Raw genomic sequence first — 209,889 nt, 5'->3', positions numbered from 1 at the left:
AACACGCCGCTGATTGACGCGGCGCGACAATCAGAAACGAAAGAGGAACTTGCCAGCGACAATCAAGATGCTATCGTCGAAGACGCCGCGACATAGAATCTCATCCAGATCGTCGCGCGCGTCTCACCCAGATTGTCGCGCTATAGCCCAACCGCCACCAGGCCCAGATCGCGAAACAGCCGGCAATCTCGGCCAGCGCCGCCAGCGCATAGACGGCAAGGGTCAAGGGCACGGTCACGTCAGGTCTTGCCCGTGGTCATGGGCGCAATGCGCGTGATCGCCCAGCACCTCGATCACCCGGCAGTCGGATATGGTGCCGCTGGCGCATTGCGCCAGCATCCGCTGCAACTCGGCTTCCAGCGCCTTCAGTCTGGCGATGCGGTTGCGAACGGCCTGCAACTGCGAGCGCGCGATGGCATCGGCGGCGGCGCAGGACTGGTCGGGATGATCCGACAGGCCAAGCAGTTCGCGGATCGCCTCCAGAGGAAAGCCCAGTTCGCGAGCGTGGCGGATGAAAGCCAGCCGGTCCAGGGCCGTGTTCGGATAGAGCCGTTGATTGCCGGCGCTGCGGTCGGGTTCGGGCAACAGGCCGATCTGTTCGTAATAGCGGATGGTCGGGACCTTGACCCGCGCCGCCTGCCCCAGCTTTCCGATGGTCAGCACGAAATACCTCTTGAAGCTATAGCTACTAGAGCAATTAGGTATGGTGGCCAGATGATTCGAACAAGGCCGCAAGGGCGCGGTCAGGGGCAACCATGACGCAGCACGACGACAGCAACGACGGGCATGAAGGCCATGACCACGGCAATGGCGCGGAGGATCACGCCGGCCATAACCATGCGGTCGAGGTGACGGCGGGCAATGAACGCCGGATGCGCTTTGTCTTTCTGATGACCTTTGGCTATGCCATCGTGCAGGCCATCGGCGGGCTTTTGTCGGGGTCGCTGGCGCTGGTCGCGGATGCCGGGCACATGGTTTCGGACGCGGCGGCGCTGCTCTTGGCGCTGATCGCCTATCGCGTGGCCCGCCGCGCGGCCACACCCGAGGTCAGCTATGGTTTCCACCGCGTCCGCGTGCTGGCGGCGCTGGCCAATGGCGCCTCGCTGCTGATCCTGGTCGCGTGGATCACCTATGAGGCGATCCGCCGCTTTCAGGACCCGGTCGAAGTTCTGGCCGGGCCGATGCTGGTCGTCGCGGCGATCGGTCTGCTGGTCAATATCGCCGGCTTCCTGATCCTGCGCGCGGGCCAGCAGAACGATGCCAACCTGCGCGGGGCGATGCTGCATGTGCTTGGCGATCTGCTGGGCTCGGTCGGTGCGATCGGGGCGGCCATCGGGATCATGCTGACGGGCTGGACCGTGCTGGACCCGATCCTGTCGGTGCTGGTGGCGGTGCTGGTGGTGCGCTCGGCCTGGTCGCTGGTGGCGGAATCGATCTTCGTGCTGATGCAGGCCGCCCCGCACGGGATGAACACCAAGGCGGTGATGGACGATCTGGCCAGCCTGCCCGGCGTGGGCGAGGTCGGCCATCTGCATGTCTGGACGCTGACCGACAATCGCGCCGTGGCGACGGTGCATGTCACGCCCACCCCCGGCATCGACACGCTGGCCCTGCCCCGGCAGGTGGCGGCGCGGCTGGCCGACAAGCACAACATCATTCATGCGACGGTCGAGGTGAATGCCCCCGGCGCGATCCCCTCCGAGCCCTGAGTTATGAACGAACAGACAGAAAGGCGCGACGCAATGTCGGAAGCGAAGAAGCTGGAATGGAATGTCAGCGGCATGGATTGCGCGTCCTGCGTGGGCAAGGTGACGCGGGCGGTGGAACGCATGCCCGGCGTCAGCGAGGTCTCGGTGGCGCTGATCTCGGAAAAGCTGACGCTTAGGCTGGTGCCCGACACCACCCCGCCCGAGCGGATCGAGGATGCGGTCAAGGCGCTTGGCTTTGGCATTGCGCCAAAGGGTCAGACCGCGCCGAGGAAGAAAGCCCTCGTGCTGCCCGGCACCCCCGCCGGGACCGATGATCACGATCACGATCACGACCACGATCACGCCGATCACGACCACGACCACGACCATGACCATGACCACGGGGGCCACGACCATTCCGCCCACAGCCATGACGACCCTGCCGATCGTGGCAAAAGCTGGTATCAGACCGGCAAGGGTCGGCTGGTGATCTTTACCGGCGCGCTGCTGGCGGCTGCCTGGGTGGTCAAGCTGCTGCTGCCCGGCGCCGTCGCGTATTGGGCCTTTATCGCCGCCTGTCTCATCGGCGTGGCCCCGGTCGCGCGGCGGGCCTTTGCCGCGCTGCGCATGGGCCAGCCCTTTACCATCGAAAGCCTGATGACCATCGCCGCCACCGGCGCGCTGTTCATCGGTGCGGCGGAAGAGGCCGCGCTGGTCGTGTTCCTGTTCGCCGTGGGCGAGGTGCTGGAAGGCGTCGCCGCCAACAAGGCCCGCGACGGCATCCGCGCGCTGGCAAATCTGGTGCCCAAGACCGCCCTGCTGGTCGAGGGCACCGCCACCCGCGAAGTCGCCGCCGAAACGCTGGAGATCGACCAGATCGTGCTGGCCCGCCCCGGCGACCGCATCCCCGCCGATGGCGAGATCACCGAGGGCACAAGCGGCGTCGATGACAGCCCGGTCACCGGCGAAAGCGTCCCCGTGACCAAGGGGCCGGGCGAGGCCGTCTTTGCCGGTTCCATCAATACCGAGGCCGCGCTGCGCATCCGCGTCACCAAGGCGGCCGAGGACAACACGATTTCCCGCATCATCCGCCTGGTCGAAGAGGCCGAGGAAGCCCGCGCCCCGACCGAGCGTTTCATCGACCGCTTCAGCCGCTGGTACATGCCGCTGATCGTGGCACTGGCGGCGCTGGTGATCGTGGTGCCGCCGCTGGCGATGGGCGCCGACTGGCAGACCTGGATCTATCGCGGGCTGGCGCTTTTGCTGATCGGCTGCCCCTGCGCGCTGGTGATCTCGGTTCCCGCCTCCATCGCCTCGGCTTTGTCCTCGGGTGCCCGGCGGGGCCTGCTGATGAAGGGCGGCGCGGTGATCGAGGCCGCAGCCAACGTCCAGACCGTCGCCTTCGACAAGACCGGCACCCTGACCCATGGCCGCCCCGCGGTGGTCGATGTGGTGGCGCTGAACGGCACGACCGAGGCCGAGGTGATCCGCCTTGCCGCCGCCGTCGAGGCCGGATCCAGCCATCCGCTGGCGCAGGCGATCCTGCGCCGGGCCGAGGGGGTGGAGCTGCCGCAGGCAACAGCCGCGCGCGCGATCACCGGCAAGGGCGTCTCGGCCGAAGTCGAGGGGCGTGCCCTGACCGTCTCCAGCCCGCGCCATGCTGTGGAACAGGGCGCGCTGACGGGCGAGGCCGCCACCCGCGCCACCGCGCTGGAGGATGAGGGCAAGACCGTCGCCGTGCTTTACGCCGAGGGCGGCGCGCTTGGCCTGATCGCGCTGCGCGACGAGCCGCGCGACGACGCGGCGGGCGCGGTTGCTGAACTGCGGGCGATGGGCATCACCCCGACGATCCTGACCGGCGACAACCCCCGCACCGCTGCCGCCATTGCCGAAAGCCTGAACACCGAGTTCCGCGCCGAGATGCTGCCCGAGGACAAGCTGAACACGATCCGCGACATCGCCGCGCATGGCGGCGTGATGATGGTCGGCGACGGCATCAATGACGCGCCCGCGCTGAAGCAGGCCAGCGTCGGGGTCGCCATGGGATCGGGGACCGATGTGGCGCTGGAGACCGCCGATGCGGCGATCCTGCGCGACCGGGTGACGGATATTCCGGCCACGATCCGGCTGGCCCGCGCGACCATGGCCAATATCCGCCAGAACGTGACCATCGCACTGGGGCTGAAGGCGGTGTTTCTGGTGACGACGCTCTTGGGCATCACCGGCCTCTGGATCGCCATTCTGGCCGATACCGGCGCCACCGTTCTGGTCACGCTGAACGCGCTGCGACTGCTGCGCTTCAATCCCGAGAAACAGGGATGACGAGCACCGTGACCACGCGCGGCCAGTCTGCGCTGACTCTGGCCTTTCTGATCGCGCTTGCGGCAACGCTCGGGGCGCTGTTCATCGGCGAGGTTCTGGGCCGGATGCCCTGCACCCTGTGCTGGTATCAGCGCATCGCCATGTTTCCGCTGGTGGTGATCCTGGGCGTGGCGGCACTGCGCGACGACCTGTCGGCGCGGCTGACCGCCGCGCCGCTGGCGCTGGCCGGTGCGGCGCTGGCCGGCTGGCATTCCGGTCTTTATGCCGGGCTTATCCCGCAGGCCATCGCGCCCTGCACGAAAGACGGCCCATCGTGCACCGATGCCGCCGCGCAGACGGTGCTGGGTCTGCCCTTGCCCTATCTGTCGCTTGCGGCCTTTGCCGCCATCCTGATTTGCCTGACCCAGATGAAAGGACCCCGCGCATGAACCGGCGTAACCTGATCCTCGGCGCCTCGGCGCTTGGCCTTGCCGCCTTTGCCGGCGGCACCGTCTATATCAGCCGCCAGCGCGCCGCCGAGGCCGAGGCGCAAGCGGCGCTGGCCGCCGCAGCACCCCCCGCCGACAACCAATTGCTGATCCGCGCCTATTCCCCGACCCTTGGCCCCGCTGACGCCAAGGTCACGCTGGTCGAATTCTTTGACCCGTCCTGCGAGGCCTGCCGCGCCTTCCACCCTTTGTTGAAGGAAATGCGCGACCTGTTCCCCGACGACCTGCGGATCGTCATGCGCTATGCCGCCTTCCACGAGGGGTCCGACGAGGCCGTCCGCATCCTAGAGGCCGCGCGCCGTCAGGACCTGTTCGAGCCGGTCCTGAACGCGCTGCTGGAAAACCAGCCGGCCTGGGCCGTGCACGGTTCGCCGCAGATGCAGATCGCCTGGCAAGTCGCCGGATCGGCCGGAATGGACCTGCAACGCGGGCAGGCGGACCGGCTGAACCCCGAAATGGCGGGCGTTCTGAATCAGGATGCGGCTGATATTCAGGCGCTTGGCGTGAACCAGACCCCGACCTTCTATCTGGACGGGCGACGGCTGGAAAATGTCAGCTTTGAAAGCCTTGCGGCGGATATCCGGGGGGCGGTCCAGGGCTGATCGCGCAAGCGCCGGGCTGGCTCGGGCCCCTGCGGCGGCGGCGGAACAGCACCGGCCTGCGGGCGCGGATGGTTGGCGCAGCCGCCATTCTTCGGGTCGTCGTCGATGCGACATCCTATCTGATGCGCCGGAACGCGACCGTCTGACCGCCTCGCCCGCACACGCTGCTGTGACTTGCAGCTCAGGTGACCAGAGGGTTTAGACGTGCATCACATGGAACAGGGCAACGGATCATGCGGCTAAGGACTTTGCGGATATTCTTGTGGCTCGCCGTCGCCCTTGCGGGGCTGGGCGCGTTTTTCCTGTATCAGCGCCAAGCCGAGCCGGTGACGCAGATCAGCCAAGCCTTCCGCCCCGAATTCACCCTGCCCGATGCGCAGGGCCAGCCGCACAGCAGCGCCGATTTTCGGGGCAAGTATCAGCTGATCTTCTTCGGCTTCACCAATTGCCCCGATGTCTGCCCGACGACCCTGTCCGAGGTGGCGCAGGTGATGGATGACCTGGGCTCCGACGCGGACAAGGTGCAGCCGCTGTTCATCTCGATCGACCCCGAACGCGATCGCAAGCTTGGGCTGGACGCCTTCACCGAAGCCTTCCATCCGGCGATCCTTGGCCTTGCCGGGGATGACGCCGCGACCCGCGCCGCCGCCGACAGCTTTCGCATCTTCTTCGAACGCGAGGACGATGCCGCAGCCCCCGACGGCTATACCATGTCCCACAGCCCCGGCCTTTACCTGATCGGACCCGAGGGCGACTGGCTCAGGCAATATACCTATGGCACCCCCGCCAGCGAAATCCTTGACGATCTGAATACGAGGCTCTGATGCGCAACACGCTCTTTTCTGCCGCGGCCCTTGCGCTGCTGGCCCCCGCCGCCTTTGCCTGCGAGGCCGTGACCCTGGGCGACCTGACCATCGAACACGCCTGGTCGCGCGCCACCATCGGCGCCACGCGCCCGGCTGTGTTCTATGTCGAGATCAGGAATGGCGGTGCCGACGATGCGCTGACCGGGATCGCAACCCCGGCGGCGGCCATGCCGATGCTGCATGAAACCGTCGTCACGGATGGCGTCGCCTCGATGCCCCATGCCATGAGCGTGCCCGTCCCCGCAGGCGAGATCGTCAAACTGGCGCCCGGCGGCTATCACGGGATGCTGATGCAACTGACCGGCGCGCTGAACGAGGGCGACAGCTTCCCCGTCACCCTGACCTTCGAGAAGGCTGGCGAGGTGACCGTCGATGTCGAGGTCGTCCCGATGCGCGCCGAGGGGCCTTCGTGCGAAGGCGGGCACTGATCGGGTCGCTGGCCGGGCTGGCGGCAGGCTCGGTCGGCTATATGCTTGCGGTTGGGGCGTGGCGGTCGCGTGACCAGCGGGCCACCGATGATCCCCGCCCCTTGCCGCTGACGGAAATGGACTGGCGGCTGACGGATCATCGCGGCCGGCCCATCACCCCCGCCGATTGGCAGGGGCGACCGGTGATGGTGTTCTTCGGCTTCACCTTCTGCCCCGACATCTGCCCGACGACGCTGCTGAACATCTCGGACTGGATGGAGGCGCTTGGCGCGGACGCCGACCGCCTGACCGTCGCGCTGGTCACGGTCGACCCCGAACGCGACACGCCCGAGGCCCTGGCCGATTACCTGTCAAATTTCGATCCACGCATCATCGGCCTGACCGGCAGCGCCGAAGACATCGCCCGCATCGCCCAGGATTTCCGCGCCACCTATCGGCAGGTGCCGACCGGCGACGGGGATTACACCATGGATCACACCGCAGGCGTGTTTCTGTTCCGCCCCGATGGCGGTCTGGCCAATATCATAGATTTCCACGAGGACCCGGCCTTTGCCCTGCCCAAGATCCGCCGGATTCTGGGCTGAGATCGGTTGAGACGCCCGAAAGCAGGGTGGCGTTTTGGGCAGGAACAGGTGCAACGGCCTGATCTGGCCCCTTGTCAGCCCGGATGGCCGCCCGTCGGAAGCCTCTGCCCGGACCTGCTGCCCCCCCACCGGCCGCGCCAAATCAACGGCCCTGATCCAATGCCGCCCCGCCCGGTGGTGACCTGTCACGGGCGGGGCAATGACGTCTGGTCAGAAGGACAGACCGTAACCCAGATAGATCCGCCGTCCTGATCGGCGTCGTAATTCCCTTCCTGCCATCCCAGAACCGCGCCCAGTTGCAGCGCGTCGCTGGCGATATAGGTCAGCGCCGCCTCGCCGCCCCAGACCTTTTCCTTCTGTTGGGTGACGGTATTGGTGGCGCTGTCGAAGACGGTGCCCTCATCGGATGTCGACACGAAGGCTGAAAGCGAGCCGCTGACCTTCTGCCCGCTGTAGCGCAGGCCAAGTTCGGCGGTGTTCACGATCTGCGCTTCCGGCTGAAGCGAGGCAAAAGGGACCGTCTGGCCGGGCAGGAACGGGTTGGGGGCCATGGCGCGGCGGGTGAAGCTGCCGACATCGGGGATCGAGACCCCCTGGCTGATACCTGCAAAGACATCCAGTTCCGGGGTTGCATGCCAGACCGCGCCCAGATTGCCGACAACGGCGTCATAGTCGAACGTGCCGCCGGTCACGTTCACGGAAGGCAGCAGGTAAAGGCCGGTCGGCTTCAGTTGAACGGCATCGGGCCGGGTGAAATCATCGCCGGTCAGCGAAAAGCGTTCGGCCCTGACGCCGGCGCTGATGTCGACATTGCCGACCGGCACATCCAGTTGCGCAAAGGCGCCGACACTTTTCTGCGTCATCGGCGCGATCAGGTCGCGCCCGGCAAGATAGGTCTGGGTCACATCGTCATAGCCCATATCGCCCCCCCATCTAACCTGGGCGCCCTGCCGCCAGCGATCCAGCGGGGTGCGGATCGTCAGGCGCGAACCGAGGGTCTTGGTCGACAGCTCGCTTTGCGCATTCGGGTCCTGCATCGGGTTGGTCGGGCTGACCGGATAGTAAAGCGGATTGGCGATGCCGGCCTCGACAAAGGCGGCGCGACGGTCGGTGTCACTGCCGAACAAGGTCAGTTCGGTCTCGCCCAGTGCGGTATCGGTATTGCGCCAGGTCAGGTTGAAGAAACGGCTGATATCCTTCACATCGCGGCCGGTATAGGGCGTGGTGCCGACGCTGACCGGATTGGTCGTATAGTCGGTGAAATACTCGATATCCTGGGTCATCGAATAGGCGCCGATGCGGGCCGTCACCTCGTTGCTGCCCGATGACCAATCCATCGCGATCGCCCCGCCCTGGCGGGTGAAGTTGTCGGCGCCGCCCTGCCCGACCAGCGGGTCCGAGGGGATCTGGTTGCCGTCGCCGTCATAAAGATTGCCCATCGAACTGCGCGACAGTTCCAGCCGCAGGCCAAGGCCGTTCAACCGCCGTACATGGCTGAAGGACAGGTCGGTCTGCTGGCCGTCGCCCGGCGTCTTGGTGACGATATTGATGATGCCGCCTGTGGCGCCGTTCCCGAACCGCGCTATCGAGCCCTTGACCACCTCGACCCGTTCGATGCTGGCGGGGTCGATCATCGCCAGTTCGCGCGAGAAGCCGCGCAGTTCGGACGTGCGGGGCGCGCCGTCGATCAGGATCTGCGGCGAGCGGCCGCGCAGGGTCTGGCTGGCCCCGCCAATGGTGCCGTTCGAGGGCGCAAAACCCGGCACCAATGTGCCAAGCACCCGGTCAAGCGTTTCGCCATTGCGCAGCCGGATGGCCAGATCCTCGGCCTCGATCACCTGGACGCTGCCGGGGATAGAACTTTCGGTGGCGCCCGTGCGGCTGGCCGTCAGGGTGATTTCGTCCAGAACAACGGTATCGTCGGATGTTTCCTGTGCGATGGCGGTGCTGGTCATCAGGATGGCCATGGTCATGCCGGCCATTGGGGCATGGAATCTCATGCGGGATGCTCCTCTGCTCGGCGGGAAGGTGATGGCGGCTGTCTGACGGCCACCGGCAGGCGGCTGATGGCAAGCCATCCGGTGAAAGCGGACAAAATGACCGCAAGGGCGAAAACCGGGCCATAGCCAAGCGCCGAGGCAAGCGTGCCGGCGATCATGCTGCCCAGCATGTGCATCAGCAGGTTAAAGTTGGTCAGCAGGGTGAAATCCGTGCCCGCCTGCGTCAGCGACGAAAAGCGCATGAAGGCCGTGTAAAGGCCGACCATCTCGACATAACGGAAGAATGTGTCCAGCCCGGACAAGGCGACCAGCGGCCATGTGCCGATGCCCATGGTCGCCGCAAGAAAGAAGGCGGCGAATGTCAGCGTCCGCCCGATGATCAGCAGGACGAAGAATGATCGCAGGCCGATACGGTCGATGGCAGCCGCGGCGCCGAACAGCCCGACAAGTGCGGCCGACCCGCGCCCGAGATCAGCCGGATCTGCGACAGCGCAAAGCCCTGATCGACAAGGAAGGGCTGCTCCAGCGCCTTGACCAGCCCCTCGGGCATGCGAAACAGGAAGGCAAAGGTCAGCATGGCGCCGGCCATGGCCAGCGACAGAAAATGGCGAAAGCCGGCGCTGCCATAATCGGCCGGCAGTGGCCGCCGGTTCTGCGCCTCGGGTGTCAGCAGGAATGGCAGTGCGACACCCCCCACAGCGCCGCGATCACCAGCAGCGTCGTCTGCCAGCCCAGAATATCCACCAGCAGCAAGGTGCCCGATCCGCCTATCAGCACGCCAAAGGCCACCGCGCCGGCCTGTATCGCATTTCCGAATGCCTGCTGTTCGGGCGTAAGATGCTCGACCGCCCAGCCATCCGAGGCGATATCCTGCGTCGCGGAACTGAGTGACATGGTCATCAGGATCGGAAAGAACCGCACCGCATCCGTCACCGGATCAAGCGCCGACAGGATGCAGGTGCAAGCAAGGGTGATGACCTGACAGACCAGCACCACGCCCTTTCGCCCGATATGCGGATGCCGTGCCAGCCGGTCGATCACCGGCGCCCATGCGGCTTTCAGCACCCAGGGCGCCAGCAGCGCACCAAGCGCGCCGATCACCGCCAGATCGACGCCCCGCGACCGCAGGATCGCCGGCAGGGCGGCGGCCACCAGATACAGCGGCACTGACTGCGCCAGATAGAGTCCGGTCAAGGAAAGGGTGGTCAGAAAAGGCGGCCGCTTCACATGCTTGATCTTTCACAGTCAAACAGGTTGGAGCTCTGCCTTACCTTTCCTGATTGTATTACTCAGAAATCAGTGCCCTGCAAGTGTTACGGCGCTGATCGGCGCATGGCTGTTGCGATCGTGCATTGTTCGGGCTGCGACGCGACCTGCCGGCCCGGCCAGTCGATCATCGGCTCGGTTCCGCCGCCGGGATGGACGTTAAACAGCGTCTGACCCGTCAGATCATTCAGGATGACCGCGCTGCGCCAGGCCGCCAGACTGATCTGCGGATCGGCAATGCCGTGGCTCCGGCGCCCGTGGTTCATCGCATAGATCGGCGTGTCCTGCGGCCCGTCCCAGATCACGCGATAGCTTTCATTGAGGGTCAGCGCGCCATCCGGCTGATGCTGCATGCGCCCGGCCAGGGGTTGCAGGAAATCGGGAAAGGTCTGGCGATACCCGGTCGCACGGACGATAAGATCGGCCTCGCAATATTCGGGCGTTTCGCTGCCTTCGACGCGGGATTCGATCAGCTGTCGCGCGCCCCGTCTGCGAATGGCGCGCACCTCGCGGCCGGGGCGCAGCAGGACATCCCGACGTCCCTGGCGGCGGTGTTCGTACAGCGCCTGATAGATGGCGTCGGCGGTGGCCTGCGTAATGCCGTCACTGGCATATTTCTGTTCTGCCAGAACCGCGTGCCGGGCCGGCGCGGATTGCTGGCGCCAGGCGGCAACATAGTCGGGGGCAAAGAACTGGTCGATGAAAGCACCGTCTTGCAAGGTCCAATAGCTTGACCGGCGACTGATCCAGATGATCCGCGCGGGCCTGTCCGGCAGGCTCAGCAGATCCAGCACGATCTCGGCCCCGGACTGGCCACCGCCGATGACGACGATGCGCCGCCCGGCAAGCGTGATCTTGCGATCCAGCCAGCGCGAGGCATGCAGCCAATCCGGGCCGGGTTGCGCAAAATCGGGCAGGTTCGGCTGTAGCCCGTTGCCGATCGAGATGGCCCGGCTGTGCCATGTCCGGCCAGAGGCGGCCGCGATGGTAAAGCCCTGCCCGTCATGGCTGACCGATTCGATGTGATCGCCGAATACGGTGCTGTCCAGCCCATGCGCGGCCCAGCCCATGTAATCGGCAAATTCGGCCCGGCTGGCACTGCCCTGCCGGGAAGCCATGAAATCGAAGAAACGCCCGCTTTCGACCAGATAGTTGGTAAAGCTCCACCGGCTGGTTGGCTGAACCGGGGTGACGAGATCCTTCAGAAAGGATGTCTGCATCATCGCACCCCGGATCATCAGCCCCGGATGCCAGGCAAAGCGTGGCCGCCGCTCGACAAAGCGGCAACGCAGACCCGGAACCGCGTCCGCAAGCGCCGCCAGCGACAGGTTGAAAGGGCCGATACCGATGCCCAACAGGTCATATCTGGTCATGGAAATCTCTGGCAGGTCAGCAGGACGATCAGGGCCAGCGCACCGCCCATCAGGAAGGGCGCAGATGCACCAAGCGGCAAGGCAAGCGAGGCGGCGCCAGCACCTGCGCCAAGGCCCGCAAGCTGGGCCGAGCCTTGCCAGGCGGCATTCTGATGCGCCAGGTCCGGTTTCGATTGCATGACCCGCGCCAGATGCCGCGCGATCATCAGGCCCGAGGCCGCCGCCGCGACAGCCGTGGCGCCGACCAGCGGCAATGGCTGCGGCCACAGCACCGGCAACAACAGCGCCATGGCCAAGATCGCAGCGGCCGGGCCGATGCGCGTGCCTTGCGCGGTCAGCAGGCGATGCACGGCCAGCAGCGCAAGATAGCCGGCTGCAAGGCACAGGCCGGCGATAATTGCGGCCTCGGCCGGTGGGCGGCTTTGTGCAAGCAGCGTTCCAAGTCCCAACTGACCCGAGCCGACCGCGCCCTGCACCAGAAAGGGCAAGGCCAGGGCTGACAGCCAGGGCCGGTACAGGCCGAGCCGGGTTTCGAACGGCACGGCCTGCGTCACGCGCGTCAGGCGGAATGCACTGACCGCGGCACCGATTGCCGTGGCGATCATCGGCAATACGATAGACAAACGGATCAAAGGCCCGATCAGCGCCGCCCCCGATGCCCGGCCCAGACCCGGCCTCAGCTGCACCCCCCGCCAATGCGGCGACAGGCCGCGCCGTGGCGACACTGGCGCCTTGCGTTATGGCCAGAATGACCGCCGCCGCCTTTCCCTGAACGCAGCGGATGGCCAGCAGGATCACGAATGCCGCCCCGACCGGCTGCGGCGCCAACAAAAGCCCGACAAGCGCCAGCGATGTCAAAATCAGCAGTGCCAGCGTCAGATACAGCCGCCGTCGTGTCATGAATCCCACAAGCAGCGGTGCCAGCGCGGCAGACACGATCAGCCCGGCGCCGATCGCCAGCCCGATCTGGCCTGGCGGCAGTTCAAGATGCAGCGCCAGCACCGGCAGCATCCCGATCAGCGCGGTCTGCTGAAAGGCATAGCCCGCCGTGACAGCCCAAAGGAAGGCCATCCCCATGAGTGAAGAGTTGCGCGATATTCCTGCGTTCGATGCGTTCCTGAACGCGGCCCTGCGGGAAGGCGCAATTGCCAGTGTTCACGACGATAAATCCGCGTTGCGCATCCCCACCGCAGCCGGCGAACTGGTGGTGCGCGTAACAGGTCGCGCATGCTTTCGCTGGCGCTTCGGTCCCTGCCTTCGCCTGGCTGCAAGACCCTGCTCGGTGGCCGAGGCGCTGCCGCTTCTTTCACAACCTTTCGGTGAAGTCTTTGCCGGCCGGGTGCGCGACAGTCTGGGCGCAACAAGGCGCGCAGGGTGGGCGCCAATTAGGCCAAGGCTGCTGGCAAGCCAGTCCGTGTCCGGCGTTAACCGGCGATTAGTCCCCTGCTGCTAGGGTGCCACGACGGGGCGGAACCGACGACCGCCCTGCACCCGCCGCCGATCACCGAAAGACGAATTGCATGCCCGATCCAGCCATCATCGACGGTGACAACGGCGATAACGGCCTGATCGGCACGCCGGGCGACGATCTGATCCGCGGTTTTGGCGGCAATGACAGCATCTCGGCGCTTGATGGTGACGACAGTGTGCTGGGCGGCGACGGCCATGACACGCTGTACGGCGATGATGGCAATGACACGCTGGATGGCGGCAATGGCCATGACGTCCTGGATGGCGGCGATGGTATCAACCTGCTGATCGGTGGCGCCGGCGATGACATCTATTTCGTCCGCAGCCCCGATGACCTGATCATCGAGACGGCGGGAACGGCCGGTGGCCATGACAAGGCCTATGCGCTGGCCGATTTCTCGCTGCTGACCCATGGCGAGAATGTCGAAGAGCTTTATGCTGTTGCCGCCGGGATGATGTCTTTATTCGGCAATCATCTGGCCAACCGGATCTTCGGCAACAGCGATGCGAACCTGATCCGCGGCCATGGCGGCGACGACAACCTGTTTGGCCTGGGCGGCAATGACACGCTGGACGGCGGCGCGGGTGCCGACACGATGGATGGCGGCGAAGGCAATGACGTCTATTTCGTCGATGATCCGGGCGATCGGATCACCGATGGCAGCGGGCATGACGTCGTCAACAGCCTGATCAGCCTTGACCTGGAAACCCTGGCCGGCCTGATCGAGGAGCTTTGGCTGATCGGGTCGGCGGCGATAGACGCCTGGGGCACCGCCCATGACGACATGATCACCGGCAATTCCGGTGACAACCGGATTTTGGGCCGTGGCGGCAACGACATCATTCGCGGCGGCGCCGGACATGACTGGCTGGAGGGCGGCGATGGCAACGACCTGCTGGAAGGGGGCGATGGCAATGACACGCTGATCGGCGGCGCTGGCAGTGACACCATGACCGGCGGCAGCGGCAATGATGTCTATTATCTCGACGGCCCCGGCGACACCGTCATCGAATTGCCCGGCGGCGGCACGGACGAGGTCAGGATTGATGGGTCAGTCTCGCTGCTGACCGGCTTTGCCAATATCGAAACCCTGGTGCTGCTGGGCACCGGCCATCACGTCGGCAGGGGAAACGCGGCGGCCAACACGCTGCTGGGCAATGCCGGGAACAACCTTCTGGCTGGCAATGGCGGCGATGACCTGATCCTTGGCGCGGCGGGCAATGACACCTTGCAGGGGGGCGATGGCCATGACCGGTTGAATGGCGGCTTTGGCGATGACCTTCTGTCGGGCGGGGCGGGCAATGACAGTTTGCAGGGCGGTGCCGGCGTCGACACAATGGCCGGCGATGCCGGTGATGACGCCATGGTCGGCAATGGCGGCGACGACCACATGTCGGGCGGTGGCGGCAATGACACGGTCTTTGGCAGCATGGGCAACGACTATCTGCTGGGCGGTGAGGGCAATGATCATCTGCGTGGCGGGGCCGACCGCGACACGCTGGATGGCGGCAATGGCAATGACCGGCTGGAAGGGTCCGCCGGCGCCGATCACCTGTATGGCGCGAATGGCGCCGATACGCTGTGGGGCAATGGCCGGGCCGACTATCTCAGTGGCGGAAACGGCGATGACGTTCTGCTGGGTGGTTCCGATGCCGATACCGTGCTGGGCGGGGCCGGCAATGACCTGCTGCTGGGCGGGCTGGGCCGCGACCAGCTGCGAGGGGCCACCGGCAATGACACGCTGACCGGCGGCGGCGGCGCCGATCTGTTCATCTTCGAGCGTGGCGGCGGTCGTGATGTCGTCACCGACTGGCGCAACGGCCGTGACAAGCTGCAATTCCTTGCCAATACCGGCATCGACAGCTTTGCCGAGGTGATGCGTTATACCCGCCAGATCGGCGATGACATCCGCATCGGCCTGCCCGATGGCACGATCATCATCCTGGAGGATGTCCCCATCTCGCAGCTGGATCAGAGCGATTTCATCTTTTGATGCGACAGCCGCTTTATCCGCCGGCCGCCGATGCACCCGGTTCCGCCGCCGCCACGGCGGGCAGCGATTGCATCGCCTGTGCGGCCAGTTCAAAGCTGCGTAGGCGGGCGGCGTGATCATGGATCTGACCCGTCAGAATCACCTCGTCCGGACGATATTGCGCGATCAGTGCGGCCAGTTGGTCACGCACCTCATCACGGTTTCCCACGGCGCTGATGCGCAGGGCCTGATCAACCATCCGGCGCATCTGGGCCGGAATTTCGCCATCCAGATCACGGGTCGGGCGCGGCAGTTTGCCGGGCGTCCCGCTGCGCAGGCGGGCAAAGGCCAGCTGCATGCTGCTGCGCAGGAAATGCGCCTGATCGCTGTCATCGGCGGCAAAGACATTCACCGCCAGCATGAAGCGCGGCCTGGGGTTCTGCGCCGAGGGCTGGAACTGATCGCGATACAGGGCCGAGGCCTCGGCCAGATCGCCGGGGGCGAAATGGCTGGCAAAGGCATAGGGCAGGCCCAGATAGGCGGCCAGCTGCGCGCCGAACAGCGAACTGCCAAGCATCCAGATGGGCACATTCGTCCCCTCGCCCGGCAGCGCGCGCACGGCGGCGCCGGGGCGTTCCGGGCCGAGATAGTTGATCAGCTCGACCACGTCCTGCGGGAAGCTGTCGGCCATGGGATCGCGGCGCAGGGCACGGATCACGGCGCCATCGCCACCGGGCGCGCGGCCCAGCCCCAGGTCGATCCGGTCGGGAAAGGCGGTGGCCAGCGTGCCGAATGCCTCGGCCACGGTCAGCGGTGCGTGGTTGGGCAGCATGATGCCCCCCGCACCAACGCGAATCCGGCTGGTCGCGGCGGCGACAAGCCCGATCAGCACCGCCGTCGCGGCGCTGGCGATGCCGGGCATGTTATGATGCTCGGCCATCCAATAGCGGTGATAACCCCAGCCCTCGGCATGACGCGCAAGGTCCAGCGTGTTGGCAATGGCCTGCGCGGCATCCGTGCCCTCGGGCACGGGCGACAGGTCGAGAACGGAAAAGGGAATGGGCTGTGTCATCCCGCCAAGCTAGGAAGCCCTCGGCGCCAATAAAAGGGGCCGCCGCGAATTGGAGCGACAGCCCCGTCTATCGGCAGGATGCGGCTGCGCGTCAGTCCATCCGCCGCAGATAGGTCCAGGTGGGCACGCGGGCCTGCCGGGCGACCGACCAGCTTTCGGCATCGCCCAGATAGGCGAAACCGCAATTGGTCAGCACGCGGGCCGAGCCGGCATTGTCCTGAAACACCTCGGCAAACAGGGTGCGCGCGCCATGCGGGTTGGCCGCGACCAGCGCCTCGACCGCCTCGGTGGCAAAGCCGGTATTCCAGAAGCCGGCCCCGATCCAGAAGCCCAGCTCGGACTGCTGATCTTCCAGCCGGGTCAACGAGACCACACCCAGCAATTCGGCCAGACGATTGGAGCTGCCGTCGATGGCCCAGACATCCTCGGTCCGCCGGTCGGCCAGCGCGCGTGCGATAAAGCCCTCGGACGCACCGGGCGGCAGGGGATGGGGAATGGCGCGGGTGCCTTCGGCCACGCGCTTGTCGGCGGTGTAATGCGCAATCAGACCAACATCCGACGCCCGCAAAGGCCGCAGCACAAAGCGCTGCGTCTCGATGACAGCCTGGACCGAAGGGGGAACGGCCAGTTCAACCATTGTCACATATCCTCCCGTAACCGCGAAAACCTGCGGCTGAAAATGAAAAGGGGGACCGGCTTTGCCGATCCCCCGATACTGATGTATCTTAATCGGCCGTTATTCGGCTGCCTCGATATTGGCGGGCATGACCGATACGAAGGTGCGCCCCTTGAGGCCCTTCTTGAAGGAAACCGCGCCATCGGTCAGGGCGAACAGGGTGTGATCCTTGCCCATGCCGACATTGGTGCCCGCCCACATTTTCGTGCCGCGCTGGCGCACGATGATGTTGCCGGCAATGGCTTCCTGACCGCCATACAGCTTGACGCCCAGACGACGACCGGCCGAGTCGCGACCGTTGCGGGACGAACCGCCTGCTTTCTTATGTGCCATGACTTTAGTCCTCTTGCACTTTGGCCGGATCGACCGGCCGACTTGTTCCGTTCAGCGGGGCGCGACACCCATCCGGGGCGCCCCATCAGCGATCAGGCTTCGTCCGAAGCGGCGGCGGCCTTCTTGGCGCGGGCCGGCTTCTTGGCTTCGGCCGGCGCGTCGGCGGCAGCAGCCTCGACCTTGGCCGGCTTCTTGGCCTTGGCGGCGGGCTTTTCAGCGGCAGCGGCCACCGTGGCAGCACCAGCCGAGCGGAAGCCGATCGCCTCTTTCACGCCGGTCTTGTCGCCACCCTTTTCCAGCACCTCGGTCACGCGCAGCAGGGTCAGTTGCTGGCGATGGCCGCGGGTCCGCTGCGAGCTGTGCTTGCGGCGGCGCTTGACATAGGTGATGACCTTGTCGCCCTTGATCTGTTCGATCACTTCGGCCTGCACGGCGGCACCAGCCACCAGCGGCGCGCCAAGCGTCGAACCGACCATCAGAATATCGTTGAACTGGATGGTTTCACCAGCGGCGGCGGCCAGCTTTTCCACGCGCAGGACGTCACCCGCCTGCACCTTGTATTGCTTGCCACCGGTTTTCAGAACCGCGAACATGCCTTGTCTTCCTTCGTCTGCCGCATCCTGTGGCCCCTGCGATTGCAGGCGTTCGGGGATATTCCCGCCTTCGGACAGCGCACCCGTTCGATTGGGGTGATGTTGAAAATAACGCACCGGCCAAAGGCAGCAGCCCGGCCGGTCGGCGTGTATATGGCGGATTCGGCGGGCCAAGTCAAGCAAGGCGGATGGACTCGGCCCGGTGCAGATGGCGCGCTATACTTGCCCCGCCCCCCCGCGCGCCGTAAGCCACTGGCGCATGACAGCAACCGGATACCTGATGCAACGCTTTGCCTGCCCTACCTGTGGTCGCCGCGCCTATTTCCACAACCTGACCTGCGCCTGCGGGCATGCCCTGTATTTCGACGCCGCACGCATGGTCATGCGCAACGAGGGCGCCGATTGCGGCAACCGCGCCCCGATCGGCTGCAACTGGATCGGCGAGGCCGGCGGTCTTTGCCGATCCTGCGCCATGTCGCGGGTTGTCCCGGTTCTGAACGTTGGCAACAACATCCAGCTGCTTGGCCGGGCCGAGCGCGCGAAACGCTGGGTTCTGACCAATATTGCCAACTGGCACTGGTTTTCCGACGACGACCCCGGCCCCCGTCCGCGTTTCCTGATGCTGTCCGAGGAAACCGGCGGCCGGGCCGAGCAGATCACCATGGGCCATCTGGCCGGCGAGATCACCATCAACGTGACCGAGGCCGATGCCCTGATCCGCCTGCAACGCCGGCAAGAGCTGGGCGAGCAATATCGCAGCATGGTCGGCCATTTCCGTCACGAACTGGCGCATTTCTTCTTTGACCGACTGGCACCCAAGGCCGGCTTCCTGGCCGCCTTTCGCGACTGTTTCGGGGACGAGCGCGCCGACTACAGCGCCGCGCTGCAACGCTATTACCAGTCCCCGCCCGTCAGTTCGCATGATTTCATCACGCCTTATGCGCGCTCTCATCCGCATGAGGACTGGGCCGAGACAGTGGCGCATCTGCTGCATCTGGTCGATTTCACCGACAGTTTCGTCAGCACCGGCCTGACCATGCCCGGCGTCCCCACGGGCTTCGCCCCCTATGCAGAGACCGACACCGACCGGTTGCTGGACATTGCCACCCGTGTCGCGATCGCCATAAATGACATCAACCGGGCCCTGGACAATGAAGACCTTTATCCTTTCGTGCTGACGCCCCCCATCCGGCGCAAGATCGGCTTTGCTCACGGTTGGATGACGGCGCATCTGTCGCAGCGGGCATAAGGCCGCCACGCCGCAATCCGCCCTTCCCCTTGCCCGCCACAGCGCCTAAAAGGCCGGCAAACCGAACCGGCGGCGCAAAGGGCATCAGCATGCAGGAACCGACGATCACCCCCGACCTGATCGCTGCACACGGGCTGAAGCCCGATGAGTATGACCGCATCCTTCAGATCATCGGGCGCGAGCCGTCATTTACCGAACTGGGCATCTTCAGCGCGATGTGGAACGAGCATTGTTCCTACAAGTCGTCCAAGAAATGGCTGCGCACCCTGCCCACCACCGGCCCGCAGGTCATCTGCGGCCCCGGCGAAAATGCCGGCGTCGTCGATATCGGCGATGGTCAGGCCGTGGTCTTCAAGATGGAAAGCCACAACCACCCCTCGTATATCGAGCCGCATCAGGGCGCGGCCACCGGCGTCGGCGGCATCCTGCGCGACGTGTTCACAATGGGCGCCCGCCCGATTGCCGCGATGGATTCGCTCAGCTTCGGCCGCCCCGAGCACCCGAAAACCCCGCATCTGGTCAAGGGCGTGGTCGAGGGCATCGGCGCCTATGGCAACGCTTTCGGCGTCCCGAATGTCGGCGGCGAGGTGCGCTTTCACCGCAGCTATGACGGCAATTGCCTTGTGAACGCCTTTGCGGCGGGTCTGGCCGATGCCGACAAGATTTTCTACTCGGCGGCGTCCGGCGTCGGCATGCCCGTCGTCTATCTGGGTGCCAAGACCGGCCGCGACGGCGTCGGCGGCGCGACCATGGCCAGCGCCGAGTTTGACGACACGATCGAGGAAAAACGCCCCACCGTTCAGGTCGGCGATCCCTTCACCGAGAAATGCCTGCTGGAAGCCTGCCTTGAACTGATGGCCTCGGGCAGCGTGATTTCCATTCAGGACATGGGCGCGGCTGGCCTGACCTGTTCCGCCGTGGAAATGGGCGACAAGGGCGGTCTTGGCATCCAGCTGGTGCTGGACAAGGTCCCACAGCGCGAAACCAACATGACCGCCTATGAGATGATGCTGTCCGAAAGCCAGGAACGCATGCTGATGGTCCTCAAGCCCGAGAAAGAGGCCGAGGCCCGCGCGATCTTTGAAAAATGGGACCTCGATTTCGCGATCGTCGGCGAAACCATCCCAGAGGACCGCTTTCTGATCCTGCACGGGAATGAGGTGAAAGCCGACCTGCCGCTGTCGAAACTTTCCTCCAGCGCGCCCGAATATGACCGCCCCTGGATCGAGACGCCCGCCGCTGGCGAGACCCCGGCCCTGCCCCCGATCACCCCCATCGCCGCCCTGCGCAAGCTGATCGGCAGCCCGTCCTATGCGCATAAGGGCTGGGTCTGGGAACAATACGACACCCAGGTCGGCGCCGACACGATCCGCCGCCCCGGCATGGGCGCCGGCGTGGTCCGCGTCCACGGCACGAACAAGGCACTGGCCTTCACCAGTGACGTGACCCCGCGCTATGTGAAGGCGAACCCGTTCGAGGGCGGCAAGCAGGCCGTGGCCGAGGCTTACCGCAACCTCTCTGCCGTGGGCGCCCTGCCCTTGGCCACCACCGACAACCTGAATTTCGGCAATCCCGAAAAGCCCGAGATCATGGGTCAGTTCGTAGGCGCCATCAAAGGCATCGGCGAGGCTTGCGCGGCGCTGGATTTCCCCATCGTCTCGGGCAACGTGTCGCTTTACAACGAAACCGACGGCAAGGGCATCATGCCCACCCCGACCATCGGCGGCGTCGGCCTGATCGAGAACCTCGATGACCTGATCGCGGGCCTGCCCGAAGATGGCGACCTCGCCATCGTCATTGGCCGCACCGCCGGTCATCTGGGTCAATCAGCGCTTGCCGCCGAAGCCTTCGGCATCGAGACCGGCGACGCCCCCCATGTCGACCTGAAGGCCGAGCGCGCGCATGGGGAATTCATCCGCGCCAACCGCCAGCACCTGAACGCCGTCACTGACCTCAGCGATGGCGGTCTGGCGCTGGCGGCTTTCGAGATGGCCGAGGGCGCAGGCATCGGCATCCGTCTGGACAGCGCCGACATCGCCCAGCTTTATGGCGAGGATCAGGCCCGCTACCTCGTCGCCTGCGATCCCGCCGGGGCCGAGGCGCTGCTGAAAGCCGCCGCCGCCGCTGGCATCCCCGCCGCGCAGGTCGGAAGCTTTGGTGGCCTTGCCGTGCAAATGGGCGATGACGCGGGCGATCTGGCCGAACTGTCGCAGCTTTACCGCAGCGCCTTCGCCACCGCGATCAAGGGCGACATGCCGGACCACGCGTGACTGGCCAGGCATGACCGTCACCGCCCCCAAAGGATATGCGGCCATCATCACCGCCGCAGGCCGGGGCACCCGCGCTGGCGGCGATGAGCCGAAACAATGGCGGCTTCTCAAGGGGCGCCCGGTGCTGGCCCATACGCTGGACCGTTTCGCGGGCTTCGACCGCATCATCGTCACGGTCCATCCCGACGACATGGGCCAGGCGATCGAACATTTTGCCGGTCGCGCCACCATCATCACCGGCGGCGACACCCGCGCCGCCAGCGTCCGCGCCGCCCTGAACAGCCTCGACGGCAGTGCCATCACCCATGTCCTGATCCATGACGGCGCCCGCCCGCTTGTCGGCGATGCCGTGATCAGCGGCGTCATCGGCGCATTGCAAGCCGGTGCCCCTGCCGCCGCCCCCGCTCTGCCCGTAACCGACGCCCTCTGGCGCGGCGAAGATAACACCGTCACCGGCACCGCCCCGCGCGAGGGCCTTTATCGGGCGCAAACGCCTCAGGGTTTCTCGCTCGCACAAATATCCAGATCCCACCGCGACCACCCGCAGGACGCCGCCGATGATGTGGAACTTGCCCGCAAATCCGGCATCCCCGTCACCATCACGCCGGGCAGCGAGGACAATCTGAAAATCACCTGGCCGGGCGATTTCACCCGCGCCGAACGCATATTGGAGGGCACCATGGACATCCGCATGGGCAATGGCTTCGACGTTCACGCGCTTGGCCCCGGCGATCACGTCTGGCTCTGCGGCATCCAGATCCCCCACACCCACGGCCTCATCGGTCATTCCGATGCCGATGTCGGCATGCACGCCCTGACCGATGCCATCTATGGCGCCTTGGCGATGGGCGATATCGGTCGCCATTTCCCGCCATCCGACCCACAATGGAAAGGCGCCGACAGCGCGATTTTCCTGCGCCATGCCGCCGATCTGGCCCGCGAAAAGGGCTTTGCCTTCGGAAATGCCGATGTGACCCTGATCTGCGAAATGCCCAAGATCGGCCCCCATGCCAGCGCCATGCAGGCCCGGCTGGCGCAGATCATGACGCTTGATCCCGAACGGATCAGCGTCAAGGCCACCACCTCGGAACGGTTGGGCTTCACCGGCCGGGGCGAGGGCATCGCGGCCATCGCCACCTGCACCCTGATGAAAGGCTGAACCATGGAAAGGCTTCTCAGCATCTGGTTCGGCGCCGGCCTGCTGCGCCCCGCGCCCGGCACCTGGGGCTCGGCCGTGGCGATAGCCCTTGGGCTGCTGATCTATCGCATCGGGCATTTCCCGCTGCTGGCCATCGCCACGGTCGCGGTCACGGCCATCGGCTTCTGGGCGGTGGCCCGCCATACCGCCGGAATGGCAGATCCCGACCGCAGCGAGATCGTCATCGACGAGGTCGCCGGGCAATGGCTGGCCCTGTGCTTTCCCGCCGCCGGATTCTGGTTTGCGGGGTTGGGTGCCGACAGCTTTCCCTGGCCGGGCTGGGTCGCAGCCTTTCTGTTCTTCCGGCTGTTCGACATCTGGAAACCCTGGCTGGTCGGTCGCGCCGACCGTCGCGGCGATGCGCCAGGTGTGATGCTGGATGATCTGTGGGCCGGGCTGTTTGCCGGCATCGCCACAATGATCGCCGCCGCGGCCTATCACATCCCGCTGATGCTATGAGCCTCGCCGCGCAGGTCCTCGACGCCGCCCGCCAGCAGGGCGCGATGATCGCCACCGCCGAAAGCTGCACCGGCGGGTTGATCGCCGCCGCGCTGACCGAGGTGCCGGGGTCCTCGGATGTGGTGGATCGTGGCTTTGTCACCTATTCCAATGCCGCCAAGATGCAGATGCTGGGCGTTCTGGCCGAAACGCTGGACCTGTATGGGGCGGTCAGCGAACAGGTCGCCGCCGAAATGGCCGGCGGTGCCTTGCAGCACTCGCAGGCACAATTCGCCGTCTCCGTCACCGGCATCGCCGGGCCCGGCGGCTCGGAGCACAAGCCCGAGGGCAGGGTCTGCTTTGGTCTGGCCGGCGCGCAGGGCTTGCTGGTCGAAACGGTCGAGTTCGGCGCGATCGGCCGGTCGCAGGTGCGCCGCGCGAGCGTCGATCATGCGCTGCGGATGCTGCTGTCGGCGCTGGATCGCCGGCGCTAACCGGCGGTCAGCAGGCTGATGAACGCCTCGACATCCTCGTCGGGCATGTCCCATGCCGTCACCAGCCTGATCGGAACCGGATCCAGCCCCGCCGCCGATTTGTCGGGCCACAGGTGATAGATCGCGCCCGCCGCGCGCGCCCGCGCATGGGCTGCGGCCGGGATTGTGGCAAAGACGGCATTCGACTGCACCGGCTGCAACAGCGTGCCGCCACTGGCCAGAATGCCATCGGCCAGACGCGCGGCCTTGGCATTGGCGGCCCGGCCAAGCTGCGACCACAGCCCGTCGGTCGCCAGCGCCAGCATCTGTGCCGCCAGAAAGCGCTGCTTGGAAAACACATGGCCCGACTGCTTGCGGCGATAATCAAAGCCCTCGGCCAGCGCCGGATCAAAGAACACCACGGCCTCGGCCCCCATGGCGCCGTTCTTGGTGCCGCCGAAACACAGCGCATCAACGCCCGCCCGCCAGGTCAGATCGGCACCCGCGCAGCCCAGCCCGGCCACGGCATTGGCGAAACGCGCCCCGTCCATATGCAGGGGCAACCCGCCCTGATGGGCGACTTCGGCCAGGGCCGCGACCTCATCTGGGGAATAGAGCGTGCCCCATTCGGTCGCATTGGTGATCGAGACCATCGCGTTCAGCCCGCCATTCAGCCCACCGCCCGCACCGCGACGGATCGCATTGGCCAGCGTGTCGGGCTGCATCTTGCCGCCCTCGCCTGGCAAGGTCACCAGCTTGGCCCCTCCCGAAAAGAACTCGGGCGCGCCGCATTCGCTGGTCTCGATATGCGCGTCCTGATGGCAATAGATGCGCCCGTGACCCGGCGACAGTTGCGCGCAGACCAGCGCGTTGGCCGCGGTGCCGGTGGCCACGAAACGGATGATGGCATCAGGGGCGTCCAGCACCTCGCGCAGCGCCGCCTCGGCCCGCGCGGTCACCGGATCGGCACCATAACCCATCACCGCGCCGCCATTTGCATCGGCCAGCGCGGCCAGCACGGCGGGATGCGCGCCCCAGGCATTGTCGGACGCGAAATTCATGCCAGATCCTCGATCACGTAATCCTCCCAATCGTCATCACCGATCTCGACCTCGCTGACGGTGCGGTCGCGCATGCTGATGCCGGCGCGATGCACCGATTCGCGATCGCCCGAGATCAGGTAATGCCAGTCGTAAAGCGGCCGGTCCTCGTGCCGCAACCGATAGGCGCAGGTCGCGGGCAGCCAATAGGCGACATCCTTGATCTTGCGGGCGGTCAGCACCACGCATTCGGGCACGAAATCATGCCGGTTGGGATAGCTGGTGCAGCGGCAGTTCTGGCCATCCAGCAAGCGGCAGGCGACGCGGGTAAAGACGACTTCCGAGGTGTCCTCGTATTCCAGCTTGTTCAGGCAGCATTTCCCGCAACCGTCGCAAAGCGCCTCCCATTCGTCAGAGGTCAGGCGGGCCAGAGGCAATTCCCAGAACCGGTCGCGCATCATTGCCCCGCCAGCAGGGCCCGTGCCTGATCCGCATCGGATTGGATCTGGTCGATCAGCGCCTGAAGCCCGTCGAATTTCTGTTCGTCGCGCAGGAACTCGACCAGCGCGACCGAGATATGCTGCCCGTAAAGATCGCCGGCGAAATCGAACAGGTGCACTTCCAGATTGGGATGGTTCTTGCCGAACATGGGCCGCACGCCAAGGCTGGCAACCCCGCGATAGGGGCCACGGTCAGGGCCGGTCAGCACATCGACCAGCACCGCATAGACCCCAAGGCGCGGCAGATGCAGCCCCTCGACCGACATATTGGCGGTGGGCCAGCCCAGTTCGCGACCTCGCTTTTCGCCATGGATCACCTCGCCCTCGATGCGGTGCCAGTGGCCCAGCATCGTTTCGGCCTCGCGCACGCGGCCATCGCTCAGCGCGCGGCGGATTGCGGTCGAGCTGAAATCCTGGCCGTCGCGCCCGACCAGCGGGGCGATGGTCACGCCAAAGCCCATGGCCCGGCCCAGATCGCACAGCGTCTGCGCATCGCCCGCCCGCCCCTTGCCAAAGCAGAAATCCTGCCCGACCGTCACATGCGCCAGACCCAGCCCGTCACACAGAACTTCGCGCGCGAAGGCCTCGGGCGTCAGCCCGGCCAGAACCGGGCCAAAGGGCAGCTGGAACAGGTGCTGCACGCCAAGGCGCGCCAGCCGGTTGGCCCGCGCCTCGGCATTCATCAGCCGGAAGCCGGGGGCGTCGGGGGCGAAGAACTGGCGGGGATGCGGCTCGAAGGTGATCACCGACAGGGGCGCGTCGGGTCGCGCCTGATGCGCTGTCTCGATCACGGAACGGTGGCCCAGATGCACACCGTCGAAATTGCCCAGGGCGGCGCTGGTGCCCCGCGCGGATGTGGGCAATCCGGTCCAGTTGCGATGGATATGCACGGCGGCGCCCCCTGTCGGGGCCAGGCCCCGTCCTCAGTCGAATTTGCGGCTTGGCGCCAGAACGACCGCCTCGCCTTTCAACACGACCGTATCACCGACGAGGCAGCGGGTTGCAAGCGTCACCCGGCGTTTGGACATGTCGATATCCAGAACCGAGACCTCGGCCCGCACCATGTCACCGGGCCGGACAGGGGCCATGAATTTCAGCGTCTGGCCCAGATAGACCGTGCCATGGCCCGGCAATTGTTCCCCGATGACGGCGCTGATCAGCCCGGCGGTCAGCATGCCATGGGCAATGCGCCCTTCAAAAATGGTGTCCTGTGCATAGGCATCGTCCAGATGCACAGGGTTGTGGTCGGTGGATACCTCGGCAAACAGTTCGATGTCGCGATCCGTGACCTGTTTTTGCAGGTAACGGGTCATGCCGATTTCCAGATCCTCGATGACGATCGTGCCGCGTGGAAGGTTGTCCAACATCCTAAGCCTCTTGCCTCGGTCTCGATGCTGCATAGCAGCATGAAAACCGTCGCGCAAGAAAATATCAGGCTCTATGGCCTAAAGTATAAGAATGTTACGACACCGCGCTTGGCAGGTCAGGAAGACGGTCGCGTCTAGCGCAACCGCCCGATGGCAAAGGTGGGGTCCAGCTGATGCGTGGCCAGCCATTCGCCCATCAGACCGGAATCGGGGTTTTCGACATCGTCACCCATCGCGTCGGCCGCCAGACCGCCGGTCACGAACAGCGAATCCAGCGCCTCTTGCACGGCGCCGCGGATATCGGTGTTGATCCCGTCCCCGATCGCCAGAATCTGCGCATCATCACGCAGTTCCAGCAACCGACGCGCCCGGTCATAGATCGGCGGATAGGGCTTGCCGAAATAAAGCGAGGTGCCGCCGATCTCGTCATAAAGTGCGGCCAGGGCGCCGGCGCAGTAGATCCGGGTCTCTCCCATGTCGACGACGATATCGGGATTGGCGCAAAGCAGCGTCAGCCCACGTTCCCGCGCCAGCATCAGCCGGCCGCGATAATCGTCGGGCACTTCGTTCAGTTCGTCAAAGGGGCCGGTGCAGACGATCCCTTCGGCCTGATCCAGCGGGACGCGGGTGATGGCGGGGGCATCGGCCCATTCGGCGGGAATGTCGGTGAAGAAGCCATCATCCTTTTCGGTGCCGATATGCCAGACCCTGCGGCCCACGGCGCCCGCGAACATCGCATCCTGGGCGCAATCGCCCGAGCTGACGATGATGTCATAGGCATCATGCGGCACACCCATGCGGTCCAGCTGCGCCTTGACATACTGGTTCGGACGCGGGGCATTGGTCATCAGACAGACCTTGCCGCCCCCCTGCCGATAGGCCTGCAATGCCGCAACGGCGGCCGGATAGGGCTGCTTGCCATTGTGCAGACAGCCCCACAGGTCGCAATACAGCGCGTCATAGCCCTGCCCGATTTCGGACAGGGACTGGATGATCCGCGTCATGCCTCAGACCGCCAGCGCGGGGATGATCTGTTTCTTGCGGCTCATGATGCCGGGCAGCAGAACCGTATCGCCGGTGACGGTGGCGTTGAAGCTTTTCTCGGCCACGGTCTTGACGAAATCATTCGGCACCAGCAGCGTCGCCTGTTCGTTCAGAATGTCGACGATGAACAGCAGAACCTCATCGGCGCCATCGGCCTTGGCCACGCCCGGCATGGCAGCCATCAGCGCATCCTTGCGGTCCAGCAGAACCTGCGGTGCGGTGGTTTCCAGAACCGAGACGCGCAACTGCTTGCCGCCCAGTTCGTATTCCTTGCTGTCCATCCGCAGCAGCGCATCCTCGCCAAAGGCCGACACGTCGGATTTCGCGGCGAACATTTCGGCGGCATAGTCGGGAATGCTGATGCCCAGATCGGCAGCCAGCTTCTCGGCCACCGCCTTGTCATGCGCCGTGGTGGTCGGGCTGCGGAATTCCAGCGTGTCCGACAGAATGCAGGTCAGCATCGCCGCCTTGATGGCCTCGGGCGCGCGGGCCAGATCGTCACCGATCAGATCGTGCATGATCGTCGCGGTGCAGGCCAGAGGGCGGACGGTGATGTTGATCGGCGTCCTGGTCTTGATGCCGCCGGCCAGCATGTGATGGTCGATGATTTCCAGCACATCGGCATCGTTGATGGATGCCGGCAGTTCAGCCGGGTTGTTGGTGTCGACGATCACGCATTTCTCGCCAGCGGCGACATCGGCGATGATTTCCGGCTTTTCGATGCCCCAACGTGTCAGCAGCCATGCGGCCTCGGTATTCGGCTCGCCCAGCAGGACGGGCTTGGCGGGGGTCTTGCGAACCTCGTTCAGATACCAGGCCCAGATGATCGGGGAACCGGTGGAATCCGTATCAGGAGCCTTGTGGCCGAAAACCTTGATCATGATGCGCCTCGCAATGGGATGGATAAGTCGCGCGCCTTATAGGCGGGCAACCGATCCTTGTCCACAAAGGGCAGCACGCCCTGGCGCGGCCTGTTGCCCGCTATTGCCCGACGCCGATCCGGGTCATCAGCGTGGTATTGTCCCAGAACAGATATTCCTCATCCATGCTGCCATCGGCATTCCAGCGCCCGATCGTGGCCATCGGCAGATGATAGGCCTTGCCGATCGGCTGGATGGTCGTGCCGTCGGCCAGAACCATCGGCTCGGTAAAGGTGCCGTCCAGATAGCGCATCACCTACGTCCAGCCGCCATCGGCCGTGCCAAAGCGCACGGGATGTTCGGTGATGCGGTTGTCGGGGGCAAAGGTCCACATGAAGGCCAGTTCCTTTCTGTGGTCGGGAATGCCGGTCGTCGTGCGGCCATCAGGGTAATGGACCAGAATGTCCTCGGCATGGCTTTTGTGCAGGTTCTCCCAGTCCTGGCTGGTATAGACGTTGAAATCCAGGTCATCAAAGGTCGCTAGGTTCTGCGCAAGGACCGGCATGGCCGCCAAAACCAATGCGGCAAATGCCGAAGCTGCCATGTGAATACGACTGGTCATCAGATCTTCTCCGTACCAGAAACCCGGCCCGGCGACGGCACTTGCACATCGCGCAAATCAGCCCATGGCTGCATGGCTGGGCGATCACGTCACCACAAGTCAATCGACATTTTCAAGCCGAGCATTAACGGCCCGGTGCGGCTTGCCCACGCCGCAGGCGATGCCTAGACCTGACCCTCGCTCCAGCCCTCTACCTCGGCGATCGAGGCGTCGAGCCAGTCCAGCATCATTGTCTCTCGCCTGCGGGCAAAATCCAGCGTAAGGCCTCCGAAACGGGCCTGTCGCCGCATCATGGGGCTGTCGCCGGGTGGCAGATCAAGCCGCTGATAATAGTCCTGCAATCGCGCATGTTCCGCCCGACGCGCCCGCAAGACCGCCAGAATCTGATCACGACTGATCAGCCTGCCGAAATAGAGCTGCACCAGGAACGAATCCTTTTGCGTCACCAGTGGCTGCGCCACGCCCAGCCATTCGCTCAGCGCAGCCTGCCCCGCCTGGGTGATCCGATAGACGCGGCTGTTGGGTCGCGTCTCGCCCACAACCGTATGGCTTTCGGCAAGGCCCTCGGCCTCAAGCGATTGCAGCGTGCGATAGATCTGCGCCTGATCGGCCGGCCAGAAATGTGCGATCGAGCAGTCGAAGTAGCGCGTTTTCAACGCATAGCCCGACATCGGCTGAAAGGTCAGAAGGCCAAGAATGGCGTGGCGCAGGGACATGGCGCTCCTTTATACTAGACGAATCATATATGTGTTGTCATATATTCGCGAAGAAATTCATCGACAGGACGTATCATGGTTCTTTCGCGTTTTCTCTATCTTTCAGGCATCGTGCTTTGCCTGTCTGGTGCCAGCTATCTGCTGGATACGGCGCTGGACATTCTGGCCCCGCAAGGCAACCCCGGCATCGGCACATTGGTGCCGGTTCTGGGGCTGATGGGGATGCCCGGCCTGTGGCTGTCCCTTGATCGGCGCGAGGATCCCGCTGCACTGGCCGCCTATCTGCTGAGCATGGCGGGACTGGCGGGACTGGCAGCGCTGACCTTTACGGTCAACCGGCTGTTGCCCGATCTGCCGGCTGATCAGCGCGGCATGATCGTCGCCGCATTGGGGCCAGAGTTCACGGCAATCAGCATGACCTTCCTCGCCTCGGCGGTTCTGCTGTGCATCGTTTGCTGGCGCCGGGGTGGCCTGATCCGCCTGGGGGCGATCCTTTATCTGATGGGCGCGATCATCGTCGGGCTGCGGCCTTTCCTGCCGGCGGCACTTACCGCAATCGACGGGCTGATGATCGGCAGTGCCTTGCTGGCCTGGGGCTGGCATCTGCTAATGAGGCCCGCGCAACGATAAACCACGAAAAAGGGCGCCCCAACGGGACGCCCCCTTTCTGTTCCAAACTGGATAAATCAGGCAGCGCGGCTGGTCAGAACCTCGTCCACGCGCTTTTGGGCGGCGCCTTCATCCAGCCCGGCCACGGCGGCCACTTCGCGGGTCAGCCGGTCCAGCGCGGCTTCGTAAAGCTGACGCTCGGAATAGGACTGCTCGCGCTGGTCGTCATTGCGGTGCAGGTCGCGCACGACCTCGGCAATGGACATCAGATCGCCGCTGTTGATCTTCTGCTCGTATTCCTGCGCCCGGCGTGACCACATCGCGCGCTTGACGCGGGCCTTGCCCTTCAGCGTGTCCAGCGCACGGTCGATCTGATCCAGGCTGGCCAGGCTGCGCATACCGATCTCGGTCGCGCGGGCCGTGGGAACACGCAGGGTCATCTTGTCCTTCTCGAAGGAGATGACGAACATCTCCAGCTTCAGCCCGGCAACTTCCTGCTCTTCGATCGAAACGATCTTGCCAACCCCGTGCGCGGGATAGACAACAAAGTCATCGGGACGGAATTCGTTTTTCTTGGATTTCGACATCAGGCTTCCTCATAGGTGGCGCCGGCGGGTTCGCACAGCGCACAAACGACCCTGGGCGGCACAACCGCCTTCAGGATCGCATTGGTCATCAAATCTTCCCCACATCCGGCAGCGAATGCGGGTTTGGCAGTCTATGGCGCATGCCGGACAGGCCCTCTGCCCGCACCGACACGAATGTGACATATATATAGCATAAAAAACGCTTCAAAAAAAGCGGCTTGCGACGATTATCGCACTGGATAACGCCCGTTCAATTCTGCTTTGCTTGCCATGGGCTTAGCACCGGACAAGCAATCCGTTGCGGCATCTGTCAGACCGAATCAGTCGCCCTCGCCCGGCGCTTCCGAGAAATACTTGTCCAGCTTGCCCTCGACACCGTCCATCTCTTCAGCGGTGGGCAATGGATCTTTCTTGCGGGTGATCACAGGCCAGGCTTCCGAATATTTCCGGTTGAACTCGACCCATTTTTCCATGTCCGGCTCGGTATCGGGGCGGATCGCATCGGCCGGGCATTCCGGCTCGCAGACGCCGCAATCAATGCACTCATCAGGGTGAATCACCAATGTGTTCTCGCCCTCATAGAAACAGTCGACCGGACAGACCTCGACGCAATCCGTGTATTTGCACATGATGCAATTATCGGTGACGATATAGGTCATCGGGGCAGCTCCGTTTCTTCCGAGGCGCTAGTTACGCCCGCCCGCGCCATCAATCAAGGCCACGCCCGGCGAAAAGACCGCCATTTCGCCGCATCGCACACACCGCGAACAGCAGTCCACGCGACCGCCCCGCTGACGAACGAACGCCCTGCCCTCGCTTTGATCCAAATATCCCGGGGTGAGGCGCGATACGCGCCGAGGGGCAGCGCCCCTATTCCCCGTCCAATTCCTGATACAAGTCCTGCGCCTCTGATGCCGGCCCGCGCCGCACGCCAAGCGCCACCACACGCAATTCGCGCACCTGACCATGGGCCGAAACCGTGACCTGATCGCCCGGCCGAACCGCGCGACCGGGCTTGCGGGTCGGCTGACCATTGACGCGGACGCCGCCGCCCTCGATCCGGGCGGCAGCAAGGCCGCGCGTCTTGAACAGGCGGGCGTGAACCAGCCATTTGTCCAGACGCAAGACCTCGTCGGTATCGGTCAAACGGGTCTTATTCCCGCGTCTTCAGCGCCGCCAGAACAGCAAAGGGGCTGTCGGGATCGGCCTGCTTCTCGGGGCGGGTGCCATAGGTCTTGGTGCCTTGCGGCTTGCCACCCTTCTTGGGGCCGCCTTTTTTCTTCGGCCCCCGATCGCCACGCTCGCGATCACCACGCTCGCCCTTTGGCGCGCCTTCGCCACGATCCTTGCGGGGCGGACGGGCCTCGTTGCGGTTGTCGTTCCGGGCCGGACGACGCGGTGCACGAGGTTTGGGCGCCCAACGGAAGGTATAGAACACCTCGGTCTCGGGTGCCTCTTCCGTCGCATTTTCCGCATCCGCGGAAGCCTCGGCTTCGGCTTCGGCAGGCTCGGCCGCCTTCTTCGCGGCCTGCTCGGCCTCCCATTTGGCACGGGTCTCGGCAACCAGCACCGATTCCTCTTCGGTCATCGGCGCATCCGAAGCGACCGCTTCGGTGCTCTCGACAGTCGCCGGCGCGGGCTCGGGTGCCTTGACCTTGGCGCGCTCGCCCTTCTCGGCGGCATAACCGAGCCCCTGCATCAGATCGGCGAACTGATCCAGCGTCATACCGGTAATCGACAGCATGTCAGGATTGGCCTCGAACCCCGCCCGCGTATCCTGTGCGCGCACCAGATCGGCCAGCCGTTCCAACATGTCGATGCGGATCGCGCGGTCACCCGCCGGGTGATAGCCCGACAGCGTGTAATACCCGTCCGGCACCTCGGCCAGATGCGGGATCGTGACCAGGCCGGGGGGCGGGCTTTCGGGAAATTCGTCCAAGCCTTCGGCCAGCGACCACAGCACCAGCCGCAGCCGGGTCGGCGCGGGTTTCAGCAGCGCAGTCTGGAAGATGGTGAACTGACCGAAGCGCACGCCATGCTTGCGCAGCGTGCCACGGGCATCCTGATCCAACGCCTTTACGTCGCCGGCCACGCGTTCGCGCGGCAGGACGCCAAAGGATTCGATCAGTTGGAAGGCAAAGCCACGGGCCAGCCCGGTCAGCGTTTCATCCTTTTGCAGCGCCAGAAGCGGCTCGAACAAGGTGGCAACCTTGCGGTCGATGAAATGCTGCAAACGGCGACGGACCTTTTCGACGACATCGGGGCCGGCCTCGTCATCGACAAAGGCTTCGACGCCCGGATGCAGCGCATCGGCACCCTTGACCAGCTTGCCCACGGCAGAGCTGCCCCACATCAGCCCGCCCTGTTCGGTGAAATCCAGTTCGGTATCGGGCGCATTATAGAATCGGTCGGCGCGCAGATGAAATTCCGGGCGCAGCGCCTCGTAGCTGGCGCGGTTCAGCATCTTTGCCTCATCCGCCGTCGCGGTCTGGTCGGGGCGGAACCGGAATCCATCCAGGCGGCCGGCGAACTCGCCCTCGACCGTCACTTCGCCCTTGTCATTCACTTCGGCCACAAGGCTCTCCTTCTGCTTGAGCCGGCGCAGCAGCACGGATGTGCGCCGGTCCACAAATCTTTCGGTCAATGCGACATGCAACGCATCCGACAGCCGATCTTCTACAGCGCGCGTCTCGCCGCGCCAATGGGATTCATCCTGCACCCATCCACGTCGTTGCGCCACATAGGTCCAGGTCCGAATATATGCCAGACGCTTTGAAAGTGCATCAATATCGCCCTTGGGCCGGTCTATACGCTCGATCTGGCGGGCCAGCCAGTCGGCCGGGATCGAACCTTCCTGCAAAAAGCCGAAAATGCGCTGCAACAACCCGACATGTTCAGCAGGCGAGATTCCCCGGAAATCGGGCACGCGGCAGACATCCCACAGCAGCCGGACATCGGCGGGCGCGCCGACCCGGTCGCGAATCTCTGGCAGATCGCGCAGGGATTTCAGCGCCCGCAGATCATCGGCCTCGCGCCCGCGCGACAGCCATTCGCTGTGCGGTGCGGTTTCAAGGCTGGCAACCAGCCGGTCAAGCGTGCCGTATTCGATGGCACCATTGCGCCACATCAGCCGCTGAATCGGCGCGAAACGATGGTTCTCGATGGCGCTGATCAGCCCTTCATCCAGGGGCGCAGCCTCGCCGGTGACGCCAAAGGTGCCGGGCTCGGTGTGCCGCCCCGCCCGGCCTGCGATCTGCCCCATTTCATGCGGAAACAGCGGGCGCATCCGATGGCCATCAAACTTCTCGGTCGCGCTGAAGGCAACATGGCGGATGTCGAGGTTCAGCCCCATGCCGATCGCATCGGTGGCAACCAGATAGTCGACCTCGCCGGCCTGATACATCGCGACCTGGGCATTGCGGGTGCGCGGTGACAGCGCGCCCATCACCACCGCCGCACCACCGCGCTGACGGCGGATCAGTTCGGCGATGGCATAGACGTTATCGACGCTGAAACCGACAATGGCGCTGCGCGCGGGCATGCGGGACAGCTTCTTGGACCCCGCCCAACTGAGCGTGCTGAACCTTTCGCGCCTCTCGAACTGCACGCCGGGCACCAGCGCGGCAATGGCCGGGCGCATGGTATCGCTGCCCAGCAGCAGGGTCTGGTGCAATCCGCGCATATTGAGCAGCCGGTCGGTAAAGACATGGCCGCGTTCAGGATCGGCGCAAAGCTGGATCTCGTCGATGGCCACGAAATCGGCGCCGACCTCGGGCATGGCCTCGGTGGTGGCCACCCAGTATTGGACCCGATCGGGCACGATGCGTTCCTCGCCCGTGACCAGCGCCACGACCGATGGGCCACGCGCCTTGACGATGCGGTCATAGACCTCGCGCGCCAGCAAACGCAGCGGCAGGCCGATTACCCCGGTGCGATGGGCCAGCATGCGGTCGATGGCATAATGGGTCTTGCCGGTATTGGTCGGCCCCAGCACGGCCGTCACTCGCGAAGTCATGGGGTCAGATATCGGTGCCCTGCGTCGCCATTTCCAGACGTGCCTGTCCGTCGATGGCCTCTTGCTGATGGGGATGGATCTTCAGGCTTTCGCGATAGGCCGCAAGCGCCCGGTCGGTATCACCCATTTCCTCTAGCATGCTGCCCAACTGTGTCAGCGCGGCGAAGTGGCGCGGTTCCAGTTCCAGCGCGCGGGCCAGATCGGCGACGGCAGGGCCATAGTCCCCTTTCATCGCATAGGCCACCGCCCGCGCCTGATAGCCGGCCGCGAAATCAGGCGCGTGGTCGGTCAACGCCGTCAGATGGCCGATGGCGGTGATCGCATCGCCCTGATCCAGCGCATCCTCACCACGTTTCAGCAGCAGGTCCATCGCCGCCGATCCCGATTTCGACCATTCCCGCAAAATATCGCTTTCGGCGATGCGCCAGCCCTCGCCCTCGGGCTGCGCCAGATCCGCAAACATCCGATCCAGATCGGCCGCCGCTTGGGCTGACGCAACGCCACCACTTGCGCCAAACGCGAAAATGTTGACGCATGCGGCAAGCAGCACTGCTGCGAAACGAACCATTTTCCTGCCTTCCGCCTGTGTTACCACCAGTGTAGACAGTCAAAGGGTCAGGGGCCAGTCAAAGCCGAACGGAGGCATCAATATGAGCGAAGTCGTGAACAAGGCGGTCGAGAAGCTGAACGAGAAGCTGGGCAGCTTCGATTCGACGGCAAAATTCGTGATCGAGGACGAAGGCGCGATCTTCATCGACGCCGATGGCGCGCGCGCCGGCGATGACGAGGCCGAAGTGACCCTGACCGCCTCGCGCGAGACGTTCGAGGGCATCCTGGATGGCTCGGTCAACCCGACCGCCGCCTTCATGACCGGCAAGCTGAAGATCGACGGCTCGATGCCGTTGGCGATGCAGCTGGGCGCGGCGCTGTCCTGACCCGGATGATCCGGTGACGCCCGCGCCATTCCATCAGCTGCACAATGACCGGCTGCCCGCCGCCGAGGCCTTTTTCACCAAGGCCGATGACGGCGTGCAGTTGCGCCTTGCCTGCTGGCGGACCCATGGCGCGGCGCATGGCAGCGTGCTTCTGTTCCCCGGCCGGACCGAATATGTCGAGAAATACAGCCAGACCGCCGCGCGGCTGAACGCGGTTGGACTGACCGTGCTGGCAATCGACTGGCGCGGCCAGGGACTGTCGGATCGGCTGCAGGATGATCCGCGCCCCGGCCATATCGGCGATTTCAGCGATTATCAGCGTGATGTGGTCGAGATGGTCGTGGCCGCGACTGAACTGGACCTGCCACGCCCCTGGCATCTGCTGGCGCATTCCATGGGTGGCTGTATCGGGCTGGCGGCGTTGCATAACGAATTGCCGGTGCAGACAGCGGCCTTCTCGGCGCCGATGTGGGGGATCAACCTGCGGCAGATGCCGCATGGCGTGGCGCTTGGCATGGCCTATATCGCCGGCCGCCTGGGTCGCGGCGGACATGCCGCCCCCGGCAGCGGCGCAAGCGGCACCTATGTTCTGGACGAGGCTTTCAGCGCCAATCTGCTGACCCATGATGCCGCCGAATGGGCGCGCATGGTCTGCGAGGCCGACGCCTGGCCCGACCTGACCATCGGGGGCGCCAGTTTCGACTGGGTGGCCAAGGCGCTGAATGAATGCACCCGGCTGTCGGGCCTGCCCTCGCCCGACTATCCGGTGATGGTCTCACTTGGCGACGGGGAAAAGGTCGTCTCGTCCTCGGCCATTCGCGACCGGGTCGAGCGCTGGCCGGATGCGCAACTGCTGTCGCTCGCACGCTGCCGTCACGAGGCAATGATGGAAACCACCGAGGTCCGCGAGCAGTTCTTTCAGACCTTGCTGGCCCATATCGGGGCCACCTGACGCCAAGGGGCTGCCCTCGCCGCGCCTTGCAAAACCCGTGCCCCCAAAAGCAATGAAGCCCGGAACCTTGTCCGGGCTTCATCAATTTCAGGCAGAGGATGCCGTTATCCCCGGCCTCAGTTCACGGTGATCCGACCGTCCAGAACCGGCGCGAAATCCGGCCCTTGCCCGGCAATGTATTCAGCCAGGACATCTGCCAGATCAGGGCCGAAATCATAGACGTTCTTGGCGTTTGTCGCAAAAACCTCGAACCCGTCTCCGCCGCCGCGGACATAGTTGTTCGAAACCACGCCATAGGTCGCGGATGGGTCGATCGGCATCCATTCGCCATCCTTCGACACCAGCACGTCGCTGATCCGGCTGCCCGGTTCGGCGGCACTGTTGATCGTGTATTTCAGGCCCGCGACCTGGACAAAGCGACCTCCGCCTTCCTCTAACTGGCTGGCGCCGTTTTCCAGTGCCGCCACCACATCGGCCCCGGTCACCTGGAAGGTGGACAGCGTGTTCTGGAAGGGCAGCACGGTCAGCACCTCGCCCATCGTCACCGGCCCCGCGTCGATCGAGGCCCGCAGCCCGCCGCCATTGGACAGGGCGATGGTGATGCCCTGATCCTTGACCCGCGCCAGCATCGCCTCGGACACGACATTGCCCATCTCGCATTCCTTGGCGCGACAATTGGCGCGGTCCCCGTCAATCGGTGCGGCGATCTCGCCCACCTGCTTGTTCTTCAGCTCTTCGATGGGGGCGCCCAGTTCGGCAATCCGGGTCAGCGTTTCGGGATCAGGGGTGACCGAGGCATCCATCAGGATCGGCTCGCCCTCGACCGCGATGACTTTTCCGGCGTCGTCGAAGGTCAGCTTCAGGTGGCCCAGATATTTCGAATAGGCATAGGCCTGCACCACCGGCACATCGACGCCGTCAGCCCCCGCGACCAGCGTTGGATAGGGCCCGACGGCATTTTCCATCGTGCCAAGAGGGCTGTGGGTATGGCCGCCGACCACGGCATCCAGGCCCGGCACGGCAGCGGCCAGTTCCTGATCGCGGTTATACCCCTCGTGCGTCAGGGCGATGATCTTGTCGACGCCCTGTTCGGTCAGTTCCTGGACATCGGCTTTGATGCTTTCGACATCGTCCAGAAAGATCACGTCATCGCCGGGCGAGGCGATTTCGGGCGTGTCCAGGGTGGTGCCGCCGATCACGCCGATCTTGTGATTGCCGATCTCGATGATGGTGTTGCCGACCAGCCTGTCCTTCAGCGCGGCATCCTGTGAAGCGTCGATATTGGCCGAGATCACCGGAAATTCCGCCGCATCCATGAAGGATGCCAGAACCTCGGGCCCGTCATCAAATTCATGGTTGCCGACGGCCATGGCATCATAGCCGAGTTTGTTCATGAACTCGGCCGTGTCCTTGCCCTTGTAGGTGGTATAGAACAAGCTGCCCTGGAACTGATCGCCGGCATCCAGCAGGATCATCGGCTCGCCCGCATCTTCGAACTGCTTCCGCAACTCGTTGATCTTGGTAACGAATCGTGCGGTGCCGCCAAAGCACTCGCCCTTGCCTTCGGTTTCCGCGTCGCAGGTGCTGTCATAAGCGTTGATTGATTCGACGCGACTGTGGAAATCGTTCGTATGCAGAATGTGCAGAACGGTTTCGGCCTGCGCCGTGCCTGCGGTCAGGGCCGCGGCTGATGCAGCCATTAGAAGCCGGATCCTCATTCGTGATTCCTTTCATTCCCCATTGGTTCGATGCCGACAGATTGGCGCAGCCGCCCGCAGCGGTCAAACCGATCAGACTGCTTTCGAATTCGTCCGTCGGACAGGCTGGCGACCGACGCCCCTTGACCGCGGCAGGACGCTCGCGGCAAATGCGGCCATGCTGATCTACAAGATTTTCCGCCCCTCTGAATGGGCCGAGTTACAACAGCGCGGCACCACCTCCGGCGCACCGGTCGACCGTGACGATGGCTATGTGCATTTCTCGACCGTCAAACAACTGCCCGAGACGTTGGCCAAACATTTCGCGGCCGAAAGCCGGCTGATGCTGCTGGCCTGCGAGGCCGAGACACTGGGCGATGACCTGCTATGGGAAAAGTCGCGCGGCGGACAGGATTTTCCTCATCTTTACAGGCTGCTGAGAATGGATGACGTGCTGTGGGCCCGGCTTGTCGAACTGGGTCCAAACGGCCATGAAATCGGGGATCTGGCATGAGCATCATCGAGCAACTGGGCCTTGCCACTCTGCACCGGATCGACCCTGAACGCGCCCATGATCTGTCGATCCGGGCGCTGGCGCTTGGGTTGGTGCCGCTGCCCGGTGCGGCGGTCACCTCGGACCGGTTGCGGCTGCGGCTGGCAGGGCTGGATCTGCCGAACCCGATCGGCCTGGCTGCCGGATATGACAAGAATGCGCGGGCCGTGGCACCGCTGATGCGGGCGGGCTTTGGCTTTGTCGAACTGGGCGCAGCGACGCCCCGGCCTCAACCAGGCAACCCACGTCCGCGCCTGTTCCGTCTCTCGGTGGATCGCGCGATCATCAATCGCTTTGGCTTCAACAACGAAGGCGCGGAGGCGATCGCGAAGCGGCTTTCCGCCCGCCCGCAAGGCATTCCGGTTGGGCTGAATATAGGCGCGAACAAGGACAGCGCCGATCGCGCCGCGGATTTCGCCGAGGTCGTGCGAATCGCCGGCGCCACGGCCGATTTTCTGACGGTGAATGTCAGCTCGCCCAATACCGAGCGGCTGCGCGATTTGCAGGGTGCCGAGGCGCTTGCGGTGTTGCTGGACGGGGTCATGAAGGCCCGCGATTCGCTTGACGAACGCCCGCCGATCTTCATCAAGATCGCCCCCGATCTTGATGATTCATCCCTGGCCGACATCGCGGCCGTGGCCAGCAATGCAGGGGTCGACGCGATCATTGCAACGAATACGACCCTGTCGCGCGACGGGCTGAATGACCCGCAATTGCACGAAACGGGCGGCCTGTCCGGCGCGCCGCTATTTGACCGGTCGACCAGAATCCTGGCTCGGCTGTATCGGGAAACAAAGGGAAAAGTTCCGCTGATCGGCGTGGGAGGCATCTCTACCACGGATCAGGCTTGGGAAAAACTGCGGGCCGGTGCGACCGCGGTGCAGCTGTATTCGGCACTGATCTATCAGGGGTTTTCGCTGGCCACTCGGATTGCGCGCGAGTTGGACGAACGGCTTGATCGTCACGCCATCACGCTGCCGGAACTGACCGGCAGCGGCATCAGGGATTGGCTTCAAAGATAGTTTTCGATGCCCAGAAGCTGATTCATCGACTGTGATGGCTCGCTGCAACCGGCATCACCGATCACACGGGCCGGCACGCCCGCAACCGTCTTGCAGCGCGGCACATCCTGCAACACGACCGAGCCCGCGGCGATGCGGGAATGATCGCCCACGCCAATATTGCCCAGCACCTTCGCCCCTGCCCCGATCAGCACGCCATCGCCAATCTTTGGGTGGCGGTCGCCATCCTCTTTTCCGGTGCCACCAAGCGTCACGGAATGCAGCATCGACACGTCGTTGCCAACCACGGCCGTCTCGCCGATGACGATGGAATGGGCGTGGTCGATCATCACGCCCGTGCCAATACGCGCGCCGGGGTGAATATCGACGCCAAAGCATTCCGAACTGCGCATCTGCACGAAATAGGCCATGTCCCTGCGTCCCTGCCGCCACAACCAATGCGCGATCCGATAGGCCTCCAAGGCCTGAAAGCCCTTGAAGAACAGAATGGGCTGGATCAGCCGGTGCGTCGCCGGGTCCCGATCATAGACGGCCAGAAGATCGGCCCGCGCCGCATCACCAAGCGAGATGTCATCGGCATAAGCCGCATCCGCGATTTCGCGCAAAAGCTGCTCGCTCATCTCGTCCGAGGCAAGTTTCATAGAGAAACGATAGGCCAGCGCAGCCTCCAGACTGGGATGGTGCAGCAGACCGGCATGGATCAGGGCGCCCAAAAGCGGCTCGGCCTGAACGGCGCGGCGCGCCTCATCGCATATCTGCGTCCAGATCGCCCCCCGCTCGCGCGCAGCGCCAGGTTTCGCGTTGCTTTGCATATTCATGGGATGCCCGCCCGCGTTGTGTCAGACCCTATCTTTATACCAAAGGCGGCATAGGGGAAAGCGCGGGCGGGCAAAAGATCATGATGGCAGCCGCAAAGATAGCCAGTGAGCCGCAATCTTGACGCGCCCGGTTGCGAAATCGCCACCTTCTGCGGTCATCACCAGGTTTTCGGGCTGCCAATAGGTAACCGGCTGCCCCAGCATACCGCGTGCCCAGCTGCCCTCACCCGTCCCAAGGCCTTGACCGAACCGATTTTCGGCGCCGGGCGTGCCCAGTTGCCAGGTGGCAAGACTGCCGGTCAGCGCCTGGCTGACGCGGGCGGTTGCGCCGATAACCATTGCTCCACCGGGGATCTGCACATCCGTTGTAAAGCTGGCACCTGCCGAAACGGTGACTTCCATTTCGGCGATTCCGGCCAGCAGACCGGCGCCCGTCCAACCAAGCGTCAGCGCGCCGGGCGCCCATCGGCTGCCGTCATAGATCGACGCGACCCCTTGGTCCACGACATATGCCCGCATGCCGACCCTCGGCGCTTGAAAGACCCAGCCTCCGTTCGTGCCGATGGCGATCTGCCCTGCCCGCCCCTGCCAGACGCCACTCGCGCCCGCAGCGACACTCCAGCACTGTCCGTCAATCACGGTCTCGGGCGGCTCGGTGTTGCTTGTGCTTTGCAGCACCAGCCCCACCAGCCCGTCCAGACGCATCAATGCCTCATTTACCGTGACATGTTTCTGCGCCTGTGCCGGTTGCAGCAGCGGCATGCCCAGCCTGTTCGTATCATTGACCGCCATTGATTTCCCTCCTGGTAAACGGCCCCGCGCCGAACTGATCCGACAGCTGAGCCACCTCGATGTGGAATGCGCCATCCGCCAAGGCTTGCAGCCAGACGGACTGTGGCACCTGATATTCCGGCCGATCCAGCCGCATTTCGTGGATGACCGAACCCGCCTGCCGCAGCCGCAGCAGGTATTGTTCCCGGTTCTCGCCCAATGGCACATCCGGGCCATCCCACCCATCGCCATCAATTCGCGTGCGCCGCGTCCAACTGACCTGACGCCCTTCACAACGCAAATGGCAGGGCGAATAGGGACGCAGCCCGACGCTGCGGATCGTGATGGCCCCGGACCTGTAGCTGCGATCATCGACCGGCCTTTCCGCCGGTCCGATCCGCCAGAACCGTTCCTGCCCGCGCACCGATGGCGGCAGATCAAGCTGCACGACCGCACGATCCACAAGCACCGCCGCGCTGCCAATCGGCCAGACCGCCGGGATGACCGCATCCGTTCCCGCCTGCCCACGCAAGCGATGGCTAATGTCCCAAAGCCCCGGCTCGACCGGCACCGCGTGAACGAATTGCAGCAGTTCCCACCGGTTCGAACTGCCGTCACCAATGGCCAGCAGGTTGCCGCCATTCAGCAATGCCGGCTGCCCGATCGAGCGCAGCTCGCCCTGATTCAGCCGCAGCCGCAAGGGCGCGCCGCGATCCATCATGCCCGGACGTGCCGCCCTTAGCGGGCTTTCCGTCAGTCCCATAATGGCGGGCCTGCGCATCATCACATCCAGCTCGAAACCGCCAGTCTCGTCGGGCGAAAGGAATGTCGCGACCCGCCCCGGCCAAGGCTTCCCGCTTGCCGCCACATAGGGCGCATGCGGCACTTCGTCGCCACGCATCAGCGGCAGGTCCAGAAACACCGGCCACACTGGCAGATGCGGCCGATAGGCCTTGACCGAGCCGCTGATCTCGGTTGCAAGCGCCGGCACGTAAACGCCCGGCTCGACACGGACGGCATCGACCGTCAGCGCACCCGCCCGCTCGACGCGGTCGATCCTCCACAGATGCTTGTGTCCATTGCTGCCCTGCATCCGCACCACGTCGCCCGCACCAAGATGCGACAGCGAAGGAGGCAGCGCGAAACGGGCTGAATCGCGCGCTATTCGCGATTCAGCCAACCATCTCTCGGCAATGGCCCGCCCTTCGGAGCGGGTGAATGCCATCGGAAACTCGCTGTCCGAAACTGCCATCGGATCGTCACCAGGCAACATCGTCTCGGCCGTGCAGGGCGCAAAGTCCGAGCCGGCCTCGACATGTGTCAAGCGGATGCGCCCTGCCAATTCGGGCTCGGCAGCCCGGCTGGCCTCGAAACCCGCGATGTCATCCGCCAAGGCCAGATGCTCGGGACCCAAATCCGCAACAGGCAAGCCATTGCGCATGACAAAACGCAGGGCGCCGTCTCTTTCAACCGCGTCGAACCCATGCGCCAGCATCAGCGGCTGCAAGGCGGCCCGACCGGTTTCATCGCCGGCCAACACATAGCCGCGCACCGTTCCTGACAAGCCGCTGGTGTCGAATGCCAGGATTCCGGCCCTCCGACAGATATCACCCACGACGCTGGCCAATGGCACGGTTCCGGCCCTACCGTTCAGCCAATGCCCCCTTTCCCAGGCGAGGCCATCGCTCCATAGATCCAGCCGCTGAGGGAAAGCCGGATAGGGCCGTGCGTCCCAACACCAGACATGGGCACGGGATACATCGACCATCCGGCGACCATCCGCCATCGCCGGATTGCTGGCAGGATCGGACCAATAGGCCGCCATCGCCCGGATATAGGCTGTCTGAATCCCGTCATCGCGGCGCGCATTCGAGTAATGCGGCAGCCGGCTCTCCGAACTCATCGCATCGAGGAACTTGTTCGGCTGGTTCGTCCCCTTGTCCAGCGCCGCGCAGCCGATCTCGGTGAACCAGAACGGCTTTGATCCGGGCACCCATTCAGTCGCCTCTTCCGAGCGCACACCTCCGGGCCGGTTGAAATGCGGATTCTGCCACCAGCCTTTCAGATCCTTGTAGCGCCAGACCCAGTCTTCGCCATAGGCACCGTCACGGATGGGCGTCCGCCTTTGCTGATCGCGATCATCGTCATTGGCATAGTACCAATCATATCCTTCGCCACCTGATACGTTCGACAGCAAATAGGCGTGATTGTCGATCCGCTTCCAATATGCATCCAGGTGGTCGCTGCCATCGCGCCAATCGGACATCGGCATGTAATTGTCGATACCGATGAAGTCGATATTCGGATCGGCCCAAAGCGGGTCAAGATGGAACATCGCTTCACCATCGCCGGGATGATGGCCGAAATACTCGGACCAGTCTGCGGCATAGCTCAACTTGACCTCGGGCCCAAGGATCGCGCGCACATCGGCCGCCAGGCGGCGAAGCTGCTCGACCGCCGGATAGCTGCGGCCCGCGCCACGAATCTGCGTCATGGCGACCATTTCGGACCCGATCAGAAAGGCATCGACCCCTCCCGCCAAGGCACACAGATGCGCATAATGCAGAATAAAGCGGCGATAGGACCATTCGGCAGGTCCAGCATAATGGATACTGCCATTGACCACACTGAAATCACTTGCCCTGGCTGCGCCGAAAAATGCGTCGACCTCGGCCCTTGCGGCGGCAGTTCCATCGGTCGTGCCCACGCGCCCTGGGGCTTTCGACGTCGTGATCCTGCCACGCCAGGGCATGACGGGCTGCTCGGGATTGCCATAGGGATCGGGCCGCCCGTTCCCGGCAACCAACTCCATCAGGATAAAGGGATAGAACACAGCCTTGCGCCCGGTCGCCGCGATCGCCTGCAAGGCCTCGATGACCGACTGATCGCACGGGGTTCCACCATAGATCGGCCTCTCGTCGACACGGGTGATCTCGGCTGCGGCCGCCCGCCCGATACCGCCGGCGCGCCATTCCATGTCATAGCCGCCTTCGCCGGCATGCTCGACCTTGGGCTGAACACTGCAGTGACCGATCCGCAGGTCGTCACCGAACCACGACACAACAAGCGACACCGAACCGACATTCGGCAATTCGCGCCGTAGGCTGCGCAGGCTGACGGCGAAATCGGTGCCGCCGGCAGGTGTATTGACGTTGCTGACGCGCTGCTGGAACATTCCGTATTCGCGCATCACCTGCGAGGTGGCCAACGAATACTCCCCTGTGCCCGGAATCATCGCCACGGCCTGCACATCGCCCGCCAAACCGGATCCGTCCTGTGCCGCGCAAGTCACCTCGAAACTCAGTTGAGGCATCCGATTGCCCCAACGTGCCAGGCTCAGGTTTTCCAGCACCACATAGGCGATACCACGGTAGGCCGGCGCATCCTCGCCCTCATGGGCCGCAATGGCGGGATCCGGCAGCTGCGTTTCACTGCCACGATAAACGCGCATGTTCAGGTCTTCGGCCGCGATCTCTTCGCCATCGGCCCAGATACGGCCGACGCCCAACACGCGCCCTTCGGACAGGGCAAGCGCGACCGAAAGTTGATAGCTGATCTCGGTAACCTGTGGCTTGGGGGCGCCCTTGCCAGCACCCTGGCTTTGACGAATCTCCTCCAGCGGCGAGGCCCAGATGACATGCCCAGGCAGCCGCATCTGGCCCCAGAGACGTGGGATAGGCATTCCCTCACCTGCGGTCTGCAAACGCAACCGGTCGATCCGACCCGTCTCGACCGCTTTGGACCCGCCGCCCAGCAGACGCTGATCTATTGCACGGCCGATCGTCGCGCCGATGGCCCGGCCGATGACAGCACCCGACAGGCCAAGAAATGCACCACCAAAGCCCGCGCCGACCGATGCTCCAACGGCGGACAGAACTAATGTTGCCATGAGGGATCTCCGTTAAAATCGTCGCAGGGAAAACGAAAGCGTCGCACGACCCGGGTACGCCAGGGTCCGCACAGCGGGCTCTCAATCACTCCATGGCGATCATAGGCATGCACAAAACTGGGCTGCGGATCGGTCGCTGTCAGAATGCCCAGATGCTTGGCGATCGCGCCATCACGCATGCGAAACAGCAGGACCTGACCTGGCGCGTCTGGCTGATGGTCGGGAACAACGCAAAGGTGGCGTATAGCACCGGCCATCAGCACCTCGTCCCGCCCGGCTTCACCCCAATCTGGCGAATAGGGCGGAACTGGTTCCGGTTCAGCCCCATAAAGCGCCCGCCACACGCCTCGGATCAGTCCCAGGCAATCCGTTCCGGCGCCCTGAACACTGGCCTGATGGACATAGGGCGTCCCAAGCCAGCCCCGCGCGAGGGCAGCGATCCGTTCAGTCATCGCGCCCTCCAATGTTGAACATGTCGCGAATATCGGACGGATCAACGGTAAACTTGATGTCAGGATGACGCGGCGCCTTGTCTGGCGACAAAAGCCAGTCCTCGCTTGGCAGATGCGGAAAGCCCCTGAAATTCAGGAAATTTGCGAATTTTGCACGACAGGTCGCCGCATGCTTGTCGCAACCGGCGGTTACCCGCAACATATCACCCGGTTCAGGGGCTCGACCCAACGACGCCCACAGATCCAGCATCCGGCCACCACCCGGCAGCCGGTGGTCGTTCTTCACCTGTCCGCGCATACCGGTGGCCGGTCCCGACAGAACCTCGACCGTGCCGCGCTCGAACCAGTTATCTGAAAATGCGCCAATCGGTGCGATGATCAGACGTGTCTCGTCCTGAACGACTTCGATCGCAGCCTCGCCACGCACCGAAGGGTGAGCCAAGTCGACGCGACATTGCCCATCACCAAGAACCGCCGAGCAGCGCGGATGATAGCGGCGCCCGCGTGCCTGATTCAGCGTTTCGGACAGCCCTCGCAATTCAGCCCTGAATGCACCGCCAGAGCGTGAGACCTCACCCAGACTGCCGCGGAACAGCAATTTGCGCGCCATTGTGTCAGTCCAGTCAACCTCCCACATCCGCAACTCGGCCCCGTCCCACAATCCTGCCATCAGATCCGTCTCGGTGATGGCATCATCGGTCAACGCCCCTTCGGCCTCGGTATTGTCGACCGACAGCCCCGAGGCCTGCACGATCGCCCTAGCAGTCAGGCCGCTATCTGGGCGAAAGCGGATCTTTTCGAACATCATGCTGCGATCATGGTCGGTAAAGCCCAGAACCAGCCCATCCTTGCGGCTGATGGACCAAGCGCGTGCCAATGTCGTCGTGCTCATACCCTGATCTCCACCACTGGCACCTGAGGCATGTCACCGGCATGGAAAGACGCCATCGACACCGCGATCCGGTCGGTATCGAACCGCACCGGAACATCGAACTCGTATCCTGCGGTAATCTCGGCACCGCTGGCCGGGGCGGTATCGAATGTGATCAGCCCCTTGTGGCGGTCGACCGTATAGCCCAATCCGGGGAACATCTCGACACCACCAACGCCTGCGCGCACCGTATCGCGAACCGGCTTGGTGATTGGCCGCTCGTATCGCGTCGCGCCCGAAACATAAGCCTTGATCAACTGAAAGCGCGTCTGCACCCCATCGCCATGCCCGATCGTCTGATCGTCAAATGCGGGCTCGGCCACGGCGCCGCCGCTTTTGCAATCGGACCAATCCTTCCACCGGAAACCATGTAACTGCCCGGCTCGTGCCTCAAAAAAAGCCAACAATGCCTGTACATCATCCAGGGAACGCAACCCCATCCCCGCATCATAGCGGCGACGCGAATGCGCCCAGGGCGAGTTGCGTTCTTCGTATCCGTTGGCAAGCGTGACGATCTCGGATCGCCGCTCGGGGCCGCCGACCGACCCAAAGGACAGGTTCGTCGGAAACCTTACATCATGAAATGCCATCTGCCCGCCCTCTGATTCAGCCGTTGCGTTCGCCGCGCGCCATCGCGCGACCCAGTTGCGCCGCGATCTGCGACTGACTGCGCCGGAACCCGCCCACATCTGGCGTGGTGATATTCATCGTGACATTGACCGCACGGGCTCCACCGCCAGCAGCCGCAACACCAAGCCGGCCATCCGCACCACGGCGCAGAGGCATGATCGCCTCGGGGCCGGCCTCGCCCATCAAACCGGTCGCACCGCGCATCGGAAAATGCGTGGGCTGGCTGACGACACCGCCCTTGGCAAAAGGCATCACCCGCCCTTGGACGAATGCACCGCCATTCGCAAATGGCATCGCACCCGAGACCATGCCGCCGAGACCTTGCGCCAGACTGCCGGCCAACGCCTGCTCGACCGGCTTCATCGCGATCGAGAAAATGGTGTCCGAAATCGACCGCGCCAGCCCGCGCAGGGCGTCGGAGAGTTTCATCCCGTCGAAAACCAGACCGTCAAAAGCGCGGCGCAGCCCCCGTTCCAGCCCGCCCGACAGCGTGCCGACCTCGCGACTGGTGAACATCATCGACTGCCGCAGCCGCGACAACTCTGCCTCGAATGCGGCCGTCATCGCGCCGGCCTGATCGAAATCTTCGTCCAGCCGGTCAAGCCCGGCCGCGAATCCGTTATTGTCCGCCATCAAACGGTCCTCGCTTCCTGAATAGATGTTGCTCCCGGCGACCTGGCGGTCAGTCGGGATAGCGCGCCGCCATCTCGGCAAGGCGATCGCGCGTCATAGCGGGCGGGCCGGACTCGACGCCCAGCATCAATGCCAGCTCGGCCGGGGTCAGCGCCCAGAACTCGGCCGGGCGAAGGCCAAGCCCACGGATCCCAGCCCGCATCAACCCCGACCAATCCAGCCCGCGCGGCCGGTCATCGCCTGCGTCAGATGGCGCTTTCATGGTTCCAGCCGGAAGGCGCGGGCCAGCAGCTCTGCCGCCGCCCGCGCCGCCCCCATCGGCCCACCCCCGAACTCGACTGACATCAGATCTGCGGCGGTTCCTTGCCACCCCGCACCCCGCAACCCGGCGACAAGAACCGCAAGCACATCGCGCGAGGTGAAGCCACCGCCCTCAAACCGCTCGACGACCGCCAGCAGGCTTTCGCTGCCCAGATCCGCCTCAAGTTCCGCCAGCGCACCAAGGGTCAGCCGCGCCACATGTGGCTGACCATCCAGTGTGATCGCAACCTCGCCGCGCATCGGGTTCACCATCACAGCGGCTCGAAGCTCAGCGCACCGGCCGAGGCCATCGACATCTCATAGGTCGCCTCGCCGTTATAGCTGCCCGCATATTCCAGGCCGGTAATCTGGAACGGCCCCTCGACGACGCCGAAATCGGGGATCACGACCTGAAAACGCGGCACTTCTGCGTCAAAGAACACCTGTCGCGCGCGGCCATCCGTATCGGCATCGCGAAACACGCCCGAACCCGAGATCGAGGCGCTGCGCACCCCCGCGCCGCCCAGAAGCTCGCGCCAGCCGCCCTGGCTTTCCAGACTGGTGACGTCGACCGTCTCGGCGTTGAACGCCAGACGAGAGGCCCGCAGCCCCCCAATCGTCACAAAGGTCCCATCACCTATCATGTCCATCTTGATCAGCAGATCACGCCCGTTCTGCACTGCCATTTTTTCTCTCCTCAGCCCAGATCAATCCGGGCGCGAAAGGTCAGATCGACCCGCCGCGCCGCACCGTTTTCCACCCGCCGCGCCCGTGCGCGCAGGAACCAAAGCCCCGCCATATACCCACGGTCGAGCAGCAACTCGCCTGCCTCCAGCGCATCGCTGACGGCGGCTGCGACCTGCTTCACCGCACCGAAGCCATCGCTTTCATCGCTGCCCGACAGAATCGACACGACGAAATCGTGACGCGATCCGGCAGCCGTCATATCGCCCGCATCCTGCGCATCCTCGGGCCCCAACGAGACATAGATCCCGCTTGGAACCGAGGCAGGCATCGCATCAAAGATCGCGTCACCAACCAGATCAGCCAGCACCGCGTCGGCCCGCAGATGCTGATAGACGGCCGCCTGCAAGGCGACGCTTGCCGCATAACTCATGACAGGTTCTCCTCTCGCGCAAAGCAGACCAGATAGCGGCCATCGGGATCGCGCTCGGCCACCGCGTCGATCCGAAAGACCCGCGCACCCAGCCTCAACCGCTGCTCGGGTCGAGGTCGGCGCGGATCACCATGGGCTGCCGCACGGATCGTGATCCGCCAGGCAACCACACTCTGCGCCCCTGCCTGGCCCCGACGCTCTCGCCCCGACCCTGCCCGCATCTCGGCCCACAGTTTGCCCAAGGGCTGCCAATCGACGCGGTTGCCACCCAACCCATCGCCCTGCCGCTGCGGCGCCTCCAGCAGCAACGGCACATTCAGGACCGGCTCAGCCATCACCGCCGCTCCCGCGCAGAACCACGCCCGGCCAGCGTACGCACGGCCCGCCAGCTTTCGATCAGTGCGCTGACCCCGAAAGGCAGCGCCGATTTGCCGCCGGACAGGCTGCGATCCTCGTAATAGCGGGTGGCCAGGATCAATACCGCCTGCGCAAGATCGGCCGGAACCGAGGCCCAATCGGCACCAAAACCGGCGGTGAAGGTCACCGTCACCGATCCCAGTCGCGGCACATTCGGCAGGATCACCCCGACCGGCAGGATCATCGGACGTTGCAGATCGCCGATCAGCCGCCAGCTTTCAACCGGCAGCTCGGTCACCGTGCCTGCCCCGTCGTCGATTTCGATCCGCTCGACCGCAATCACTGGCGCCAAAGGCAGGGTCTGGCCCAGCCGGTCACGCCAATCGTCCAACTGCATGCGAAAGCGCCGCATCAGCAGCACCTTGCCCGTTCGCGCCTCAATCGTCGCGATTGCCGCCCGCAGAAAACCTGCAAGCGCCGTGTTTTCTGCTTCGTCCTCGGCCTGGCCAAAACCCGAACCCAGCCGCAGATGGTCACGCAACGCGGCGACAGGCAGCGCCTCCGCCGCAGGCGCCGTTTCCTCGATCAGCATCATGTCCCGAACCTTCCCCTGCTGCCGTTCCGTCTGAAAATCATCGCAAAGGCCCCGCCCCGATCGGGCGGAACCGTTGCATGTGGGGGCCGCGCCCGCGCGCCGGTCCTCAGCGCGCGCGGACAATCTTGCCGGTCGGCCCGGCGCGTGTTGCGCAGCCCCCTTCGCCCGATCCCGGATCAGGCGAATTTCATCAACTTCACGGCACGGAAATCGGTGACACCGCCGCCGACGCGCTTGGTGGCATAGAACAGCACATGCGGCTTGGCGCTGAACGGATCACGCAGCACGCGCAGGTCAGGACGCTCGACCACCGTATAGGCGGCGTGGAAATCACCAAAGGCCACCGACAGCGAGTCGATGTCCATATCAGGCATGTCCTCGCTGATCAGCACGGGATAACCCAGCAGCTGCGCCGGCTGGCCGGCCGCGATCGAATCCGTCCACAGGAAGCGCCCGTCCACATCCTTCATCTTGCGCACGACCCCCGCCGTTTTCGAGTTCATCACGAAGCTCGCATTGGCCCGGTATTCGGCACCCAACGCATAAACCAGGTCGATCAGCGCATCCGCCGGGCTGGCCGGGTCGAAACCACCCATGCTGCCGCTTGCGACAAAGCCGATCTGGCCTTCAGCCTCGGAGCCCGTTTCGGCGGTCGGATAGGACAGAATGCCGCGCGGCTTGTCGATGCCGTCACCGTTGATGAATGCACCCGCCTCGGCCCGCGCGAACTTGTCAGCGATGCGTTCGGCCAGCCAGGCCTCGACGTCGAATGCCGCATCATCCAGCAGCCGCTGGCTGGCTTTCGGCATGGCCGACAGTTCGTGCACCGGAATGCTGATCCGCTCGATCCCCGAGGTGCCGGTCTCGGTCGCGTTGGCCTCGGTCGCCCAGCCGGCACTCAGATCGCCCTTGTCGACCAGCACCTCATAGCTGCCGCTTTCGACCGTCACCACATTGGCCAGCTTGCGCAGAGAGGCACCACTGCGCAGCACGTTCTGCACGGTCTCTGCCACCACCGGCGCGGCCAGGAAACCACCATCGCTGGCGACCGTAAGGCCCTTTTCCTCGATCACCAGGCCACGCAGCCCGTCATCATCACCGCGGCGCAGATAGGCATTGAACGCCTTCTGATGCGGCACCTCGACCTCGGCATTGGTCGACAGAGGGCTGCGGCCACGAAGGGCGGTCTTGCGATCGAGCATGGTCATACGTTCGTCCTGTGCTTGAAGTTTTTTCTGAATGTCATCACGGAACAGCTTGAGTTCACTTACGAACCCAAGCATCGCCCCTTTAAGCTCTCCGGGCATGTCTTCCCCGGCCGCGGCTTTCACCTCGGTCATTGATGTCTCCTCATCACGATGATCTGGGCGATGCCGCCCCTTTGCCGAACCGCGCCCCCGCGCGACCCGAACCCTGTCAGGCGCGACACCGCGCCAATCCCTTAGGGTGCGTGCTCGCACGCACCAAACGCTTACTCGGCCCGCAACGCCTCGGTCGCCGCCGCAAAAACAGCCGCCATTTCCAGCAGATCCTCGGCCGCCTTGCGCCCGACCTTGGCCTCGGGCAGCATCGGGAAGGTCACCAGCGATACCTCCCACAGCTCCACCTCGGCCAGCATCCGACGCCCCTTCTGGTCGCGTGTGGCGCGGATGGTGCGATAGCCGATCGACAGCCCGTCAATGGCGCCCGCCTGAATCAGCGCTGCCGCCTCGCGTGCCTGCGCCACCTCGGGCAAAAGCCGCCCCTTGACCCACAGCCCCCGCTCATCCTCACGGATCTCGTCCCAGACACCGATGGGGCGCGTCGGATCGTGCTGCCACAGCATCCGCACCTTGTCGCTCTTGGCCGCCAACTTCTTCAGGCTTGCGGCAAAAGCACCCGGCATCACCGCATCGCCTCCCTGATCGGTCAGCCCGAACAGACTGGCATAGCCCTCGATCACCGATCCTTCGGTCAGCACCGGCGCGCCGCCCGCGAATTTCAACTCCAGCCCCAGATCCATGCCTCAGCCCCCTTTCGGCGCAAATTCCAGAATACCCTGCACGGCCTGCGTCAGGATCACGGCGACCACGCCGTAAACCGTCATCCACAGCCGCTTTTCCAATCCTTCGATCAGCGATTCGATCTTCTCCAACCGCTTTTCGACCGCACCGAATTGCAGCGCCATGATGCGCTCCTGCGCAGCAAACCGCTGGTCGTGCCAACCATAGGCGTCCTTGGTAAAGCGCGCGCCCTCCATGCCCAGATCATCCATCTGCCAACGGCGGCAGGCCCAGCAGCGCCCGCTTCTCCGCATCGGTCAGAAAGCTGGCACCGCCAATCCGCTGCCATTGCTGGTCACGCTCGGCCGCCAGCGCCGGCACACCATCGGGATCGGGCCGCAGATCGACCTCGGTGCCCTGATGCTCGCTCAGCCACCAGGCCACCGAAGCCGCCACCCGCGTCACCAGCGGCAGAACCGTCAACCGATAGAAAGCCCGATGCGCCTCGGCATAGTTGGCATAGGTCGCATCGCCGGGAATCCCCAGCAGCATCGGCGGCACCCCAAAGGCCAGGGCGATCTCTCGTGCGGCGGCCAGCTTGGTCTCATGGAATTCCATGTCGCTCGGGCTGAACCCCATGGGCTTCCAGTCAAGCCCCCCTTCCAGCAACATCGGACGCCCGGCATTCCGCGCGCCCTGATGGTTCGCCTCGATCTCGCAGACCAGCCGGTCGTATTGATCGGGCGACAGGCTGCCATGCCCGTCCACGCCCTTATAGACGATCGCCCCCGAGGGCCGCGCCGCATTGTCCAACAACGCCTTGGACCAGGCCGAGGCGCTGTTATGCACATCCAGCGCCACCGCAGCCGCCTGCATCGGCGACAGCCCGTAATGGTCATCCTGCGGATGAAAGCTCTTGATATGGCAAATCGGATCGGGACTGCCGGTCATGTCGAACCGGTGCTTGCGCCCGCCAACCGCATATTCAAATGCCACCGGCCAACCGTCAGCACCCGGCACAATGTTCATCCGATCCGAGCGCAGAACATGCAGTTCCTCTGGCAACCCATCCGGCCCCAGCCCGACCGCCTCAAGATAGCCGTTCCCCGACAGCAGCAACTGCCCGAACAGCGCCTCGAACAGCTCTGCCCGCCCCTGCCCCGGATTGGGCCGGCGCAACAGATCAACGACCGGATGCGTCTCATAGCGGCGTTCCCGGTCCTGACAGATCAGCGGAACCGCCGCCGCAGCCTCGGCAATCAACCGAACCGAGCGGAACCCGATCGGATTGCCGACAAAGCCGCCCCGCGTCAGCGATCCCGTATCCCGCGCCGACCACGCCACCCGGCCCGAGCCGCTGGCGAATGCCACGACCCGCCCCGTCGCGCTGGCCTTCTTTTCCACCACGGGATCGGCCTTGCCCTCCCGCGAAAACAATCGAAACGCCATCCTTCGCCTCCTGCACTTTCCCACGAAAAAGGGCCGCACCCACCGGCACGGCCCCTCGCTTTGATCCAAATATCCTCTGGGGGTCCGGGGGGCGAAGCGCCCCCGGCTACCCTCACAGCTGCCGCATCTGCGGCCGCCGATACCCCGCCGCCGGCTCGATCATCAGCTCATGCATGGCCCAGACCATCGCATCCAGCCGGTCGGGCGAACCACGCCCCTCGAACCCGCGCACCGTCATCTGGCACAGCTGATCCTCCAGCGCCCCCAGATTGCCGCCGCGCAGATGCTTGATCCGCCCCTGTTCATAAAGCGCGGCCACCGGCTCGGCCCGCAACCCCTTGCCACGCGCCGCCCGCAAACCCCGGAACGGCACCAGAGGGTCCACCTGCCGGATCACGCTTTCCACCAGATCGCCGCCCTGGTTCACCTCGGCCACCAGCCGCTCGGCCCCATGCCGATCCATCGCCGCGATGGCCGCCCGCGCCCAGTCCAAAGGCCCGCCCTTGACCGTCGCATCCTCCAGCACATAGCCGCGCCAATTGCCCGGCTCGCCATCGCTCACAACACCGGCCACCACGATCCCGCATTCATCGCTGGCCTTGCCCCCGGTGACTGCCGGATCAACTGCCACGACAACCCGCGAAAGCTTCGGCGCCACCTCTACCCGGCAGCCTTCCAGCATCGCCGTGGTCCACAGCGCCCCCTCGACATCGTCCAGCAGCACCCCGTCCAGCTCCTGCCGCCCCAGCCGCGTCCCGCCATAGCGTTCCGCCACCTCGGCCAGAAAGCTTTCCGCCAGATAGGCCCGGTTCGCATCCGTTGGCGCATGGGTCGTCACCGTGCTGGCATTTCCCAATATCCGCTTCAGCACCCCGACATTGCGCGGCGTCGTGGTGATCACCTGCTGGGGATGCTCGCCCAACCGCAATGCGAATTGCAGCATGTCCCAGACATCCTCGGCCTTCTTCCACTTGGCCAGTTCATCCACCCAGGCCGCATCGAACTGAGGCCCCCGCAGCGCCTCCGGCTCATGCGCCGAATAGACCGTCGCCGTCGCCCCATTGGCCCAGACCAGCCGCCGCCGCCCGGCCTCCCAGACCGGCCGCCGATCCGGGGGAGAGCAGGCCAAAATGCCGCTTTCCCCCATCACCATCACCTCGCGCGCCTGGTTGAAGGTTTCCCCCACCAGCGCGACACGATGGCATTTCCCCGGTGCGGCGGCGGTCGGCCCCTCGACCATCCGCCGCACCCATTCGGACCCGGCGCGGGTTTTGCCCGCACCGCGCCCGCCCATGATCACCCAGCTTTTCCAGTCGCCTTCTGGCGGCAACTGATGCGGCAAGGCCCAGAACTCGAACAGCCAGGGCAGGCTCAACAGCGCATTCTCGCTAAGCCCGCCCAGAAATTCGTCCACCTCATCCTGCGCGGCGCAGGCAAGCCAGTCTGCGCCCGATCTCATCTCTTGCGGCATCAAGGTCGAGGCACCCTCCTCCGACCCCGCCGGCAATGTCCTTGCGAAGTTTGTCAACCTTCATCCTTTCCTGTTTCAGATGGTCGAGCGCCTCGCGCACGTCCTTGGCCGACTTCACCGCCTTCTTCAGGGCGTCGGCGTCCAGCGCGACCTGGTCACCGGCCTTCATGGCCCGCCAATCGCGTTCCAGATCGGCGACATAGCTCCACAGCAGCGACGAGGCGAAATTCACCTCGTCCAGATCATTGGGCGTCAAAGCCCGCTCGATTGCGGCCCGAACCGCCTTGCGGTCGGTTTCGGGCACGTTTTCGATTGCCGCGAACGGCCCCTCGGGGGTGTCAGCCCCGCCCCACTCCATATCGTTCATTCAGATACTGCCCCGCCTCGTGTTCTGCCCGCACGAGCGAGAAACGAAAAAGCGGCCCAAGGTGTTACCCCGGCCGCTTGCCCACTTCTCCCAGCATGTATACTTTCTACTTTAGGGCGTTCGGTAAGTCAACCAAAAACGCAGCGCACGCTCAAGGCATGCCTATTTAACAATACAAAACAACATTTTAACATGCGCAACAGGGGCGGAACACCATATGCAACAGCACCCCTGTTGCCGCCACAAATCAACCATGACGTGCATCACAGTCGGCGAATCCTTCGCCGTTCAAGCCTGGTTTCCGGCGACCTTTGCGCGGGCTTCAGCAGCCGAGGCAACGGCCTTGCTGGCCTCTTCCTGGACCTGCTGCGCATAAGCCACCATATTGGCGGCATAGGCCTCGGCCCAATCGGCGACTTCCTCGTCCTGCATGTTCTGGGCGCTCTGGCGCATTTCTTCGCCCTTGGCCCGCAGTCGGGCGACATCAGCGTCCCAATCGGCCTTGGCCTTGCTCCACTGCGCTTTCACCTGATCGCTTGCATCGTCGAAGTAACCCTTCACCTGCGCCTGCATTTCCGCGTCGCGCTTCTTCGCGTCATCCAGCCATTTGCTTGCGCTGACCTTCAACTCATCGGTGCGGTCGCTCAGATCATTTTGCCATTGCTCGATCCGTTTTTCAAAATCCTGCGCGCTGCGTGCCAGGCTGGAAATCATGTCCGAAAGCTTCATCGTGTTCCCCTCATCGTTAACGCGGCAGTCCGGCCTGTTTGCCGACCCCTTCTCCAGAACGGAAAACCCCCGCACCGGGTTCCGGGCGGGGGTTAACCTTTGTTGCATTTGGTCAAAAACAGCTTGTGGTGATCAGCCGCCGCCTTGAACCGGTGTTTCCGTCGACTGGCCGCGCTGTGCCTCGATCTCGCGCCAACGGGCGACATTGGCGTTGTGTTCGTCCAATGTGCGGGCAAAGGCATGCCCGCCCGAGCCGTCGGCCACGAAGAAGAAGAAATCGGTGCTGGCAGGGTTCAGCGCCGCCCGGATCGCCGCACGGCCGGGATTGGCGATGGGCGTGGGTGGCAAGCCGTCGATCTGATAGGTGTTATAGGGCGTCGCGCGATCCAGTTCGGACCGGCGCAAGCCGCGATCCAGAATGCCCTGCCCGCCCGTCACGCCGTAAATCACCGTCGGGTCGGTTTGCAGCCGCATTCCGGCCTCAAGCCGGTTGACGAAAACGCTGGCCACGGTTTCCCGCTCGTCCGGGACGCCGGTTTCCTTTTCCACGATCGAGGCCATGATCAGCGCCTCTTCGGGGCTGGCATAGGGCAGACCAAAGGGACGCCCCTCCCATTCAGCGGCAAGGATCGCAGTCTGGCGCCGCGACATCTCGGCCAGCAGCGTGGCACGGTCGGCGCCTGACTCGATCTCGTAGGTATCGGGTGCAAGGCTGCCTTCGGGCGGCACTTCGCCCAGCTCGCCCGCCATGAAGCTGGCCGCTTTCAGCCCTTCGACGATCTGCCAGCTGGTCACGCCCTCGGCCACGGCGACGCGCAGCCGCGCATCGTGCTGTTGCTCGGCCTGGACGATGGCTTCGGGCGCAGCTTCGGTGGCCGGATCGTATTTCACCCGTTCCTCATAGGTACCGGTCGCGGGGTTGATGTCGCGCAGCACCACGCTGTTGGCGCGGACACCGACGCGAAAGATCACCTCGGTCCCGCAGGTCGAAGGCCCTCCGGCCGTGATCGCGGTCGAGATCTGTTCCATGCTGGCGCCGGGCGGCACCAGATAGCTGCCGAATTTCAGCTGCCCCGCACGGCCCTGATAATCAACGCCCGCGCGAAAAAGATAGGCGCTGCTGACCGCCCCCTGCTCGGCCAGCTGGTTGCTGACGGCGTTCAGGCTGGCGCCCTGCGCCACCTGCACGCATTGCGCCGTCTCGCTTGGCCCCGGCCCGGTGAACTGCTGCCGGCCCCAGGCGACGGCGGCGGCGATCGCCACCATCAGCACCAGCGCCAGCGTCAGAAAGTTCGAGGCGATATTGCGCCACATCAGTCGGCCACCTTGCCCAGGATCAGGCTGGCATTCGTGCCGCCAAAGCCAAAGCTGTTGGACAGGGCCACGTCGATCTTGCGCCGCACGGCCGCGTTTGCCGCCAGATCCAGCTTTGGCGTGACCGCAGGGTTATCCAGGTTGATCGTCGGCGGCGCGATCTGGTCACGAATGGCCAGGATGCAGAAGATCGCCTCGATCGCGCCGGCCGCGCCCAGCAGATGCCCTGTCGAAGATTTGGTCGAGGACATCACCACATCCTTGGCATGATCGCCCATCAGGCGTTCAACCGCGCCCAGTTCAATCGTGTCGGCCATGGTGCTGGTGCCATGCGCATTGATATAGTCGATGGCCGCCGGCTCCAGCCCGGCATTCTTCAGCGCATTCTTCATTGCGCGGAAACCGCCATCACCATCCTCGCTTGGTGCGGTGATGTGATAGGCATCGCCCGACAGGCCATAACCCAGCACCTCGGCATAGATCTTGGCCCCGCGCGCCTTGGCGTGTTCATATTCCTCCAGCACGACGCAGCCGGCGCCCTCGCCCATGACAAACCCGTCACGGTCCTGATCATAGGGGCGGCTGGCATGCTGGGGATCATCGGCGCGCTTGGTCGACAGCGCCTTGCAGGCGTTGAACCCGGCAATGCCGATTTCGCTGATCGGCGCCTCGGCCCCGCCCGCGACCATCACATCGGCATCGCCAAGCGCGATCAGCCGCGCCGCATCGCCAATGGCGTGCGCGCCGGTCGAGCAGGCGGTGACGACCGCATGGTTCGGCCCCTTGAAGCCAAAGCGGATGCTGACCTGCCCGCTGACCAGATTGATCAGCGCGCCCGGAATGAAAAAGGGCGAAACCCGCTTTGGCCCGCGTTCCTTGATCAGCACGGCGGTCTCGGCGATGCTGGTCAGCCCGCCAATACCCGACCCGATCATGACGCCGGTGCGTTCGTGATCCTCTTCGGTCTGGGGTTTCCAGCCGCTGTCCTCGACCGCCTGCGTCGCCGCGGCCATGCCGTAAAGGATGAAATCATCAACCTTGCGGCGGTCTTTCGGCTCCATCCAGTCATCGGGATTGAATGTGCCGTCGCTGCCATCGCCAAAAGGGATCTCGCAGGCATATTTCGTCACCACATCCTTGGGGTCGAAACGGGTGATCGTGCCCGCCCCCGATTGGCCGGCCAGCAGCCGTTCCCACGTCGCCTCGACACCCGAGGCCAGCGGCGTGACCATTCCCAGCCCGGTGACAACAACCCTGCGCATATGGCGATCCTTCAAACTGCCCGTCTTTGTCCGACCTGATACACGCGGGGCAGTGGCCGCGCAACGCCGGGCAGGCAAAAGCCCGCCACCAAAGCGCCACCGTTTCGTGAACCAGATCACCGGCAGACCAATAATTCCCTGCGCGAAACCATCCGCATACAGGTCAGGACCATTGACTTAACCTCGACCCCGCGCGACAAAGCCATGGGCAGGATCACTGGGGGGGACAGCGATGATCACCGAAACCATGCTGGCATCGCGCATGTCGCGCATGAAGGCCTCCGAGATCCGCGAGTTGCTGAAGCTGCTGGACCAGCCCGATATCATCTCATTTGCCGGCGGTATCCCCGACCCGGCGCTGTTTCCGGCGCAGGCTTTTCGTGATGCAATGGGACTGGCGCTGGCGGACAATGCGGCTGGCATCTCGCTGCAATATTCGGTCAGCGAAGGCTATGCCCCCCTGCGCGACTGGATCGCCGGGCAGATGGCCGAAATCGGCATCCCCTGCACCCGCGACAATATCCTGATCACATCGGGCTCGCAGCAGGCGCTGGATTATCTGGGCAAGCTGCTGATCTCTCCCGGTGATACCGCGCTGGTCCGCGGGCCCACCTATCTGGGCGCGCTTGGCGCCTTCAATGCCTATCAGCCGCGCTATGACCGGCTGATCCCCGGCGACAACCGCCCCGCCAGCGACTATGCCGAGGCGGCAGGCGATGGCCGGGTAAAATTTGCCTATCTCTCGCCCGATTTTGCCAACCCCACGGGCGAAACCATCGGCGCCGCCGGCCGCGACGCGCTGCTTGATCTGGCCGAGACGCTGGACATCGTCGTCATCGAGGACGCCGCTTATCAGTCGCTGCGCTATGACGGTCAGGCGATCCCGCCGATCCTGGCGCGGGAAATCGCACGCAAGGGCGATATCGACGCCTGCCGCACGGTCTATTGCGGGTCGTTCTCCAAGACCCTTGCGCCGGGGCTGCGGGTGGGCTGGGTCTGTGCCCCGCGCGATGTGATCAGACGCTTGGTGCTGCTGAAACAGGCATCCGACCTGCATTCACCGACGCTGAACCAGATCGCCACCCATATCGTCGCCCGCGACCATTTCGCCGAACATGTTCCCGGCATCCGCAAGGTCTATCGCCGCCGTCGCGACCTGATGCTGGATGCACTTGAACGCGAGATGCCCCAGGGCGTCAGCTGGACCCGACCCGAAGGCGGCATGTTCGTCTGGCTGACCCTGCCTCAGACGATGGACGGCGCCGATCTTCTGGCCCGGTCGTTGCAATCCGAAAAGATCGCCTTTGTTCCGGGCCATGCCTTCTTCGCCGACGGCGGCGGCAGGAACACGATCCGCCTCAGCTTCACCCTGCACGAACAGGCGATGGTCGACGAAGGCATCGCCCGGCTTGGCCGGCTGCTGCGCCAGGCCTAGCCCCCAACGACTGCAAGTTTGGACAGGATCTGGGGCGATCCTCAAATAGAGAGGTCGGCTGCGTGGTAGAATCATGTGGGGCGGCACGGGACATGAACGCACCTACGGCGCCGCAGGTGTTGAATAGGTTTATGACAATCAGGACCGCTATTCGATGTCGGGCATGGGTGGCGATGACGACCTTGAAGACGGCGATGACGTCGATTTCCTCAATGGCGGCAGGGGTCGTGTCGTGACCTGCTGAACGGCAGCGCCGGGAAAGACGGTATGACAGGGGGCGTCGGCGCCGACCGCTTTATCTTCAACGCGCGGGCCGAATCGACGGTTGCGACGGCCAGCCGTGACGTCATCACCTATTGCGACCGAGCGCAGGGCGACAAGATCGTGCTGACCGACGGCGATGGCCAATACCATCCCTCATCATCGACACGGAAATCCACGATAATCAGGCTGCTCAAAGCTGTAAATTGATGTGTAAAACGGACCACATGCAAATCAGCTAAGTGATGGTCGGGGCGAGAGGATTCGAACCTCCGGCCTACGGTACCCAAAACCGTCGCGCTACCAGGCTGCGCTACGCCCCGAACCCGCGCCTTCTAGCGCGCCGGAACGCGCGGGGGAAGGGGCTAGTCGCAGGAAATCGCAGCATTGTCGGCGGGCACGGCCGGATGGGCCATTGCCTGCCCGACCTTGATGCCCAGCCTGTCGGCCTCGCCACCCGCTATTTCCAGCACAAACAGCCGCAGCGGATCGGGATCGCCGACCGCAGCACCGGGAATCGGCGTCTCGTCCAGCGGGCGCGCATTGCGGTGGATATGGCGCACGGTCCCGGTGGCATCCATGAAAATGATGTCCAGCGGGATCAGCGTATTGCGCATCCAGAAACTTGCGGGCTGCGGCGCGTCATAGATGAACAGCATGCCGGTCTTTGCCGGCAGATCGCGCCGGAACATCAGGCCCTGCGCGCGTTCCTGCGGATCGTCGGCCAGTTCAACCGCAATCGCAAGCGGTCCCTGCCCGGTCTGAAAGATTGCCTGCTGCGGATCGCAGCCAAGGGCCTGCGCCCCGCCCGACCCCGCCGATGCGACGGCGACCAGCAGCGTCGCCACACCGATCGCAGCGAAATGTTGCCCGAGCCGCATCCGACAATCGCCGCCGGTCAGCCGACGATGACGCGCGGGGCGGCGTCTGCCTCTTCGCCGGGGGCATCAGGCGACGGATTGGATCCGGGCAGCGCGTCGCTGGTCTTGTGGTGCAGGATCTCATCCCAACTGGCGACCTGCGCCGCCATCAGCCCTCGCGGCCCCTCGACCACGCGCAGCGCCACGGCCTCGCCCACCGTCAGATCCGCCAGGCCAGAGTGACGCAGCACCTCGATATGCAGAAAGACATCGTCGTCGCGCCCGAAGATATTGGCGAAACCAAAGCCCTTGGCCTTGTCGAACCACTTGACCCGCGCCGGCTGCAAGACCAGCGATTGCAGATCCTCGATCACCGATTGCGGCAGATCCGCGATCGGCGGCATGCCGTGGCTGTCGGGCGGAATGATCTCGAACACCTCGACGGCCTGAAGGCCGCGCGCCGTTGTCAGCACCCGCGCCGTCACCTGCGAATTGTCGGCAACAGATCCCTGTCCGAAATTGCGCAAGACATTCGCGTGCAGCAGGATGTCCGGGCCACCCTCGTCATTATAGATGAAGCCATACCCTTTTGCGGGGTCGAACCATTTGATCAGCCCCGTTACAGTTTTTTCGTCAGGGTTGTCCCCGGTCATTACGCGATACTCTTTCTTGTCGCCTGCGCTACTCGATCCCACAAAAATAAGCCTACACACGGCCACCATCAACCGTAGACCGACAAATTGCCGCTGGGTAAAATTAGATGCTTTCCTAACCTTTTCGGCAGGTTGACGGGTAAGGCGAATGCAAAGTGAACCGCTTCGTCAACTTTATGGGGCCAAACGGTCGATCTGCCAAGCATTTTCCGCATCTTTTCGGACCCATTTGAACCTGTCATGCAGCCGGAAGGCACCATCAGCCCAGAACTCGATCTGCACCGGCCGGATGCGATAGCCACCCCAGAACGGCGGGCGGGACGGGTTCAGCCCCTGCTTCAGGCCCTGACGCGCGACCTCGGCCAGCAGCACCTCGCGGCTGGCAATCGGGCGCGATTGCGGCGAGGACCAGGCGCCGATGCGGCTTTGCAACGGGCGGCTTGCGAAATACGAATCGGCCTGCGGCCCATCCTCGCGCGTCACCAACCCGCGCACACGGATCTGTCGGCGCAGCGATTTCCAGTGCAGAACCAGCGCCGCCTTGCCGGCCAGGTCCAGCTGCTGCGCCTTGGCGCTTTCATAATTCGTATAGAAAACAAAGGCGTCAGCCTCGATTTCCTTCAGCAGAACCAGCCGCACATCGGGCAGCCCCTCGGCATCGACCGTCGCCAGGGCCATCGCATTGGCGTCGTTCGGTTCGCTTGCCGTGGCCTCGTCCAACCAGCGCCGCGCGATTGCAAAGGGGTCGTCGCCCGCAAAGATGCCGTCTCGTGATGTCATTGCCCCTCCTCTGGCGCTTGATGCCCACCGGCCTTTGGCCTAATCACATTCCCAAAAGGTTGAAAGCGCGAGGATCATCTCATGTCAAGCGAGCAAAAATCCGGATTGATGGCCGGCAAGCGCGGTCTGATCATGGGGCTGGCCAATGACAAGTCGATCGCCTGGGGCATTGCCCAGGCCGTCGCCGAGCAAGGGGCACAGCTGGCCTTCTCCTATCAGGGCGAAGCTCTGAAAAAGCGGGTCGAGCCGCTGGCCGAGCAGGTCGGATCGTCGCTGGTCCTGTCTTGCGATGTCAGTGATGAAGCCTCGATCGACGCGCTGTTCGGGGCGCTGAAGGATGAATGGGGTGGGCTGGATTTTGTGGTTCACGCCATTGGCTTTTCCGACAAGGACCAGTTGCGCGGCCGCTATGTCGACACGACCCGCGCCAATTTCAACATGACCATGGATATCTCGGTCTTTTCCTTCACCGCCGTGTGCCAGCGCGCCGCCGCGATGATGCCCGCAGGTGGCAGCCTGCTGACCCTGACCTATTACGGCGCCGAACGGGTGATGCCGCATTACAACGTGATGGGCGTGGCCAAGGCCGCGCTGGAGGCGTCGGTGCGTTATCTGGCCGAGGATCTTGGCAAGGACGGTATCCGTGTGAATGCGATTTCTGCCGGGCCGATCAAGACCCTGGCAGCCAGCGGCATCGGCGATTTCCGTTACATCATGAAGTGGAACGAGTTGAACTCGCCTCTGCGCCGGAACGTGACGCAGGCTGATGTGGGCAAGTCGGCGCTGTATCTGCTGTCGGATCTGGGTTCGGGCGTTACGGGCGAAACGCATCACGTCGATGCGGGCTATCACGTCGTCGGCATGAAGGCGGTGGACGCGCCTGATATTGCGACCGTGGTGAAGAAAGACTGAGCGCGATCCCCGCGGCACGGCCGGACGGGTATTTGGACGAGAAAGAAGCCAGATGGTTGTGACGATTGCCCAGTTGGCGGTTTTCGTGGGCACATTGTCGGTGGCGATCCTGTCGCCTGGTCCCGGCGTGATCGCGGTCAGCCAAAGCGCCTTTGCCATGGGGCGCGCCCGCGCCCTGCCCTATGGCTGGGGATTGGCCGTGGGTGCGGCGCTGTGGTGCCTGTTTGCGTTGCTGGGGTTGACGGTGCTGTTTCGCGTCGTGCCCTGGACCTATGTGGCGCTGAAGGTTCTGGGCGGTGCCTATCTGATCTGGATTGCCTGGAAGATGTGGCGCCATGCCGCCGATCCGCTGCCGGACCCCTCGGACAAGCGTTTTGGCAGCGGATTTCTGGGTGGGCTGATTCTGAACCTGTCGAATCCCAAGCCCGCGCTGTTCTATTCCGCCGTGTTGCTGTCGATTTTTCCCGCCGCGCTGTCACTGGCTGACAAGGCCGTCATCTTTGGCACGGCATTGGTGGTCGAGCTGTCGTTTTACACCGCCTTAGCCACGCTGATGGCTTTGCCTTTGCTGCGGCGTCGTTATTATGCGGCGAAATTCTGGATCGACCGGATTGCGGCGGCCTTGATCGGCCTGCTGGGAATTTCGCTGATCCTGCGGCATTGAAGGAGAGAACTGATGGACCGCCTGCCCCATGAGAAGGGTTTTCACGTCAGCTGGGATCAGCTGCATCGCGATGCGCGCGCGCTGGCCTGGCGGCTGGACGGGACCGATTGGCGGGCCGTCGTCGCCGTGACACGGGGCGGGCTGGTGCCGGCGATGATCGTCGCGCGCGAATTGGACATCCGCACCATCGACACGATCTCGATCAAATCCTACAAGGGCGTTGGCACCGGGGCTGGCCAGGGCCAGCTTGAGGTTCTGAAAAAGCCCGATGATGCGCTGATGCGCGATGGCGAGGGCATTCTGGTCGTCGACGATTTGGTCGATTCGGGCCGCACGCTGGAACTGATCCGCGAGATGTATCCCAAGGCGCATTTCGGCACCGTCTATGCCAAACCCAAGGGCAAGCCGATGGTCGAAACCTATGTGACCGAGGTCAGTCAGGATACCTGGATCTTCTTCCCCTGGGACATGGCGCTGCAATATGTGCAGCCCTATCGCGGCGAGGATTGACCGCACGGCATCTGCCGCCCGAGCGTGGCGCGCTGCATTGGCTGTTCGAGGCCGGTCTGGCGCTGAAAGGCTTCTTGGCGGCGCTGGAAAGCCTGACGGGCCTGGCGCTGCTGTTCACCGCCAATGCCACGATCCAGCGCAGCATCGACTGGCTGACCCATAACGAGCTGATCGAGGACCCGACCGACCCGATGGTCGCGCGGGTGTTGCGGCTGACCAGCCGGTTCGATGCCGGCAGCCAGCATTTCTATGCCGTCTATCTGCTGAGCCACGGGTTGGTGAAACTGGTGGTGATTGCCCTGCTGGTGCGGCGCATCGCCGCCGCCTATCCGCTGGCGATCGTGGTTTTTGCGGGGTTTGTCGGCTATCAGATGCACCGTTGGGCCGTCAGCGGATCGCCAGTGATGCTGGCACTGTCGGCCTTCGATCTGCTGGTGATCTGGCTGACCTGGCGGGAATGGCGACGGGGATCGCAGCTTGAATAATCCAATGCCTCACCCTGGGCCTACGATCATTTTCCTTGCCGCAGTCTGAACGGGAAGGATAGTTTCCCCGCAGCAAGTTGTGTGAATGGTGAAATCTTATGAATTTCGTAAATCAGTCAGTTTTCGACGATCCCGACAATTTTCGGCGCGCGCAAGGCGTCGATATCAACCGCAAGACCGCGATCACCGATCCACGGGGGCGCGTGCTGGCCTATGCCCAGACCGGCGGGATCATGATGCCGGCGCGGCACGAGTTGCGACCCGGCACCGAGGTTTTCAGATTCGGCAACAGCGGCGCAGGGGCAGCGAAGGTTGCCGCCGGCAGTTGGTGGATTGATCGCAAAGGGCTGGATCAGATTATCCGGTTCGGCGAGGTCTGGGACCTGTCGGTCGGCATGGCGATGCGGATGCTGTGCCTCGTGCCACCGGAATGGAGCGATGCGACACTGCTTGTCCGTGCCAGAGTCCGCGAACCACTGCTTGCATGGCGTGGGATCGGCAATTCTGTGGTCACCCCAGCCCAGGATGGCGGACCGCATGTCAGGATGCCTCATCAGAACGACATCGCATCCAGGCGGCTGCACCAGCTTTTCATTCCAGGGCTTTTCAACGACGCCTCGGTGCGGTCTGCCCTGCAACTGGAACAATCATACCCGCTGGACAAAGAGGCGGGGGTTCGCGGCTGGCTGTATTTCTAGCCGCTGTCCCCGCGTTATCCGCAGGTTGGGGCCGCCAGCCTAACCATTCCCCCGGACAAACCGCGCCGCATCCTCGGCGGCGCGTTGCAGAGCGCGGCTTTTGTTCACGGTTTCCATGAACTCGGATTCCGGGTCGCTGTCATAGACGACGCCGCCGCCGGCCTGGATGTAAAGCCTGTGGTCCTTGATCACCCCGGTGCGCAGCGCGATGCACATGTCCATCTCGCCATTGGCCGCGAAATAGCCCACGCCGCCCGCATAGACGCCGCGCTTTTCGGGTTCCAACTCGTCGATGATCTCCATCGCTCGGACCTTGGGGGCGCCCGATACCGTGCCGGCGGGCATGCCGGCCAGCAGGGCTGACAGCGCGTCCTCGCCGTCATTCAGCTGGCCCACAACGTTCGAGACGATATGCATGACGTGGCTGTAACGCTCGACGATGAATTGCTCGGTGGGCGTAACGGTCCCGATTTTCGCCACCCGGCCCACATCGTTGCGGCCCAGATCCAGCAGCATCAGATGTTCGGCCAGTTCCTTCTGGTCGCCCAGCAGATCGGCTTCCAGCGCGCGATCCTCGGCCTCGTCGGCGCCGCGCGGGCGCGTGCCGGCGATGGGGCGGACGGTGACTTCCCCGTCACGCAACCGGACCAGAATTTCCGGGCTGGCACCGACGATCTGGAAGCCGCCGAAATTCAGATAGAACATGAAGGGCGAGGGGTTGGTGCGGCGCAGCGACCGATACAGCGCAAAGGGCGGCAGCGGAAAATCCATCGTCCAGCGCTGGCTGGGCACGACCTGGAAGATGTCGCCCGCGCGGATATAGTCCTTGGCCTTCTCGACCGCCGCCAGATAATCCGGCTTGGCGAAATTCGAGACCGGCTCGCCGACCTTGGCATCCTCGCCCAGGGCGCGCGGTTCGGATGGCTGGCGGTCAAGGGATCGCAGCGCCTCCATCACCCGCTCGCCGGCCTGGGCATAGGCCGCACGTGCCGGGATCGAGGGGTCGAACCAGGCCGGCGCACACAGCGTCACCTCGCCCTTGACCCCGTCCAGCACGGCCACGACCGAGGGGCGCAGCAACACCGCATCGGGCAGGCCCATCGGGTCGGGGTTCACATGCGGCAGACGCTCGACCAGACGGATCATGTCATAGCCGAGATAGCCGAACAGACCGGCCGCAGCCGGCGGCACGCCATCGGGCATGTCGATGCGGCTTTCGGCGATCAGCGCGCGCAGGCTGTCCAGCGCGGGGCGATCCTCGGCGGTGAAATCGTCAGAATAGCGCGCCTGACGGTTGATCCGGGCGCGACCATCGCGGCAATCCCAGATCAGGTCGGGCTTCATGCCGATGATGGAATAGCGCCCGCGCACCTCGCCGCCGGTCACGCTTTCCAGCATGAAGCTGTTGGGCGCGGCCTCGGCCAGTTTCAGCATCAGGCTGACGGGCGTGTCCAGATCGGCGGCCAGACGGATCGTGACCAACTGGTTGCGGCCCTCGGCCCAGCCTTTCTCGAAATCCCCGAAATCCGGCAAAAGCTCCATCAGCGCACCATGGTTTCTGCCGCGCTGATGGCCGATTGGTTCACCTGCACGCCACGCTCGGCCTGCACGCCGCGAATGTAATAATCGAACAGGTCGTTTTGCAGCGATTGTTCCAGCCGCTGCGTGACGCTTTCCGCCGCCTCGGTCGCGATCTCCGAGCCCAGATCAGCCTGATGGATACCGTCCAGCGTCACCAGGAAAACCCGCCCCTGTGCGGTGACGGCCTGTGTCGCGCCGGTCTCGGTCATCGAAAAGGCGCTTGTGACAACTTCAGGCGGGACGCCGTCGATCCAGCCATCGCGGGTCAGATCCGCCACCGGGTTGCCGGCGGGCACGACCAGGGCGGCAGTCGGGGCGGCCCCGTCAGCATCGCCATCAGCAGCCGCGTCATCGGCTGCGGTGGCAGCCTGGCCGCCGGCTTCGTCAGCGGGGCCGGCGTCATTGGCCTCATCAGCCGCCGGCGCGGCCAGCGCTGCGGCATCAACCGCCAGATCCTCGGCGCGGGCCATCAGCATGCCGCGGGTTTCCGAGGTCATCCAATCCTCGGCCACCTCGTCGGCGACCTCGTCAAAGGGGCGCAGCGTCGGGGGCACCACCTCGTCCAGTCGCAGCGCGAAAACCCCGCCGTCATCCAGCTGATACAGTTGCGGGAAATCATCCTGGGCCACCGCGCCGGCGCGTTCACGGAAAGCCTGATAGCCGTCGATGCCGGTATGTTCCGGCGCCGCGCTGGCGTCAAAGTCGATCTGGCCCAGCTCCATCTCGGTTTCCTCGGCCACATCCTCCAGCGTCGCGCCCGAGGCCAGCATGTCCTCGAAGTCGCCGGCGCGGTCCTCGACCATGCGCCCGGCACGGTCCAGTGCCGCCTCGCCGCGCAACTCGTCCTGTGCCTGTTCGAACGGGATTTCGACGGGCTCCAGGATCGCGTTCATCGAAAACAGTGCCGGGCCAAGCGTGGTCTGAAACGGGCCGACCACGCCGGGCTGTTCCAGCGCAAAGACGGCCTGCCCGGTTTCGCTGTCCAACTCGGTCTGGCTGACCTCGCCCAGTTCGATATCGTCCAGCGTCAGGCCGCGTTCGGTGACCAGCGCATCAAAGGGCACTTCGCCCGCATCCAGCCGGGCCTTGGCAGCCTCGGCGGTTTGCTGGTCGGGAAAGACCAACCGCCCGACAAGGCGGCGCTCGGGCTGCTGGAACTCGGCTATGCGGCGATCATATTCGGCGCGCAGCGCGGCCTCGTCCAAGTGGACCTCGCCTTCCAGCATCTCGGGCGTCAGCCAGACATAGGTGATGCGGCGCAGTTCCGGCGCGGTAAAGCGGGCCGCGTTGGCCTGATGCCAGGCCTGCAAGGTTTCGTCATTGGGGCGCGCGACCGGCTCGGGCAGTTGATCGGCGGTGATCTCGCGCCAGGTGATGTCGCGGCTTTCCAGCAGCCAGCGCACGGTCTGGTCGACCATGGGGCGGGGCGCGGGGGCGCCCTCGGTCACGGCGCGTTGCAGGATCTGACCGGCTTCGCCGTCGCGGATCTGAGCTTCGAAATCAGCCTCGGTCATGCCCTGGCGGCGCAGCGTCTCGCCATAGGCGACGCGGTCGAACTGGCCGTTCGGGCCACGGAAGGCCTGCGCCTGCATGATGACATCGGCCACGCGCTGATCCCCGACCGACAGGCCGATCCGGCGCGCATCCTCGGACAGCGCAGCCTCGGCGAACAGCTGCGCCTGCACCTGTTGCGGCAGACCGATGGACTGGGCCTGCGCCAGGGTAAAGGCCTGCCCCGCCTGCGCGCTGAAGGCATTCAGCTGATTTTGCAACGAGCGCGCGTAATCTTCTGCCGTCACGGTGGTTTCACCGACCCGGCCCACCTCGGTCTGGCTGCCGCCGAAATTGGTCACGCCGAAGCCACCCAGGCCAAGGACCAGCATCCCCATCAGGATCCAGACGATGGTTGATTTGCCCTTGGTCCGCAGATTTGCCATTACGCGCGTCTCATCTTCTGTCGGTTCATGTTTGTTATCCCGGCGTCTTTAGGCCCCGCATGTCCCGGCGGCAAGGCCCTGTGGACCGCCGCACGCGAACGTCAGCCCGTCCTGTCAGCCCCGGAAATCCCTTAGCCGCCCGGCCAGCACCTCGATCCCCGCCGCATCGACATTGGCGAATGCAATGCGGAAATGGGCCGCCCCCTCGGGGTCTTCGTCGGGCATGAACATCGTGCCCGGCAAGGCCAGCACACCGGCATCGCGCACCATTCGCGGCGCCAGCTCGGCCGACGAGGTCGCGAAGGGATGCCGCAGCCAGGCGAAATAGGCGCCACAGCTGCGCAGCTGCCAACCCGGCATTTGCGACAGCGCGCGGGTGGCGGCGGCGCGGCGGGCCAGGATCTGGGCCCGTTCACCGGCCAGCCAGTCACGCAGGTTCGCCATCCCCCAGACCGCGCCGATCTGCCCCAGTTGCGAGGTTGAAATGGCGACCGTATCCAGGAACTTCTCGGCCTCGACCATCCGCGCTTCGCCGGCAATCATCGCACCGACCCGATGGCCGGTCAGCCGATAGGCCTTGGAAAAGGAATAAAGCTGGATCAGCGTATCATCCGCGCCCGCCCTGCCTGGCAGGTCGTGCGGCGCGCCTTCGCGGGAATCAAAATCGCGATAGGTCTCGTCCAGCACCAGCGCGATGCCATGCCTGCGGCAAAGGTCATAGAAAGCCGCCACCAGCCCGGCCGGATATTCGGCCCCGGTCGGGTTGTTCGGCGTGACCAGCACGATGGCGCGAGTGCGCGGCCCGATCAGCGCCTCGGCCGCCGCCAGATCTGGCAGCATCGCATCATCGCAGACCAGCGGGCGGGTGACGATGCCCATCATGTCCAGCCACATCTTGTGATTGAAATACCAGGGCACGGGCAGGATCACTTCGTCCCCTGTTGCGGCAAGCATGGTCATCGCCGTGCAGAAGGCCTGATTGCACCCTTGGGTGATCGCCACCTGCGCGGGACCGATCGCCGCGCCGTAGCTGGCTGAAAACTCTTGCGCGACCGCCTGCCGCAGATCGGGATTGCCCAGGACCGGGCCGTAAAGATGCGCATCCGCCCGGTTCAGCGCGGCATCCGCGATGGCGCGGCGCAGGCCCTCGGGCGGGGGATCGACCGGCGCTGCCTGGCTGACATTGATCAGCGGGCGGTCGGGCGTGAAGTTGACGCCGTTCAGCCAGCGCCGCGCCTCCATCACCGGAGGGCTGAAGGTGCTGGCAATGGCGGGATTGGTCGGGGCTGTCATGTCAGTTCCGTTCAAGGGCGCCCAGACCTGTCAGGTCGGGCGGGGTCGATAGATCAAGCGAAGAGGCCGCCGGAACGGCCGATCCCGCAGGCAAGGTGTCAGCAGGTGCAGCTTCAATCGGCGCAGGTTCGGGTTGTGGCTCTGGCTCTGGCTCTGGCTCTGGCTCTGGCTCTGGCTCTGGCTCTGGCTCTGGCTCTGGCTCTGGCTCTGGCTCTGGCTCTGGCTCTGAAACTGGGATCGGCCCGGCATCCGGTTCAAGATCCGGCGGCGGCGCAGCTTCGGCCGGCACCGGCGTCGCCAGTTGTGGCGCGGCATCGGGCGCGGCCCCATCTGCAAGGCCGATCGGCCCGGTGGGCAATTCCGGCACCGAAACCGCCTGCATCGCATCCGACAGCGGCACCTCGTCCATCTCGGGGGCGGTCAGCGCCTGCATTTGCGACAGGCTCGCACCGGGCGAGGGCATGGCCAGCGGCTCGGCCGAGGCGACAGGCGAGGGCTCGGCCACGGGGGCTATCACGGCCGGGGCCTCGGTCAGCCCGGCGCCGCCGGCGGGCGCTTGCGGAAAGGCAGGCGTGGGCGGCGCAAGATCAACGCCGCGCGCAAATTCCGAACCAACGGGCAGATTCAGCGCGTCCGCACGCGGCGCCGCATCGCTGCCGGCAGCATCGGCCGCATCATCAGTTGGGCCAGCATCGGTTGGGCCAGCATCGCTGGCTGTCTGCGGCGCGATCCCTGCCGGTTCGACGGCCGGATCCTCTGCCTGGCTCGGGGCGACCGTGGCTGCGTCCTGCGCGGGCACCGCATCGGCCGGTTGATCGGCAGGCTGCGGCGGCACATCGTCGCGCTGCACCGGCACGGCAAGCGACAGCGCCAGCAGCGCCGCCGCGCTTGCCAGCCCGCCATGGATCAGCCCGGTTCCGAATCCCTTTGCCATCCGCCTCGTTTCCCTGCTGGCCGGGCTTGACCCCCCGGCGCGCTTTGGCCCATCTATAGCGGGTCCGATTTCCGGGGGAAACCGCCCCCGACCCAAGCGACAAGGTGCCACGATGTCCACACCCCATATCCTGCTGATCGACAATTACGACAGCTTCACCTGGAACCTCGTGCATTATCTGGGCGAGGCGGGCGCGACCGTCACCGTTCACCGCAACGATGCGATCGCGGTCGAACAGGCGCTGGCCCTGAACCCTGACGGCATCGTGATCTCGCCCGGCCCCTGCGATCCGGCACAGGCGGGCATCTGCCTGGACCTGATCCGCGCGGTGGCCGAGACGCGGGTGCCGCTGCTGGGCGTCTGCCTTGGCCATCAGGCCATCGGCGAGGCATTCGGCGGCCGCATCGTCCGCGCCAACCGCATCCTGCATGGCAAGGTCGATCAGATCCTCCATGACGGCACCGGCGTTTTCGAGGGCCTTCCCTCGCCGCTGAACGCCACCCGCTATCACTCGCTGACGGTCGAACCCGAAAGCCTGCCCAATTCGCTGCGCGTCACGGCGCGGTCCGATGATGACACGATCATGGGCCTGATCCACGAGGCGCTGCCGATAGAGGGCGTGCAGTTCCACCCTGAATCCATCGCATCCGAGCATGGGCACGAGATGATCCGCACCTTCCTGGGCCGCTGCGCCCCCGCGCGCGAGGCCGCATGAGCACCGATGACATCCGCCCCCTGATCGGCCTTGCCGCGAACCGCCCGCTGACCGGCCCCGAGGCCGAGGCGGCCTTTTCGGCGCTGTTCGACGGCGCGGCGACGCCCGCCCAGATCGGCGGGTTGCTGATGGCCTTGCGTGTGCGCGGCGAGACGGTCGATGAAATCGCCGCGGCGGCGCGTGCCATGCGCGCCCGGATGAACCGCATCATCGCGCCTGCGGGTGCCATCGACATCGTCGGCACCGGCGGCGACGGCAAGGGCACGCTGAACATCTCGACCGCGACGGCCTTTGTGGTCGCGGGCGCGGGCGTGCCGGTTGCCAAGCATGGCAACCGCAACCTCAGTTCGAAATCGGGCGCGGCGGATGCGCTGGCGCAGATGGGCATCAATGTCATGGGCGGCCCCAAGGTGGCGCAAATCGCCATCGAGCGCGCCGGCATCTCCTTCATGATGGCCCCCATGCATCACCCGGCCATGCGCCATGTCGGCCCGCCCCGCGCCGAACTGGGCACGCGCACCATCTTCAACCTGCTGGGCCCGCTGACCAATCCGGCCTCGGTCCGGCGGCAATTGACGGGTTCGTTCTCGCGTGACTGGATTCGCCCGATGGCCGAGGTGCTGCACGACCTTGGCTCGGATGCGGCCTGGCTGGTCCATGGCAGCGACGGCACCGATGAGATCAGCATTGCCGGCGAAACCTGGGTCGCGGCCCTGAAAGACGGCGTCATCAGCGAATTCACGATCGCCCCCGAAGATGCAGGCCTGCCCCGCCACCCGTTCGAGGCGATCATCGGCGGCGAGCCGTCGCATAACGCCGCAGCCTTCCGCGCGCTTCTGGATGGCGAGGAAAGCGCCTATCGCGATGCTGTGCTGCTGAACGCCGCCGCCGCGCTGATGATCGCGGACCGTGCCGCCGATCTGCGCGAAGGCGCCCAGATGGCACGCGAGTCCATCGACAGCGGCGCGGCCAAAGCGCGCCTGATCGCCCTGTCCGCAGTCACCGGCCCGCCCGAGGCATAGCTGGCAGATGAAGCCGCAGCCGCGCTGATCGCCGTGGAACTGATGCGTCATTTCCGAGGATAACCCTGATGAGCCCATCCAGCACGGCACAGGTCCAGTCATGACCCCGCCCGCCGCTTGGGCGCATCTGCCCTTTTTCCGTGACAACTGGCCCGCGATCCGCGACCGGCTGGAACAAAGCGGCGACTGGTTGCCCGGCGCGGATCGCCTTTTCGCAGCGCTCGACGCCACCCGGCCCGGACAGACCCGCGTGGTGATCCTGGGCCAGGACCCCTATCCCACACCGGGCCACGCCAATGGCCTTGCCTTCTCGGTCAATCCCGATATCGCGCTGCCCCGCTCGCTGAAAAACATCTTCACCGAACTGCGCGACGATCTTGGCGCGGCGCCGGCCAATGGCGATCTGACCCATTGGGCCGAACAGGGTGTGCTGCTTTTGAACACCTCGCTTTCGGTCCCGCCCGGTCAGGCCGGCGCCCATGCGAAATGGGGCTGGCACCATCTCGCCCGCCAGACCATAGCCGAGACGCAAACCCACGGCCCGCTGGCCTTCCTGCTTTGGGGCAACCATGCGCAGCAAGCGGCCACCGGCCTGCCCCGCCCGCTGGATCTGGTGATCGCCACCGCCCACCCTTCCCCGCTGTCAGCCCGGCGCGGCTTTTTCGGCAGCCGCCCCTTCAGCCGCATCAATACCTGGCTGGCCAGCCAGGACCGCCCGCCGATCAACTGGACCGGCTGATTTCTTCTTCACCCAAATATCCCTGGGGGAGTCGCGGCACGCGACGGGGGCAGCGCCCCCTTTCCAGACCGCCCGCAGAAGGCTAGAACCAAACCATGCATATCCTCGACAAGATCAAGGCCTATAAGCTGGACGAAATCGCCGCCGCCAAGGCGGCGCGTCCGCTGGCCGATATGGACGCCGCCGCCCGTGCTGCCAGCGCCCCGCGTGGCTTTGCCAAAGCCCTGACCGCCAAGGCCGCGACCGGCCCGGCGCTGATCGCCGAAATCAAGAAGGCCAGCCCCTCCAAGGGCCTGATCCGCGCCGATTTCGACCCACCCACGCTGGCCCGCGCCTATCAGGCAGGCGGCGCCGCCTGCCTCTCGGTGCTGACCGACGCGCCCAGTTTTCAGGGCGCCCCCGAATACCTGACCGCCGCGCGCAACGCCTGCGACCTGCCCGTGCTGCGCAAGGATTTTCTTTATGACACTTACCAGGTCGCCGAGGCCCGCGCCTGGGGTGCCGATTGCATCCTGATCATCATGGCCTCGGTCGACGATGCCCTCGCGGCCGATCTGGAAGCCGCCGCCCACCATTGGGGCATGGACGCGCTGATCGAGGTCCATGACGGCCAGGAACTGGACCGCGCCCTGCGTCTGAAGTCCGACCTTATCGGGATAAATAACAGGAATCTCAAGACGTTCGAACTGACCCTTGATGTAACGCGCGAACTTGCACCCCGCATCCCGACCGACCGTGACATCATCTGTGAAAGCGGCCTGTTCACAGCTGACGATCTTGCCCAGATGATGCAGGTCGGTGCCCGCCGCTTCCTCATCGGCGAAAGCCTGATGCGCCAGCCCGACGTGACCGCCGCCACCCGCCAGATCCTTCAGGTCGCGGCATGAGCCTGACACATTTCGACGCCGCCGGTCAGGCCCATATGGTCGATGTCTCGGACAAACCCTCAACCGCGCGCGAGGCCGTGGCCGAGGGCCTTGTCATCATGGCCCCCGAAACCCTTGCGCTGGCCCAGGGCGGCGCAGCCAAGGGCGACGTGATGGGCGTCGCACGGCTGGCCGGAATCATGGGCGCGAAACGCACCGCCGATCTGATCCCCTTGTGTCACCCGCTGCCGATCACCAAGGTCGCGCTGGATCTGGTGCCCGACCCCGCCCTGCCCGGCATCCGCGTCACCGCCACCGTCCGCACCGCTGGCCAGACCGGCGTGGAAATGGAGGCACTGACCGCCGTGACCACCGCCTGCCTGACGGTCTATGACATGCTGAAAGCCGCCGAAAAGGGCATGCGCATCGAGGGCATCCGCCTGCTGCGCAAAACCGGCGGAAAATCAGGCAATTACGAGGCAAACCCATGATTTCTGTCGACGAGGCGTTTGCCAGGGTCATGGCCCTTGCGCCCAGCCCCATCGGCGAAGAGGTCGCCATCGCCGACGCGCTCGGCCGGGCGCTGCTTGGCCCGGCCTCGGCGCGGCTCAGCCAGCCGCCCTTCAATGCCGCAGCGATGGACGGCTATGCCCTGCGCCAGGCAGATCTGGCCAGCCCGCTGCGCGTGATCGGAGAATCCGCCGCTGGCCACCCATGGGACGGGCAGGCCCTGCCCGGCACCGCGATCCGCATCTTCACCGGCGCGCCGGTGCCGGCAGGCTATGACCGCGTCGTCATGCAGGAAAACACGACACGCGACGGCGATGTGGTGACAGTTACCGATGCGTCGGGGGGCGACAATATCCGGCCGCTTGGCAATGACTTCACCGAAGGCGACAGCTTTGATCCACGGCGCCTGCTGACTGCGGCTGATCTTGGCCTGCTGGCCGCCATGAACATCCCCGTCATCACCGCCGCCCGCCGCCCCCGCGTCGCCGTGCTGGCCACCGGGGACGAGTTGCTGCGCCCCGGTCAGACCCCCGGTCCGGGCCAGATCATCTGTTCCAACGACATCGCCATCGCCGCTCTGGCCCGCAACGCCGGCGCCCAGGCCCAGGTGCTGCCCATCGCCCGCGACACCGAAGACAGCCTGCGCGACAGCTTTGCCCGTGCCGCTGACGCCGATCTGGTGGTGACCATCGGCGGCGCCTCGGTCGGCGATCATGATCTGGTCGGCAAGGTGGCCGGCGAATTGGGGATGGACCGCGCCTTCTACAAGATCGCCATGCGGCCAGGAAAACCGCTGATGGCCGGGACGATCGGCAAATCCATTATGATTGGGTTGCCAGGAAATCCAGTTTCATCAATCGTTTGTGCCATATTATTCATGCAACCCATGATCCGGGCGATGCAGGGCCTGCCGGCATATGTGCCGATACGCAGGGCTCGGCTTTCCGGCGATATCGGCCCGGAAGGCCCCCGGCAGCACTATCTGCGTGCGACGCTGGATGATGGCGAGGATCTGCCCCGGATCACCGCCTTCGGGGATCAGGATTCGGCCCGTCTGGCGCTGATGTCCAGCGCCGATGCCCTGCTGATCCGTCCCGCCGGCGATCCCGCGCGCAAAGCGGGGGAAATCGTCAGCTTCATCCCTCTCGATGATTGAACGTTAACCTTTTGTTCACGCCGATCGGCGCAAATTATTGACGTGATTCGCCTTTCAGGTTAGAACATTCATCGAACACCGCCCAGAACGGGCCCTGCGGGGATCAGAGCAGATGTTGACCAAAAAGCAGATCGAGCTGCTGGACTTCATTCAGAAACGCATGGCGCGCGACGGCGTGCCACCTTCCTTCGATGAAATGAAGGATGCGCTGGACCTGCGATCCAAGTCCGGCATTCACCGGCTGGTGACGGCACTGGAAGAACGGGGCTTCATCCGCCGGCTTCCACATCGGGCGCGGGCGCTGGAAATCATCCGCCTGCCCGACAGCATGGGCGGCGCGGCCGCAATTCCCGGCACGGCGGCCGAACCGGCCAGCGGCTTCTCGCCCCGCGTGATCAGCAATGATCGCCCGGCGATGCCGCGCGGTGCGATGGCCGTGGTGGACAGCGCGGCTGTTGAACTGCCGCTGATGGGCCGCATTGCCGCCGGCGTTCCGATCGAGGCGATTTCCGAGGTGTCGCATCACATCTCGGTGCCCGGCACGATGCTGAACGGTCGCGAGAACCACTACGCGCTGGAAGTCCGCGGTGATTCGATGATCGAAGCGGGAATCAACGATGGCGATGTCGTGGTCATCCGCGAACAGACCACTGCCGAGAACGGCGATATCATCGTGGCTCTGGTCGAGGGGCATGAAGCCACGCTGAAACGCTATCGCCGCCGCGGCGCGATGATCGCGCTGGAGGCTGCGAACCCCGCCTATGAAACCCGCATCCTGCCCGAGGAATCGGTGCGTGTGCAGGGCCGGCTGGTCGGGCTGATCCGCAGCTATTGATCCAGGCGGGCGCTGGTGTGCCCGCCACGGCAGGCTGCGACGCCGGCCTGCCGGTGCTTGCGCGTCAGGCGATCCCCTTTCGATGTGATATGCGCGGACCATCCCTGAACAAATGCGTCGCCGATCTGCATCGGGCGACGGCACAGGGGGCACAGGGCATCGGGGCATAGGGGCAGCCGATGTTCAATCCCGGCCACGGTTTTGTCCGTGCTGGCTGACATTCATGCGATTGCCGTCATTTGCGATGCGCTGACACGCCGCGATCATCGCGCCAATTGCCCGGAAAACAGAAGGGCCGGGCATTCGGCCGTGCCCTGAGGGTGGCGTTCCAGTTACCGGCCTCAGTGCCAGTCGAAGAACCCCGTGCCTGCACGTGACAGCAGATCTTCTGCCAGATCGTGTCCCATGGCCGCGCCATCGGCCACGGTGCCGACGCGCTCACCACCAATGGTCTGCGCCCCGTCCGGTGACAGCACTTCGCCACGCAGCCGCAGACGGTCGCCTGTAAGTTCGGCCAGTCCCGCAATCGGCGTCTGGCACGACCCGTCCAGCCGCGCAAGGAAAGCGCGTTCCGCCGCGACTCGCTGCGCGGTTTCGACATCATTGATGCGATGCAGCAGCGTTTCGACGCTTGCGTCGTGCAAACGGCGTTCGACCCCGATCGCCCCTTGCGCGACGGCCGGCAACATCTGCTCTGGCGCGATCGGGCCGCGTGCGACATGCAGCATGTCCAATCGCTGAAGCCCGGCCATCGCCAGAAAAGTCGCGACCGCGACGCCGTCATCCAGCTTCTTCAACCGGGTCTGGACGTTGCCGCGAAACTCGACCAGTTGCAGGTCCGGCCGGCGATGGGCCAGCTGGGCACGCCGCCGCAAGCTGGACGACCCGACCACAGCGCCCAGGGGCAGCTCGTCAATGGATCCGAAATGAGGGCTGACAAAGGCATCGCGCGGATCCTCGCGCGGCAGGAAACAGTCGATCAGCAACCCATCGGGCTGGATCGTCGGCATATCCTTCATCGAATGCACCGCGATGTCGATCGCGCCATCGGCCAGCGCATCCTCGATCTCGCGGGTGAACAGGCCCTTGCCGCCGATCTCTTTCAGCGGGCGGTCGGTGATCCGATCACCCGTCGTCTTGATCACCACGATCTCGAAGGCATCGACGGACAGGCCATGCGCCGCCATCAGCCGGGCGCGCGTCTCATGGGCCTGTGCCAAGGCCAGGGCCGAGCCTCGGGTGCCGATGCGCAGGGGACGGTCGGGGGAAGGATGTTCACTCATATTGCGGGCTTAGTCTTTGCGGCGGTGCTTGACAATGCCCCGCCCGGCCCGCGAAGAGAACCCCGACAGGAGGCCTTATGACCAAGCTGCTGATGCGCGCCCTTGCCGGCGAGACCCTTCCCACCCCCCCCATCTGGATGATGCGTCAGGCCGGGCGCTATCTGCCCGAATACCGCGCCACGCGCGCGCAGGCCGGCGACTTCCTGTCGCTGTGCTATAACCCGGACCTCGCGGCCGAGGTGACGCTGCAACCGATCCGCCGCTTTGGCTTTGATGCGGCGATCCTGTTCGCCGATATTCTGCTGGTGCCGCAGGCTCTTGGGGCGGATCTGTGGTTCGTCACCGGCGAGGGGCCGCGCCTGTCCACGATCACCGACACCGCAGGCGTGGCCGCGCTGCGGCCGGCCGATGACATCCACGAAACGCTGGCGCCAATCTATGAAACGGTCCGAATCCTGTCGCGCGAACTGCCGCCCGAAACTGCGCTGATCGGCTTTGCCGGCGCGCCCTGGACGGTTGCGACCTATATGGTGGCCGGCCGCGGCACGCCCGATCAGGAGCCGGCCCACGCGATGATGCAGGCCGACCGGGCCGCCTTTTCCGCGCTGATCGACCGCATCACCGAGGCGACCATTCTCTATCTGTCCGCGCAGATCGACGCCGGGGCCGAGGTGGTAAAGCTGTTCGACAGCTGGGCGGGCAGTCTGAAGGGGCAGGATTTCGACGATTTCGCACTGGCGCCATCCGCGCGGATCATCGCGGCGCTGAAGGCCCGGCATCCGGGCGTGCCGATCATCGCCTTTCCGCGCCAGGCCGGCGAACGTTACGCGGGTTTCGCGCGGGCAAGCGGGGCCGACTGCGTGGCGCTGGACAATTCGGTCGATGCGGCCTGGGCAGCCGCGCATGTTCAGGTCGATGGCTGTGTCCAGGGCAATATGGACCCGCGGCATATGGTCACGGGCGGCCCTGAACTGGTGGCCGAGGCACAGCGGATCACCCGCGCCTTCCGGGGCGGGCCGCATATCTTCAACCTGGGTCATGGCATCACGCCTGATGCCGATCCCGACAATGTCGCGCGCATGATCGACGCCGTGCGCAGCGCCTGACATGCTGTGGGTGCTGGCCACACTGATCGCCTCGGTCGCGCAGACCGCGCGCAATGCCGCGCAGGCCGGGCTGACGGGACGGATCGGTACGGTCGCGGCGACGGCAGTGCGGTTCATCTTTGGCCTGCCCTTCGCCGCCATCGTGCTGGCCATCGCAGCAGCGCTGACCGCCGTGCCGATGCCGGGCCCGGCAAGCTTTGGCTGGGTGGTGACCGGGGCCGTGGCACAGATGATCGCAACCGGATTCCTGCTGATGACGATGAAGGGGCGTGGCTTTGGCGTGGCCACCGCGCTTAGCAAGACCGAACCCGTAACTCTGGCGCTGATCGGTGCCCTGCTGCTGGCCGAACCTCTGGGCTGGGGGCGGATGGGCGCGATCGCGACGGCCGTGCTGGGTATCCTGCTGGTGTCGGGTGCGAACTGGTCGCGGGGCGGATGGCGCAGCGTGGCCACGGGTATCGCGGCCGGCGCACTGTTCGGGCTGTCTGCCATTGGCTTTCGAGGCGCCATTCTGGCGCTGCCCGAGGGCGGATTTCTCATCCGTGCGCTGACCGTTCTGACCCTGACCCTGACCGTCCAGACCGCCCTTGCCCTTGCCTGGCTGAGCGTGTTCGATCGTCAGGCGCTGCGCGGCATTGCGCGGGAATGGCGCGGATCGCTGGCCGCCGGGGCGCTTGGCGCCTTTGCCTCGCTGTTCTGGTTCAGCGGCTTCGCACTGACCTCGGCCGCGAATGTCCGCACGCTGGCGCTGGTCGAGGTGCCGCTGGCACAGCTGGTATCGGGGCGGCTGTTCCGTCAGGGCGCCTCGGCCCGGCAATGGGTCGGGATGGCGCTGATCGTGGCTGGGGTAGGCTGGTTGTTGGCCGTTGCCGCCGGTCAGTGAAACAGGACCGGCAGCATCGAAACAACCAGCAGCGCCGCCATCGCCCAGTTGAAGATGCGCAGACGGCCCGGTTCAGCCAGAAGCCGCCGCAGTCCCTGCCCCATCGCCGCCCAGAGTGACACCGTCGGCAGGTTCACCAGCGCAAAGACCACGCCGACGCCCAGCGCCCCGCCTGCACCGGCGGCATAGGCCGACAACGCGCCAAGCGCCATCGCCCAGGCTTTCGGGTTCACCCATTGAAACGCTGCCGCCTGAAGAAAGGTCATGGGGCGCGCGCCCTGCGGCCGGTTCACATCGGTTTCGATCCCCGTCGGACGCCCGGCATTGGCGATCTTCCAGGCCAACCACAGCATATAGGCCATGCTGACCCATTTCAGCCCATCCGCCAGGGCCGGCGAGCCTTGGATAACCCGGTCGACGCCCAGACCCAGCACCACCACCATCACCCCGAAGCCAAGCGAAACGCCCAGCATATGCGGCATGGTCCGGCGCAGGCCGAAATTCGCCCCCGATGCCATCAGCATCATGTTGTTCGGCCCCGGCGTGACCGAAGTGACAAAGGCGAAGCCGGCAAGAGCCATCAGGATATCTGCTTGCATGTCACGTGACCCAGATTGATTGACACACAATATTTCGCACATCATCCGGGCAATTTTATTGCTTTCTATGACATTGACTAAGTATATTCACAATTAATGAGCGATCCTGACCATATTTCTGACCATATATTGCGCGTCCTTCAGCAGGACGGTCGCATCTCGAATCTCGATCTGGCGGCAAAGGTCGGGCTGTCGCCCTCGGCCTGCCTGCGCCGGGTCCAGGAACTGGAGCGGCGCGGCGTGATCGCCGGCTATCGCGCGGTGATCAGCGCCGAGGCGCGCGAGGTCGGCTTTGTCGCCTATGTCATGATCGGGCTGTCCCACCATTCAATTGACGCACAGCTGGGCTTTGAGCGTATCTGCCGCACGGCCGCGCAGGTCCGCGAATGCCACAATATCACCGGAACGGTGGAATATCTTCTGCGGGTCGAATGCCGTGACCTGGCGGCCTACAAGCAGTTTCACACCGATGTGCTGGGCGGTTTCGCCCATATCGCAACGATCGCCACCCATGTGGTCATGAGCAGCCCAAAGGACGATCGCGCCTGATCCGCAAAGCCCCCTGCTGAACCTGTTCGGGCGGATCGTCAGCATCGCGCCAACCGTCCCAGGCCAGCCACAGCAGATAGCCACCCCGCCCTAACGCAACGACTGATAAGCCAGCGGCGATGCCGCCACTACCGCATAGCCCGCGCGTCGTCCGTCCGACAGCGACAGGATCGCCAGATAGGCCATATTCGGGCCGGGCGTGATCTCCATCAAAGTGGCCGCCAGCACGAATCCCCACAGAGCCGCCGGATCAAGGGCCCCGATCACAGGGCCAGCCATGGGTCAGAGCCATTTGGCCATGGGTGGCAGGCTCATCAGCACGGCATCGGCATTATGGCCGGTCTCCAGCCCGAATTTCGTACCACGGTCGTAAACCAGGTTATATTCGGCATAAAGGCCGCGATGGACCAGCTGCGCATCCTTGTCGGTCTCGGTCCAGCCCTGCGCCATCCGCGCCTCGGCCAAAGGCAGAAAGGCGGGCAGAAAGGCCTCGCCCACGGCGCGGGTAAAGGCGAAATCGGCGTTCCAATCGCCGGTGTTCAGATCATCGAAGAAGATCCCGCCGACGCCGCGTGCTCTGCCGCGATGCGGGATAAAGAAATACTCGTCCGCCCAGGCCTTGAAGCGATCATAGTAATCCGCACCATGCGGGGCACAGGCGTCGCGCAGGGTGTCGTGAAAATGAGCCGTATCCCCGTCATATTCGATGCAGGGGTTCAGATCGGCGCCACCGCCGAACCACCAGGCATTCGGGGTCCAGAACATGCGCGTGTTCATGTGCACGGCGGGGGCGTGCGGGTTCTGCATATGCGCGACAAGGCTGATCCCGCTGGCCCAGAACCGCGGATCGCCGTCCATGCCAGGCACGCCGCGCGCGGCCATCGCCGCCTGCGCCCGCGCGCCAAGCGTGCCATGCACCTCGGACCAGTTGACGCCGACCTTTTCGAACACCCGGCCACCACGCATGACCGACATGATGCCGCCGCCGCCATCCTCGCCGCGCGCCGTGGGCGTCACCTGAAACCGGCCGGGCGCGGCCGTGCCGGGGCCGCGATCCTCCAGCGCCTCGAAGGCGGCGGTGATCCGGTCGCGCAATGTGCGAAACCAGTTTGCGGCGATCTGGCGCTGTTCATCCATGCGGCAGCCTCATTTGTTGAATTGCCTCTGCGCCGCGCTTGCGGCTAGCATCGCCCGAACACCTAGAGGCCAGCCCGATGACCCGCAACACCGCATTCACCCTTGCTGCCATCCCGCTACTTTTGGCCGCATGCGGCACCCCGCAGGAACGCTGCATCAGACAGCACACCCGCGAATACCGCAATGTCAGCACCCTTCTGGCCGAGGTCGAGGCCAATCTGGCGCGCGGCTATGCCTGGGATGAGCGGATCGTATCGGACACGGTCTGGAGCAGTTGCCGCGATGTCGTCCGCGACAGCGAGGGCAATGCCCGCATCGTCACCACCCCCTGCTGGCGCGACGTGACCACGACCGAACGCTTCCGCGTTCCCATCGACCCGGCGGCCGAGGAACGCAAGCGCAGCAATCTTGCCGCGCGCAAGGCCCAGCTGAGCGATCAGGCGGCCGCCTATGTCAGCGCCTGCAAGGCCGCCTTTCCCGAAGACGAGGCCGCGACCACGCCACCATCAACCCCTGCCCCCTAGGGTCAGTGGCGGCCTATAACATCTTGGTCGAGACCGGGTCGACCAGGCTGCGCCCACCATCGACGGTCAGGATCTGGCCAGTGACGAAGCCTGCGCCGCTGCCGGTCAGATACAGCACGGCCTCGGCCAGTTCGTCGGCGGATGCGATCCGCCCCATGGGCGTGCCGGCGATGACGTGATCACGCAGCTCGGGCCGTTCGCGCAGCGCCAGTTTCAGCTCGTGCGACATGACGCTGCTGAAGGAAACGCCGTTCACCCTGATCCGGTGCGGCGCCAGTGCCAGGGCCAGCCCGCGGGTGGCCTGCTCCAGCGCCGCGCAGGCGATGGAATAGCCCAGCAATTCCGGGATCGGCCGGCTGCCCGCCAGCGTCGAGATATTGACGATCGAGCCGATCTCGTCGCTGTCAACAGAATCGGCTGCTTGCCGGATCATCCGCCGCGCCACCAATTGCGACATGCGCAGGGCGGACATCATGTTCTGGCGCATCATCTCGTCCAGCGTGTCGACATCTGTATCCAGCGGGTCCGAGCCCCGCACCAGCCGATGCGCGTTGACCAGGATATCCACCCGATCAAAGGCGTCCAGCGTTGCCGATATCAGGTTCGCCATGGCCAGCTTTTCACCCATGTCACCGGCAAAGGCCCTGATCGGCCCCTCGCTGTCCAGGTCGCTGCCCAGTTCGGCCTCCAGCAGGGCCTCGTCGCTATCGGCGAACATGACATTGGCGCCGCGCTCGACCAGGCGATGCGCCACGGCCAGCCCGATGCCGCGCCCGGCGCCGGTGACGATGGCGGTCTTTCCCTGCAATGACAGGCTCATTTCTTGCCCCCCTTGCCGGCGCGCCGGGCGCCGGTCGCCTCGATGATCTTGAAGCGGGCATCGCCGCCGATCTCGTCCACACGGGCGAAATGACGCGCCAGAGCGGCCTCGTATGGCAGGTGCCTGTTGGCCACCATCCACAACCGCCCGGCCCCGGTCAGAAGCCGCGCCGCAGTGGCGATGAAGGCCGTGCCCAGCCCCGGATCGGCTGCGCGCCCATCATGGAAAGGTGGGTTCATCACCACCCCGTTCACCGGCTCGGGCAGTGTGAAATCGCGGGCATCGGCCCAGTGAAACTGCGGCCGCGCATCGTTCAGATTGCGCCGGGCGCAGTCCAGCGCGGCATGATCCGCCTCGACCAGATGCAGGGTTTCGACGCCCTCGCGTGCCAGAATCTGCGCCGCCAGCCAGCCCCAGCCCGCACCCAGATCGACCATGCGCGAGGGCAGCCGCGGCGGCAGATGTGCCGCCAGCAGCGCCGAGCCAGGATCGACCCCATCGGCCGAAAACACCCCCGGCAGCGTCACGAAACCGTCCGCGGCCTGATGCGGCGCGGCGGCCCAATCCGCCGGCAGCCAGTCGCCGTCAGGCCGGTCGATGCGGAAAATGCGACCATGGGCCTTGCTGTGCTGTTCAGCCACAGCCGCCCGCCCGCGCAGATCCTTCAGCAGCGAATCCACGCCATCGGTCTTTTGCCCGTCAATCCACAGCGCACCGCCCGCCCGCAGCCGTGCCGAGGCCGCATGGATCAGCGCATGGGCCTCTGCCTTGGCGCGCGGCAGAAAGACCAGTGCCGCATCGAACAGCGGGCCCTCGGGCGGGTCGGTCAGCACCTGCCAGCCCTGCGCGGCCAGCGCGCGGTGATCGGGGAAATGCCCCTGCACCAGCAGGCTGCGCGCAGGATCGAACCCCGCCAGCCCGGTCTGGCCAGATGCGCCCAGGATCAGCAGCTGCCCATCGGGCGGCCCATCGCCAAAGGCCAGTTCAAGTCGCGGATCAAGCAAGGTTTATTCTTTTTCCATGGTGCATTGCAGCGGGTGTTGCTGACGTCGCGCCAGTTCCATCACCTGCGCCACCTTGGTCTCGGCGATCTCGTGCGAAAAGACGCCGACAACGGCGACACCCTTGCGGTGGACGGTCAGCATGATCTCGATCGCCTGCGCATGGGTCATGCCGAACAGCCGTTCCAGAACATGAACGACAAACTCCATAGGCGTAAAATCATCGTTCAGCAACAACACCTTATACAGCGGCGGCCGCTGCGTCTTGGCGCGCGGCTTGACCGCGATATCGGTCTGATCCTTGCCGTTGTTGGGGTCGGACATCCACTGCGTCATATCAGTCTCTGGGTTTTGCTGCTGCGGCTTGGCGCGATCGGGCTAAGTGCCCTAATATAGTCCGAAATGCGGATGATGAAAGTCCCCTGACCCATCCGGCCCCTGGCATGGCGTCGCGCAAGCGAATGAATTTTGATCAAATGTCTGGTTCCCAGCACGAATCTTGCGTGCTATTGTCGGAATATTAACGAAGGGCGTGCGATCAAAAGATGCGCCCATGAGGCAGAAGAGATCGAGACAGTGACCCGTATCACACGATTCGCCCGCCCGTGGGCGCTGATCCTGTTGGCCATTCTGGCCCCCGCAATCGCGACAGCGGCGCCCTTTGCCGCCTATGTGATGGATGCCCGAACAGGCAAACCGATCTATGCGCAGAACGCGGATACGAAGCTGCATCCGGCATCGCTGACCAAGATGATGACGTTGTATCTTGCCTTTGCCGCGATCGAGCGGGGGCAGGTCCGACTGGATTCCAAATTCCTGATCTCGTCCAACGCGGCGGCCGAGCCGCCCTCGAAGCTGGGGCTGCGCGCCGGCCAGAGGATCGAATTGCGCTATCTGATCCGCGCCGCCGCAATCAAATCGGCCAATGACGCCGCCACCGCCATCGGCGAGGGCATCGCCGGGTCCGAGGATGCCTTTGCCGCGCAGATGACCGCCACCGCGCGGGCACTTGGCATGCGCAACACCAATTTCCGCAATGCCAACGGCCTGACCCAGCAGGGCCACTATTCGACCGCCCAGGACATGACCATCCTGGGGCGTCGGCTTTTCTATGATTTCCCGCAATATTACTCGCTGTTCTCGCGCCGGTCGGCCGATGCGGGGATTGCGCAGGTTTCCTCGACCAACAAGCGCTTTCTGGACGAATATCCGGGCGCCGACGGCATCAAGACCGGCTATACCCGTGCCGCAGGCTTCAACCTGACCGCCTCGGCGCAGCGCGGTCGCAAGCGGATCGTGGCTTCGGTCTTTGGCGGGACCTCGACGGCGCAGCGCAATCAGGTGATGGCGCAACTGCTGGATGCCGGATTCGGCAAGGTGCCCTCGAACGTTCGCGAGATCCGCCCCGAGCCGCCGCAATTGCTGGCCCAAAAGGTCGTGCGCAAGGCACAGGTCGAACCGACACCGGCCGCGACCGAGCCGCGCACGCTGACGCTGGCCAGTTCCGCGCCGCCGCAACGAACCCGCCGGGTGGTCAAGGTCGCGCCTGAACCTTCGGCCCCAGTGGCAGTGGCTGCGCCGGGCCAGATCGTAAATGCCCTGCGCGAAGCCGCAACCCCCACCGCTGCACCGGCCAGCGGCGGGCTGACCCTGGCCAGCAGCGCCCGGCCACGCCTGCGCCCCGCCGCCCGCGGCGACGCCGTCGACCAGGCCGTCCGCATGGCTGTGGCCCAGGATGACGAGGCCGCGGCAGCACCTGTGCAAACGGCAAGCCTTGCGGCGCCTGTCCTTGCCGCCTCCAGCCGGCCCGCGCCGGCACCGCGTTCACGCGACATTGCCAGCCAGCCCGCCGACAGCGTTCAGACGGCCAGCGCCGATGCTGCCCCGGCCACGACAGCCGGCAGCGACGATCTTAGCCTGGCGATCTCTCAGGCGCCGAAACGCCGATCCGAAACCGTTATCCTGGCCGCCATGGGCGAGGGCGACATCGCCGATCCCGAAGCGGTCGAGATCGTCTCGCGCGCACCTTCGGGGGGGCGTCAATGGGGCGTCAACCTTGGTCTTTATCGCTCGCAGGCAGAGGCCGACAATTTGCTGCTGCAACTGGCCTTGCAGGGCGGCGCGGCGCTGGAAGGCGGACGTCGCCATGTCGCCAATACCAATCGCGGCTTCGAGGCCACCTTCCAGGGTCTGACCAGGGCCTCGGCCCAGTTGGTCTGCGACCGTGCTGCCGCCCGGCAGGAACCCTGCACGGTGGTCGGCCCCTGATCGTCCCGTCCATCGGACATCCACCCCGAAAGAACGGGCGCGACCGCAGGGCCGCGCCCTTTTTTGATGCGCTGGTTTGATATGCTGGCCGGCATCTGCATATAGATGTCGACCAACGCATTCCCGCGGTTGCATGTCGCGGCCATCGCCCCACCTGGCGGCGGCGGCGGGTGCCCTGACGGCAACTTGTCTGCGCCTCGCCCTGCCCTCTTCACCTTAGACGCCGACGGACGTAACCTGCCCTCGAGATACAGGAGCCAGCCTCATGCTGACAATTCACGGTGTCACCCGTTCCCGCGCCTCGCGCATCATTTGGCTGTGCCATGAAATCGGCCTGCCCTTCCGTCAGGTGCCGGTCATCCAGGCCTATCGCCTGACCGACCCCACCGCACGGGATGCGCCGCTGAACACACGCTCGCCTTCCTTTCTGAAACTCTCACCAGCAGGCGCCATCCCGGTGATCGAGGATGACGGGCTGATGCTGTTCGAATCCATGGCCTGCACGCTGTATCTGGCGCGGCGGCACGGCCAGCCCTTTGGTCCGGGCGATGCCCAGGAAGACGCGCTGATGTCGCAATGGAGCTTTTACGCCTGCACCGCGATCGAGGCCGACGCCCTGACCATTCTGTTCCTGCATGGCGGCAATGCCACCTCGGCCCCCGAACGGGCGGCGATCGAGGCTGCCGCCGAACGCCTGGAACGCCCGCTGGCCGTCGTCGCCGATCATTTGTCAGCCAATGGCCACATGGTCGGCCGTCGTTTTTCGGTGGCAGATATCAACATGGCCGAGGTCATCCGCTATGCCCAAAGCTACGAGCCGCTGATGCGCCAATTTCCCGCGATAACTGACTGGTTGGCCGACTGTCAGGGGCGCCCGGCCTTCCGCAGGATGTGGGAAGCCCGCCTGGCAGAACCGGAATAGACCCGGAATCCCCGCAAGGGGTTGCGCGCGACGGGCCAGCAGACCACAACCACTTGCCCCCGCCGCCCCGCCCATGAGATAATTGGCCAAACCGCGACAAGAAAAACGAGCAGACCGATGGCCGACGACCTTCTTTCCGCAGCCGATGCGACCTCTGACAGCTATTCCGCCTCGTCCATCGAGGTGCTGGAGGGGCTGGAGCCGGTGCGCAAACGCCCCGGCATGTATATCGGCGGCACCGATGAACGTGCGCTGCACCACCTGGTCGCGGAAATCCTGGACAATTCGATGGACGAGGCCGTCGCCGGTCATGCCAGCCGGATCGAAGTCGAGCTGCTGGCCGATTACAGTGTGGTGGTCCGCGACAACGGCCGCGGGATTCCCATCGACCCGCATCCGAAATTCCCCGGAAAATCGGCGCTGGAGGTGATTCTGTGCACGCTGCATGCCGGGGGCAAGTTTTCGGGTGATGCCTATCAGACCTCGGGCGGGTTGCACGGGGTGGGCGCCTCGGTCGTGAATGCGCTTTCCGACAGCATGGTCGTACAGGTCGCGCGCAACAAGGAACTGTTCCAGCAAAGCTTTTCGCGCGGGATCCCCCAGGGCCCGGTCGAAAAGATTGGCGCAGCCCCGAACCGGCGCGGCACCACCGTCACTTTCCATGCCGATGAACAGATCTTCGGCCATCATCGCTTCAAGCCCGCGCGGCTGATCAGGATGGTGAAATCCAAGGCCTATTTGTTCAGCGGCGTCGAGATCCGCTGGAAATCGGAAATCGACGATGGCGAAACCCCGGTCGAGGCGGTGTTCCACTTTCCCGGCGGGCTGGCCGACTATCTTGCGGAAACGCTTTCCGGCACCTCGACCTATGCCGACCGGCCTTTTGCCGGCAGCGTCGATTTCAAGGAAAAATTCAACACTCCCGGCAAAGTCGATTGGGCGATCAACTGGACGCCTTCGCGAGACGGCTTCATCCAGTCCTATTGCAACACCGTCCCCACACCCGAGGGCGGAACGCATGAGGCCGGCTTCTGGTCCGCCGTTCTGAAGGGCATCCGCGCCTATGGCGAGCGGGTCAGCAACAAGAAGGCCGCCCAGATCACCCGCGAAGACCTGCTGACGGGCGGCTGCGCCTTGGTCAGTTGTTTCATCCGTGAACCCGAATTTGTCGGCCAGACCAAGGACCGGCTGGCCACGACCGAGGCGACACGGCTGGTCGAAAACGCCGTGCGCGACCATTTCGACAACTGGCTTGCGGCCGATACGAAATCGGCGGGCTCGATCCTTGATTTCCTTGTCCTGCGTGCCGAGGAACGTCTGCGCCGCAAGCAGGAAAAGGAAACCGCCCGCAAGTCGGCCACGAAAAAGCTGCGCCTGCCCGGCAAGCTGGTGGATTGCAGCGCCACCGTCCGCGACAATACGGAACTGTTCATCGTGGAAGGTGACAGCGCCGGCGGTTCCGCCAAGATGGCCCGCGACCGCACCAATCAGGCGCTGCTGCCCCTGCGCGGCAAGATCCTGAACGTGCTGGGCGCGGCCAGTTCAAAAATGGGCGCGAACCAGGAAATCAACGATCTGTGTCAGGCGCTTGGCGTCGGCATGGGGTCGAAATTCATCGTCGACGATCTGCGCTATGACAAGGTCATCATCATGACCGATGCCGATGTGGACGGCGCGCATATCGCCAGTCTGCTGATGACATTCTTCTTCACCCAGATGCGCCCTTTGATCGACAAGGGGCATCTGTATCTGGCCTGCCCGCCGCTTTATCGGCTGACTCAGGGCGCGCATCGCATCTATGTTGCGGATGACGCCGAGAAAGAGAGGATGCTGGCCAAGGGTCTGGGCGGAAAGGGAAAAATCGACGTGCAGCGGTTCAAGGGCCTGGGCGAGATGGACGCCAAGGACCTGAAGGACACGACGATGAACCCCAAGACGCGCCGGCTGATCCGGGTCAGCATCGACGACGAGGATGGCGGCGAGACCGGCGATCTGGTCGAGCGACTGATGGGCAAGAAGCCGGAACTGCGGTTCGAATATATTCAGGAGAAAGCGCGGTTTGTTGAGGAGCTGGACGTCTAGGCCGGGTCGACTTTCGTTGGATGATTGCGCCGAACGGCTTCGGCGCAATATTTATTTGGCCAATGGCCTAACCGCAGGTCGTTGGCGCGCCCTTGGCGACGATTTCCTGCCAACCCGAGCCAAGTGTTTCGCGTGCAGATAGGGCATTCGCGGATTCAGGTGATTTTTCAGGGATCATCTTCACGACCATTCCCTGCGAGTAGTTCTGTTGAAAACCAGAGAAGAAATCGCCCTGCATACCGCTGCTCATCTGGTCTCCGACAATCACGAACTTGTCGCCGCCTTTTCGAATGACCTCTATCGCAGCACTTTTGAATGCAACATTTCTAGCTCCGGCGGGTCCGCAAGCCGGGGCGGCATGGGTGGCCACCAAAAAGCTATCTTTGGACATAGGTTGAATTTGTGTTTGCGCGCAGGCCGATAATATCAGGCCCACGAGACAGATCGTCAAAATCACTGGCGAACGCATATAATCTCCACATAAATCATCTTCAACTGCGGCCGAACCTGTCGGTTGCACCTCGGAAAATCAACGATTTAGTGTATACAATTATATGCTCTTTATTATCTGCGATGCGGAGGTGCATTGGACCGTCCGAATTTCTGCAAGGGTATTAAAACCGCATCCCCCAACTAAACCCCACCTCATCCGTCCCGAACCCGAAACTCGCCGCGCCAAAGCTGATCCCGATCAGCGCGCCGCTCATCACCTGCGGCACGGTATGCTCGCCGGCATGCACCCTGCTCCAGCCAGTCAGGCCCGCCGCGCCATAAAGCGCCGCGCCAGCCGCCCGGTCATCCTCGACGCATTTCCCCGCCAGATCAGACGCGCCAAAGAACGCCGCCGCCGTATGGCCTGACGGAAACCCCTTCCCCTCACCCGAGGGGCGGCGCGACAGCGGCGAGCCGTCGAAATATTCCTTCAGCCCCCAGACAATCGCCGCCTGCAACACGCCGCGCACCGCGAAATCCTCCAGCCGGTCGTCGCGCTCGGCGCAAACCGCGGCCGCCAGCGGAAGCCCATATTTCATCGCCGTGCCGAATTGCTCGAACGGATCGGCGGCGGCGGGTGTCGCCAGCGCAACGCAGCACAGCCCGGCGCGGATCATATGCCCAGCCCGACGATGCGGTCCATGCGCCCGGCAAGGTCATGGTTATGCGTGGCGATCAGCGCCGAAAGCCCGGTTTCGCGGACCAACCCCATCAGCATGTCAAACACCTTGTCCGAGGTCTCGGGGTCAAGGTTCCCGGTCGGCTCATCCGCCAGCAGCAGCGCCGGCTGGTTGGCCAGCGCGCGGCAGAATGCGACCCGCTGCTGCTCGCCGCCTGACAGCTGCGCGGGGCGGTGGTCGGCGCGGTGCGACAGGCCGACGCGGCCCAGCAGATCGGCGGCCCGCGCCGAGGCCGCACGGGCCGCCACGGCATTCGCCAGTTGCGGCAGCACGATATTCTCGGCTGCGGTAAATTCCGGCAGCAGGTGGTGGAACTGATAGACGAAACCCACATCGACGCGGCGGGCCTCGGTCCGGGCGCGGTCGCCAAGGCCGGTCATGTCGCGCCCATTCAGCGCCACCTGCCCGGTATCGGGCGTGTCCAGAAGTCCCGCGATATGCAGCAGCGTCGATTTCCCCGCACCCGAGGGCGCGACCAGCGCCACCACCTCGCCTCGCGCCACGGTCAGGTCGACGGCGCGCAACACCTCGACCGGGGCCGGGCCGTCCGCGCCATAGGTCTTGGAAACGCCGGAAAGCCGAAGGACCTCATTCATAGCGCAGCGCCTCGACCGGGTTCATGCGCGCGGCACGGCGCGCGGGGAAGATGGTGACGATGAAGGACAAGGCCAGCGACAAGGCCACGGCGCGGAAGATGTCCCAGGCCCTCAGTTCAGCGGGCAAGCGATATATGCCGCGCACCTCGGGCTGCCACGCCCCGCCGCCGGTCAGCGCGTTCAGTCCCGCCATGATATTGTCCACGTTCAGCGCCAGAACCACGCCCAGCAGCACCCCGGCAATGGTCCCGATCACCCCGGTAAACGCGCCGCACAGGAAGAACACCCGCAGCACCGCGCCCTCGGTCAGGCCCATGGTGCGCAGGATGCCGATATCGCGGCCCTTGTTCTTGACCAGCATGATCAGCCCCGAGGTGATGTTCATCGAGGCGATCAGCACCAGCACCGACAGGATGACGAACATCACGTCATCCTCCATATCCAGCGCCGACAGGAACGAACCGGATGCGTCCTTCCAGGTCCAGACCTGCGCCCCCTCGCCCGCAGTCTGAATCAGCGGCAGGGTCCAGGCGCCAACCTTCTCAGGGTCATCGACAAAAACCTCGATCTCATCGGCCACGCCCTCGCGGTTGAAGTAACTCTGCGCCTCGGCCATCGGCATATAGATGCGCGTGCGGTCGATGTCGTAACGCCCGGCGCTGAAGATATAGGTCACGTCATAGGCGCTGACGCGGGGCGTGGTCCCGAAGGCCGTCTTGGCGCCCTCGGGTGCGATCAGCTTGATCTTGTCGCCGATGCCAAGGTTCAACTCCCGCGCAATGCCGCTGCCGATCGCCACGCCCTTGCCGAAATCCGCCAGATCACCGGCGGATGTCGCAGGGTCCACGATGCGCGGCATGGCGGCCAGCGCGGCATCGGTCACGCCAAAGACCTCGGCCACGTTAGAGCGATCTGCGGCGGTGGCCATCACCTGCCCCTTCACCACGGCATTGGCCCGCGTCACACCGGGCAGCGCCGCGATCGTGGCCGCCACACCGTCATAATCCTCGATCACCCCTGCCTGCCGATAAACCTCGCCGGTCAGCTCATTGGTGAAACTGGTGGGCGCCATATAGACGGTGCTATGGGCATTCGCGCCAAGGATCGTATCGACGAACTCGGCCCGAAATCCCGCCCGGACGGCAAGCGTCGCGATCAGCGCCATCACCCCCAGGGCAATGCCGATCAGGCTGATCCAGGTCATCACGCTAACCCCGCCCTCGGCCCTGCGCGCGCGCAGATACCGCCAGGCGATCATGAACTCATATCGTGAAAAAGGCGCGGGGCTGGCCATGAACGATCCTTGCCGGAAATCGCCGCGACCCTGACCGCGCCGCCCCGAAATTTCAAGCCGACAATGGCGTGAGCGTTTCTTTCTCGTCCAAATACCCATATTGCGGCGGCAGCCGTCAGGTGCCACAAGATGTGGCATGGCCAAACCCGTCACCAGTTTCACCTGCACCGAATGCGGCGCTGCCCACAAGAAATGGGCGGGCCGCTGCGAGGCTTGCGGCGCCTGGAACAGCATCGTCGAAGAAGCCCCCCTGTCCCAGGGACCTGGTCGCGGCCTCGGCGCCGCCAAGGGCCGGGCTGTGCCCCTGTCACCCCTGACCACCGCCGAGGCGCCCCCGCCACGCAGCGAAAGCGGTCTGGCCGAACTGGACCGGGTTCTGGGCGGCGGGCTGGTGCCCGGCAGCGCCATTCTGGTCGGCGGCGATCCGGGCATCGGCAAATCCACCCTGCTGCTTCAGGGGGCCGCGGCCTTTGCCCGGCGCGGCCTTCACGCCGTCTATATCAGCGGCGAGGAAGCCGGCGCCCAGATCCGCCTGCGCGCACAGCGCCTTGGGCTGGCGGATGCACCCGTGCGCCTTGGCACGGAAACCAACCTGCGCGACATCCTGACCACGCTGGATGCCGAACGTCCCGACATTGCTGTGATTGATTCGGTCCAGACGCTGTGGTCCGATCAGGTCGAGGCCGCACCGGGCAGCGTGGCACAGGTTCGCGCCGCCGCGCATGAACTGGTCACCTTCGCCAAAAGCCGGGGTGTTTCGGTCGTTCTGGTCGGCCATGTCACCAAGGAGGGTCAGATCGCCGGCCCGCGCGTGGTCGAACACATGGTCGACACCGTGCTGTATTTCGAGGGCGAGCGCGGCCACCAGTTCCGCATCCTGCGCAGCGTCAAGAACCGCTTCGGCCCGGCGGGCGAGATCGGCGTGTTCGAGATGACCGGCGCGGGCCTGGCCGAGGTCGCCAACCCCTCGGCGCTGTTCCTGTCCGAACGCGGCCAGCCGACGCCGGGCAGCGCCGTGTTCGCCGGTATCGAAGGCACCCGCCCCGTGCTGACTGAAATTCAGGCCCTGGTCGCGCCCTCTACCCTTGCCAGTCCGCGCCGCACCGTCGTGGGCCTGGACAGCGGCCGGGTCAGCACCATCCTTGCCGTGCTGGAATCACGCTGCGGCATCCCCTTCGCGGGGCTTGATGTGTTCCTGAACGTTGCCGGCGGCATGCGGGTCAATGAACCCGCCGCCGATCTGGCCATCGCAGGCGCCCTGCTCAGCGCGCGTGAAGACAGCGCATTGCCGGGCGATTGCGTCCTGTTCGGTGAAATCAGCCTGTCGGGGGCACTACGTCCCGTCGCTCAGGCCGAAAATAGGTTGAAAGAGGCGCAAAAACTTGGTTTTTCACAGGCGATTTTACCCGAAGCCCGAAAGGTCGAGGGTTTGGCCGGCATGTCCGTCATGGGCATCACCGACCTGACAGGATTTGTGGGCGAGGTCTTTGGTGCCGGCTGAACCCCGCGAAAAGCAACGCGAAACCGGCACGAGGGCAGGTAAATGGACGGCTTCACAATCATCGACGGCGTCGTCGCCGCGGTCATCATCCTCTCGGCCATATTGGCCTATTCGCGCGGCTTCGTGCGCGAATCGCTGGCCATTCTGGGCTGGATCGGGGCGGCCATCCTGGCCTTCCTCTTCGCCGGAACCATGCGCCCGCTGATCGCGCAAATCCCTTATCTGCGCGATTTCCTGGGCGATAATTGCGAACTCAGCATGATCGCCGGCTTTGCCGTGGTCTTTGCGCTGGCGCTGGTGGTGTTTTCCATCATCACGCCCCTGTTTTCCTCGGTCGTGCAGCGCTCGGCGCTTGGCGGGGTCGATCAGGGCATGGGCTTTCTGTTCGGCGTGGCGCGCGGAGTGCTGCTGGTGGCGGTGGCCTTTATCATCTATGACCGCGTGATCACCAATGAAGGCGTCGAGATGGTCGAAAACTCGCGCTCGGCGCAGGTCTTTGCGCGTCTTGGCGATCAGATGAACGACAGCCTGCCCGAAGACGCGCCCGGCTGGATCGAAAGCCGTTACGAACAGCTTGTCGGCAGCTGCGGTGGCACCGGCGCGCACGTCGATCCGGCCAATACGCCCCCTGCCAGCAACTGATCTTTCGCACAATCTGACAGTCGGATGACAAATTAACGCCCCCGCAGCCACGCGGGGGCGTGACTTTTCGGGGCAGCGCCCCTACATAGCCATCGAAACCGCCAGCAGCACCGGAATTTCGATGACCCAGATGCAACCCTTCCTGGCCCATCCCTTCGATTCCGATCGCCTGCACGAGGAATGCGGCGTATTCGGCGTGATCGGGGTGGCCGACGCAGCCAGCTTTGTCGCCCTGGGCCTGCACGCCCTTCAGCATCGCGGGCAAGAGGCCGGCGGCATCGTCGCCCATGATGCGGAACAGGGCTTCAACAGCGCCCACCGCTTTGGCTATGTCCGCGACAATTTCACCAAGGCCGATGTGATGGCCACCCTGCCCGGCCCGCTGGCCATCGGCCATGTCCGCTATTCCACCGCCGGGTCCAAGGCCAACACCGCGATCCGCGATGTGCAGCCCTTCTTTGGCGAGTTTTCGATGGGCGGCTGTGCCATCGCCCATAACGGCAACATCACCAATGCCGCCGCGCTGCGCCGCGAATTGATCGAGCGCGGCAGCATCTTCCAGTCCTCGTCCGACAGCGAATGCATCATTCACCTGATGGCGCGCTCGATCCAGCGCAACATCCCCGAGCGGATGAAGGACGCATTGCGCCGGGTCGAGGGCGCGTTCAGCGTCATCGCCATGACCCGCACCAAGCTGATCGGCGTGCGCGATCCTTTGGGCGTGCGCCCGCTGGTGCTGGGCAAGATCGGCGATGACGGTTTTGCGCTGGCTTCGGAAACCTGCGCGCTGGACATTATCGGCGCCCAGTTCATCCGCGAAATCGAGCCGGGCGAGATGGTCGTCATCTCTAAGGGCCAGGTCGAATCCAGCCGCCCCTTTGGGCCTTCGACCGGACGGTTCTGCATCTTCGAGCATGTCTATTTCTCGCGCCCGGATTCGATCATCGGCGGCCGTTCGGTCTATGAAACCCGCCGCCAGATTGGCGTGGAACTGGCACGCGAGGCCCCGATCGAGGCTGATCTGGTCTGCCCCGTCCCCGATTCGGGCACGCCTGCGGCCATCGGCTATGCACAGGAATCGGGCATCCCCTATGGCATGGGGATCATCCGCAATCAGTATATGGGTCGCACCTTCATCGAACCGACGGAACAGATCCGCAATATGGGCGTCCGGCTGAAGCTGAACGTGAACCGCAGCCTGATCGCAGGCAAGCGGGTGGTGCTGGTCGATGACAGCGTCGTGCGCGGCACCACCAGCCGCAAGATCAAGGACATGATCCTTGATGCGGGTGCGGCCGAGGTGCATTTCCGCATCGCCTCGCCCCCGACCGCCTGGCCCTGCTTCTATGGCGTCGATACGCCGGATCGCGGCAAGTTGCTGGCAGCCCAGATGACGACCGAGGAAATGCGGGAATGGATCGGCGTCGATTCGCTGGCCTTCGTGTCGCTGGATGGGCTTTATCGCGCCGTGGGCGAGGCCAAGGGCCGCAACAAATCCTGCCCGCAATATTGCGATGCCTGTTTCTCGGGCGACTATCCGGTCGCGCCCTTCGACCAGCTGGAACGCGGCTTCCAGATGAAACAGGGCAGCGAAACCGCCCACGCGGCGGAATAGACCACGCCCGCCTGCCGCTGCGCCCCCTTACCAGTGGGGCGGGCGCTGATCGGCAAGCGGGATGGTGCCGCCGGCATCCATCTCGCGTTCCGCCGCCGCGCGCAGCAGCGCCTCGACCCGACGGGTCAGCAGGGCAATCTCGGTATCCTGCCGGGCCACGACCTCGGACAAGTCGTCCACCACGCGGGTCAGATGGGCAATCGCCTCTTCCAGTGCCTCGCTGCGCTTGTCCATGCCGGTCCCCTCCGGTAAAGCAGCCACGGACCGGCCAAAGGCGACCGACATGGCAAAAGATCAAAAGAAACAGCCCCGTCCGAAGGCGGAAACGCCCAAGGGCTTTCGTGACTATTTCGGCGCAGACGTGACCGAACGCAAGGTGATGCTGGATCGCATCGCCGAGGTTTATCACCGCCACGGCTTCGACCCCTTGGAAACCAGCGCGGTCGAGACGGTCGAGGCCTTGGGGAAATTCCTGCCCGACGTGGACCGCCCCAATGCCGGCGTCTTTGCCTGGCAAGAGGCTGACGTGCCCGGCGGCGGCTCGGGCGACTGGATGGCGCTGCGCTATGACCTGACGGCGCCTTTGGCGCGGGTGGCGGCGCAGTTTCGCAACGACCTGCCGATCCCCTATCGCCGCTATGCGATGGGTCCGGTCTGGCGCAATGAAAAGCCCGGTCCGGGGCGATTCCGGCAGTTTTATCAATGCGATGCCGATACGGTGGGCAGCGCATCCGTTGCCGCCGATGCCGAAATCTGCGCCATGCTGGCCGATGCGCTGGAATCCGTGGGTATCGCGCGCGGCGACTACATCGTGCGGATCAACAATCGCAAGGTGCTGAACGGCGTCTTGGAGGCCGCAGAGGTCCACGCGACCCAAGCCGATGACGTCCTGCGCCAGATCGACAAGTTCGACAAGGTGGGCGAGGCTGGCGTGCTGGCCCTGCTGACCACGGGCCGCAAGGATGACAGCGGCGCGGAAATCGAAGGGGTCGGGCTGACCCCTGCGCAAGCCGCCCCGGTTCTGGCCTTCCTGACCTCCAAGGGTGCCGACAACGCCGCCACGCTGGCCAATCTTGGCGCGGCGGTTGGCGCGTCGGTCATCGGTGCCGAGGGTATCGAGGAACTGGCCCAGATCGCCGCCATGCTGGATGCGATGGGCGTGGGCGCGGATCGCGCGGTGATCGACCCCTCGATCGTGCGCGGCCTCGGCTATTACACCGGCCCGGTTTTCGAGGCCGAGCTGACCTTTGAAATCCTCGATGAAAAGGGCCGCAAGCGCCAATTCGGGTCCGTCGCGGGCGGTGGCCGCTATGACGGTCTGGTCGAGCGTTTCACCGGCCAGAAGGTCCCGGCGACCGGCGTTTCCATCGGCGTCGACCGCCTGCTTGCCGCGCTCCGCGCCAAGGGGCTGGCGGGGGCCGAGGCCACCGGCCCGGTCGTCGTGACCGTGATGGACCGCGACCGCATGGCCGATTATCAGGCGATGGCCGCCGATCTGCGCGCCGCCGGCATTCGCGCCGAGGTCTATCTGGGCAACCCCAAGAATTTCGGCAACCAGTTGAAATACGCCGATAAACGCCAATCTCCCGTGGCCATCATCCAGGGCGCCGACGAGGCCGCGCGCGGCGTGGTGCAGGTCAAGGACCTGATCCTTGGCGCGAAAATCGCAGCCGAGGCCAGCCATGAGGAATGGAAATCCCAGCCCGCCCAGACCGAGGTGCCCCGCGCTGATCTGGTCGCGGAAGTGCGGCGTATCCTCGGATGATCCCCAAGCGCGACAAGCAGGCCATCGGCCAGCGGATGCTGACGGCCTTTCGCGCCGCCGGCGCGGTCGAGGTCGCGCCCGATATCCTGCTGCCGGCCGACACGCTCTTGGACCTTTACGGCGAGGATATCCGCGCCCGCGCCTATCTGACCGACGATCCGCTGCGGGGCGAGGTCGCGCTGCGCCCGGACTTCACCGTGCCGGTGGTGCAGATGCATATGAAAGGCGGGGCCGAGCCCGCGCGCTATTGCTATCTGGGCGAGGTTTTCCGCAAGCAGGACCCCGGCGAGACCCGCCCCGAACACCCGCGCGACAATGAATATCTGCAAGCCGGGTTCGAGCTGTTCAGCCGCGACGCGGACGCCGATGCCGAGGTCTTTGCGCTGTTTCACAACCTGCTGGCCCCCTATGGCACGCAAGCCGTCATCGGCGACATGAGCCTGCTGATGGAGGCCGTCCGCGCCCTGCCCCTGCCCGCCCCGCGCCGCGACGCGCTGCTGCACCATATCTGGCGCCCCCGCCGCTTTGCCGCGCTGCTGGCGCGGTTCTCGGCCCCCGCCATCGCCCGCCATTTTGCGCCCACCGACGCCCCCTTTACCGGGCTGCGCAGCGAGGCCGAGATGCAGGCCCGGCTGGACCGTCTGGCCTCGGACGCCGATGCAGCACCCCTGCCGGGCGAATGGGCTGACCGGCTGACGCGGCTGTTCGCCATCCGCGCGGCTGCCCCCGATGCCATTGCCGATCTGCGCGGCCTCGCCGCCGAAATGCCCGCCATCGGCCCGGCCGTGGATCGCCTTTCGGCCCGGATCGCCGCCATCGCCGCGCGCGGTATTGACCCGCGCGCCCTGATCTTCGAGGCCAGCCACGGTCGGCATACGATGGAATATTACGACGGCTTCACCTTCAGCTTCCTTGCCCGCGATCACGCCGACTGGCCGCCCATCGCCTCGGGCGGGCGCTATGACGCGATGACGGCGATGCTGGGTGCGGGCCGCGCCATCCCGGCGATTGGCGGCATCATCCGCCCCGGCCTGATCGCCGAGTTGGAGTCCGCATGATGCTGAAACTGGCGGTGCCCTCGAAGGGGCGGTTGATGGAACAGACCTTTGACTGGTTCGCGGATCGCGGCGTGCGACTGTCGCGCAGCGGATCCGACCGTGAATATGCCGGTCGGGTCGAGGGCGCAGACAACCTGACGCTGGTGCTGTTGTCGGCGGGCGAGATCCCGCGCGAGTTGGGCGCGGGCCGGATTGATCTGGGCGTCACCGGCACCGACCTGGTGCGCGAAAAGCTGGCGGGCTGGCGGTCGATCGTGACAGAGATCGCGCCGATGGGTTTCGGCCATGCCGACCTGATCCTTGCCGTGCCAGCGGGGTGGCGCGATTGCGAGGGCTTGGACGATTTCGCCGCCATCGCCCGCGATTTCCGCGCCGCCCACGGCTTCCGGCTGCGCATCGCCACGAAATATCACCGGCTGGTGCGGGCCTGGCTGTCCGCCCATGAGGTTGCCGATTACCAGCTGGTCGACAGCCAGGGCGCGACCGAGGGCACCGTGGCCAACCTGACCGCCGAGGCCATCGCCGACATCACCAGTTCGGGCGAAACCCTGCGCGCCAACCACCTGAAGGTGCTGTCCGGCGCGCCGATCCTGCAATCGCAGGCCACCCTGTTTGCCAGCTGCACCGCGCCACAGGCCGAGGTCGCTGCGTTCATCGCACAATTGGGGCTATAGCGCCGCCCGGCATCACCGCACCGCATGAAAAAAGGGGCCGCGAAGGCCCCTTTTTTACAGCTTGGTGGAACGGATCAGCCGACCAGTTCCAGGCCGCTGAAGAAGAAGGCGATCTCTTCCTTGGCGGTTTCCGGCGCGTCCGAACCGTGGACCGAGTTTTCACCGACCGACAGGGCGAATTCCTTGCGGATGGTGCCGGCATCGGCATTGGCCGGGTTGGTGGCGCCCATCACTTCGCGGTTCTTGGCAATGGCATCTTCGCCTTCCAGGACCTGCACGACGACCGGCTCGGATGCCATGAACTCGACCAGCTCGCCATAGAAGGGGCGCTCGGCGTGGACGGCATAGAACTGGCCGGCCTGGGCGGGCGACAGGTGGATGCGCTTTTGCGCGACGATGCGCAGGCCGGCATCCTCGAACTTGGCATTGATCTTGCCGGTCAGGTTGCGGCGGGTAGCATCGGGTTTGATGATGGAAAGCGTGCGTTCGATCGCCATGTCTTTTCGTCCTGTCATATGGGCCGCCATGCGCGTCACCCGTGAAAAATCCGCGTTCGGTTAGCAGGCTTCGGGCGGACGGGCAAGCCGGGCCGGTGCAGGGCACAGCGCAACTGGCCTGACATGCGCCAAAAAACCGTGATATGGCTGATATGGCCGATGCCATCTTGCGATTTGTGGAAAGCCGCCATGACCGACACGCCTTCCTTGCCGCCCACGGATCGACCGCAAGTGCCGCTGGCGACGATCCTGACCGTCTTTGCGCTGATCGCGCTGGTGGGGGCCATATGGATCTGGTCCGGCCTTCTGCTGATGGCCTTCGCCGCGATCCTGATCGCCATCGCATTGCGCGGCGGGGCTCGGCTGCTGACCCGGCTGATCGGCACCGGGCCGCGCATCGGCATCCTGCTGACGGCGCTGATCGCCGCATTGGCGGTGATGCTGGTCGCCGCGACGGTCGGCCCCGCGATCTCGGCCCAGTTCAACCAACTGCTCAACGGCCTTCCCGGCGCCTGGCAGCAGGTGACCGACTGGCTGAACAACAGTGCCGCCGGGCAGTTCATCGAACGCCAGATCGAGGTCCGCCCGAACGGCCCCACGGCTGAACAGGCCAGCCGCGCGGCGCAGCAGTTGCCGGCGATCTTCGGCGTTCTGACCGGCACGATCACATCGGTTTTCGGCGGGCTGGCCAATCTGGTGCTGCTGATCACCATGGCGCTGTTTCTTGCGCTGGATGCGTCGACCTATAGCCGTGGCACCTTGCGGCTGGTGCCGATCCGCCATCGCCCGGCCGCCGCGCGGATCATGAACGAAATGGACGTCGCGCTTGGGCGTTGGATGGCGGGTCAGGCGCTGGACATGATCGCGGTGGCGATCATCACCGGGCTGGGGCTGTGGGCGCTTGGCATGCCGCTGGCGATGGTTCTGGGGCTGATTGCGGGGGTGACCAATATCATCCCCTATATCGGCCCGTTCCTGTCGGGGATTCCGGCGGTCATGTTCGCGCTGACGCAGGGGTTCGACATGGCGGTCTATGTCGCGATCCTGTTCATCGTGATCCAGCAGGTCGAGGGCAATATCCTGCTGCCGATGATCCAGAAATTCGCCACCGACACGCCGCCGGTGCTGACCGTGCTGGCGATCATCGCCTTTGGCACGCTGTTCGGCTTTGCCGGCGTGGTGCTGGCCACGCCGCTTTTGATGGTCGCGATGATCCTGATTCGCCGCATCTATGTCGAGGGCGTGCTGGGCGACGATCTGAACATCCCGTTGGACCAACCACCCGAAACCGGGCTGCAATCGACCTAGGGCCCGCCACCGCAGCACCGCGACCTGTCGCGTCCCTGCACTGGATATGCGAATCCTCAACCAGAAGTGAACCTTGATGGTCGGTTTCGCGTTTCCGTCACAGCACCGAGGTAAGCTTGCATCAAAGCGTAAAGGGCTGGAACAGTCTGATGATGCATCAGGGCCGATACATAACCCGATTCGCCGAATCCGAGGCCGATCTGCACGCCGCGCAGCATCTGCGCTGGCTGTGTTTTCTGGCCCGCAGCCGCCAGGCCGGCGAGGCGGACGAGTCAGGCGAACTGGATCACGACGCCCATGACGCGATCTGCCGCCACGTCCTGATCGAAGAGGCCAGCAGCGGCGCGCTGGTCTGCTGCTATCGCATCCTGCCCCTGTCAGGCGGGGCCGAGATCGCCCGCAGCTATTCGGCCCAATATTACAACCTGTCCTCGCTGGCCCATTACGATGGCAAGCTGGTGGAACTGGGCCGGTTCTGCATTCATCCCGATTGGCGCGATCCCGATATTCTGCGGTTGGCCTGGGCCCGGCTGACCGACTATGTCGAAACCGAGGGCGTGGGCCTGCTGTTCGGCTGTTCCAGCTTTGTCGGGACCGAGCCTGACAGCTATGCCGATGCCTTCGCCATGCTGCGCGAACGACATCTGGCCCCGAAACGCTGGTTGCCTCGGGTCAAGGCGCCACAGGTGTTCCGCTTTGCCCGTGCGCTACGACTGCGCCGACCCGATCCGCGCAAGGCCATGGCGGCGATGCCGCCCCTGCTGCGCAGCTATCTGGCAATGGGGGGATGGGTCAGCGATCACGCTGTGGTGGACCGGCAGCTGAACACGCTGCATGTCTTTACCGGGCTGGAGATCAGCGCCATCCCGCCCGCACGACGCCGGCTGCTGCGCGGCGGCGCCTAAGGCGCAACGGCTGCCGCCGACCCTGAAGCCTATCCGAGATCGGCCCCTTAACCGTCAGAAACCGAAGCTGAAATTCCGAACAATGCCAAGACGGACTGCGGGCTGATCGCGGTCCTGCACGATCGGGCTGTCGGCGGCATCACCCACGATGCGGCCATATTCGACCTCGCCCAGCAGGGCGGTGTTGTCAGACAGCGAATAGCGCGCTTCAAGCTTGGCCGAGACCTTGTTGATCCCGCCACCCAGATCATAGGCAGCATAGCCGCTGGCCGCCGATTCGGCCGCAGTCACACCGAAATAGGTCTGGTTGTATTCGCCATTGCCATAGCCCAGTTCCAGCCCTGACCACAGGCTCAGCCGATCGCTGGCATCGGTGCGATATTTCACCCCGGCCTCGCCGGTAATGCCGTGATGGCCACCAAAGCCCTTGCGCAGGCTGAGATATCCGGTCACCGGACCCGAGCGATAGCTGGCACGACCGCCCAGTTCATAGGCCCGGTCGATCTGGTTCAGACCCGCCAGCGCATCGTCATCGTCCTCGTTGCGTTCACCGACCAGCCCGAAAGACGGCGAGATCGAGAACCCGTCGCCCGGCACGCCTTTTTCCCCGGTCGCGTTAAAGACGGCATTGCGCCACAGCAGCCAGGGGCCGGCCTCGACCTCGTCCGAGCCCGGATAGGTCGGCGAAACCGAAACCCCAAGCCCCGCATCAATCGAAAACACCCGATCCTGCGCATAAGCAGCAACAGGTGCAGCCATCGGGGCGGCAACCAGAAGGGCGGCGGCGATCAGGTTTTTCATGTCAGGACCTCGGGCGCAGGTAGGGTATTTTCGCCTTCTGGTTGCAGATTCGCAAGCGTTCAGGCGACTGGATCAGCCCATATCAACCGCTTTCGGCCAGCTCCAGATTTTCCAGTGCATTCATCCAGATATCTTCGGCCCGTGACATCGCGGCAACGGCCTCGGCGCGTTTGCGGCCCCATTTCTCGGCCTCGGCCGGATTTTGATAGATGGCAGGGTCGGCCAGCTTCTCGTCCAGACGTGCCAGCATTTCGGTCAGCTTGGACACGCGCTCCTCGGCCCGGCGCGCCTCGGCCCGCAGGCCCAGCAATTCGTCGCGCGGCGGCCGCTTGGCTGCGGGTTTCGCGGCAGGCTGGTCAGCGGGCTGATCACGCTCGCTTTTCCGGGCGGGGGCGTCGCCTTGCAGCAGAAAGGCGCGGTAATCGTCCAGATCGCCCTGCCATGGGCTGACCGCACCATCCTTGACCAGCCAAAGCCGGTCGGCGACCAGCCCCAGCAGATGCATGTCATGGCTGACCAGCACCACCGCGCCGGTATAGTCATTCAGCGCCTCGGTCAGGGCCTCGCGGCTTTCGATATCAAGGTGGTTGGTCGGCTCGTCCAGCACCAGAAGATGCGGCGCGTCGATGGTGGCGATCAGCAGGGACAGCCGCGCCTTTTGCCCGCCCGACAATTGCCCGACCCTGGTTTCGGCCTGCGCCTCCATCAGGCCGAAACCGGCCAGCCGCGCGCGCAGCTTCGGCGGCGCCTCGTCGGGCCGCAGCCGGCGGATGTGATCCAGCGGGGTTTCGTCCAGATAAAGCTCGTCCACCTGATGCTGCGCGAAATAGCCAACGCGCAGCTTTCCGGCGCGGGTCACCTTGCCCTCCATCGCGGGCAGGCGTTCGGCCAGCAACTTCGACAGGGTCGACTTGCCCTGCCCGTTTCGGCCCAGAAGGGCGATCCGGTCGTCCTGATCAATCCGCAGGCTAAGCCGCCGCAGCACGGCCCGACCGTCATAGCCGACACAGACCCCTTCCAGCGCGACGATGGGGGGCGACAGTTCCTCGGGCTGGGGAAAGCCGAAGCGGTGGAACTTGGCTTCCTCGGGCGCGGTGATCGGGGTCATCCGTTCCAGCATCTTGATGCGGGACTGGGCCTGCCGCGCCTTGCTGGCCTTGGCGCGGAACCGGTCGACGAAACTTTGCATATGGGCGCGGCGGTCTGCCTGTTTGCGCGCCTCTGCGGCTCGCAGGGCACGGCGTTCGGCACGCAGCTTGGCAAAGCCGTCATAGCCGCCGGTATACAACGTCAGCCGGCGGTCTTCGAGATGCAGGATATGGCCCACCGCACGGTTCAGCAGGTCGCGATCATGGCTGATGATGATGACCGTATAGGGATAGCGCGCCAGATAGCTTTCCAGCCAAAGCGCCCCTTCCAGATCCAGATAGTTGGTCGGTTCGTCCAGCAGCAACAGGTCGGGCTGCGAAAACAGCACGCCGGCCAGTGCGATCCGCATCCGCCAACCGCCGGAAAAATCGCGGGTCGGGCGCGACTGATCCGCAGTCGAGAACCCCAGCCCGTCAAGGATCGAGGCCGCACGCGCCTCGGCCGACCAGGCGTCGATATCGGCCAGCCGGGTCTGAATCTCGGCGATGCGATGGGGGTCGGTGGCGGTTTCGGCCTCGGCCAGCAGGGCGGCACGCTCGCGATCCTCGGCCAGAACCGTTTCCAGAACCGAGATTTCCGTTCCTGGCGCCTCTTGCGCCACGCCGCCGATACGGGCGCGCGGCGGCAAGGTGATGGCGCCGCCATCCAGCGACAGCTCGCCCCGGATCAGCCGGAACAGCGTGGTCTTGCCCGCGCCATTGGGTCCGACCAAGCCGACCTTATGCCCCTCGGGGATGGTCGCTGTGGCATGTTCGAACAGGGGCCGGCCCTGAATGGAATAGGATATGTCGTCGATACGCAGCATGGATGCGGCATGGCGCAAGCCGCGCGGCCCGTCAATGGGTCGTCAGCCGGCTGACGGGTGGCAAACGGTCTCGGGTTCGATTGACTAACATTATGTTATAATATAACGATTCTTGTCCAATCGCTTCACAGGACCATCCCATGACCCGCCCCGACCGCCTGCCCGTCACCGTTCTTTCCGGCTTTCTTGGGGCGGGCAAGACGACATTGCTGAACCATATCCTGAACAATCGCGCCGGCCTGCGCGTGGCGGTCATCGTCAACGACATGTCCGAGGTGAATATCGACGCCGACCTGATCCGCGCCGATGGCGGCATGTCACGAACCGAAGAGGCGCTGGTCGAGATGTCGAACGGCTGCATCTGCTGCACCTTGCGCAAGGATCTGCTGACCGAGGTGCGCCGGCTGGCCGAGGCCGGGCGCTTTGACTATCTGCTGATCGAATCCTCGGGCATATCCGAGCCGCTGCCGGTCGCCACGACCTTTGAATTTGCCGATCAGACGGGGGCCAGCCTGTCGGATCTGGCGCGGCTGGATACGATGGTCACGGTGGTCGATGCGGTCAACCTGCCGCGGGATTTCGCCAGCCATGACGCATTGGCCGACCGGGGCGAGGTCGCCGGGCCGGGTGATGCGCGCCACCTCGTCCAGCTGCTGACCGAACAGATCGAATTTGCCGATGTGGTGGTCCTGAACAAGGTCACCAGCGCCGGTGCGGAACAGGCGGATGCCGCGCGCCGCATCATTCGCAGCCTGAATGCCGATGCCCGCATCATCGAGGCCGATCACGGCCGGGTCCCGCCACATGCGATCCTGGATACGGGATTGTTCGACTTTGACCGCGCGCATGATCATCCGATGTGGGTCAAGGAACTGTACGGCTTTGCCGACCACACCCCCGAGACCGAGGAATACGGCGTCAGCTCATTCACCTACCGCGCCCGCCGCCCGTTCGAGCCGCGCAAGATCCACCAGCTGCTGACCTCGCCGCTGCGTGGCGTGATCCGCGCAAAGGGCCATTTCTGGATCGCCACGCAGCCCGATTGGGTGGCCGAGTTTTCGCTGGCCGGGGCACTGGCCGATGTGCGGCCGCTTGGGCAATGGTGGGCGACGGTTCCGCGCGACCGCTGGCCCGGCGATGAACAGGCCAGGGCCCATATCGCCCAGAACTGGGCCGAGCCATGGGGCGACAGGCGGCAGGAAATCGTCTTCATCGGCTGCGACATGGACGAGGACAGCATTCGTCACCGTCTGGACGCCTGCCTGATCGGTGACGAGGCCGACCCCGACCGCTGGACCGGCCTGCCCGATCCGTTTCCCCGCTGGCGCCGTGGCCAGGCAGCGACCGCCTGAGCCGCACCACAAGGATCAAACCGCCGGATCACCATCCGGCGGCGAAGATCAGCGCCCGCCCCTATTCCTGGGCCCAATCGGGCAGCCTGCGCGCCGGGCGCAACACGCCCGCGCATTCCCCGAACCCGATGCGATAGCCATCGCCCTGGGCCGCACCGCGCAGGATCAGCCTGTCGCCATCCTCAAGAAAGCTGCGGCTTTCGCCCGTGGCCAGCGTCAGGGGCTCTTTCCCGCCCCAGCTCAGTTCCAGCAACGAACCCCGGCTGTCTTTCGTCGGCCCCGAAATCGTGCCCGACCCCAGCAGATCACCCACCCGCATCGCGCAGCCGCTGGTCGTGTGATGGGCCAGTTGCTGCGCGGCCGAGTAATACATCTGGTCGTAATTCGTCCGCGCGATCACCGTTTCGGGCTTGCCTTCGGGGGCCAAGCCCACCTCCAGCGCAATGTCATACAGCATCGGCCCCGGCTCGCGCAGGTAAGGCAGCAGTGGGCGTTCGCGTTCGGGGGTGGATACGCGGAACGGCTCCAACGCGGCGCGGGTCACGATCCAGGGACTGATGGTGGTGGCCGTCGCCTTTGCCTGAAACGGGCCAAGCGGCTGATATTCCCAAGCCTGAATGTCCCGCGCCGACCAGTCATTCAGCAGCACATAGCCAAAGATCATCTGATCGGCCTCGGCCACCGAAACCATCCCGTCCGAGGGCTGCCCGATGATCGCCCCCATCTCCAGCTCCAGATCGAACCGGGCCGAGGGCGCGAAACGCGGCTGCGCCTCGTCCGGCGCCTTCACCTGCCCCCAGGGCCGCACCACATCCGTGCCCGAGACCACGACCGAGGAGGCCCGCCCGTTATAGCCGATGGGGATCGACAGCCAGTTCGGCGGCAGCGCATTCTCGGCGCCCCGGAACATGGTGCCGACATTCACGGCATGGTTCTTGCCGGCATAGAAATCGGTATATTCCGTGACCCGGAACGGCATCAGCATCCGCACAGACGCCAACGGCAGCAAATGCGGCCCCACCGCCGGGCGATGGCCCTCATCCGACAAAAGCTCGGTCAGCCTCGCCCGCAGCCCCGCCCAGACCGAGGGCCCCGCCGCCATGACGTCGTTCCAGGCAGGGTCCGCCAGCAGCACCGGATCCAGCCCGTGATCCACGCGCCCCAGATCCAGGACGAAATCGCCGATGGCCACGCCCATGCGCGCGCCCTGCCCGTCGTCGAAAACCCCGTAAGGCAGATTGTTCAGCGGAAAGTCGGTGTCTGCGCGATTGGCGCTGTCCACCCATGACCGGATCAAGGACATACCGTCCCCTTTCTTCTTCACGAAAATATCCTCGGGGGTCCGGGGGCAGACAGCCCCCGGCTTTGCTTACTTCAAACCGGACGTGCCATCGAACTTCTTCTCGATCCCGTCCCAGCAGGTGACGTAATCATCCTGCAACGGCGCCTCGCGACCGGCAAACTCGGTCAGATGCTGGGGAAAACGGGTCTCGAACATGAAGGACATGGTGTTGTCCAGCTTCTCGGGTTTCAGATCCACCGTCGAGGCCTTTTCGAACGCCTCGCGATCCGGGCCATGGGGCAGCATCATGTTGTGCAGGCTCATGCCGCCGGGGACAAAGCCCTGCGGCTTGGCGTCATACTGGCCATAGATATTGCCCATCAGTTCCGACATGACGTTCTTGTGGTACCAGGGCGGCCGGAAGGTGTTTTCCATCACCATCCAGCGTTCGCGGAACAGCACGAAGTCGATATTCGCGGTCCCCTCGACCCCCGAAGGCGCGGTCAGCACGGTGAAGATCGAGGGATCGGGATGATCGAACAGGATCGCGCCGATCGGACAATAGGTTTTCAGGTCGTATTTCACCGGCGCGTAATTCCCGTGCCAGGCCACCACGTCCAGCGGCGAATGACCGATCTGGCATTCGTGGAACTGGCCGCACCACTTGATCGTCAGGGTCGAGGGCACCTCACGATCCTCGAACGCGGCCACCGGTGTCTTGAAATCGCGGCGGTTGGCCATGCAATTCGCGCCGATGGGGCCACGGCCGGGCAGTTCGAATTTCTGGCCGTAATTCTCGCAGACGAAGCCACGGCACGGCCCTTCCAGCACCTCGACGCGATAGACCAGACCGCGCGGGATCACGGCGATTTCCTGCGGCTCAAGGTCGATGACGCCCAGTTCGGTGCAGAAACGCAACCGCCCTTCCTGCGGCACCACCAGCAATTCGCTGTCGGCCGAATAGAAATAGGCGTCCTGCATGGATTGCGTGACCAGATAGATATGGCTGGCCATGCCGACCTGGATGTTCACATCCCCCGCCGTGGTCATGGTGCGCATCCCCGTCAGCCAGGTCAGCGCCTGATCGGTATGGGGCACCGGGTCCCACCGGTATTGCCCAAGCGAGGTCACGCCCTGCGGGATATGCGGCGCAGTCTTCCAATAGGGCAGATCGACCGGCAGATAGCGCCCCGAATGTTTGACCGAGGGGCGGATGCGATAACACCAGGTCCGTTCGTTCTGATGGCTGGGCGCGGTGAAGGCCGTGCCCGAAAGCTGCTCGCCATAAAGCCCGTAATTCACCCGCTGCGGGCTGTTCATCCCCTGTGGCAGCGCGCCGGGCAGCGCCTCGGTTTCAAAATCATTGCCGAAACCGGGCATGTAACCCTCATGCGTGCCCTGCGTGCCGGACGCCCGGATCATCCCCTGCGGCAGCTCGTGCTTGGTCATCTGATCTCTCCCTTCCCGGCCAGGCGGAATGTTGCATCTCGTCGGGATTATTCGTTGCATCTGCAACGAAGTCAAGAAATTCATTGCAGATGAGATGAATTTGGCGGATTCTGGCGGGGCAGCATCGGCAGGGCAGAGGCGACATGTCAGGCAAATTACCGGATTTCGATCTGTCGGGGTTTCTTCCCTATCGGCTGGCCGTGGCCGCGCAGCATGTCAGCGCCGGGCTGGCCGGGCTGTATCGCAACCGCTTTGGCATCTCGGTCGCCGAATGGCGGGTGCTGGTGCACCTGATGGATTCGGGCGAGGTTTCGGTGCGCGAACTGGGCCAGATGGTCAGCCTTGAGAAATCCAAGGCCAGCCGCGCCGCCACGAGGCTGGCCGAAGCCGGGCTGATCGAAAAGACCGAAAACGAGGCCGACCGCCGGTTGGTCAGCCTTTCGCTGACCGATCAGGGCCGGGCACTGATGGCGGAATTGCTGCCACTGGCGATCGAGTTTCAGAACCAGCTTGAGGCCAGGCTGGCGGGTCACATGGCGGCATTGAACGCCGCGCTGGACCGGCTGATGGAGGAAAAGCCGTGATCGCCCTTTATGATTACTGGCGGTCATCGGCCAGCTATCGCGTGCGCATCGCCCTGGGGCTGGCGGGCTTGGACTGGCACAGCCAGCCGGTCGATCTGGTGGCCGGGCAACAGCGCTCGGACGCGCATTTGCGCCGCAATCCGCAAGGTCTGGTGCCGGTGATCGAAATCGACGGCCTGCGGCTGACGCAATCGCTGGCGATCATCGACTATCTGGACGAAACGCGCGGGCTGAACCTGCTGCCCGGCGCGGCGGCCGATCGCGCCCATATCCGCGCCATCGCCCATGCGGTCGCCGTGGACATTCACCCGATCTGCAATCTGGGCACGGCCCGCCATGCCGTCGCCGCATCGAACGGCGCGATCACGATGCAGGACTGGATGCGCCATTTCATCGCCCCCGGCCTTGCCGCAGTCGAGGCAATGCTGGCCGGTGGCGATCATTGCTGGGGCGATACAGTGACGCTGGCCGATATCTGCCTGATGCCACAGCTGTATAACGCCGACCGTTGGGGTATCGACCTGACCGCCATGCCCAAGATTCGCCGCGTGGCGCAAAGTCTGGAACGGATCCCCGCCTTCGCCGCCGCCCATCCCGACCGGCAAGCGCACTAGGCTGGCTTACCGCATCAGCGGCGCGGGTTGCAGCACCAGAATGGTTGGCTGCGGCGGCAGCGTCGACAGCGACACGGTGACCTCGCTGCCAGAGGCATATTCGACGACGAACTGGCCCGACATGCCGGCAAGGAAATGTTCCAGCCGCGACGGGTTGAACCAATGCATCGGAATCACCAGCGAGCTTTGCAGCCGCTGGACCACCCGCATCATCGTATCCTGCGCCATGGTATAGATGCCATCCACCGGCACCATCAGCACGTCGACACGGCCCAAAGCCGCATATTGCGCATCGCTTGGTTCCTGATGCAGATGGCCCAGATGCGCGATGCACAGGTTGGCCATCTCGAAAACGAAGATCGAATTGCCGTTTTCCTCGACCGTGCCAAAGCTGCGGATGTCGCTGGTGACATTGCGGATCAGCACATCGCCCAGTTCGGTGTGATGGTCGATGCCAATGCCGAACTGGTCCGACCAGCCGCGAAACACATGCGCGATTCCCTCAAGATTATCGGTCCAGTGGCTTGAATGTGCACGGTTCATCGTGACCGCATCGGGCAGAAAATCCGACGGCCCAAGATAGCCGTTGAAATCGGTGACGATATCTACGCCGCCCTCGCTTTGGATCAGAAACATCGAATGCCCGACATAGCTGATCCGGGCCGTGCCTTCCGCAACCGGGTCGGTCCAGGCGGCCTGTTGCAGATATTCGATCCCCGGCGCGGCATCGGCGATGGCGATACAATGGCTGTATCGACGGACTTGCGCATCGGCCGGCACCTGCATGACAGGAAAGGCGATCAGGGCCAATGCCAGGGCGGATCGTGGCAGCATGGGCTTCCCTCTGGCAGGCCCCGACTATAGCCGCTGACGCCCGCTTGCCCAAAAGCCGCAAGGCCTGCGGCGGCTCACTTCCGCGTGAGTTGTGTGACCCCGCCGTTACAAACCCACCAATGCGCGGGCAAATTCCTGCGGATCAAAGGCATCAAGATCGTCGATCTGTTCGCCCACACCAATGGCATGGATCGGCAGACCAAAGCGGTCGGCCAGCGCCACCAGAACACCACCTCGCGCCGTGCCATCCAGCTTGGTCATCACCAGGCCCGACACATCTGCCAGCTTCTGAAAAGTCTCGACCTGCGACAGGGCATTCTGCCCGGTCGTCGCGTCCAGAACCAACAGCGTATTATGCGGCGCAGTTGCATCCTTCTTGCGGATGACGCGGACGATCTTGGCCAGTTCCTCCATCAGGTCGGCGCGGTTCTGCAACCGCCCGGCGGTGTCGATCATCAACAGATCCGCGCCCTCGGCCTCTGCCCGCGTCATGGCGTCAAAGGCAAGGCTGGCGGGGTCGCTTCCCTCGGGCGCGGTCATGACCGGCACACCGGCGCGATTGCCCCAGACCTGCAACTGTTCGACCGCCGCCGCGCGGAAGGTATCGCCCGCCGCGATCACAACATTCTTGCCCGCCGCCTTGAACTGGCTGGCCAGCTTGCCGATGGTCGTGGTCTTGCCCGAGCCGTTGACCCCCACGACCAGAACGACCTGAGGCTTCTTGGGATAGATCGGCAGCGGACGCGCCACCGGCTGCATGATCCGGGCGATCTCGGTGGCCAGCAGTTCCTTTAACTCGGTGGCCGAGACGCGGCGGCCAATGCGCCCCTCGGCGATATTGGCGGTGACGCGCAGGGCGGTTTCCACGCCCATATCAGCCTGGATCAGCATATCCTCAAGCTGTTCCAGCATCTCGTCATCCAGCGCCCGGCGCGGCTCGGCCGTAGCCGGATCGCGGCCGAAGATGCGCCCCATCAGGCCGGGCCTGGCACCGGCGGCGGGCTCGGCCTTAGGCGCGGGCACGGGCGCGGCCTCGGCTGCGGGCAGTGGGCGCGGAACCGGGTCGGGATGAGGCTGCGGCGCGGGCTGAGGGCGCGGCTGCGGCATCGGGTCGGGACCGGGATGCGGCGCCGGCTCGGGCCGGCGTTCAGCTGCGCGTTCGGGCTGGACCGCAGCGGCAGGCTCTGGCGCAACCTCGGCCACGACGTCGGGCGCGATGTCCTCGGAGGCTTCGCCGACGATCTGGTCCAGCCCCTGCCCGATCTTCGAGGAAGATCGCGTCAGCCGATCGCGCAGTTTCGAAAAGAACGACATGTCACGCCCCGTTGCCTCAATATCCTTGGCCGCAACCTAATCGTCGAAGGGCTGAAGGGAAAGCCCGGCTGGCACCTGCCGCAAGCCGCGCCTATCATCGCGCCAGACCGGAGGGATGCAGACAGGATGACCCGGACCTTTTCACAGACGCCGCCCGTAACCGCCTTTGTGGTCTTTGGCGCGCTGCCCGGCCTTCTGCTGGTCGCCGGGGCGCTGATCGGTGGCTGGCCGCTTTGGGCCGGGTTGATCTGGGCGGCCGTGGCCGCGCCGGCGGTCGATGTGGCCCTGTCGCGCGCCTTTCCCGATGCCGATGCGCAGGCGCACTTTCCCGCCGCCGATGCCGGGCTGGTCCTGCTGATCGGGCTGCATTTCGCACTGCTGGCCGTGGCACTGGCGGCATTCGCGGGCGACTGGCTGACCCGGACAGAGCGTGTGGCCCTGTTTCTGGGAGCGGGCATGTATTTCGGCCAGATCACCAATGCCACCGCGCATGAGCTGATCCACCGCCCAAGCCGCACCCTGTTTCGTCTGGGGGCGGCGGCCTATGTCAGCCTGCTGTTTGGCCATCACACCAGCGCGCATCGGCTGGTGCACCACCACCATGTCGCAACCGATGCCGATCCGAACTCGGCGCCGCAGGGCATGGGGTTCTGGCGCTTCTTTCCGCGTGCCTGGATCGGCTCGTTCCGGCAGGGATTGCGGGCCGAACGCGCATTGTCGGCGCGCAAGCCCGGCCGGCTGAACCCCTATCTGGCTTGGGTCGGCGGCGGGCTGGCGATGATCGCGGGCGTCGGGCTGATCCTTGGCGGGCTGGCGCTGGCCGATTATCTGGCCCTTTGCCTTTACGCGCAGATGCAGTTGATGCTGTCGGATTATGTCCAGCATTATGGGCTGCGCCGCCGGACCGGCCCCGATGGCAAGCCCGAGCCGGTCGGGCCGCGCCATTCCTGGGACAGCCCGCATGCGCTGTCATCGCTGACGCTGGTGAACGCGCCACGCCATTCCGACCACCACGCCCATCCGCTGCGCGCCTATCCGGCGCTGCGGCTGGCGCGGGCCGAAGCGCCGCGCCCGATGCTGCCCTATCCCCTGTCGGTAATGGGGGCTATCGCGCTGGTTCCGCCACTGTGGCGGCGGGTGATGGATCGGCGGGTGGCGCGGATGGCCACCAGCGACAAGGCTTGAAGGGCCGCCCTTACCCCTCGCCGCGCATGTCGCGCACCAGTTCCGCCAGATGCACGGTCGACGGGTCATGGCCGGGCGCTGGCTCGCCCTTCAGCAGGGGTTCGACCTTCAGGGCCAGTTCCTTGCCCAGTTCCACGCCCCATTGGTCAAAGCTGTTCAGCCCAAGGATCACGCCTTCGACAAAGACGCGATGTTCATACAGCGCGACGATCTGACCAAGCGTATAGGGGGTCAACTGCCCGATCAGCAATGTGGTCGAGGGGCGGTTGCCCTTGAACACCCGATGCCGCGCCTGCCGTTCCAGTTCAGCCCCTTGCAAGCCCTTGGCCTCCATCAGCCGGCGCGCCTCGTCCAGCGAGCGGCCGCGCATCAGCGCCTCGGACTGGGCCAGGCAGTTGGCGGCCAGAAGGATGTGATGATGGGCAAGGTCCGGCTCATGCCCGCGGGCGGCAAGGATGAACTCGCAGGGGATGACGGCGGTGCCCTGATGGATCAGCTGATAGAAAGCGTGCTGCCCATTCGTGCCCGGCTCGCCCCAGACCACCGGGCCAGAGGCGCGCGGCAGGTCGCTGCCATCCATCGCCACGCCCTTGCCGTTCGATTCCATTTCCAGCTGTTGCAGATAGGCGGGCAGCCGCATCAGCCGGTTGTCATAGGGCAGCACGGCGCGGGTCGGATAGCCGCAGATCTGGTTGTGCCAGATGCCCACCAACGCCAGCAGCACCGGCAGGTTTTCGGCAAAGGGTGCGGCGCGGAAATGTGCATCCATCGCCGCGCCGCCCGCCAGAAAGGCGTCGAAATCATCCGGCCCAACGGCGATCATCAAGGACAGGCCGATCGGCCCCCACATGGAATAGCGCCCACCGACCCAATCCTCGAAACCAAAGACGCGGGCGGTGTCGATGCCAAAGGCCGCCGTGCGGTTCTGGTCGGTGCTGAGCGCCGCGAATTGCGCCGGGGCGTTGCTGACCGAACGCGCCATCCAGTCACGCGCGGTCTTGGCATTGGTCATCGTCTCGATGGTCGTGAAGGTCTTTGACGCCACGATCACCAGCGTCGTCGCCGGATCCAGCCCGGCCAGCACGTCATGAATATCGGCGCCGTCGACATTGCTGACGAAATGGGTGCGCGGCCCGTCATGATAGGGCGCCAACGCCAGCGCCGCCATCTTGGGGCCAAGGTCGGACCCGCCGATGCCGATATTCACCACATCGGTGATCTTGCCGCCCTGCCCCTTGAAGCTGCCATCGCGAACCGCGCGGGCAAAATCAGCCATACGGGCATGGGTCTCGCGCACGGCCGGCATCACATCCTGCCCGTCGACGACAACGCTGCCCTCAAGGTTGCGCAGCGCGGTGTGCAGAACCGCCCGGCCCTCGGTCTCGTTGATCTTGTCGCCCGCAAACATCGCCTCGCGGCGGGTGGCCACATCCGCACCCTCGGCCAGCGCGATCAGCCGGTCGCGGATGGCAGCGTCGATCAGGGTCTTGGAATAGTCGAAAACCAGCCCGTCCGCCTGTGCGGCAAAGCCCGCAGCCCGGCCCGGATCGGCCTGAAACAGGTCGGTGATCCGGGTTTCATCCTGCGCAGCACGCAGGTTGCCCAGCATTTTCCAGTTGTCATTCATGGCCTTGCCCTTCCCGAATCCGATTCAAACTCAAAGGGTTGAGTGCCGTCACTCGGCCCAATGCACGGTGATATTGTCCGTCAGCGCGCGGATCGGCGCCTCGACCGGGTCCAGCTTCTGCGCGCGCTCGAACGCCTCGCGCTTTTCGGGACCGGTGATCAGCAGATGCACATTGATGGCGTTTTTCAGATAGGGCGCCGTCAGGGTGATGCGCGGTTCCTCGGCGCCCTCGGCCCGGATCGCCATGACCGGCGGCGCGTCGGCCGCAAGGGCTGCCGCCAGATGATCGGCACCGGGGAACAGGCTGGCCGTGTGCATGTCATTGCCCATGCCCAAAAGCGCCACGGTGATCGGGAACTGCGGCAGCAGCCGTTCCGACAGCCCCGCCACCGCGTCATCGGGCTGCGCGTCGCCGGTATAGAGGTCGATGTAATTCGCCCCCGCCGCCTTGTCCTTCAACAGATGCCGGCGCAGCAGCCGCGAGTTCGAACGGTTATGTTCGCCGTCAACCCAACGCTCATCGCCCAGAAACACCGTCACCCGATCCCAGTCCAGATCGGTGGCGCTCAGCGATTCAAACACCGGCGCCGGCGTGGTGCCACCGGGCACGCACAGGCTGGCGGCGTCATTCGTGCGCAGGTGCTGGCCCAGTTGGCTGGCGAGCCGGTCGGCCAGCATCAGGGCCAGCATTTCGCGGTCGGGATATTCGACGAACTCGACGCTCATGACCGGATCTCACGCCAGCGGCGGCCGTCGCGATGCATCAGGCCAAGCGCCTCGTCCGGGCCGGATGAGCCGGGATCGTAAGGCTCGGGTCGGGCCTTGCCATCATCCCAGGCCTGGATGATCGGGTCGGTCCAGGCCCAGCTTGCCTCGATTTCATCGCCGCGCATGAACAGGGTCTGGTTGCCGCGGATCACATCCATGATCAGCCGTTCATAAGCGTCTGGCATATCGGCGCCCTCGGGGCCAAGCGCATCGGCAAATGTCATGTCCAGCGGCACCTGAACCAGTCGCATCCCGCCCGGCCCCGGTTCCTTGATCATCACCTTCAGGTTCATCCCCTCATTGGGCTGCAACCGGATCACCAGTTCATTCGCCTTCGGCTCGCCCGATGTATGGGCATCCTCGAAGATCGAATGTGGCGGTTCCTTGAACACCACGGCAATCTCGCTGGTGCGGGCGCGCAACCGTTTGCCGGTGCGCAGATAGAAGGGCGTCCCCTGCCAGCGCCAGTTCGAGATGCGGACCTTCATCGCGACATAGCTTTCGGTGCGCGAATCGGGGTTCTCGGCATGGGTCAGATAGCTGCCCTCGTCGCCATTCGCCTGATACTGGCCGCGCACGATTTCCGTGGCCTCGACGGGTTCCAGCGCGCGGATCACCTTCAGCTTCTCGTCGCGCACGGCATCGGGGTCGAAATGATAGGGCGGCTCCATCGCGATCAGGCACAGAAGCTGCATCATGTGGTTCTGCACCATGTCCCGGATGGCGCCGGAATTGTCATAATAGCTGCCGCGCCCGCCCACGCCCACGGTTTCGGCCACGGTGATCTGGACATGGTCGACATATTGCGCGTTCCAAAGCGGCTCGAACAGGATATTGGCGAAACGCACCGCCATCAGGTTCTGAACGGTTTCCTTGCCCAGATAATGGTCGATCCGATAGATCTGATGTTCGTCGAAATGCTTGCGCAGCGTGGCGTTCAGCGCCCGCGCGCTGGCCAGATCGCGACCAAAGGGTTTCTCGACCACGATCCGGGCGTCGCCATGGGCCATGCCATGCGCGGCCAGCCGCTCGGCCAGGTCGCCAAACAGCGACGGCGCGACCGAGAAATAGAAGGCGTGGATAGCGCCCTTGCGCATCTTGGCCTTCAGTTCCTTCCAGCCCCCCTCGCCCTTGGCGTCGATGGACACATAATGCAGCAGCATCAGAAAACGGTCCAGGTCGGGGCTTTTCTTGTCGACCTTGCCAAATTCCACGATGGCGGCACGCACATCGGCCTGAAAGGCCGCATCATCCTGCGCCGTTCGGGCCGCACCGATGATCTGCGAGGTTTCGGGAATCTGCCCGGCGACAAAACGGCGAAACAGCCCCGGCAGAATCTTGCGCCGCGCCAGATCGCCCGTCGCCCCAAAGATCACAAGGTCGAAATCATCGACCGGAATCACCCGCGAAACCATGCCAGTCTCCTTCACGTCATCGGGCTGCTCTTACCTCATGTTAGCGATAACAACAACCCTTCACCGCCGAAGCGCGCGCCCCAATCTGGGCAGGCGCGCCCGCTTCATCATCGGCGCCAATTCCATCGTCCCGCCAAGCCGTTGCGCCTTGTCATGGGCGGCATTGACGGCAGCGGCAACAGGGTCTGGATCATGCGCCCAAAGCGCGGTCAGAAAAGCATCAGGATGCTCTGCCCGCAAGCCCACAGCCGCAAGCGCCGGGCGCGGAAAGTCGCGCAGATTGGCGGTGATGATCAGATCGGCACCGCCGTTCAGCCCCGCCTCGATCACATGGGCATCGGCGGGGTCCGGCAGATCCAGCCCGGAACTGCGGCGGCCCTGTTCGCTGACAAGCGCAGCCGGAAACCGATCGGTCAGCAGCGCGATCTCGGCCCCGGCAATGGCGGCCACATCCGGGCCCTGCCGGGCGGCAACGTGACGCCATTCATCCAGAATGCGCGGCGACCACAGCGGCAGATACAGTCCCGCCGCCGCGACATCCGCCAGTATTTCCCGCAACACCGTGGGGTAAAGGACATTGGCGTCCAGAACCGCCCGCATCAGCCATCCAGCCGGAAGAACAGCGCCTTCAGATAGCCGGTCTCGGCCAGTTGCGGCAGCGTCGGATGATCCGGCCCCGCCTGCCCGGTATGGATCAGCTGCGCCCGCCGGCCGCCACGCCCGATGCCGCGGGCACTGACATTGCGGAACGCCGTCAGATCGGCGGCATGCGAACAGGAACACAGCCCCAGATAGCCCCCCGGCGCCACCAGCGGCGCGGCCAGCTTTGCCACCCGCTCATAGGCGCGCAGCCCCGCCTCCAATGCCGGTTTCGAGGGCGCAAAGGCCGGCGGATCGCAAACCACCAGATCGAATTGGGCGCCCTGCTCGGCCAGCTGCTCCATCGCCTTGAAGGCATCCGACTGGATCACCGCCAGCTTCTCGCCCGCGCCCATGGCGGCGGCCCCCTGCCCGGCCAGATCCAGCGCTGCGGCGCTGCCATCGACGCAGGTGGCATGGGTCGCGCCAGCGGCCAGCGCCGCCAGCCCGAAACCCCCGACATGGGAAAACACGTCCAGAACCCGCCCACCTTTGGCCAACCGCTGCGCAAAAGCGTGGTTCGGGCGCTGGTCAAAGAACAACCCGGTTTTCTGCCCGCCCATCAGATCAGCCAGATAGATGGCGCCGTTCATCGGCACCTGAACCGGGGCCGCTGGCGCCGTGCCCAGCAGAACCTCCATCCGTTCGTCCAGCCCCTCAAGCCCGCGCGCCCGCCCCTGCCCGTTCAGGATCACCGTGGACAGACCCACGACCTCGGCCAGCACCGTGGCGATTTCACCCGCCATCCGGTCGGCCCATGCCGCATTCGGCTGGATCACCGCCGCATCGCCAAACCGGTCGATAACCAGCCCCGGCAGGCCATCAGCCTCGGCGTGGACCAGCCGATAGAAGGGCGCGTCATACAGCCGCTGCCGCATCGCCAGCGCGCGCGACAACCGCTCCCGCAGCCAGTCGCCATCAATCCGCGCGGCCGGATCGCCATCCATCACCCGCCCGATGATCTTGCTGACCGGGTTCACCGTCACCAGCGCCAGCGCCCGCCGCTCGGCATCTTCCAGCACGGCGAAAGCACCTGCCTCGATCGCGCGGGTCCGTCGGTCTGTCACCACCTCATCGGCAAAAACCCAGGGAAAGCCGTGGCGAATCGCCTGAGGCTTTGACTTCGGACGCAGACGAATGACAGGCAGGTCGGACATGAGATTTCCTTTCCCCGCCGATCTCGCACGACCCGCCGGCGGGAACAAGCACCCCCGGTTTCTTCTTCATCCAAATATCCCTGGGGGAATCGCCGCAAGGCGATGGGGGCAGCGCCCCCTGACCGCCCTCGACCCATTGCACTGTTATCGCTAACAGTGTATACCAGAGGCAACCGCAGCAAAGAGGCCCGCCATGACCCTGAACGCCACGATCGCCCGCGTCACCGACCGCATCCGTGAACGCTCGGCCACCAGCCGCGCCCACTACCTGCAAAAGATCGCCCGCGCCGCCGAGGAAGGGCCGCGCCGTGCGCATCTCAGCTGCGGCAACCAGGCCCATGCCTATGCCGCGATGGATGACAAGGCCGATATGGCCGGCACCCGCATGCCCAATATCGGGATCGTCACGGCCTATAACGACATGCTGTCGGCGCATCAGCCGTTCGAAACCTATCCATCACTGATCCGCCGCGCCGGCAAGGCGGCAGGTGCCACGGTGCAGGTCGCTGGCGGGGTGCCTGCCATGTGCGACGGCGTCACCCAGGGCCGCGCGGGGATGGAGCTGTCGCTGTTTTCGCGTGACGTGATCGCGCTGGCCTCGGGCGTGGCACTGTCGCATGACTGTTTCGATGCGGCCCTTTATCTGGGCGTCTGCGACAAGATCGTGCCGGGTCTGATCATCGCCGCCGCCACCTTTGGCCATATTCCGGCGGTGTTCGTGCCCGCCGGGCCGATGACCTCGGGCCTTCCGAATGACGAGAAATCGAAGGTCCGCCAGCAATTCGCCGCAGGCGAGGTTGGCCGCGATGCGCTGATGGCGGCCGAAATGGCATCCTATCACGGCGCCGGCACCTGCACCTTCTACGGCACCGCCAACACCAACCAGATGCTGATGGAGTTCATGGGCCTGCACCTGCCCGGGTCCAGCTTCGTGAACCCCAACACGCCCCTGCGCGATGCGCTGACCGTCAGCGCGGTCGAACGCGCCGCCGCCATTACCCGATTGGGCAATGACTATCGCCCGGCCGGCGAGGTGCTGGACGAGAAAGCCTTTGTCAACGGGCTGGTCGGGCTGATGGCCACGGGCGGTTCAACCAATCTGGTCATCCACCTGCCCGCCATGGCGCGGGCGGCGGGTGTGCAGCTGGACATCGAGGATTTCCACGACATTTCCGAGGCCGTGCCGCTGATGGCGCGGGTCTATCCCAACGGTCTGGCCGATGTGAACCATTTCCACGCCGCCGGGGGCCTCGGCTATATGATCGGCGAGTTGCTGGATGCGGGCCTGCTGCATCCCGACGTGAAAACCATCGTTGGTGACGGATTGGCGCGTTATACCACCGAACCCAAGCTGGACGGCGACCGCGTGCGTTGGGAAGAAGGCGCGCGCGAGACGCTGAACGACAAGATCCTGCGCCCGGCCAGCGATCCTTTCGCGTTGACCGGGGGCCTCAAGCAGCTTGACGGCAATCTTGGCCGCGGCGTCATCAAGATCAGCGCCGTTGCGGCCGAGCGTCACATCATCGAGGCCAAGGCCCGCGTCTTTTCCGATCAGGAACAGGTGAAAGCCGCCTTCAAGGCTGGTGAGTTCACCGAGGATACCGTCGTCGTCGTCCGCTTTCAGGGACCGCGCGCCAATGGCATGCCGGAACTGCATTCGCTGACGCCGATTCTGGCCGTCTTGCAGGATCGGGGGCTCAAGGTGGCGCTGGTCACCGATGGGCGCATGTCGGGCGCGTCGGGCAAGGTGCCGGCGGCGATCCATATCTCGCCCGAGGCCGCGAATGGCGGCCCCTTGGCGCGGGTGCGCGATGGCGACGTGATCCGGCTGGACGCCACCACCGGCAGCATCGACTGCCTTGCCGAGGATTTCGACAACCGCCGTCCGGTCGTGGCCGATCTCAGCGGCAATACCGAAGGCATGGGCCGAGAGATGTTCGCCATGTTCCGCGCCAATGCCGGGCTGGCGACCGAAGGGGCGGGCTGCGTCAGCTGACGCACCAGGCGTCGCCTTCATATCCGGTGATCACCAGGTCCGGCCATGACGGGGTCGCGGCAGGACCAAAGCATCCTCAGATGGCCAACAGGCGCAGGCGCGGCAGGGAGATCGCCGCCGCCAGCCAGGCCAGCACCCCGCACAGCGCGATGGCCGCAACCATGGTCGCCGCGCTGTTTTGCATGAACGGCCCGGTCAGGGCGATCATGATGCCGCCGGTCAGCATTTGCAGCGTGCCCCCCAGTGACGAGGCAAGACCAGCGATGTCGGGATGGGGATCCAGCGACATCACCATCGCCGTGGGCAGCACCAGCCCCAGGCAGGCATTGGCCAGAAACAGCCCCGCGATCACCACCGGCAGCGCATCCACCCCCAGCCAGACCAGCGCCACCAGCGCCAGCGAGATCCCCGCAAAGCCGGTGATGGCCAGCGAGATCACCCTCTCCATCCCGAAACGCTCGGCCAGGGGGCCGGCGAATTGCGAGGCGGTGAAAAAGCCGATGGCATTGATGGCGAAGGCGATGGAAAAGCCGGTCGGGCTTAGTCCGTATTGGCCGGTATAGACAAAGCTGGCGGTGGACAGGAACACGAAGAAACTGGCCATGCCGAAACCGCCGATCATCGTCAGCCCCATGAAGCGCCGGTCACCCAGCAGCCGGCGCGCGCCGGCCAGCATAGGGGCCAGCTTGACAGGCTGGCGACGCTCAGCCGGCAGGGTCTCGGGCAGCACGAAGATGATCAGGCACAGGCTGATCACGGCGGCCACGGCCAGCACGGCAAATATCTCGCGCCAGCCGCCCCACAGCATGACCATGGCCCCGGTCAGCGGCGCCAGCATCGGCGAGATCGAAATGACGATCATGATCGCCGCCATCATCCGGGCTGCGGCGGGGCCAGTGGCCATGTCGCGGATCACCGCGCGCGGCACCGCCATCAGCGTCGCCGCGCCCAGCCCCTGCCCGGCGCGGGCCAGGATCAGCCAGCCGATATCCGGGGCCAGGGCCGCGCCGATCGTGGCCAGCAGAAAGATCGCCACGCCCAGAACCAGAGGCTTCTTGCGGCCAACGGCATCGGCCATCGGGCCATAGATCATCTGGGCGATGCCAAAGACGATGAAATAGGATGTCAGCGTCAGGGCGGCGCCGGCCTCGGTCGTGCCAAGATCGGCGGCCACCTGCGGCATCGCGGGCAGATACATGTCGATCGCAAAGGGACCAACGGCGGAAAGAAGGCCCAGAACAAGGGCCATGCGGAACAAGGGATCGCGCATCAGGATAACCAGAGATGTAAGATATAGGGAAAGGCAGCGCAGAATCGCGCCAAGGGATCAGACCGCCGCCGAACCTGGCTTTTGCCATGCAGACGATGATTTTGCAACCCGTGCGGCGGCGGCCCGCAATCGTCATGCCTTGATGGCGGCAGATCACGGCGCTATCTGCTGCCGCCATGGCCAAGCTGTATTTCCACTATTCGACCATGAATGCCGGCAAAAGCACGCTGCTGTTGCAGGCATCCTACAACTATCGCGAACGCGGCATGCAGACGCTGCTGCTGACCGCGGCACTGGACAGCCGCGCCGGCACCGGCCGCATCGCCAGCCGGATCGGCATTGCCGATGACGCGCTGACCTTTGACGCCGATACCGACATGTTCGCCTTGATCCAGGCCGAAGGCGCGGGCGCGGCCTGCATCTTTGTCGACGAGGCGCAGTTCCTGACCGCCGATCAGGCCTGGCAACTGGCCCGCGTGGCCGACGACCTGTGCATCCCTGTCATGTGCTATGGGCTGCGCGTCGATTTCCGCGGCCAACTGTTCCCCGGCTCGGCCGCGCTGCTGGCGCTGGCCGATGACCTGCGAGAGGTCCGCACCATCTGCCATTGCGGGCGCAAGGCCACGATGGTCATCCGCCGCGACGCCGATGGCCATGCCATCACCGAGGGCGCCCAGGTGCAGGTCGGCGGCAATGAAACCTATGTCTCGCTGTGCCGCCGCCACTGGCGCGAGGCGGTCGGCGCTTGATCCACGGCGCCAGCCCGTGCATCCTGCCCCAAGGGGGGACGGAATGGACGAAAGGCCAGCCGAGCGCACCGGCTTTGACAGCGCCGAGATGGGGATGCTTGCGCATGTCTATCGGGGCGAGCTTTACCGCTCGACCATCTGGCGCACGCGGCTGGACACGACGACCAACTGGGCGGTGGTCACACTGGGGATCGCGCTGTCGATCACCTTTGCCACGCCCAACGCCTCGCCCTTGCCACTGGTGCTGGTTGGCATCCTGATCGTCTTTTTCCTGATGCTGGAGGCGCGGCGATACCGTTATTTCAACGTCTGGCGCGCCCGCTGCCGCTGGCTGGAACTGAACATGATCGTGCCGCTGCTGGAAGATGGCGACATGCGGCTGAACACCGGCTGGCAAAAGGTGATGGCCGAGGATTACCGCCACCCGTCCTATCACGTCTCGATGTGGGTGGCGGTCGGGCGGCGCATTCGGCGCAACTATATCTGGATCCTGCTGATTCAGGCGCTGGCCTATATCGGCAAGATCATCGTCCACCCCACGCCCATCGCCCATAGCGGGGAATTCTTCGAACGCGCCGCCATCGGCCCCGTGCCCGGCTGGCTGATCCTGCTGCTGGGGTTGATCTATTGCGCCAGCGGCGGTCTGGCCGCGCTGCTCAGCTGGCGCAATGACAATCGCCGCGCCGCCGGTCACAAGCATCAGTCGGGCATGGGCTGACCTGCTGACCGCCTAGCGATACATCCCCTCGCGCAGGGCGACGCCGTGATCGACCCATGCCTTCATCGCGGCCAGCATCTGCGACCAGCCCATGCAATTGCCATAGGCCTGCTGCAACCCCTCGGGCGTCGCCGGCCAGCCGGTTTCGGTGACATGCACCTTGGTGCGATCCCCGACCAGTCCCTCGAAACGGAAGGTGACGCGGTTCATGCCCCGGCCCGAGGGGGCGGGCCAGTCGAACTCGATCAGTTCGGGCGGTTCGGCGCGCAGGACGGTCACGTCGAAGGGACCGGGGAAATCCGCAAATTCCCAGGTGACGATCGCGCCACGATCCATCCGCCCCCTGGCCCCGCCCGTGGTGAAATAGCCGGTCAGCGCGGCGGGGTCGGCCACGGCCTCGAATACCTCGGTCCGGGGGTGGTCCATGATCGCCCAGACCGCAAAGGCCATGTCGGTGTCGGTAATGCTCATCCTGCGGCTGTCCTGCCTGTTTCAATTTCGCGTCGTTTGCGGTTTGGCTGCGTTGCGGCAACCCCGGCCTTCATGTAACCAGTTCCCAAACAGGCAAAGGAAACCCCATGCGCGCGCTTTTGTTCCCTCTCGTCGCGAGCCTTACTTTCGCCCTGCCCGGCCTGACGGCGGCCCAGGGCTTTGACACCAATGCCCGCGCCGCCTGGGTTTATGACGTGGCCACGGGCACGGTGCTGATGGAAAGGAACGCCGATGAGGCGCTGCCACCTGCCTCGATGTCGAAACTGATGACCGTCTATATGCTGTTCGAGGCCGTGCGCGAGGGCCGCGTGCAGATGGATACCCGCCTGCCCGTTTCCACCAAGGCGCGGCAGATGGGCGGCTCGACCATGTTCCTGAACGAACAGGACCGGCCGACCGTCGAGGAGCTTATCAAGGGCATCATCGTGCTGTCCGGCAATGATGCATGCGTTGTCGTGGCCGAGGGGCTGGCCGGCACCGAAGATGCCTTTGCCCGGCAGATGACCGAAAAGGGCCGCGAGCTGGGCCTGACCAATTCGACCTTCGCCAATGCCTCGGGCTGGCCCGATCCGCGCCACCGGATGACGGCGCATGACCTTGGCATCCTGGCGCAGCATCTGGTCGAGGATTTCCCCGAGCTTTATAAATATTTTGCCCTGACCGAATACCCGTTCGACAACCGCGCCCCCTCGAACCGCTTCAACCGCAACCCGCTGCTGAAGCTGGGCATCGGCGCCGACGGGCTGAAGACCGGTCACACCCAGGAAGCCGGCTATGGCCTGACGGGCAGCGCCGTGCAGGGCAGCCGCCGGGTGATCTTTGTGCTGAACGGCCTCGCCAGCGAGGCCGCCCGCGCCGAAGAGGCCGAGCGTATCGTCAGCTGGGCCTTTCGCCAGTTCACCATGAAAACGCTGGTGCCCAAGGGCGAAACCGTGGTCGAGGCACCCGTCTGGCTGGGCGACAAGTCGCGCGTGGCGCTGACCACCAAGGACGGGCTGAACGTGCTGATCCCCGGCGGCGCGGCCGATCGGGTGACGGCCGAGGTGGTCTATAACTCGCCCATTCCCGCGCCGATCAAGGCCGGGCAGCAACTGGGCGAGCTGGTCGTCACCATCCCCGGCACGGGCGAGGCGCGGATGCCGCTTCTGGCCGCCACCGATGTGGCCGAGGCCGGTTTCGTGGGCCGCATCAAGGGCGCCGCTCTGCAACTGGGCGGCCGCGCGATCGAAGCCACGGGGCTTTGATGTTTCTCAGCTTCGAGGGCATCGACGGCAGCGGCAAGTCCACCCAGGCCCGGCTTTTGGCGGACAGCTTGCGCGCCGAGGGCCGCGACGTGGTGCTGACCCGCGAGCCGGGCGGCTCCCCAGGAGCCGAGGAAATCCGCCGCCTTCTGGTCGAGGGCGCGGGCGAACGCTGGTCCCCCGAGACGGAAATCCTGCTGTTCACCGCCGCCCGCCGCGACCATCTGGAACGGGTGATCCGTCCGGCGCTGGCCGCTGGCCGCACCGTCATCACCGACCGTTTTGCCGACAGCACCCGTGTCTACCAGGGTGCGGCGCGGGGCGAGCTGCGGGCGATGGTCGACCGGCTGCATGATCTGTCCATCGCGGTGGAACCCGACCTGACGCTGGTGATCGACATTGACCCCGCGACGGCGCTTTCGCGCGGGCGTGCACGCGGCGGCAACGAGGATCGCTTTGAAAGCCTTGGCCTCGGCTTTCAGCAAAAGCTGGCCCTGGGCTTTCGCGCGCTGGCCAACGAATACCCTGACCGCGTCCGCCTGATCGACGGCTCTGGCGCCCCCGAAACCGTCGCCGCCCGCGTCAGCGCCGCCCTGCCCGCATGAGCGATGCGGACGATATTCCAGAACCCGACCGCGTGCCGGGCGCGCCGCATCCACGCATGGCGCCTCGGGTGGTGGGGCAATCCTCTGCCGTCAACGATTTCATCGCCGCCGCGCGCAGCCAGCGGCTGCATCACGGCTGGCTGATCACCGGCCCGCGCGGCGTTGGCAAGGCCACGCTGGCCTGGGCCATTGCCCGCTGGCTGCTGACCGGGGCGGAAAGTGACGATCTGACCGTGCCGCCTGACGCGCCTCCGGCCCGCCGCATCGCCGCGCTGTCGGAACCGAACGTGATGCTGATCCGCCGCCCCTGGGACGAAAAGGCCAAGCGCCTGCGCGCCGAGATCACCGTGGACGAGATCCGCAGGCTGCTGAGCTTTTTCCACATGAGCGCCGCCGAGGGTGGCCGCCGCATCGCCATCATCGACGCCGCAGACGAGATGAACACGGCCGCCGCCAATGCCCTACTGAAGGTGCTGGAGGAACCGCCGAAAGACGCGCTGATCCTGCTGATCGCGCATCAGCCCGCGCGGCTGCTGCCGACGATCCGCTCGCGCTGCCGGGAACTGCGGCTGACGCCGCTTTCTCCCGAGAATATGGGCCGCGTGCTGCATGAGTTGGGCAGTGATGATGATGCCGAAAAGCTGGCGGCGCTGGCGGGCGGATCGGTGGGCGAGGCGCTGCGGCTGGCGGGTCAGGACGGGCTGAAACGCTATCAGGACCTGATCGACCTGATGGCCACCCTGCCCTCGATGGATCGGCCCAGGGCGCTGAAGCTGGCCGATCAGGCGGCGGGGCGGGCGGGCGCTGACGGCGACCCGTTCGACCTGATGGTGACGCTGATGGACCGGCTGCTGACCCGGCTGGCCCGCGCGGGGCTGATGGGCGCGCCGCTGCCGCAGGCAGCCGAGGGCGAGGGCCGCGTGATGGCCCGGCTGTCGCCCGATGATCACGCCGCGCGGGATTGGGCCGGCGCGCAGGCCACGCTGTCGGCGCGGGCGCGGGCGGGCCGGGCGGTGAACCTTGACCCTGCCGCGCTGGTGATGGATATGCTGACGGAACTGGCGCATCTGCCGCCTGCCCAATCAGCCAAGGCCAACTGACATGACCGATGCGGCCCCCGCCATCGTAGACAGCCACTGTCATCTGGATTTCCCCGATTTCGATGGCCAGCAATCCGAAATCATCGCCCGCGCCCGCGCCGCCGGCGTGACCCGCATGGTCACGATCTGCACCCGCATGCCGAACGTCCCGCGCGTCCGCGAGATGGCCGAAAGCTTTGACGGGCTTTACTACGCCGTCGGCCTGCACCCGATGAGCGTGGCCGACCAGCCGCCCGTGACGGTCGAGGAACTGGTGGGCTATGCCGCGCATCCCAAGATGGTCGGCATTGGCGAGACCGGGCTGGATTACCACTATACCGCCGACAGCAAGGACGCCCAGCAAGTCAGCCTGCGCCTGCATATCGAGGCCGCGCGCCAGACCCGTCTGCCCCTGATCATCCATGCCCGCGACGCAGATGAGGACATGGCCCGCATCCTGACCGAGGAACATCGCGCCGGCGAATATAGCTGCGTGATGCATTGTTTCAGCTCGGGCGCCGGGCTTGCACGGGCGGCGCTGGACCTTGGCTTTTACCTGTCCATGTCGGGCATCGCCGCCTTTCCGAAATCGCAGGAACTGCGCGATATCTTTGCCGCCGCACCTCTGGACCGCATCCTGGTCGAGACCGACAGCCCCTATCTTGCGCCACCGCCCCATCGAGGCAAGCGCAATGAACCCGCCTATGTCGCCAAGACGGCAGCGGTGGGGGCGCAGGTTTACGGGCTGGATTACGCCGAGTTTGCCCGCATCACGACCGAGAATTTCGACCGGCTGTTCTGGAAAGCCGCAGGAGTGGCCGCGTGATCCGCGCGACGATCCTTGGCTGCGGCTCATCGGGCGGCGTGCCGAGGATCGGGAACCGGTGGGGCGATTGCGACCCGGAAAATCCGAAAAACCGCCGCCGCCGCTGTTCGCTGCTGGTGGAACGCGAGGGCGACCATGGCACCACCCGCGTGCTGATCGACACCGGGCCCGACATGGTCTGGCAGTTGCTGGATGCACAGGTCGCGACGGTCGATGCGGTTGTCTATACGCACCCCCATGCCGATCATGTCCATGGCATCGACGACATCCGCCAGCTTGCCTATAACGCCCATCAGCGGGTGCCGGTCTGGGCCGACCAGCCGACCAGCACCGCGCTGATGGGCCGCTTTGGCTATATTTTCGAAACGCCCGAGGGATCAGGCTATCCCCCCGTCGCCGACCTGCACCTGATCGAGGGTGCCTTTGGCATCGACGGCGCCGGCGGGCTGATCGAGTTCCTGCCCTTCCGCGTCCAGCATGGTGAGATCACGGCCCTTGGTTTTCGCATCGGCGGGTTGGTTTATCTGCCCGATGTCTCGTTCATTCCCGAAACCGCCTGGCCGCTGATCGACGGGGCCGAGGTTTTCGTCTGCGACGCGCTGCGCCTGACGCCGCATCCCAGCCACGCCCATCTGGCGCTGACGCTGGACTGGATCAGGCGGTCACGCGCAGCCCGCGCCGTCATCACCAATATGCATATCGACATGGATTATGCCGCCGTCATGGCCAGCACGCCCGATCACGTGATCCCGGCGCATGACGGGCTGGTGGTCGTGGCAGGGCCTGGTGCCCCCACCCCGCAACCGCTGGACGAGGCCGCGATATGAGTGATCTGTTCACGGTCATCCTGCCGGTCTTTCTGGTCATCGGTTTCGGCTATCTGGTGGCCTGGCGCGGCTGGTTCAGCGACACCCATGTCGATGGGCTGATGCGTTTTGCCCAAAGCTTTGCCGTGCCGGTGCTGTTGTTTTCCTCGATCGCCAGGCTGGATCTGGGCGCGGGATTCCGGGCCGATCTGATGATCAGCTTCTATGGCGGGGCGTTCGCCGGCTATCTGGCGGGCTGGGCGGGGGCCAAGTTCATCTTTCGCCGCCCGCCCGCCGATTGCGTCGCCATCGGCTTTGTCTGTCTGTTTTCAAACAGTCTGCTGCTGGGCATTCCGATCACCGAACGCGCCTATGGCAGCGATGCGCTGATCGGCAATTGGGCGATCATCTCGATCCATTCGCCGCTGATCTATACCTTTGGCATCACCATGATGGAATTCACCCTGGCGCGTGGCAGCAATCTGTCGGTCGGCGCCGTGGCCGGACGGGCGCTGACCGGGGTGCTGCGCACGCCGATGGTGCTGGGCATCCTTCTGGGCTTCGTCGTGAATTTCAGCATGCAGGCGGGGCTGGTGCTGCCCGAGGGGTTCTGGGCCGCCGTCGACATGATCGCCCGCGCCGCCCTGCCCGCCGCGCTGTTTGGCCTTGGGGGGGTGCTGTATCGCTATCGCCCCGAAGGCGACATGGCGACCATCGCCATGTGCTGCGCGATCGGCCTGATCCTGCATCCCGCCATCAGCTATGGCCTGGGTCGCGGGCTGGGGCTGGATGTCGAGGGGATGCGCTCGGCTGTGGTCACGGCCTCGATGGCGCCGGGGGTCAATGCCTATCTGTTCGCCAATATCTATGGCGCCGCGCGGCGGGTGGCCGCGTCAGCCGTGCTGATCGGCACGGCGGCATCGGTTCTGACGATCTGGATGTGGCTGCTGCTGCTGCCATAGGGGCTGCCGCCCCCGGCCTCGCCTTTGGCGACGCCTCCCCCGCGGATATTTGGATGAAGAAGAAAGCGCCGGGTCAGCCGAACAGGCCGGCAGCGCCCAGGGCATCGCCGATCTGGCTTTCCTCATATCCGAAATGCGAGCGGATGCTGCGCTCTAGCGGGGCATAGGTCGCCTCGACCGCATCAAAGGCGGATTGGCCGGGATCGCGGGCCAGGGCCTCGGCCGCATTGGCGAGTTCGTGGATCTGATGGTGGATCAGGTCATGTTCGGCGATCAGGCGGTCGATCACCGCTGCGAGACCGGGCGAGGCATTGCGTTGCAGGGCCGGGAACAGCGAATATTCCTCGATATCGTGATGGCCTTGCAGCATGGCGCATTCCTGCCCGCAGATCGTGCCGAAGCGGGCGAGATTCTGCGTCATCGGCAATTCCGCCAGCGCAGGCGCAAGGCTGGCCGGACCGGCCAGCCCCTCGCGGATCGCCTGCATCAGGCGGCCGACGCTGTCCAGATTGCCAAGATGCATCCGGTGGATCGCCGCCAGATACTGACCGCTGGCCTGCTGCTGCGGGGTCAGCCCCGGTATCGGCGGGGCCTTGGGGCGGGCGGTGTCGTCGTCCAGTTCCTCGGGGGTCATTGCCGCCGGATGGTGGCCGTGGCGATGCCCATGGCGATCAATGCGCCGCCGCCGATCCGCGACAGCCAGGCCGTGACCAAAGGCCGGGTGATGCGGCTGCGCAGCCGGTCCGCCAGCAGCGCATAGATCAGCGCGTTCAGCGTGGCCAGGCCCACGAAGGTGGCGACAAGCGTGGCGAATTGCGGGGCCAGCGGGGCCTCGGGTCGGATGAACTGCGGCACGAAGGCGATGAAAAAGGCGATGCTTTTCGGGTTCAGAGCCGTCACCGCCGCCGCATGGCCGAAGATGCGGCCGGCGCCGGTCGGCGCGGTCTGTTGCAGATCCAGCCGCGCAGAGGGCGCGCTGCGGATCAGCTTGATCCCCAGATAGACCAGATAGACCGCACCCGCCCATTTCAGCGCCGTGAACAGCGTGGCCGAGGCCAGGACCAGCGCGCCAAGGCCGGCCAGTGACGCGGTCATCGCGATCAGATCGCCAAAGGCCACGCCGGCCGCCATCGCCAGCGCCACCCGCCGCCCCTGCGTCAGCGCATAGGACAGAACCAGCAGGACGGTCGGGCCGGGGATCAGCAACAGCACCGTCGAAGCGGCAACGAAGCTGAGCCAGAGATGCAGGTCCATAGCAGCGCCCTTCAGTGGGGGGTGACGCCGCGCATCCGCTCGGACCGGCGGCGCAGCAGTTCAACTGTGGTCAACAATGCGATCGAGAATAGCACCAGGATCGTGGCCACCGCAAGGATGGCGGGGCTGATCTGTTCGCGGATGCCGTTCCACATCTGGCGGGGAATGGTCTGCTGGTCGGGACCGGCGATGAAAAGCACGGCCACCACCTCGTCGAACGAGGTGACAAAGGCAAACAGCGCACCCGAGATCACGCCGGGCAGGATCAGCGGCATCGTCACGCGGAAGAAGGTTGTCCGCGGATTCGCGCCAAGTGATGCGGCCGCGCGGTTCAGCGACTGGTCAAAGCCCACAAGCGTGGCCGTCACCGTGATGATGACAAAGGGGATGCCAAGCGTGGCATGTGCCAGGATCACACCGGTATAGGTGCCAGCCAGCCGCCCGCAATTGCTGGGCAGCCCGACCCAGCCCAGCACCGAGCAGGGGTTCGAGTAGAAGAAGAACATCCCCGTCGCGGTGATGATCAATGGCACGATCATGGGCGAGATCAGGATTGCCATGATGGCCCGGCGAAAGGGCATTTCCGGCCGCGACAGGCCAAGCGCGGCCAAGGTCCCCAGGGCCGTTGCAAGGATGGTCGAGAAGAAGCCGATGATCATCGAGTTCTTGGCCGCGTTGATCCATTTCGCATTGTTCCAGGCGTCGGCCCACCAGCCGCCATTGCGCGGCCCGTCGGGCGCCTGCATCCCGAAGGTCAGCAGGCTGTCATACCAGCGCATCGAATAGCCATCCGGGTCAAAGGACCGCATCTTGTCGGTGAAGGTGAAATAGGGCTCTGCGTTGAAGGATAGCGGGATGATCACGATGATCGGCGCGATCAGGAAGATGAAGATCAGCGTGCAGATGACCAGATAGGCCCAGTGCCAGGCCTTCTCCAGCGGGGATGCGTATTTCGGAAGTGCCATCTGCCCTACCCCAGCTTCAGATTGTCGATGCCGACCAGGCGGTCATAGATCCAGTACAGCGCCAGCACCGAGCCCAGCAGCAGCGCCGCCAGTGCCGCCGCCATGGACCAGTTCAGCGTGTCGGTCATGTGCATGGCGATCATGTTGGAAATCAGCTGCCCCGACGACCCGCCGACCAGCGCCGGCGTGATGTAATAGCCCACGGCAAGGATGAACACGAGCAGCGCCCCTGCACCCAGCCCCGGCAGCGTCTGCGGGAAATAGATGCGGCGGAAGGCGGTCCAGCTGGTCGCGCCAAGCGACCGCGCGGCGCGAACATAAGACGGATTGATCGTGCGCATCACCGAATAAAGCGGCAGGATCATGAAGGGCAGCAGGATATGCGTCATGGCGATGATCGTGCCGGTGCGGTTATAGATCATCTGCAACCGGCCATTGGCGTCGATGATCCCCGCCCAGATCAGCAGGTCATTGACCACGCCCTGCTGCTGCAACAACACGATCCAGCTGGTCGTGCGCACCAGAAGCGAGGTCCAGAAGGGCAGCAGGACCAGGATCATCAGCAGGTTCGCGCGGCGCATCGGCAGGGTGGCCAGCAGATGCGCGATGGGAAAGCCCAGAACAAATGTCGCCACGGTGATCAGCAGCGACAGCCCGAAGGTCCGCTGGAACAGCATGACATAGACCTGCTGGTTCTCGGGCGCCATGGTGATATTGCCGTCATCATCCCGCGTCCGGTCCAGCGAGGCGAGGTAGAAATTCGTGGTGACAGGGCTGGATGCCTCGCGCATCACGCTCCACAGGCGGGGATTGCCCCATTTTTCGTCGATTTCCAGCAGCGCTTCGCGATATGGCGGCTCGATCCCGTCGCGGACCTTGCGCCCGGTCGAGGTGAACAGCGACCGCGTGCCCGCCATGTCGTAATTGATCCGCGTGCCGACAACGCCGATTGTCCGCGCCTCGGCCGTTGCCGTCAGGTCGGCGGCCAGCGCCGCCCAGGCCGCGTCATCGGGATCGGTGCCGCGCTCGGTTGCGGCGAACCAGGCTGAAAGCTGCGGCATATTGGCCGAGAAGCCGTCATTGTAGAAGGACCGTTGCAGCATCTGCGCGATCGGCACCACAAAGGTGATCAGGATAAAGGCCAGCAGCGGCAGCACCAGCAGAAAGGCCCGGCGCTTGGCGCGGCGTTGCGACCGGCGCAGCGCGCGGCCAAGCGGCTGGCCGTCGGCTGTGGTCAGCGGGCCATCATTGGCGTCACCCCCTGGGGCGCTGGCGGCGTGCGGGTCAGATGCTTGGGCCATGGTGCCTCGTCCGGGTCAGAACCCGCCGGCCCGATGGGTCGGGCCGGCGGCAGATGTCAAATCAGCTTGCCAGCCAGGCGTTGAACTGCTCGCTCAGTTCGGCATCGTGGTCGGCCCAGAATTCCGGGTCGTCCATGACCGCGCTTGTCATGTGATCGGGATTGGTCGGCATATGCGGCGCCATCTCGGTGGTGCCGTCCTTATAGGTGCCGACCAGCGCGGCCGAGGATTTGCGCGAGGGGCCATAGGCGATGTATTTCGCCTGATCCGCCAGCCGCTGCGTATCGGTGGCGAATTTCAGGTATTCCATCGCGGCTTCCGGATTGGGCGAGCCCTTGGGAATGGCGAACATGTCCAGATCCATGTATTGCCCGTCCCAGATGATCGCAAAAGGCTTGCCCTCGCCGACCATGGCGTCGAAGAAACGCCCGTTATAGCCGGTCGCCATCGTCACCTCGCCATCTGCCAGCAGCTGCACGGGCTGGGCGCCGGCTTCCCACCAGACGACATTGTCCTTGATCGTGTCCAGCTTGGCGAAGGCCTGGGCCACGCCTTCCTCGCTGGCCAGCTTGTCATAGATCTGGTCGGCCGGCACCCCATCGGCGATCAGCGCCAGATACAGCGTGCGCTTGGGGTTCTTGGGCAAGCCGCGCTTGCCGGGGAATTTCTCAAGATCGAAGAAATCGGCGGCAGTGGCGGGCGGGGCATCGGGGAATTTGGTCGTGTCAAAGGCAATGACCGTGCCCCAGAAGATGTTGGCCACCGCGCAATCCTGCAAGGCGCCGTCGATGAAGTCCTCGGCGGCGGGCGTGCCATCGGGCGCGGCGGGCAGATCGGCCGGGTCGATCTCGACCAGCGCGCCTTCGTCGCACAGGCGGATCGCGTCGGATACTTCGATATCGAACACATCGCCGGTGATGTTGCCGGCCTCGACCTGCGCCTTCAGCGGCGTGGCCGGGTTGTCGGCGGCGATCATGTTGACCTTGATGCCGGTCTGTTCGGTGAAGGGCTTGTTATAGGCCTCGACCTGGCTGACCTCATAGGCGCCGCCCCAAGAGACGACGTTAACTTCCCCCTCGGCCAAGGCGGCGCTTGCGATGCCGACCAGCGCGGTGCTTGCAATCAGAACTGATTTCATTTGGATTCCCCTGTTTCAAAATTGTTATTGTAGCTTGTTGTTTTTATTGGCCCGAACCCATGCATGAATTTCAGGCGAAAACGGGCGGACCCAAAGGCCCACCCGCAAAAGGCAGGATCAGCTGGCTAGCCAGCTGTTGAAACGCTCGTTCAGTTCGGCGTCGTGATCGACCCAGAAATCCAGGTTCGAGCCAAGGGCATTGGTCATGTTATCGGCCGAGGTCGGCAGGTTCGGCCCCATCGGAACCTCGGTGCCTTCGATATTGCCGACCAGCGCGGCCGCCGATTTACGCGGCGGACCATAGCTGATGAACTCGGCCGCACGGGCCTGCGGCGCAGGCGAGGTCGAGAAGGTCACGAATTTCAGCGCGTCTTCCAGATTCGGGGCGCCTTTCGGGACAACCCAGCCCTCCATTTCATAGATCTGGCCGTCCCAGATGATCTTGAACGGCTTGCCCTCGGCCTGTGCGGCGTTGAAGATCCGGCCGTTGAAGGCAAAGGCCATGGTCACTTCGCCATCGGCCAGCAGCTGCGGCGGCTGTGCGCCGGCTTCCCACCAGATCACGTCGTTCTTGATGCTATCCAGCTTGGCGAATGCACGGTCCACACCCTCGGGGGTGCCCAGCACCTGATAGACCTCGGCCGCCGGCACACCGTCGGCCATCAGCGCCAGTTCCAGGTTGAACTTTGCGCCCTTGCGCATGGTGCGCTTGCCGGGGAAGGCTGCCAGATCGAAGAAATCGGCCGGCGTGCTGGGTTTGGCATCGGCGAATTTGCTGTCGTCAAAGGCCAGGACCATCGAATAGACATCAGTGCCGACAAAGCAGTCGGTCACGGCGCCCGCGATGAAGTCATCGGCCGCCGCAGTGCCATCCTCGGCCGCGGCCAGGATCGCCGGGTCGATGGTTTCCAGCAGCCCTTCGTCGCACAGCCGAACCGCATCGGCATATTCGACCGAGGCCACATCCACGCTGACATTGCCCGCCTCGACCATGGCCTTGATCGGCGTGGCAGGGTTGTCGGCGTCCTGCATGTTCACCTTGATGCCTGTCTCGGCCTCAAAGGGCTTGGCATAGGCTTCCAGATGGCTGTTGCCATAGGCGCCGCCCCAGCTGAGCAGGTCAACTTCCTGCGCGGCGGCGGGAAGCGCCAGGCCGGCAAGGGCAGTGGTCAGGATAAGTGTCTTTTTCATAAGGGCCTCTTCAGTGGAAAACATGTCGAGCCGGGCGCGCCAGGACGCCCCTGCCCGTCCTAGACCGGGTCCAGCGCCCGCGCGTCCTGCGGGTGCCAGCCGATTTGGATCTTCTGCCCCGGTTTCAGCCGGGTCTGGCCAAGCGTGTTGCGGCATTTCATCACGAAATCCTCGCTGCCCGCGACCTTCATCCGGGTGCGCAGCACGTCGCCCATATAGACGACGTCCATCACCTCGGCCTCGACGGTATGGGCACCGGGCGGCATCAGTTCGGGCTTGAACTCGACCCGCTCGGGGCGGATCGACACGGTGGTGTCCTGCCCCACGCTGCCGACATTGACGGCGGTTGCGTCGATCGCCTCGCCATTGTGCAGCCGAACCAGCGCGTTCTTGCCGTCCAGCTTCTCGATCACGCCGGGCAGCGCGTTATTCTCACCGATAAAGCCGGCGACAAAGCTGTTCTCGGGTTGCTCGTACAGGGCCGAGGGGCTGGCAAGCTGCTGGATCCGGCCATCGTTGAACACGGCGATCCGGTCCGACATGGTCAGCGCCTCGCCCTGGTCATGGGTGACATAAACCACAGTGATTCCAAGGCGTTCGTGCAGCTCTTTGATCTCGAACTGCATATGTTCGCGCAATTGCTTGTCCAGCGCGCCAAGCGGTTCGTCCATCAGCACCAGCTCGGGGTCGAAAACCAGCGCGCGGGCCAGCGCGATCCGCTGTTGCTGCCCGCCTGACAGCTGGGCCGGGCGGCGATTGGCAAAGGCGCCCATCTGCACCATGTCCAGCGCCCGCTCGATCCGGGTTTCGCGCTCGGCCTTGGTCATGCCGCGAACTTCCAGCGGGAAGGACAGGTTTTCACCAACAGTCATATGCGGAAACAGCGCATAGCTTTGAAACACCATGCCGATCCCGCGCTTATGCGGCGGGACATCGTTGATGTTGCGGCCGTTCAGGCGAATCTCGCCATGGGTGGCCTGCTCGAACCCGGCCAGCATCATCAGGCAGGTGGTCTTTCCCGACCCCGACGGGCCAAGCATCGTCAGAAACTCGCCCTTGCCGATCGAAAGGTTCAGATCTTTGACGACCAGCGACTGACCGTCATAGCTTTTCTGAACGTGCTCAAACACGACGAATGCGTCGTCGCCGCCATTATCCAGCAATCCGCGCTCTCCCTGAAATTGGTTTTGGTTAATCGCGCGAAGCAAAGGTTATGCGCGGGGGGGGGCGCATTGCAACTGGCTTTTCCGGCCTTTTGACGCCTGTTTGCGACGCGATCAGGCGGGCTTACCGAATATTAAGGCAAAGCGGCTAGCTTCCGGGCAGAGGCAAAACGTGGAAAGGTGCACATGCTGCAAACAGCCCGAAAGACGGCATTGCGGTCGCTGCTGATTTTGCTGCTGGCGGCCCTTGGCCTGGCGCCCGCCACCGCCGCCCTGCCACCGGCCGAGTCGGTTCAGGCGGCCGAGATCTGCGAATATGCCGCCGCCACCGCCGCGGCCGAGGCCGGCATCCCGGCCGAGATCATGGGCGCCCTGACCCTGACCGAAACCGGCCGGCGGCTGGACGGTGCCGTCCGCCCCTGGGCATGGAGCGTGAATGCCGAGGGCGCCGGATCATGGTTCGACGACCCCGCCAGCGCGCTGGCCTTTGCCGAGGATCGAATCGCCATGGGCCGGCCGAATGTCGATATCGGCTGTTTCCAGATCAACTATCGCTGGCATGGCGAGAATTTCGCCTCGGTGGCGGCCATGTTCGATCCGATGACCAATGCGCGCTATGCCGCCCGATTCGTACGCCAGCTTTACGACGAGACGGGCGACTGGCGCGCGGCGGCAGGGGCATTCCATTCCCGGACCCCGGCCAATGCGAATAAATATCTGGCCCGATTCGATGAATTGCATGCCCTGCTGCGACAACGCGGCCCTTTGGGCCTGACATCCTCGCCCGAGACCTATAACCAGTTCGCCGTAGCCGCCCCCCTGCCCGAGGAACGGGTCCGCCGGGCGCGCGAAAAGCTGACCCTTCTGGGCGCCCCGATCGGGACACCTTTGACGGGCATGGCAGGTTCACTGGCGGTGATCGGCGATTCGCGCGGCTCGCTTCTGGGTGTCCAGGAGGGGCTGGATGCCGTGCAGGGCCAGCCCTCGCTTTGGGCCAGCGCGCTGCTGCCGTGACGGCTCCGCCGCGCTGGCCACCGGTGAATTTACCGCGACGGTTCTGATCGCGGATCGCGATATCAAACTGATCGCCGCATTGGCGGGGCCGGCCATAGATGGCGTTGCGGCATGGCCCGCCACGGCAACACCGATCAGCTACCCCGAAATCAACAACAACTGGACGGCGATGCAGCCCTTGATGCGCTTATTAACAGGCTGCTGAAAAACTCCGGCCTCGACGCCCATCGTGGAACATGATTCATCGCTGCCACGGCATTGATGGAGGTGGCGATGCGTGGATCGGACAAGGTTACGGGATCGCTATTCAGCTACGTCGATCTCGAGGAGCGCATCCCTGCGCGACATCCTCTTCGCAAGATCAGGACCGTCGTGAACGACGCGCTGCGTTCCCTGGATGGCGAGTTCGACCGGCTCTACGCCGGTGAGGGCCGTCCCTCCATCGCACCGGAACGGCTGATCAGGGCCAGCCTGCTTCAGATCCTCTATTCGATCCGATCGGAACGGCAGCTCATGGAGCAGATGGACTACAATCTGCTGTTCCGTTGGTTCGTGGGCCTGGGCATTGACGATACCGTCTGGGTCCCCACCGTGTTCACGAAGAACCGCGACCGGCTTCTCACTACGGACATGTCGCGCAAGATCATGGCTGCCATCCTGGCGCATCGCGAGGTGGCGCCGCTGCTGTCCGATGACCATTTCTCGGTCGATGGGACGCTGGTGAAGGCTTGGGCCTCGATGAAGAGCTTCCAGCCGAAGGATGATGAGATGCCCGACCAGCACGACGATCCCGGCGATCCGTCAGATAGCATCGTCCGCGCCGAACCCTCCAACCAGCCCACCGCCGAGCCCGAACCGATGACCCGCCCCACACACCGAAACCGCAATGCCGAAGTAGACTTCCGTGGTGAACGACGCTCCAACGTCACCCACGCATCGGTGACCGATCTGGAGGCTCGAATGTTCAAGAAGTCGCCCGGCGCCGGGGCCATGCTGTGCTTCATGGGGCATAGCTTGATGGAGAACCGCTCCGGGCTGATCGTCCAGGCCGACCTTACGCAAGCTGACGGTCACGCCGAGCGCCGTGCCGCCATCGACATGCTCCACCGCCACTCACCCGGTTCGACGCGGCGTCTGACATTGGCAGCCGACCGCGGCTACGACAGCGCCGATTTCGTCGCTGAGCTGCGCCAGATGGTGGTGACGCCGCATGTCGCGCAGAAGTCCCGGCATTCCGCCATCGACGGCAGAACCACCCGCCATGCCGGCTATGCCAAATCCCAGCGATGCAGGAAGAAAATCGAAGAGCCTTTCGGCTGGGCCAAAACCGTCGGCGGTATGGTACAGACCATGTATCGCGGCATCGAGCGGGTGCGCGCCCGCTTCACGATGACGATGGCGGCCTGCAATCTGGTGAGGCTGCCGAAGCTGCTCGCCGCATGAGGCGGAGAGCTACCGAAGGGACCATTTGCCCACGACCAAGACACCCACGGCCGCTCCGTCCACGGGAAGCCGTTCCGAGCACGAGCCTTTTTCAGCAGCCTGTGAAATTATAGTCCGTCAATCGGATCGCGCCGGTCGTGATGTTGCGCTCGGGTGTCCAGTCCCAGAAATGTTCCTGTTCGTAATGGTGGTGACCGTCATAGCGCTTGAACGGCCTGTCGCCGATTTCTTCGTGCGACAAGGCGTCGTCAGTCAATATCAGGGTATGGTTGCCGACTTCGTGGACAAAATGGAAGCTGATGCCGTGCCGCTCCATCTGACGACGTGCGAAATCCAGATCCGATTCACGATATTGCACTGTGTACTCAAGAGCGGGATAGTCCTCTAGCAGCATGGTTTTCAGCAGCGGTTCGCCAAGCGCCGCATATGGCTGAAACGGTTCCCGCAAAATCTGAACAACGGTTTTGTTGTGAAATATCCGCTGGTTTCTGCGCAGGCCCGTTAGCCAGAACCACGGGCGTAAAGTCAGGTCATAACGATGGCCGTTCTCACCCACGCCTGCCCAGCTGGCACTGGTGATGATGCCGTCAAAGGGACGCATCCGGTCATGAGCTTAGATCTCAACGGTGGCATGGGTGCCGATCAGCGAATCGAAATCAAGATCGTCACGTGTTGCCAAAGCCTCAACGCGATACTCGAACAGGTCATTCAGACGATCGGTTCCATCGAAGCGCAACAAAGACAGAACATTCGACCCAAGATTGGTCGTCAAACGACCCAATCTCTCGGTTTGGCCAAACCGCATATTCATCCAACAACACCTGAAATCACTACATGATTCGCTATCGCGGATCGGCAGGTTGGATGACACTCAAGCCACACGGACTGTTAGTTTTACCTGTCTAAATCGCCAGGTCGATCAAGGCTGCGGACAAGCAGATCGACGGGCTGCTCGGCAAGCTGGTCAAGTCGCAAAGCCTGACGGCGAGGGAAGCTGTCGCGAAACATCTGCCGACGCGGAAAGCGGCACGGCTTTTGCTGGCCGAAAGACAAGCTGGATCAGGCAAGCCAAAACGTCACTTCAAAGAGATTTTCTAATTCGCGATGATATTTCCGGTAAATAATTGTAATATCTTTACAATCCCTCCGCCCGACCCTAGACGCCTGACGCTCGGACTGGCCTTCACAGACGCCGTTGCCGATAACCGCGAAATCGGGCATCGAACACCATATCTATCTGAAATATTCGGAACATTCGAGCCGACGACTCTGAAATGTAAAATGGTGCGGTCGAGAAGACTCGAACTTCCACGGGAGTTACCCCACAGCGACCTCAACGCTGCGCGTCTACCAATTCCGCCACGACCGCATCCGGGGCAGTGGCCGGGGTGATAGCCAAAACCACGACGCTTGAAAAGGGGAAAATCGGCAACGCCGACCCGCCGAACCGCGCCCCGGCCGAATGGCCGCGGTGCGGGCCGGGGTCGCGCCCCGGCCCGCACCGCCATCGGTCAGATAACGCATGGATCAAGCCGGTCAGCGCCGCCCGGCATCGCCTCAGATCAGCCCGGCATGCGCCAGCGCGGCGTCGATCTGCTTGCGAGCCTCGGACCCGAGGGGCGTCAGCGGCAGGCGCACGCGATCATTGCACAGGCCAAGCCGTGACATGGCGTATTTCACGCCTACCAGCCCCGGCTCGATGAAGATCGCGATATGCAGCGGCATCAGCCGATCCTGAAAGTCCAGCGCCCCGGCATAATCGCCCGCCGCCATAGCATTCTGGAATTCGGCGCACAGCTTGGGCGCCACATTGGCGGTGACGCTGATACAACCCACCCCGCCCTGCGCGTTGAAGCCAAGCGCCGTGCCGTCCTCGCCGGACAGCTGGATGAAATCCTTGCCGCAGGTGATCCGCTGCTGGCTGACGCGCTCCAGCTTGCCGGTAGCGTCCTTGACGCCGACGATCCGAGGCAGTTTCGCCAATTCGCCCATCGTCTCGGGCGACATGTCGATGACCGAGCGGGGCGGGATATTATAGATGATGATCGGCAATTCGCTGGCATCGTGCAGCGCGGTGTAATGCGCGATCAGCCCTACCTGCGTCGGCTTGTTGTAATAGGGCGTCACCACCAGCGCACCCTGCGCCCCGGCCTTCTGGGCGAATTGCACCAGCCCGGTCGCCTCACGCGTGGAATTGGACCCCGCGCCCGCGATCACCGGAATGCGGCCGTCGACCGCCCTGATCACCGTCTCGATCACCAGCCGGTGTTCGTCATGGCTCAGCGTCGGGCTTTCGCCTGTGGTGCCCACCGGCGCAAGACCATGGCTGCCCTGTTCGACATGCCATTCGACCAGCTTTTTCAGCGTCACCAGATCAAGCTCGCCGTCCGGGGTGAACGGCGTGACGAGGGCGGGAATAGACCCTTTGAACATGGCACGGTCCTGTTTCGTGATATTTGAACGCGCGGACACTATATCCGCGATGACGAATTGCCAAGGATGTGAGTTGCACCCGCTGCGATTGCACAGCACAGATGGTGCGGATGCGGTCTCTGGGTCACATATTCCGGGCAGGCGCGCTGGCGCTGATGCTGCCAGCCTTGCCCTCGCGGGCCGAGGATGCCGGCGCGATGGCGCTGGCGCTGTCGGCGGCCGAAACCGGCGATTGGGTCACTGCGCGGGCAGCGGCGGGCCGGTCTGGACCGATGGCCGAGGCACTGATCGGCTGGCAGGCGCTGCAGGCCGGCCATGGCGAGTTCACCGATTACCTGACTTTCCTGCGCGACCATCCTGGCTGGCCGGCGGAAGCCACACTGATCAGCCGTGGCGATGCCCGTCTGCGCCCCGACATGCCGGCGGCGCAGATCCGTGACTGGCTGGGCCAGCGCCTGCCCGACACGCTTGCCGCCGAGACCGCCTTTCTGACGACGCTGGACCTTCAGGCCGCTCAGGCCGAACGCGCGCGGTTCTGGACCCGGACCCCGCTGCAACCAGCCGAGGAAACCGCGTTTCTGGCAACCTATGGCACCGAACTTGCGCCATTGGCCGCGGCCCGTGCCTTTGCCATGCTGGACCAGGGCGAATGGCAGGCGGCCGAAAGGCGGCTGCCCCAGCTGACGGCGCCACAGGCGGCGCTGGCCCGCGCCCGCATCGCCTTGCAGGCCCGGCGCGATGGTGTGGACGACCTGATCAACGCCCTGCCCCCGGCGGACCGCGCCGATCCGGGCCTTGCGATGGATCGCTTCGGCTGGCGGGTGCGGGCCAAACTGCATGATCTGGCGCGCGACCTGATGTTAGAGCGATCGACCGATGCCAAGGCGCTGCGCGACCCCGTGACCTGGGCCCAGATGCGGGTGGATTATGCCCGGCTGGCCATGCGGGGCGGCGACTGGCCGCTTGCGGAACGGCTGGCCGCGAACCACTTTCTGCCGCCGGATAACCGCCATTACGCCGATCTTGAATGGCTTGCGGGCTATGCGGCGCTGCGCAGCGGTGCGGCGGACCGGGCGCTGGCGCATTTCCTGCATCTGGAAACCGTCGTCGGCAGCGCCATCAGCACCGCCCGCGCCGCCTATTGGCAGGGCCGCGCTCATGAGGCCCTTGGCGACCAGAGCGCCGCAACCACCGCCTATCGCGCCGGGGCCGAGCACATCGGCGTTTATTACGGCCAGCTTTCGGCTGAAAAGCTGGGGCTGACCATGCCACCCGAATATGCCGTTCCGGGCCGGGCCGAGACCTCGCTGCCCGACTGGCGCGGCAGCGATCTGCGCCAGGCCGAGCTGTTCAATGCCGGCCTGTGGCTGCTGGCCAGCGGGCGCGGCGATCGGGCCCAGCAGTTCTTCCTGCAACAGGCCGATAACGGCGCCCCGCCCGACGACATCGCCCGCATGGCCCGGCTGATGATCGAGGCGCGGATGCCCTGGCACGCCCTGCGCCTGTCCAAACGCGCCGCCAATGCCGGTGCAATCTATCCCGCCGCGCATTTTCCGTTGACGGGACTGGAACAAACCGATCTGGGCCTGCCGCCCGAACTGGTGCTGTCGATTGCCCGGCAAGAAAGCGAGTTCAACCATACCGTCGCCAGCCATGCCGGCGCGCTTGGGCTGATGCAGGTGATCCCCGAAACCGCCAAGGCCATGGCCCGCAAGATCGACGAGCCCTTCGATCAGGCCCGGATGACCCGCGATGCCGCCTATAACGCCCGGCTCGGCGCGGCCTATCTGTCGGGGCTGCGCGACCGCTTTGGCGCATCGGTCGCGCTGGTCGCCTCGGGCTATAATGCGGGGCCGGGCCGGCCGGCGCGCTGGCTGCGCGATTTCGGCGACCTGCGGCGGGGCGCCGACCATGGCGGCGCGGACCCGGTGGATTGGGTCGAACTGATCCCCTTTGACGAGACCCGCAACTATGTCATGCGCGTAGCCGAGGCGCAGCCGATCTATCGCGCCCGCATCATGGGAAAACCCGCGCCGATCGTGCCCAGCTGGGATCTCAGCGGTGGCGGGCTGATGCCGCCTCCACCCCTGCGGATGACGCTGGCCCTGTCTGCCCGGCCGCCCCTGCGCCCGTTGCGGCTGGCACAGATGCCGCTGAGCCCTGAAATGGCCGCCGCCATCAACGCCATGCCGCTACCCCGCCTGGCAACCGAGACCGAGGCCGAATCCGAAAGCAGCCTCAGCTGGCCGGCGGGCGTGACGCCGGCGACGACCGGCGAGGCGCCGCCTTCTGCCGCTCGCGCCACAAGGTGAACAGGCCGGCGGCAACGACAACGGCCGCACCAACCACCACATTTGGCTTGACCACATCGCCAAAGAAGATGACGCCGATCACGCTGGCCCAGACCAGTTGCGTATAGGCAAAGGGCTGCAAGGCCGATGCCTCGGCCAGTTCATAGGCGCGGATCAGCAGATAGTGCCCGGCCACGGCGGTCAGACACAAAGCCAGCATCCAGACCCAATCGACCGGCGCCAGCCATTCCCATTGCCAGATTCCAACAACGGTGATCGCCACGGCCCCCGAGATCCCGGTCCAGAAAAAACTGACCATCGAGGGATCGTCACGCGAGACATAGCGCGTCGCCAGACCATAAATCGCAAACATCAGCGCCGCGATCAGCGGCAGGATGGCGGCGGGCTGGAACACGGCCTGCCCCGGCTTCAGCACGATCAGAATGCCGCAAAGCCCGATCAGAATTGCGGTCCAACGTCGCCAGCCGACCTTTTCGCCCAGAATCGGCCCCGAAAGCGCGGCCACCAGCAAAGGCGAGGCCGTAAAGATTGCATGGGTCTCGACCAGGCCAAGCCGCACGAAGGCCTCGACCATGACCACCACCTCGGCCACCAGCAGGACGCCACGAAATATCTGCAACCACGGATGTTTCGACCGCACCGCCCGGCGCAGCCCGCCCGGCTGACGGGCGACCAGAACCACGACAAAAAGCGCAAAGAACCAGAATCGCAGCATGACCACCAGAACCGGCGGGTATTCCCCTCCCAGCAGGCGCGACAGCCCGTCCTGAAACGCAAAGATCACGGCGACCGCACACATGATCAGGATCCCCAGCCCGGTCCGGTCCTCGCGCGGCTGACCCACCGGCGGTACCGCCGGCATACGGGCCGCGGGGGCGTTCAGCGGGTTGGGGTTATGATCGGCCGCCATGGGAATCCTTGCAGTCTGTGAAGGTCCCGATGCGCCTTTTGCCAAGGCGGGTCAAGACACCCGCGCCTCGCTTTGATGCAAATATCCTGGGGGGAATCCTCTGCAAGAGGATGGGGGGCAACGCCCCCCATTGCACCGCTCACCGCCTGAACGCGGGCGGCTGCGGTCGTAATCAGTCGCGGGTGCGCACAACCTTTGCAAACGGCTCAAAGATCGCCGCGCTGGCCGCAACGATCCGCCCGGATGCCAGCATATCGTCGCCGTCGCGCAGCCCCTCGGCGAAACCGCCCGCCTCGCGCACCATCAGGATTCCCGCGGCAATATCCCAGGCGCTCAGCTCGCGTTCCCAGAATCCGTCGAAACGGCCCGCTGCGACATAGGCCAGATCCAGCGAGGCAGCCCCCCAGCGGCGCACCCCGGACGTGACCGGCATCAGCCGAGCCAGATCCTTCAGCGTGGCCGGCAAGGTATTGCGGCTGCCAAAGGGGATGCCGGTGGCAAAGATCGACTCGATCATCCGGCTGCGGCCCGAGACCCGCAGCCGCTGATCGTTCATGAAGGCCCCGCCACCTTTTTCAGCGGTGAACAACTCGTCCTTGGCCGGGTCGAAGATGACGGCGGCCACGATCTCGCCCTTGTGTTCCAGCGCAATGCTGATGGCCCAATGCGGCAGGCCGTGCAGGAAATTGGTCGTCCCGTCCAGCGGATCGACGATCCAGCGCCGGGTCGGATCCTCGCCGGCCTCTTCGCCGGTTTCCTCGCCCAGCCAGCCATAATTCGGCCGCGCGCCGCGCAGTTCTTCCTTGATGATCCGTTCCGCCTCGCGGTCGGCACGGGTGACGAAATCGCCCGCACCCTTGACGCTGACCTGCAAATTCTCGACCTCGCGAAAATCCTTCACAAGGGCGCGGCCGGCCTTTCGGGCAGCCTTGATCATCACGTTCATATTGGCGCTTGGCATCGCGATCTCCGGGAATTGCTGCGGGCGTCATAGGCCCACAGACCCGAAAAGCCAAGCGGCCTTGCGCTGCGTCAGCCACGCAACATGCGGACGGGTTCGGTCCGCGCCAGCCGCAGCACATGGGCCATGTAAGGCTGGGCCAGATCATCATCGCGGATGGCAGCATGAAGCCGGCGCAACATCCCCCCCTGCCCCAAAGGCAGCATCGCAAGTTCGGAATTGGCCGCATGCCGGCGCAGAACCCAGTCGGGCATCACCGCCACCCCGCGCCCCGACGCAACCAGCATCAGCGCCACATCGGTCAGTTCGACCTTGCGGTGATGGGCGGGCTCGACCCCGGCGGGGGTCAGGAACTGGCTGAACACATCCAGCCGCGCCCGGTCCATCGGGTAGGAAATCAGCGTCTGATCGGCCAGATCGGCGGGTTCGACATAACCCTTTTCGACCAGGGGGTGACCCGCTGGCAGCACCATCGTGGGCGCGTAATCGAACAGCGGCGCAAAGGTCACGCCCGGCACCTCCTCGGGGTCCGAGGAAATCACCAGATCCACCTGTTCCCGCGCCAGCGCCGGCAACGCCCCAAAGGCCAGACCGACGCGGATATCCACATCCACATCGGGCCAGGCGCGACGAAACTGATCCAGCACAGGCAGCAGCCAGTCGAAACAGGCATGGCATTCCATGGCGATATGCAACCGCCCCACCCGGCCCATCTCGACACCCTTGAACTCGGCCTCGGTAGCGGCGACCATGGGCAGAACCTGCTCGGCCAGGCGCAGCAGGCGCATCCCGGCGGCCGACAGGCGCATGGGCTTGGCGCGGCGGACGAACAGCTCGACCCCGGCCTGATCCTCCAGCGCCTTGATCTGATGGGACAGGGCCGATTGCGTGATGTTCAGCACATCGGCGGCACGCGCCAGCCCGCCCTGTTCATGAACCGCGCGGACAGTGCGCAGGTGACGAAGTTCCAGATGCATCTTGTTGAGCCGTTTTCATGACTATCTTGAGAAACATGAATTTGTCTCACGTCATCGCGCATGGCACAAGGGCTACAAGAAAAGGGAATCATCATGACCGCCGAAACCAGCACCACCGCGCCCAAGATCAGCTTTGAATTCTTCCCCCCGAAAACGCTGGAGGCGTCTTTCGCATTGTGGGAAACGGCTCGGGCGCTGGCACCGATGGATCCCGACTTCGTTTCTGTCACCTATGGCGCGGGCGGCACGACGCGGCAATTGACCCATGAGGCGGTGACGACGATCCAGAAGAATTACGGCGTGAACGTGGCGGCGCACCTGACCTGCGTGGACGCCTCGCGCGCGGAAACCCTGGCCATCGTGCAATCCTACGCCGATGCCGGCGTGCGAGAGATCGTGGCCCTGCGCGGCGATGCGCCCAAGGGTGCCGACCGCTTCACCCCGCATGCCGAGGGCTTCGCGAACTCGATCGAGCTGATCGAGGCCATCGCGGCACGCGGCGACATGACCATCCGCGTCGGCGCCTATCCCGAACCGCATCCCGACAGCACCGGCGGCACCGATGCCGATGTGGCCTGGCTGAAGCGCAAGATCGACGCCGGTGCCACCAGCGCCATCACCCAGTTCTTCTTCGAGGCCGAGACCTTCTTCCGCTTCCGCGACAAATGCGAGAAAGCCGGTATCGACGCGCCGATCATTCCGGGCATCCTTCCGATCCAAAGCTGGGCCGGCGCCAAGCGGTTCGCCGCGATGTGCGGCACCTCGGTTCCGGCGTGGGCCGATGACGCCTTTACCGCCGCCGCCCGCGATGGCGAAGGCCGTGAAACCCTGCTGGCCACCGCCATCTGCACGGAACTGTGCGACAACCTGATCCGTGGCGGCGTGGACCGGCTGCATTTCTATACGCTGAACCGCCCCGGCCTGACCCGCGATGTCTGCGCCGCACTGGGCATCCAGCCGGTGCGCGAGTTGAAGGCCGTCGCCTGACGCCGACGCCTGAACATCAGCGAACCCAACCCAACCCGAGGCAGAGCGGGGCTGCGGGCTGTTCCTGCGACCACGGGCCTGATCAAAGCCGGCCCGCGGGCGCATGCGGTTCGCAGCTAGGCCCGGTTTTCTTCCCCCGGCGATGGCAGGCCGGGAACCACGTCGACCACCGCCTCGGGCGTCGCGCGGCGCAGACGCCGCCGACGCGGCGTCGCAAACTGTTCCAACTGCCCCACCAGCAATGCCGGCCCCGGATAGGGAAGCGCGACCGAGGGGTGCAGGCATTCCGTCGCCTCGCGTCCGGCCGTCCGGGGTGCGCGTGCCAGAAATGCCTTGCCCCACCGGCGCCAGTTTCCGATCGAGGGCGCGGTGGGGTCGGTGACGAAATGACGCCGCCAGCCTTCCGGCAAGGGCAGGCCCACCGCCTCGGCCCGTTCCATCATCCAGACCAGCGGGATATTTGCCAGCGGCCGGGCAAATTCCAGCCCCGACAGCTGCCCGCCGATATCGGCATGGGCGCCCCGGAACCACACCTGTTCAATCCGCCCCGCCGCGCTGGCATTATCCCAAAGCAGCGGAGCAAAGGCCGCCCGCGTCTCGTCCAGCGCCAGGGCCTGAAAGCCGAAATCGACATCCGTGCCGAGATGCGCGTCGTGGAAGCGATGGCGCGGTTCCGACAGCATCCACAGCAGCGGCAAACGGATGCCAAGCGCCATCACCGTATCGAAACAGCCCACCATGCGGATCGGCACGTGATCATGACAGCGCCTGTCGCGGAAGGTCGCCATCACCGGAGTCGCCTTGCCCGACTGGTAATATCGCCAGGCCAGCCGGATATATCTTTCGGTCGCGAAGCGGTCGCGCAGCAGCCCGACCCGGCAGATCATCCCGGCAAGGCTGCGCACACCAAAGGCGCCGCGCGAATAGCCCAGCAGAAAAATCTGATCGCCCGGCGCATAGCCGCTGGCCAACCAGCCATAGGCCTCGCTTATCCGCGCCTCCATCGCGCGGCCCGAGGCAAGTTCGGGGATCGTGCGCCAGCGGTTCCACTGCTGGCCCGCCGCGTAATACAGCCGCAGCCGCCCGCTGCCGGGCGGCAAGCGCCCATAGGCGCCGCGCAGCACCTCGTGGATCCGGGCCATGGAACTGCGACGCCCCTCGGTCAGCGAGGCGAAAGTACCATCCATCATCACCACATGGGTGACAGGGGGGCGCCGAAGGGGCATTGAGGGGGGTGCAGTCGGGCTCATCCCCCCAAGCCTAGCACGAGGACCTTACGAAATCCTTATGCCAAAGACATCACGGTCGCGTGGGTCATGGCGCCAAAGCCGTTGAAACGCGTATTGGTGACCGTCGAATAGGCGCCGGCGCCGTGGAAGATGACATAGTCACCCTCTTCGATTGCAGCGGGCAGCGCCATTTCACCCGGAAGGCGATCGACCGAATCACAGGTCGGGCCAAAGATGACGCGCGGATGCAGATCTTCCTCGCGCGGCAGGCCCTGCGGGGTCAGCACCTGGATGCGGTCGATATTGCCGATGATCGGCAATTCGGTCAGCCCGCCATAGACGCCGTCGTTCAGGAACACATTGCTGCCATCGCGCACCGATTTGACGCGGGTGATCAGCGCATAGGCATCGGCGCACAGGCCCCGGCCCGGCTCGCAGACCAGCTCGGGCAGGCTTTCGCCAAAGACCTCGGCCGCAGTCTCGCCGATCTTGGCAAAGATCGCGGGCAGGTCCGGCTCGACCCCCATGACGCGATGCGAGGGGAAGCCGCCGCCGACATTCAGCCGCACCGCCCGCACGCCGGCCATGTCGCAGATTTCGGCCGCGACACGGATATAGCTTTCCCAGGCCACCGGATCGGTGCATTGCGTGCCCGGATGGAAGGTCAGCGAGGGCGTATAGCCGCGCTTGGCCACCTCGGCCAGCAACTCGGCCGCCAGGTCCGGCGTGGCCCCAAACTTGGACCCGAAATCATAGGCCGCACCCAGCACCGGCAGCTTGAACCGGGGCGAGATCTCGACCGCGCCGCGATCGGTCGCGGTGGGCACGCGGGCGAACAGCTTGTCCAGTTCCGAACGGCTGTCGACCGACCAGGCCCGGATACCGGCGGCAACGGCATGGTCGATTTCCCAGCCTGCGCGGACCGGGTTGTGATAATGGCGCGCGGCCGAGGGCGCCAGCCGGCCGATCAGGTCGATCTCGAAGGGCGAGGCGACGTCGAAACCGCGCACCCCCGCCGCCAGCAGGTTCTGGATCACCACCTCTTCGGGATTGGATTTGACAGCATAGGTCACCAGCCCCGGAAACCCTGCCACGTAACGCCGGGCATTGTCCTGAAGGACCTGCGGCGCAAAGGCCATGACCGGGTGGTCAGGCTTCTGGTGGCGGATGATTTCGGCGGGATTGTCCCACACGGTCTTGCTCTGTCCCATTGGTGGCCTTTCCTTCTGTCTTTCCGCAACCAAGATGGCGCATATAGGTTCCGATTTCACCGATGAATATGGTAGATTCGCGTCACGTTTCAGTTAATCTGCCAGCCTGACTGGCAGATTGAGGGCTTTATGGACGATCTTGACCGCAGCATCATCACCCAACTGTCGCAGGACGCGCGGGTTTCGGTCGCCGTTCTGTCGCGGCGGCTTAAAGTCGCGCGCTCGACCGTGCAAGCCCGGCTGGAAAGGCTGGAAAGCACGGGGGCGATTGCGGGCTATACCGTGCGGTTTGGCGAATCGGCGCGGGCGGCGCGGATCAGGGCCACGGTGCTGCTGGTGATCGAGCCGCGGGCGCTGGCGGCGATTCTGACGCGGCTGAAAACCCTGCCCGAAGTCGAGCGGATCCATACCACCAGCGGCCGCGTCGATCTGGCCTTGCAGGTCGCCGCCGGCTCGACCAGCGCGCTGGATGACGTGCTGGACCGCATCGGCGGGCTAGAGGGCGTGCGTTCGTCCGAAAGCCTGATCCATCTGTCGACCAAGCTGGACCGCGCGATCTGACACCGCAATGGGCGGGACCGGCAATGCCTGTCAGGCACCTGCCGGATGCATCGCCGCCTGCATCAACTGCCGGGTATAGTCGGAACGGGGTGCATCGAACACGGTCTGGGTTTCGCCCTGTTCCACCACCTCGCCCGCGCGCATGACCATGATCTGATGCGACATGGCGCGCACGACGCGCAGGTCATGGCTGATGAACAGGAAGGCCAGCCCGTATTTCTGCTGCAAGCCGCGCAGCAATTCGACGATCTGCACCTGAACGGTCATGTCCAGCGCCGATGTCGGCTCGTCCAGCACCACCACCTTGGGCCGCAGGATCATCGCCCGCGCAATGGCGATGCGCTGCCGCTGACCGCCCGAAAATTCGTGCGGATAGCGGTGCATCATCTCGGGGTTCAGCCCGACCTCGGCCATGATCTCGGCCACCATCTGACGGCGATCGCGGCCCGGCTCGACCCCGTGAACGCCAAGCCCCTCGGCAATGATCTGTTCCACCGTCATCCGGGGCGACAGGCTGCCATAGGGGTCCTGAAACACGATCTGCATGTCGCGGCGCAGCTTGCGCAGGCGCTTGCTGGCCCAGCCCGAAATATCCTGCCCCATGAACACGATCGGGCCATCGCTTTCGATCAGCCGCAGGATGGCCAGCGCCAGCGTGGTCTTGCCCGATCCGCTTTCGCCCACGATGCCAAGCGTTTCGCCAGCGCGCACCGACAGCGTGGCGCCATTCACGGCCTTCACATGGCCGACCACGCGGCGCAGAAACCCGCGTTTGATGGGGAACCACACCTTCAGATCATCGGTCGAGACGACCTCTTCCGCGCCCTCGGGCACCGGCCCGACGGTGCCGGTCGGTTCGGCCGCCAACAGCTTGCGGGTATAGTCGTGCTGGGGATTGGCAAAGATTTCCTCGACCGGGCCTTGCTCGACGATCTCGCCATCCTTCATCACGCAGACCCGGTCGGCAATGCGGCGCACGATGCCAAGATCGTGGCTGATGAACAGCATCGACAGCCCCTCATTCGCCTTCAACTCGGCCAAGAGGTCAAGGATCTGCGCCTGAATCGTCACATCCAGCGCTGTCGTGGGCTCATCGGCGATCAGAAGTTCCGGCCCATTGGCCAGCGCCATGGCTATCATGACCCGCTGGCGCTGTCCGCCCGACAACTGGTGCGGATAATCCGCCAGCCGGGTTTCGGGGTCGCGAATGCCCACCTTAGTCAGCAGGTCGATGATGCGGTCGCGCGCCGGTTTGCCCTTTAGCCCCTGATGCAGGGCCAGCGATTCACCCAATTGCTTTTCCAGCGTATGCAGCGGGTTCAGCGAGGTCATCGGTTCCTGAAAGATGAAACTGATGTCATTACCGCGAATGTCGCGCAGCAGCTTTTCGGGTGCGCCGACCATCTCGCGCCCTTCGTATTTCACCGATCCCTCGACCTGCGCGGCATCGCCAAGAAGCTGCACGGTGGACAGTGCCGTCACCGACTTGCCGGACCCCGATTCCCCCACCAGCGCCACTGTCTCGCCCCGGCCGATCTGAAAGCTGACGCCCTTGACCGCAGGGGTCACGCGGCCCTCGCTGCGAAAGCCGATGCGCAGATCGTTGACGTCAAGAACCGGGGCGTCAAGAACCGGGGCGCTCATTTGAAGGTCTTTCGGGGGTCGAATGCGTCACGGATGCCTTCGAAGATGAAGACCAGCAGCGACAGCATGATGGCAAAGGTGAAAAAGGCGGTAAAGGCCAGCCAGGGCGCCTGAAGGTTCTGCTTGGCCTGCAAGGCCAGTTCCCCAAGCGAGGGCGCAGAGGCCGGCAACCCATAGCCCAGATAGTCCAGCGCCGCCAATCCGCTGATCGTGCCGGTCACGACAAAGGGCAGCATGGTCAGCGTGGCGACCATGGCATTGGGCAGCATGTGGCGGAACATGATCTTGCGATCACTGACCCCAAGCGCGCGGGCGGCGCGAACATATTCCAGGTTGCGCGCCCGCAGGAACTCGGCCCGGACCACACCCACCAGCGCGGGCCAGCCAAAGAGGATCGTCACAAAGACCAGCAGCCAGAAACTGCGCCCCAGAATCGCGAACAGGATGATGATGACGTAAAGCGCGGGCGTGTATTGCCAGATCTCCATCAGCCGCTGAAAGATGATGTCGGTGCGGCCGCCGAAATAGCCCTGCACGGCGCCGGCGGTCACCCCGATGGCGCTGGCAACCACCGTCACGATCAGCGCGAACATGATCGAGGTGCGAAAGCCATAGATCACGCGGGCCAGCACGTCGCGCGCGGTATCGTCGGTGCCCAGCCAGTGATCGGCATCGGGCGCGCTTGGCGCGGTGCCCACGTTATTGATGGTCTTGTAGTGATAGGGCACCACCGGCCAGATCATCCAGCCCTGTTCCGCCGATGGCACATCGCTGGTGCCGTTATCCACAGCCTCGATCAGCCCCTCGGGGTCGTCCCAGCATTCCTCGCGCCCGCCGGTCACGATCAGGCATTGCACCGCCTCGTCGCGATAGATCGCCTCGGTCCCGAAATCGCCGCCAAAGGCGGTTTCGGGATAAAAGCGATAGGCGGGGAAATACAGCTCTCCGCGATAGCTGGCGACGATGGGTTTATCGTTGGCGACCACCTCGGCGAAGATGGCGATCAGGAACAGCACGCTGAAAATCACCAGCGACCAGAAGGCCCGGCCATTGCGGCGGAAATTGCGCCAGCGGCGGCGGTTCAGTTCCGACATTGCCATCAGCCGGCCCTTTTTTCAAAGTCGATGCGCGGATCGACAAAGACATACATCAGGTCGGACAGGATGCCGGTCAGCAGCCCGATCAGGCCAAAGACGTAAAGCGTCGCGAAAATCACCGGATAGTCACGCTGCACGGCGGCCTCGAAACCCAGGCGGCCAAGACCATCCAGCGAGAAGATCGTCTCGATCAGGATCGAGCTGCCGAAGAACACGCCCAGAAACAGCGCCGGAAAGCCCGCGATCACGATCAGCATGGCGTTGCGAAAGACATGGCCGTAAAGCACGCGCCGTTCGGTCAGGCCCTTGGCGCGGGCAGTCATGACATATTGCTTGTTGATCTCGTCCAGAAAGCTGTTCTTGGTCAAAAGCGTCAGCGTGGCAAAGCCAGAGATCGACATGGCCAGCACCGGCAAGGTGATGTGCCACAGATAATCCTTGATCTGGCCCCAGGTGGACAGCGCGTAAAAATTGTCGCTGACCAGCCCGCGCAGGGGGAAGATCTTCCAGTAGGATCCGCCCGCGAACAGCACCATCAAGAGGACAGCGAACAGGAAGGCCGGGATGGCATAGCCCATGATGATGACACCCGAGGTCCAGGTGTCAAAAGGCGTGCCGTCGCGCACCGCCTTGCGGATACCAAGCGGGATCGAGACCAGATAGGCCAAGAGCGTCGTCCATAGCCCAAGCGTGATCGAGACCGGCATCTTTTCCTTGACCAGTTCCATCACGCTGATCGACCGGAACCAGCTGTTGCCGAAATCGAAGGTCAGGTAATTGCCCATCATCGTCAGGAAACGCTGCAAGGGCGGCTTGTCGAAGCCGAATTCCTTTTCCAGTTGGGCGATGAATTCAGGCGGCAAGCCGCGCGCGCCGGAATAGTCGTCCATCGAGGCACCGCCGCCAGCCTCGGCCCCGCCGCCTGCGATGTTGCGAAAGACGTCACCCTCGCCTTGCAGCCGCGCGGCGATCTGTTCGATCGGCCCGCCGGGGACGAATTGGGTCAGCGCGAAATTGATCACCATGATCCCGATCATCGTCGGGATGATCAGCAGCAAACGCCGCAGAATATAGGCACCCATCAGCCCTGCCCTTCGCCCGTATCAGACCTTTGCGGCCCTGTTCGATTTTCACGCCTTGTCGGCAATCCGGCCCCGGAAATCAAGCGAATTGCCCCATCCGACCCAGCCCGGCCTAGCGCAGCGCGCCCTCGGCTTTCAGCCTTGCCTCTTTTTCGGGGTTGAACCACCAGAAATCCATCTCGCCCAGGGCGAAATCGGGCAGCGCCTCGGGGTGTTCATACATGTCGTAATAGGCCAGCCAGTGATCGGCGTTATACCATTGCGGCACGGTCAGGAACATCGCGCGCAGCGAACGGTCCAGCGCGCGGGCCGCCGTTTCCATTTCCTCTTGCGTGTTGGCGTGTTCGACATCCTTCATCAGCTTGTCGATGGCAGGGTTGGTCAGGCCCAGCAGGTTGCTTTCCGAACCGGCAAATTCACTGCCAAAGACCGGCAACATCTCGGCCCCCGGAATCGGCGACTGGCCGATGAAGGCACTGGTCATGTCGAAATCATGTTCGCGCTGACGCGCCTCTAGTTCGGCATTGTCAACCCGCGCGTTGATGGCGTCGATCCCGATGCCGCGCAGGTTTTCAACATACGGATTAAGAATGCGATCCAGTGTTACGGAATCATTCAGAATTTCAACCGTCAGCCTCTGGCCCTCGGCGTTCTCGCGCATGCCGCTGTCATTCATGGTCCAGCCAGCCTCGTCCAGCAGTGCGCCTGCCTGACGCATCGCGCGACGGTCGCGCGGCTGATCGCTGCCCTCGGGCCAGCTATAGGCCGGTTCGGTAAAGACCGCAGGCGGCAGGTCGTCCTTCAGCGGTTCCAGCAGGGCAAGTTCGGCATCCGAGGGCATATCCTGCGCCTCAAGCGGGCTGTTTTCCCAATAGCTGTCAGGCCGCGAATACAGGCCATAGAACATCTTTTCATTGGTCCATTGGAAATTCAGCATCAGCCCGATGGCCTGACGCACGCGCGGATCCTGAAACTTTTCGCGCCGCAGGTTGAACACCCATGCCTGCCCCGAAACGCTGCTGTTGTCGGGCAGGGTTTCCACCTTGACCCAGCCCTTTTCCTGCGCCGGGAAGTTATAGGCCGTCGCCCATTTGATTGAACTGTTTTCGCGCCGGAATGTGTATTCACCCGCGGTGAAAGCCTGAAAGGCCGCGTCGTAATCGGCGAAATATTCGTAACGCATCCGGTCAAAGTTATGCCGTCCGATGTTCAGCGGCAGGTCCTTGCCCCAATAATCGTCGCGCCGCGTCATCTCGGCCCAACGGCCCATGTTCCAGCCGGTCAGCGCATAGGGCGCGGACCCCATCAGCGGCTTGTCCATGGTTTCGTCAAGCCGCAGGCCCCGCGCCTCGAAATCGGCCCGCGACATGATCGGCAGGCCACCGACAAAGCTGACAACCTCGCGCCGGGGATAGTCCGGCGCGAAATAGAACTTGACCGTCTGGTCATCAACCGCCTCGACTTTGGCGATCTGCTGCTGAATCATCAGTTTGGTCCCGGTCGAGCCCTGATCGCGCAATGTTTCGACCGAAAACACCACATCCTGCGCCGTCATCGGGCTGCCATCGGCGAACCGGATCTCGGGGCGCAGGCGGAAGATGACCCAATCCCGGCTTTCGGGATATTCCAACGTCTCGCACAGCAGGCAATAGGACGAGCCGAAATCGCTGGCATCGCGATCCATCAGCGTTTCCAGCATAGAAGCAGAAAACACTGCCGGGCGGCCCTTGAAGGTGAAGGGGTTGAAATTGTCGAAATTCGAGGTGTTGGGCACGGATTCGATGATATAGCCGCCCTTGGGCGCCTGCGGGTTCACATAGGGCAGATGCGGAAAATCCGCCGGCAGTTTCAGATCGCCGATGATCGCATAGCCATGCGAGACGGTGATCTTCTCATCCGTGCCGGCTGTGGTCGCTGCGGGGGGTTGCGTCTGCTCTTGCGCCATCACGGTCGTGATACCAAGCCCGGCGACAAGACCGATAAGCGGAAAGAGTGGGCGCATGTTGACCTCCGTGTCGAATGTTCCGCCACGCTAGGGCAGCGCGGGCAGGACGATCAAGCCGCGTTTTCGTGAATGAAAAAGGGCGCGGCCATCAGCCACGCCCGATTCTTCCGCCAGATGACCGCGCTTACTGGACGGTTTCCAGATAGGCGATCAGGTCGGCACGGTCCTGCGGATCCTTCAGGCCGGCGAAGGACATCTTGGTGCCCTGCACGACGCCCTTGGGGTTGGCCAGAAATTCCTGCAACGCCTCGGGGGTCCAGTCGCCACCATGGGCAACCATGCCATCCGAATAGGCAAACCCGCCGACCGAGGCCACGGCCCGGTTCACGACGCCGTTCAGATGCGGGCCGACGCCATCGCTGCCATCCAGCTTGTGACAGGCCTTGCACTTGCCGAAATCTTTCTCGCCGGCGGCAACATCAGCCTGCGCCATCAGCGCGGCAAAGTCGATCTGCTCTTCCTCGGCGGCGGCCCCGCCCCCGGTGGATTCGGGCACCGGGATGGTATAGGCCTGCGCATGGCCTTCCTCGCCCTCGGCGACCTCGCTTTCACCCGAGCCGACCTGATAGATCGCGCTGGCGGCCCAGTTGGCAAGCATCAGAAACAGAAGCGCCCCGATCAGCGCACCTGCCGCCTTGGTGATGGTCATGGTATCGAACATTGCCTGCCGTCCCCGGTTTGGTAAGCCTTGAATTTGGCCAGTATCTATCCGCTTTCGCTTTCCGGGATCAAGGTATAGTTAGCCCGGACCCGACAGAAACCGGGCGACAAAACGTCGCCCTTTCCCGTGCAGCCGATGGAAACCACCATGACCGACCGTGCCGCAACCAACCGGATCGCCTTTCAGGGCGAGCTTGGCGCCTATAGCCACGAGGCCTGCCGAAACGCCCGCCCCGGCATGGAACCCCTGCCCTGCCGCGCCTTCGAGGACGTCATTCAGGCAGTTCGCAGCGGCCAGGCCGATCTGGCGATGCTGCCGGTCGAGAACTCGACCTATGGCCGGGTGGCCGATATTCACCGGCTGCTGCCGGAATCGGGCCTGCATATCGTGGACGAGGCCTTCGTGCGCGTCCATATCAGCCTGATGGCCCTGCCGGGCGTCGCCATCGAGGACATCAAAAAGGTCCGCGCCCATCTGGTGCTGCTGCCGCAATCGGCGGCCTTTCTGGCGCGCTATGGCATCCGGGGCGAGGCTGCGGCCGACAGCGCCGGCGCCGCCGCCGAACTGGCGCAGGGCGGCGATCCTTCGACCGGGGTGCTGGCCTCGGATCTGGCGGCCGAGATCCACGGGCTGAACATCCTCGCCCGCCATATCGAGGATCATGCCCATAACACCACGCGCTTCCTGATCATGTCGCGCCAGGACGATCCCGCGCGGCGCGCCGAAAAGATGATGACAACCTTCGTCTTTCGCGTCCGCAACATCCCGGCGGCGCTGTACAAGGCCATGGGCGGCTTTGCCACGAATGGCGTCAACATGACCAAGCTGGAAAGCTATATGGCCGATGGCGTTTTCACCGCCACCCAGTTCTATGCCGATATCGAGGGCCATCCCGAGGATCCGAATGTCCGCCGGGCGCTGGACGAACTGTCCTATTTCTCGTCCAGCCTGCATATTCTGGGCGTCTATCCGGCCGATCCCCTGCGCGCCGAACACGAACCCGCGCCAGCCGAAGGGGAATGACCCGCCGGCTGCGGATCAGGCCCGCAATCCCGTCAGCTCTGCCAGCAGCCTGGCCGCGCCTTCGTCAAAACGCTTGTCCAGCTGCGACTTGCCCAGTCTGGCGGTCTGCAACATCAGCCGCGCCCGCATGTTGCGCGGCCGGATGTCGGCCTCAAGGATCAGGCGCGAGCGCAACCGGCTGAGCGCCACGACCGTCAGGTCGATCAGCAGCTCGAACGCCTCGGATTCGCCCTGCATGGCGATCTGTTCAGGCTGGTTGAACCGCACCACCTGAAGCCGCAAGTCGCGCCGCCGGCCCCGCCAGTCGAAACCGATATCCCAGCCCGGCCCCGGCGCGGCCGATGTTCCGATGCGCGTCACCGCCGCGCCACGCCGCAACAGGATGCGTTCCAGCCGGTCGAAATCGGCGATGGACTGGAACAGCTGGTCAGCGGTCAGTTCGGTATCCCGGCGGGTTGAGAATTTCATGAAGGGTCCGCCTGGATGAAAATGATGTCAAAGCAATGGGCAAACAAGGCGCTATGGGTGATAAGTGGTCCCCCCCGAACTTTCAAGCTGACAGTTAAAATTCGCACGGCTTCTGTCGTGATGTAACTGTTGACTGGCTCAATATCCGCAGGATTTACTCAATCAACAGTTGAAATTTGATTCGAATCGGCAGAAATTCGCCTAAGATGGCGTTTGAATGATCAAGGTGGTTCGCAAGAAAGCCACCCTACGAGGCAAGGTTCTGATGTATACTCGCAGGCTCGGGGCACCGTAGATGGCGGACGGCAACGGAGGCATCATGTCCGCGGAAGGCCAGCCTGGCTGGACGACTGAGACGGTTACGCTTGCGTTGCGCATCATGGCGACAACCGACATGCACATGCATGTCCTGCCGTATAACTATCTTGCCGACAAACCCTCTGACCGGATCGGCCTTGCGCGCACCGCCTCGCTGATCCAGCTACGCCGGGCCGAGGTCGCCAATTCGCTGCTGTTCGACAATGGCGATTTTCTTCAGGGCAATCCGATGGGCGACTATATCGCCGAGGTCCGCGGCGTTAACGCGCGCAGCCCGCATCCGGCCATCCTGGCGATGAACGCCCTGGGCTATGATGCCGGCACCCTGGGCAACCACGACTTCACCTTCGGGCTTGGCTTCCTGCGCCGGGTGCTGGGGGCCGCGAATTTTCCGCTGACGCTGGCGAACCTGACGCCGCATGCGGGCCGGCGCCTGCCGCCCTGGGTCATCCTTGACCGCCGGCTGCGCGACAGTCAGGGGCGGCTGCGCAACCTGCGCATCGGGGTGATCGGCTTTGCCCCGCCGCAGACGGTGGACTGGGACCGCGACCTGCGCCACGAACTTGGCAGCGAAGACGTGCTGGCCTCGGCCCGCCGCCTGCTGCCCCAGATCAAGGCGGCCGGCGCCGATCTGATCGTTGCCCTGTCCCATGGCGGCATCGGCCCGATCGCCCCCGAGCGGCGAACCGAAAACGCGTCGACCGCACTGGCCGCCCTGCCGGAAATCGACGTGGTGATCGCCGGGCATACCCATCAGGTCTTTCCCTCGCCCGCCTTCGCCGGGATCGAGGGCGTCGACGCCGAACGCGGCACGCTGATGGGCAAGCCGGCGGTGATGGCGGGCTTTGGCGGATCGCATCTGGGCGTCATCGACCTGCGGCTGGAACGCGACGGCACGAAGGCCTGGCGGGTGGCCGATTTCGCGGTCGAGGCCGAACAGGTGAATGGCAAGCACCGCCCGCTGCGCAAGATCTATTCGCCCACGCTTGGCGCCCATCGCGAGACGCTGCGCCATATCCGGCGTCGCGTCGGCCGGACCGAGGCGCCGCTGAACAGCTATTTCGCGCTGATCGGGCAGGATCCCGGCCTGCGGCTGGTGGCGATGGCGCAGCGCTGGCATGTGCGGCGGATGCTGCGCGGCACGGAATGGGACGGTCTGCCGATCCTGTCGGCCGTGGCACCGTTCCGCGCCGGCGGCCGGGGCGGGCCGGATCACTATACCGATGTGCCGGCCGGCGCGCTGACCCTGCGCAGCCTGTCGGACCTGTATTTTTACCCCAATCGCATCTGCGCGATCGAAACCGATGGCGCACAATTGCGCGGCTGGCTGGAACGCTCGGCCAGTATCTTTTGCCAGATGCAGCCCGGACTGGCCGACCAACCGCTGATCAACCCCGATTTCCCAAGCTATAATTTCGACGTGATCGACGGGCTAACCTGGCAGATCGACCTGACCCGACCAAGCCGATACCACCCGACAGGCCAGTTGCTGGCCCCCGATTCCTCACGCATCCGCAACCTGACCCATCACGACCGCCGGGTGGGTGATGGCGACAGGTTCCTGCTGGCGACAAACTCCTACCGCCTGGCCACCTGCGGCCTGTTCGGTCCTCTGATCGGCCAGAATCGCGTCGTGCTGGATGACGAGACCATGACCCGCGACGTCCTTCGCCGCTATGTCCGCCGCCGCCGCCGGGTCGAACCCACCACCAGCCGGCACTGGAATTTCCTGCCGATCAAGGGCGCCTCGGCCATTTTCGAAACCGGCCCATCGGCCGTCAAGCACCTGACGCGGCTTGCCGAGGCGGGCGATTACCACATGGAATGCGCCGGCGAGACCGATGATGGCTTCATCCGCATCCGTCTGGATCTTTCACGGGGTTGATCCCGACCGCACACTGCCCTATCTAGCGCCCCGAGAGGTTGGCGCGGGCAGGCATCTCGCCAACCCGGTCAGGTCCGGAAGGAAGCAGCCGCAACGAGTCCCGCCTGGGTCGCTGTCCAGCCTCTCACCCCTCCCCATCAGCCGTGTAAAAATATCCTGGGGGGGCGCCGCAGGCGACGGGGGCAAAGCCCCCTTCCTCTCAGCCCAGATCCGCGCCCAGCCTCTGCATCAGCGGCAGGAAATCCGGGAACGAGGTCGCAATCGGGCTGCCATCATCGACACTGACCGGCTGACGGGCCGCCAACCCCAGCACCAGGAAAGACATGGCGATGCGATGATCCAGATGCGTCACCGCCACGGCACCGCCCGGAACCTCGGCCATGCCATGCACGGTCATGCTGTCACGGGTTTCCTCGACCCGCACGCCATTGGCCTCCAGTCCGCGGGCCATCGCGTCAATGCGGTCGCTTTCCTTCACCCGCAATTCGGCCACGCCATTCATCACGGTCCGCCCTTCGGCGAAACTGGCGATGACCGACAGGATCGGAAATTCGTCGATCATGCTGGCGGCGCGGTCGGCCGGCACCTCGACCCCTTTCAGTGGGCCATGGCGCACCACCAGATCGGCGACCGGCTCGCCGCCTTCCTCGCGGATATTCTGAAACCGGATATCCGCGCCCATCTCCAGCAGCGTGACGTAAAGCCCGTCCCGCGTCGGGTTGCGGCTGACGCCCGGCACGCTGATCTCGGACCCCGGCACGATCAGCGCGGCCGCCACCGGGAAGGCCGCGCTTGACGGATCGCGCGGCACTGCGACGGGCTGGCCGCGCAGCTCGGGTCGGCCGGTCAGGGTGATGACATGACCCTCGCTCGTGCGCTCGGTGCGGATCTGCGCGCCAAAGCCTGCCAGCATGCGTTCGGAATGGTCGCGCGTCGGCTCGGCCTCGATCACTACGGTCTCGCCCGGCGCATTCAGGCCCGCCAGCAGGATCGCCGACTTGATCTGCGCACTGGCAACCGGGGTCTTGTAGCGCAGGGGAACCGGATCGGCCGCCCCGGTGATGGTGACGGGCAAACGCCCGCCCTCGCGCGCCACGATCTGCGCGCCGAACTGTGCCAGCGGATCGGTGATGCGCGCCATTGGCCGCTTGGACAGGCTGGCATCGCCGGTGAATGTGGCGCTGATCGGCGTCGTCGCCATCGCCCCCATGATCAGCCGCACGCCGGTGCCCGAATTGCCGCAGTCGATCACGCCCTCGGGCTCGGCAAAACCACCGACGCCAACGCCGTGAACGACCCATTCGCCATCGCCCACCCGCTGCACATCCGCGCCAAAGGCCGCCATCGCCTTTGCGGTATCCAGCACGTCCTGACCTTCCAGCAAGCCGGTGATCCGCGTCTCGCCCACCGACAGCGCGCCAAGGATCAGCGCCCGATGGCTGATCGACTTGTCGCCCGGCACCTGGGCCACCCCGGTCAGCGGACCCGAAGGGCGGGCAGTCATCGGGCGGGGATCGGCGGAATGCGACATGGGGACACCTTTTCGATTGCGCGCCCCTTTTATCGCTACCATCAGGGTGCCGCCACCACCTTCTTGCGGCGGCGGCCGCGCTTTCCTAGAAGCGCCGAAACAGGAGGCCGCGATGGACGAGTTGAACGAATTGCGCGCGCTGGCCGATGCCGAACGGGCCGCGCAGATTGCCAGCTATCACAAGGCCCCACGTGCCTATTTGGGCATCCAAACCCCGCAGATCGACGAACTGGTGCAGAACTGGCGCGCCGCCCTCGACCTGCCGGGCCGCGTCGCGCTGGCCGATGCGCTGTGGCGTAGCGACATTCACGAGGCCCGCGTGGCCGCCGCCAAACTGCTGACACAGGCCCGCATTGCCGATGACGGCCCGGTCTGGGATCTTCTGGCATCCTGGGTGCCTGATTTCGATGCCTGGGCCATTGCCGATCATGCCATGTCAGCCGCTGGCCGCCGTCTGGTTGCGGCACCCGATCGGCTGGATCAGGTCGAAGCCTGGACCCGCGCCGACAGCTTCTGGATCCGCCGAGCGGCGCTGGTCGGCACCCTGCCCTGGGCCAAGATGAACCATCCCAAGCCCGATGACCTGGCGCGCCGCCAGCGTATCCTTGGCTGGGCCGCCAGCATGGCGGATGACCGCGAATGGTTCATCCAGAAGGCCATCGCCTGGTGGCTGCGCGACCTGTCCAAACGCGACGCGCCCCGCGTCCGGGCCTTTCTGGACGAACACGGGGCGCGGATGAAACCTTTCGCCCGGCGCGAGGCCACGCGATTGATCAAGGCCGGCTGATTCAGGACCGGAACACCTCAAGCGAAGGCAAATCGGTCAGCGAAACCCCCAGCAATTGCAAGGCCGGCAACGAGACCTGGCTGCCACCGCTGGCCGGCCCGTCCAGCGGGATCAGATCGACCTTGGCCGATTTGCCATTGGCCGGGTTCACGATACGACCGATGCCACGGCTCTTGACCAGAGGCGTCTTGATCCAGAACCCCGGCTCGGTCGCGTCGCCAAGCGAGGCGATGGTGGTGCCCAGCCTGGTCTCGGCCGCCTGGGCCGGGGCGGCAGCGGCGGCGCGCTGTTCGGTGGTGGTGGTATCCAGTTGCGCCGCCGTGGCGCGCGCGCGCGGGCGCGGCGGCGGGGCCTGGGTGATCGCGGCTGCGGCCTGCACGGCCTCGGGCGGCAGGGGCGCGCCTTCGGCTGTCGTCGCAACACCGTCAGGGCGTTCGGTCGGGGCCTGCTGCATCGCCGCACATCCAGCCAATGCCAGCATCGGCATCAGCAGCAGCGCGGCACGGATAACATTCATCGTCAAAGCTCCCTCGGCAAAAGCGTTGCAGGCAAGGTAAACCCGCCCCGATCACGCGTAAACCGGCGCTTGCGTGATCGGCGAAAGCTTGTGCATCGGGCACCACGAACATAGATATGGGACTATGGAACACGCGCCGCTGATCGACCCTTTTGCCCGCCCGATCACCTATCTTCGGGTTTCGGTCACGGATCGCTGCGACTTCCGCTGTACCTATTGCATGGCCGAGCACATGCAGTTCCTGCCCAAGAAGGAACTGCTGACGCTGGAAGAACTGGATCGGTTGTGTTCGGGCTTTATCAGCCTTGGCGTGCGCAAGCTGCGGATCACAGGCGGGGAACCGCTGGTCCGTCGCGGCATTATGGAGTTCTTCCGTGCCGCCTCGCGCCATCTCGGGCAGGGGCTGGACGAGTTGACCCTGACCACCAATGGCAGCCAGCTCGCCCGTTTTGCCGATGAACTGGCCGATTGCGGCGTCAGGCGCGTCAATGTGTCGCTGGATACCCTGGACGATGCGAAATTCGCCCAGATCACCCGATGGGGCCGGTTGCCGCAGGTCCAGGCCGGGATCGAGGCCGCCAAACGGGCCGGCCTGCGCGTCAAGATCAATGTGGTGGCGCTGAAGGGCTTCAACGAAGCCGAGCTGTTCGATCTGGTCGACTGGTGCGCGGTGAACGATCACGACCTGACCTTCATCGAGGTCATGCCGATGGGCGACATGGGCGAGGAACAGCGGCTGGATCAATACTGGCCCCTCTCCGACCTGCGCGCGCGTCTGGCCCAACGCTTTACCCTGATCGACCTGGCCGAGCGCACGGGCGGCCCTGCACGCTATGTGAAATTGGGCGAAACCGGGCAGAAGATCGGCTTCATCACCCCGCTGACCCATAATTTCTGCGAAAGCTGCAACCGCGTGCGCGTCACCTGCACGGGCGAGCTTTACATGTGCCTGGGCCAGGAAGACCGCGCCGACCTGCGCACGCCGCTGCGCGAAAGCGATGATGACGCAGCCCTGATCGCGGCAATCCGCGCGGCCATCGCCCGCAAGCCCAAGGGCCATGATTTCGACTATTCGCGCCAGACGGTCTCTGGCCAGGTCAGCCGCCACATGAGCCATACCGGCGGCTGAGGGGCCTTGCCCCTCGCCGTCCAGCAGGGCTGGCCGGCTCACCCCAGGATATTTGGATCAAAGCGAGGCCAGGGCGAAAGGTCATCCCGCAGGCGCGGCCGAGGGGCGCAGTGCCTGCGGGATGCCTCGCTCTGAACGGTCATCGGCGTCCCCGCCTGTACCGTGGAACCTGTTTCGCATGATTGGATTAAGACAAGGTTAAGCCGCCTCGCTTTGATCCAAATATCCTGGGGTGAGGCGCGGCACGCGCCGAGGGGCAAGGCCCCTTGGCCCGGTTCGTCACAGGTTCGACGGTGGCAGCATGCCCTGTCCCAGGATGTGATCGGCCGCCTTTTCGCCGGTCATGATCGAGGGCCCGTTCAGATTGCCATTGGTCACGCGCGGAAAGATCGAACTGTCAGCAACGCGCAGGCCCTGAACCCCGATCACCCGCAATTCCGGGTCCACCACCGCATCGGGATCATCCGCCGCGCCCATGCGTGCGGTGCCACAGGGGTGATAGGCCGATTCGGCATGCTGGCGGATGAAATCGTCGATTTCCGCATCGGTCTGGACGCGTGCGCCGGGCTGGATCTCGTCGCCGCGATAGGGGTCGAAGGCGGGTTGGGCAAATATCTGTCGGGTCAGTCGCACGCAGGCGCGGAACTCGGCCCAATCATCGGGATGCGACATATAGTTGAAGCGGATTTCCGGCGGCACCAACGGGTCGCCCGATGCCAGCCGGACAGTGCCGCGCGACTTGGACCGCATCGGGCCGACATGGGCCTGGAACCCATGCCCCTCGGCCGCCGCCTTGCCGTCATATCGCACGGCCAGCGGCAAGAAATGATACTGGATGTCAGGATAGTCGGCCGCATCCGAGGATCGGATGAAACCGCAGCTTTCGAACTGGTTCGACGCCCCCAGCCCGGTATGGCGCAGCAGCCATTGCAGCCCGACCTGCGCCTTGCCGCGATAGTTGAACTTGGAAAACAGGGTGACGGGCTGGGTCGCCCGGTATTGCATATAGACCTCCAGATGGTCCTGCAAATTCGCCCCCACGCCGGGACGGTCGGCGCGCAGCTCGATCCCGTGCAGACGCAGATGATCGGCCGGCCCAACGCCTGACAGCATCAGCAGCTTCGGCGTGTTGATCGAACTGGCCGACAGAATCACCTCTCGTCCGGCCCGGATCACCTCGATCCGGCGGCGCCGGGCGATCTCGACGCCGATGGCGCGGTCGTCCTGAAACACCACCCGACGCGCAAAGCCCGAAATCACCTTCAACCGCCCCGAGCGCATCGCCGGGCGCAGATAGGCATTGGCGGCCGACCAGCGGCGGCCCTTCCAGATGGTCGCCTCCATCGGGCCGAAACCCTCCTGGCTTTGGCCGTTATAGTCGGCGGTCAGGGGATAGCCGGCCTGCTGGCCTGCCTCGATGAAGGCATTGAACAGCGGGTTCTTGCGCGGCCCGCGCGTCACATGCAGCGGGCCGTCGGTGCCGCGATAATCCGAGGGGCCGTTGCCGCCATGCCAGGTCTCCATCCGTTTGAAATAGGGCAGGACATGGGCATAGTCCCAGCCCGATGCCCCGGCTTCGGCCCAATGGTCGAAATCCTTGCGGTGGCCGCGCACGAAGACCATGCCATTGATGCTGGACGACCCGCCCAGCACCTTGCCGCGCGGGGTGGCAAGGCGGCGCCCGCCCAGATGTTCTTCGGGCTGCGAGGAAAACCCCCAGTCATAGCGCGACATGTTCATCGGATAGGACAAGGCACCCGGCATCTGGATGAAGGGGCCGTAATCGGTGCCGCCAAATTCGATCAGCGCGACCGTGTGGCCGGCCTTCACCAGCCGGTAAGCCAGCGCGCATCCCGCCGAACCTGCGCCCACAATGACATAGTCTGCGTCCGCCATCATGCCCTCAGCGCGTCATAGGAAACCATCACATGCTGGCGATAGGCCGGGCGGTCGGTCAGGCGGGCATACCAGTCCTCGACCACCGCGCGCGGCCGGCGCGGCACATCCAGCGTGAACCAGCGGAACAGGTAGTGACCGGCGACAATATCGGCCAGGGTGAAATCCGGGCCGGCCAGCCAGCCATGCGCGGCGATCTGCGGCTGGATCCGGTCAAGGGTTTCTTCCCATCTGGCGATATTGGCCGCCAGCTGCGCCTTGTCGCGCTGCGCCTCGGGCGTGCGGATGCATTGCCAGAAGATCGGATAGGTGAAGTGGCTCGATCCCTCGTGCTTGGCCCATTCGGCCCAGATATCGACCCGCGCCCGCGCCACCGGACCCTCGGGCCAGAAGGCCCCGCCATCGCCATAGCGGCTGGCCAGATAGCGCAGGATCGCACAGCTTTCCCACATCACGAGATCGCCATCGCGCATGGTGGGCACACGGCCATGGGGGTTCATGGCGCGGTATTCGGGCGTATCAAGCCCGCCAAAGCGGTGGCCTGTGTCGATGCGGTTCACCGGCACGCCCAGTTCCGCCGCGCCCCACATGACTGCCTGCACGTTCGAGCTGTCGGCCCGCCCCCAGATGGTGATCGGATCAATAGGGTGCATCGACTGCCCCCATACCGACATAGACCGATTTCAGCTGCGAATAATGTTCGATGGCCGCAGCCGAGTTCTCGCGCCCCAGACCCGACATCTTGACGCCGCCAAAGGGGGCCTCGACCGGGGTCAGGTTATAGGCATTGATCCAGCAGGTGCCAGCTTGCAGCCGCGCCACGACGCGATGGGCGCGGGCCAGATCGCGGGTAAAGACCCCCGCCGCCAGACCGAATTGGGTGGCATTGGCGCGGGCGATGACCTCGTCCTCGGTCTCGAAGCCGAGGGCGGTCAGGACCGGGCCAAAGATTTCCTCGCGCGCAAGGGCCATGTCGTCGGTGGCATCGGCAAAGACCGTGGGCGGCACGAAAGCCCCCTCGCCCGGACCACCCGCGACCAGACGCGCGCCCTCGGCCTGACCGGCGGCGATGGCGGCACGGATGCTGGCGGCCTGACCGGGGCTGATGATCGGGCCGAACTGGGTGTCGGGGTCGCGCGGGTCGCCGATGCGCACGCTGGCCACGCGGGCGGCCAGCCGGTCCAGAAACGCGTCGCGGATGCCCGATTGCAGGAACACCCGAGTGCCATTGGAACAGACCTGCCCCGAAGAGTAGAAATTGGCCATCATCGCCGCGCCAACCGCGTCATCTAGGCTGGCATCATCAAAGACGATCAGCGGTGACTTGCCGCCCAGTTCCAGCGTCACATGCCGCAAGCCTTCGGCCGCGGCGGCATAGACGCGCTGCCCCGTGGGCACCGAGCCGGTCAGCGAGATCTTGGCCACCCGCGCATCGCCGGTCAGCGCCGCGCCCACGGCACCGCGCCCCTGAACCACGTTGAAGATGCCGGCGGGCAGTCCGGCCTCGGTCAGGATCTCGGCCAGTTTCAGGGCGCCAAGCGGGGTTTCCTCGGACGGCTTGAACACCATGGCATTGCCCATGACCAGCGCGGGCGCGGCCTTCCAGCAGGCGATCTGGCTGGGATAGTTCCACGCCCCGATGCCCGCGCAGACGCCAAGCGGTTCGCGGATGGTATAGACCCAATCGCGGCCCAGGGGGATCATCTGGCCGGTCAGCGTGGCCGCCAGCCCGCCGAAATATTCCAGCGCGGCGGCACCCGATTCCCAGTCAGCCACCAGCGTTTCCTGAATGGGTTTGCCGGTATCCAGCGTCTCCAGCATCGACAAATCGGCATTGCGTTCGCGGATGATCGCAGCGGCGCGTTGCAGCACCCTGCCCCGTTCCACCGGCGCCAGCGCAGCCCAGGCAGGCTGGGCACGCTCGGCCGCCGCAACGGCATCGGCAACCTGCGTGGTGCTGGCCTCGTGCAATGTGGCGATCAGGCTGCCGTCAAAGGGGAACAGCACGGGCAGCGATGCGCCCCGCCCTTCGACAAAGGCGCCGTCGATATACAGGCTGGCTGTGGGCTGGGTGATGACGGGCTGGCTCATGTCAGGGTCTCGTTCAGATAGTCGGAAATCATGGCGATGGCGGCGGGGCCCTCGACCGGGCTGCGGCCAAGGGCGGCGCGCAGATACAGCCCGTCGATCAGCGCGGCCAGCGTCTCGGCCACGCGGTCGGGCCGCGCTGTCAGCGGGCGCAGCGCCACCATCAGATTGGAATGCAACCGCCGGTGATAGACCCGCAACAGCCGCGCCGCCTGATCGTTCACCCGCGACAGCGCGTAGAAGTTCAGCCAGGCGCTGATCACCTCTTGCTGGAAATTCAGGTCATCGAAACTGGCGGCGATGATCGCGTCCAGCCGCCCGCGTGGCGTGCCGCCGGGCAGCCTTGCGGCCACCGCATCGCGGTAATTGTTCAGCACATGGCGCATGGCGGCCAGGAACATCTGGTCCTTGGAGCCGAAGTAATGATGCGCCAGCGCCGAGGACATCCCCGCCTCGCGTGCGATCTGCGCAACAGTCACATCCAGCGACCCCGCACGGCCGACGGCTGAAATTGCCGCGTTGATCAACGCGGCTTTTCGGATAGGCTCGGCACCAAGTTTTGGCATGGGTTGCACTCTGGTCGGGATCAGTATCTGCTGCACTTCGCGCCTATCAGGTTTTTAATTGACGGGTCAATCAACAAAACAGGGAGAACAGAATGACAAGATTCCGTATCGTTTCCGCAGCCCTTGCCGCCGCCATGCTGGCCACCCCCGCGCTGGCGCAGGAAAGCGACGACTGCAAATCGGTGGTGTTTTCGGATGTCGGCTGGACGGACATCACCGCGACGACGGCTGTGGCGACGACGATCCTGAACGCGCTTGGCTATGAGACGGAAATCAAGCTGCTATCGGTGCCTGTCACCTATACCGCGCTGTCAACCGATGATGTGGATATCTTCCTTGGCAACTGGATGCCCACGATGGAGGCCGACATCGCCCCCTATCGCGAGGCAGGCACCGTCGACACGGTACGCACCAACCTGACCGGGGCCAAGTATACGCTGGCCACCAACAAGGCCGGCGCCGATCTGGGCATCGACGATTTCACCAAGATCATCGAGCATAAGGACGCGCTGGACGGCAAGATCTATGGCATCGAGCCGGGCAATGACGGCAACCGCCTGCTGCTGGAGATGGTGGCGAATGACACGTTCGGGCTGGGCACCTTCGAGGTGGTGGAATCCAGCGAACAGGGCATGCTGGCGCAGGTCACGCGGGCCGATAGCGCGGGCGAGCCGATCGTGTTCCTTGGCTGGGAGCCCCATCCGATGAACGCCGCGCATGAGCTGACCTATCTGGAAGGCGGCGACGAGGTGTTCGGCCCCAATCTGGGCGGCGCCGAGGTGGCGACAAACACGCGCTCGGGCTATGTTTCGGATTGCCCGAATGTCGGCAAATTCCTGCAAAATCTGGAATTTACGCTGGATATGGAAAATGCCGTCATGGGCGCGATCCTGAATGATGGCGCCGATCCGGCCGATGCTGCGACCGAATGGCTGAAGGCCAATCCCGATGCCGCCGCCCCCTGGCTGGACGGCGTGACCACCTTTGACGGCGGCGATGCCAATGCCGCGCTGACCGCCGCACTGGCGGGCTGAAAATGCGGGCGCGCGTTCCCCCGCACCGGAACGCACGCCCGCAACAGATCGAAAGGCCCGGCACCGCCTGTTGCCATGCCGGGCCGGCAACCCATCGGGACAGAGGGACGCGCTGAATGGAGCAATTGACCAATCTGGTGACCGATCACAAGATCCCGGTCGGCAAGACCGCCAAGGCGGTGTTCGACTGGCTGAACGCCCATGCCGCCTGGCTGTTCGATGCGATCTCGACCGCGCTGGATGCGCTGATCGACGGCATCCTGTGGCTGCTGGAAACCCCCCATCCCTTTGTGCTGATCGCGATCTTCGTGGCGATCACCTGGTTCTTGCAGCGCAACTGGAAAACCTGCCTGCTGACGGCGCTGGCCCTGCTGTTCGTGCTGAACCAGGATTACTGGGAAGAAACCATGCAGTCGCTGACGCTGGTTCTGTCGGCCTGCGTGGTCTGCATGGCCGTGGGCGTGCCCATCGGCATCGCCGTGGCGCACCGGCCGCGGCTTTATGCCTGGGTCAGGCCGGTGCTGGACCTGATGCAAACCCTGCCCACTTTTGTCTATCTGATCCCTGCCATCGTGTTCTTTGGCATCGGCATGGTGCCGGGCCTGATCGCGACGGTGATCTTCGTGCTGCCCGCCCCGATCCGGCTGACCCATCTGGGCATCAGTTCCACCCCCCGCTCGCTGATCGAGGCGGCAACGGCCTTTGGCGCCACCCCCCGGCAGTTGCTGTGGAAGGTGGAACTGCCAAGCGCGCTGCCGCAGATCATGGCGGGGCTGAACCAGACGATCATGCTGTCGCTGTCCATGGTGGTCATCGCGGCGCTGGTGGGGGCCTCGGGTCTTGGGGTGCCGGTGGTGCGGGCGCTGAACAGTGTGAACACCGCGCTTGGCTTTGAATCCGGCTTCATCATCGTGGTCGTCGCGATCATGCTGGACCGGATGCTGCGGATGGAGGGCCGGAAATGACCGATCAGCCGGAAAACGCAGTCGAGTTCGACGATGTCTCGATCGTCTTTGGCGACGATCCCGATGCCGCCCTGCCGCTGATGGATCAGGGCCTGGAACGCGGCGAGATCAAGGCCGAGACGGGGCAGGTTCTGGGCGTGCATGCCTGCAATCTGACGGTGCAGCAGGGCGAGATCCTGGTGCTCATGGGGCTGTCGGGCAGCGGCAAGTCAACGCTGCTGCGGGCGGTGAATGCGCTGAACCATGTCTGCCGCGGCGAGGTCCGGGTGCGCTCGGGTCAGGAAATGGTTTCGGTGACGCGGGCCGGCAAGCGGGCGTTGCGCGACATCCGGCTGCGCGATGTGGCCATGGTGTTCCAGCAATTCGGCCTGCTGCCCTGGCGCACGGTGCGCGAGAATGTCGGCTTGGGCCTGGAACTGGCCGGGCTGCCCGTCGCCGAGCGGGCCGCGCGAGTGGATCAACAGCTTGCCACGGTCGGCCTGTCGGAATGGGCCGACCGCAAGGTGGGTGATCTGTCGGGCGGCATGCAACAGCGCGTCGGCCTTGCCCGCGCCTTTGCCACCGAAGCGCCGATCCTTCTGATGGACGAGCCGTTTTCCGCGCTGGACCCGCTGATCCGCACCCGTTTGCAGGACGAATTGCTGGAATTGCAGGAAAAGACCCGCCGCACCATCATCTTTGTCAGCCACGACCTTGACGAGGCCTTCAAGCTGGGCAACCGCATCGCGCTGATGGAGGGCGGCCGCATCGTCCAGATCGGCACGGCGCGGCAGATCATCGCCAATCCGGTCAATGGCTATGTCGCGGATTTCGTTGCCCATATGAACCCGCTTGGCGTGCTGACCGCCGAGGATGTCACCGAACCGGGCGAGGCCGAGGGTCAGCCGATCCCCCGCGACCTGCCCGTGCGCGAGGTTATGGGCCGGCTGGCGGGCCTTGACGCGCTGCCGGTTCAGGGCGGCGGTCGGGTCACGCGTGAAGGCGTCATGGCGCGGCTGATCGCGCCGCGCGGCTAGGGTCTGACCTGCGCGCCAAAGCTGACGCAAGGGAAGCTGGCGCAGTGGCAGGTCGTGTTCAGGCAGGTGGTTGCGGCCCCCTTTTGGGCAGGCTAACACACCCGAAGGTAAGAAGCCGGAGCCACGCGTTTTGCCCAGCCTGATCGACCTTCGCGGCATGACGCCGGCCCGGCCGAACAAGGAAATCATCCTATGAAAATCGTGATTCTCGGGGGCGACGGCTTCTGCGGCTGGCCCACGGCCCTGCATCTGTCCGCGCGCGACCATGACGTGATCATCGTCGACAACCTGTCGCGCCGAAAGATCGACGTCGAGTTGGAAGTCAGCTCTCTGACGCCGATCCGCCCCTTGGGCGAACGCATCCGTGCCTGGCAGGACATGACCGGCCGCACCATCCGGTTCGAGAATTTCACCGTGGGCGAACATTACCACCGCCTGCTGACGCTGCTGCGCGAGGAAAAGCCCGATGCAGTGATCCATTTCGCCGAACAGCGCGCCGCGCCCTATTCGATGAAATCCAGCTGGCACAAACGCTATACGGTGAACAACAACCTGAACGCCACCAATGACGTTCTGGCCGCCATCGTCGAATCCGGTCAGGACATTCATCTGGTCCATCTGGGCACGATGGGGGTCTATGGCTATGGCACGGCGGGGATGAAGATCCCCGAGGGCTATCTGCCCGTGGTGGTCGAAACCGAGAACGGCCCTCACCGACAAGAGATTCTGTATCCGGCCAATCCGGGCAGCATCTACCACATGACCAAGACGCAGGATCAGCTGTTCTTCTTCTATTACAACAAGAATGACGGCGTCAGGATCACCGACCTGCATCAGGGCATCGTCTGGGGCACCCAGACCCAGGAAACGCGCATGGATGAACGGCTGATCAACCGTTTCGACTATGACGGCGATTATGGCACGGTGCTGAACCGCTTTCTGATGCAGGCCGCCATTGACTATCCGCTGACGGTGCATGGCACCGGCGGGCAGACCCGCGCTTTCATCCATATCCAGGATACCTGCCGCTGTGTCGAACTGGCGCTGCTGAACCCGCCGCAACAGGGCGAGCGGGTGAATATCCTGAACCAGATGACCGAAACCCACCGCGTCCGCGATCTGGCGCAGATGATCGCAGATCAGACCGGGGCCGAGGTGGCCTTTCTGAAAAACCCGCGAAACGAGGCCGACGAGAACGACCTGCATGTCGCCAATGACCGTTTCCTGGGCCTGGGGCTGGAACCGATCAAGCTGGCCGATGGGCTGCTGGCCGAGGTGCAGGAAATCGCCCGCCGCTATGCCGGGCGCTGCGACCGCGACAAGATCCCCTGCGTCTCGCAATGGCGGCAAGGCTGAACCGGGCAAACCCGGTCGCCTGACCCACACAGATCAGCCAAGGAAAAGGCCGCCCCAACCGGGGCGGCCTGTTTCAGTTCCAGCCATTATTGGCCTTGCCGGCCTCAGCCAGCCTTGCTGTGACGGGCGGCCGTGCCGTTCTGGCGGCGGTTGCGCAATTCCTCGGCCACGAGGAAGGCCAGTTCCAGCGACTGACTGGCATTCAGGCGCGGGTCGCAGGCGGTGTGGTAACGGTCCGACAGATCCTCATCCGTCACCGCGCGCACGCCGCCGGTGCATTCGGTCACGTCCTGACCGGTCATCTCGAAATGCACGCCGCCGGGAATGGTGCCCTCGGCCTTGTGGATGTCGAAGAACTCGCGCACCTCGCGCAGGATCGAATCGAAGGCCCGCGTCTTGTAGCCGGTCGAGGATTTGATGACATTGCCGTGCATCGGGTCGCAGGACCAGACGACATTGGCACCCTCTTCCTGCACGGCCTTGATCAGCCGCGGCAGGTGATCGCCCACTTTGCCCGCGCCGAAACGCGCGATAAGGGTCAGCCGGCCGGCCTCGTTTTCCGGGTTCAGCTTGGCCATCAGCACCTTCAGATCCTCGGCCGTGGTCGAGGGGCCGGTCTTCAGACCGACGGGGTTCTGCACGCCGCGCGCAAATTCCACATGCGCCCCGTCCGGCTGCCGCGTGCGGTCGCCGATCCAGATCATGTGGCCCGACCCCGCCACCGGCAGGCCGGTGGTGCTGTCGGTCCGTGCCAGCGCCTCTTCATATTCCAGCAAGAGCGCTTCGTGACTGGTATAGAAATCGACCTTGCCCAGCTCATGCGCGGTTTCCGAGGTCACGCCTGCGGCCTGCATGAAGGCCATGGTGTCGCTGATCCGGTCAGCCACTTCGCGATATTTCGCGGCCTCGGGGCCACCGACGAAATCGGCGATCCAGCTTTGGACGCGGTGCATGTCGGCATAGCCGCCGGTGCTGAAGGCGCGCAGCAGGTTCAGGCTGGCCGCAGCCTGGGTATAGGCCGCCAGCATCCGCTGCGGATCGGGGATACGCGCATCGGGGGTGAAATCGAAGCCGTTGATGATGTCGCCGCGATAGCTGGGCAGTTCGACGCCGTTCACGGTTTCGGTGGGCGCGCTGCGCGGCTTGGCGAATTGCCCGGCCATGCGGCCGACCTTGACCACCGGCAGTTGCGCGCCCCAGGTCAGCACCACCGCCATCTGCAACATCACCTTGAAGGTGTCGCGGATATTGTCGGCGCTGAACTCGGCAAAGCTTTCGGCGCAATCACCGCCCTGCAACAGGAACGCACGGCCGGCGCCGACCTCGGCCAGATGCGCCTTGAGACGCCGCGCCTCGCCCGCGAAAACCAGCGGCGGATATTTCGCCAGCTGCCCCTCGACCGCGTTCAGCGCGGCCTGATCGGTATAGTCAGGCATCTGGACGCGCGGATAAGCACGCCAGCCAGCCTTGTCCCAGCCTTTGGCGGCGGATGCGGCGGTGGTGCGGTTCTCCTGCGTCGTCATGGCGCGTTCTCCTGTCTGAAATGCTGTTGCCCATATATGGGCTGATGCGGCGAAGGAAAAGCCTTGCCTCTTGCGGTGGCGGCATTTCCCTGCCTTATCTGTACCAGCACCCAAGACCGATACCGCCATGACGACGCCCAAACCCCGGCTTTTCACGTTTCTGCTGCTGGACCGTTTCACCCTGCTGCCCTTTTCCTGCGCGATCGAGGCGTTGCGCCTGGCAAACCGTGCGGCGGGGGCAACCTTCTATAACTGGCGGCTGGTCGGCATGGGCGGCGAGGGCGCGCGCTGTTCGAATGGCAGCCAGTTGCGGCTGGATGGCGGGCTGGACGACGCCGGCGCCCCGACAGAACGCCCCGCCCTGCATGGTGACCATGTGGTGATCGTCTGTGGCGGGCTTGACGTGCAGAAGGCCGCCGTCAAACCGGTGCTGAGCTGGCTGCGCCGGCAGGAACGCAGTGGTGCAATCATCGGCGCCGTCTGCACCGGCGCCTGGGTTCTGGCCGAGGCCGGCATGCTGGACGGGCGCCGCGCCACGATCCATTGGGAAAACCATGACGGCTTTGCCGAAGCCTTCCCCGAGGTCGATCTGTATCGCTCGGTCTTTGTCAATGACGGCAGCCGGATCACGGCGGCGGGCGGCACATCGTCCATCGACCTGATTCTGCATCTGATCGCGCAGGATCACGGTGACACGCTGGCCACCCAGATCGCCGACCAGATGCTGCATACCGGCATCCGGTCAGGCCAGGACGACCAGCGGCTGTCGATCCCCACCCGCATCGGCGTGCGCCATCCCCGGCTGGCCGAGGTCATCGCCCGGATGGAGGCGAATCTGGAGGAGCCGATCAGCCCCGCCCGGCTGGCCACCGATGCCGGCATGTCGACCCGCCAGCTGGAACGCCTGTTCCGCCGTTATCTGAACCGCAGCCCCAAGCGGTATTACATGGAAACCCGGCTGGCCCGCGCCCGCAACCTGCTGATGCAGACCCAGATGTCGATGATCGAGGTGGCGCTGGCATCGGGCTTTTCCAGCCCGTCGCATTTCTCGAAATGCTATCGGGCGCGATATGGCAGCACGCCCTATCGCGAACGCGGCACCGGCGGCGCCGTCTGACCCGGACAAACCGCCGCCCGGTCACGAATCTTCCTTTATTAACCTTCAGTTAACCAATTGTGAATAACCCTGTCGCGGGCGCAGGGTCCGCATGGACGGTTTGATACGCGCCCGCGCAGTGCCCCTGGCACGGCAGATCACTTGGGCAGGAAGCAATCTATGACAACCCAGATCCAGGAAATCACCATCCTGACGCTCAGCTATCGGGCGCCGGTGAAAACCTCGGGCGAGCTTGCGAACCGTCACACACCCTTTACCGGCTCGACCGGCGGTCAGCCACTGAACCTGAACGCGGTCGAATTGACGACGATGCAGGTCAGCGACGACGATGCCGCGCTGGACGGCATTCGCGGCAGCATTTCTTACGATGGCGGGTTGGACAACGATCAGGTGCTGGCCGAGGATCTGGTGCTGCAACTGGGCGGCAGCGGCAATTCGGTGACCTATGCGGCCGGCACCAAGGTGGGGTTCGACTTCTCGGGCAAGCTGAATTGCATCGTCGATGGCAAGATCGTCGCCGTCTATGAGGTGGCCTTTCCGCGCAAGGTCGGCGCGGGCACCTTTGGCGACATCATGGGTGACAGTTACACCGTGATGATCATCCCGATTGCAGGCACGGACCGGGATGGCAACCCGCTGGACCCCGTGCCCTTCGACCCGACCAAGACCTACTATTTCGGCGGCACCAAGGCCTATGGCACCTCTGATCACCGCATCGACTATTTCCAGGTCGACTGTTTCGGCACCGGCACGATGATCGACACGCCAACCGGCCCCCGCCCGGTCGAGGCGCTGCGTCCCGGCGACCAGGTGCTGACCCGCGATCATGGCGCGCAGGTGCTGCGCTGGTGCGGCCATGTCCATGTCGATGCCGCGCGGCTGGACCTGCAACCCAATCTGCGACCGATCCGCATCGCCGCCGGCGCGCTTGGACCGGGCCGGCCCGCACGCGATCTGATCCTGTCGCCGCAACACCGGGTCCTTGTCCGCTCGGTCATTGCCGGGCGGATGTTCGGCACCGATGAGATCCTGGTGGCGGTCAAGCATCTGCTGGGCCTGCCGGGGATAGCGGCATTCTGCCCGGCCGATGGCGTCGGCTATCATCACCTGATGTTCGATGCCCATCAGGTGATCCGCTCTGACGGGGCATGGAGCGAGAGCCTGTATCCCGGTCCACAGGCGATGCAGGCGCTTTCGCCCCCGGCCCGGCGCGAGGTGCTGTCGCTGTTTCCCGAACTGGCGGCACGGGGCTATCGCCCGCAACCGGCGCGCCCGCTGATCAATGGCCGCGAGGGGCGCAAGCTGGCCGAACGCCATGGCAAGAACCGCAAGCGCCTGTTCGAGCCCGCGACGGCGAATTGACGGCGCCGGCCGCACGCTCTTGCAACGCCCCGCCGGCGGTCCTAGCCTGCGCCGCATGAACAGCTTTACCATACAGGATGCGCGGTTCCCGGCCGATATCGGGACCGTGCGACATCTGTTTCGCGCCTATGCCGAATGGCTGGGCATCGACCTGGATTTTCAGGGTTTCGAGGCCGAGTTGGCCAGCCTGCCGGGCCGCTATGCCGGACCTGATGGTGCGCTTTTGTTGCTGCACCAGGGCGCGGCCGGGGCTGGCGATGCACAGCCCGCAACCGGCTGTGTCGCCATGCGCAGGCTTGACGGGGAAACCTGCGAGATGAAGCGGCTGTATCTGGACACGACCCTGCGCGGCAGCGGCATGGGCCGGGCCCTGGGTCAGGCGATCATCACCCGCGCGCGCGAGGCGGGTTATCGGCGCATGGTGCTGGACACGCTGGATCACATGGGCGCGGCGCTGCGGCTGTATGAACGGCTGGGGTTCCAGCCGATCGCGCCCTATTACAGCAACCCCCTGCCCGGCGCGGTCTATCTGGGGCTGGATCTTTAGCCGGCACCCTGCGGCAGGCAAGGGGCGGTCAGCCTCCGGCGACGGCGATCACGGCAAGACAATCACCCGACTGGACCAGCCCCGGAAAATGCCGCGCCGCGATCAGGCCGTCGCGATTGGCCGTTACCTCGACCGGGGCGGTCCCGCTGCGGTCATCGGGCCAGATCCGGGCAATGGGCTGATCCCTGACGACCTGTTCGCCCAGATCGGCCAGCGGCTGCAACAATCCGGCCCGGCTGGCGAAGTGGAAACAGTCGTCTGCGGGCATGTCCAGCATTTGGCTGCCGCCTTCCAGCTCGATCCCGCCTTGCAGGATGCCGGCATGGCGCAGCACGTTCATGGCCCCGCGAATGGCGATACGCGCGGAACGCGCCGTGGCCGTGCCGCCACCACCCAGTTCGGTGGTGACAAAGACCTTGCCCTGCGATTCCACCGCCGTGTCGAACATGCCCACGGCGTCGATTTCGCGCATCATCATCGTATAGGGCGCGCCAAAGGCCCTGACGGCGGCGACGCAGGCCGCCTGCTGCGCCGCGTCATCCAGATGATGCGCCGCAGCATAGGGCAGGAAATCCAGCGTCCTGCCGCCCGAATGATAATCCAGCACGAAATCGGACATCGGCACCAGCACGTCATTGACGTAATGGGCGATCTTCTGGCTGGGGGTACCATCGGGTCGGCCGGGAAAGGCGCGGTTCAGATTGACCTGATCAATCGGGCTGACCCGCGTGCCGGCGCGAAAGGCGGGATAGTTCAGATAGGGGATGATGATGATCCGGCCCGAGACCTCGGCCGGCTCGATCTGCCATGCCAGTTGTTGCAGGGCAATCGGGCCTTCATATTCATCACCGTGATTGGCCCCGGTCAACAGCGCGGTCGGCCCCTGCCCGTTCGCGATCACGGTGACCGGAATCATCACATTGCCCCAGGCACTGTCGTTGCGACTGTAGGGCAGGCGCAGAAAGCCATGCGCCTTGCCGGGTGCGTCCAGCGGAATGGTCGGCGTGATGGGATTGCGGCTCATGCCTTGACCAGCATCTTGCGCGGCAAGTCGCAGAACAGTTGCGCCGCGCCCTCGGTGATCAGGATGGATTCCGTGGTCTCGTAACCCCAATCCTCCATCCACAGCCCGGTCATGAAATGGAAGGTCATGCCGGGCTGCAATTCGGTCCGGTCGCCCCGGCGCAGCGACATGGTGCGTTCGCCCCAATCGGGCGGATAGCTGATCCCGATGGGATAGCCCGTGCGATTGTCCTTGGTGATACCGTATCGGTCCAGCACGGTGAAAAAGGCGATGGCGATATCCTGACAGGTATTGCCGGCGCGGGCGGCGGACAGACCGGCCTCCATCCCTTCCAACACGGCCTTTTCGGCCTCGATCATCGCGGCGGGCGGCTTGCCCAGAAAGATCGTGCGCGACAGCGGGCAGTGATAGCGCTGATAGCAGCCGGCGATCTCGAAGAAGGTGCCTTCGCCCGGCTTCATCGGCAGGTCGTCCCAGGTCAGATGCGGCGCGGCGGCATCGGGACCCGACGGCAGAAGCGGCACGATGGCCGGATAGTCGCCGCCCACCCCGGTCGCCGGGTCAAAGCGCAACCCGGCATCATAGATCTCGGCCACGAGGTCGGATTTGCGCATGCCCACCTCGGCCTTGTCGGCGATGCGGCGGTGCATCCGCTGGACGATGCCGGCGGCCTTGCGCATGTAGTCCAGTTCCTTTTCCGATTTCACCGCCCGCTGCCAGTTCACCAGCGCGGTGGCATCGGCAAACCGGGCATCAGGCAGGCCGGTGACAAGCCGTTCATGCGCGCGGGCGGAATACCAGTAATTGTCCATCTCGACCCCGATGGTGCCGCGATGCCAGCCCCGGTCGGTCAACTGCGCGGCCAGATATTCCATCGGGTGACGCGCGGTCGATTGCACATAGTGGTCGGGATAGCCAATGATGCGATCTTCGCCCATCCAGACGGTGCGCAAGGCGCCATTGCCGTCCTGCCCGCGTCCGAACCAGATGGGCGGGCCGTCCGGCCCCACGATGACGCATTGATGGACATAGAAGGACCAGCCGTCATAGCCCGTCAGCCAGGCCATGTTGGACGGATCGCTGACGATCAGCAGATCCAGCCCCTGCCCCGCCATGGCCGCGCGCGTTCGGGACAGGCGGCCTTCGTATTCGGCGGTGGTGAACCGTTCGGGGGTGCGCTGCAATTCGGGCATGGGTGATCCTTATGCAAAGATCGACAGCACATGGCTGGCGATGGCTGTGTCCTGAATGCCGGTGCCGGTCAGGTCGGCGATGGTGATCTGCCGGGCCGAGACCCGGCCGGGATGCCTGCCGGCGACGATGTCGCCCAGTTCGGGGAAAGCCAGCGGCGGGGCGAACAGGCCAGCCGCCAGTGCCGCGCGCAATTCGCCCATCACCTGCGTCTGGCCAAGCCGGTCAGCGACGTAAAGATCGGCGCGGCCCAGACAATCGGGGGCCAACTCGTTCTTGCCGGGCTGATCGCTGCCCATGGCGGTGACATGCTGGCCGGGGCGCAGCCAGTCCGCATGCAGGATCGGGGCGGTGGCGGGGGTGGTGGTCACGATGATATCCGCATCCACGACGGCCGCCCGCGGGTCCGGCTCGGCGCGGGTGGGCAGGCCCTCGGCGCTGATCTGGCCGGCCATGGCCTGTGCCTTGGCCGGATCGCGTGCCCAGATCACCGCGCTTTCCAGCGGCCTGACCAGCCGCAGCGCACGCAGTTGCAGTCTGGCCTGCAAGCCCGCCCCAAGGATCGCGGCGCGCGAGGCATCTGCCCGCGCCAACCAGCGCGCGGCCACACCGCCGGCAGCAGCCGTGCGCAGATCGGTCAGATAGCCATTGTCCAGCAGAACTGCCCGCACCCGGCCCGTTTCCGCCGACAGGACGACCATCATCCCCGAGGTCGAGGGCAGCCCGCGCCCCGGATTGTCAAAGAAACCGGGCGAGATCTTGACCGCAAAGCCCGGCAGGCCCGGCACATAGGCGGTCTTGATATCGACCTCGCCATTCACCTTGGGCAGGTGCATCGACAGCACCGGCGGCATCACCACACCGCCGCCGGACAGGCGGGCGAAAGCCGCCTCGATCACGTCGATCAGCCTGGCGTCCAGATCGAGGCGCTGGCGCAGCTGATCCTCGGTCAGCAGGGTGATGTCGCTCATGCCCCGCCCTCCAGAATGGCAGCATGGGCGGCGGGGTCAATATTGCCACCCGACAAGATCAGCACCAGCGGCCCGCCTGCGCGCAGCCTGCCCGCAAGCGCCGCGCCCGCGCCGACCGCCCCCGCGCCCTCGACCATCTCGCCATCGGCTTGCGCCAGATGGCGGATGCCGGCGGCGATTTCACCCTCGGTCAGCAGGATCAGATCGTCCATCAAGTCGCGCACCATCGGAAAGCTCAGCCGGTTCGTCAGCCCGATGCCGCCGCCCAGACTGTCGGCCAGCGTTTCGACCTCGGCAACCTCAACCGGGTGACCGGCGGCAAGGCTGGCGGCCATGGCCGCGCCGCGTTCCATGCTGATGCCGATGATGCGGATATCAGGGCGCAGCGCCTTGGCCGCAGCCGCCACGCCAGCCAGCAACCCGCCACCGGACAGAGGCACCGCAATCGCACCGGCATCGGGGATCTGGTCCAGGATTTCCAACCCCAACGTCCCCTGCCCGGCGATCACATCGGCATGGTCGAAAGGCGGGATCAGCGCGAAGCCTTCGTCCCGTTGCAATCGCCGCGCCTCGTCGAAGGCCTGATCCTGGCTGGCGCCGATGACGCGCGCCTCGGCCCCCAGTTCGGCAATGGCATCCAGTTTGTTTCGCGGCACAAGCGACGAGACGCAGATGACCGCCGGCAGCCCCCGGTGACGCGCCGCATGGGCCAGCGCCCGACCGTGATTGCCGGTCGAGGCGGTGGTGACACCCGCCACTTTGCCCAGGCGTGCCACCGCATTCGAGGCCCCGCGCAGCTTGAACGCACCGGTCAGCTGCCGATGTTCGCATTTCAGCCAGACCGGCACATCCAGCAAGTCCGACAGGCTGGCCGAGGGTTTCACCGGGGTCCGCCGCACCAGCCCGCCGATCCGGTCCTGTGCGGCGCGGATGTCATCCAACCCTACCATGTGCGCCACCGCATCAGCGCATAAGGCCCGGCGGCGGGAATGCCCGCCTGATCCAGCATCGCCCAGAACAGCGCCAGATTGGCCGAGATGACCGGCTTGGCCAGCATCGCCTCTAGCCGCGGAATGACACGCAATGCGGGCAAGGCGGTGCAGGACATGAACACCGCCTGCGCCTCGGCGTTGTCGGCGGCAAGAGCCGCCTCGATCATCGCCTGATCGCCAAGCCGCGCCATATCGCGATCGTCGGCGAAACCCATCGAGTGACTGGCGACGACCTCGATCCCCATGGCGCCCAGATAGCCGGCCACAGGCAGCGTCGTTTCGGGCAGATAGGGCGTCATCAGCGCGATCCGGGTCACCCCCATGGTCCGCAGCGCCCTGACCGCACCGCTGCCCGGCGTGATGACAGGCGCACGATTGTCGCCGATCAGCCCCGGCAGGTCATCGCCCAGCACCGCCCCGGCCGATGTGCAGGCAAAGCCGATTCCGGCCAGCGGCACATCGGGCACCAGCAGCGCCGCCGCATCGCGCAGGCGCGGGCCGGTGGCGCGCAGGTTTTCGGGCGTCGTCGGGTTGTCAAAGGCGATCCGGGTGGTGTGCAGCGCGCAGCCCTGCGGCAGCAGCCGCGCGCCGTCGCCCTCGACCGTCAGATCGGTGGCCAGCGCGATCAGGCCAAAGCGGGTCACCATGTCGGGCTGTATCGCGGACCCAGCCAACTCAGACCACCATCACCGGGCAATCGGCCAGCCCGGTGACCTTGTGGCTGACGGAACCCAGCAGATAGCCCTCGGTGCTGCCGAGCCCGCGAGAGCCGACAACGATCAGATCGGCACCCTTTTCGGCGGCAAAGGCGACGATCATGCGCGCCGGCGGGCCGGCCTTGATATAGGCGCGAACCCTGGTCACGCCGCCTTTCTGGGCGCGGTTTTTCGCGTGATCGGCGGCGTCGCGGGCGGTGTCGCGCATGGCCTGATCCAGATTGCCACCGGGGTCCAGATTGCCGCGCACCATGGAAATCGAGGCCTCCAGCATCGAGTGGTGGCGATAGACGGTCAGCACCATCAGCGCCGCATCTGTCAGCCGGGCCAGTTGCGTGGCCTTTTCCAGCGCGCGATCGGCCCCGACCGAACCATCATAGGCGACAAGTATCCTGTCAAACATCGCCCGCCCCTATTTCGCAAAGGCCAGATCGCGCAGGAACAGTGCGATCTGCGGGAAAAAGATCAGCGCCACCGACATGCCCAGCAGCATCAGGATGAAAGGCGGCGTCCCGCGCACCACCTCGGCATAGGGGCGTTTGAAAATGGCGATTGCGGTGAAGATATCGCAGCCGAATGGCGGCGTGGCGCTGCCGATGGCCACTTGCAGGGTGATGATCGTGCCCACCAGCACCGGATCAAGCCCCACGGATTTCACCACCGGCGCAAAGATCGGCACCAGGATCAGGATCACCACGATCGGATCCACGAACATGCAGCCGATGAAGAAGGCCACCGAAATGGTGAACAAGACGCCATAAGGCCCCATCTCGTCGATGCCGATCCCGCCAAGAATGGCCTGCGGGATCTGCGCGAAGCTGATGACATAGGAAAAGGCCGCCCCCGCGCCGACAAGGATAAAGACGACGGCGGTGATCAGCCCGGTCGATTTCGCCGTGGCATAAAGCTGCTTCAGGTTCATCTCGCGGAAGATGACCATTTCAAGGATCAGCGCGTAAAGCACGCAGGCCGCCGCGGCCTCGGTCGGCGAGAAGACCCCGCCATAGATGCCGCCGACGATGATCACCGGAAAGCCCAGCGGCCACAGCGCCCGGCGCATCGCGGTTGCGCGTTCGGCCCAGCTTGTGCGCGGCTCGGTCGGGACGTGGTTTCTGACGGCATAGATATAGCTGTAGATCGAGAACAGCAGCAGGATCAGCAGCCCCGGCCCGATGCCTGCGATGAACAGTTCCGAAATCGACGTGCCCGAGACGACGCCATAGATGATCATGCCGATCGAGGGCGGGATCAGAAAGGCGATGTCGGATGCGTTGATGATCAGCGCCAGAACGAAACTGTCGTTATAGCCCGCCTTCAGCATGCGCGGCCTCAGCGGCCCGCCCACCGCCACCACCGTCGCCTGGGTCGAGCCGGAAACCGCCCCGAACAGGGTGCAGGCTGTCGCGGTCGAAACCGCAAGCCCGCCCTTCAGATGCCCGACAAAGGCCATGACCAGGTCGATCAGCCGGTTGGCCGATTGCCCCCGCGTCATCACATCGGCGGCAAAGATGAACATCGGCACCGCGATCAGGCTGGCGGGGCGGATGCCGGCCAGCACCTGCTGGACCATCGTATCCAGCTGTGACAGCCCGCCGAACAGCCCGACAAAGCCGATCAGCGCCCCGGCCAGCAGCGGGATCATCATCGGAAAGCCCAGCAGCAGCAGCACGATCATGACGGCGAAGATGGTGACGGCCATCGGCTAGACCTCTTCCTCATGCCTGTCGTCATAGCCTTCCAGCACGCTGGTCGACAGCCAGACCTCGGGGTCGATGACATTCTTGATCGCGGTCAGCCCGTATTGCAGCCCGGTCAGGAAGAAGCCCAGAGGCACCCAGACGATGATCCACCATTGCGGGATCTGAAGCGCCGGCAGCAGCCGCCCGCGCGAGATCTGCGCCAGCAGATACTGGATCGAATACCAGCACAGCAGGAACATCATCAGCGCCGTGACCGCCGCGATCACCACCATCAGCAGCTTGCGCATCCGAAAGGGCGCGGCGTCGAAGAAGGCCGACATGCGGATATGGCGGCCATGGCGCGCGGCATAGGAAATGCCGGCAAAGGTGATCAGGATGATCAGCGCCTGATTCAGTTCCTCGGAAAAGAATATGCTTTCGCCCAGCAGATAACGCCCGACCACATTGGCGATGGTATTGGCCGCCATCAGCAACACGCCCGTGGCCAGCAGAACGGCCTCGATCCGGGCGATGGCCATATCGACCACCCCCAGAATGCCCGGCAGCCCAGAAACATAGCGGGAATCGTCGATGTCGTCATCGGTGGGCGCGATCCGTGCCGGGGGGGCCTGATCGGGCCGGACAGGCGGTGCGCGATGGTCCTCAGAGGTCATGGCAGCAGTTCCTTGGGCGGTTCCAGGATTGCGAAAAGGGGCGGACCAGCCGCCCCCGATGCCGGCGGCTAGTTGCCGGCCGCGACCTGAAGATCGGCCTTCATCTGGTCCAGAATCGCCTGCGCCTGACCGCCACCGATTTCCAGGAATTTGGCCTCGACGGCCTCGGCCGTGGCGATGAAGGGGGCGCGCTGTTCCTCGGTCAGGGTGGTGATCGTCATCTCGGGCTTGGCCGCCTGGATCTTTTCCAGCGAGTCCTCGGTCAGGCCGGTCTGATAGTCGATGATATAGTCAAAGGCCGCCGTGATCGCGTTCTGGACAACGGCCTTGTCCTCGTCCGGCAGACCATCGAAGAAATCCTTGTTGGCCATGACCGCCGTGGTGAAGTTGTTGTGCCCGGCCCGCGTGATATGGTCGGTCACCTCGTACATCTTGGTCGATTCGATGAAAAAGGCCGGGTTTTCCTGGCCCTGAATGATGCCCGTCTGCAAGGCGCCATAGACCTCGCCCCAGGGCAAGGGCGTCGGCGTCGCGCCAAAGGCGTGATAGCTTTCGACCAGCAGCGGATTGGTCATCACCCGGAACTTGACCTCGTTCAGATCGGCAGGGCTGGTGACCGGGCCGGTCGTGGTCATCATTACCTCGCCTTCGGGGAACATGGTCAGCAATTCCAGCCCCTGATCGGCATAAAGCGGCGGGAACAGTTCATGTATCGCCTTGGAGTTGCGGAAAAAACTGACCAGTTGATCCTGATCGGCCGGCAGCAGATAGGGCACGAAGAAAACCTGCGCCTCGGGGATCAGCGCGCCCGTAAATCCCGGTGACTGGTCGACGAATTGCAAGATGCCCGATTGCGCCTGTTCCATGATATCGGCGCTTTCTCCCAGGGTGCCGAAGGGAAAAAGCTGCACCTCATGGTCGGAATTGGCCTCGACCTCTTCCTTGAATTTCTGGGCGAACCTGCCCTGCACTTCCTCCAGCGCCTCTTCGAAGGCATAGCGCCAGGTATCGGCAGCAGCCCCGCCCGCGCCCAGAATCAGCGCGGCAAGACTGACGGCAGTGATGGTTGTCTTGGTCATGTTACCTCCTGTCAAGGCACCGGCCGGGGCAGCAGAAAACCCGTCGGCACCATTGATTTTCCAAGGGGTCCGAGTCGTTCCGTGCCAGAACCCGCTGACGCCAAGTGTTCCGCAGGGCAGCAATTCAAGTCAATTTTTATATTAAATCATGACAATTTTGAACCTATCGGTTCGAATCCTGCACCGATAGCGCATGGTCAGCCGGCAGCAGCCGGGACAAGGTGATCAGCCCCTGTTCCAGATCCGGCATGGTCGCCCCGCCCAGACTGACGCGCAGCGCCGGCGCGGAATCAAGAATGGCAAAGCCGGCGCCGGGCGCCAGGGCGACATCATGGCGCAGCGCCTCGGCCAGCAGGGCGCGCTCATCGGTGCCCTGGGGCAAGGGCAGCCAGCGATGCAGCCCATGGGGAAAGCCCTGCCCCCGGCCCCCCAGCAGCCTTTGGGCCAGGCGGTTGCGGGCGGCAAGCTCGGTCCGCTGCGCGTCCAGCAGGCGGTCGGCGGTGCCGGTGTCGATCCAGTCGGCGGCGATCTGGGCGATCAGGGGCGTGGCCATCCAGCCGATCGACAGATGCCGGTTCAGCGCCTGCTGGACCAGTGCCTCGGGGATGGCCAGAAAACCCAGCCTCATTCCCGGTGACAGGCTTTTCGACAGGCCGGTGAAATAGAAGCTGCGTTCCGGCGCAAAGCTGGATACGGGCGGCGGGCGACGCGGGGCGACCGGACCCGTGGCGTCGTTTTCAAGGATGGTCAGCCCGACGCGGCTGGCGGCGATGGCCAGGGCCTCGCGCCGGTCGCGATCCATGATCCGGGCGAAAGGCCCCGCCCCCGAGGGCAGCAGGAATACCGCCGTCATCCGCCCGTTCGAGGCCCGCGCCGCTGTCTCCAGCGCTTCGGGCAGCATGCCGCGTTCATCGCCGGGAATACCGCGCAACTGGGCTTGCAGATATTGCGCGGCCGGCTTCAGCGTATGGCAGGTAGAGCTTTCGGTGGCGATGACATCGCCCGGCCGGATCGCCGTCATCAGCGCCACATACATGGCCGGCGTGGTGCCATTGGTCACAAGGATACGCTGCGCCGGCACCACAAGACCGCAGCGCGCCAGCCAGCCGGCCGCCATGCCGCCATAGCGGGCCATGGTCTGACGCGGGCGAAAGGACATCATCGCCGGTTCCGGCAGCCGGTCGGCCAGACGGTGCAGACTATCGCGCCAGGCCTCGGCGATCAGTGGCAGGCGCACCGGCGTCATCATCGACAGGTCGATGGGCTGGCGGCCTGCGGGGGCGCGATACCAGGGCACCTCGACCATCTCGCGGGCGCCCGCCTTGACGAAACTGCCGCGTCCGACCTGACCCGAGATCAGGTCGGCGCGGATCAGTTCTTCATAGGCGCGGCTGACCGTCTGCACCGAAAGGCCCAATTGCCATGCCAGGTCACGATGCGGTGGCAGCTGATCGCCGGGGCGCAGGTTTCCGGCGTCGATGGCGGCGGCAATGCCCTGGGCAAGGCTGCGATAGGCAGGCCGGGTGATGCTGTCTTTCGTCAGGGGCCAGTGCGACATGGCGTCAGCTTCCCCATCTGCGCGGCGCTTGTCCAGATTGACAAACCAGGGATGTCGCGGAAACAAGGCAGGATGAACCAGACACGGCTTGACGAACGTGACATTGCCATCCTTGCGCTGCTGTCCCGCGAGGGGCGCATTGCCAAGACGGAACTGGCCGCCCGCGTGAACCTGTCACCCACGCCCTGCTGGGAACGGATGAAACGGCTGGAACAGGCCGGGCTGATCCGCGGCTATCGTGCCCAGATCGACCTGGCCGCGCTTGGCCCGCATGTGCAGGTATTCGTGACGGTCGAGTTGGAGAACCACAAGGCCGAGAGCTTCCAGATATTCGAGAGGGTCGTGGCGCGGATGGATCAGATCACCGGCTGCTGGGCCATCGGCGGCGGCTATGACTATCTGATGCAGGTCGTCGCGCGGGATGTGGCGGATTTTCAGGATCTGATGGACGGGCTTCTGGAAAGCCGGGCCGGGGTCCGCCGCTATTTCAGCTATATCGTGACCAAGCCGGTCAAGGACCTGCCACCGGCCATCGCGCTGCTTGGCGGTCAGGGCGACTGACCGGCGGCGGGCGGTATTTTCTCGGCCCGGCATGCGGCAATAAGTGAAATCCTCTGCCTGCGGGCCGATCTTCGGTGAAACTGCCTGACCCGACGCGCCCATCCTGTGCCCGACACAGGAGATGCGCGATGCTGGACGATCCGACACTGGGACTGAACGACCCGGCCCTGCTGCCCGGTGCCGGCGATTTCCCCGGCCAGGGCCGGCTGGCCGTGCGCGACCCCGCTAGCGGCGATCTGGTGGCACGGGTGGCCATCAGCGACGGCGTCGGCGCCGGCGCGGCGGTGGATGCGGCCCAGGCTGCCTTTCCCGGCTGGTCGGCCATGCTGCCACAGGATCGCGCGGCCATCCTGCATCGCTGGCACGGGCTGATCCTTGCGGCGAAAGACGATCTGGCCCGCATCATGGTGGCCGAACAGGGCAAGCCGATCAGCGAGGCGCAAGGCGAGATCGACTATGCCGCCAGCTTCGTCCGGTTCTACGCCGAGGAAGCGCTGCGCCCCAACATCGAAAGCGTCACCAGCCACCTGCCCCATGCCGAGATGGAGCTGTGGCGCGAACCCGTCGGCGTGGCCGCGCTGATCACGCCATGGAACTTTCCATCCGCCATGATCACCCGCAAGGCCGCCGCTGCGCTGGCGGCGGGCTGCGCCGTGGTCATCCACCCCTCGGCCGAGACCCCCCTGTCGGCGCTGGCTCTGGCCGAGCTGGCGCGAAGGGCGGGCTTTCCGGCGGGTGTGGTCAACACCGTCATCGGTGACGCGGCAACCATCGCCGGGGCATGGTGCGCGGATGCCCGCGTCCGCGCCCTGTCCTTTACCGGCTCGACCCAGGTGGGGCGGCTGCTTTACCGCCAATCGGCCGATACGGTGAAGCGGCTGGTGATGGAACTGGGCGGCCATGCGCCCTTCATCGTCTTTCAGGGCGCTGATCTGGACCGGGCCGTAACCGAGGCGGTAAAGGCAAAATTCGCCACTTCGGGGCAGGATTGTCTGGGCGCGAACCGCTTTTACATTCACCGGCCCATCTATGATGATTTCTGCGCCCGCTTCGCAGCGGCGGTGGACAAGCTGACCCTTGGCCCCGGCATGTCCGACCCCGATATCGGCCCGCTGATCCATGCCCGCCAGATCGCCAAGCAGCAGGCCCATATCGACGATGCCATCGCCAAGGGCGCGCGGCTGCTGACCGGCGGCGATGTCGATGCCGCGCAGGGTCCGCTGTTCTTTCGCCCGACGGTGCTGGCCGATGTGCCCGACACCGCCGCGATCATGGCCGAGGAAACCTTTGGCCCGGTCGCCGCGATCTCGGCTTTTGACAGCGAGGACGAGGTGATCGCGCGGGCCAATGCGTCCGAATACGGGCTGATCGCCTATGTCCACAGTCTTGATCCGCGCCGCATCTATCGGCTGACCCGCGCGCTGCAATACGGCATGGTTGCAGTGAACCGCACCAAGGTCACGGGCGCGCCGATCCCCTTTGGCGGGATGAAGCAGTCGGGGCTGGGCCGCGAAGGTGCGCGGCAAGGGTTAGAGGCCTTTACCGAGATCAAATATGTCTGCCGTGACTGGGGCTGAAAGGAACCTGAGATGCTGACCAATGACGAACTGGCGAAATGGGACCGCGAGAGTTTTTTCCATCCTTCGACCCATCTGGGCCAATTCGCCCGTGGCGAGGCGCCGCAACGCATCGTGACCGGGGGCGAGGGCGTGTTCATCACCGATCGCGACGGCAACAGGCTGCTGGACGGGTTTGCCGGGCTTTACTGCGTGAATGTGGGCTATGGCAGGCAAGAGATCGCCGAGGCCATCGCCGATCAGGCGCGTGAGCTTGCCTATTACCACGCCTATGCCGGTCACGGATCCGAGGCGAATATCACGCTGGCGAAAATGGTGATGGATCGCGCGCCCGAAGGCATGGCACGGGTCTATTTCGGGCTGGGCGGATCTGACGCGAACGAGACGAACATCAAGCTGGTCTGGTATTACAACAACATCCTTGGCAGGCCCGAGAAGAAAAAGATCATCAGCCGCTGGCGGGGCTATCACGGCTCTGGCCTGATGACGGGATCGCTGACCGGGCTGGAGCTGTTCCACAAGAAGTTCGACCTGCCGCTGGCGCAGGTGATCCATACCGAGGCGCCCTATTATTTCCGCCGCCCGGACCTGGCGATGAGCGAGGCCGATTTCGTCGCCCATTGCGCCGCCCGGCTGGAGGATCTGATCGCCACCGAGGGCGCCCATACCATCGCCGCCTTCATTGGCGAGCCGGTTCTGGGCACGGGAGGGATCGTGCCGCCGCCGGTGGGGTATTGGGATGCGATCCAGAAGGTGCTGGCGCGCCATGACATCCTGCTGATCGCCGATGAGGTGGTGACGGGTTTCGGCCGCCTTGGGACGATGTTCGGGTCTGATCACTATGGCATGAGGCCGGACCTGATCACCTGCGCCAAGGGACTGACCAGCGCCTATGCGCCTTTGTCGGCCACCATTATCGGGCAGCGCATGTGGGATGTGCTGACGCGCGGCACCGACGAGTTTGGCGTGTTGGGCCATGGCTGGACCTATTCCGCCCATCCCATCGGTGCGGCGGCGGGCGTGGCCAATCTGCGGCTGATCGACAGCCTTGGACTGGTCGGGAATGCGGCCCGGACCGGGGCCTATCTGAACGATGCCATGCGCGCGGCCGTAGGCGATCAACCCAATGTCGGCGAGGTGCGCGGCGAAGGGATGCTGTGCGCCGTCGAACTGGTGGCGGATCGCGACGGACGGCGGTTCCTTGATGCGGCCGACGGGATCGGCGCCAAGGTCGTTGCCGCGATGTTGCGGCGCGGGGTGATTGCAAGGGCCATGCCGCAGGGCGACATTATCGGCTTTGCCCCGCCGCTGTGCCTGACCACCGCCGAGGCTGATCAGATCGTGCAGGCGACGCGGGATTCGATCGCCGAGGTGCTGGGCTGAACATCTGCGCCGGGCGAATGCGTCCCGCGATGGCTGGGGGTTTCACACCCCCAGACCCCCGTGGGATATTTGCGGACCAAAGCAGGCCGGGTCAGCCCTGCAATCGGGCCAATGCGTCCTGGGTGTCGATATCGGTCAGCTGGTCACCGGCCTGGATAATCTGGGCATCAGGCAGGTCGCGCAACAGGCGGCCGGCGCCCTGATCGCCGGTCAACCCTTCCAGAAGGGCCAGCCATGATCGGGGAAAACAGGCCGGCGGCATGGCCGGACCATCGCCCTGGCGGCTGGCTGCGGGCAGAGCATCGGTGCAACGCCCCAGCACACGGACCAGCAGGTCGGGCGTCACCAGTGGCATGTCGCCAAGCGTGATCAGCAGGCGATCAGTCAGGCCGGCGGCGGCAAGACCCGCGCGCAGGCTGTCTGATTGTTCACCCTGGGGGATGCGGATCAGCTGAAACCCGGCCAGATGCGGCGCGATCTCGGCTGTGCTGATCACGGCGATGCGCCGGGCCAGCGGCAGCGCGCGCAGGGCTTCTGCCGCATGGGCGATCAGGGGGCGACCGTTCAGTGCCGCCAGAAGCTTGTTCCCGGTGCCGAAACGGCGCGAGGCACCGGCGGCCAGAAGCAGGCCCGTGCCGGTTTCCGCATGGGTGTTGTCGGGCATATCCGTCCCCTGGCTGCGATGGCGATCCCGCGAGGACTTGAACCCCGAACCTGCCGATTAGAAGTCGGCTGCTCTATCCAGTTGAGCTACGGGACCGCATGGCTGCTTATTGCGTGATCCCGAGGACGGACGCAAGCGAGCAGCGGCGCCTAGCGCGCGATGGCGCAGCCCTCGGCGATGGGTTCGTCCTGGCCATCGGGGCCCTTGGTGATCATCGCCTCGTCGCCCTTGACCCAGATCTGATAGCCCGGCGCGGCCAGATCGCTGCGATAACGCGCGCCCGATCCCGAAACCACCAGGTCAAGCACCAGCAGCTTGCCCTCGATCACCGTGGCCGCATAGCCGGTATCGGATTGCGGCGGATTTACGAAGATCACCGGCACATTCACATCGCCCGCGCAATGATAGGTCACAGCCACCTGTTCAGGCGTGGGGCCCTTGGGGACCATGGCGAATGAGGGGGTGGCGGAAAGGGCAAGCAACGCAAGGCCGGGCAGGAAGGAACGCATCGAAACACTCATAGGTTACGGGACATGAACACGCTGTTGGGATCGGGCTGGTAGCTGCCGAAAGGCGGGCATTCGGCAAAACCCGCACCCGCGTAAAGCCTGCGCGCCGAGGCAAAACTGCCCTGTGCGCCGGTTTCCAGCGACAGCCGGGTCAGGCCGGCGGCCTGTGCCTCGGCCAGCATATGCGCCAGCAGGCGGCGCGACAGGCCCCTGCCCCGCGCCTCGGCCAGGACATGCATCGACTTGATCTCGCCATGGCCGGGGGCGATCGTCTTGATGGCGCCCATGGCGACGGGGCCGGTATCGTCGCGCATGACGTAGAAGGCGATCTGGGGCCGGTCCAGATCGCTGCGCGGCATCATATGGATGGATTCGGGCGGCGTATCGGCGTGCATCTCGGCGGTGTGGCGGTCGAAAAGCAGCGCCAGATCGTCAGCCAAAGGGCTGTCGCGCCGGATCGTCAATGCGTCCATGGCGCGCGCCGGTTGGTCGCGAAATTCTCGCCATAGCCGCGGGGCCGAATATTCACGGCGCGGCTGTGGGGATCGACGACGGTGACCTCGATCTTGTTGGCGCGGGCATATTCCTCGGCCTGTTTGCGCGTCTCGAAGCGCAAGCGAACCTGGCTTTGCGTGTCGTCGCTGCTGGTCCAACCCATCAGCGGGTCGATCTCGCGTGCGTCGGCGGGCGGAAATTCCAGCACCCAGCCCTTAGTGCGGGCGACGCCCGATTGCATGGCATTGCGGGCAGGCTGATAGATGCGGGCGCGCATGGTCGCTTCCTTGCAAGAGGTATCGGCACCTTATCGCCAATGGCCGGGGGCGGATCAAGCCCCCGGAACGATCAGATACACCCGGCGTTGCCCCGATGCACAGCCGACCACCCCAGAACCGGAGAGAACCCATGACGACCAAGCCGATCACCCTGTCGCTGGCGCTTGCCCCGCTGGCCCTGGTGGCCTGCACCGCCGCCGAGCCTTTGCCCGAGGACATTCCCGTCATCGAGGCGCCGGTCAACTGCACCGCCACCGATTACGAACAATATGTCGGCCAGACATCGCCGCAGATCAGTATTCCGGCCGGCACCCAGTTCCGCCATTATCGCACCGGCGATCCGCTGACGATGGATCTGAGCCCGAACCGGCTGAACTTCGAATATGACCGCACGGGCAAGCTGATCAAGGTAAGCTGCGGCTGAGGCGGCGCTGCGAAGCGGTGATTTCGCACAGGCCGACGGCGGTGCTATGCTGGCGCCGGACCTAGCGAATTTGGAAGACACCATGCGCCACCCTTTGCCCGCCCTGACCCTTGGCCTGCTGATGCTGGCCGCCTGCGAAACCGCGCCGCCCGCCGTTGTGCCGACCGTTCCCGCCGCAGGTGCGACGGCCGGATGCACCGATGCCTATCAGTCGCTGGTCGGCAGCAATATCGGCGCGGTGACCCTGCCCACCGGGCTAAGCCACCGCATCATCCCGCCCAATACCGCCTATACCGAAGATTTCAGCCCCGACCGCCTGAACATCTTTGTCGATGACAAGGGTTGGATCACGCGCGTCACCTGCGGCTAGAGGTCGCAACGCCCAGCCTTTCGCCATTGGCATCAAGGAAGTCATTGGCAAAGCTGAGCGCAGCCCAGGCCTCATAGGTAAAACGGTCATAGGTGCTGTGATCGGGTTCCATGACGCGGAACATGAAATTCGGGTTGTTCTGAAACTCATAGCGTTCCTCGGCCCCCTTCAGGCGCTGGACCAGTTCCTGCGCCGGAAGATTGCCGATGATCACGAAGAACAGCTGCGGCTTGCCGTGACGCGGCAATTCCCGCGACAGCGCCACCGGAAACAGCTGGTATTCCCCCGGCTCAAGGTTCAGTTCCTGCCGGATTTCCAACTCGATCCCATAGCGCAGCAGGTCATAGCCATATTCGCCCCCGCCAGTGCTGTCAGGCGGCAATTCATAGACACCCGACACGCTGCAATGAATGCGCGCCTGATTGATCGAGCCAAGCCACTGGCTGCGTTCGCGCATCAGCGCCTGCCCGTCGCGCGAAAACAGGATGCCGGCCACGCCAAGCGTGTTGGCCAGGCCCGATTCCGACAGCGGCACCAGCCGGTGATCCAGTGGCGGTTCGAACCCGTTGCGGATGGTCAGGATGCCGGGCGGCAGCGCGCCCGAATTGGTGTCGACCGAAAGGTTGGTGGCGATCTGGTCGAAATACCGGGCCCGTTGCAGGGTCATCACCGCCGCGTCACGATCAAAGGCGCGCAGCCGGGCGCTGTGGTTGTTTTCCCATTCCTGATCCGGGCCGATCCGGCGCAACCGGCCGGTTTTCTTGAAAAACTCGATCATCGCATCGCGATGCGGTTGCAGGGCCACGGGCACGTAATATCGCGTCGGTTCCAGCCGGATGCGCAGTTGGTCGATATCGACCGCGCCCTTCGTCACAATCGGATGCAGGCCCTCGCTGTAAAAGGCGACCGTCTCGGCGTAAAGCAGATGGCCGCGGAACTCGTCCGTGCGGGCATAGCCGCGAAACCAGCGTTCCAGTTGCTTGCGATCCATTGTGTAAAGCGGCGTCGGATCAGCGGGGTCAAGGCCATGGCGGACAACGCCGGGCCGCGTCCACATGTCCGAGGCGACGCGAAAGAAGGAACCGGGAAAAGACAAATCCCCCGCCTCGCCCGATCGTTTCAGGCTGGCGGCGGCATGGTGCATCAGGTTCAGGATCTTGCGCATGCCGCAGTCCTAGCCGATCAGCGCCGCCGTTTCGACCGTTTGTTGCCGCCGCGCTGCCCCGCCCGGCCCGCCGTCGACCGGCCCGAGCCCTTCACCGCATCCTCGGCCGCCGCCTCGATCACCGATTGCCGCGCCAGCGGGTCGTCGGCGATGGCCAGATCGACGGCTTCCAGCCGCTTGACCTCGTCGCGCAGGCGGGCGGCTTCCTCGAATTCCAGGTTCTCGGCGGCCTTGCGCATCGCGGCGCGCATCGCGTCCAGATGGGCCTGAAGGTTCGCGCCCACCATCGGCTTGTCAATCTTGGTTGTGATCCGCGACTGATCAGTATCGCCCTGCCACAGGCCCGCCAGAACATCCTCGACATTCTTGCGCACGGTCTGGGGCGTGATCCCGTGTTCGAGGTTATAGGCATGCTGTTTTGCCCGCCGCCGATCCGTTTCGGCAATGGCGCGCTCCATGCTGCCGGTCATCTTGTCGGCATAAAGGATCACCCGCCCGTCGGCATTCCGCGCCGCCCGGCCAATGGTCTGGATCAGCGAGGTTTCCGACCGCAGGAAGCCTTCCTTATCCGCATCCAAAATCGCCACCAGCCCGCATTCGGGAATATCCAAGCCCTCGCGCAGCAGGTTGATGCCCACCAGCACGTCAAAGGCGCCAAGGCGCAGGTCGCGCAGGATCTCGATCCGCTCGATCGTGTCGATGTCGCTATGCATGTAGCGGACCTTGATCCCCTGTTCATGCATGTATTCGGTCAGGTCCTCGGCCATGCGCTTGGTGAGCGTCGTGACCAGCGTGCGCATCCCCGCCGCCGTCACCTTGCGCACCTCGTCCAGCAGGTCATCGACCTGCATTTCCACCGGGCGGATTTCAACCACCGGGTCCAGAAGGCCCGTGGGACGGATCACCTGTTCGGTGAAAACGCCGCCCGTCTGGTCCATTTCCCATTGCGCGGGGGTGGCGCTGACAAAGACCGACTGAGGCCGCATCGCGTCCCATTCCTCGAATTTCAGCGGGCGGTTATCCATGCAGGACGGCAGGCGGAAGCCATGTTCCGCCAGCGTGAACTTGCGCCGGAAGTCGCCGCGATACATGCCGCCGATCTGAGGCACCGAGACATGGGATTCATCCGCGAAAACAATGGCATTGTCGGGGATGAATTCGAACAGCGTGGGGGGCGGCTCGCCCGGCGCACGGCCCGTCAGATAGCGCGAATAATTCTCGATCCCGTTGCAGACGCCGGTGGCTTCCAGCATCTCCAGATCGAAATTCGTGCGCTGTTCCAGCCGTTGGGCTTCCAGCAGCTTGCCCTCGTCCTGGAACTGCGCCAGCCGGTCGATCAGCTCCTTTCGGATGCCCTTGATCGCCTGCTGCATGGTCGGGCGCGGGGTGACGTAATGGCTGTTCGCATAGATGCGGATCTGCTTGAAATTATCGGTCTTTTGCCCGGTCAGCGGATCAAATTCTGTGATCGCCTCAAGCTCATTTCCGAAGAAATCGAACCGCCATGCCCGATCCTCAAGGTGGGCGGGCCAGACCTCGACCACATCGCCGCGCACGCGGAAACCGCCGCGCTGGAAGGCAGCGTCGAGGCGGCGGTATTGCTGGGCCACCAACTGCCCCAGAAACTCGCGCTGGTCATAGGAATTGCCCACGATCATGTCCTGGGTCATGGCCGAATAGGTCTCGACCGAGCCGATGCCGTAGATGCAGGAAACCGAGGCCACGATGATCACATCGTCGCGTTCCAGCAGCGCGCGGGTGGCCGAATGGCGCATCCGGTCGATGGCCTCGTTGATCTGGGATTCCTTCTCGATATAGGTATCGCTGCGCGCGACATAGGCCTCGGGCTGGTAATAATCGTAATAGCTGACGAAATACTCGACCGCGTTATCGGGGAAGAAGCCCTTGAATTCGCCGTATAATTGCGCGGCCAAGGTCTTGTTCGGGGCAAGGATGATGGCGGGGCGCTGCGTCGCCTCGATCACCTTGGCCATGGTATAGGTCTTGCCGGTCCCGGTCGCCCCCAGCAGCACCTGATCATGTTCGCCATCGGTGACACCCTGCGACAGCTCGGCAATCGCCGTGGGCTGGTCACCCGCGGGCCGAAACTCGCTGGACATGACAAATCGCCGCCCGCCCTCCAGCTTGGGGCGGGACACTTCGGGAAAGCGCGCGACAGGGGCGTTGGTGTTGTTATGGGCCATGCGCCTCAAGGTGGGCGCGCGGGGGCGAAAGTCAAGCCGGGCTGCTGACCGATCGCGTCAGCAGCCCGGTCTGGTTCATCGCCGTTTCAGCCGGTTCGGCTGCAATTCGGCCCAGCCCTGGCCGCCATCCATCTCATCGGCCAGAATTTCCGCCGTCACCGGGCCAAGGGTAAAGCCCTGATGGCCGTGGCCGAAATGCGCCCACAGATTTTCGTGGTCGGGCACGCGGCCCACCACTGGCAGCATATCGGGCATGCAGGGGCGGCGGCCGGTCCAGGGTTCGGCCTCGACCGGCGCGCCGATGTCGAACAGTTCCTTCGCGGCGGCCTCGCCATGTTTCAACTGTGGCGGCGACAGGCGCGGATGCGGGGTCAGCTCGGCGGCGGTGGCGATGCGCAAGCCACGACGCATGGGCGACAGCACCACCGAATTGCCGAAATCGGCGATCGGGTGATTGGGCGGCATCTCCATATGGTAATGCTTGTGATAGCCGCGCTTATAGACCATCGGCACCTTCAGCGCATAGCGCGCCAGCAGCATCGGCGACCATGGCCCAAGCGCGATGACGGCATGTTCGCCCTCGCCCTCGTCGGCGCGCCAGCCCTTGCCAGAGCGATGCAGATCGCCGGCATCGCCGACGATGATCCTGCCGCCACGCTTCTGGAACAGCGCCGCATAGGCCGCCACCAACCCACCGGGATCAGAGCAGTTCCAGCTGTCAGACCAATGAGTTGCACCCTCGACCTGGATCTTGATCGAGGGTTCCAGCGCGGCCAGTTGCCTGCCATCCATCAGCGTCGCCTCGACCCCGAATTCGGTCAGGAAACGATCGGCCACCTTGCGGGCCTTGTCCATCTTGGCCGGCGTCCGGTGCAGTTCGATATAGCCGTCCTTGCGGATGATATTGCCGGCGCCTGCGGCCTCGATCAGGGGTCCGTGGCGTTCGGTCGACTGGCGGATCAGCTTGCCCCAGGTCTGCGAGGCGCGCTTGTGCGCAGCAGGCAGCGAGTTCCTGGCATAGGTCAGCACCGCCTGCGCCTGCGACAGCAGGCCGGGGATGTTCCACTTGACGTCATAGCCGCGACCAAGCGCGATCTGCATCAACGCGCCGGGGGCCAGCGGCATGGCATAGGGTTCGACCGCCTCGGTCTGGATCAGCCCGGCATTGCCATAGCTGGTTTCCCGCCCCGGCGCCGTGCGGTCGATGATCGTGACCTCATGCCCACGCGCCTGCAAGGCCAGTGCCGTGCTGACGCCAACCATTCCCGCGCCGAGAACCAGAATTTCCGCCATTGCCGCCTCCGTGCCGCTTTGCGGCGAGCGATGCAGGATTCGTCGCAATCCGGCAAGAAAAATTGAGCATCCTTCCGTCAGATCAAAAATCTTTGCAAGAATTGATCAGAATAGTCGAATTTACCGGCAGTTTCTTCGAATCCCAGATAGGCGAATCCCGATCCTTGCGATGACAAAGGGGCATCACCCCGCCGCCGGCGGCGAGTGTGATGCCCGGTCACAGAATCAATCAGCATCAATCGGCCGGCACGATGCCGGCCCTGATCAGAACTCGACGCCCCGTTGCGCGACGATCCCCTGGCTTTTGAACGGGTGCTTCACCTCGGTCATCTCGCTGACCAGATCGGCGGCCTCGATCAGGGCGGGGCGGGCATGGCGGCCGGTCAGGATCACATGGGTCATGGGTGGCTTTTCGGCCTGAAGAAAGGCCACGATCCGATCAACATCCAGATAGTCATAGCGGATGGCGATATTGATCTCGTCCAGCAGAACCAGCCGAATATCGGGGTCGCGGATCAGATCCTGCGCCTTGACCCAGGCCGCCTCGGCGGCGGCGATGTCGCGCTGGCGGTCCTGGGTGTCCCAGGTAAAGCCCTCGCCCATGGTGTGAAACTGGCATTCGCGGGCGAAATGCTGCGTCAGGATGCGCTTTTCGCCGGTATCCCAATTGCCCTTGATGAACTGCACCACCGCGCAGGGCATGCCATGGCCGATCGCGCGCATGATCATGCCAAAACCCGAGGATGACTTGCCCTTTCCATTGCCGGTATGGACGATGATCAGCCCCTTTTCGCCGCCCTGCTTGGCCGCCATCATCTTTTTCCGTGCGGTCTGGATCCGCTTCATCTTTTCGGTGTGGCGCTGGTTCTGGTCGATTTCGGTCATGCGATCCTCAAATGCGTTGATCGGAGCAACAGTCGCACAGCACGGATGAAAGCGAAAGCCGCCGGTCAGGCCAGCCGCGCGGGCGAAAGGGTGGGATACGCATCCTGGCCCTCGACCATGTCAGCCAGAATGCCGCCACTGACGGCGGCCAAGGTCAGCCCGTGATGGCCATGGCCGAAATTCGCCCACAGCCCCGGCTGGCCCGGAACTGCGCCGATCACCGGCAGCATATCGGGCATGCAGGGCCGCCGACCGGACCAGATGCCGGGTTCAGCAGGCGAAAGCGGGCCAAGCAACTGGGTCGCCGCCGCCTCGCCCCGGCGCAATTGCGGCGGGTCTGCATCGGGTCGGGCCGCCAGATCGGCGCCGGTGCAGATGCGCAGCCCGGCGCGCATGGGCGCAAGGACGATACCGTTTTCGGCGTCGACCAGCACGTGATCCGGCGCGGCGGTGGCCGTGTAATGGCGGTGATAGCCACGTTTCAGCACCATCGGCACTGACAGGCCAAACCGCGCCAGAACCGCGGGCGACCATGGCCCAAGTGCGATCACCACATGTTCCGCCTGCACGCTTTCGCCATCGGTCAGGCTCAGCCGCCAGCCGCTGCCAGCGCGATCCAGCGCGGCCGCATCACCGCGCAGCAGCTGTCCGCCCCGCCGGACGAACAGATCCGCATAGCGCAGCGTCAGCGCGGCGGGATCGGTCACTGTCCAGCAATCGGCCCAATGCAGCGCGCCGGGCAGATCGGCACGGATCGCCGGTTCCGCCCGGCGCAGCGCCGCCCCGTCCAGCAGTGCCACACCGACGCCGTATTCCGCCCGAAATCGCATTGCCATGGTCTGCACGCCATCCAGCGCCTGAGTGCTGCGATACAGCTCCAGATAGCCCTGACGCCGGATCAGGTCCTCGGCCCCGGCCGCCCTGATCAGCGGCGCATGGGCTGTGCAGGCCTGCGGAATCAGCCGGCGATAGGTGGCGATTGCACGGGTATGGGCCGTGGGCCGGGAATGGCGGGCATAGGCGGCAAGCGCCTTGCCCTGTTCCAGCAGCGCGCGCCAGCACCAGCGGACGTCATTGCTGCGGCCGGCGGCAATGGCCAACAGATCGCGCCGGGCAAGAGGCATGGCGTAAGGCTCGACCGCCTCGGACTGGATGATGCCGGCATTGCCAAAGCTGGTCGCATGCCCCGGCTGATCACGGTCGATCAGGCTGACTGCGTGGCCGCGTTCCTGAAGCGCGAGCCCGGCGCAGACACCGACGATGCCCGCGCCCAGCACAAGGATTTCAGCCATTCTCACCCGTGCGCAGATCGGGATGGACATATTCGCCCAGCTGGTCGCGCAGGGTCAGCTTGCTGATCTTGCCGGTCGCCGTCATCGGCAGTTGCGCGACGTAGACAATGTCGTCGGGCAATTGCCAGCGCGCCAGCGAATGCAGCATCAGCTGATGCAGTTCATCCAGCGTCGGGCGGTCATCGTCGGATTTCGGCACCACCACCAGCAAGGGCCGCTCGTCCCATTTCGGATGCGGCACCGCGATGACGGCGGCCTGCGCCACCTTGGGATGGGCCGCGGCGATGTTTTCCACGTCGATCGAGCTGATCCATTCGCCGCCCGACTTGATCAGATCCTTTGCCCGGTCATGCAATTGCAGATAACCATCGTCCCGGATCGAGGCCACGTCGCCCGTGCCGAACCAGCCCTCGGCGTCCATTGCCTTGGCCGTCGCCGCTTCGTTGTTGTAATAGCCGCTGGTGATGTTGTTGCCGCGCACGTAAAGTTCGCCCTTGGCCTTGCCGTCATGGGGCTGACGCTGGCCGTCATCGCCGACGATCTTGAACTCGACACCAAAGGCCCGGCGACCCTGAGTGGATTTCAGTGCCATGCGTTCATCGAAGGGCGCGCCGTCGATCTGCCAGGGCAAGGCGCCATGGCTGCCGATCGGGCTCATCTCGGTCATCCCCCAGGCGTGGTTCACGGTGACGCCGACCTTTTCATAGGCCTCGATCATCGACCGGGGCGCGGCGCTGCCGCCCACGACCATATGACGAAGCGCAGCGGGTTTGCGGCCGTGCTTTTCAATCGCACCCAGAAGCCCCTGCCAGATGGTCGGCACGCCCCAGGCGCTGGTGACGCCCTCGGTCTCCATCAGGGTCCACAGGCTTTCGCCGTCCAGCGCCGGGCCGGGATGGACCAGATCAGCCCCCATCATCGGCGCCAGATAGGGCAAGCCCCAGGCATTGACGTGAAACAGCGGCACCACGGGCAGGATCCGCGCGTCGCGGCCCATATCGGCGACAAAGCCGCTGACCCCGGTTTGCAGCGCATGCAGCACGCTGGATCGGTGCGTATACAGAACCCCCTTAGGCTCGCCCGTGGTGCCCGAGGTATAGCACAGCGCCGCCGCCGTTTCCTCGTCCAGGTCCGGCCAGTCGCGTTTTGTCGGCTGGCCGTCCAGAAGATCCTCGTAGCACAGCGCATCCAGCGTGGTTTCGGGCATATGCGCGGCATCGGTCATGATGACATAGCGCATGTCGGCCGGAAGCTGGTCGCGCAGCTTTTCCAGCACCGGAACGAAGGTCAGATCAGTGAACAGGATCCGGTCGGCGGCGTGATGGGTGATATAGATCAGCTGCTCGGCCGACAGGCGCGGGTTGATCGTGTGACAGATGGCACCGATGTTCGAGATGGCGAAATACAGCTCCATATGGCGATAGCCGTTCCAGGCCAGGGTCGCGACCCGGTCGCCAAGCACGATGCCCAGCTGTTCCAGCGCGAATGACATCTGCGCCACCCGCGCCTGCATCTGGCGATAGTCGGTGCGGTGAATGTCGCCCTCGACGCGGCGCGAGACAATGGTGGCGTGGTCATGGACCTCGGCTGCGTAATCCAGAAGGCCGCTGATCAGCAGCGGCCGATGCATCATCAGACCCTTCATCGGTGTCCTCCTCCGTCTTGCGGATAGGCCCGGCGCCCTTTCCGCATCCCCCGGCAGTTTGCGAGCCACGGCGGCGCAAATCAAGCGGTTGCGGTTGGCATGATCGGGTCAGGACGCAGCGAAAGAACGGCACTGCCGCGCAAAAAGAAAAAGGGGCGCCGAAGCACCCCTTTTCCCAAAGTCTCAGACCTTGCAGCGATTACTTCGCAGCAGCAGCCGTGGTGGCTTTCTTGACAGCAGCCTGGGCGTCTTTGGTCGCTTTTTCAGCAACTTTCTGCGCGTCGGCAGCGAATTCCTTGCCCGAGGACAGCATCAGGTCGACGGTGTCCATCTGAACTTTTTTCGCAACTTCAGCGAAGGCAGCCATGTGCTCGGCGGCCAGTTCAGCAGCGGCCGAAGCGAAGTCGGTCACGGCTTTGGCGTATTCCGAAGGCTCTTGCTTGGAAGCAGCCAGCTCGCCAACGCGGGCGATGCTGTCTTTGGCCCAACGAGCCGAGATGTCGGTCGAACGCTCGGCAGCTTCCAGAGCAACTTTCGACAGCTTCTCGCCCAGAGCCGACTGCGACTTCACGGCTTCCTGGAACGACGAGGTGTCGACCGGGAAGTTGGCGAACAGGTCCTGGAAGGCTTTGGTGTAATCAGGGGTCTTGGCCATGTCATATCTCCTTTACGGCGGTGTGGTAGATCGGTCTTGCCAGCCTGCAACCACAGCGCGTTATCCGTTTCGTAGTTGCAATATGAATGCTGCGGCGCGGCATTTCAAGAGATTTTTTGCTGCAATGCAGAAAAAACTCTGACAGCCGCGCCGCAGACCGACCAAGCCCCTGATCAGTCGTCGTTTTTCAGACCACCCCGTTCGTGAACATAGACGCCCGGCGCGGGGCCATAGCCCTTTCCGGGGTCGCGCGCCGGCACTTTTTCGCCGGCCCGGCCGGCCAGCCACTCGCCCCAATGCGGCCACCAGCTGCCCTGATTGAACTTGGCTGATTCCTTCCACAAAGCCGAGTCGTGGCTGAAATCCTGCCCGCCGGTGTAATGGCCGTATTTCTTTTTCGACGGCGGATTGACGATCCCGGCGATATGCCCGGATTCGGACAGGATGAACCGCTTGTCAGGGCTGCCCATCAGCGCAACCCCGCGCCAGCAATCCTTCCAGGGCGCGATATGATCCGTCTCGCAGGCGACCGAGCACAATGGCAGCGTCACATCCGACAGCCGCACCATTTCGCCCATCACCTTGAACCCGTCCGTGGCAAAGGCGTTCTTCTGGCACAGCTCGCGCAGATATTCGATCGTCATCCGCGCAGGCAGATTGGTGCTGTCGCCATTCCAGTAAAGCAGATCGAAAGCCGGCGGCGTCTCGCCCATCATATAGCTGCGGATCGCCGGGCCCCAGACCAGATCATTGGCGCGCAGAAAGCTCATCGTGCGCGACATGATCTGCGATTTCAGGATGCCGTCGCGCTGCACCTCTGCCTCGATGCCATCGACGAAATCATCCTGAAGGAAGGTCGTGAACTCTCCCTGATCGGAAAAATCGGTCAGGGTGGTGAAGAAGGTGGCGCTGTTGACGCGCGGATCCCCCTTCTTGGCCATCAGCGCCAGCGTCAGCGACAAGGTCGTGCCGGCGATGCAATAGCCGACGGCATTCAGCTTTTCGGCCTCGGTCAATGTCTGGACGGTCTGCATCGCATCCAGATAGGCGGCAACGTAATGATCCATGCCCACATCGGCATAGCTGGGATCGGGGTTCTTCCAGGACACGATGAACAGCGTGTGCCCCTGATCGACCAGCCAGCGGATCAGGCTGTTCTGCGGCTTCAGGTCGAGGATATAGAACTTGTTGATCCAGGGCGGGAAGATGATCAGCGGCAGTTCATGGACCTGATCGGTCGTCGGCTTGTACTGGATCAGTTCATAAAGCGGCGTGCGGTGAACCACCGTGCCCTCGGCCGTGCCGATATTCTCGCCCACGGTAAAGGCATCGCGATCCGCCAGCGAGACCAGCATCTCGCCGCTGTTCATTTCCACGTCGCGGACCAGGTTTTCCAGCCCCTTGACCAGACTTTCGCCCTCGGTCTCGACGGCCTTTTCCAAAGCGTCTGGATTGGTGGCCAGAAAATTCGTCGGCGCCATCATGTCGATGATCTGGCCGGTCAGCCAGTTCACCCGCCGCCGCGCGGTTTCATCGGGCAGGTCCAGATCGGCGCTGGCCGCCGACATGGCCTGGGCGTTGATCTCATATTGCCGGCGGACATAGCTGAAGAAGGGATGCGACCGCCACAGCGGGTTGGCAAAACGCTTGTCGCCGGGTGCCTCGCCCGTATCCTCGTCGTCGGGCGCCTCGCCACGGGCCAGCGCGGCCTGCGCACGGGCATAGTGTTTCAGCGTCTCACCCCAGAAATTCACCTGCTGCCCGATGATCCGTGAAGGCTGCTCGGTCAGGGTCTTCATCCAGGCGCCGGCTGCTGTCACATACAGGTCCGGGCCGGGCATCTCGACCGCAGGGTTTGGCATCTTGCGATGGGTCAGCGCCTTGACCAGCCGCTGATTCAGCAATTCGATCCGTTCCAGATTTTCCGTCAGCCCCTGCGCCAGCGCCCCCTTGCCCAGATTTGGCATGATCCGCGCAAAGGCGGCCTCGAAGGCGTCGGCGGGATTCGTGGCGAATTGCGCCGACGCGGCCTCTGCCGCAGCGGGCGCCGCCGCCGCCGCGCTGTCGCTTGCGCGGGTCGAGGCAGCCTCGGACACCGTTTTGGCGGATGCCGATGCTGGGGCCGCGACCTTTGCGGGCTGTTTGGCGGCGGTATTGCCGCGTGCGGCCGTCTTTGTGGCTTTTGCAGGCGTTGCGGCCGGCTTCGGGGCCGGCTTCGAAGTTGCGCGCCTGGTCGCTGCGCCGGTCTTTTCTGCGCTGCGGCTGGCGGCGGGGGCCGTGGTCTTTGCGGTGGCCGCCCCGGCTTTGCGACGGGTTGCCGCGGCCGGCTTGGCGGCCGGTTTCGCAGCCTCTGCGGCGGCGATTTTGGCGGGCGAAGGCTTTGCCGCAGCGCGGCGGCCCGCCGGGGCCTCGGCCGGTTTCGCCTTTGCGACCAGAGGTTTTTCGGATGTTGCGCCCTTGCCGCGCTGCCGCGACACTTTAGTATCGGTTTTATCGGCTTTGCTTGCCATGACCGCAACTCCCCCCTAACAAGGTCTTGATCATATGCGCAGAGCGCAGGGGCCGTAAAGCCGGGTTTCAGACGCGAAACCGCCATGAAACCCAGCAAAATCCGCTCTGCGCTGCAGAAAGGACAAAGCGTGGCGACCAAGGGTATCAAGGGCATCGTTTCCTATGACGCGATGGAAACGATTCGAAATACCAACGAATGGATCGGCGCGACAACGCGCGCCTTTGCAAATTATCCGGCCTTTGCGCTGATCCCCAATCCGATGTTTCGGGTAATGACCGCATGGGGCGGCGTGATCGAGCGCAGCTTTTCCCGCATGGTCATGAAACCGGACTGGGAGATTCCGCCCATCGCCGGCGAGGACGGGCAGGACCATATCGTCTATGTCGAACCCGAGCTTCAGCGTCCCTTTGGCGACCTTGTCCGGTTCCGTGTCGCCCGCCGCAACCCCTTGCCGCGCAAGGTGCTGCTGGTCGCCCCCATGTCGGGCCATTACGCGACGCTGCTGCGGTCAACTGTCACCTCTCTACTGCCCGATTGCGACGTATATGTGACGGATTGGCACAATGCCCGCGATATTCCGGTCAGCAAGGGCAAGTTCGACATCGAGGATTACACCGCCTATCTGGTCGAGTTCATCCGCCATCTGGGCCCCGACACCAATGTCATCGCCGTCTGCCAGCCCGCGCCTCTTGCCCTGGCCGCGACCGCGATTCTGGCGGAAGAAGATCCCAAGTCCCAGCCCCGCACCCTGACACTGATCGGTGGCCCGGTCGATCCCGACGCCGCCGCCACCGAGGTGACCGATTTCGGCAACCGCATGACCATGGGCCAGCTGGAACATCTGGCGATCCAGTCGGTCGGCTTCAAATATGCCGGGGCGGGCCGCATGGTCTATCCGGGTCTGGCGCAGCTGAGCTCGTTCATCGCGATGAATGCCGACACCCATGCCAAGGCCTTCATGGACAAGATCCTGGCCGACGCGCGGGGCGAGGGCAGCGAAAGCGACCGCCACAACCGGTTCTATGACGAATATCTGGCGGTCATGGACATGACGGCCGAGTTCTACCTGTCAACGGTCGAACGGATCTTCAAGAATCTGGAAATCGCGCAGAACCGCTTTACGGTGAACGGCAAGACCGTCGATATCGGCAAGATCACCGATGTCGCGGTGATGACGGTCGAGGGCGCGAATGACGATATTTCCGCGCCCGGACAATGTGTCGCCGCACTGGCGCTGTGCACCGGCGTGCCCGACGGGAAGAAATTCCAGCATCTAGAGGCCGATGCCGGCCATTACGGCATCTTCGCAGGCAAAAGCTGGCGCCTGAACATCCGGCCTCTGGTTCTTGATTTCATTGACGAGAACATCGGAATCGGCCAGCGCCGCCGCCGCTCTGGCCCAAGTGCGGTCGATGGCGGCCAGCCTCATCGGGGCAAGAGCGGCCCGGAAAATACCGCCAAGATGGCCGTCTGAAGGGATAACCGGCCTTCGACCGGCAGCGGGGCAGACGCCGGCTTGCCCCGACCGCCGGACATCCCGGCATCCACTCGATCAGGGCAGATCGCGACGGATCCAGTCCGTCAGAATATCCGCGACCTGGGTGGTCATGCCCGGCGACAGCACCTCGCCGGCGATGACATGGCCGGCCGGGTCATCCCCCGGACCCAGCTGCAACCTGTGGCGCGTCACTTCGCCGCCCCAGAGGCCGGCG

The 209,889-nt window shown here is 64.7% G+C and carries 219 protein-coding genes, 3 tRNA genes and 1 other RNA gene (1 of these 223 cut by a window edge); 87 read left to right on the top strand and 136 right to left on the bottom strand.

Translation table 11 applies throughout. The features are described from left to right. Positions 1 to 100: 100 nt before the first annotated feature. Both FNJ84_RS22010 and FNJ84_RS12740 read right to left on the bottom strand, forming a co-directional pair. Positions 101 to 238 carry a hypothetical protein gene (locus tag FNJ84_RS22010; RefSeq protein ID WP_185968517.1) on the bottom strand — a complete coding sequence of 46 codons (138 nt, stop codon included), beginning with the start codon at positions 236 to 238 and terminating at the stop codon, positions 101 to 103. Further along, positions 235 to 663, bottom strand: coding sequence for a helix-turn-helix domain-containing protein (locus FNJ84_RS12740; protein ID WP_143793484.1), 429 nt, complete (start codon positions 661 to 663; stop codon positions 235 to 237). Before FNJ84_RS12740 ends, FNJ84_RS22010 begins: the two co-directional genes overlap by 4 nt. A 92-nt stretch (positions 664 to 755) precedes the next feature. Between FNJ84_RS12740 and FNJ84_RS12735 the strand changes: the two genes are divergently transcribed. The 7 genes from FNJ84_RS12735 to FNJ84_RS12705 all read left to right on the top strand — a co-directional run bounded on the left by FNJ84_RS12735 (position 756) and on the right by FNJ84_RS12705 (position 6,978). Then, a complete protein-coding gene (locus tag FNJ84_RS12735; RefSeq protein WP_143793483.1) occupies positions 756 to 1,709 on the top strand; it encodes a cation diffusion facilitator family transporter in 954 nt (317 codons plus the stop codon). A gap of 33 nt (positions 1,710 to 1,742) precedes the next feature. After that, positions 1,743 to 4,010 (top strand): heavy metal translocating P-type ATPase, encoded by a 2,268-nt coding sequence (locus FNJ84_RS12730; protein WP_143793482.1) that lies wholly within the window; start codon positions 1,743 to 1,745, stop codon positions 4,008 to 4,010. Further along, complete coding sequence (locus tag FNJ84_RS12725) at positions 4,007 to 4,438, top strand: disulfide bond formation protein B (RefSeq protein WP_143793481.1); 432 nt, start codon at positions 4,007 to 4,009, stop codon at positions 4,436 to 4,438. The genes FNJ84_RS12730 and FNJ84_RS12725 overlap by 4 nt, the downstream gene beginning before the upstream one ends. After that, positions 4,435 to 5,100 carry a thioredoxin domain-containing protein gene (locus FNJ84_RS12720; RefSeq protein WP_143793480.1) on the top strand — a complete coding sequence of 222 codons (666 nt, stop codon included), beginning with the start codon at positions 4,435 to 4,437 and terminating at the stop codon, positions 5,098 to 5,100. The genes FNJ84_RS12725 and FNJ84_RS12720 overlap by 4 nt, the downstream gene beginning before the upstream one ends. 260 nt (positions 5,101 to 5,360) lie before the next feature. After that, positions 5,361 to 5,924 carry an SCO family protein gene (locus FNJ84_RS12715; protein WP_255471197.1) on the top strand — a complete coding sequence of 188 codons (564 nt, stop codon included), beginning with the start codon at positions 5,361 to 5,363 and terminating at the stop codon, positions 5,922 to 5,924. Continuing rightward, the gene (locus tag FNJ84_RS12710) at positions 5,924 to 6,394 is read left to right on the top strand and encodes a copper chaperone PCu(A)C (RefSeq protein ID WP_143793478.1); all 471 of its coding nucleotides are present in this window, start codon (positions 5,924 to 5,926) and stop codon (positions 6,392 to 6,394) included. The genes FNJ84_RS12715 and FNJ84_RS12710 overlap by 1 nt, the downstream gene beginning before the upstream one ends. Continuing rightward, a complete protein-coding gene (locus tag FNJ84_RS12705; RefSeq protein WP_370454598.1) occupies positions 6,376 to 6,978 on the top strand; it encodes an SCO family protein in 603 nt (200 codons plus the stop codon). The genes FNJ84_RS12710 and FNJ84_RS12705 overlap by 19 nt, the downstream gene beginning before the upstream one ends. A 185-nt stretch (positions 6,979 to 7,163) precedes the next feature. Here FNJ84_RS12705 and FNJ84_RS12700 read toward each other — a convergent pair whose 3' ends face one another. The 6 genes from FNJ84_RS12700 to FNJ84_RS22000 form a co-directional block, all read right to left on the bottom strand. Further along, positions 7,164 to 8,978, bottom strand: coding sequence for a TonB-dependent receptor (locus FNJ84_RS12700; protein WP_185968513.1), 1,815 nt, complete (start codon positions 8,976 to 8,978; stop codon positions 7,164 to 7,166). Continuing rightward, the gene (locus FNJ84_RS12695) at positions 8,975 to 9,310 is read right to left on the bottom strand and encodes a hypothetical protein (RefSeq protein WP_143793476.1); all 336 of its coding nucleotides are present in this window, start codon (positions 9,308 to 9,310) and stop codon (positions 8,975 to 8,977) included. The genes FNJ84_RS12700 and FNJ84_RS12695 overlap by 4 nt, the downstream gene beginning before the upstream one ends. Positions 9,311 to 9,357: 47 nt before the next feature. Beyond that, the gene (locus FNJ84_RS12690; RefSeq protein ID WP_143793475.1) at positions 9,358 to 9,675 is read right to left on the bottom strand and encodes a hypothetical protein; all 318 of its coding nucleotides are present in this window, start codon (positions 9,673 to 9,675) and stop codon (positions 9,358 to 9,360) included. Further along, entirely contained in the window at positions 9,645 to 10,172 is a 528-nt protein-coding gene (locus FNJ84_RS12685; protein ID WP_185968512.1) for an MFS transporter, read from the bottom strand. The genes FNJ84_RS12690 and FNJ84_RS12685 overlap by 31 nt, the downstream gene beginning before the upstream one ends. A 119-nt stretch (positions 10,173 to 10,291) precedes the next feature. Continuing rightward, on the bottom strand, positions 10,292 to 11,617 hold the full coding sequence (locus FNJ84_RS22005) for a lysine N(6)-hydroxylase/L-ornithine N(5)-oxygenase family protein (protein ID WP_185968511.1): 1,326 nt from the start codon (positions 11,615 to 11,617) through the stop codon (positions 10,292 to 10,294). Beyond that, positions 11,614 to 12,342, bottom strand: a complete 729-nt coding sequence (locus tag FNJ84_RS22000) for a hypothetical protein (protein WP_185968510.1) — start codon at positions 12,340 to 12,342, stop codon at positions 11,614 to 11,616. Before FNJ84_RS22000 ends, FNJ84_RS22005 begins: the two co-directional genes overlap by 4 nt. Before the next feature lie 350 nt (positions 12,343 to 12,692). Between FNJ84_RS22000 and FNJ84_RS12675 the strand changes: the two genes are divergently transcribed. Together FNJ84_RS12675 and FNJ84_RS12670 are read left to right on the top strand one after the other, a co-directional pair. Then, entirely contained in the window at positions 12,693 to 13,070 is a 378-nt protein-coding gene (locus FNJ84_RS12675; RefSeq protein WP_143793472.1) for a hypothetical protein, read from the top strand. Positions 13,071 to 13,137: 67 nt separating this feature from the next. Further along, positions 13,138 to 15,081, top strand: coding sequence for a calcium-binding protein (locus FNJ84_RS12670; RefSeq protein ID WP_143793471.1), 1,944 nt, complete (start codon positions 13,138 to 13,140; stop codon positions 15,079 to 15,081). 13 nt (positions 15,082 to 15,094) lie between these two features. On the opposite strand, the gene FNJ84_RS12665 is transcribed toward FNJ84_RS12670, so the two are convergent. The 4 genes from FNJ84_RS12665 to rplU all read right to left on the bottom strand — a co-directional run bounded on the left by FNJ84_RS12665 (position 15,095) and on the right by rplU (position 17,851). Further along, entirely contained in the window at positions 15,095 to 16,132 is a 1,038-nt protein-coding gene (locus tag FNJ84_RS12665; protein ID WP_221931973.1) for an LLM class flavin-dependent oxidoreductase, read from the bottom strand. A 91-nt stretch (positions 16,133 to 16,223) separates the two neighbouring features. Further along, the gene (locus FNJ84_RS12660; protein ID WP_143793470.1) at positions 16,224 to 16,769 is read right to left on the bottom strand and encodes a GNAT family N-acetyltransferase; all 546 of its coding nucleotides are present in this window, start codon (positions 16,767 to 16,769) and stop codon (positions 16,224 to 16,226) included. Between the two features lie 99 nt (positions 16,770 to 16,868). Then, positions 16,869 to 17,141 carry a 50S ribosomal protein L27 gene (rpmA, locus tag FNJ84_RS12655; RefSeq protein ID WP_143793469.1) on the bottom strand — a complete coding sequence of 91 codons (273 nt, stop codon included), beginning with the start codon at positions 17,139 to 17,141 and terminating at the stop codon, positions 16,869 to 16,871. A gap of 92 nt (positions 17,142 to 17,233) precedes the next feature. After that, complete coding sequence (gene rplU / locus FNJ84_RS12650; protein WP_370454597.1) at positions 17,234 to 17,851, bottom strand: 50S ribosomal protein L21; 618 nt, start codon at positions 17,849 to 17,851, stop codon at positions 17,234 to 17,236. A 142-nt stretch (positions 17,852 to 17,993) separates the two neighbouring features. Here rplU and FNJ84_RS12645 point away from each other — a divergent pair, with 142 nt between their 5' ends. The 5 genes from FNJ84_RS12645 (at position 17,994) to FNJ84_RS12625 (ending at position 23,383) form a co-directional block, all read left to right on the top strand. Beyond that, positions 17,994 to 18,983, top strand: coding sequence for a putative zinc-binding metallopeptidase (locus FNJ84_RS12645; RefSeq protein WP_255471196.1), 990 nt, complete (start codon positions 17,994 to 17,996; stop codon positions 18,981 to 18,983). An 89-nt stretch (positions 18,984 to 19,072) separates the two neighbouring features. Continuing rightward, positions 19,073 to 21,253, top strand: a complete 2,181-nt coding sequence (gene purL, locus FNJ84_RS12640; RefSeq protein WP_143793467.1) for a phosphoribosylformylglycinamidine synthase subunit PurL — start codon at positions 19,073 to 19,075, stop codon at positions 21,251 to 21,253. Between the two features lie 10 nt (positions 21,254 to 21,263). Beyond that, positions 21,264 to 22,412, top strand: coding sequence for a bifunctional 2-C-methyl-D-erythritol 4-phosphate cytidylyltransferase/2-C-methyl-D-erythritol 2,4-cyclodiphosphate synthase (locus tag FNJ84_RS12635; protein WP_143793466.1), 1,149 nt, complete (start codon positions 21,264 to 21,266; stop codon positions 22,410 to 22,412). A 3-nt stretch (positions 22,413 to 22,415) separates the two neighbouring features. Beyond that, the gene (locus FNJ84_RS12630; protein WP_143793465.1) at positions 22,416 to 22,910 is read left to right on the top strand and encodes a phosphatidylglycerophosphatase A; all 495 of its coding nucleotides are present in this window, start codon (positions 22,416 to 22,418) and stop codon (positions 22,908 to 22,910) included. Beyond that, on the top strand, positions 22,907 to 23,383 hold the full coding sequence (locus FNJ84_RS12625) for a CinA family protein (RefSeq protein ID WP_143793464.1): 477 nt from the start codon (positions 22,907 to 22,909) through the stop codon (positions 23,381 to 23,383). Before FNJ84_RS12630 ends, FNJ84_RS12625 begins: the two co-directional genes overlap by 4 nt. Here the strand turns inward: FNJ84_RS12625 and FNJ84_RS12620 are convergent. The 9 genes from FNJ84_RS12620 to FNJ84_RS12585 all read right to left on the bottom strand — a co-directional run bounded on the left by FNJ84_RS12620 (position 23,380) and on the right by FNJ84_RS12585 (position 29,511). Then, positions 23,380 to 24,423 carry a low specificity L-threonine aldolase gene (locus FNJ84_RS12620; protein ID WP_143793463.1) on the bottom strand — a complete coding sequence of 348 codons (1,044 nt, stop codon included), beginning with the start codon at positions 24,421 to 24,423 and terminating at the stop codon, positions 23,380 to 23,382. The two genes, FNJ84_RS12625 and FNJ84_RS12620, sit on opposite strands and share 4 nt — an antisense overlap. Further along, positions 24,420 to 24,860: a YcgN family cysteine cluster protein gene (locus FNJ84_RS12615; protein WP_143793524.1), complete on the bottom strand. Its 441-nt coding sequence runs from the start codon at positions 24,858 to 24,860 to the stop codon at positions 24,420 to 24,422. Before FNJ84_RS12615 ends, FNJ84_RS12620 begins: the two co-directional genes overlap by 4 nt. Next, the gene (locus FNJ84_RS12610) at positions 24,860 to 25,792 is read right to left on the bottom strand and encodes a bifunctional riboflavin kinase/FAD synthetase (RefSeq protein WP_143793462.1); all 933 of its coding nucleotides are present in this window, start codon (positions 25,790 to 25,792) and stop codon (positions 24,860 to 24,862) included. The genes FNJ84_RS12615 and FNJ84_RS12610 overlap by 1 nt, the downstream gene beginning before the upstream one ends. 33 nt (positions 25,793 to 25,825) lie before the next feature. Next, positions 25,826 to 26,269 (bottom strand): MaoC family dehydratase, encoded by a 444-nt coding sequence (locus tag FNJ84_RS12605; RefSeq protein ID WP_143793461.1) that lies wholly within the window; start codon positions 26,267 to 26,269, stop codon positions 25,826 to 25,828. Positions 26,270 to 26,403: 134 nt separating this feature from the next. Beyond that, complete coding sequence (locus FNJ84_RS12600) at positions 26,404 to 27,273, bottom strand: TIGR01459 family HAD-type hydrolase (protein ID WP_143793460.1); 870 nt, start codon at positions 27,271 to 27,273, stop codon at positions 26,404 to 26,406. A 3-nt stretch (positions 27,274 to 27,276) separates the two neighbouring features. After that, entirely contained in the window at positions 27,277 to 28,194 is a 918-nt protein-coding gene (locus tag FNJ84_RS12595; protein ID WP_143793459.1) for a manganese-dependent inorganic pyrophosphatase, read from the bottom strand. A gap of 100 nt (positions 28,195 to 28,294) precedes the next feature. Continuing rightward, positions 28,295 to 28,486 carry a hypothetical protein gene (locus tag FNJ84_RS22215; RefSeq protein ID WP_221931972.1) on the bottom strand — a complete coding sequence of 64 codons (192 nt, stop codon included), beginning with the start codon at positions 28,484 to 28,486 and terminating at the stop codon, positions 28,295 to 28,297. 3 nt (positions 28,487 to 28,489) lie between these two features. Continuing rightward, positions 28,490 to 28,795 (bottom strand): hypothetical protein, encoded by a 306-nt coding sequence (locus FNJ84_RS22210; protein WP_221931971.1) that lies wholly within the window; start codon positions 28,793 to 28,795, stop codon positions 28,490 to 28,492. Positions 28,796 to 28,959: 164 nt separating this feature from the next. Next, positions 28,960 to 29,511 (bottom strand): PadR family transcriptional regulator, encoded by a 552-nt coding sequence (locus tag FNJ84_RS12585; RefSeq protein WP_143793458.1) that lies wholly within the window; start codon positions 29,509 to 29,511, stop codon positions 28,960 to 28,962. A 75-nt stretch (positions 29,512 to 29,586) separates the two neighbouring features. On the opposite strand from FNJ84_RS12585, the gene FNJ84_RS12580 reads away from it, so the two are divergent. Continuing rightward, positions 29,587 to 30,141 (top strand): hypothetical protein, encoded by a 555-nt coding sequence (locus FNJ84_RS12580; protein ID WP_143793457.1) that lies wholly within the window; start codon positions 29,587 to 29,589, stop codon positions 30,139 to 30,141. Positions 30,142 to 30,197: 56 nt separating this feature from the next. Here the strand turns inward: FNJ84_RS12580 and FNJ84_RS12575 are convergent, their stop codons facing one another. The 5 genes from FNJ84_RS12575 to FNJ84_RS12555 form a co-directional block, all read right to left on the bottom strand. Further along, entirely contained in the window at positions 30,198 to 30,707 is a 510-nt protein-coding gene (locus FNJ84_RS12575; protein ID WP_143793456.1) for a CarD family transcriptional regulator, read from the bottom strand. Between the two features lie 320 nt (positions 30,708 to 31,027). After that, positions 31,028 to 31,366: a ferredoxin FdxA gene (gene fdxA, locus FNJ84_RS12570; protein WP_143793455.1), complete on the bottom strand. Its 339-nt coding sequence runs from the start codon at positions 31,364 to 31,366 to the stop codon at positions 31,028 to 31,030. Positions 31,367 to 31,577: 211 nt separating this feature from the next. Further along, a complete protein-coding gene (locus tag FNJ84_RS12565) occupies positions 31,578 to 31,853 on the bottom strand; it encodes an RNA-binding S4 domain-containing protein (protein WP_143793454.1) in 276 nt (91 codons plus the stop codon). Positions 31,854 to 31,860: 7 nt separating this feature from the next. Next, on the bottom strand, positions 31,861 to 34,722 hold the full coding sequence (locus FNJ84_RS12560) for a helicase-related protein (RefSeq protein ID WP_143793453.1): 2,862 nt from the start codon (positions 34,720 to 34,722) through the stop codon (positions 31,861 to 31,863). A gap of 4 nt (positions 34,723 to 34,726) precedes the next feature. After that, positions 34,727 to 35,290, bottom strand: a complete 564-nt coding sequence (locus FNJ84_RS12555) for a tetratricopeptide repeat protein (protein ID WP_143793452.1) — start codon at positions 35,288 to 35,290, stop codon at positions 34,727 to 34,729. 82 nt (positions 35,291 to 35,372) lie between these two features. Here FNJ84_RS12555 and FNJ84_RS12550 point away from each other — a divergent pair, with 82 nt between their 5' ends. Next, entirely contained in the window at positions 35,373 to 35,657 is a 285-nt protein-coding gene (locus FNJ84_RS12550; RefSeq protein WP_143793451.1) for an SCP2 sterol-binding domain-containing protein, read from the top strand. Positions 35,658 to 35,670: 13 nt separating this feature from the next. Further along, the gene (locus tag FNJ84_RS12545) at positions 35,671 to 36,609 is read left to right on the top strand and encodes an alpha/beta fold hydrolase (protein ID WP_143793450.1); all 939 of its coding nucleotides are present in this window, start codon (positions 35,671 to 35,673) and stop codon (positions 36,607 to 36,609) included. Between the two features lie 116 nt (positions 36,610 to 36,725). Here FNJ84_RS12545 and FNJ84_RS12540 read toward each other — a convergent pair whose 3' ends face one another. Beyond that, positions 36,726 to 38,327 (bottom strand): bifunctional UDP-sugar hydrolase/5'-nucleotidase, encoded by a 1,602-nt coding sequence (locus tag FNJ84_RS12540; protein ID WP_143793449.1) that lies wholly within the window; start codon positions 38,325 to 38,327, stop codon positions 36,726 to 36,728. Between the two features lie 157 nt (positions 38,328 to 38,484). Here FNJ84_RS12540 and FNJ84_RS12535 point away from each other — a divergent pair, with 157 nt between their 5' ends. Then, positions 38,485 to 38,820: a DUF952 domain-containing protein gene (locus FNJ84_RS12535; protein WP_143793448.1), complete on the top strand. Its 336-nt coding sequence runs from the start codon at positions 38,485 to 38,487 to the stop codon at positions 38,818 to 38,820. Continuing rightward, entirely contained in the window at positions 38,817 to 39,881 is a 1,065-nt protein-coding gene (locus FNJ84_RS12530; protein ID WP_143793447.1) for a quinone-dependent dihydroorotate dehydrogenase, read from the top strand. The genes FNJ84_RS12535 and FNJ84_RS12530 overlap by 4 nt, the downstream gene beginning before the upstream one ends. Here FNJ84_RS12530 and cysE read toward each other — a convergent pair. The 22 genes from cysE to fabF all read right to left on the bottom strand — a co-directional run bounded on the left by cysE (position 39,872) and on the right by fabF (position 58,948). Next, positions 39,872 to 40,699: a serine O-acetyltransferase gene (gene cysE, locus FNJ84_RS12525; RefSeq protein ID WP_143793446.1), complete on the bottom strand. Its 828-nt coding sequence runs from the start codon at positions 40,697 to 40,699 to the stop codon at positions 39,872 to 39,874. The genes FNJ84_RS12530 and cysE overlap by 10 nt on opposite strands. A gap of 78 nt (positions 40,700 to 40,777) precedes the next feature. Continuing rightward, the gene (locus FNJ84_RS12520; protein ID WP_143793445.1) at positions 40,778 to 41,491 is read right to left on the bottom strand and encodes a DUF2793 domain-containing protein; all 714 of its coding nucleotides are present in this window, start codon (positions 41,489 to 41,491) and stop codon (positions 40,778 to 40,780) included. After that, complete coding sequence (locus tag FNJ84_RS12515; protein WP_143793444.1) at positions 41,478 to 45,359, bottom strand: glycoside hydrolase/phage tail family protein; 3,882 nt, start codon at positions 45,357 to 45,359, stop codon at positions 41,478 to 41,480. The genes FNJ84_RS12520 and FNJ84_RS12515 overlap by 14 nt, the downstream gene beginning before the upstream one ends. Next, positions 45,347 to 45,811, bottom strand: coding sequence for a peptidase (locus FNJ84_RS12510; RefSeq protein WP_143793443.1), 465 nt, complete (start codon positions 45,809 to 45,811; stop codon positions 45,347 to 45,349). The genes FNJ84_RS12515 and FNJ84_RS12510 overlap by 13 nt, the downstream gene beginning before the upstream one ends. Beyond that, the gene (locus FNJ84_RS12505; RefSeq protein ID WP_143793442.1) at positions 45,804 to 46,703 is read right to left on the bottom strand and encodes a DUF2163 domain-containing protein; all 900 of its coding nucleotides are present in this window, start codon (positions 46,701 to 46,703) and stop codon (positions 45,804 to 45,806) included. The genes FNJ84_RS12510 and FNJ84_RS12505 overlap by 8 nt, the downstream gene beginning before the upstream one ends. Beyond that, positions 46,700 to 47,332 (bottom strand): DUF2460 domain-containing protein, encoded by a 633-nt coding sequence (locus FNJ84_RS12500; RefSeq protein WP_143793441.1) that lies wholly within the window; start codon positions 47,330 to 47,332, stop codon positions 46,700 to 46,702. The genes FNJ84_RS12505 and FNJ84_RS12500 overlap by 4 nt, the downstream gene beginning before the upstream one ends. 16 nt (positions 47,333 to 47,348) lie before the next feature. Beyond that, positions 47,349 to 48,005 carry a phage tail tape measure protein gene (locus tag FNJ84_RS12495; protein ID WP_143793440.1) on the bottom strand — a complete coding sequence of 219 codons (657 nt, stop codon included), beginning with the start codon at positions 48,003 to 48,005 and terminating at the stop codon, positions 47,349 to 47,351. Positions 48,006 to 48,054: 49 nt separating this feature from the next. Then, positions 48,055 to 48,267 (bottom strand): phage tail assembly chaperone, encoded by a 213-nt coding sequence (locus FNJ84_RS12490; RefSeq protein ID WP_143793439.1) that lies wholly within the window; start codon positions 48,265 to 48,267, stop codon positions 48,055 to 48,057. Further along, positions 48,264 to 48,578 carry a gene transfer agent family protein gene (locus FNJ84_RS12485; RefSeq protein WP_143793438.1) on the bottom strand — a complete coding sequence of 105 codons (315 nt, stop codon included), beginning with the start codon at positions 48,576 to 48,578 and terminating at the stop codon, positions 48,264 to 48,266. Before FNJ84_RS12485 ends, FNJ84_RS12490 begins: the two co-directional genes overlap by 4 nt. Further along, complete coding sequence (locus FNJ84_RS12480) at positions 48,578 to 48,991, bottom strand: phage major tail protein, TP901-1 family (RefSeq protein ID WP_143793437.1); 414 nt, start codon at positions 48,989 to 48,991, stop codon at positions 48,578 to 48,580. Before FNJ84_RS12480 ends, FNJ84_RS12485 begins: the two co-directional genes overlap by 1 nt. A gap of 11 nt (positions 48,992 to 49,002) precedes the next feature. Beyond that, positions 49,003 to 49,422 (bottom strand): DUF3168 domain-containing protein, encoded by a 420-nt coding sequence (locus tag FNJ84_RS12475; protein ID WP_143793436.1) that lies wholly within the window; start codon positions 49,420 to 49,422, stop codon positions 49,003 to 49,005. Continuing rightward, positions 49,419 to 49,757, bottom strand: a complete 339-nt coding sequence (locus tag FNJ84_RS12470) for a head-tail adaptor protein (protein WP_143793435.1) — start codon at positions 49,755 to 49,757, stop codon at positions 49,419 to 49,421. The genes FNJ84_RS12475 and FNJ84_RS12470 overlap by 4 nt, the downstream gene beginning before the upstream one ends. Further along, complete coding sequence (locus FNJ84_RS12465) at positions 49,757 to 50,374, bottom strand: hypothetical protein (protein WP_143793434.1); 618 nt, start codon at positions 50,372 to 50,374, stop codon at positions 49,757 to 49,759. Before FNJ84_RS12465 ends, FNJ84_RS12470 begins: the two co-directional genes overlap by 1 nt. 176 nt (positions 50,375 to 50,550) lie before the next feature. Beyond that, complete coding sequence (locus FNJ84_RS12460; protein WP_143793433.1) at positions 50,551 to 51,714, bottom strand: phage major capsid protein; 1,164 nt, start codon at positions 51,712 to 51,714, stop codon at positions 50,551 to 50,553. A gap of 131 nt (positions 51,715 to 51,845) precedes the next feature. After that, entirely contained in the window at positions 51,846 to 52,376 is a 531-nt protein-coding gene (locus tag FNJ84_RS12455; protein WP_143793432.1) for an HK97 family phage prohead protease, read from the bottom strand. Positions 52,377 to 52,379: 3 nt separating this feature from the next. Continuing rightward, positions 52,380 to 52,613, bottom strand: coding sequence for a hypothetical protein (locus tag FNJ84_RS12450; protein ID WP_143793523.1), 234 nt, complete (start codon positions 52,611 to 52,613; stop codon positions 52,380 to 52,382). A 7-nt stretch (positions 52,614 to 52,620) separates the two neighbouring features. Further along, positions 52,621 to 53,805: a phage portal protein gene (locus FNJ84_RS12445; protein ID WP_143793431.1), complete on the bottom strand. Its 1,185-nt coding sequence runs from the start codon at positions 53,803 to 53,805 to the stop codon at positions 52,621 to 52,623. A gap of 112 nt (positions 53,806 to 53,917) precedes the next feature. Continuing rightward, on the bottom strand, positions 53,918 to 55,264 hold the full coding sequence (locus FNJ84_RS12440) for a DNA-packaging protein (protein ID WP_143793430.1): 1,347 nt from the start codon (positions 55,262 to 55,264) through the stop codon (positions 53,918 to 53,920). Beyond that, complete coding sequence (locus FNJ84_RS12435) at positions 55,221 to 55,643, bottom strand: permease (protein WP_143793429.1); 423 nt, start codon at positions 55,641 to 55,643, stop codon at positions 55,221 to 55,223. Before FNJ84_RS12435 ends, FNJ84_RS12440 begins: the two co-directional genes overlap by 44 nt. Before the next feature lie 288 nt (positions 55,644 to 55,931). Next, positions 55,932 to 56,372: a hypothetical protein gene (locus FNJ84_RS12430; protein ID WP_143793428.1), complete on the bottom strand. Its 441-nt coding sequence runs from the start codon at positions 56,370 to 56,372 to the stop codon at positions 55,932 to 55,934. Between the two features lie 132 nt (positions 56,373 to 56,504). Further along, positions 56,505 to 57,686: an endolytic transglycosylase MltG gene (mltG, locus tag FNJ84_RS12425; protein ID WP_143793427.1), complete on the bottom strand. Its 1,182-nt coding sequence runs from the start codon at positions 57,684 to 57,686 to the stop codon at positions 56,505 to 56,507. Continuing rightward, entirely contained in the window at positions 57,686 to 58,948 is a 1,263-nt protein-coding gene (gene fabF / locus FNJ84_RS12420) for a beta-ketoacyl-ACP synthase II (RefSeq protein ID WP_143793426.1), read from the bottom strand. Before fabF ends, mltG begins: the two co-directional genes overlap by 1 nt. A gap of 232 nt (positions 58,949 to 59,180) precedes the next feature. Here fabF and FNJ84_RS12415 point away from each other — a divergent pair, with 232 nt between their 5' ends. Then, on the top strand, positions 59,181 to 60,383 hold the full coding sequence (locus FNJ84_RS12415; RefSeq protein WP_143793425.1) for a PLP-dependent aminotransferase family protein: 1,203 nt from the start codon (positions 59,181 to 59,183) through the stop codon (positions 60,381 to 60,383). Between the two features lie 267 nt (positions 60,384 to 60,650). Further along, entirely contained in the window at positions 60,651 to 60,854 is a 204-nt protein-coding gene (locus FNJ84_RS12410; RefSeq protein WP_143793424.1) for a hypothetical protein, read from the top strand. Positions 60,855 to 60,890: 36 nt separating this feature from the next. On the opposite strand, the gene FNJ84_RS12405 is transcribed toward FNJ84_RS12410, so the two are convergent. From FNJ84_RS12405 to pdxH, 4 genes are all read right to left on the bottom strand, one after another. Beyond that, positions 60,891 to 60,967 (bottom strand) — tRNA-Pro (locus FNJ84_RS12405). Positions 60,968 to 61,009: 42 nt separating this feature from the next. Further along, positions 61,010 to 61,525 (bottom strand): DUF192 domain-containing protein, encoded by a 516-nt coding sequence (locus FNJ84_RS12400; RefSeq protein ID WP_143793423.1) that lies wholly within the window; start codon positions 61,523 to 61,525, stop codon positions 61,010 to 61,012. A gap of 17 nt (positions 61,526 to 61,542) precedes the next feature. Further along, complete coding sequence (locus FNJ84_RS12395) at positions 61,543 to 62,157, bottom strand: cold-shock protein (protein WP_143793422.1); 615 nt, start codon at positions 62,155 to 62,157, stop codon at positions 61,543 to 61,545. Between the two features lie 174 nt (positions 62,158 to 62,331). Beyond that, a complete protein-coding gene (gene pdxH / locus FNJ84_RS12390) occupies positions 62,332 to 62,937 on the bottom strand; it encodes a pyridoxamine 5'-phosphate oxidase (RefSeq protein ID WP_143793421.1) in 606 nt (201 codons plus the stop codon). 81 nt (positions 62,938 to 63,018) lie between these two features. Here pdxH and fabI point away from each other — a divergent pair, with 81 nt between their 5' ends. The 5 genes from fabI (at position 63,019) to FNJ84_RS12365 (ending at position 66,206) form a co-directional block, all read left to right on the top strand. Further along, on the top strand, positions 63,019 to 63,849 hold the full coding sequence (fabI, locus tag FNJ84_RS12385) for an enoyl-ACP reductase FabI (RefSeq protein WP_143793420.1): 831 nt from the start codon (positions 63,019 to 63,021) through the stop codon (positions 63,847 to 63,849). Between the two features lie 52 nt (positions 63,850 to 63,901). After that, positions 63,902 to 64,513 (top strand): LysE family translocator, encoded by a 612-nt coding sequence (locus FNJ84_RS12380; RefSeq protein ID WP_143793419.1) that lies wholly within the window; start codon positions 63,902 to 63,904, stop codon positions 64,511 to 64,513. Between the two features lie 12 nt (positions 64,514 to 64,525). After that, positions 64,526 to 65,023, top strand: coding sequence for a xanthine phosphoribosyltransferase (gene gpt, locus FNJ84_RS12375; protein WP_185968509.1), 498 nt, complete (start codon positions 64,526 to 64,528; stop codon positions 65,021 to 65,023). Continuing rightward, positions 65,020 to 65,508 carry a DUF2127 domain-containing protein gene (locus FNJ84_RS12370; RefSeq protein WP_185968508.1) on the top strand — a complete coding sequence of 163 codons (489 nt, stop codon included), beginning with the start codon at positions 65,020 to 65,022 and terminating at the stop codon, positions 65,506 to 65,508. Before gpt ends, FNJ84_RS12370 begins: the two co-directional genes overlap by 4 nt. A 98-nt stretch (positions 65,509 to 65,606) precedes the next feature. Beyond that, complete coding sequence (locus tag FNJ84_RS12365) at positions 65,607 to 66,206, top strand: hypothetical protein (protein WP_143793416.1); 600 nt, start codon at positions 65,607 to 65,609, stop codon at positions 66,204 to 66,206. 39 nt (positions 66,207 to 66,245) lie between these two features. Here FNJ84_RS12365 and trpE read toward each other — a convergent pair whose 3' ends face one another. The 4 genes from trpE to FNJ84_RS21995 form a co-directional block, all read right to left on the bottom strand. Beyond that, on the bottom strand, positions 66,246 to 67,748 hold the full coding sequence (gene trpE / locus FNJ84_RS12360; RefSeq protein WP_143793415.1) for an anthranilate synthase component I: 1,503 nt from the start codon (positions 67,746 to 67,748) through the stop codon (positions 66,246 to 66,248). Further along, on the bottom strand, positions 67,748 to 69,724 hold the full coding sequence (locus tag FNJ84_RS12355) for a peptidylprolyl isomerase (RefSeq protein ID WP_255471194.1): 1,977 nt from the start codon (positions 69,722 to 69,724) through the stop codon (positions 67,748 to 67,750). The genes trpE and FNJ84_RS12355 overlap by 1 nt, the downstream gene beginning before the upstream one ends. A gap of 114 nt (positions 69,725 to 69,838) precedes the next feature. Beyond that, positions 69,839 to 71,017, bottom strand: coding sequence for an aminotransferase (locus tag FNJ84_RS12350; RefSeq protein WP_143793414.1), 1,179 nt, complete (start codon positions 71,015 to 71,017; stop codon positions 69,839 to 69,841). 1 nt (position 71,018) lies between these two features. Continuing rightward, on the bottom strand, positions 71,019 to 71,951 hold the full coding sequence (locus FNJ84_RS21995) for a hypothetical protein (RefSeq protein WP_185968516.1): 933 nt from the start codon (positions 71,949 to 71,951) through the stop codon (positions 71,019 to 71,021). A gap of 112 nt (positions 71,952 to 72,063) precedes the next feature. On the opposite strand from FNJ84_RS21995, the gene FNJ84_RS12340 reads away from it, so the two are divergent. The 7 genes from FNJ84_RS12340 (at position 72,064) to lexA (ending at position 77,794) form a co-directional block, all read left to right on the top strand. Next, on the top strand, positions 72,064 to 72,666 hold the full coding sequence (locus FNJ84_RS12340; RefSeq protein WP_143793412.1) for an aminodeoxychorismate/anthranilate synthase component II: 603 nt from the start codon (positions 72,064 to 72,066) through the stop codon (positions 72,664 to 72,666). Further along, positions 72,663 to 73,688 (top strand): anthranilate phosphoribosyltransferase, encoded by a 1,026-nt coding sequence (gene trpD, locus FNJ84_RS12335; protein WP_143793411.1) that lies wholly within the window; start codon positions 72,663 to 72,665, stop codon positions 73,686 to 73,688. The genes FNJ84_RS12340 and trpD overlap by 4 nt, the downstream gene beginning before the upstream one ends. 100 nt (positions 73,689 to 73,788) lie before the next feature. Beyond that, positions 73,789 to 74,427 carry a uracil-DNA glycosylase gene (locus FNJ84_RS12330; RefSeq protein WP_143793410.1) on the top strand — a complete coding sequence of 213 codons (639 nt, stop codon included), beginning with the start codon at positions 73,789 to 73,791 and terminating at the stop codon, positions 74,425 to 74,427. A gap of 95 nt (positions 74,428 to 74,522) precedes the next feature. Then, positions 74,523 to 75,314: an indole-3-glycerol phosphate synthase TrpC gene (gene trpC, locus FNJ84_RS12325; protein WP_143793409.1), complete on the top strand. Its 792-nt coding sequence runs from the start codon at positions 74,523 to 74,525 to the stop codon at positions 75,312 to 75,314. After that, positions 75,311 to 75,784 (top strand): cyclic pyranopterin monophosphate synthase MoaC, encoded by a 474-nt coding sequence (moaC, locus tag FNJ84_RS12320; protein WP_143793408.1) that lies wholly within the window; start codon positions 75,311 to 75,313, stop codon positions 75,782 to 75,784. The genes trpC and moaC overlap by 4 nt, the downstream gene beginning before the upstream one ends. Further along, on the top strand, positions 75,781 to 76,959 hold the full coding sequence (gene glp / locus FNJ84_RS12315; RefSeq protein ID WP_143793407.1) for a gephyrin-like molybdotransferase Glp: 1,179 nt from the start codon (positions 75,781 to 75,783) through the stop codon (positions 76,957 to 76,959). Before moaC ends, glp begins: the two co-directional genes overlap by 4 nt. Before the next feature lie 112 nt (positions 76,960 to 77,071). Further along, positions 77,072 to 77,794: a transcriptional repressor LexA gene (gene lexA / locus FNJ84_RS12310; RefSeq protein ID WP_143793406.1), complete on the top strand. Its 723-nt coding sequence runs from the start codon at positions 77,072 to 77,074 to the stop codon at positions 77,792 to 77,794. Positions 77,795 to 78,135: 341 nt separating this feature from the next. Here lexA and hemC read toward each other — a convergent pair whose 3' ends face one another. Then, positions 78,136 to 79,077: a hydroxymethylbilane synthase gene (hemC, locus tag FNJ84_RS12305; RefSeq protein WP_143793405.1), complete on the bottom strand. Its 942-nt coding sequence runs from the start codon at positions 79,075 to 79,077 to the stop codon at positions 78,136 to 78,138. Between the two features lie 77 nt (positions 79,078 to 79,154). On the opposite strand from hemC, the gene hemE reads away from it, so the two are divergent. Both hemE and FNJ84_RS12295 read left to right on the top strand, forming a co-directional pair. Next, positions 79,155 to 80,183, top strand: a complete 1,029-nt coding sequence (hemE, locus tag FNJ84_RS12300; protein ID WP_143793404.1) for a uroporphyrinogen decarboxylase — start codon at positions 79,155 to 79,157, stop codon at positions 80,181 to 80,183. Position 80,184: 1 nt separating this feature from the next. Further along, a complete protein-coding gene (locus tag FNJ84_RS12295; RefSeq protein ID WP_143793403.1) occupies positions 80,185 to 81,066 on the top strand; it encodes an EamA family transporter in 882 nt (293 codons plus the stop codon). Here the strand turns inward: FNJ84_RS12295 and FNJ84_RS12290 are convergent. Continuing rightward, complete coding sequence (locus FNJ84_RS12290) at positions 81,060 to 81,665, bottom strand: LysE family translocator (protein ID WP_143793402.1); 606 nt, start codon at positions 81,663 to 81,665, stop codon at positions 81,060 to 81,062. The two genes, FNJ84_RS12295 and FNJ84_RS12290, sit on opposite strands and share 7 nt — an antisense overlap. Before the next feature lie 96 nt (positions 81,666 to 81,761). On the opposite strand from FNJ84_RS12290, the gene FNJ84_RS12285 reads away from it, so the two are divergent. Beyond that, positions 81,762 to 82,214, top strand: coding sequence for an Lrp/AsnC family transcriptional regulator (locus FNJ84_RS12285; protein ID WP_143793401.1), 453 nt, complete (start codon positions 81,762 to 81,764; stop codon positions 82,212 to 82,214). A gap of 90 nt (positions 82,215 to 82,304) precedes the next feature. Here the strand turns inward: FNJ84_RS12285 and FNJ84_RS12280 are convergent, their stop codons facing one another. Continuing rightward, a complete protein-coding gene (locus tag FNJ84_RS12280) occupies positions 82,305 to 82,493 on the bottom strand; it encodes a hypothetical protein (protein WP_143793400.1) in 189 nt (62 codons plus the stop codon). 3 nt (positions 82,494 to 82,496) lie between these two features. Continuing rightward, complete coding sequence (gene hemF / locus FNJ84_RS12275; RefSeq protein WP_143793399.1) at positions 82,497 to 83,351, bottom strand: oxygen-dependent coproporphyrinogen oxidase; 855 nt, start codon at positions 83,349 to 83,351, stop codon at positions 82,497 to 82,499. 77 nt (positions 83,352 to 83,428) lie between these two features. Here hemF and FNJ84_RS12270 point away from each other — a divergent pair, with 77 nt between their 5' ends. Beyond that, positions 83,429 to 83,875, top strand: a complete 447-nt coding sequence (locus tag FNJ84_RS12270; protein WP_143793398.1) for a hypothetical protein — start codon at positions 83,429 to 83,431, stop codon at positions 83,873 to 83,875. Between the two features lie 13 nt (positions 83,876 to 83,888). Here the strand turns inward: FNJ84_RS12270 and FNJ84_RS12265 are convergent, their stop codons facing one another. Genes FNJ84_RS12265 through clpS form a run of 3 tightly spaced genes read right to left on the bottom strand, consistent with a single transcriptional unit; the run spans position 83,889 to position 86,020 of the window. Beyond that, a complete protein-coding gene (locus FNJ84_RS12265; protein ID WP_143793397.1) occupies positions 83,889 to 84,695 on the bottom strand; it encodes an SDR family NAD(P)-dependent oxidoreductase in 807 nt (268 codons plus the stop codon). Then, positions 84,692 to 85,699, bottom strand: coding sequence for a class I SAM-dependent methyltransferase (locus FNJ84_RS12260; RefSeq protein WP_143793396.1), 1,008 nt, complete (start codon positions 85,697 to 85,699; stop codon positions 84,692 to 84,694). The genes FNJ84_RS12265 and FNJ84_RS12260 overlap by 4 nt, the downstream gene beginning before the upstream one ends. 3 nt (positions 85,700 to 85,702) lie before the next feature. After that, complete coding sequence (gene clpS / locus FNJ84_RS12255) at positions 85,703 to 86,020, bottom strand: ATP-dependent Clp protease adapter ClpS (protein ID WP_143793395.1); 318 nt, start codon at positions 86,018 to 86,020, stop codon at positions 85,703 to 85,705. A gap of 252 nt (positions 86,021 to 86,272) precedes the next feature. On the opposite strand from clpS, the gene FNJ84_RS12250 reads away from it, so the two are divergent. The 3 genes from FNJ84_RS12250 to parE all read left to right on the top strand — a co-directional run bounded on the left by FNJ84_RS12250 (position 86,273) and on the right by parE (position 90,968). Then, positions 86,273 to 87,964: a D-alanyl-D-alanine carboxypeptidase family protein gene (locus FNJ84_RS12250; protein ID WP_255471193.1), complete on the top strand. Its 1,692-nt coding sequence runs from the start codon at positions 86,273 to 86,275 to the stop codon at positions 87,962 to 87,964. A gap of 265 nt (positions 87,965 to 88,229) precedes the next feature. Further along, positions 88,230 to 88,886 (top strand): glutathione S-transferase family protein, encoded by a 657-nt coding sequence (locus FNJ84_RS12245; protein ID WP_143793394.1) that lies wholly within the window; start codon positions 88,230 to 88,232, stop codon positions 88,884 to 88,886. A 117-nt stretch (positions 88,887 to 89,003) separates the two neighbouring features. Next, positions 89,004 to 90,968, top strand: coding sequence for a DNA topoisomerase IV subunit B (gene parE / locus FNJ84_RS12240; protein WP_143793393.1), 1,965 nt, complete (start codon positions 89,004 to 89,006; stop codon positions 90,966 to 90,968). A 67-nt stretch (positions 90,969 to 91,035) separates the two neighbouring features. Here parE and FNJ84_RS12235 read toward each other — a convergent pair whose 3' ends face one another. The 4 genes from FNJ84_RS12235 to FNJ84_RS12220 form a co-directional block, all read right to left on the bottom strand. Further along, the gene (locus FNJ84_RS12235) at positions 91,036 to 91,437 is read right to left on the bottom strand and encodes a hypothetical protein (RefSeq protein WP_255471192.1); all 402 of its coding nucleotides are present in this window, start codon (positions 91,435 to 91,437) and stop codon (positions 91,036 to 91,038) included. A gap of 145 nt (positions 91,438 to 91,582) precedes the next feature. Continuing rightward, positions 91,583 to 92,077, bottom strand: a complete 495-nt coding sequence (locus FNJ84_RS12230; protein WP_255471191.1) for a phosphatase PAP2 family protein — start codon at positions 92,075 to 92,077, stop codon at positions 91,583 to 91,585. Then, complete coding sequence (locus tag FNJ84_RS12225) at positions 92,074 to 92,736, bottom strand: ABC transporter ATP-binding protein (protein ID WP_143793392.1); 663 nt, start codon at positions 92,734 to 92,736, stop codon at positions 92,074 to 92,076. The genes FNJ84_RS12230 and FNJ84_RS12225 overlap by 4 nt, the downstream gene beginning before the upstream one ends. Continuing rightward, the gene (locus FNJ84_RS12220; protein ID WP_143793391.1) at positions 92,729 to 94,030 is read right to left on the bottom strand and encodes a lipoprotein-releasing ABC transporter permease subunit; all 1,302 of its coding nucleotides are present in this window, start codon (positions 94,028 to 94,030) and stop codon (positions 92,729 to 92,731) included. The genes FNJ84_RS12225 and FNJ84_RS12220 overlap by 8 nt, the downstream gene beginning before the upstream one ends. Positions 94,031 to 94,166: 136 nt before the next feature. Here FNJ84_RS12220 and radA point away from each other — a divergent pair, with 136 nt between their 5' ends. From radA to purF, 3 genes are all read left to right on the top strand, one after another. After that, a complete protein-coding gene (gene radA / locus FNJ84_RS12215; RefSeq protein ID WP_143793390.1) occupies positions 94,167 to 95,531 on the top strand; it encodes a DNA repair protein RadA in 1,365 nt (454 codons plus the stop codon). A 42-nt stretch (positions 95,532 to 95,573) separates the two neighbouring features. Beyond that, positions 95,574 to 96,173 carry a CvpA family protein gene (locus FNJ84_RS12210; RefSeq protein ID WP_143793389.1) on the top strand — a complete coding sequence of 200 codons (600 nt, stop codon included), beginning with the start codon at positions 95,574 to 95,576 and terminating at the stop codon, positions 96,171 to 96,173. Positions 96,174 to 96,303: 130 nt separating this feature from the next. Next, positions 96,304 to 97,788 carry an amidophosphoribosyltransferase gene (gene purF, locus FNJ84_RS12205; RefSeq protein WP_143793518.1) on the top strand — a complete coding sequence of 495 codons (1,485 nt, stop codon included), beginning with the start codon at positions 96,304 to 96,306 and terminating at the stop codon, positions 97,786 to 97,788. Positions 97,789 to 97,815: 27 nt separating this feature from the next. Here purF and FNJ84_RS12200 read toward each other — a convergent pair whose 3' ends face one another. After that, positions 97,816 to 98,022 (bottom strand): SlyX family protein, encoded by a 207-nt coding sequence (locus FNJ84_RS12200; RefSeq protein WP_143793388.1) that lies wholly within the window; start codon positions 98,020 to 98,022, stop codon positions 97,816 to 97,818. Between the two features lie 49 nt (positions 98,023 to 98,071). Here FNJ84_RS12200 and hisS point away from each other — a divergent pair, with 49 nt between their 5' ends. From hisS to hisG, 3 genes are read left to right on the top strand one after another with little or no spacing between them, the layout of a single operon-like run. Then, a complete protein-coding gene (gene hisS, locus FNJ84_RS12195) occupies positions 98,072 to 99,553 on the top strand; it encodes a histidine--tRNA ligase (RefSeq protein WP_143793387.1) in 1,482 nt (493 codons plus the stop codon). Further along, the gene (locus tag FNJ84_RS12190; protein ID WP_185968507.1) at positions 99,550 to 100,611 is read left to right on the top strand and encodes an ATP phosphoribosyltransferase regulatory subunit; all 1,062 of its coding nucleotides are present in this window, start codon (positions 99,550 to 99,552) and stop codon (positions 100,609 to 100,611) included. The genes hisS and FNJ84_RS12190 overlap by 4 nt, the downstream gene beginning before the upstream one ends. Continuing rightward, entirely contained in the window at positions 100,608 to 101,285 is a 678-nt protein-coding gene (gene hisG / locus FNJ84_RS12185) for an ATP phosphoribosyltransferase (protein WP_143793386.1), read from the top strand. Before FNJ84_RS12190 ends, hisG begins: the two co-directional genes overlap by 4 nt. Positions 101,286 to 101,359: 74 nt before the next feature. On the opposite strand, the gene ndk is transcribed toward hisG, so the two are convergent. After that, positions 101,360 to 101,782, bottom strand: a complete 423-nt coding sequence (gene ndk / locus FNJ84_RS12180; RefSeq protein ID WP_143793385.1) for a nucleoside-diphosphate kinase — start codon at positions 101,780 to 101,782, stop codon at positions 101,360 to 101,362. 189 nt (positions 101,783 to 101,971) lie between these two features. Between ndk and FNJ84_RS12175 the strand changes: the two genes are divergently transcribed. Continuing rightward, positions 101,972 to 103,090, top strand: a complete 1,119-nt coding sequence (locus tag FNJ84_RS12175; RefSeq protein ID WP_185968506.1) for an AI-2E family transporter — start codon at positions 101,972 to 101,974, stop codon at positions 103,088 to 103,090. A 149-nt stretch (positions 103,091 to 103,239) separates the two neighbouring features. Then, on the top strand, positions 103,240 to 103,995 hold the full coding sequence (locus FNJ84_RS12170) for a GNAT family N-acetyltransferase (protein ID WP_143793383.1): 756 nt from the start codon (positions 103,240 to 103,242) through the stop codon (positions 103,993 to 103,995). Positions 103,996 to 104,049: 54 nt separating this feature from the next. Here FNJ84_RS12170 and FNJ84_RS12165 read toward each other — a convergent pair whose 3' ends face one another. Beyond that, positions 104,050 to 104,796: a MipA/OmpV family protein gene (locus FNJ84_RS12165; RefSeq protein WP_143793382.1), complete on the bottom strand. Its 747-nt coding sequence runs from the start codon at positions 104,794 to 104,796 to the stop codon at positions 104,050 to 104,052. A gap of 82 nt (positions 104,797 to 104,878) precedes the next feature. Next, complete coding sequence (locus FNJ84_RS12160) at positions 104,879 to 106,750, bottom strand: ABC-F family ATP-binding cassette domain-containing protein (protein WP_143793381.1); 1,872 nt, start codon at positions 106,748 to 106,750, stop codon at positions 104,879 to 104,881. A gap of 140 nt (positions 106,751 to 106,890) precedes the next feature. On the opposite strand from FNJ84_RS12160, the gene FNJ84_RS12155 reads away from it, so the two are divergent. Next, entirely contained in the window at positions 106,891 to 108,102 is a 1,212-nt protein-coding gene (locus tag FNJ84_RS12155) for a GTP-binding protein (RefSeq protein ID WP_143793380.1), read from the top strand. 61 nt (positions 108,103 to 108,163) lie between these two features. Here FNJ84_RS12155 and fahA read toward each other — a convergent pair whose 3' ends face one another. Both fahA and hmgA read right to left on the bottom strand, forming a co-directional pair. Continuing rightward, positions 108,164 to 109,405 (bottom strand): fumarylacetoacetase, encoded by a 1,242-nt coding sequence (fahA, locus tag FNJ84_RS12150; RefSeq protein WP_143793516.1) that lies wholly within the window; start codon positions 109,403 to 109,405, stop codon positions 108,164 to 108,166. Between the two features lie 66 nt (positions 109,406 to 109,471). Beyond that, positions 109,472 to 110,833, bottom strand: coding sequence for a homogentisate 1,2-dioxygenase (hmgA, locus tag FNJ84_RS12145; protein WP_143793379.1), 1,362 nt, complete (start codon positions 110,831 to 110,833; stop codon positions 109,472 to 109,474). 143 nt (positions 110,834 to 110,976) lie between these two features. Here hmgA and FNJ84_RS12140 point away from each other — a divergent pair, with 143 nt between their 5' ends. Both FNJ84_RS12140 and maiA read left to right on the top strand, forming a co-directional pair. Then, on the top strand, positions 110,977 to 111,417 hold the full coding sequence (locus FNJ84_RS12140) for a MarR family winged helix-turn-helix transcriptional regulator (RefSeq protein ID WP_143793378.1): 441 nt from the start codon (positions 110,977 to 110,979) through the stop codon (positions 111,415 to 111,417). Further along, complete coding sequence (gene maiA, locus FNJ84_RS12135; protein ID WP_143793377.1) at positions 111,414 to 112,031, top strand: maleylacetoacetate isomerase; 618 nt, start codon at positions 111,414 to 111,416, stop codon at positions 112,029 to 112,031. The genes FNJ84_RS12140 and maiA overlap by 4 nt, the downstream gene beginning before the upstream one ends. Positions 112,032 to 112,037: 6 nt before the next feature. Here maiA and FNJ84_RS12130 read toward each other — a convergent pair whose 3' ends face one another. Then, positions 112,038 to 112,865, bottom strand: coding sequence for an MBL fold metallo-hydrolase (locus FNJ84_RS12130; protein ID WP_143793376.1), 828 nt, complete (start codon positions 112,863 to 112,865; stop codon positions 112,038 to 112,040). A 105-nt stretch (positions 112,866 to 112,970) separates the two neighbouring features. After that, entirely contained in the window at positions 112,971 to 114,179 is a 1,209-nt protein-coding gene (gene ftsY / locus FNJ84_RS12125) for a signal recognition particle-docking protein FtsY (RefSeq protein WP_143793375.1), read from the bottom strand. Between the two features lie 126 nt (positions 114,180 to 114,305). On the opposite strand from ftsY, the gene FNJ84_RS12120 reads away from it, so the two are divergent. Then, positions 114,306 to 115,364: an alkane 1-monooxygenase gene (locus FNJ84_RS12120; protein WP_143793374.1), complete on the top strand. Its 1,059-nt coding sequence runs from the start codon at positions 114,306 to 114,308 to the stop codon at positions 115,362 to 115,364. Positions 115,365 to 115,374: 10 nt separating this feature from the next. Here FNJ84_RS12120 and pgi read toward each other — a convergent pair whose 3' ends face one another. The 5 genes from pgi to FNJ84_RS12095 are packed head-to-tail and all read right to left on the bottom strand — an operon-like array spanning position 115,375 to position 120,970. After that, entirely contained in the window at positions 115,375 to 116,991 is a 1,617-nt protein-coding gene (pgi, locus tag FNJ84_RS12115) for a glucose-6-phosphate isomerase (RefSeq protein ID WP_143793373.1), read from the bottom strand. Between the two features lie 48 nt (positions 116,992 to 117,039). After that, a complete protein-coding gene (gene pgl / locus FNJ84_RS12110) occupies positions 117,040 to 117,717 on the bottom strand; it encodes a 6-phosphogluconolactonase (RefSeq protein ID WP_143793372.1) in 678 nt (225 codons plus the stop codon). Next, positions 117,714 to 119,174: a glucose-6-phosphate dehydrogenase gene (zwf, locus tag FNJ84_RS12105; RefSeq protein ID WP_143793371.1), complete on the bottom strand. Its 1,461-nt coding sequence runs from the start codon at positions 119,172 to 119,174 to the stop codon at positions 117,714 to 117,716. Before zwf ends, pgl begins: the two co-directional genes overlap by 4 nt. 60 nt (positions 119,175 to 119,234) lie before the next feature. Then, positions 119,235 to 119,774 carry an RSP_2648 family PIN domain-containing protein gene (locus FNJ84_RS12100; protein ID WP_143793370.1) on the bottom strand — a complete coding sequence of 180 codons (540 nt, stop codon included), beginning with the start codon at positions 119,772 to 119,774 and terminating at the stop codon, positions 119,235 to 119,237. Further along, positions 119,774 to 120,970 carry an RSP_2647 family RNA methyltransferase gene (locus tag FNJ84_RS12095; protein ID WP_143793369.1) on the bottom strand — a complete coding sequence of 399 codons (1,197 nt, stop codon included), beginning with the start codon at positions 120,968 to 120,970 and terminating at the stop codon, positions 119,774 to 119,776. The genes FNJ84_RS12100 and FNJ84_RS12095 overlap by 1 nt, the downstream gene beginning before the upstream one ends. A gap of 193 nt (positions 120,971 to 121,163) precedes the next feature. Between FNJ84_RS12095 and edd the strand changes: the two genes are divergently transcribed. After that, positions 121,164 to 122,966 carry a phosphogluconate dehydratase gene (gene edd, locus FNJ84_RS12090; protein ID WP_143793368.1) on the top strand — a complete coding sequence of 601 codons (1,803 nt, stop codon included), beginning with the start codon at positions 121,164 to 121,166 and terminating at the stop codon, positions 122,964 to 122,966. A gap of 76 nt (positions 122,967 to 123,042) precedes the next feature. Here edd and FNJ84_RS12085 read toward each other — a convergent pair whose 3' ends face one another. Continuing rightward, a complete protein-coding gene (locus FNJ84_RS12085) occupies positions 123,043 to 124,236 on the bottom strand; it encodes a multidrug effflux MFS transporter (RefSeq protein ID WP_143793367.1) in 1,194 nt (397 codons plus the stop codon). Positions 124,237 to 124,412: 176 nt separating this feature from the next. On the opposite strand from FNJ84_RS12085, the gene FNJ84_RS12080 reads away from it, so the two are divergent. Beyond that, on the top strand, positions 124,413 to 124,985 hold the full coding sequence (locus FNJ84_RS12080; protein WP_143793366.1) for a thymidine kinase: 573 nt from the start codon (positions 124,413 to 124,415) through the stop codon (positions 124,983 to 124,985). Positions 124,986 to 125,028: 43 nt separating this feature from the next. Beyond that, on the top strand, positions 125,029 to 125,703 hold the full coding sequence (locus FNJ84_RS12075) for a DUF2270 domain-containing protein (RefSeq protein ID WP_255471189.1): 675 nt from the start codon (positions 125,029 to 125,031) through the stop codon (positions 125,701 to 125,703). A gap of 12 nt (positions 125,704 to 125,715) precedes the next feature. Here FNJ84_RS12075 and FNJ84_RS12070 read toward each other — a convergent pair whose 3' ends face one another. Continuing rightward, entirely contained in the window at positions 125,716 to 126,174 is a 459-nt protein-coding gene (locus FNJ84_RS12070) for an SRPBCC domain-containing protein (RefSeq protein WP_143793365.1), read from the bottom strand. A gap of 107 nt (positions 126,175 to 126,281) precedes the next feature. Here FNJ84_RS12070 and FNJ84_RS12065 point away from each other — a divergent pair, with 107 nt between their 5' ends. From FNJ84_RS12065 to FNJ84_RS12040, 6 genes are read left to right on the top strand one after another with little or no spacing between them, the layout of a single operon-like run. Further along, positions 126,282 to 127,439, top strand: a complete 1,158-nt coding sequence (locus FNJ84_RS12065; protein ID WP_143793364.1) for a D-alanyl-D-alanine carboxypeptidase family protein — start codon at positions 126,282 to 126,284, stop codon at positions 127,437 to 127,439. Next, a complete protein-coding gene (gene tmk / locus FNJ84_RS12060) occupies positions 127,439 to 128,041 on the top strand; it encodes a dTMP kinase (RefSeq protein ID WP_143793363.1) in 603 nt (200 codons plus the stop codon). Before FNJ84_RS12065 ends, tmk begins: the two co-directional genes overlap by 1 nt. Then, positions 128,038 to 129,141 carry a DNA polymerase III subunit delta' gene (locus FNJ84_RS12055; RefSeq protein ID WP_143793362.1) on the top strand — a complete coding sequence of 368 codons (1,104 nt, stop codon included), beginning with the start codon at positions 128,038 to 128,040 and terminating at the stop codon, positions 129,139 to 129,141. The genes tmk and FNJ84_RS12055 overlap by 4 nt, the downstream gene beginning before the upstream one ends. 1 nt (position 129,142) lies before the next feature. Next, on the top strand, positions 129,143 to 129,946 hold the full coding sequence (locus FNJ84_RS12050) for a TatD family hydrolase (RefSeq protein WP_143793361.1): 804 nt from the start codon (positions 129,143 to 129,145) through the stop codon (positions 129,944 to 129,946). After that, entirely contained in the window at positions 129,943 to 130,773 is an 831-nt protein-coding gene (locus tag FNJ84_RS12045; RefSeq protein ID WP_143793360.1) for an MBL fold metallo-hydrolase, read from the top strand. Before FNJ84_RS12050 ends, FNJ84_RS12045 begins: the two co-directional genes overlap by 4 nt. Next, positions 130,770 to 131,714, top strand: a complete 945-nt coding sequence (locus tag FNJ84_RS12040) for an AEC family transporter (RefSeq protein ID WP_143793359.1) — start codon at positions 130,770 to 130,772, stop codon at positions 131,712 to 131,714. Before FNJ84_RS12045 ends, FNJ84_RS12040 begins: the two co-directional genes overlap by 4 nt. 73 nt (positions 131,715 to 131,787) lie before the next feature. Here FNJ84_RS12040 and FNJ84_RS12035 read toward each other — a convergent pair whose 3' ends face one another. The 7 genes from FNJ84_RS12035 to FNJ84_RS12005 all read right to left on the bottom strand — a co-directional run bounded on the left by FNJ84_RS12035 (position 131,788) and on the right by FNJ84_RS12005 (position 138,726). Further along, complete coding sequence (locus tag FNJ84_RS12035) at positions 131,788 to 132,348, bottom strand: hemerythrin domain-containing protein (RefSeq protein ID WP_143793358.1); 561 nt, start codon at positions 132,346 to 132,348, stop codon at positions 131,788 to 131,790. Beyond that, the gene (locus FNJ84_RS12030; protein WP_143793357.1) at positions 132,345 to 132,968 is read right to left on the bottom strand and encodes a LysE family translocator; all 624 of its coding nucleotides are present in this window, start codon (positions 132,966 to 132,968) and stop codon (positions 132,345 to 132,347) included. Before FNJ84_RS12030 ends, FNJ84_RS12035 begins: the two co-directional genes overlap by 4 nt. 11 nt (positions 132,969 to 132,979) lie before the next feature. Continuing rightward, positions 132,980 to 133,933, bottom strand: coding sequence for an ABC transporter permease (locus FNJ84_RS12025; RefSeq protein WP_143793356.1), 954 nt, complete (start codon positions 133,931 to 133,933; stop codon positions 132,980 to 132,982). Between the two features lie 5 nt (positions 133,934 to 133,938). Next, positions 133,939 to 135,234 carry an ABC transporter permease gene (locus tag FNJ84_RS12020; RefSeq protein WP_143793355.1) on the bottom strand — a complete coding sequence of 432 codons (1,296 nt, stop codon included), beginning with the start codon at positions 135,232 to 135,234 and terminating at the stop codon, positions 133,939 to 133,941. Positions 135,235 to 135,295: 61 nt separating this feature from the next. Beyond that, entirely contained in the window at positions 135,296 to 136,372 is a 1,077-nt protein-coding gene (locus FNJ84_RS12015) for an ABC transporter substrate-binding protein (RefSeq protein ID WP_143793354.1), read from the bottom strand. Positions 136,373 to 136,489: 117 nt separating this feature from the next. Further along, positions 136,490 to 137,563 carry an ABC transporter substrate-binding protein gene (locus tag FNJ84_RS12010; RefSeq protein ID WP_143793353.1) on the bottom strand — a complete coding sequence of 358 codons (1,074 nt, stop codon included), beginning with the start codon at positions 137,561 to 137,563 and terminating at the stop codon, positions 136,490 to 136,492. A gap of 59 nt (positions 137,564 to 137,622) precedes the next feature. Next, positions 137,623 to 138,726, bottom strand: a complete 1,104-nt coding sequence (locus tag FNJ84_RS12005) for an ABC transporter ATP-binding protein (RefSeq protein ID WP_143793352.1) — start codon at positions 138,724 to 138,726, stop codon at positions 137,623 to 137,625. A 186-nt stretch (positions 138,727 to 138,912) separates the two neighbouring features. On the opposite strand from FNJ84_RS12005, the gene FNJ84_RS12000 reads away from it, so the two are divergent. The 3 genes from FNJ84_RS12000 to FNJ84_RS11995 all read left to right on the top strand — a co-directional run bounded on the left by FNJ84_RS12000 (position 138,913) and on the right by FNJ84_RS11995 (position 141,183). Continuing rightward, positions 138,913 to 139,740, top strand: coding sequence for a lytic transglycosylase domain-containing protein (locus FNJ84_RS12000; RefSeq protein WP_143793351.1), 828 nt, complete (start codon positions 138,913 to 138,915; stop codon positions 139,738 to 139,740). Positions 139,741 to 139,851: 111 nt separating this feature from the next. Beyond that, positions 139,852 to 139,980, top strand: a complete 129-nt coding sequence (locus FNJ84_RS22385; protein WP_255471188.1) for a hypothetical protein — start codon at positions 139,852 to 139,854, stop codon at positions 139,978 to 139,980. Between the two features lie 33 nt (positions 139,981 to 140,013). Further along, positions 140,014 to 141,183, top strand: coding sequence for an IS5 family transposase (locus tag FNJ84_RS11995; RefSeq protein ID WP_143793350.1), 1,170 nt, complete (start codon positions 140,014 to 140,016; stop codon positions 141,181 to 141,183). Positions 141,184 to 141,274: 91 nt separating this feature from the next. Here the strand turns inward: FNJ84_RS11995 and FNJ84_RS22380 are convergent, their stop codons facing one another. Then, on the bottom strand, positions 141,275 to 141,739 hold the full coding sequence (locus FNJ84_RS22380; protein WP_255471187.1) for a contractile injection system protein, VgrG/Pvc8 family: 465 nt from the start codon (positions 141,737 to 141,739) through the stop codon (positions 141,275 to 141,277). Here FNJ84_RS22380 and FNJ84_RS22375 point away from each other — a divergent pair. Then, positions 141,722 to 142,021, top strand: a complete 300-nt coding sequence (locus FNJ84_RS22375; protein WP_255471186.1) for a hypothetical protein — start codon at positions 141,722 to 141,724, stop codon at positions 142,019 to 142,021. The genes FNJ84_RS22380 and FNJ84_RS22375 overlap by 18 nt on opposite strands. A 444-nt stretch (positions 142,022 to 142,465) precedes the next feature. Here the strand turns inward: FNJ84_RS22375 and FNJ84_RS11985 are convergent. Together FNJ84_RS11985 and dapA are read right to left on the bottom strand one after the other, a co-directional pair. Continuing rightward, positions 142,466 to 142,552: transfer RNA gene (locus tag FNJ84_RS11985), tRNA-Leu, on the bottom strand. Positions 142,553 to 142,740: 188 nt separating this feature from the next. Continuing rightward, positions 142,741 to 143,616: a 4-hydroxy-tetrahydrodipicolinate synthase gene (gene dapA / locus FNJ84_RS11980; protein ID WP_143793349.1), complete on the bottom strand. Its 876-nt coding sequence runs from the start codon at positions 143,614 to 143,616 to the stop codon at positions 142,741 to 142,743. Between the two features lie 155 nt (positions 143,617 to 143,771). Here dapA and FNJ84_RS11975 point away from each other — a divergent pair, with 155 nt between their 5' ends. After that, entirely contained in the window at positions 143,772 to 145,928 is a 2,157-nt protein-coding gene (locus tag FNJ84_RS11975; RefSeq protein ID WP_255471185.1) for a lytic transglycosylase domain-containing protein, read from the top strand. Here the strand turns inward: FNJ84_RS11975 and FNJ84_RS11970 are convergent. The 3 genes from FNJ84_RS11970 to FNJ84_RS11960 form a co-directional block, all read right to left on the bottom strand. Further along, the gene (locus FNJ84_RS11970) at positions 145,855 to 146,838 is read right to left on the bottom strand and encodes a DMT family transporter (RefSeq protein WP_370454596.1); all 984 of its coding nucleotides are present in this window, start codon (positions 146,836 to 146,838) and stop codon (positions 145,855 to 145,857) included. The genes FNJ84_RS11975 and FNJ84_RS11970 overlap by 74 nt on opposite strands. Positions 146,839 to 147,010: 172 nt before the next feature. Next, positions 147,011 to 147,799 carry an inositol monophosphatase family protein gene (locus FNJ84_RS11965; RefSeq protein WP_143793347.1) on the bottom strand — a complete coding sequence of 263 codons (789 nt, stop codon included), beginning with the start codon at positions 147,797 to 147,799 and terminating at the stop codon, positions 147,011 to 147,013. 71 nt (positions 147,800 to 147,870) lie between these two features. Then, entirely contained in the window at positions 147,871 to 148,776 is a 906-nt protein-coding gene (locus FNJ84_RS11960) for a LysR family transcriptional regulator (protein ID WP_143793346.1), read from the bottom strand. A gap of 93 nt (positions 148,777 to 148,869) precedes the next feature. Here FNJ84_RS11960 and metF point away from each other — a divergent pair, with 93 nt between their 5' ends. Next, complete coding sequence (gene metF, locus FNJ84_RS11955; protein WP_143793345.1) at positions 148,870 to 149,763, top strand: methylenetetrahydrofolate reductase [NAD(P)H]; 894 nt, start codon at positions 148,870 to 148,872, stop codon at positions 149,761 to 149,763. Positions 149,764 to 149,879: 116 nt separating this feature from the next. On the opposite strand, the gene FNJ84_RS11950 is transcribed toward metF, so the two are convergent. Together FNJ84_RS11950 and FNJ84_RS11945 are read right to left on the bottom strand one after the other, a co-directional pair. After that, the gene (locus tag FNJ84_RS11950; protein ID WP_255471184.1) at positions 149,880 to 150,953 is read right to left on the bottom strand and encodes a DUF2235 domain-containing protein; all 1,074 of its coding nucleotides are present in this window, start codon (positions 150,951 to 150,953) and stop codon (positions 149,880 to 149,882) included. Between the two features lie 95 nt (positions 150,954 to 151,048). Beyond that, positions 151,049 to 152,203, bottom strand: a complete 1,155-nt coding sequence (locus FNJ84_RS11945) for a type III PLP-dependent enzyme (protein ID WP_143793344.1) — start codon at positions 152,201 to 152,203, stop codon at positions 151,049 to 151,051. Between the two features lie 129 nt (positions 152,204 to 152,332). On the opposite strand from FNJ84_RS11945, the gene FNJ84_RS11940 reads away from it, so the two are divergent. Continuing rightward, complete coding sequence (locus FNJ84_RS11940; RefSeq protein ID WP_143793343.1) at positions 152,333 to 152,764, top strand: Lrp/AsnC family transcriptional regulator; 432 nt, start codon at positions 152,333 to 152,335, stop codon at positions 152,762 to 152,764. Between the two features lie 30 nt (positions 152,765 to 152,794). On the opposite strand, the gene FNJ84_RS11935 is transcribed toward FNJ84_RS11940, so the two are convergent. The 5 genes from FNJ84_RS11935 to FNJ84_RS11915 form a co-directional block, all read right to left on the bottom strand. Beyond that, entirely contained in the window at positions 152,795 to 154,408 is a 1,614-nt protein-coding gene (locus FNJ84_RS11935) for an ABC transporter ATP-binding protein (RefSeq protein ID WP_143793342.1), read from the bottom strand. Next, positions 154,405 to 155,508, bottom strand: coding sequence for an ABC transporter permease (locus FNJ84_RS11930; protein ID WP_143793341.1), 1,104 nt, complete (start codon positions 155,506 to 155,508; stop codon positions 154,405 to 154,407). The genes FNJ84_RS11935 and FNJ84_RS11930 overlap by 4 nt, the downstream gene beginning before the upstream one ends. Beyond that, on the bottom strand, positions 155,508 to 156,587 hold the full coding sequence (locus FNJ84_RS11925) for a microcin C ABC transporter permease YejB (protein WP_143793340.1): 1,080 nt from the start codon (positions 156,585 to 156,587) through the stop codon (positions 155,508 to 155,510). The genes FNJ84_RS11930 and FNJ84_RS11925 overlap by 1 nt, the downstream gene beginning before the upstream one ends. A gap of 112 nt (positions 156,588 to 156,699) precedes the next feature. Next, positions 156,700 to 158,589: an extracellular solute-binding protein gene (locus FNJ84_RS11920; protein WP_143793339.1), complete on the bottom strand. Its 1,890-nt coding sequence runs from the start codon at positions 158,587 to 158,589 to the stop codon at positions 156,700 to 156,702. Positions 158,590 to 158,716: 127 nt separating this feature from the next. Further along, positions 158,717 to 159,253, bottom strand: a complete 537-nt coding sequence (locus tag FNJ84_RS11915) for a cytochrome c family protein (protein WP_143793338.1) — start codon at positions 159,251 to 159,253, stop codon at positions 158,717 to 158,719. Positions 159,254 to 159,388: 135 nt separating this feature from the next. On the opposite strand from FNJ84_RS11915, the gene FNJ84_RS11910 reads away from it, so the two are divergent. Then, on the top strand, positions 159,389 to 160,276 hold the full coding sequence (locus FNJ84_RS11910; RefSeq protein ID WP_255471183.1) for a prephenate dehydratase: 888 nt from the start codon (positions 159,389 to 159,391) through the stop codon (positions 160,274 to 160,276). A 15-nt stretch (positions 160,277 to 160,291) separates the two neighbouring features. On the opposite strand, the gene FNJ84_RS11905 is transcribed toward FNJ84_RS11910, so the two are convergent. Next, positions 160,292 to 160,744, bottom strand: a complete 453-nt coding sequence (locus FNJ84_RS11905) for a hypothetical protein (protein WP_143793336.1) — start codon at positions 160,742 to 160,744, stop codon at positions 160,292 to 160,294. Positions 160,745 to 161,063: 319 nt separating this feature from the next. Here FNJ84_RS11905 and FNJ84_RS11900 point away from each other — a divergent pair, with 319 nt between their 5' ends. Together FNJ84_RS11900 and ffs are read left to right on the top strand one after the other, a co-directional pair. Then, positions 161,064 to 162,947 carry a bifunctional 2',3'-cyclic-nucleotide 2'-phosphodiesterase/3'-nucleotidase gene (locus FNJ84_RS11900; protein WP_143793335.1) on the top strand — a complete coding sequence of 628 codons (1,884 nt, stop codon included), beginning with the start codon at positions 161,064 to 161,066 and terminating at the stop codon, positions 162,945 to 162,947. 32 nt (positions 162,948 to 162,979) lie between these two features. After that, positions 162,980 to 163,076, top strand: an RNA gene (ffs, locus tag FNJ84_RS11895) — signal recognition particle sRNA small type. Positions 163,077 to 163,146: 70 nt separating this feature from the next. Here ffs and aroA read toward each other — a convergent pair. Next, positions 163,147 to 164,478 (bottom strand): 3-phosphoshikimate 1-carboxyvinyltransferase, encoded by a 1,332-nt coding sequence (gene aroA, locus FNJ84_RS11890; RefSeq protein ID WP_143793334.1) that lies wholly within the window; start codon positions 164,476 to 164,478, stop codon positions 163,147 to 163,149. A gap of 112 nt (positions 164,479 to 164,590) precedes the next feature. Here aroA and FNJ84_RS11885 point away from each other — a divergent pair, with 112 nt between their 5' ends. Then, positions 164,591 to 165,265, top strand: coding sequence for a DNA alkylation repair protein (locus FNJ84_RS11885; protein ID WP_143793333.1), 675 nt, complete (start codon positions 164,591 to 164,593; stop codon positions 165,263 to 165,265). A gap of 1 nt (position 165,266) precedes the next feature. Here the strand turns inward: FNJ84_RS11885 and FNJ84_RS11880 are convergent, their stop codons facing one another. Then, positions 165,267 to 165,782, bottom strand: coding sequence for a hypothetical protein (locus tag FNJ84_RS11880; protein WP_143793332.1), 516 nt, complete (start codon positions 165,780 to 165,782; stop codon positions 165,267 to 165,269). Between the two features lie 124 nt (positions 165,783 to 165,906). On the opposite strand from FNJ84_RS11880, the gene moaA reads away from it, so the two are divergent. Beyond that, the gene (gene moaA, locus FNJ84_RS11875) at positions 165,907 to 166,911 is read left to right on the top strand and encodes a GTP 3',8-cyclase MoaA (RefSeq protein WP_143793331.1); all 1,005 of its coding nucleotides are present in this window, start codon (positions 165,907 to 165,909) and stop codon (positions 166,909 to 166,911) included. A gap of 279 nt (positions 166,912 to 167,190) precedes the next feature. On the opposite strand, the gene betA is transcribed toward moaA, so the two are convergent. From betA to betI, 4 genes are read right to left on the bottom strand one after another with little or no spacing between them, the layout of a single operon-like run. Continuing rightward, positions 167,191 to 168,807 (bottom strand): choline dehydrogenase, encoded by a 1,617-nt coding sequence (betA, locus tag FNJ84_RS11870; RefSeq protein WP_143793512.1) that lies wholly within the window; start codon positions 168,805 to 168,807, stop codon positions 167,191 to 167,193. Further along, positions 168,807 to 169,460 carry a glutathione S-transferase family protein gene (locus FNJ84_RS11865; RefSeq protein WP_143793330.1) on the bottom strand — a complete coding sequence of 218 codons (654 nt, stop codon included), beginning with the start codon at positions 169,458 to 169,460 and terminating at the stop codon, positions 168,807 to 168,809. The genes betA and FNJ84_RS11865 overlap by 1 nt, the downstream gene beginning before the upstream one ends. Beyond that, the gene (gene betB / locus FNJ84_RS11860) at positions 169,447 to 170,898 is read right to left on the bottom strand and encodes a betaine-aldehyde dehydrogenase (protein ID WP_143793329.1); all 1,452 of its coding nucleotides are present in this window, start codon (positions 170,896 to 170,898) and stop codon (positions 169,447 to 169,449) included. The genes FNJ84_RS11865 and betB overlap by 14 nt, the downstream gene beginning before the upstream one ends. Beyond that, entirely contained in the window at positions 170,895 to 171,461 is a 567-nt protein-coding gene (betI, locus tag FNJ84_RS11855; RefSeq protein WP_143793328.1) for a transcriptional regulator BetI, read from the bottom strand. The genes betB and betI overlap by 4 nt, the downstream gene beginning before the upstream one ends. 92 nt (positions 171,462 to 171,553) lie before the next feature. Here betI and choX point away from each other — a divergent pair, with 92 nt between their 5' ends. The 4 genes from choX (at position 171,554) to FNJ84_RS11835 (ending at position 175,832) form a co-directional block, all read left to right on the top strand. Beyond that, the gene (choX, locus tag FNJ84_RS11850; RefSeq protein ID WP_143793327.1) at positions 171,554 to 172,495 is read left to right on the top strand and encodes a choline ABC transporter substrate-binding protein; all 942 of its coding nucleotides are present in this window, start codon (positions 171,554 to 171,556) and stop codon (positions 172,493 to 172,495) included. A 116-nt stretch (positions 172,496 to 172,611) separates the two neighbouring features. Next, positions 172,612 to 173,460, top strand: a complete 849-nt coding sequence (gene choW, locus FNJ84_RS11845) for a choline ABC transporter permease subunit (RefSeq protein ID WP_143793326.1) — start codon at positions 172,612 to 172,614, stop codon at positions 173,458 to 173,460. Continuing rightward, positions 173,457 to 174,476, top strand: a complete 1,020-nt coding sequence (gene choV / locus FNJ84_RS11840; RefSeq protein ID WP_143793325.1) for a choline ABC transporter ATP-binding protein — start codon at positions 173,457 to 173,459, stop codon at positions 174,474 to 174,476. Before choW ends, choV begins: the two co-directional genes overlap by 4 nt. 192 nt (positions 174,477 to 174,668) lie before the next feature. Next, positions 174,669 to 175,832: an NAD-dependent epimerase/dehydratase family protein gene (locus FNJ84_RS11835; RefSeq protein ID WP_143793324.1), complete on the top strand. Its 1,164-nt coding sequence runs from the start codon at positions 174,669 to 174,671 to the stop codon at positions 175,830 to 175,832. Between the two features lie 104 nt (positions 175,833 to 175,936). Here FNJ84_RS11835 and FNJ84_RS11830 read toward each other — a convergent pair whose 3' ends face one another. Beyond that, a complete protein-coding gene (locus FNJ84_RS11830; RefSeq protein ID WP_143793323.1) occupies positions 175,937 to 177,355 on the bottom strand; it encodes a class II 3-deoxy-7-phosphoheptulonate synthase in 1,419 nt (472 codons plus the stop codon). Positions 177,356 to 177,482: 127 nt separating this feature from the next. Here FNJ84_RS11830 and FNJ84_RS11825 point away from each other — a divergent pair, with 127 nt between their 5' ends. The 3 genes from FNJ84_RS11825 to FNJ84_RS11815 all read left to right on the top strand — a co-directional run bounded on the left by FNJ84_RS11825 (position 177,483) and on the right by FNJ84_RS11815 (position 180,381). Continuing rightward, the gene (locus tag FNJ84_RS11825; RefSeq protein WP_143793322.1) at positions 177,483 to 178,472 is read left to right on the top strand and encodes a GlxA family transcriptional regulator; all 990 of its coding nucleotides are present in this window, start codon (positions 177,483 to 177,485) and stop codon (positions 178,470 to 178,472) included. A gap of 159 nt (positions 178,473 to 178,631) precedes the next feature. Continuing rightward, positions 178,632 to 179,834: a Hint domain-containing protein gene (locus tag FNJ84_RS11820; protein WP_255471182.1), complete on the top strand. Its 1,203-nt coding sequence runs from the start codon at positions 178,632 to 178,634 to the stop codon at positions 179,832 to 179,834. Between the two features lie 55 nt (positions 179,835 to 179,889). Continuing rightward, positions 179,890 to 180,381 (top strand): GNAT family N-acetyltransferase, encoded by a 492-nt coding sequence (locus tag FNJ84_RS11815; RefSeq protein ID WP_143793321.1) that lies wholly within the window; start codon positions 179,890 to 179,892, stop codon positions 180,379 to 180,381. 28 nt (positions 180,382 to 180,409) lie between these two features. On the opposite strand, the gene doeB is transcribed toward FNJ84_RS11815, so the two are convergent. The 10 genes from doeB to FNJ84_RS11765 form a co-directional block, all read right to left on the bottom strand. Beyond that, complete coding sequence (gene doeB / locus FNJ84_RS11810; RefSeq protein WP_143793320.1) at positions 180,410 to 181,405, bottom strand: N(2)-acetyl-L-2,4-diaminobutanoate deacetylase DoeB; 996 nt, start codon at positions 181,403 to 181,405, stop codon at positions 180,410 to 180,412. After that, a complete protein-coding gene (doeA, locus tag FNJ84_RS11805) occupies positions 181,402 to 182,598 on the bottom strand; it encodes an ectoine hydrolase DoeA (RefSeq protein ID WP_143793319.1) in 1,197 nt (398 codons plus the stop codon). Before doeA ends, doeB begins: the two co-directional genes overlap by 4 nt. Before the next feature lie 9 nt (positions 182,599 to 182,607). After that, positions 182,608 to 183,567, bottom strand: coding sequence for a cyclodeaminase (locus tag FNJ84_RS11800; protein ID WP_143793318.1), 960 nt, complete (start codon positions 183,565 to 183,567; stop codon positions 182,608 to 182,610). Beyond that, entirely contained in the window at positions 183,564 to 184,517 is a 954-nt protein-coding gene (gene eutB, locus FNJ84_RS11795) for a hydroxyectoine utilization dehydratase EutB (protein ID WP_143793317.1), read from the bottom strand. Before eutB ends, FNJ84_RS11800 begins: the two co-directional genes overlap by 4 nt. After that, complete coding sequence (locus FNJ84_RS11790) at positions 184,511 to 185,233, bottom strand: ectoine utilization protein EutA (RefSeq protein WP_143793316.1); 723 nt, start codon at positions 185,231 to 185,233, stop codon at positions 184,511 to 184,513. The genes eutB and FNJ84_RS11790 overlap by 7 nt, the downstream gene beginning before the upstream one ends. A gap of 1 nt (position 185,234) precedes the next feature. After that, positions 185,235 to 185,678: a universal stress protein gene (locus tag FNJ84_RS11785; protein WP_143793315.1), complete on the bottom strand. Its 444-nt coding sequence runs from the start codon at positions 185,676 to 185,678 to the stop codon at positions 185,235 to 185,237. A gap of 9 nt (positions 185,679 to 185,687) precedes the next feature. Next, on the bottom strand, positions 185,688 to 186,974 hold the full coding sequence (locus FNJ84_RS11780) for a TRAP transporter large permease (protein WP_143793314.1): 1,287 nt from the start codon (positions 186,972 to 186,974) through the stop codon (positions 185,688 to 185,690). A 3-nt stretch (positions 186,975 to 186,977) separates the two neighbouring features. Then, positions 186,978 to 187,493 carry a TRAP transporter small permease gene (locus FNJ84_RS11775; RefSeq protein ID WP_255471199.1) on the bottom strand — a complete coding sequence of 172 codons (516 nt, stop codon included), beginning with the start codon at positions 187,491 to 187,493 and terminating at the stop codon, positions 186,978 to 186,980. Between the two features lie 203 nt (positions 187,494 to 187,696). Further along, positions 187,697 to 188,707 (bottom strand): TRAP transporter substrate-binding protein DctP, encoded by a 1,011-nt coding sequence (gene dctP / locus FNJ84_RS11770; protein ID WP_143793312.1) that lies wholly within the window; start codon positions 188,705 to 188,707, stop codon positions 187,697 to 187,699. Between the two features lie 163 nt (positions 188,708 to 188,870). Continuing rightward, positions 188,871 to 190,265, bottom strand: coding sequence for a PLP-dependent aminotransferase family protein (locus FNJ84_RS11765; protein WP_143793311.1), 1,395 nt, complete (start codon positions 190,263 to 190,265; stop codon positions 188,871 to 188,873). 72 nt (positions 190,266 to 190,337) lie between these two features. On the opposite strand from FNJ84_RS11765, the gene FNJ84_RS11760 reads away from it, so the two are divergent. The 3 genes from FNJ84_RS11760 (at position 190,338) to FNJ84_RS11750 (ending at position 193,786) form a co-directional block, all read left to right on the top strand. Next, positions 190,338 to 190,826 (top strand): Lrp/AsnC family transcriptional regulator, encoded by a 489-nt coding sequence (locus FNJ84_RS11760; RefSeq protein ID WP_143793310.1) that lies wholly within the window; start codon positions 190,338 to 190,340, stop codon positions 190,824 to 190,826. A 128-nt stretch (positions 190,827 to 190,954) separates the two neighbouring features. Further along, on the top strand, positions 190,955 to 192,403 hold the full coding sequence (locus tag FNJ84_RS11755) for an NAD-dependent succinate-semialdehyde dehydrogenase (protein WP_143793309.1): 1,449 nt from the start codon (positions 190,955 to 190,957) through the stop codon (positions 192,401 to 192,403). A 12-nt stretch (positions 192,404 to 192,415) separates the two neighbouring features. Continuing rightward, positions 192,416 to 193,786, top strand: a complete 1,371-nt coding sequence (locus FNJ84_RS11750) for an aspartate aminotransferase family protein (protein ID WP_143793308.1) — start codon at positions 192,416 to 192,418, stop codon at positions 193,784 to 193,786. A gap of 91 nt (positions 193,787 to 193,877) precedes the next feature. On the opposite strand, the gene FNJ84_RS11745 is transcribed toward FNJ84_RS11750, so the two are convergent. From FNJ84_RS11745 to FNJ84_RS11725, 5 genes are all read right to left on the bottom strand, one after another. Next, positions 193,878 to 194,450, bottom strand: coding sequence for an NTP transferase domain-containing protein (locus tag FNJ84_RS11745; protein WP_143793307.1), 573 nt, complete (start codon positions 194,448 to 194,450; stop codon positions 193,878 to 193,880). Positions 194,451 to 194,469: 19 nt separating this feature from the next. Beyond that, positions 194,470 to 194,546 (bottom strand) — tRNA-Arg (locus FNJ84_RS11740). A gap of 53 nt (positions 194,547 to 194,599) precedes the next feature. Further along, complete coding sequence (locus FNJ84_RS11735) at positions 194,600 to 194,971, bottom strand: MliC family protein (RefSeq protein WP_143793306.1); 372 nt, start codon at positions 194,969 to 194,971, stop codon at positions 194,600 to 194,602. Beyond that, entirely contained in the window at positions 194,968 to 195,432 is a 465-nt protein-coding gene (locus FNJ84_RS11730; protein ID WP_143793305.1) for a GNAT family N-acetyltransferase, read from the bottom strand. Before FNJ84_RS11730 ends, FNJ84_RS11735 begins: the two co-directional genes overlap by 4 nt. Continuing rightward, positions 195,420 to 195,731: an ETC complex I subunit gene (locus FNJ84_RS11725; RefSeq protein WP_143793304.1), complete on the bottom strand. Its 312-nt coding sequence runs from the start codon at positions 195,729 to 195,731 to the stop codon at positions 195,420 to 195,422. Before FNJ84_RS11725 ends, FNJ84_RS11730 begins: the two co-directional genes overlap by 13 nt. 131 nt (positions 195,732 to 195,862) lie before the next feature. Between FNJ84_RS11725 and FNJ84_RS11720 the strand changes: the two genes are divergently transcribed. Beyond that, entirely contained in the window at positions 195,863 to 196,156 is a 294-nt protein-coding gene (locus tag FNJ84_RS11720) for an I78 family peptidase inhibitor (protein ID WP_185968505.1), read from the top strand. An 82-nt stretch (positions 196,157 to 196,238) separates the two neighbouring features. Beyond that, positions 196,239 to 196,526 (top strand): I78 family peptidase inhibitor, encoded by a 288-nt coding sequence (locus FNJ84_RS11715; protein WP_185968504.1) that lies wholly within the window; start codon positions 196,239 to 196,241, stop codon positions 196,524 to 196,526. Here the strand turns inward: FNJ84_RS11715 and FNJ84_RS11710 are convergent. The 8 genes from FNJ84_RS11710 to phaC all read right to left on the bottom strand — a co-directional run bounded on the left by FNJ84_RS11710 (position 196,513) and on the right by phaC (position 207,632). Next, entirely contained in the window at positions 196,513 to 197,691 is a 1,179-nt protein-coding gene (locus FNJ84_RS11710; RefSeq protein ID WP_143793301.1) for a hypothetical protein, read from the bottom strand. The two genes, FNJ84_RS11715 and FNJ84_RS11710, sit on opposite strands and share 14 nt — an antisense overlap. A gap of 17 nt (positions 197,692 to 197,708) precedes the next feature. Continuing rightward, on the bottom strand, positions 197,709 to 199,895 hold the full coding sequence (gene uvrB, locus FNJ84_RS11705; RefSeq protein ID WP_143793300.1) for an excinuclease ABC subunit UvrB: 2,187 nt from the start codon (positions 199,893 to 199,895) through the stop codon (positions 197,709 to 197,711). 75 nt (positions 199,896 to 199,970) lie between these two features. After that, complete coding sequence (locus FNJ84_RS11700) at positions 199,971 to 201,188, bottom strand: FAD-binding oxidoreductase (RefSeq protein WP_143793510.1); 1,218 nt, start codon at positions 201,186 to 201,188, stop codon at positions 199,971 to 199,973. Positions 201,189 to 201,452: 264 nt separating this feature from the next. Beyond that, the gene (gene cobO, locus FNJ84_RS11695; RefSeq protein WP_143793299.1) at positions 201,453 to 202,073 is read right to left on the bottom strand and encodes a cob(I)yrinic acid a,c-diamide adenosyltransferase; all 621 of its coding nucleotides are present in this window, start codon (positions 202,071 to 202,073) and stop codon (positions 201,453 to 201,455) included. 65 nt (positions 202,074 to 202,138) lie between these two features. Then, complete coding sequence (locus FNJ84_RS11690; RefSeq protein WP_143793298.1) at positions 202,139 to 203,365, bottom strand: FAD-binding oxidoreductase; 1,227 nt, start codon at positions 203,363 to 203,365, stop codon at positions 202,139 to 202,141. Beyond that, positions 203,358 to 205,010, bottom strand: a complete 1,653-nt coding sequence (locus tag FNJ84_RS11685) for a long-chain fatty acid--CoA ligase (RefSeq protein ID WP_143793297.1) — start codon at positions 205,008 to 205,010, stop codon at positions 203,358 to 203,360. Before FNJ84_RS11685 ends, FNJ84_RS11690 begins: the two co-directional genes overlap by 8 nt. A 199-nt stretch (positions 205,011 to 205,209) precedes the next feature. Beyond that, entirely contained in the window at positions 205,210 to 205,665 is a 456-nt protein-coding gene (locus FNJ84_RS11680; RefSeq protein ID WP_143793296.1) for a Phasin, read from the bottom strand. Between the two features lie 173 nt (positions 205,666 to 205,838). Next, a complete protein-coding gene (gene phaC, locus FNJ84_RS11675; protein WP_255471181.1) occupies positions 205,839 to 207,632 on the bottom strand; it encodes a class I poly(R)-hydroxyalkanoic acid synthase in 1,794 nt (597 codons plus the stop codon). Here phaC and FNJ84_RS22370 point away from each other — a divergent pair. Continuing rightward, a complete protein-coding gene (locus tag FNJ84_RS22370; RefSeq protein WP_255471180.1) occupies positions 207,631 to 208,194 on the top strand; it encodes a hypothetical protein in 564 nt (187 codons plus the stop codon). The two genes, phaC and FNJ84_RS22370, sit on opposite strands and share 2 nt — an antisense overlap. A gap of 152 nt (positions 208,195 to 208,346) precedes the next feature. Next, entirely contained in the window at positions 208,347 to 209,651 is a 1,305-nt protein-coding gene (phaZ, locus tag FNJ84_RS11670) for a polyhydroxyalkanoate depolymerase (protein WP_370454601.1), read from the top strand. 78 nt (positions 209,652 to 209,729) lie between these two features. Here phaZ and FNJ84_RS22365 read toward each other — a convergent pair whose 3' ends face one another. Continuing rightward, positions 209,730 to 209,852 carry a hypothetical protein gene (locus tag FNJ84_RS22365; protein ID WP_255471179.1) on the bottom strand — a complete coding sequence of 41 codons (123 nt, stop codon included), beginning with the start codon at positions 209,850 to 209,852 and terminating at the stop codon, positions 209,730 to 209,732. Continuing rightward, on the bottom strand, positions 209,830 to 209,889 hold the 3' end of the coding sequence (locus FNJ84_RS11665; protein ID WP_143793294.1) for a carboxylesterase. It continues 801 nt past the right edge of the window; only the last 60 of its 861 coding nucleotides appear in the window; the start codon falls outside the window, past its right edge; the stop codon is at positions 209,830 to 209,832. The genes FNJ84_RS22365 and FNJ84_RS11665 overlap by 23 nt, the downstream gene beginning before the upstream one ends.

The sequence above is a fragment of the Paracoccus sp. M683 genome (assembly GCF_007096355.1).
GTDB lineage: Bacteria > Pseudomonadota > Alphaproteobacteria > Rhodobacterales > Rhodobacteraceae > Paracoccus.
The sequence above is the reverse complement of the archived record's forward strand: the minus strand, read 5'-3'. Positions and strand labels throughout refer to the sequence as shown.

What these genes read in the sequence shown, in the direction of transcription:
- FNJ84_RS12735 (WP_143793483.1), top strand. Translation starts at nt 756, where the DNA reads ATGACGCAGCACGACGACAGCAACGACGGGCATGAAGGCCATGACCAC.
- FNJ84_RS12730 (WP_143793482.1), top strand. Translation starts at nt 1,743, where the DNA reads ATGTCGGAAGCGAAGAAGCTGGAATGGAATGTCAGCGGCATGGATTGC.
- FNJ84_RS12725 (WP_143793481.1), top strand. Translation starts at nt 4,007, where the DNA reads ATGACGAGCACCGTGACCACGCGCGGCCAGTCTGCGCTGACTCTGGCC.
- FNJ84_RS12720 (WP_143793480.1), top strand. Translation starts at nt 4,435, where the DNA reads ATGAACCGGCGTAACCTGATCCTCGGCGCCTCGGCGCTTGGCCTTGCC.
- FNJ84_RS12710 (WP_143793478.1), top strand. Translation starts at nt 5,924, where the DNA reads ATGCGCAACACGCTCTTTTCTGCCGCGGCCCTTGCGCTGCTGGCCCCC.
- FNJ84_RS12700 (WP_185968513.1), bottom strand. Translation starts at nt 8,978, where the DNA reads ATGAGATTCCATGCCCCAATGGCCGGCATGACCATGGCCATCCTGATG.
- FNJ84_RS12695 (WP_143793476.1), bottom strand. Translation starts at nt 9,310, where the DNA reads ATGGGCATCGGCACATGGCCGCTGGTCGCCTTGTCCGGGCTGGACACA.
- FNJ84_RS22005 (WP_185968511.1), bottom strand. Translation starts at nt 11,617, where the DNA reads ATGACCAGATATGACCTGTTGGGCATCGGTATCGGCCCTTTCAACCTG.
- FNJ84_RS12675 (WP_143793472.1), top strand. Translation starts at nt 12,693, where the DNA reads ATGAGTGAAGAGTTGCGCGATATTCCTGCGTTCGATGCGTTCCTGAAC.
- FNJ84_RS12670 (WP_143793471.1), top strand. Translation starts at nt 13,138, where the DNA reads ATGCCCGATCCAGCCATCATCGACGGTGACAACGGCGATAACGGCCTG.
- FNJ84_RS12665 (WP_221931973.1), bottom strand. Translation starts at nt 16,132, where the DNA reads ATGACACAGCCCATTCCCTTTTCCGTTCTCGACCTGTCGCCCGTGCCC.
- FNJ84_RS12660 (WP_143793470.1), bottom strand. Translation starts at nt 16,769, where the DNA reads ATGGTTGAACTGGCCGTTCCCCCTTCGGTCCAGGCTGTCATCGAGACG.
- rpmA (WP_143793469.1), bottom strand. Translation starts at nt 17,141, where the DNA reads ATGGCACATAAGAAAGCAGGCGGTTCGTCCCGCAACGGTCGCGACTCG.
- FNJ84_RS12645 (WP_255471196.1), top strand. Translation starts at nt 17,994, where the DNA reads ATGACAGCAACCGGATACCTGATGCAACGCTTTGCCTGCCCTACCTGT.
- purL (WP_143793467.1), top strand. Translation starts at nt 19,073, where the DNA reads ATGCAGGAACCGACGATCACCCCCGACCTGATCGCTGCACACGGGCTG.
- FNJ84_RS12635 (WP_143793466.1), top strand. Translation starts at nt 21,264, where the DNA reads ATGACCGTCACCGCCCCCAAAGGATATGCGGCCATCATCACCGCCGCA.
- FNJ84_RS12630 (WP_143793465.1), top strand. Translation starts at nt 22,416, where the DNA reads ATGGAAAGGCTTCTCAGCATCTGGTTCGGCGCCGGCCTGCTGCGCCCC.
- FNJ84_RS12625 (WP_143793464.1), top strand. Translation starts at nt 22,907, where the DNA reads ATGAGCCTCGCCGCGCAGGTCCTCGACGCCGCCCGCCAGCAGGGCGCG.
- FNJ84_RS12620 (WP_143793463.1), bottom strand. Translation starts at nt 24,423, where the DNA reads ATGAATTTCGCGTCCGACAATGCCTGGGGCGCGCATCCCGCCGTGCTG.
- FNJ84_RS12615 (WP_143793524.1), bottom strand. Translation starts at nt 24,860, where the DNA reads ATGCGCGACCGGTTCTGGGAATTGCCTCTGGCCCGCCTGACCTCTGAC.
- FNJ84_RS12605 (WP_143793461.1), bottom strand. Translation starts at nt 26,269, where the DNA reads ATGTTGGACAACCTTCCACGCGGCACGATCGTCATCGAGGATCTGGAA.
- FNJ84_RS12600 (WP_143793460.1), bottom strand. Translation starts at nt 27,273, where the DNA reads ATGACGCGGATCATCCAGTCCCTGTCCGAAATCGGGCAGGGCTATGAC.
- FNJ84_RS12595 (WP_143793459.1), bottom strand. Translation starts at nt 28,194, where the DNA reads ATGATCAAGGTTTTCGGCCACAAGGCTCCTGATACGGATTCCACCGGT.
- FNJ84_RS22215 (WP_221931972.1), bottom strand. Translation starts at nt 28,486, where the DNA reads ATGCGCTATCTGGACGGCACCTTTACCGAGCCGATGGTTCTGGCCGAC.
- FNJ84_RS22210 (WP_221931971.1), bottom strand. Translation starts at nt 28,795, where the DNA reads ATGACCAGTCGTATTCACATGGCAGCTTCGGCATTTGCCGCATTGGTT.
- FNJ84_RS12585 (WP_143793458.1), bottom strand. Translation starts at nt 29,511, where the DNA reads ATGTCCCTGCGCCACGCCATTCTTGGCCTTCTGACCTTTCAGCCGATG.
- FNJ84_RS12580 (WP_143793457.1), top strand. Translation starts at nt 29,587, where the DNA reads ATGGTTCTTTCGCGTTTTCTCTATCTTTCAGGCATCGTGCTTTGCCTG.
- FNJ84_RS12575 (WP_143793456.1), bottom strand. Translation starts at nt 30,707, where the DNA reads ATGTCGAAATCCAAGAAAAACGAATTCCGTCCCGATGACTTTGTTGTC.
- fdxA (WP_143793455.1), bottom strand. Translation starts at nt 31,366, where the DNA reads ATGACCTATATCGTCACCGATAATTGCATCATGTGCAAATACACGGAT.
- FNJ84_RS12560 (WP_143793453.1), bottom strand. Translation starts at nt 34,722, where the DNA reads ATGACTTCGCGAGTGACGGCCGTGCTGGGGCCGACCAATACCGGCAAG.
- FNJ84_RS12555 (WP_143793452.1), bottom strand. Translation starts at nt 35,290, where the DNA reads ATGGTTCGTTTCGCAGCAGTGCTGCTTGCCGCATGCGTCAACATTTTC.
- FNJ84_RS12550 (WP_143793451.1), top strand. Translation starts at nt 35,373, where the DNA reads ATGAGCGAAGTCGTGAACAAGGCGGTCGAGAAGCTGAACGAGAAGCTG.
- FNJ84_RS12540 (WP_143793449.1), bottom strand. Translation starts at nt 38,327, where the DNA reads ATGAGGATCCGGCTTCTAATGGCTGCATCAGCCGCGGCCCTGACCGCA.
- FNJ84_RS12535 (WP_143793448.1), top strand. Translation starts at nt 38,485, where the DNA reads ATGCTGATCTACAAGATTTTCCGCCCCTCTGAATGGGCCGAGTTACAA.
- FNJ84_RS12530 (WP_143793447.1), top strand. Translation starts at nt 38,817, where the DNA reads ATGAGCATCATCGAGCAACTGGGCCTTGCCACTCTGCACCGGATCGAC.
- cysE (WP_143793446.1), bottom strand. Translation starts at nt 40,699, where the DNA reads ATGAATATGCAAAGCAACGCGAAACCTGGCGCTGCGCGCGAGCGGGGG.
- FNJ84_RS12520 (WP_143793445.1), bottom strand. Translation starts at nt 41,491, where the DNA reads ATGGCGGTCAATGATACGAACAGGCTGGGCATGCCGCTGCTGCAACCG.
- FNJ84_RS12515 (WP_143793444.1), bottom strand. Translation starts at nt 45,359, where the DNA reads ATGGCAACATTAGTTCTGTCCGCCGTTGGAGCATCGGTCGGCGCGGGC.
- FNJ84_RS12510 (WP_143793443.1), bottom strand. Translation starts at nt 45,811, where the DNA reads ATGACTGAACGGATCGCTGCCCTCGCGCGGGGCTGGCTTGGGACGCCC.
- FNJ84_RS12505 (WP_143793442.1), bottom strand. Translation starts at nt 46,703, where the DNA reads ATGAGCACGACGACATTGGCACGCGCTTGGTCCATCAGCCGCAAGGAT.
- FNJ84_RS12500 (WP_143793441.1), bottom strand. Translation starts at nt 47,332, where the DNA reads ATGGCATTTCATGATGTAAGGTTTCCGACGAACCTGTCCTTTGGGTCG.
- FNJ84_RS12495 (WP_143793440.1), bottom strand. Translation starts at nt 48,005, where the DNA reads ATGGCGGACAATAACGGATTCGCGGCCGGGCTTGACCGGCTGGACGAA.
- FNJ84_RS12490 (WP_143793439.1), bottom strand. Translation starts at nt 48,267, where the DNA reads ATGAAAGCGCCATCTGACGCAGGCGATGACCGGCCGCGCGGGCTGGAT.
- FNJ84_RS12485 (WP_143793438.1), bottom strand. Translation starts at nt 48,578, where the DNA reads ATGGTGAACCCGATGCGCGGCGAGGTTGCGATCACACTGGATGGTCAG.
- FNJ84_RS12480 (WP_143793437.1), bottom strand. Translation starts at nt 48,991, where the DNA reads ATGGCAGTGCAGAACGGGCGTGATCTGCTGATCAAGATGGACATGATA.
- FNJ84_RS12475 (WP_143793436.1), bottom strand. Translation starts at nt 49,422, where the DNA reads ATGAGTTATGCGGCAAGCGTCGCCTTGCAGGCGGCCGTCTATCAGCAT.
- FNJ84_RS12470 (WP_143793435.1), bottom strand. Translation starts at nt 49,757, where the DNA reads ATGGCTGAGCCGGTCCTGAATGTGCCGTTGCTGCTGGAGGCGCCGCAG.
- FNJ84_RS12465 (WP_143793434.1), bottom strand. Translation starts at nt 50,374, where the DNA reads ATGATGCTGATCGAGGAAACGGCGCCTGCGGCGGAGGCGCTGCCTGTC.
- FNJ84_RS12460 (WP_143793433.1), bottom strand. Translation starts at nt 51,714, where the DNA reads ATGACCGAGGTGAAAGCCGCGGCCGGGGAAGACATGCCCGGAGAGCTT.
- FNJ84_RS12455 (WP_143793432.1), bottom strand. Translation starts at nt 52,376, where the DNA reads ATGGATCTGGGGCTGGAGTTGAAATTCGCGGGCGGCGCGCCGGTGCTG.
- FNJ84_RS12450 (WP_143793523.1), bottom strand. Translation starts at nt 52,613, where the DNA reads ATGGAGGGCGCGCGCTTTACCAAGGACGCCTATGGTTGGCACGACCAG.
- FNJ84_RS12445 (WP_143793431.1), bottom strand. Translation starts at nt 53,805, where the DNA reads ATGGCGTTTCGATTGTTTTCGCGGGAGGGCAAGGCCGATCCCGTGGTG.
- FNJ84_RS12440 (WP_143793430.1), bottom strand. Translation starts at nt 55,264, where the DNA reads ATGAGATCGGGCGCAGACTGGCTTGCCTGCGCCGCGCAGGATGAGGTG.
- FNJ84_RS12435 (WP_143793429.1), bottom strand. Translation starts at nt 55,643, where the DNA reads ATGAACGATATGGAGTGGGGCGGGGCTGACACCCCCGAGGGGCCGTTC.
- FNJ84_RS12430 (WP_143793428.1), bottom strand. Translation starts at nt 56,372, where the DNA reads ATGAAGCTTTCGGACATGATTTCCAGCCTGGCACGCAGCGCGCAGGAT.
- mltG (WP_143793427.1), bottom strand. Translation starts at nt 57,686, where the DNA reads ATGTGGCGCAATATCGCCTCGAACTTTCTGACGCTGGCGCTGGTGCTG.
- fabF (WP_143793426.1), bottom strand. Translation starts at nt 58,948, where the DNA reads ATGCGCAGGGTTGTTGTCACCGGGCTGGGAATGGTCACGCCGCTGGCC.
- FNJ84_RS12415 (WP_143793425.1), top strand. Translation starts at nt 59,181, where the DNA reads ATGATCACCGAAACCATGCTGGCATCGCGCATGTCGCGCATGAAGGCC.
- FNJ84_RS12410 (WP_143793424.1), top strand. Translation starts at nt 60,651, where the DNA reads ATGACAGGGGGCGTCGGCGCCGACCGCTTTATCTTCAACGCGCGGGCC.
- FNJ84_RS12400 (WP_143793423.1), bottom strand. Translation starts at nt 61,525, where the DNA reads ATGCGGCTCGGGCAACATTTCGCTGCGATCGGTGTGGCGACGCTGCTG.
- FNJ84_RS12395 (WP_143793422.1), bottom strand. Translation starts at nt 62,157, where the DNA reads ATGACCGGGGACAACCCTGACGAAAAAACTGTAACGGGGCTGATCAAA.
- pdxH (WP_143793421.1), bottom strand. Translation starts at nt 62,937, where the DNA reads ATGACATCACGAGACGGCATCTTTGCGGGCGACGACCCCTTTGCAATC.
- fabI (WP_143793420.1), top strand. Translation starts at nt 63,019, where the DNA reads ATGTCAAGCGAGCAAAAATCCGGATTGATGGCCGGCAAGCGCGGTCTG.
- FNJ84_RS12380 (WP_143793419.1), top strand. Translation starts at nt 63,902, where the DNA reads ATGGTTGTGACGATTGCCCAGTTGGCGGTTTTCGTGGGCACATTGTCG.
- gpt (WP_185968509.1), top strand. Translation starts at nt 64,526, where the DNA reads ATGGACCGCCTGCCCCATGAGAAGGGTTTTCACGTCAGCTGGGATCAG.
- FNJ84_RS12365 (WP_143793416.1), top strand. Translation starts at nt 65,607, where the DNA reads ATGAATTTCGTAAATCAGTCAGTTTTCGACGATCCCGACAATTTTCGG.
- trpE (WP_143793415.1), bottom strand. Translation starts at nt 67,748, where the DNA reads ATGGAGCTTTTGCCGGATTTCGGGGATTTCGAGAAAGGCTGGGCCGAG.
- FNJ84_RS12355 (WP_255471194.1), bottom strand. Translation starts at nt 69,724, where the DNA reads ATGGCAAATCTGCGGACCAAGGGCAAATCAACCATCGTCTGGATCCTG.
- FNJ84_RS12350 (WP_143793414.1), bottom strand. Translation starts at nt 71,017, where the DNA reads ATGACAGCCCCGACCAATCCCGCCATTGCCAGCACCTTCAGCCCTCCG.
- FNJ84_RS21995 (WP_185968516.1), bottom strand. Translation starts at nt 71,951, where the DNA reads ATGGCAAAGGGATTCGGAACCGGGCTGATCCATGGCGGGCTGGCAAGC.
- FNJ84_RS12340 (WP_143793412.1), top strand. Translation starts at nt 72,064, where the DNA reads ATGTCCACACCCCATATCCTGCTGATCGACAATTACGACAGCTTCACC.
- trpD (WP_143793411.1), top strand. Translation starts at nt 72,663, where the DNA reads ATGAGCACCGATGACATCCGCCCCCTGATCGGCCTTGCCGCGAACCGC.
- FNJ84_RS12330 (WP_143793410.1), top strand. Translation starts at nt 73,789, where the DNA reads ATGACCCCGCCCGCCGCTTGGGCGCATCTGCCCTTTTTCCGTGACAAC.
- trpC (WP_143793409.1), top strand. Translation starts at nt 74,523, where the DNA reads ATGCATATCCTCGACAAGATCAAGGCCTATAAGCTGGACGAAATCGCC.
- moaC (WP_143793408.1), top strand. Translation starts at nt 75,311, where the DNA reads ATGAGCCTGACACATTTCGACGCCGCCGGTCAGGCCCATATGGTCGAT.
- glp (WP_143793407.1), top strand. Translation starts at nt 75,781, where the DNA reads ATGATTTCTGTCGACGAGGCGTTTGCCAGGGTCATGGCCCTTGCGCCC.
- lexA (WP_143793406.1), top strand. Translation starts at nt 77,072, where the DNA reads ATGTTGACCAAAAAGCAGATCGAGCTGCTGGACTTCATTCAGAAACGC.
- hemC (WP_143793405.1), bottom strand. Translation starts at nt 79,077, where the DNA reads ATGAGTGAACATCCTTCCCCCGACCGTCCCCTGCGCATCGGCACCCGA.
- hemE (WP_143793404.1), top strand. Translation starts at nt 79,155, where the DNA reads ATGACCAAGCTGCTGATGCGCGCCCTTGCCGGCGAGACCCTTCCCACC.
- FNJ84_RS12295 (WP_143793403.1), top strand. Translation starts at nt 80,185, where the DNA reads ATGCTGTGGGTGCTGGCCACACTGATCGCCTCGGTCGCGCAGACCGCG.
- FNJ84_RS12290 (WP_143793402.1), bottom strand. Translation starts at nt 81,665, where the DNA reads ATGCAAGCAGATATCCTGATGGCTCTTGCCGGCTTCGCCTTTGTCACT.
- FNJ84_RS12285 (WP_143793401.1), top strand. Translation starts at nt 81,762, where the DNA reads ATGAGCGATCCTGACCATATTTCTGACCATATATTGCGCGTCCTTCAG.
- FNJ84_RS12280 (WP_143793400.1), bottom strand. Translation starts at nt 82,493, where the DNA reads ATGGCTGGCCCTGTGATCGGGGCCCTTGATCCGGCGGCTCTGTGGGGA.
- hemF (WP_143793399.1), bottom strand. Translation starts at nt 83,351, where the DNA reads ATGGATGAACAGCGCCAGATCGCCGCAAACTGGTTTCGCACATTGCGC.
- FNJ84_RS12270 (WP_143793398.1), top strand. Translation starts at nt 83,429, where the DNA reads ATGACCCGCAACACCGCATTCACCCTTGCTGCCATCCCGCTACTTTTG.
- FNJ84_RS12265 (WP_143793397.1), bottom strand. Translation starts at nt 84,695, where the DNA reads ATGAGCCTGTCATTGCAGGGAAAGACCGCCATCGTCACCGGCGCCGGG.
- clpS (WP_143793395.1), bottom strand. Translation starts at nt 86,020, where the DNA reads ATGTCCGACCCCAACAACGGCAAGGATCAGACCGATATCGCGGTCAAG.
- FNJ84_RS12245 (WP_143793394.1), top strand. Translation starts at nt 88,230, where the DNA reads ATGCTGACAATTCACGGTGTCACCCGTTCCCGCGCCTCGCGCATCATT.
- parE (WP_143793393.1), top strand. Translation starts at nt 89,004, where the DNA reads ATGGCCGACGACCTTCTTTCCGCAGCCGATGCGACCTCTGACAGCTAT.
- FNJ84_RS12235 (WP_255471192.1), bottom strand. Translation starts at nt 91,437, where the DNA reads ATGCGTTCGCCAGTGATTTTGACGATCTGTCTCGTGGGCCTGATATTA.
- FNJ84_RS12230 (WP_255471191.1), bottom strand. Translation starts at nt 92,077, where the DNA reads ATGATCCGCGCCGGGCTGTGCTGCGTTGCGCTGGCGACACCCGCCGCC.
- FNJ84_RS12225 (WP_143793392.1), bottom strand. Translation starts at nt 92,736, where the DNA reads ATGAATGAGGTCCTTCGGCTTTCCGGCGTTTCCAAGACCTATGGCGCG.
- FNJ84_RS12220 (WP_143793391.1), bottom strand. Translation starts at nt 94,030, where the DNA reads ATGGCCAGCCCCGCGCCTTTTTCACGATATGAGTTCATGATCGCCTGG.
- radA (WP_143793390.1), top strand. Translation starts at nt 94,167, where the DNA reads ATGGCCAAACCCGTCACCAGTTTCACCTGCACCGAATGCGGCGCTGCC.
- FNJ84_RS12210 (WP_143793389.1), top strand. Translation starts at nt 95,574, where the DNA reads ATGGACGGCTTCACAATCATCGACGGCGTCGTCGCCGCGGTCATCATC.
- purF (WP_143793518.1), top strand. Translation starts at nt 96,304, where the DNA reads ATGCAACCCTTCCTGGCCCATCCCTTCGATTCCGATCGCCTGCACGAG.
- FNJ84_RS12200 (WP_143793388.1), bottom strand. Translation starts at nt 98,022, where the DNA reads ATGGACAAGCGCAGCGAGGCACTGGAAGAGGCGATTGCCCATCTGACC.
- hisS (WP_143793387.1), top strand. Translation starts at nt 98,072, where the DNA reads ATGGCAAAAGATCAAAAGAAACAGCCCCGTCCGAAGGCGGAAACGCCC.
- FNJ84_RS12190 (WP_185968507.1), top strand. Translation starts at nt 99,550, where the DNA reads ATGATCCCCAAGCGCGACAAGCAGGCCATCGGCCAGCGGATGCTGACG.
- hisG (WP_143793386.1), top strand. Translation starts at nt 100,608, where the DNA reads ATGATGCTGAAACTGGCGGTGCCCTCGAAGGGGCGGTTGATGGAACAG.
- ndk (WP_143793385.1), bottom strand. Translation starts at nt 101,782, where the DNA reads ATGGCGATCGAACGCACGCTTTCCATCATCAAACCCGATGCTACCCGC.
- FNJ84_RS12175 (WP_185968506.1), top strand. Translation starts at nt 101,972, where the DNA reads ATGACCGACACGCCTTCCTTGCCGCCCACGGATCGACCGCAAGTGCCG.
- FNJ84_RS12170 (WP_143793383.1), top strand. Translation starts at nt 103,240, where the DNA reads ATGATGCATCAGGGCCGATACATAACCCGATTCGCCGAATCCGAGGCC.
- FNJ84_RS12165 (WP_143793382.1), bottom strand. Translation starts at nt 104,796, where the DNA reads ATGAAAAACCTGATCGCCGCCGCCCTTCTGGTTGCCGCCCCGATGGCT.
- FNJ84_RS12160 (WP_143793381.1), bottom strand. Translation starts at nt 106,750, where the DNA reads ATGCTGCGTATCGACGACATATCCTATTCCATTCAGGGCCGGCCCCTG.
- FNJ84_RS12155 (WP_143793380.1), top strand. Translation starts at nt 106,891, where the DNA reads ATGACCCGCCCCGACCGCCTGCCCGTCACCGTTCTTTCCGGCTTTCTT.
- fahA (WP_143793516.1), bottom strand. Translation starts at nt 109,405, where the DNA reads ATGTCCTTGATCCGGTCATGGGTGGACAGCGCCAATCGCGCAGACACC.
- hmgA (WP_143793379.1), bottom strand. Translation starts at nt 110,833, where the DNA reads ATGACCAAGCACGAGCTGCCGCAGGGGATGATCCGGGCGTCCGGCACG.
- FNJ84_RS12140 (WP_143793378.1), top strand. Translation starts at nt 110,977, where the DNA reads ATGTCAGGCAAATTACCGGATTTCGATCTGTCGGGGTTTCTTCCCTAT.
- FNJ84_RS12130 (WP_143793376.1), bottom strand. Translation starts at nt 112,865, where the DNA reads ATGCTGCCACGATCCGCCCTGGCATTGGCCCTGATCGCCTTTCCTGTC.
- ftsY (WP_143793375.1), bottom strand. Translation starts at nt 114,179, where the DNA reads ATGTCGTTCTTTTCGAAACTGCGCGATCGGCTGACGCGATCTTCCTCG.
- FNJ84_RS12120 (WP_143793374.1), top strand. Translation starts at nt 114,306, where the DNA reads ATGACCCGGACCTTTTCACAGACGCCGCCCGTAACCGCCTTTGTGGTC.
- pgi (WP_143793373.1), bottom strand. Translation starts at nt 116,991, where the DNA reads ATGAATGACAACTGGAAAATGCTGGGCAACCTGCGTGCTGCGCAGGAT.
- pgl (WP_143793372.1), bottom strand. Translation starts at nt 117,717, where the DNA reads ATGAGCGTCGAGTTCGTCGAATATCCCGACCGCGAAATGCTGGCCCTG.
- zwf (WP_143793371.1), bottom strand. Translation starts at nt 119,174, where the DNA reads ATGGTTTCGCGGGTGATTCCGGTCGATGATTTCGACCTTGTGATCTTT.
- FNJ84_RS12100 (WP_143793370.1), bottom strand. Translation starts at nt 119,774, where the DNA reads ATGCGGGCGGTTCTGGACGCCAATGTCCTTTACCCCACGGTGTTGCGG.
- FNJ84_RS12095 (WP_143793369.1), bottom strand. Translation starts at nt 120,970, where the DNA reads ATGTCCGACCTGCCTGTCATTCGTCTGCGTCCGAAGTCAAAGCCTCAG.
- edd (WP_143793368.1), top strand. Translation starts at nt 121,164, where the DNA reads ATGACCCTGAACGCCACGATCGCCCGCGTCACCGACCGCATCCGTGAA.
- FNJ84_RS12085 (WP_143793367.1), bottom strand. Translation starts at nt 124,236, where the DNA reads ATGCGCGATCCCTTGTTCCGCATGGCCCTTGTTCTGGGCCTTCTTTCC.
- FNJ84_RS12080 (WP_143793366.1), top strand. Translation starts at nt 124,413, where the DNA reads ATGGCCAAGCTGTATTTCCACTATTCGACCATGAATGCCGGCAAAAGC.
- FNJ84_RS12075 (WP_255471189.1), top strand. Translation starts at nt 125,029, where the DNA reads ATGGACGAAAGGCCAGCCGAGCGCACCGGCTTTGACAGCGCCGAGATG.
- FNJ84_RS12070 (WP_143793365.1), bottom strand. Translation starts at nt 126,174, where the DNA reads ATGAGCATTACCGACACCGACATGGCCTTTGCGGTCTGGGCGATCATG.
- FNJ84_RS12065 (WP_143793364.1), top strand. Translation starts at nt 126,282, where the DNA reads ATGCGCGCGCTTTTGTTCCCTCTCGTCGCGAGCCTTACTTTCGCCCTG.
- tmk (WP_143793363.1), top strand. Translation starts at nt 127,439, where the DNA reads ATGTTTCTCAGCTTCGAGGGCATCGACGGCAGCGGCAAGTCCACCCAG.
- FNJ84_RS12055 (WP_143793362.1), top strand. Translation starts at nt 128,038, where the DNA reads ATGAGCGATGCGGACGATATTCCAGAACCCGACCGCGTGCCGGGCGCG.
- FNJ84_RS12050 (WP_143793361.1), top strand. Translation starts at nt 129,143, where the DNA reads ATGACCGATGCGGCCCCCGCCATCGTAGACAGCCACTGTCATCTGGAT.
- FNJ84_RS12040 (WP_143793359.1), top strand. Translation starts at nt 130,770, where the DNA reads ATGAGTGATCTGTTCACGGTCATCCTGCCGGTCTTTCTGGTCATCGGT.
- FNJ84_RS12035 (WP_143793358.1), bottom strand. Translation starts at nt 132,348, where the DNA reads ATGACCCCCGAGGAACTGGACGACGACACCGCCCGCCCCAAGGCCCCG.
- FNJ84_RS12030 (WP_143793357.1), bottom strand. Translation starts at nt 132,968, where the DNA reads ATGGACCTGCATCTCTGGCTCAGCTTCGTTGCCGCTTCGACGGTGCTG.
- FNJ84_RS12025 (WP_143793356.1), bottom strand. Translation starts at nt 133,933, where the DNA reads ATGGCACTTCCGAAATACGCATCCCCGCTGGAGAAGGCCTGGCACTGG.
- FNJ84_RS12020 (WP_143793355.1), bottom strand. Translation starts at nt 135,234, where the DNA reads ATGGCCCAAGCATCTGACCCGCACGCCGCCAGCGCCCCAGGGGGTGAC.
- FNJ84_RS12015 (WP_143793354.1), bottom strand. Translation starts at nt 136,372, where the DNA reads ATGAAATCAGTTCTGATTGCAAGCACCGCGCTGGTCGGCATCGCAAGC.
- FNJ84_RS12010 (WP_143793353.1), bottom strand. Translation starts at nt 137,563, where the DNA reads ATGAAAAAGACACTTATCCTGACCACTGCCCTTGCCGGCCTGGCGCTT.
- FNJ84_RS12000 (WP_143793351.1), top strand. Translation starts at nt 138,913, where the DNA reads ATGCTGCAAACAGCCCGAAAGACGGCATTGCGGTCGCTGCTGATTTTG.
- FNJ84_RS22385 (WP_255471188.1), top strand. Translation starts at nt 139,852, where the DNA reads ATGGCCCGCCACGGCAACACCGATCAGCTACCCCGAAATCAACAACAA.
- FNJ84_RS11995 (WP_143793350.1), top strand. Translation starts at nt 140,014, where the DNA reads ATGCGTGGATCGGACAAGGTTACGGGATCGCTATTCAGCTACGTCGAT.
- FNJ84_RS22375 (WP_255471186.1), top strand. Translation starts at nt 141,722, where the DNA reads ATGGCCGTTCTCACCCACGCCTGCCCAGCTGGCACTGGTGATGATGCC.
- dapA (WP_143793349.1), bottom strand. Translation starts at nt 143,616, where the DNA reads ATGTTCAAAGGGTCTATTCCCGCCCTCGTCACGCCGTTCACCCCGGAC.
- FNJ84_RS11975 (WP_255471185.1), top strand. Translation starts at nt 143,772, where the DNA reads ATGCTGCCAGCCTTGCCCTCGCGGGCCGAGGATGCCGGCGCGATGGCG.
- FNJ84_RS11970 (WP_370454596.1), bottom strand. Translation starts at nt 146,838, where the DNA reads ATGGCGGCCGATCATAACCCCAACCCGCTGAACGCCCCCGCGGCCCGT.
- FNJ84_RS11965 (WP_143793347.1), bottom strand. Translation starts at nt 147,799, where the DNA reads ATGCCAAGCGCCAATATGAACGTGATGATCAAGGCTGCCCGAAAGGCC.
- FNJ84_RS11960 (WP_143793346.1), bottom strand. Translation starts at nt 148,776, where the DNA reads ATGCATCTGGAACTTCGTCACCTGCGCACTGTCCGCGCGGTTCATGAA.
- metF (WP_143793345.1), top strand. Translation starts at nt 148,870, where the DNA reads ATGACCGCCGAAACCAGCACCACCGCGCCCAAGATCAGCTTTGAATTC.
- FNJ84_RS11950 (WP_255471184.1), bottom strand. Translation starts at nt 150,953, where the DNA reads ATGATGGATGGTACTTTCGCCTCGCTGACCGAGGGGCGTCGCAGTTCC.
- FNJ84_RS11945 (WP_143793344.1), bottom strand. Translation starts at nt 152,203, where the DNA reads ATGGGACAGAGCAAGACCGTGTGGGACAATCCCGCCGAAATCATCCGC.
- FNJ84_RS11940 (WP_143793343.1), top strand. Translation starts at nt 152,333, where the DNA reads ATGGACGATCTTGACCGCAGCATCATCACCCAACTGTCGCAGGACGCG.
- FNJ84_RS11935 (WP_143793342.1), bottom strand. Translation starts at nt 154,408, where the DNA reads ATGAGCGCCCCGGTTCTTGACGCCCCGGTTCTTGACGTCAACGATCTG.
- FNJ84_RS11930 (WP_143793341.1), bottom strand. Translation starts at nt 155,508, where the DNA reads ATGGCAATGTCGGAACTGAACCGCCGCCGCTGGCGCAATTTCCGCCGC.
- FNJ84_RS11925 (WP_143793340.1), bottom strand. Translation starts at nt 156,587, where the DNA reads ATGGGTGCCTATATTCTGCGGCGTTTGCTGCTGATCATCCCGACGATG.
- FNJ84_RS11920 (WP_143793339.1), bottom strand. Translation starts at nt 158,589, where the DNA reads ATGCGCCCACTCTTTCCGCTTATCGGTCTTGTCGCCGGGCTTGGTATC.
- FNJ84_RS11915 (WP_143793338.1), bottom strand. Translation starts at nt 159,253, where the DNA reads ATGTTCGATACCATGACCATCACCAAGGCGGCAGGTGCGCTGATCGGG.
- FNJ84_RS11910 (WP_255471183.1), top strand. Translation starts at nt 159,389, where the DNA reads ATGGAAACCACCATGACCGACCGTGCCGCAACCAACCGGATCGCCTTT.
- FNJ84_RS11905 (WP_143793336.1), bottom strand. Translation starts at nt 160,744, where the DNA reads ATGAAATTCTCAACCCGCCGGGATACCGAACTGACCGCTGACCAGCTG.
- FNJ84_RS11900 (WP_143793335.1), top strand. Translation starts at nt 161,064, where the DNA reads ATGTCCGCGGAAGGCCAGCCTGGCTGGACGACTGAGACGGTTACGCTT.
- aroA (WP_143793334.1), bottom strand. Translation starts at nt 164,478, where the DNA reads ATGTCGCATTCCGCCGATCCCCGCCCGATGACTGCCCGCCCTTCGGGT.
- FNJ84_RS11885 (WP_143793333.1), top strand. Translation starts at nt 164,591, where the DNA reads ATGGACGAGTTGAACGAATTGCGCGCGCTGGCCGATGCCGAACGGGCC.
- FNJ84_RS11880 (WP_143793332.1), bottom strand. Translation starts at nt 165,782, where the DNA reads ATGAATGTTATCCGTGCCGCGCTGCTGCTGATGCCGATGCTGGCATTG.
- moaA (WP_143793331.1), top strand. Translation starts at nt 165,907, where the DNA reads ATGGAACACGCGCCGCTGATCGACCCTTTTGCCCGCCCGATCACCTAT.
- betA (WP_143793512.1), bottom strand. Translation starts at nt 168,807, where the DNA reads ATGGCGGACGCAGACTATGTCATTGTGGGCGCAGGTTCGGCGGGATGC.
- FNJ84_RS11865 (WP_143793330.1), bottom strand. Translation starts at nt 169,460, where the DNA reads ATGCACCCTATTGATCCGATCACCATCTGGGGGCGGGCCGACAGCTCG.
- betB (WP_143793329.1), bottom strand. Translation starts at nt 170,898, where the DNA reads ATGAGCCAGCCCGTCATCACCCAGCCCACAGCCAGCCTGTATATCGAC.
- betI (WP_143793328.1), bottom strand. Translation starts at nt 171,461, where the DNA reads ATGCCAAAACTTGGTGCCGAGCCTATCCGAAAAGCCGCGTTGATCAAC.
- choX (WP_143793327.1), top strand. Translation starts at nt 171,554, where the DNA reads ATGACAAGATTCCGTATCGTTTCCGCAGCCCTTGCCGCCGCCATGCTG.
- choW (WP_143793326.1), top strand. Translation starts at nt 172,612, where the DNA reads ATGGAGCAATTGACCAATCTGGTGACCGATCACAAGATCCCGGTCGGC.
- choV (WP_143793325.1), top strand. Translation starts at nt 173,457, where the DNA reads ATGACCGATCAGCCGGAAAACGCAGTCGAGTTCGACGATGTCTCGATC.
- FNJ84_RS11835 (WP_143793324.1), top strand. Translation starts at nt 174,669, where the DNA reads ATGAAAATCGTGATTCTCGGGGGCGACGGCTTCTGCGGCTGGCCCACG.
- FNJ84_RS11830 (WP_143793323.1), bottom strand. Translation starts at nt 177,355, where the DNA reads ATGACGACGCAGGAGAACCGCACCACCGCCGCATCCGCCGCCAAAGGC.
- FNJ84_RS11825 (WP_143793322.1), top strand. Translation starts at nt 177,483, where the DNA reads ATGACGACGCCCAAACCCCGGCTTTTCACGTTTCTGCTGCTGGACCGT.
- FNJ84_RS11820 (WP_255471182.1), top strand. Translation starts at nt 178,632, where the DNA reads ATGACAACCCAGATCCAGGAAATCACCATCCTGACGCTCAGCTATCGG.
- FNJ84_RS11815 (WP_143793321.1), top strand. Translation starts at nt 179,890, where the DNA reads ATGAACAGCTTTACCATACAGGATGCGCGGTTCCCGGCCGATATCGGG.
- doeB (WP_143793320.1), bottom strand. Translation starts at nt 181,405, where the DNA reads ATGAGCCGCAATCCCATCACGCCGACCATTCCGCTGGACGCACCCGGC.
- doeA (WP_143793319.1), bottom strand. Translation starts at nt 182,598, where the DNA reads ATGCCCGAATTGCAGCGCACCCCCGAACGGTTCACCACCGCCGAATAC.
- FNJ84_RS11800 (WP_143793318.1), bottom strand. Translation starts at nt 183,567, where the DNA reads ATGAGCGACATCACCCTGCTGACCGAGGATCAGCTGCGCCAGCGCCTC.
- eutB (WP_143793317.1), bottom strand. Translation starts at nt 184,517, where the DNA reads ATGGTAGGGTTGGATGACATCCGCGCCGCACAGGACCGGATCGGCGGG.
- FNJ84_RS11785 (WP_143793315.1), bottom strand. Translation starts at nt 185,678, where the DNA reads ATGTTTGACAGGATACTTGTCGCCTATGATGGTTCGGTCGGGGCCGAT.
- FNJ84_RS11780 (WP_143793314.1), bottom strand. Translation starts at nt 186,974, where the DNA reads ATGGCCGTCACCATCTTCGCCGTCATGATCGTGCTGCTGCTGCTGGGC.
- FNJ84_RS11775 (WP_255471199.1), bottom strand. Translation starts at nt 187,493, where the DNA reads ATGGCCATCGCCCGGATCGAGGCCGTTCTGCTGGCCACGGGCGTGTTG.
- dctP (WP_143793312.1), bottom strand. Translation starts at nt 188,707, where the DNA reads ATGACCAAGACAACCATCACTGCCGTCAGTCTTGCCGCGCTGATTCTG.
- FNJ84_RS11765 (WP_143793311.1), bottom strand. Translation starts at nt 190,265, where the DNA reads ATGTCGCACTGGCCCCTGACGAAAGACAGCATCACCCGGCCTGCCTAT.
- FNJ84_RS11760 (WP_143793310.1), top strand. Translation starts at nt 190,338, where the DNA reads ATGAACCAGACACGGCTTGACGAACGTGACATTGCCATCCTTGCGCTG.
- FNJ84_RS11755 (WP_143793309.1), top strand. Translation starts at nt 190,955, where the DNA reads ATGCTGGACGATCCGACACTGGGACTGAACGACCCGGCCCTGCTGCCC.
- FNJ84_RS11750 (WP_143793308.1), top strand. Translation starts at nt 192,416, where the DNA reads ATGCTGACCAATGACGAACTGGCGAAATGGGACCGCGAGAGTTTTTTC.
- FNJ84_RS11745 (WP_143793307.1), bottom strand. Translation starts at nt 194,450, where the DNA reads ATGCCCGACAACACCCATGCGGAAACCGGCACGGGCCTGCTTCTGGCC.
- FNJ84_RS11735 (WP_143793306.1), bottom strand. Translation starts at nt 194,971, where the DNA reads ATGAGTGTTTCGATGCGTTCCTTCCTGCCCGGCCTTGCGTTGCTTGCC.
- FNJ84_RS11730 (WP_143793305.1), bottom strand. Translation starts at nt 195,432, where the DNA reads ATGGACGCATTGACGATCCGGCGCGACAGCCCTTTGGCTGACGATCTG.
- FNJ84_RS11725 (WP_143793304.1), bottom strand. Translation starts at nt 195,731, where the DNA reads ATGCGCGCCCGCATCTATCAGCCTGCCCGCAATGCCATGCAATCGGGC.
- FNJ84_RS11720 (WP_185968505.1), top strand. Translation starts at nt 195,863, where the DNA reads ATGACGACCAAGCCGATCACCCTGTCGCTGGCGCTTGCCCCGCTGGCC.
- FNJ84_RS11715 (WP_185968504.1), top strand. Translation starts at nt 196,239, where the DNA reads ATGCGCCACCCTTTGCCCGCCCTGACCCTTGGCCTGCTGATGCTGGCC.
- FNJ84_RS11710 (WP_143793301.1), bottom strand. Translation starts at nt 197,691, where the DNA reads ATGCGCAAGATCCTGAACCTGATGCACCATGCCGCCGCCAGCCTGAAA.
- uvrB (WP_143793300.1), bottom strand. Translation starts at nt 199,895, where the DNA reads ATGGCCCATAACAACACCAACGCCCCTGTCGCGCGCTTTCCCGAAGTG.
- FNJ84_RS11700 (WP_143793510.1), bottom strand. Translation starts at nt 201,188, where the DNA reads ATGGCGGAAATTCTGGTTCTCGGCGCGGGAATGGTTGGCGTCAGCACG.
- cobO (WP_143793299.1), bottom strand. Translation starts at nt 202,073, where the DNA reads ATGACCGAAATCGACCAGAACCAGCGCCACACCGAAAAGATGAAGCGG.
- FNJ84_RS11690 (WP_143793298.1), bottom strand. Translation starts at nt 203,365, where the DNA reads ATGGCTGAAATCCTTGTGCTGGGCGCGGGCATCGTCGGTGTCTGCGCC.
- FNJ84_RS11685 (WP_143793297.1), bottom strand. Translation starts at nt 205,010, where the DNA reads ATGAAGGGTCTGATGATGCATCGGCCGCTGCTGATCAGCGGCCTTCTG.
- FNJ84_RS11680 (WP_143793296.1), bottom strand. Translation starts at nt 205,665, where the DNA reads ATGGCCAAGACCCCTGATTACACCAAAGCCTTCCAGGACCTGTTCGCC.
- FNJ84_RS22370 (WP_255471180.1), top strand. Translation starts at nt 207,631, where the DNA reads ATGATCCGCGCAAAGGCGGCCTCGAAGGCGTCGGCGGGATTCGTGGCG.
- phaC (WP_255471181.1), bottom strand. Translation starts at nt 207,632, where the DNA reads ATGCCAAATCTGGGCAAGGGGGCGCTGGCGCAGGGGCTGACGGAAAAT.
- phaZ (WP_370454601.1), top strand. Translation starts at nt 208,347, where the DNA reads ATGGAAACGATTCGAAATACCAACGAATGGATCGGCGCGACAACGCGC.